Source organism: Peterkaempfera bronchialis, assembly GCF_003258605.2.
Classification (GTDB): domain Bacteria; phylum Actinomycetota; class Actinomycetes; order Streptomycetales; family Streptomycetaceae; genus Peterkaempfera; species Peterkaempfera bronchialis.
On record NZ_CP031264.1, the window covers coordinates 6,332,387 to 6,563,072 of the forward strand.

Consider the following 230,686-nt stretch of genomic DNA (forward strand, 5'->3'; position numbering starts at 1 on the left):
CCGCACCCTGCTCGCCCTCCCCGACGACGCCGAAGGGCTCCCCGTAGACCGGCTCGGCCTTCCCCGGCCGCTCACCGAAGCCCTGCTCGCCACCCCGCCCCGCCGCGACGAGGTCCACCTGACCGCCGAGCGGGTCGTGGTGGTCAACACCTCCGCCATCGGCGGCGGCCACCACGGCCACCACCACCATGGCCTCGGCACCGTGGTCACCTTCCGCGACCACACCGAACTCCAGGCCCTCACCGGCGAACTCGACTCGGTACGCGGCTTCGCCGAGTCGCTGCGCTCCCAGGCCCATGAGGCCGCCAACCGGCTGCACGCCATGGTCTCGCTGATCGAACTCGACCGCACCCGCGAAGCCGTCGACTTCGCCACCGCCGAACTCGCCCTCGCCCAGGAGCTCACCGACCGCGTCGTCGGCGCCGTCTCCGAACCGGTACTCGCCGCCCTGCTGCTCGGCAAGGCCGCCCAGGCCGCCGAACGCGGCGTCGACCTCACCCTCACCGAGGAGAGCCGCCTCGACGACCGGGTACTCCCCGCCGACCTGCCCGCCCGCGACCTGGTCACCCTCCTCGGCAACCTGATCGACAACGCCGTGGACGCCGCCATCGAGGGCGCCGCCCACCACCCCGGCCCGCCCACCGTCACCGTCACCGCCCGCACCGAGGGCGGCGAACTGCTGCTCCGGGTCGCCGACACCGGCCCCGGCCTCGACCCGCAGACCGCCCGTCAGGTCTTCCACCGGGGCTGGTCCACCAAGCACCGCGACGGCGCCCCCGGCACCCCCGGCGGTGACGCCGGCGGGCGGGGGCTGGGGCTCGCGCTGGTCGCCCAGGCAGCGCGGCGCAACGGCGGCACCGTCGAGGTCGGCGGGGAGGTCGGCGGGGAGGGCGGCGGGGAGGGCGGTGCGGTCTTCACCGTCCGGCTGCCCCTGGCCCGGCACCCGCACCCGCGCGCGCACCCGCACCCGCACCTCGCCGAGCGAACCGCCGCGCCATGACGACCGGAGGAACCATGTCCGGCAGACCCCGCATCGACGTCCTGGTCGTCGAGGACGACCCGGTGGCCGCCGCCGCGCACACCCTCTATGTGCGGCGCGCTCCCGGCTTCCGGCCGGTCGGCACCGTCCACACCGCAGCCGCCGCCCGGCACTTCCTGGAACGCCGCCGGGCCCAGGACACCCCCGTCGACCTGGTGCTGCTCGACCTCTACCTGCCCGACGGCCACGGCCTCCAGCTCTGCCGCGCCCTGCGCGCCGCCGGGCACACCGCCGACGTCATCGCCGTCACCTCCGCCCGCGACCTGGGCATGGTGCGGCAGGCCGTCTCCGCCGGGGTGGTCCAGTACCTGCTGAAGCCCTTCAGCGGCGCCGCGCTCCACGACCGCCTGGAGCGGTACCGCCGCTTCCGCGACACCCTCGGCCGGGCCGGCGAGGCCACCGGCCAGGCCGAGGTCGACCACGCCTTCGCGGTGCTGCGCACCCCCGAGCGGAGCGACCTTCCCAAGGGGCTCAGCGCCCCCACCCTCGACGCCGTCACCGCCACCCTGCGGCGGACCGGCGGCGGCCTCTCCGCCACTGCGGTCGCCGCCGAGGTGGGCGTCTCCCGGATCACCGCCCGCCGCTATCTGGAACACCTGGTCGGCGCGGGCCTCGCCGTGCGCGAGCCGCAGTACGGCCAGGTCGGCCGCCCCGAGCTCTGCTACCGCTGGCGGACCGCCGACCGGGGCGGCGGCTGAGCCCGGCCCGTGGGGCCGGTGTCTCAGCGGTCGCGGACGGCCAGGGCGAGGTAGCGGTCGTCCTCGTCGGTGTAGCGGACCAGGTCCCAGCCGGTGGCGGCCAGCAGTGGCCGGAGGTGCGGTTCGGCGCGCAGGTCGTCCGGGGTGAGCGGGCGGCCGTGGCGGGCCGCGAGCGCGGCGCGGCCCACCGGGTGGAACAGCGCCAGTCGGCCGCCGGGGCGGGTCACCCGGGCCAGTTCGGCCAGGGCCGCCGCCGGGTCGGGCAGATGGGAGACCAATCCGGCGGCGAAGACGGCGTCCAGGGCCCGGTCGGGCAGCGGCAGCCGCGCGCAGTCGGCGACCAGCAGCGCGGCCGAGTCGGTACGGCCCTTGGCGGCGGCGGTCCGCAGCATCGCGGGCGTCAGGTCGGCGCCCAGCACCGTACCCGCACCGCCCACGGCGGCACGCAGCGCGGGCAGTGCGCGGCCGGTGCCGCAGCCCGCGTCCAACACCGCCTGACCGGCCGTCAGCCCCAGTGCGGCGACGGCCGCTTCATAGCGGGGCCGTCGTCGGGGAAGCGCAGCTCCCAGTCGGCGGCGCGGGAGGTGAAGAAGGCCCGGGTGCGGGTGTGGTCGGCGCGGGCGGCCACCAGGGCGGCGAACCGGTCCAGCACCCCGTCCCGCCATGGGGCCAGCGCCGCCACCCGCTCGGGCGCGGCGGCCAGTATGGCGTCCCCGCCGTGGGCGCGCGCCTCCTCGGGGGCGCCCGCAGCAAACGCCTCGACGGTCTCCCGCTCGGCCTCCAGATGGAACTGGAACCCCCACGCGGAACCGCCCACCCGGAACGCCTGCACCGGGTAGCGCTCCCCGGTCGCCAGCAGCACCGCGCCGTCCGGCGGGTCCACGGTGTCGCTGTGCCACTGGAGCACCTGGAACCCGGTCCGCTCCGACCCGGCGAGCAGCGGGTCGGCCGCCGCCGCACGGGTCAGCCGGACCGGCTCCCAGCCGATCTCGGGACCCGCCGCGCCCCGGAAGGCCGCGCCTCCGGCGGCCTCCGCCAGCAGTTGGGCGCCCAGGCAGAGGCCGAGGACGGGCAACTCGGCGGCGAGTGCGGACCGCAGCAGGTCCAGCTCGGCCCGGCGGGAGGGGAAGCCCTGGTCGCTCCAGGCGTCCTGCGGCCCGCCCATCACCACCAGGGCGGCCACCCCGCTCGGCAGCCCGTCCGGCACCGGCTCGCCCAGATGGGTGCGGCAGTGCCGCAGCTCCAGCCCGGCCCGCCGCAGCGCGTCCCCCACCGCGTACGGGCCCTCGCCCGCCCCATGCTCGACCACCAGCACCGCCGTCACCGGCACTCCTCCCACGCTCTGTCCGCTCGCCCCCGCATCGTACGAGGCCGCCCGGTGGTCGGGCGGTCCGCTCCGGCGGGTGGGGGGGTGGTGTGGGGTGTCGGGTGGGGGCTGTACGGGACCGGCGGCTCGGGGTCGGGCGGTTTGCTGGGTCTGCCAGGGGTGCGCGGTAGTGGGAGGGCGGTGCTGGGTGGGTTGGGTGCGAAACCGGCGGCCCGGTGTCGGGTGGTCGGCTTGGTCGGTCGGGGTGGCCGGGGGTGGTGTGGGGTGTCGGGTGGGGGCTGTACGGGATCGGCGGCTCGGGTTGGGCGGTTTGCTCGGTCTGCCGGGGGGTGCGCGGTAGTGGGAGGGCGGTGCTGGGTGGGTTGGGTGCGAGACCGGCGGCCCGGTGTCGGGTGGTCCGCTTGGTCGGTCGGGGTGGCCGGGGGTGCGCGGGGGGTGTCGGGTGGGGTTTGTGCGAGACCGGCGGCCCGGGGTTGGGCGGTTTGCTCGGGCGGCCCGGCGTGCGAGGGTGCGCGGCGGGTGGGTCTGTACGGGATCGGTGGCTCGGGGTTGGGCGGTTTGCTTGGGCGGCCGGGGGGCGTGGGTGCGCGGCGGGTGGGTCTGTACGGGATCGGCGGCCCGGGGTTGGGCGGTTTGCTCGGGCAGCCGGGGGCGTGGGTGGGGGCGGTTGGGCCTGCACGAAACCGGCGGCCCGGGGGCGGACCGGTCGGTGCGAGGCCGGCGGGGCCGGGGTCAGGCTGGGGCGTGGCCGAGGGTGAGGAGGTGGCTGCTGATGCCGAGCAGGGACGGTTCGGACTCGGTGCGGCGGGCGGCGGCGAGGGCGACGGCGCGCTGGGCCGGGTCGTCCAGCCAGCCCACCACACCGCCCATCAGCCAGACGGCGCCCTCCACGCCGTACTGCCCCGCCGGTTCCAGCCCCGCATCGGCGAACTCGGCAGGGACCTCCTCGGGCCGGTGGAAGTAGGCGGTGGTGAACAGCGGGGCGCGGCCGGTGGGGCGGTTGCGGCCGTCCTCGACGCAGGCGTGCATCCGGGCGCGGATGTCCTCGTCGAAGAGGGCGCCCAGGTTGAGCAGGTCGTGCAGCCCGGACCAGCGGTTGATGGTGGCCGTCACCACCGGCCCGCCCGGCCGGACGACCCGGCGGGCCTCGGCCAGTGCCCGTACCCGGTCGGCCCGCTCCGTCAGGTGGTACAGCGGCCCCAGCAGCAGCACCGCGTCGGCCGAGCCGTCGGCGTCCGGCAGGGCGCGGGCGTCGCCGTGCCGCGCGGTGACGCCGGGCAGCTTCCCGGCCTGCGTGACATGGAGCGGTACCGGGTCGACCAGTTCCACCTCGTAGCCGTCCTGGGCCAGCCAGGCGGCGTGCACCCCGCTGCCGCCGCCGATGTCCAGGATCCGGGCCGGGGCGGGCGGCAGCAGTCGGCGCAGCAGGTCCTGGGTGCGCCAGAACTCCAGCCGCCCGGCGCCGCCGCGCAGCCGCCCGTCCTCCCTGCCCTGGGCGTAGTGGGCGATGATCTCTTCGCGGACAGGGGCGGGGGTTTCGGGTGTCGATGAGGTCATGCCCGGCACCCTCGCGGAGACCCGAGCCGCCCGGCAACCGCTTATCGCGGCGCCGGGAAACCGGTTGGCGGTGGCAGCGGTAGGGCTGGCAGGCTGGGCCGGGACCGCGTCAGTGCGCCGACACCTCGGTGTAGACGTTCATGGCGGCGTTGCCGTGGTAGGCGGAGTAGATCAGGTCGTCGGACCAGTTGCCGTCGGCGTCCACGTCGCGTCGGCTGTTGGTGCCGACGATGTAGCCCCACCCCCGGTCGAGCCGCAGGTCGTCGATCCAGGGGCCGCCGCTGCTTCCATGGCCCATGTCGCACCGCATCACCATGCCGGTGCCGGTGGCGCCGACCGCCGAGGTGGGGCCTTCGCAGTACCAGAGGTCCCCGCCGTCGAAGTCGGTGCGCCGGTAACCGTCCGCCGGGAAGCCGAAGTTGACCACGTCGCGGTGGTCCTGGCCGCTCCCGAACCGTGCGCCCTGGGCGCCCAGGTAGTCGGCGAGGTTGCCGTGGACGGGCTGCGGGTGGAACGCGATGGCCGCCAGGTCGTAGTGCCAGTCGCCGTACTGCTGCCAGGCCCTGGTGGTGGCGGCGTACCTGAAGAGCCAGGGGCCGTGCGGCGCCAGGCCGTTGTCGGCGTCGGGCACGAAGACGAAGTTGCGGTAGTAGGCGCCCGGGCCGCCCCCGCCGGGGTGGACGCAGTGGCCGGAGGTCCACACCATGTTGCGGTTGACGCTGTTGATCACACTGGCGGTGCAGCGGAAGTCGCCCGCCGGGGTGGTGAAGAACAGCTGGCCGATGGTCCGGGCCGGCATCAGCCCCTGGCCTCCCCAGCGGCGGGCGGCGGAGACCACCGCCGTCCTGCTCGGGGCGGCGGTGTCCGGCTGCGCCCGCCGAGGGGCGCTGCCGGGGATGGTCCTGGCCGGGAGGGCCGCCTCGGGGCGCGGCCTCGGCGTGGGGTGCTGCCTGCCCCGGGGGTGCGGGAGGGGAGCGGGTCTGGCCCGGTGGAGGCGTGCTTCGGTCCAGTACCGGTGGATCCGCGCGGCCTGGGCGGGCGTGGCGGCGGGACCGGCGGCAGCGGCTGTCGGCCGGTAGTCGGCGCCGCCGCCCGCGGACTGGTCGGCGGCGCCCGCCTGCGGGGTGAGGAACGCCGCCAGCAGGACGGCTGCGGCCAGCGGCAGGCGGAGGCGTACCCGCCGAGGCGGTGGTGGCTGGTCGTGCACTGGTCTCCTCCTCCATGCCGCGTGGAGCGGCGTCGAGGGGCAGTGGGCATCGAGCCGGGGCGGCCCGCGCGGAGCGGGCCCGTCGCCGTGGGTCGGACACGTGTCGCCACGATAGGGACGCCCGACCGCCGCATGCGCGCACGCCGGGCCGAACGAGTGAATGCGTGGTCGCACTCCGTGGAGGCGCCGCCGCCCCGGCGCGCGGGCGGTGTCCGGCCCGTACCCCCGCACCCCGTGGGCGCGTTGGACAGGGTGCCGGTGATCCGTCACGCCTGGCGTGCCGTCAGACTGGGCGGCGCACACCGCGTATGACGCTCCGTCGCGCGGCGTAAGGCGCCCCTCCGGTCGGGTGATGATTGGACCCGTCGGGCGGCGCGGCGCTAGGTTGGGACGGCTTGGTAAGGCAAGCCTTACCTAATCGGCGGCGCCTCTGTGTGCCGCGACGCGCGCCCAGCCCTGCCCGCCCGGACCACACCCGGAGCCGCTCCATGACACTCGCCGTCGGCAGCCCACTCGACCAGGCAGCACCCGTGCCCTCGGGCCGCGCCGCCGCCCCGCGCCCCGCCGGGGACGGGGACGCCGTCCTCCGCCGCCAGCGCTCCCGGGAGTCCTCGGCCCGCACCTACGCCCGGTCCTTCCCCATCGTGCCGGTACGGGCCCACGGGATGACCGTCGAGGGCGCGGACGGCCGCCGCTATCTCGACTGCCTCTCCGGTGCGGGCACCCTCGCCCTCGGCCACAACCACCCCGTGGTCCTGGAAGCCCTCCGGCGCACCCTGGACAGCGGCGCCCCGCTGCACATCCTCGACCTGGCCACCGCCGAGAAGGACGACTTCACCAACGCCCTCTTCGACACCCTCCCGACCGGATTCGCCGACCGGGCCCGGATCCACTTCTGCGGCCCGGCCGGCACCGACGCGGTCGAGGCCGCGCTGAAGCTGATGCAGACCGCCACCGGCCGGCGCGGCGTGCTCGCGTTCACCGGGGCCTACCACGGCATGACCGCCGGGGCGCTGGCCGCCACCGGCAATGTCGCCGTCAAGGAGCCGCTGCCGACCGCCGGCGAGGTCACCCGGCTGCCCTACCCGTACCCCTACCGCTGCCCGTTCGGGGTCGGCGGCGAACGCGGCGCCGAACTCTCCGCCGTCTACACCGAGCGGCTGCTGGACGACCCCTCCGGCGGTGTCGTCGCCCCCGCCGCGATGATCGTGGAGGCCGTGCAGGGCGAGGGCGGCGCCGTACCGGCCCCCGACGGCTGGCTGCGCGAGATGCGCCGCATCACCGCCGAACGCTCCATCCCGCTGATCGTGGACGAGGTGCAGACCGGCGTGGGGCGCACCGGCGCCATGTGGGCCGTGCAGCACAGCGGCATCGTGCCCGACGCCATGGTGCTTTCCAAGGCCATCGGAGGCTCGCTGCCGCTGGCCGTGGTCGTCTACCGGGACGACTACGACGGCTGGCTGCCCGGCGCCCACACCGGCACCTTCCGTGGCAACACCCTGGCCATGGCGGCCGGTGCCGCCACCCTGCGCTTTGTGGCCGCCGAGGGGCTGGCCGAGCGGGCCGCAGCGGTCGGCGCCCGGATCACCTCCCGGCTGACGGCGCTCCGTACCGAACTGCCGGTGATCGGCGACGTCCGGGGGCGCGGGCTGATGATCGGGGTGGAACTGGTCGACCCGGCGGGCGAGCCCGACGCCTGCGGCGCCCTGCCGCCCGCCCCCGAGCTGGCCGTCCGGGTGCGGGCCGGCTGCCTGGAACGCGGACTGATCGTGGAACTCGGCGGGCGCCATGACACCGTCGTCCGGCTGCTGCCGCCGCTCACCATCAGCGACGAGCAGGCCGACGCCGTCCTGGACCGCCTCACCGACGCCATCGCCGCCGCCGCGAGCACCCCGGCGGGCACCGCATCGGGCACCGCCGCCACGGCCGGGCAGGGGCGCGCATGAACGGCCCGCTGCACCCGCCCGCCCGTATGACCGCCCTCTCCGGCGGCGCCGAAGGGCCACGCGCCCTGCGGCCGCTGCTGGAGACCGTGCTCGACGCGCTGGCCGAGGGCGCCGCCCGGCGCGGCGGCCCGCTGCCCGTCGGCACCCCCAAGGAACTCGCCGACCTGGTCGCCCAGACCCTGGCCGACCTCGACACCTCAGCGGGCACCGGAGAGCCGGGCGCAGACGCCGAGCCACTGCACCGGCTCACCGCACTGCTGGCCCAGGGCAGCACCGACCCCGCCGACCCCTTCTGCGCCGCCCATCTGCACTGCCCGCCACTCTCCCTCGCCGTCGCCGCCGACCTCGCCGCGAGCGCCCTCAACCCCTCCCAGGACTCCTGGGACCAGGCGCCCGCCGCCACCGCCCTGGAGACGCTGCTCATCCGCGACCTGGCGGACCTGGTCGGCTACGACCCCGACACCGCCACCGGCGTGCTCACCTCCGGCGGCACCGAGTCCAACCTGATGGGGCTGATGCTCGCCCGCGACTGCGCCCTCACCCGGGCCGCCGGACGCCCCACCGAACTCCATGGACTGCCGTCCGGTCCCGTCCCCCGGATCTTCGCCTCCGCCGCCGCCCACTTCTCCGTCCAGCGCGCCGCCGCCCTGCTCGGCCTCGGCGAGCAGGCCGTGGTCACCGTGCCCGTCGACCGCGACCTGCGGATGGACGCCGACGCACTCGCCGCCGCCCTGCACCGCTGCACCGCCGCCGGTGAGACCCCGGTCGCGATCGTCGCCACCGCAGGCACCACCGACACCGGAGCCGTCGACCCACTGCACCGCGCCGCCGACCTCGCCGCAGAACACGGCGCCTGGCTGCATGTGGACGCCGCCTACGGGGGCGGCGCGCTGCTCTCCGACCGGCTCGCCCCGCTACTCGACGGCGTCTCCCGCGCCGACTCCGTCTCCCTGGACTGGCACAAGCTCGGCTGGCAGCCCGCCGCCGCCGGAGTCTTCCTGGCCCGGCACGCCGAGAGCTACGCGCCGCTGGCCCGCCGGGCGGTCTACCTCAACCCCGCCGACGACGAGGAGGCCGGCTACCCCAGCCTGCTGGGGCTCTCGCTGCGCACCACCCGCCGCCCCGACGCGTTCAAGATCGCGGTGACGCTGCGCACCCTGGGCCGCGCGGGGCTGGGCCGACTCGTGGACGCCTGCCACGCCCTGGCCCACCACGCCGCCGCCACCGTCGACGCCCACCCGCTGCTGGAGCTGCACACCGCGCCGGTCCTCACCACGGCGGTCTTCCACTACCTTCCGCAGCGGCCCGAGCTGCGCGACCCCGCCGCCCGCGACACCGTCAACGCGGCCCTGCGGCGCCGCCTGCTGCGCGAGGGGCGGGCCGTCGTCGGCCGCACCGAGCTGCCCGGCCAGGGGCCCGGCCGGATACGGCTCAAGCTCACCCTGCTCAACCCGCACACCACCCCCGCCGACGTCGAACGGCTGCTGCACGCCGTCGCCGCCGCCGGCCAGGCCGAGGAGGCCGAGGCATGACGGGTGCCGGCGCCCCCGGCGGCCCGCCCGCCCCGCTCGCGCCCGACCCATTCGCGCCCGACCCGTTGACGCCCGACCCGTTCGCGCCCGACCCGTTCGCGCCCCACCCGCTCGCGGAGGTACCCCGGTGACCGTGCCCCACCCCACCCCCAGCTCCGCTGCGGACGAGACCGTGTACGACCTGCTCGGCATCGGCATCGGCCCCTTCAACCTGGCGCTGGCCGCCCTGGCCGACGCGGTGCCCGGCCTGAACGCCCGCTTCCTGGACGCCAAACCCGCCTTCTCCTGGCACCCCGGCCTGCTGCTGGAGGGCACCACCCTCCAGGTGCCGTTCCTCGCCGACCTGGTCACCATGGCCGACCCGACCAGCCGCTGGTCGTTCCTCAACTATCTGCGCGCCCACGACCGGCTCTTCCCGTTCTTCTTCGCCGAGCGGTTCCACATCCCGCGCCGCGAGTACGACCACTACTGCCGCTGGGTGGCCGAGCAGTTGCCGTCCTGCCGCTTCGACGCCCCCGTCACCGCCCTGGAGTGGGACGACGCCGCAGGCGCGTTCGCCGTCACCCACGGCGGCGCGGCCGGTCCGCGCCGGGTGCTGGCCCGCCAGGTGGTGCTGGGCGTGGGTACGCGGCCGGTGGTGCCCGAGCCGCTGCGCGGGCTGCTGGAACCCGGCCGGGTGCTGCACAGCGCCGACTACCGCGCACACCGCGACACCCTCGCCGGGGCGGGCGATGTGACTGTGGTCGGCGCCGGCCAGTCGGGGGCCGAGGTGCTGCTGGACCTGCTGCGCCGTCAGGACGGCGAGGGGCACGGCGGCCCGTATGTGCGCTGGCTGGCCCGCTCCGCCGCCTTTGCGCCGATGGAGTACTCCAAGATCGGCCTGGAGCACTTCACCCCCGACTACATCCGCTACTTCCGGCGGCTGCCCGAGGCCGTCCGCGACCGGCTGGTGCGGCAGCAGTGGCAGCTCTACAAGGGCGTCAGCGGCGAGACCCTGGGCGAGATCCAGGACGAGCTGTACGAGCGCACCATCGGCGGCGGCGAACCGCGCGCCGCCCTGCACCCGGCCACCGCGATCAGCGGGGCGCGGCGGGACGGCGACGGCTATCTGCTCACCTGCCGTCACACCGAGCAGGGCGCCGACTTCACGCTGCGCACCGACCGGATCGTGCTGGCCACCGGGTACACCGCCGTCCGCCCGGCCTTCCTGGAGCCGGTCGCCGACCTGGTGGACTGGGACGACCGGGGCCGCTACCGGGTGGACGGCGACTACCGCGTCGCCCTGGACCCGCGCGTCACCGGCACGCTCTTCGTACAGAACGCCGAGATGCACACCCATGGCGTCGGCGCCCCCGACCTCACGCTGGGCGCCTGGCGGGCCGCGACCATCCTCAACGCGGTCTCCGGCCGTACCGTGCTGCCACTGCCCGCCCGCGCCGCCTGGACCACCTTCGGCGCCCCGGCTGCCGCCGCTCCGGCCGACCGGACGGTCCCGACCGCCTCCCGCAGCTACTGAGCGGGCCGCCGAGCGGGCCCGGCGTCCCGGGCCCGGCGGCGGCGGTCAGCGTATGGGGCCGAGCAACTGCTCGCGTACCTGGTGCCAGCACTCCTCGTCCGCCGCCACCAGCAGCCCGTCCACCTGCCGCCCCGGCTGGTACGGGACGCCGTCCAGCCGGGCGGAGACCCCGCCGGCCTCGGTGACCAGCAGCGAACCGGGCGCGTGGTCCCAGGGCAGGGTGCGCCAGAAGAGGGTGAACTCCTGCTCGCCCGTCGCGATGCGCGGGTACTCCACCCCCGCCGCCCGGCTGCCCGGGGTCACCGTGCCGAAGGCGCGGCCCCCGGCCTCCACGGTGGAGCGCATGCCCGGCTCCAGGAAGCGGCTGAGCACCGCCCCCCGCCAGGTCGCCGGACCGCCCGCCGCCGGGACGCGCCGCAGCCGCTCGCCGTTGAGCCAGGCGCCCCCGCCGCGCTCGGCGGCGTAGCCGTTCCCGGAGACCGGCTGCCAGATCCACCCGGCGACCGTCTCCCCGTCCCGGATCAGCGCCGCCATCACCGCGTAGTCGCCCTTGCCGGCCACGAAGTTGCCGGTGCCGTCCAGCGGGTCCACCAGCCAGACGGCGGGCTCGGTGCGGACCGCCTCCACCAGCGCGGGGTCGGCGGAGACCGCCTCCTCGCCCACCACCGGCACCGGGAGCAGTCCGCGCAGCCGCTCGGCGATGATCAGCTCCGCCTCCCGGTCGGCCACGGTGACCAGGTCGCCCGGTGCCTTCTCCACCACCTCACCGGTCGCCAGCGCCCGGAATCGCGGCTCGATCACCTCCGCCGCCGTCTCGGCGAGGATCTCCGCCACCTTGTCGAGCACCACGCACCGCTCCTCTCACTTGCCCCAACTCTCCCACGCCGCTGATCGCGGCGCCGGGCCAGGGACGGGCGGAGCGGTTCAGCCGAGCGGATCAGCCGAGCAGGTCCCGCTGGATCTCGTCGAGGATCCTCCCGGCGCCGGTGTAGCCGATGCCGAGCATCCAGAGGTTGTCGTCCACCGGGTAGGCGCGCTTCTCCCGGACGGCGGTGAGGTTCCTCCAGAGCGGGCTCTCGGTGATCTTCTTCTGGTTGCTCTTCACGGCGTCGCCGTAGGTGGACCAGAAGATGACGTCGGCGTCCGCCTGGTCGACCTGCTCCGGGCTGATCTCGAGGGAGAAGCCGTCCTTGTCCTGGTTGGCCGGTCGGCCCACGCCCAGGTCCTTGAAGATCGATCCGACAAAGGTGTCATTGAGGTAGAGCCGGGTCGGAGCGCCCTCCACGAAGCGGGCCATCTCCACCGTGGTCGCCTTGACCTTGGCCGCGCCGCCCAGCCTGCCGACCAGGTCCTGTATGCGGTTCCGGTACGCCGCCTCGACCTGCCGGGCCTCGGCCTGCCTGCCGAGGGCCTCGGCGTGCAGGTCGAAGTTCTGCTTCCAGACCGGGCCGGTGGTCTCGGTGAAGACGGTGGGGGCGATCTTCGACAGTTCGTCGTAGCGCTTCTCGTCGCGGACCTGGCTGCTGAGGATCAGGTCCGGCTTGAGGGCGGCGATGGCCTCCAGATTGGGTTCGCCGATGGTGCCGACGGCGGTGATGCCCTTGACCTTGTCCGCAGGCAGGTAGTCGGGGAGCGGCGCACCGGCCGCCACCGTGGTGGCGCCGACCGGGGTGACGCCCAGGGTCACGGCGGAGTCCAGCGCGTCGGTGTCCAGCACCACCACCCGCTGGGGGTGGTCCGGCACCGCGGTCTCGCCCCGGAAGTGCTTCACCGGATGGGTGCCGTCGGCGGTGCTCGCCGAAGGCCGGGCCCCGCCGGTCTCGTCGGCTCCGCCGGTGGCGGCCCCGCCGTCGGAGCCGCAGGCGGCGGCGGTCAGGGCGGTGGCCAGGGCGAGCGCGACGGCGGCGGCCGGGCGCAGAAGGGCGCGGGACATGGTGTGGTGCTCCCCGGGTAACGGCCGGCGGACGGGCCGGCGGGCCGACTGTGCTTAGGTAAACCTAACCTAGTCCGGGGTGCTCCCTCGTCGCAGGCCCTTTCCCGAATCCCGAGCCGCTCAGGGTGTCCCGCCTGAGCCTGCGGAGGGCCCGGCAGTGAGGTCCAGGCCCAGCCGGGCGGCGAGGAAGCAGGTGGTGTCGGTGGAGAGCCCGACCGTGCGGGTGACCGACCGGGCGCCGTGGCCGACGTCCTTCTCCCGGCGCAGCAGCACCGGCCGCTCGTCGGGGTCGGCGGTGGTCGCCCACTGGAGGGCCGCGCAGAGCTTGCGGGCGTGCAGCGGGTCGACCCGGGTGTCCTGGTCGAAGACGGTGAAGAGCACCGCCGGGTAGGCCGTCCCCGCGCGCACCCGGTGGTACGGCGAGTAGGCCAGCAGCCAGCCCAGTTGGACCGGGTCGTCGGCGGTGCCGTACTCCTCGTTCCAGGTGCGGCCGAGGCCGAAGCGCTCATAGCGCACCATGTCCAGCAGCGGCGCCGAGCAGACCGCCGCCGCGTAGAGGTCGGGGCGCTGGGTGACGGCGGCGCCGACCAGCAGGCCGCCGTTGGAGCCGCCGGAGATGCCGAGTCGGCCGGGCTCGGTGACGCCGTTCTCCAGCAGCCACCGCGCGGCGGCGTGGAAGTCGTCGAAGACGTTCTGCTTGCGGTCCAGCATCCCGGCGCGGTGCCACTCCTCGCCCTCCTCCAGCCCGCCGCGCAGATTGGCGATGGCGTACACCCCGCCCGCCTCGACCCAGGCCAGCACACCGGGGGAGAAGCCGGGGGTCAGCGACACCTGGAAGCCGCCGTAGCCGTAGAGCACGGTGGGGCGCGGCCCCGGCGGCAGGTCGGAGCGGGCGATCAGGAACATCCGGACCTCGGTGGAGTCCGAGGAGCGGTAGGTCACCTGACGTACCGTCACCGGGGGCAGCTCGACCCGGCCCGGCGCCTCGGCCCACGGCGTCACCTCACCGGTGCGGCCGTCATAGCGCAGCACCCGCTCCGGCGCGGTGTGGTCGCCATAGCGGAACCACGCCTCGAAGCCGCCACCGGGCACCCGGGGGTCCGAGCAGGAGAAGCCGCCGACGCTGCCCAGCCCCGGCAGCTCGACGGTGTGCAGCAGCTCCCCGGTGGCCAGGTCGTGCACGGCCACCTCGGAGACCGCGTGCCGACTGCGGCAGAGCAGCAGTCGCGGGCGCCAGCCGGGGTCGCTCCCGTCGCCGTACAGCACGGCCAGGTCCTCCAGCACCGCCTCCGGGTCCTGCGGCACCAGCTCCGCCAGCAGCCGCCGCCACTCCTCGGGCGGTACGCCGTCCGGGCCGGTCGCCGCCGTGTACAGCGCCGCCGGGTCGCCCACCAGCACCCGGCCGCGCGGGGCATCGGCGTCGGTGAAGACATAGGCCCGGCCGTCCTCGCCGACGCCCAGGGAGGTCTGGTCGTCCCGGCCGGTACGCAGCGGGCGCAGCGGGGGCCGCTCCGGCGGGGCGGCGTGCAGATCGGCGGCGTGCAGATCGGCGGCGTGTAGATCGGCGGCGTGTAGATCGGCGAGGTACAGGTCGCTGCGCGGGGCGGTACCGGCCGAGGCGGTGACGGTCAGCCAGCGGCCGTCGCGGCTGACCCGTACGCCGTAGTAGGTGGTGGCGGGCAGCCCGGCGCCGAAGACCTCGGCGTCCTCGGCCGGGTCGGTGCCGACCCGGTGCAGGTAGACCCGCCGGTGGTACTGCTCCTCGCCGTCGGGGACCAGCTCCGGGGCGAGCCGGCGCACATAGTAGAAGGCATCGCCGCCGGGCAGCCAGGCGACGGGGGAGTAGCGGGTGCGGTCGATCGGGCCGTCCACCGTCTCGCCGGTGGCGGTGTCCATGACCCGCAGCGCGGACTCCTCGGTGCCGCCCTCCGAGAGCTGGTACGCCAGCAGGCGGCCCTCGTGCGACGGTGACCAGGCGTCAAGCGTGGTGAGCCCGGCGGGGTCCAGCGCCACCGGGTCGATCAGCACCCGTTCGGCGGCGTCGCGCGGGGCCGCCCCGCCGTCCTCGGCCGGGTCCACCGTGAGCAGCACGGCGTGCTCCTGGCCGGGGGTGCGCCGGGTGTGGAAGCGCCGCCCGCCGTACCAGTACGGGCTGTTCTCCTGGCCGACCGCGTTGAGTTCGGTGAGCCGGGCCGCCAGGCGGTCGCGGCCGGGCCAGCGCTCCCGGGCTTCGTCCAGCAGGGCGTCCTGCGCGGCGGACCACTGCCGGGTCGGCTCGCTCTCCGGGTCCTCCAGCCAGCGGTAGGGGTCCTCGACCCGGTGGCCGAACAACTCCTCGACCACGGCGGCGCGCGGCGCGGGCGGGTAGCGGCGGGCGGCTCCGGGCGGCGGTTCGTGGGCAGGCTGGGTGACCATGTCCGGCAGCGTAGGCGATCACCGGCCCCCGGTCAGCTCCCGCACCCTCCGGCGGCTCGGTGATACCGCCCAGGGTGTGTCCGCAGCAGCGCAGGGTGAACCCGGTCGCCTCCACGCGCTCCTGCGCACCCGGCCCATCCCGCCCGCCCGTACCCCCGTGAGCCGCCGCCTCGTTCTCCACCAGGGGCCACAGCGCCCGTCCCACGCCCTACGCTCCCGGATGACACCGGCGACCACTGGCACGATCCCTGGAACCCTCCCGGAGGAGACCCCATGGCATCCACTCCAGCACCCGACACGGCCACCCGCCACGTCCGCGTCGCCGTCATCGGCTCCGGCTTCGGCGGCCTCGGCGCCGGGGTGCGGCTGCGCCGCGCCGGGATCACCGACTTCGTGATCCTGGAACGCGCCGCCTCGGTGGGCGGCACCTGGCGGGACAACACCTACCCGGGCTGCGCCTGCGACGTCCCCTCCCACCTGTACTCCTTCTCCTTCGCGCCCAACCCCCGGTGGCCGCGCAGCTTCTCCGGGCAGCCGCAGATCCGCGCCTACCTGGAACACGTCACCGACACCTTCGGCCTCCGCCCCCACCTGCGCTTCAACACCGAGGTCAGCGCCGCCCGCTGGGACGCCGACACCGCCCGGTGGCAGCTGGCCACCACCGCCGGCGACTGGACCGCCGACGCCGTCGTCGCCGCCACCGGCCCGCTCTCCGAGCCCCGCATCCCCGCCGTCAAGGGCCTGGACACCTTCCCCGGCCGGGTCTTCCACTCCTCGCGCTGGGACCACGACTACGACCTCACCGGCAAGCGCGTCGCCCTGGTCGGCACCGGCGCCTCCGCCATCCAGATCGTCCCCGCCATCCAGCCGCAGGTGCGGCGGCTCACCGTCTTCCAGCGCACCCCCGCCTGGGTACTGCCCCGCGCCGACCGGGAGATCTCCGCAGCCGAGCACTGGCTGCACCGCACCCTGCCGACCGCCGCCACGCTGCGCCGCGCCGTCCTCTTCGGGCTCCGCGAAATGCAGGTCGACGCCTTCGTCCACCATCCCCGCCTGCTGGGCGCCGTCCAGGTACTGGCCAGGTACCACCTGCGCCGCGCCATCGCCGACCCCGAGCTGCGGGCCAGGCTCACCCCGGACTACCGCATCGGCTGCAAGCGCATCCTGCTGAGCAACACCTACTACCCGGCGCTCGCCGCCCCCAACACCGAGCTGGTCGCCGCCGGGCTCGCCGAGGTACGCGGCTCCACCCTGGTCGCCGCCGACGGCACCGAGACCGAGGCCGACGCCCTGGTCTTCTCCACCGGCTTCCACGTCACCGACCTGCCCGCCGCCGAGCGGATCACCGGTGCGGCCGGACGCACCCTGGCCGAGCAGTGGGGCGGCACCATGGAGGCGCTGCGCGGCACCACCGTGCACGGCTTCCCCAACCTCTTCCTGGTCATCGGGCCCAACACCGCTCTCGGCAACAGTTCGATGATCCTGATGATCGAGTCCCAGCTGAACTACATCGTCGACGCCCTCACCCGGCTCGGGGCCCTCGGTGCCACCGCGCTGAACGCCAGGGCAGACGCCCAGCGGCGGTGGAACGACCGGGTGCAGCGCCGGATGCGCTCCACCGTCTGGACCACCGGCGGCTGCACCAGCTGGTACCTGGACGCCAACGGACGCAACACCACCGTCTGGCCCGGCACCCCCAGCCGCTTCCGCCGCGAAACCCGCCGCCTCACCCTCGCCGAATACGACCTCATCCCCCGCCCCACCGCAGCCTCCTGAACCGCCCCCCGCTCGTGCTGTACGCCTGTGCCGCCGTTACCGGTCGCAACAGTCCCCGGCTATGCCGACCGCTGCGCCGAAGCGCACCCGCACGGGCAGCCGGCCGACCCGGTTCTTCGAGGTCGGCCGGCTGCCCGGCTGATTGCCGCCTACCCGCTCAGACGTCGGCCTGCGTCAGCAGCGACTCCATCATGAGGTCGAACACCTCGGGCAGACGGGGGTTCTCCGGCTCCGCGACGAACTGCAAGGTGATCCCGTCGATGGCGGCGACATAGCTCCTGGCCAGGATTCCCGGGTCGATGGATGACTGCTCCCCGGCGGCTTCGAGCGCCGCCGCGAACACCTCCCCCAGCTTCTCCTCGTGGTGCGCGTACATCGACGCGGCGAGCATGGGGTGCATCCCGCCGCGCACCGCCCAGGTCACCAGCTCGATCTGGGCGCGGAAGTCCTCCGAACCGGCCCGGAGCGAGGCCCAGAACGCCTCGGAGATCCGCCGGACGGTCGCCCTCAGGCCTGCTTCCAGGGGCAGCCGTTCCGGGATGGAGTCCTGCATGAACTGGCCGAGCCAGTGCTGTGCGGCGGCACGCATCAGCTCGTCCTTGTCGCGGAAGCAGTAGTGGAGCGTGGCGAGGGGTGCACCGGCCTCCTGGGCGATGGCCCGCAGGGTCACCGCCTCGACCCCGTTGCGCCGCATCAGTTCGACGGCGGCCTCGATGAGCTGCTGTCGTCGTTCAGCTGTTGGGACTCGCACGCTGCCTCGCTTCTCGTCAGGGCGTCGGGGTGGGGCGTCCGGGTGGGACGTCATCCCCCCAGATTGTGGGCCGAACTCACCTGCTGCGCAGAGCACTTCGAGATGTCCGTTCGGCGGCGTGTTCCGCTCTCCCGGGCCGCTCTGCCGACTGCCACATGGACATTCGACCTGGACCCTTGACCAAGACAGTCGACCATGTTTGACTCCATGGCGCAAGGCAGCAGCTCCCGGGGCAGCCCGGAGCACATCGGTCGCGGTACCGGCGGGAGACCACCGGGTTCCCGAGCGCATGTGCCGTGTGACCGGCTCCCGGAACCGCTGTCGGCGCGTCATGCTCCGCGCCCCGCGCCCCCGGTCGATCGCCGTCAGGGCCTCCGGTGCATGCAAGACACCCGTTCTGCGGGGAGCGACTTTCTCCAGGTGGCCCCGGACCCTTCGACGAAGAGGTGGATCACAGCAATGCGAGTCAGTGTTCGGAGACATGGAAGAGCCGTGGCGATCAGCGCGACGGCAGCGCTGTCACTGGTGCTCGGCGCCTGCACCCAGCAGCAGGAGGGGACGGCGGCGGACGAGGGCGGCCCCGCGGCGGTGGCCGCGCCGCAGGAGGTCGACGGCCTCTCCGCGGACCCCGCGAAGAACACCCCCGACGCGCTGCGCAGGGCGGCCACCGCGCCCGACTGGGCGGTTCCCGTCCAGGTCATCGACTGCGCGACCCCCGGCTGCGACGGCAAGCGCACGCCCGGGGTCTACACCCCGCTGCCGAAGTCCGAGATCAAGGGCAAGTGGTCGATCTGCGCGCTGCTGCCGCATGTCAAGGACCCGTACTGGGTGGGCCAGGACGAAGCCCTGGTGGCCGAGGCCAGGCGCACCGGAGTCCACCTCCAGGTCTATGAGGCCGGCGGCTACACCGAGGTGAGCAAGCAGCTCGACCAGCTCTCCAACTGCGTGGCCCAGGGCGCCAACGCGGTCCTGATCGGCGCGGTGAGCAATGAGGCGCTCAACCCCAAGATCGAGGAGATCGTCAACCAGGGCGTCGTGGTGATCGACGCAGTCAACGGCGTGACCAGCAAGAAGGTCCAGGGACGCGCCCTGTTCGACTACTGCACGCTGGGCGGCAGCCTGGCCAGGCACCTCAAGGAGCAGGGCAAGCCGGTCAACGGGGTCTGGTTCCCCGGTCCGGCCGGCGTCGGCTCGCTGGAGCAGCTGATGTCCTGCTTCAAGGAGCAGGCCGCCGGCAGCGATGTCAAGGTACTCGGCACCAAGTACGGCGACACCGGCAAGGACGCCCAGCTCAACCTGGTCGAGAACGCGCTCGGGGCGTATCCCGGGATGGACTACATCCTCGGCAGCGCCACCACCGCCGACGCGGCCCACGGCGTGCTGAAGGAGCGGGGCCTGAGCGACAAGGTGCGTACCGCCTCCTACTACTTCACTCCCGAGGTCTACTCGCTGCTCAAGTCCGGCGACGCCACCTGCGCCAGTGCCGGGAACGACCTGATCCTCTCCCGGATCGCGATGGACATGGCGATCCGCAAGCTGGAGAAGAAGCCCTTTGTGGGCGGTCCGTACATCGGCACCAACGCCCAGGTCATCTGCGGCCCCGCGGCGGGTGCGGACGCCGACAACCTCGGCGAGCTGGTGAAGGAGCTGAACCTCCCCTCCGACGGCTTCAGCCCTGTCTTCAACGTGAACTGAGGCGGGCACCGTCATGACACAGGCCACCACCGGCGGTCCGGGGGCTGCGCAGGGCGGCTCCGTGCCGGCCGTCTCGGTACGCTCCCTGACCAAGCACTTCCAGGCGATCACCGCACTGAGCGATGTGAGTATCGACTTCCTGCCCGGAGAAGTGCATGTGCTGTTCGGGGAGAACGGCGCCGGGAAGTCGACTCTGATCAAAGTCCTGGCCGGAGTGCACCGGGCCGACGCGGGCAGCGTGGTCATCGGCGGGGCCGAGACCAGCGCGGCCAGTCCGCGGCACGCCCGGGAGCTGGGCATATCGGCGGTCTTCCAGGACCCCGCCCTGGTGCCGCAGCTGACCGTCGCGGAGAACCTGACACTCGGACGCGAGCCGATGCGGGCGGGACTGGTGTCCCGGCGTGAGCGGTTGCGGATCGCCGAGGAGGCCCTGCACCGGGTGGGCTCGTCCATCTCGCCGCACGCCGTGGCCGGCGACCTGGGACGTGCCGAGCAGCAGATCGTGGAGATCGCCCGCGCACTCCAGGGCTCCGCCAAGGTGCTCATTCTGGACGAGCCGACCGCCTCCCTCACCGACGAGGAGACCGACCGCCTGTTCGCGATCGTGCGGAGGCTTCGGCAGCAGGGCCTGGCGGTCATCTACATCACGCACCGCATGAAGGAGATCAGGGCCATCGGCGACGTCGTGACCATCCTGCGGGACGGGGGTCTCATCCGGACCTGCCGTCTCGACGAGGTGGACGACGAGGGAATGGTGACCCTGATGACGGGACGGAAGGTGGACGCGCTCTTCCCCTCCATCGCGCACCGGCCGGGAGCCGTGGCACTGGAGCTGGAGGGGCTGTCCGGGGAGGACGTCCGCGACGTCAGCCTGACCGTCCGCGGCGGCGAGATCGTCGGCCTGGCCGGACTCGTCGGCTCCGGCAAGGGGACCATCGGCAGGCTCTGCTTCGGCCTGGCCAGGCGTACGTCCGGAAGGCTGCTGGTCCGCGGCAAGGACCTCGGCACCAAAGCCGCACCGGCCAGGTACATCGGCGCAGGGGTCATGTACTACCCGGCGGACCGGAAACGGGACGGGCTGGTGGGCGTGCGCCCGGCGGCGGAGAACGTCTCCTTGACGGCGCTCGACCGCTGGTCCGGACGGGGGTTCCTGAAACGCGGCGAGGAGCGTCGGGACACCGCCGGCGTCCTTGAGCGGCTGACCCTGCGGCCGATGCGGCCGGAGGCGCTGCCATCGACGTTCTCCGGCGGCAACCAGCAGAAGATCGTGCTGGCGCGAGGGTTCACCCGTCCCTACGCCGTCCACATCTTCGACGAGCCGACGGCGGGTGTCGACGTAGGGGCCCGCGCGGACATCTACGCGGCCATCCAGGAACTGGTCGAGTCGGGCGCGGCCGTGGTGCTGATCTCTTCGGATCTGCCCGAGGTGCTCAACCTGGCGCACCGGCTCTATGTGATCACCGAGGGCCGGGTCGCGGCGGAGTTCTCCGGCGCGGACCTCACCGAGGAAACGGTTCTTCCCACGTTCTTCCCACATGAATCTGGAGTGACGTCGTGACACAGACACTGGCCTCTCCGGGGGAGGCACCGCCGACAGCGCCGAGGCAGAGAGCCGGAGCGGGACTTGGCGCAGCCGCCCGCCGGCTCTTCATCCAGTGGGGCATCCTGCCCGTCCTGCTGCTGGCCCTCATCGCCACCTTCGCCTCGATCGAGCCCAGGTTCCTCTCCGAGGCGAACCTCACCAACGTGGCCAGGCAGCTGAGCTTCCTGGGCATCATCGCCCTCGGCCAGATGCTCTATCTGGTGACGCGGCACTACGACCTGTCCAACGGTGCCTGCGTCGCCCTCTCCTCGATCGTCGGCGCGATGGTCATGACGTCCGTCGCCAAGAGCGGCAGCACCGGGACCGCCATCCTGCTCGGCTGCCTGGCCGGTATCGCCGTGGGCCTGGTGGTCGGCGTGGTCAACGCCGTGCTGATCGCCGTTTTCAAGATCTCCGCGTTCATGGTGACCCTCGGCACCGCCTCGGCGGCGACCGGCACCGCGCTGCTGCTGTCGGGCGGCACCCCGGTCGTGGGCCTCCCGCCCGAGTTCGCACGGCAGTTCGGCACGTCCATGGTGCTGGGGATACCCTTCCCGACCTTCGTCATGATCCTCGCCCTGCTCGCCGCCTATGTCTTCCTCAACTGGACCCGCCTCGGCCGCCAGGCATACGCGGTGGGCGGCAACGAGAGCGCGGCCTACCAGTCCGGGGTCAACGTCCGCCGGACGCTGCTCACCGTGATGATCGTCGGCAGCCTGCTCGCCGCCCTGGTGGGGCTCATGCTGACGGCCCGGATGTCCACCGGCGAGGCCAACGTCGGTGTGCAGTACCCCCTCCAGTCGATCATCGCAGCCGTGCTCGGCGGAGTGTCGCTCGACGGTGGCGAGGGCCGGGTCGCGGGGGTGCTCATGGGCGCCCTGTTCCTGGTGCTGCTGAGCAACGGCATGGACCTCATCCGGGTGCAGAGCTATGTGCAGGACATCCTGCTCGGCGCACTCCTGGTGACCGCGCTGCTCGTGGACCGGCTCAGAAAACGTATGCGGCTGACCTGATCCGGCGGCCCCCGCCGGAACCACCGGTGCCCGCCCTCCTACCGCCCTCCCTCTTACCGAAGGAACCAGATGAATCAGAAGCGCGAGTTCCGCAACTTCGTCAACGGCGCGTACGTCGACACCGCAGAGGGAGTCACCAGCGACCTCGTCGACCCGACGACCGGCGATGTCTTCGCCACCGCCCCCGTGTCGGGCGAGGCCGACATCGACGCCGCGTACGCGGCGGCTTCGACGGCCTTCGGCAGCTGGCGCCGCACCACCCCGGGCGAGCGGCAGAAGGCACTGCTGGCCCTCGCCGACGCGGTGGAGGCCCGCACCGCCGAGCTGGCCGAGCTGGAGTCGCAGAACACCGGCAAGCCGATCCCGCTGACGGCGGCGGAGGAGGTCCCGCCGATGGCGGACCACCTGCGGTTCTTCGCCGGGGCCGGGCGCGTCCTGGAGGGCAAGGCGGCCGGCGAGTACCTGACCGACCACACGTCATGGATACGCCGGGAGCCCGTCGGTGTGATCGGACAGGTCGCCCCCTGGAACTACCCCATGATGATGGCGGTCTGGAAGTTCGCCCCGGCGCTGGCCGCAGGCAACACCGTCGTCCTCAAGCCCAGCGACACCACGCCGGCCTCCACCCTGCTGCTGGCCGAGATCGCCGCCGAGTTCCTGCCCCCGGGCGTGCTCAACGTCGTGTGCGGAGACCGCGACACGGGCCGCGCCCTCGTCGCCCACCCGAGGCCCGACATGGTGGCGATCACCGGATCGGTGGGCGCGGGCAAGCAGGTGGCCGGCGCCGCCGCCGCCGACCTGAAGCGGGTCCACCTGGAGTTGGGCGGCAAGGCGCCGGTCGTGATCTTCGACGACGCCGACATCGAGGCCGCGGCAGAGGCCATCGCAATCGCCGGGTACTTCAACGCCGGCCAGGACTGCACCGCCGCGACCCGTGTCCTGGTCGCCCCGGCGGTCCACGACGACTTCGTCGCCGCACTGACCGCGCAGGCCCAGGGCATCACCACCACCCACGCGGTCGGCCGGGAGAGCGAGGACGCCTTCATGCCGGCGCTGAACAGCGCAGGGCACTTCGAGCGGGTGTCCGGCTTCATGGACCGGCTTCCCGACCACGCCGTCGTCCACACCGGCGGCCACCGGCTCGGCGAGCGCGGATTCCACTTCGCCCCCACCGTCGTCTCAGGGCTCCGGCAGAACGACGAACTGGTCCAGAGCGAGGTCTTCGGACCGGTGGTGACCGTCCAGCAGTTCACCGATGAGCAGGCGGCACTGGAACAGGCCAACGGCGTCCCCTACGGCCTGGCCTCCTCGGTCTGGACCAAGGACGTCAGCCGCGCCCTGCGGTTCAGCCGCGACCTCGATTTCGGCTGCGTCTGGATCAACACCCACATTCCGCTGGTCGCGGAGATGCCGCACGGCGGCTTCAAGCACTCCGGCTACGGCAAGGACCTGTCCATGTACGGGCTGGAGGACTACACCCGCATCAAGCACGTCATGGCCCACATCAACGGCTGAGCACCACGACGAGAGAGAGGCACCCGCATGGCAGGCGACGACACCCCCGCGCAGCGCCCGGTCGAGATCCCGCGCGAACCGAGGACGGCCCTGGCAAACCGCCTCGCGACCGCGACGGAGAACGACGGAATCAGCGTGTGGCGCCCCACTCCGCTGGAGCCGCTGAACGACGCGACCCGCAATATGCGCAGCCGCTGGATCATCCCGCCGGTCGACGGCGCAAGCAGCTACTCCGTCTCAGAGTGGGAGCTGACCCGGGCCGGCTGGTCGGACCGGCACCCCCATGACGAGCTGAACTACGTCCTTGAGGGCGAGCTGCACATCGAGACCCAGGGCAAGACCGTCGTCCTGCGTCCGGGCGATGCGGCACTGGTCCCGTCGGGCCAGGTCGGCCGGTACTGGGCGCCCGAGTACGCCCGGATGTACGCCGTCTACGGCGCGAACCTCGACGGAATCGAGTCCGACTACCTCGACTACTGGGAGATCACGGACTGATCCCCACCCACCGGCCGGACGCTTCTCGGGCAGCCTGCACGCGGCCCGACCAGCGTCCGGCCGACGCCCTCGGCGGAGTGGTCGTGGAGGTGGGTGGATGTCCGTGTGCAGGGCGGGTGGCGGCGCGGGCGTGGGCGTTGCCCGTGCGAAAAGGAGAGGGGGCTCCCGCCGACGGCGGGAGCCCCCTGAGGGTGCTGATCGGGTGTCAGCCGATGGTGCAGACCGTTCCGTTGAGGCGGAAGGCGGTGGGGGCGGGGTTGGGTCCGTCGTTGGCGCCGACGAAGCCGAAGGACGCGGTGGAACCGCCCTTGGGGGCCAGCCGTCCGTCACCGGTGACGTGGACACGGCCGCCGTTGTCCGTGACCGAGGCGTTCCACGCGGAGGAGACCGACTGGCCGGGGGTGGGCCAGTCGAAGTCCAGGCTCCAGCCGTCGATGGCGGTGTCGGCCAGGTTGGTGAGGGTCACCGTGGCGACGAAGCCGTTCCCCCAGCCGCTGTCGACGTGGTAGGTGACGGCGCAGTTGCTCCGCTGCGGGCTGCCCGTGGTGAAGGTCAGCGGGACGGACGGGACGGAGAGCCGGCCGGCCGCGTCGCGGGCCAGCACGGAGACGGTGTGGGTGCTGCCCGGCGGCAGGTTGCGCAGGGTGGCCGAGGTGCCGGTGGACTCGCCCAGCAGCTGGACGTTGGTGCCCAGCCGCTCGTACACCTCGTAGCGGGTCACCGAGCCGGTGGAGGCGCCCCAGGAGAGGGTCGCCGAGGTGTCGGTCACGGCGGTGGTCCTGGGGGCGCCCGGGGTGGAGACCACGGGGGAGGGGCCGCTGCCGGCCTTGGGGTGCAGGGTGAGCGTGGTCAGCGAGTACGGCGGCAGCGAGACCCGGGAGGCCGAGGCGGTGCCGGTGGCGTTCGCGAGGTCGGAGTCGCCGCGCGCATAGCGGCGGACGTCGGGCGTGCCCGCCGCCGGGGTGAAGCCGCTGTAGTGCAGGTCCACGCTCTGGGCCGCGTTCGGGTCCTTGTTGACCAGCAGCACGCTCAGGTCGCCGTTGGCCCGCTGCACCGCGTGCGCGGAGACCTGGCGGCCGGTCGAGCCGGCGGCGACCATGGTGTCGCCGGTGCTGCCGAGCGCGGTGAGCATCTTCAGCCCGTAGTAGGGGTGGAACGGGGTGTTGGCGGCCGGTTCGCAGACAGTGCCGGTGCAGGTGGCGTTGGACAGCATGCCCATGTCGCCGTAGTCGGTCTCGCCGTCCACGGTGGTGATCCCGTCGGCGCCGTTGTGGGTGTCCCACCAGTCGACCGTGAAGACGCCGTTCTCCAGCGCGGTCATGACGGCGTCGGCGGTGAAGAGGCCGTTGGGGCGGCCGGTCAGCCGGGAGCCGCCGGTGTTGGTGTTGATCTCGGTCATGGCGATGCCGATCCGGGCCGAGTCGGCGCCGGCGTAGCGGTCCAGCTGGCTGCGCACCTCGCGCAGCTCGCCCGGGAGTTGGGCCACCTTGGCGAGCGCCTGGTCGGCGTTGTCCCCGCCGGCGTACCAGTGCACGCTGACGAAGTCGACGTCATGGGCCACGGCCGCGAGCACGGTGTGGTTCCAGTCGGCGGCCTCGCCGTCGCCGATGACGCCGTCCGGCCAGTTGCCGGGCATGGTGAGTACGGCGCCGATCTTCACGGTGGGGTCGACGGCCTTCATCGCGGCGGCGTAGGCCAGGACCTGCCGGGCGTACTCGGCCGGGCTCTTGTCGGCGTGGATGTCGTTCTCCCAGCCGGAGCCGTAGTGGCCGTTGCCGTAGATCTCGTTGCCGATCTCCCAGTACTTGGCGCCGTAGTGCTTCTCGACGTTGGCGTACCGGACCCAGTCGGCGGCCTCCTGCGGGGTGCCGGAGCCGTAGTTGGCGATGATGACGGGCTGGGCGCCGGTGGCCTTCACGGTGCCCATGAAGTCGTCGAAGCCGGTGCCGGGCGCCACATAGCCGCCGGGGGCGGTGTGGTCCTTCCAGTGGTAGATGTCGGAGTAGGAGCCGCCGGGGTAGCGCATCGCGCCGACGCCCGCGGCCTTCATCAGGGTGGCGACCTCGGGGTCGTTCATATGCGAGTCCCAGATGGCCGCGTTGACTCCACGGGCGGTCTCGTCCAGCACCCCCAGTCCCGCATGGGCGTTGACGGTGACATCGACGTCGGCCGGCGGCGGTGCGTCGGCGGCTGCCGCCTGGCCGGTCGCGGGCAGGGCCGCCAGCAGGGCGGCGGTGAGCGTGGCGGCGAGGGCGGCGGCGGTCCTGGCGGGCCGGCGGAGTCTGCGGGGCGTGCTGTGCAGCGGTGGCACGGAGAGGTCCTCCCGGGACGGGCGCGGTCCCGGGCGGCTGGTCGGACGGCCGGAGGACGGGAACGCGGACGGAGCGTGGGGGCACGGTGCGGCCGCGTTCTCCGTCGACGATGCGGCGACTCTGGGGACACGCGATTTGGGAGCGCTCCCATGATGGGAGCGGCGATCTCCCCTGTCAACGCCCGCGTCACTCTGGCCACTTACGGCCGACCGCCGCAGCGGCTCCTGGCGGGGGCTGCGCGGCGCCCGCGCCGGTGCGGGTGGACCGGGAGCCGGAGGACGGCGATGTGCTGGACTTCGGCGGCGGTGCACGGGCCGTGGCCGTACCCGGACACACCCCCGCAGCGTCGCCCTGTACCTCCCCGGCCCCAAGGTGCTCATCACCGGGCACACGGTGGCGCGCGGCCCCGACGGCCGGGTGATGCCGGGGGTGCTCAACGCCGACCCGGCCGGTGCGGCGGCCTCCTTCCGGCGGTTGGCGGAGCTGGACACCGAGGTCGCCTGCTTCGGCCATGGCGAACCCCTCACCAGCGGCGCCGGAGCCCGGCTGCGGGCGGTCGCCGGGAGGCTGCGATGACATGGACGCCCTGCCGCGCCGGTCCGCATTGGGTAGCGTCGCCGGTATGACGACTTCGCTCATCACCGGCGCCACGGCCGGGATCGGTGCCGCCTTCGCCCGCCGGTTGGCCGCCGACGGGCATGACCTGGTCCTGGTGGCCCGGGACGGCGGGCGGCTGAAGGAGGCCGCCGCCCGGCTGGGCCGGGTGCGCGGCCGGGAGGTGGAGGTGCTGGTGGCCGACCTGGCCACCGAGGAAGGCATCGAAGCGGTGGAGCGGCGGCTCTCCGACCCGGAGCGCCCGGTGGACCTGCTGGTGAACAACGCCGGGTTCGGCAACCGGGGGGCTTTCCTTGCTGTGCCGCAGGCGGACGAGCTGAGGATGCTCAAGGTCCATGTGGAGGCGGTGCTGCGGCTGACCACGGCGGCGCTGCCCGGGATGCGGGCGCGGGGCCGGGGCGGGGTGGTCAATGTGGCCTCGGTGGCGGCGTTCCTGCCGCGCGGGACGTACGGGGCCAGCAAGGCGTGGGTGGTCAGCTTCACCCAGGGCATCGCCCGGGACCTGGCCGGTTCGGGGGTGCGACTGCTGGCGCTCTGCCCGGGGTTCACCCGTACGGAGTTCCACGAGCGGGCCGGGATGGGCACCTCCGCCATCCCGGGCTGGGCGTGGCTGTCGGCCGACAAGGTCGTGGCCGAGGCGCTGCGCGACCTGGCGAGGGGGCGCACCCTCTCGGTGCCGAGCTTCCGCTACCGCGCGGTGGTCGGGCTGAGCCGGCTGCTGCCACCGGGTGCGCTGGGCGGCGCGTCGTCCAGGGCGGGGCGGCAGTACCGCACCGACTGAGCCGAGTCCGGGGCGGGGGAGGCGCACCCGGACGGCTCGTCGCGGCGCGGACCGGTCGCTCTCCAGTACGTGTCGCAGCTCCACCTGTGTGGCAGCTCCGCGAGGTCGGCCGCGCGGCGCCGCTTGCGCTTGTGGGTACGGGTTCCTGGTGAAGGGGGGTCGGCGGGTCGCTGGACGCCTCGCTGGCCCGTGGAGGCCGTGGCCTGGAATGCAGGCCGCACCTCTTAGGTTGCCTAACTATGAGCATTGCTCTGTATGCTCGAAGTCGACCCCCGCACCCAGGAGCCGCCCGTGAAACCGCAGGGACCCGCCTGGACCCCGCCCACGCTCGCCCCAGGCGAGCACCGCCCGCCGGCGCAGGTGCGCCGCATCGTCGCGCTCTTCCGCCCCTACCGGGGCCGGCTGGCCGTGGTGGGCCTGCTGGTGGGGCTCTCCTCGGTGGTCTCGGTCGTCTCGCCGTTCCTGCTGCGCGAGATGCTGGACACCGCCATCCCGGACGGCCGCACCGGGCTGCTCAGCCTGCTCGCCCTGGGCATGGTCGCGGCGGCGGTCGTCAACAGCATCTTCAATGTGCTCCAGACGCTGATCTCCACCACCGTCGGCCAGCGGGTCATGCACGACCTGCGCACCGCCGTCTACAGCCACCTCCAGCGGATGTCACTGGCCTTCTTCACCCGCACCCGCACCGGCGAGGTGCAGTCGCGGATCGCCAACGACATCGGCGGCATGCAGTCCACCGTCACCTCCACCGCGACCTCGCTGGTCTCCAACCTCACCGGCGTCATCGCCACCGTCGTCGCCATGGTCGCCCTGGACTGGCGGCTGACCGTGGTCTCGCTGCTCCTGCTGCCGCTCTTCGTCTGGATCAGCCGCCGGGTCGGCAGCGAACGCAAGAGGATCACCTCGCAGCGCCAGCGGCAGCTGGCCGTGATGTCCTCCGCCGTACAGGAGTCGCTGTCGGTCAGCGGCATCCTGCTGGGCCGGACCATGGGCCGCGCCGACTCGCTCTCCCGCGAGTTCACCGAGCAGTCCGACAGCCTGGCCGACCTGGAGGTGCGCTCCAGCATGGCCGGGCGGTGGCGGATGTCCACCATCCAGATCGTGATGGCCGCCATGCCCGCCGTCATCTACTGGGCCGCCGGTCTGGCCACCGCCGCCGGCAGCCCGGTGGTCTCGCTGGGCACCCTGGTCGCCTTTGTCTCCCTCCAGCAGGGGCTCTTCCGGCCGACCGTCAGCCTGCTCTCCACCGGCGTCGATGTGCAGACCTCGCTGGCGCTCTTCCAGCGCATCTTCGAGTACCTGGACCTGCCGGTCGACGTCGCCGAGCCCGCCGTACCGGTGCGCAAGGACCGCATCCGGGGCGAGGTCCGCTTCGAGGGCGTGGAGTTCGCCTACGACCCGGCCGCCGGACGGCCCACCCTCGGCGGCATCGACCTCACCGTCCCGGCCGGTGGCAGCCTCGCCGTGGTCGGCGAGACCGGATCGGGCAAGACCACCCTGAGCTACCTGGTGCCGCGCCTGTACGACGTGACCGGCGGCCGGGTGACCCTCGACGGCACCGACGTCCGCGCCCTCTCCTTCGAGACCCTGGCCGCCGCCGTCGGCGTGGTCTCCCAGGAGACGTACCTGCTGCACGCCTCCGTCGCCGACAACCTGCGCTTCGCCCGGCCCGACGCCACCGACGCCGACCTGGTCGCCGCCGCCAAGGCCGCCCAGATCCACGACCACATCGCGGGCCTGCCCGACGGCTACGACACCCTGGTCGGCGAGCGCGGCTACCGCTTCTCCGGCGGCGAGAAGCAGCGGCTCGCCATCGCCCGCACCATCCTGCGCAACCCGCCGATACTCATCCTGGACGAGGCCACCAGCGCCCTGGACAACCGGACCGAGCAGGCCGTCCAGCAGGCCGTGGACGCGCTCGCCGTCGGCCGTACCACCATCACCATCGCCCACCGGCTCTCCACCGTCCGCGACGCCGACCGGATCGTCGTCCTGGACCACGGCCGGATCGCCGAACAGGGCACCCATGAGGAGCTGGTGGCCCTCGGGGGCCGCTACGCCGCCCTGCTCGCCCGCGACGGCCTGCTCGCCGAAGCGGCCGAAGCCGCCTGAGCAGCCTGAACAGCCTGAGCCGCCCCGGCGGCAGTGCCGGCAGCAGTCCCGGCCGCTGCGCCGAGCGCTTCGGCGTCATGCCTCCGGCAGCACCGACCGGACCGCCTCCGGAGACCGGCCGACCACCGTGCGGCCGTCGTCCGCGGTGATGATCGGCCGCTGGATCAACGCCGGGTGCGCCGCCAGCGCCGCGATCCACCGCGACCGGTCACCCGTCCCGCGCGGCCAGGAGGCGATCCCCAGGTCGGCGGCGACCGGTTCGCCGGTACGGGTGATCTCCCACGGCTCCAGGCCCAGCCGCTCCAGCACGGCGGCGATCTCCGCCTCGCCCGGCGGGTCGTCGAGATAGCGGCGGACGGTGTACTCCGCTCCGGCGCCGTCGAGCAGCTCCACAGCCGAGCGGCACTTCGAGCAGGCGGGATTGAGCCAGATCTCCATTTGCACAGGGTAGGACCCGGAAGGCACACGGCCCGCCACCCGCTTCCGGCGTCAGGCAGCCGCACTCCCGGACACCACGCCATGCGGGTCCAGCACATACTTGCGGGCCGCACCCGCGTCGAACTCCCGGTAGCCGCGCGGTGCCTCGTCCAGCGGGATCGGGGTGGCGTTCACCGCCTTGGCGATCTGCACCCGGTCATGCAGGATCGCCTGCATCAGCTGCCGGTGGTAGCGCATCACCGGACACTGCCCGGTGGCGAAGGAGAGCGACTTCGCCCAGCCCAGCCCGATCCTGATCGACAGCGAACCCACCTTGGCCGCCTCGTCGGACGCCCCCGGGTCGCCGGTGACATACAGGCCCGGGATGCCGACCGCGCCGCCTGCGGCGGTGACGTCCATGACGGTGTTCAGCACCGTCGCCGGCCGCTCGGTCCCGGAGTCGCTGCCCTGGCCATGCGCCTCGAAGCCCACCGCGTCGACCGCGCAGTCCACCTCCGGCACGCCCAGCAGCTGCTCGATCTGGTCCCTGGGGTCGCCCTGGGAGACATCGACGGTCTCGCAGCCGAAGCTGCGCGCCTGCGCCAGCCGCTCCACGTTGAGGTCGCCCACGATCACCACGGCGGCGCCCAGCAACTGCGCCCCGGCCGCCGCAGCCAGCCCGACGGGGCCCGCCCCGGCGACGTACACGGTGGAGCCCACCCCCACGCCCGCCGTGACGCAGCCATGGAAACCGGTCGGGAAGATGTCGGACAGCATGGTCAGGTCGCGGATCTTCGCCAGCGCCTGGTCGCGGTCGGGGAAGACCAGCAGGTTCCAGTCCGCGTACGGGACCATCACATACTGGGCCTGGCCGCCGACCCAGCCGCCCATGTCCACGTACCCGTACGCGGAGCCCGGCCGGTCCGGGTTCACATTCAGGCAGATGCCGGTCTTGCCCTCCTTGCAGTTGCGGCACCGCCCGCAGGCGATGTTGAACGGGACCGAGACCAGGTCGCCGACCTTCACAAACTCCACGTCCCGGCCGGTCTCCACCACCTCTCCGGTGATCTCGTGGCCCAGCACCAGCCCGGCGGGTGCGGTGGTGCGGCCGCGCACCATGTGCTGGTCGCTGCCGCAGATGTTGGTGGCGACGCACTTGACGATCACGCCGTGGTGGCACTCGCGCCCCACGTTGTCCGGGTTGACGCCCGGGCCGTCCTTCAGCACGAAGCCCGGGTAGTCGATGGACTCCACCTCCACCCGGCCCGGCTCCTTGTACACCACAGCCTTGTTGCCCGGCATCGTCGACCTCCGCTGTCCGTCTGTCCGTCTCTCCGTCGATGGCTCGGTCGTCTCCCCCTCTCCCAGGGTGCCGCCGTCCGGCCACCGGTGCAGAACACCCCCGGCCGGACGCAGCGGAAAGTGACCGGCGTGTCGCCGTCCGTACTTTTGCGGGGCGAGAGGTGTCATATCGGGCATGACGGGAATGACCACCCGCGTCGCCAGAGACGCCCCATACCGAGACGATCCCGTACAGAGGCGACCCGGACAGGGAGGCACAGTGCCCCGATCGACCAAGCGCACGGCCGTGACCGTCGCGACCACGCTCCTCGTGACCGGCGGCGCCGTCTTCGCCGCGACCACCGCGTCCGGCGCCACGGCGGCCCCGGCCCACCGGAACGGGACGGCGGCCGTGCGGGAGGCCCCCGCCGCGGCCCCGTCCGGATTCGTGGACCTGCCCACCCGGCCCGTCGCCAACGACGGCAGGGCCCACGAGTTCACCGTGCACTACCGGAACATCGGCACCGCCCGCGTGGTGGCCCCGCAGGTCCTGGTCGAGTCGCCCGAGGCCGGCCCCTATCTGGCGCCCGGCGACGTGCGGCTGGAGCAGTTCGACGTGGCCACCCAGCAGTGGACGCCCGTGCCGCTGGAGACCCAGACCGGCACCCTGTACACCGCCATCCCCGCCACCGGACGGCTGCTCCCCAGCGGCGCCGACCTGGACGTCCAGTACCGGCTCACCGTCGAACCGGCCGGAGTCGCCGCCGCCCGGCAGGCCGTGATCCAGCCCCGGATCGTGCTCTTCGGCTCCGGCTCCGGCCCTGTCCTCGGGACCTGACCCCTACAGATACAGTCCGTCGGCGGCCGGTGCCGGGGACGGCAGCAGCGGGGACCGGCCACGCCGCAGCGCATAGAGCTCGGCCAGCGTGGACGGCCCCGGGGCGGCCGCGCCGTCGATGCCCGCCCCGGCGTCGCGGGCCAGCCACCGTGCCGACTCCTCCCCGGTCAGCCGCCCCACCTCCACCCGGGCCAGGCAGCGGCCCGGCCGCACCACCGCCGGGTGCAGCCGCTCCACGTCCTCATTGGTGGTGATCGCCACCAGGACGTTGCGGCCCTGTCCCAGCAGCCCGTCCGTGAGGTTGAGCAGCCGCGACAGCGCCTGCCCGGTGGCCCGCTTGGCGCCGCCCCGGATCAGCTCGTCGCAGTCCTCCAGCAGCAGGAGCCGCCACCGCCGCGCATCGTCGCCCTCGTCGTCGTCCGACGTGGCCAGCGCCACCTGGAGCAGATAGGCGGGGTCGGAGAAGAGCTGCTCGGGGTCGAGGACGCAGTCCATCCGGCACCAGTCGCGCCATGACCGGGCCAGGGTGCGCAGCACCGACGTCTTGCCGGTGCCCGGCGGGCCGTGCAGCAGCAGAAGGCGGCCCGAGACCTCCTCCGGGCGGACCTTCATCAGGGCGTCGAAGGAGTCGGCCACCGGTGCCGTGTAGTTGCCGCGCACCTCGGGCCAGGTCTCGGCGCTGATCTGCCGCGTGGTCCGGCTGGGGCCGTGGCCGGTCAGATGCCAGAAACCCATGAGGACCACGTCCCCCTCGGCCGGTGGCGGCTCCTCCGCGTCGTCCACGGCCTGCGCCAGGACCCGCTCCGCCAGGCCGTCGTCCACGGCGGTCACGGTGACGTCCGCGTGCTTGCTGCCGCCGTGGCCCACCCAGCGGGTCACCTTCAGCGTCCAGCCGTCGCCCTCGGCGAGCAGCGCGGAACGGTTCTTCTCCCGTGAGGAGCGGACCACCCGGCAGCCGGGCGGCAGCAGCGTCGCCTCCCCCTTCACCCGCTGCAGGGAGGTGGAGCGGCACCACGGCTGCTCGCCGGAGGTGAAGCGGGCCAGCGCCAGCGCGTCGACCACGTCGAAGGGGGAGTCGCTGTCGTCCAACTGCACCTGTATCGGCAGCGTGCGGTGGACGTCGGCGGAGACGCCGATGGGGACGGGGGCGGGGAGGGAGGCGGCGATGGGGACGGGTGTTCCGTTCGCGGAGTGCTGTGCGGACATGGGCGCCATGATCCGGCACCCGGCGGTCGCTGCCCACCGCTTTTCACCACCCCGTCCGGCCGGTCTCCCGGGACGCCGCAAGCCGGACAACGATGTCGCGCTGACGCTGCTGAAGGGTTGACATGTACGCCGTGGGCGGCGACCATCGGCATACGGTCTTGGGAGCGCTCCCACCCGTGGATGATGCCGCCGTGCGGAGCGCCCGTGCCTCCTCGTGTCGACGGGGCCGACCCGACCGCTGCCACCCGCAGGGCCCCGGGTTCGCCCTGGGCCCGAACGCCCATGTCGGGCCCGCCGCATGCCGGAGCGTTCACGCATGCGCGCCCACCCGCAGCTCGCATTCCCGCCCCATCCCACCCCCACGGGGGCGAGGTAAGGAGAACCACCACCATGCTTGTGCTCCACCGCAGGCGGTTGACGGTGGGGGCTGCGCTCGCAGCCCTGGCCGCCGGCGTCGCCGCTCTTCTGCTGCCGGCCGAACCGGCCTACGCGCACGGGGCGATGACCGCCCCGGCAAGCCGCACCTATGCCTGCTACGTCGACGGCCTGACCTCCAGCAACGAGATCAAGCCCCAGAACCCCGCCTGCGCGGCTGCGGTCGCCGCTGGCGGCACCCAGCCGCTCTACGACTGGTACGGCGTGCTGCGCTCGGACGGCGCGGGCCGCACCCGAGGCTTCATCCCGGACGGGCAGCTGTGCAGTGGCGGCAACACCAAGTACGCGGCGTACGACGCGGCGCGCAACGACTGGCCGGCCAGCACCGTGCAGCCCGGTGCCCAGGTCGACATGACCTATGGCGCCTGGGTGCCGCACCCCGGCGGCTTCAAGCTCTATGTCACCAAGGACAGCTACAACCCGACCAAGCCGCTGTCCTGGAACGACCTTGAGGACCAGCCGTTCCTGACGGCCGACCCCGAGCCGGCCGTGGTCGGTGGCGCGTACCACCTGACCGGGCGCCTGCCGTCCAACAAGTCCGGACGCCACATCATCTACTCGGTGTGGTACCGCTCGGACAGCCAGGAGACCTTCTACGGCTGTTCCGACGTGGTCTTCAGCGGCTCGCCCGTCACCACGCCGCCCACCACGCCGCCGACGACTCCGCCGACCACGCCGCCCACCACGCCGCCGACGACCCCGCCCACCACGCCTCCGGCGACCACCTGCAAGGCCACCGTCTCGGTGGACAGCTCCTGGCAGGGCGGCTTCCAGGCGACCGTCACGGTCAAGAACACCGGTACCGCCCCCATGAAGGACTGGTACGGCAGCTGGACCATGCCCTCGGGCACGGCCGTGAGCCAGGGCTGGAACGGCACCTTTATGACCAGCGGCACCACGACCATGGTGCATGCCCCGGACTGGAACTCCACCCTGGCCCCGGGCGCCACCGCGACGGCCGGCTTCCTGGCGACCAACACCGGTGCCAGCGCACCGTCGTCCTTCGCCAACGTCGCCTGCGGCTGATCCCGGCACCGAACCGCTCGCACCGGTCGCACCGGTCGGAGAGCCGCACCGACCGGTGAACCGGAGCCCACCCCGGAGGCGGTGGCGCAGCCCTGGCTGCCCCACCGCCTCCCCGCCGTGGTCGCCGACGCGTACGGCCGGTCAGCCAGCCGGTCAGCCGGTCAACTCGGCCACCAGCGCGCCCAACTGCTCCACCTCCAGCAGAAAGGCGTCGTGCCCATACGGCGACTCCACCACCCGCAGCCGGTCGGCGCCGGGGATGCCGGCCACCAGACGGCGCTGCTCGGGCAGCGGATACAGCCGGTCGGAGTCCACACCCGCCACCACGGTCGGGGCGCCGACCCGGCGCAGCGCCGCCGCCGTGCCGCCCCGGCCCCGGCCGATGTCATGGCTGTTCATCGCCTCGGTGAGGACCACATAGCTGCCCGCGTCAAAGCGGCGGGCGAGCTTGCCCGCGTGGTGGTCCAGATAGGAGCCGACCGCGTACCGGCCGCCGTGCCATGGATCCTCACCCCGCTGGGCGGCGCGGCCGAACCGGGCGTCCAACTCGTCCGGCGACCGATAGGTGAGGTGGGCTATCCGGCGTGCGGTGCCCAGCCCCGCATGCGGCCCGCCGCCCGGCCCGGCGTCATGGTAGTCGCCGCCGCGCCACCGGGGGTCGGAGCGGATCGCGGCCACCTGGGCGTGCGCCCAGCCGAGTTGCTCCGCCCCGGAGGCCGCCGGGCAGGCGGCCAGCAGCAGCGCGCCGACCCGCTCGGGATGGCCGACCGCCCACTCCAGGGCCCGCATGCCGCCCATGGAGCCGCCCAGCACCAGCGCCCACCGCTCGATGCCGAGCGCATCCGCGAGCGCCACCTCCGCCGCCACCTGGTCACGCACCGTCAGATGCGGGAAGGAGCCGCCCCATCGGACGCCGTCCGGGCGCCGGGAGGACGGTCCGGTGGTGCCCTGGCAGCCGCCCAGCACATTGGGGGCGACCACAAACCAGCGGTCGGTGTCCACCGCCCGGCCCGGCCCGATCAGCCCGTCCCACCAGCCGGCGGTGGGATGCCCGGGCCCGGCCGGGCCGCTGACATGGCTGTCGCCGGTCAGCGCATGCAGCACCAGGACGGCGTTGGAGCCGTCCGGCGCGGGTTGCCCCCAGGTCTCGTACGCGATCCGGACGCCGGGCAGTGCCGCACCGGACTCCAGCGCCAGCGGCCCGGGCAGCGCCGCCCACCGCCGCCGCCCGACCGGGTCGCCCTCCTGCCAGGCGCCGGTGGCAGGCGGCAGCGGGTCGGCCCCCACCGGGCCGGTCCGCTGCCGCACCGGTCGCGGCGCCCGGACGGTCAAGCGGTCCCCTTGACCGCGCGGAAGCCGGACTCCAGGTCGGCCTTGAGGTCCGCCAGGTTCTCGATGCCCACCGAGAGCCGTACCAGCCCCGGGGTGGCGCCGGTGGCGGCCAACTCCGCCTCGCCGAGCTGGCTGTGGGTGGTGGACGCCGGGTGGATGATCAGGCTGCGGACGTCCCCGATGTTGGCCAGGTGGCTGAAGAGCCGCACCGCGTCCACGAACCGCTTGCCCGCCTCCACCCCGCCGCGCAGTTCAAAGGAGAGCACCGCCCCGGCGCCACGCGGCAGATAGCGCTGCCCGGCCTCGTACCAGCGGTTGGACGCCAGCCCCGGGTAGTGCACCGCGTCGACCTCGTCGCGGCCCTCCAGCCACTCGGCGATGGCCAGCGCATTGGCCGAGTGCCGCTCCAGACGCAGCGACAGCGTCTCCAGCCCCTGGATGACGAGGAAGGAGTTGAACGGCGCGATGGCCGGGCCGAGGTCGCGCAGCAGCTGCACCCGCAGCTTCACCGCGAACGCCGCCGCGCCCAGGTCCGGCCAGTAGCGCAGGCCGTGGTACGAGGGGTCGGGCTCGTTGAAGTCCGGGAACCGGTCGGCGTGCGCCCCGTAGTCGAAGGTGCCGCCGTCCACCACCACTCCCGCGATGGCGGTGCCGTGGCCGCCCAGGAACTTGGTCGCGGAGTGCACCACGATGTCGGCGCCGTGCTCGATCGGCCGCAGCAGATAGGGGGTGGGCACGGTGTTGTCCACGATCAGCGGCACGCCCGCCGCGTGGGCGACATCGGCGACGCCCCGGATGTCCAGCACATTGCCGCGCGGATTGCCCAGGGTCTCCGCGAAGAGCGCCTTGGTCTCCGGCCGGATCGCGGCCCGCCATGCCTCCAGGTCGTCCGGGTCGTCGACAAAGCTCACCTCGATGCCGAACCGGGGGAGCGTATGGCGCAGCAGGTTGTAGGTGCCGCCGTACAGCGAGGTGCTGGAGACGATGTGGTCGCCCGCCTTGGCCAGGGTGAGGATCGCCAGGGTCTCGGCAGCCTGCCCGGAGGAGGTCGCCACCGCTGCCACCCCGCCCTCCAGCGCGGCGATGCGCTGCTCCAGCACATCCTGGGTGGGGTTGTGGATACGGGTGTAGATATTGCCCTCCTCGGCGAGGGCGAAGAGGTCCGCTGCGTGCTTGGTGTCGCGGAAGACAAAGGAAGTCGTCTGGTAGATCGGTACGGCGCGGGCACCGGTCGCCGGGTCGGGCGCCGCTCCGGCGTGCACCTGCTTGGTCTCGAACGACCAGGCGGGGGTGTCGGTCTCGGCCGAGGCGACGGCCAGCTCCAGCTCGGCGGTGGCGGGGTCGACGGACGGGCTCATGGGTGGACTCCAGGGGTACGGGGGCGCAGCGGTCCCGGGGCGGGGCGCTGCTGCGCAGGGACGGTCTGGGAACGCAAAGCGGCAGGGAGGTGCGCAGGCAGCCGCTCGGGACCAGGGCCCGGGCGCGGCGGAGGAGCCGCTGTGCGGCGCGGAAGGAGAACGCGGAAGGAGAAAAGGAGAAAGCGACTGAGGATCAGACGGCATCCGACCGGATGCGGCCTCCGGGATCAGCCCAGACGGCGACAGCCGGTGCTGGTGATGCGCCCGTAGTCCACGTGGCGACGGATCACAAGCACGGTCATGCGCCAACCCTAGCGCCGCCTCGGGCCGCCGCGCCAGGGATCCTGGCAGGTCGGCGAGTTGTTCGGACCTGCGGGCCGCCGGGTTTCGGGGCCAGGCCACCACAACGGCGCCTGCCTTGCTAGCGTGGCCCGATGCCTGATGATCAGCAACTGCGGCCCCGCCTTGGCGTGATGTTCGACCGGGATCGGCCCCCCGAGGAGCTGGCCGCCTTCGCCGTGGCCGTGGAACGCCTCGGGGTGGACGACCTCTGGGTGGTGGAGGACCTGCCCTGGGCCGGTTCGATCGCCGCCGCCACCGCAGCCCTGGCCGCGACCGAGCGGCTGCGGGTCGGCATCGGCATCGCCCCCGCGCCGCTGCGCAACCCGGTGCTGCTGGCCATGGAGTTCGCCACCGTGGCACGGCTCTTCCCGGGCCGCCTCGCGGCCGGCATCGGGCACGGCGTCGCCGAGCTGCTGGCGCCGGCCGGCGCCCTGCCGCAGGCCAGGCTGGCACTGCTGGAGGAGACGGTCACCGCCGTACGGGCGCTGCTGCGCGGGGAGACCGTCACCCTGAAGGGCCGCGCCGTCCACCTCGACGGCGTAGAGCTGGTGCACCCGCCCACGGTGGTTCCGCCGGTCCTCGCCGGAGTGGTCCGGCCGCGCTCGCTGGAGCTCTCCGGGCGGGTCGCCGAGGGCACCGTGATGGCCGAGGGGCAGGGCCCGGACGAGATCGCGGCGGCCCTCGACCGGATCGACGCGGGCCGCCGGGCCGCCGGCTCCGACGCGCCCCACCAGCTGGTCGTCTTCACCCATCTGCGGGTCGACGACGACCCGGAGCGGCTGCGCGAGGCGACCGAGGAGACCGTCACCGGTCACGCCGCCTGGCTCGGCGTCGATCCGGCCGACCTCTTCCTGGCCGCGGGCCCCGGGTCGGTGGTGGCCGCCCGGGTCCGCTCCCTCTGGGAGGCGGGCGCGGACTCGGTGGTGCTGCGCCCGATCGGCGCCGACCCGCTGGACCAGGTCCGGGCTGCGCTGGAGGCACTCGGCCGGGCCTGACGCCGGGAACGGTCGGGAACGGTCGGGGACGGTCGGGAAGGGTCGGGGACGTCGCCGGCTGGCGCCGGGGGTGTTGCCGGATGTCGCCGGGTGGCAGTGGGTGGTGGGGGCGGGCGGTGGTGGCGGTGGGTCAGGGGCGGGGGATGTTGCGCAGGTTGGAGCGGGCCATCTGCACCATCCGGCCGACGCCGCCCTCCAGCACCATCCGCCCCATCGACAGCGCGAAGCCGCTCACCTGCTCGCCGGTGATCTTCGGCGGGATGGAGAGCGCATTGGGGTCGGTCACCACGTCCACCAGCGCCGGTCCCCGGTGCTTCAGCGCCGCCCGCAGGGCGCTCCGCAGCTCCTTGGGCTTCTCCACCCGCACCCCGAAGGCGCCGCATGCCTCCGCCACCGCCGCGAAGTCCGGGTTGCGGTAGCGGGTGCCGAACGACGGCAGCCCGGACACCAGCATCTCCAGTTCCACCAGGCCCAGCGAGGAGTTGTCGAAGAGCACCACCTTCACCGGCAGGTCGTACTGGACCAGCGTCAGGAAGTCGCCCATCAGCATGGAGAACCCGCCGTCCCCGGACATCGACACCACCTGCCGCCGCCGGTCCAGGAACTGGGCGCCGATCGCCTGCGGCAGGGCGTTGGCCATCGAGCCATGGGTGAAGGAGCCGATCACCCGGCGCCGGCCGTTGGGGGTGAGGTAGCGGGCCGCCCAGACGTTGCACATCCCGGTGTCCACGGTGAAGACCGCGTCCTCCGCCGCCTCCTCGTCCAGCACCGCCGCCACATACTCGGGGTGGATCGGCACATGCTTCTCCACCTTGCGGGTGTAGGCGCCGACCACGCCCTCCAGGGCGTCGCTGTGCTTCTTCAGCATCCCGTCCAGGAACCGCCGGTTGGTCTTCTCCTTCACCAGGGGGGTGAGGCAGCGCAGCGTCTCGCCCACATCGCCCCAGACCGCCAGGTCCAGCCGGGAGCGCCGCCCCAGGTGCTCGGCCCGTACATCGACCTGGGCGATCCGTACATCGTCCGGCAGGAAGGCGTTGTACGGGAAGTCGGTGCCCAGCAGGAGCAGCAGGTCACACTCGTGCATCGCCTCGTATGCCGCGCCATAGCCGAGCAGTCCGGACATCCCCACGTCATACGGGTTGTCGTACTGGATGAACTCCTTGCCGCGTAGGGCGTGGCCGACCGGTGCCTTGACCCGTTCGGCGAAGGCCATCACCTCGGCGTGCGAACCGGCCGTGCCGCTGCCGCAGAAGAGGGTCACCTTGCCGGCGGCGTCCACCAGCCGGGTCAGCGCGTCCAGGTCGGACTCGCCGGGGCGGACCAGCGGCCGGCGGGTGACCAGGGCGTGCTCGCTGGCCCGCTCCGGGGCCGGCTGGGCCGCCACATCACCGGGCAGCGCGATCACCGCCACCCCGCCGAGCCCCACGGCGTGCTGCACGGCGGTCTGGAGCACCCGGGGCAGCTGCCCGGCGGTGGAGACCAGTTCGCAGTAGTGGCTGCACTCGCGGAACAGCTGCTCCGGGTGGGTCTCCTGGAAGTACGCGGTGCCGATCTCGCTGCTGGGGATGTGGGAGGCCAGGGCCAGCACCGGCGCCATGGACCGGTGGGCGTCGTACAGGCCGTTGATCAGGTGCAGATTGCCGGGTCCGCAGGAGCCCGCGCACGCCCCCAGCCGCCCGCCGATCTGTGCCTCGGCCCCGGCGGCGAAGGCGGCGGTCTCCTCGTGGCGGACCTGGACCCAGTCGATGCCGCGATGGCGGCGGACGGCGTCCACCACCGGGTTGAGGCTGTCGCCGACGACGCCGTACAGGCGCTGCACACCTGCCCGCACCAGGACCTCGACGAACTGCTCGGCAACGGTCTGCTTGGCCATCGGGAACCTCCGGGCGGGGGCGGTGGGCACCGTGCCCATCCCCGCATGCGCGGGGGGACGGTGCCACCGGAGAGGCCGCCCGGTGCGGCCGAAAGAAGGAGGGGAGGGGAGAGCGCGGGGGAGGGGCGCATACGACCGTCGGTGCCGCACCAGTGCGGGGCGCGGCACCGACGACCGTGCGTGGCGGTCCGGCCGACCCTCAACGGCCGACCGCCGGTCCGTACACCACCGGGAGTCTGGCCCCCGCAGCGTCGAGAGGGCCGGACAGCGACTCGCGGTCGGCGTCGGATGTCCTGGCAGCGCTGTAGTGCTGGCTTCAGCATTCGAACGATGGCTGGCCGGGCCTTTGCCCTACAGTGCTGATGCCTATATTGCTTTCATGTTTCGCAGGCGTCAATCCCTACGTTGTGTTCACCTTCTGAACTGTCGGTGACGGAGGGTGCGCGGCCCTTCGCTGGACGCCTGCCTGCTGCTGGGGCGGGTTCGGCGGCGGTCCGACGCACCGCTCGGCGGGGTGCCGTAAAGCCTCAGTCGCCCCTGGCCGCACGGCAGTTGCTGCCGCACGGTACGGTGGCCATTCACAGGGACGGTTGTGTGACGGCCGCCTTGCACGGGTAGTCTTCGCCCACGGCCCTGGCGCCTCGTAGGGGTGGGAAGTCTCATGGAACAGATGCATGTGCGCAGCAGGCCCCGCGTACCGGCGATCCAGTGCGGAGTCGGTGCAACGGGTCGGCGCGTCGACCGCCACCTGGCGGTGCTGGGCGCCCCTGCGCTTCCGGCGGTCGACACCGCCGACGCGGCGGGCCTGATAAGGGAGCTCACACCTCGCGGTATGAGTACACCGGCAGCCCCGAGCCGTAGTGCCCGGGTCTCGCTGCTCGCACCGCTCCGGCGGCTGCGGCGCAGCCTCTTCGGAGGCCGGAGCTAGCTCCCGGACTGCGGCCGACGGCCCGGTGGACCACACGGTCCACCGGGCCGTCGGCGTGCCCGGCGTGCCCGGCGTGCCCGGCCGCGCCGCGCCGGAGCCGCCTTCTGCCGCAACGCGGCGCGCGCCAGGAGTCGATCCTCCGCAAGCTGGGCATGGATCACGGCGCGTCCTGCCCCGACCGCCGGTGACCCCCGTCGGAGTGCCGGTGTGCTCCGGCAGCGTTCGGTGGCGGGCCCACCGACGACGGCCCTCCCACGGGCCAGGACCGAGGAGACCCAATGGTGCACGAGCGGGCCGGGCAGCCGGCGCAGCCCGGAGACCTGGTGGACGTGGCCCGGCTGGTCACGGCCTACTACGCCCTGCACCCCGACCCGGGCGAGCCCGCCCAGCGGGTCGCCTTCGGCACCTCGGGCCACCGGGGCTCCGCCCTGAACGCCGCCTTCAACGAGGACCACATCGCGGCCACCAGCCAGGCGATCTGCGACTACCGGGCCGCCCAGGGCATCGACGGGCCGCTCTTCCTCGGCGCCGACACCCACGCCCTCTCCGAACCGGCCCGGGTCACCGCCCTGGAGGTCCTGGCCGCCAACGGCGTCACCGTACTGATCGACGCTGCGGACGGCTACACCCCCACCCCGGCCGTCTCGCACGCCATCCTCACCCACAATCGGGACGGGGAGGGGGGCTGGGGCCGGGGCCGGGGCTCTAGTGGGGCGGCCGACGGCATCGTGGTGACCCCGTCCCACAACCCACCCGCCGACGGCGGCTTCAAGTACAACCCGCCGCACGGCGGCCCGGCCGGCTCTGACGCCACCTCCTGGATCCAGGACCGGGCCAACGCGCTGATCGAGGGCGGCCTCAAGGAGGTCCGCCGCATCTCCTACGCCCGGGCGCTGGCCGCCGACACCACCGGCCGGTACGACTTCCTCGGCCGCTATGTGGACGACCTGCCCGCCGTGCTCGACCTGGACGCCGTGCGGCAGGCCGGAGTGCGGATCGGCGCCGACCCGCTCGGAGGCGCCTCGGTCGCCTACTGGGCCCGGATCGCCGAACGCCACCGCCTGGACCTCACCGTGGTCAACCCGCTGGCCGACCCCACCTGGCGGTTTATGACCCTGGACTGGGACGGCAAGATCCGCATGGACTGCTCCTCCCCGTACGCCATGGCCTCGCTGATCGGGCAGCGCGACGCGTACACCGTCGCCACCGGCAATGACGCCGACGCCGACCGGCATGGCATCGTCACCCCCGACGGCGGCCTGATGAACCCCAACCACTACCTGGCCGTCGCCATCCGCTACCTCTTCACCCGGCGGGCCGACTGGCCGAGCGGCGCCGGGGTCGGCAAGACGCTGGTCTCCTCCTCCATGATCGACCGGGTGGCGGCCGACCTGGGGCGGCGGCTGGTGGAGGTCCCGGTGGGCTTCAAGTGGTTTGTCGACGGGCTGGGCGACGGCTCCCTCGGGTTCGGCGGCGAGGAGTCCGCCGGAGCCTCCTTCCTGCGCCGCGACGGGCGGGTGTGGACCACTGACAAGGACGGCATCCTGCTGGCCCTGCTCGCCTCCGAGATCACCGCCGTCACCGGCTCCACCCCCTCCCGGCACTACGCCGAACTCACCGCCCGCTTCGGCGACCCCGCCTACGCCCGGGTCGACGCACCCGCCTCCCGGGAGGAGAAGGCGGTGCTGGCCAGGCTGTCGCCGTCGCAGGTCACCGCGAGCGAGCTGGCGGGCGAACCGATCACCGCCGTCCTCACCGAGGCCCCCGGCAACGGCGCCGCCCTCGGCGGGCTCAAGGTCTGCACCGAGAGCGCCTGGTTCGCGGCCCGGCCCTCCGGCACCGAGGACGTCTACAAGATCTATGCCGAGAGCTTCCAGGGGGCCGACCATCTGGTCCGGGTGCAGGAGGAGGCCAGGGCGCTGGTCTCGGGGGCGCTGGGTGGGGCGGGCTGAGGAGAGGGCGGGCTGATGGAGAGGACGGGCTGATGGAGAGGACGGCCTGATGGAGAGGACGGGCTGATGGAGAGTGGGTCGGCTGGTCTGGGCGGTCCGGGGGACGCGCCCATGCTGCTCCATGGGCTGGCCGCCGCGTCCCGGGCCGTCGCTGCCGAGCCGGCCCGCAATGCCAAGATCGGCCTGCTTGCGGAGTGCCTGCGGGAACTCGGCCCCGAGGAGGCGCCCGCCGCCGTCGCCCTGCTGTCGGGCGAGGCACGGCGGCTGCGGGTCGGCGTCGGACCGGCCGCCCTGCGGGACCTGCCCGACCCGGCCGGGCAGCCGGAGCTGGGCGTGCGTGAGACGGAGGACGCCCTGGCCAGGATCGCCGCCGTCCATGGCCCCGGCGCCCAGGCGGAGCGGCGGCGGCTGCTGCACGGCCTCTTCGCCCGGGCCACCGAGGAGGAGCAGGGGTTCCTGAGTGGGGTGCTGGTCGGCGAGCTGCGCCAGGGTGCGCTGGACGCGCTGATCGGGGATGCCGTGGCCAGGGCGGCGGGGGTGCCGGTGGCTGCGGTGCGCAGGGCGCTGATGTTCCGGGGCTCGGCGCGGGCCGTCGCGGCGGCGGCGCTCACCGGGGGAGCGGCGGCGCTGGCCGCCTTCGGGCTGGAGGTGGGGCGTCCGGTACGGCCGATGCTCGCCGCCTCGGCGCCCGATGTCACCGCCGCGCTGGAACGGGTCCGGCCGGCCGCCCTGGAGTGGAAAATCGACGGGATCCGGGTGCAGGTGCACCGGGAAGGTGACGGCGTCGCGGTCTTCACACGCAGCCTGGACGAGATCACGGCCCGGGTGCCCGAGGTGGTGGAGGCCGCCGCCGCGCTTCCGGTGCGGTCGGCGGTGCTGGACGGCGAAGCGATTGCCCTGGGGCCGGACGGGCGGCCTCGGCCCTTCCAGGTCACGGCGGCCCGTACGGCGTCGCGGCAGGACCCGGAGCGGCTCCGGGCCGAGGTGCCGCTGCATGTCTTCTTCTTCGACCTGCTGCACCGTGATGGCCAGGACCTGCTGGACCTGCCCGGTGAGCAGCGCTGGGACGCTCTGGCGGGGACGGTCCCGGAGGCGCTGCGGGTGCCTCGGACGGTCACGGGTGACGTGGACGAGGCGCATGCCTTCTTCCGGGACGCCCTGGCCCATGGGCACGAGGGCGTGGTGGTCAAGGACCCCGCCGCGCCGTATGCGGCCGGGCGGCGAGGCGCGGGGTGGATCAAGGCCAAGCCACGGCACACGCTGGATCTGGTGGTGCTGGCCGCCGAGTGGGGGCATGGGCGGCGACGGGGGTGGTTGAGCAATCTGCATCTGGGGGCGCGGGGTGGTGGGGAGGGGGTGTGGAGGGGGTTGGGTGATGTTGGGGAAGACGTTCAAGGGGCTGACGGATGAGCTGCTGGCGTGGCAGACCGAGGAACTGCTGAGGCGGGAGGTGGGGCGCTCGGCGTGGGTGGTGCGGGTCCGGCCGGAGCTGGTGGTGGAGGTGGCCTTCGACGGGCTCCAGCGCAGTCCTCGTTACCCGGCGGGGCTCGCGCTGCGCTTCGCCCGGGTGCTGCGGTACCGGGATGACAAGGGGCCGGAGGAGGCGGACACGGTGGACACGGTCCGGGAGCTGGCGGCTGAGGGGTTGTGACGGGGCCGGGTCTCAGTCCTCTGGGAGGGCCTCGTGCCCGGGGTGGCCGGCGGTGCGCCGGCGCTCCTTCATCTCGGCCTCGTGGACATGCCGCCGCCCGCCCACCAGTTCCCGGCGGGCCTTCTCCTCCAGCGAGCGGAACACCGCGTAGTAACCGTCGTCGAACTCCTCCACCACCTGGTAGGTCCAGCGCCCGGAGAGCACATTGCGGCCGATCAGCTCCCGCCGCACCTCGGCGGCGAGCGCATCGCGGCCGAGGCTGTCCAGCGCCTCCACCACCTCGTCCAGCAGCGCGTCGGCCCTGCCCACCAGCTGATGGAAGTCGTACAGGGCACCACGGGCCCGCTCCAGCCGCTCCAGCGCCTCGGAGAACCGTCCCGCCGCCGTCACCGCCAGATCCGGCGTACCGGGCGGCCGGCGGTGCTCGCCGTCGACCGACGACCGTCCATCCCGCTGACCCACGCCACACCCCTACCCCACGCCGGGCACGGCACGCCGGGCTCCGTGTGCCGACCGCCCGGCTCGGCCCGCAGGGGACACCATGGGTCCATGGCCGACACATTCCTCACCCGAACCTTTGACCTCACCACCGGCTCCCAGGAGGCGGCGGTGGACATCACCGAACGCTGCGCCGCCTTCCTCGGCGAGGTGGCGGCGGGCCGCGACGGTCTGCTGAACGTCTTTGTGCCGCATGCCACGGCGGGGATTGCCGTGATCGAGACGGGGGCGGGCAGCGACGACGATCTGCTGGCCGCGCTCCGGGAACTGCTGCCGGCGGATGACCGGTGGCGCCACCGGCACGGCAGTCCCGGGCATGGGCGTGACCATGTGCTGCCCGCGCTGGTGCCGCCGCATGCCACGCTGCCGGTGGTGGCGGGACGGCTGGTGTTGGGGACGTGGCAGTCCGTGGTGCTGGTGGATACCAATCGGGACAATCCGCGTCGTACGGTGCGGCTCTCTTTTCTGGGGTGATCGGGAATCGGGGCGGGGTCAGCCGGAGCAGGCGCTGCGCTGGGCCTGTTGCCAGGTGCAGAGCGGGCAGAGGGGGGTGCCGGGGAGGGTGGCGGGGTGCTCGGTGGGGGCGCCGCAGAGGACGCAGTCCGCGAAGGGGGCCGGGTCGTGGGCCGGGTCGTCGGCCGGGTCGGGGTGGGGCATGGGCGTGCTCCTTGACGGGTCGTGGTGCTGCGTGGGTGGTTGGGGTTGTTGGGCTGGTGCGGGTGTCGGCCGGTCCGGGGTGGGGGGTCCCGGACGTCCGGTGCTCGCCGGTGTCCCCCTGCGCTCGTTCCTCGCTCCGGGGGAACCGTCGGCATCCTCCTGAGTGTCCGGGACCCCCCACCCCTACCCGTCCGCCACCCTCCGCCCGGTGGGGGGAGGGTCTGTGGGTGGTTGGGGTGGGTGCTCCGGCTTCGGTCAGGGGGCTTCGGGGCTGGTGGGGTTCCCCATCTCTCCCCGTCGGCTCCCCTGTGCCTGGTGGGTGGCTGGTGTGGGTGCTCGGGCTGCTGTCAGGGGGCTTCGGGGCTGGTGGGGTGGAGGGTGGAGCCGTGGCGGCCCTTGTGGACGAGGAGTTGGGCGGGGATGCGGTGGCGGAGGTCGGCGACGTGGCTGACGATGCCGACGGCGCGGTCCCGTTCGCGGAGGCCGTCCAGGACGTCGAGGACCTCTTCGAGGGCGTGTTCGTCCAGGGTGCCGAAGCCCTCGTCGATGAAGAGGGTGTCCAGGGGCATGCCACCGGCTTCGTCGGTGACCACGTCGGCCAGGCCGAGGGCGAGTGCCAGGGAGGCGAAGAAGCTCTCGCCGCCGGAGAGGGTGGCGGTGTCCCGTTCTGTGCCGGTCCAGGCGTCCACCACGCGGAGTGAGAGTCCGGAGCGCCGGGTGCCCGCTGCCTTGCCGTCGCTGTGGACGAGGGTGTAGCGGCCACCGGACATGCGGACCAGGCGGCTGCTGGCGGCGGCGGCCACCTGTTCCAGGCGGGCGGCGAGGACATAGGACTCCAGGCGCATCCGCAGCCGGTTGTCGCTGCTGGTGCCGGAGGCCAGCTGGGAGAGGCGGCTGATCCGGGTCTGTTCGGCGAGGGCGGGGGCCAGGGTGGTGGCTCGGGTGGTCAACTCGGTGCCCAGGCGGTGCAGTTCGGTGCGGCGGCGGCGGGCGGCTGCCTCGGTGGCGGCGGCGGTGCGCAGGCGGGTGGTGGCGGCCTCCAGGGCGGTCTGGGCCGAGGTGGGGTCGGCTGGGGGGTGGGCGGCGGCGGAGAGCAGGTCGGGGTTGCGGAGCAGGTCGTCGACGGCGGCCTGTTCGCTGTCCCAGCGCTCCAGCCGGGTCTGGAGGGCGTCCAGTTCGGCGGGGGGCAGCAGTGCGGAGGCGGCGTCGGAGGGGGTGGCGAAGCCGGCGGCGACGGCGGAGGCGGCGACCTCGGCGTCGGCGTCCTTGAGCCGGGCGGCGGCGTCGGCGGTCTCGCGGGCTGCGGTGACGGCTGTGGACAGTCGGTCGGCGTGGTGGGTGAGCCGGGTGGTGCGCTCCGCCACGGAGGGGGCGTCACCACGGGCACGGTCCAGCCGGTCGGTGAGGGCCTGCTGTTCGGGGAGCAGGGTGTCCAGCAGGGCGGTGTGGGCGGCCTGGCGGGTGGTGGCGAGCTGCTGCTGGGCCAGGTACTGCTCGCGTTCGGCGGCGAGGCGGGTCAGGGCCTGTTCGGCGGGAACCAGGTCGTCGGCGGCGTGCAGGGCGGCGGTGAGGGTGGCTGCCAGGGCGGTGAGGTCCGCTGTGAGGGCCGAGACCGGGGTGTCCCCGGCGATGGCGGTCGCGGCGGCGGCCTGCTCGCGGAGCGCGCGGACCGTGTCGGTGGCCCGCTGGGCGGCGGCGTCGGCGTCATGGAAGGCCGTCTGGGCGGCCTGCTCGTCCTCGCGGGTGACCCGGGTGGGGGAGGGCCGGGTGGGGGAGGGGTGGGCGGCTGATCCGCAGACCGGGCAGGGGTCGCCGTCGCGAAGCCGTTCGGCCAGCTCGGCGGCCATGCCGTCCAGCCGCTGTTCGCGGAGGTCCAGCCAGGCGGTGCGGGCCTGGGCCGCGAGGTGGTGGAGGGCGGCTTCGTCGGTCTCGGCGAGGCGGGTCCGGGTCAGGAGGTCGTCGCGGGTCTGGGCTGCGGTGAGTCGGCGTTCCGCCTCGTGGCGGTGGGCGGTGGCCTGCTCCGCGAGGGCTGCGCCCTCCTGGGCGGCGGTCAGCCGCTCGCGGAGCCGGTTCTCTTCGCGGGGGAGGTCGGCGAGGCGTCGCTCGGCTTCCTGGCGCAGCTCCTCGGCGGCGCGCGACTCGGCTTCCAGGCGGTGGAGCTCGGCTGAGACCTCGGTGTGGCGGCGCTCGTCCTGGCGGGCCGCCTCCAGCCGGACGATGTCGGCCCGTGCCTGGGCCTCGGCGGTGGCGAGCTCCTGGACGGAGGCGTCCCGGTCGGGGCCGAGGGCTGCTCGGGCCGCGCGTTCGTGCTGCTCGGCTGCGGTGTAGGCGTCGGCGGCGGTGCGGTGCAGGCGCAGGGCCGACTCGACCACGGCGGCGGACCGGGCGGCGGTGAGCCGTCGGCGGTCGGCATCCCGGTCGGGTGCGGCGGCGGCCAGGTCCCGGGCGCGCTGCTGGGCGTCGCGGTGGCGCCGCTGGTGCTCGGCCAGGTGGAGGATGCGGGTGCTCTGGTGCTGGCGTTCGAGGTGGTCCTGCTCGGCCAGCTGGAGGGCGGACCGGGCGATGGTGTGCTGCTCGTCGGCGTCGCAGCGCAGGACGGCGGCCCAGCCGAGGGCGTGGTCGGTTGCTTCGGGGGGTGGTTCGGCGTGGTCGCCGGCCTCCTGGTCCAGCCGGGCGATCAGCTGGCGCAGTCCGTCCTGGGCGGCGTGGAGGCGTTCCTCGCCGGCGCGGCGCCGGTCGGCCAGCCACTCTTCGACCTGGCCGAAGCGGCGGGTGTCGAAGAGCCTGCCCAGCAGGTCGGCGCGCTGGGTGGCGTCGGCGCGCAGAAAGCGGGCGAAGTCGCCCTGGGGGAGCAGCACCACCTGGCAGAACTGGTCGCGGCTCATCCCGAGCAGCCGGGCGATCTCCTCGCCGACCTCCTGGTGGGACTTGCTCGCGGCGGTCCAGCCGGTGCCGTTCCACTCGCGGAGCAGGGTCTGCGCCTTCTCGGTGGTGACGCCCCCGCCGCGCTTCTTGGGGCGGGGCTGCTCGGGGCGGCGGGTGATCTCCAGGCGTCGGCCGCCCAGGGTCACATCCAGGACCACCTCGGTGGGCAGGTGGGGGTCGGCGTGGTCGCTGCGCAGCCTGGTCGGCCTGCGGTCGCCGGGTACGGAGCCGTACAGGGCGAAGCAGACCGCGTCCAGCACGCTGGTCTTGCCGGCGCCGGTGGCCCCGCGCAGCAGGAAGAGGCCGGAGGCGGCGAGGGTGTCGAAGTCGACCTGCTCGGTCCCGGCGAACGGGCCGAAGGCGGTGATGGTGAGGGAGTGGAGTCTCATCGGGCGTCCTCGCGGACGGCTTCGAACGCCTCGCGCAGCCAGCGGCTCTCGGCGGGGTGGAGTTCGGTGCCGGGCCGTACGTGCTGGACGAAGCCCTCGGCGACCTCCAGGTCGGCCCGGCCGCGCACCCGTGCGCCGTAGGAGGGGAGGCCGTCCTCGGGCCGCTCGTCGGGGTCGAAGAGCAGTTGGAGGGTGTGCGGGAAGCGGCGCCGGAGCCGTTCCATGGGGTCGGCGGGGCGGCCCGGGTCGGTGAGGGTGACCTGTATCCAGGAGTCCTGGTGGGCGTCCAGGTCGGGGTCGGCGAGCAGGTCGGCCAGACGGCCGCGCAGGCAGTAGAGGGGGCGGGGGACCGGGCAGTCGACCCGCTCGGCGGCCACCGAGCCGTCGGCGCCGAGCTCCACCAGCCACATGGTCTTGCGCTGGCGGGCTTCGGAGAAGGAGTAGGCGAGGGGGGAGCCGCTGTAGCGCAGCCGGGGGGTGAGGGTCTGGCAGCCGTGCAGATGGCCGAGCGCGGTGTAGTCGACGCCGTCGAAGACGGAGGCGGGGACGCTCGCCACTCCGCCGACGGTGATGTCGCGCTCGCTGTCGCAGGGCTGCCCGCCGGTGACGAAGGCGTGCGCCAGTACCACGGAGCGGGTGCCGGCGGGGCGGTCGGCCAGGTCGGCGCGGACCCGCTCCATGGCGGCGCCCAGGACGGCGGCGTGCCCGCCGCGATCGAGCCCGAGGTCGGCGCGGACCAGGGCGGGTTCCAGGTACGGCAGGCCGTAGAGCGCCACCGGGCCGTGCTCGTCGGCCAGCAGGACCGGGGTGGCGCAGCCGGCCGGGTCGGTGCGCAGATGGATGCCGGCCCGGCCGATCAGTCCGGCGGCCACGCCGAGGCGGCGGGCGGAGTCGTGGTTGCCGCTGATGAAGACCGCCGGTACGGCGAGGTCGGCCAGCCGGTGCAGGACGTCGTCGAAGAGCGCCACCGCGTCCAGTGAGGGCAGCGCCCGGTCGTAGACGTCCCCGGCGACCAGCACGGCGTCCACCCGCTCGGTCCGGACCGTCTCCACCAGGTGGTCCAGGAAGGCGCGTTGGGCCCCGAGCAGGCTCTCCCGGTGGAAGGACCGGCCGAGGTGCCAGTCGGAGGTGTGCAGCAGGCGCATGGTCAACGACCCTAGCGGGAGGGTCGGACAGCTGGTGCCCGGGTGGCGGAGCGTGGGCGGGTGGTGGCGGAGGGTAGGGGTCCTGTCGGCTCGCTGGTCATTGATCCTGCCGTCCGGGAAGATCAACAGTCCGTCGGCGGGAAGGGATCGGGGCGCATGAACGGCACTCACTACAGCGGTGAGATCGCGGACCTCCTCGGCCGGGTGCGCCGCCGTCCGACCGCGGACTGGCCCTGGCATCCGGGGGAGCCGGTGCCGGGCAGGCTGCCGGTCAAGCAGTGCTGGGGGTGGCTCTTCGCGCCGGACGGCCGGGTGCTCACCCTGGTCAACCCCCGGGACGGTGTCGTCGGCCTGCCCGGCGGGTCGCTGGAGCCGCAGGACGGCGGCGATCCGGCGGTGGCCCTGGCCCGGGAGGCGGCGGAGGAGGCGCAGGCGCTGATCGACGGGCCGTGCCATGTGGGCTATCTGTACGACCGGGTGGGCGCCACCAACGGCGGTCGTGAGTGTGCCCGGGTACGGATGGCCGCCGCGCTCCGCTCGGTGGGGCCGACGGCGCCCGACCCGGCGTCGGGTCGGCACTACCGGCGGCTGCTGGTGGCCCCCGGGCTGGCGGTGGAGCTGCTGGGCTGGGGGGCGTCCGGGATACGGCAGGCCCGGGCTGCGATCCAGGCGGCGGTGGCGCTCTTTCAGGTGCCCGGCAGGGCCAGCGAGGTCATAGAGGAGCTGCCGGCGGGTGGGTGTGAGTTCCGCCCCTGCGTCTGAAGGATCTTCGCTCGTAGAGGTGAATGGTGAAAGATATTCAGGCCAATCCTTGACATGCCCACTATCCATGGACCGTCAGGCGCTGCTATCAACAGTGTGTCCAATTCGGATCCGTGGAGGCCCCCGTGCGTCCGTCCCGTGTCGCGTCCGCCGTTCTGGCGGCTCTGGTCCTGTCATTGGCCACCCTCTTCACCGCCCCGACCGCCGTCGCCGCCGGCGGTCAGTACGTCGCCCTCGGAGACTCGTACTCCGCAGGCGTCGGCGCCGGAAGCTACCTCAGCTCCAGTGGGAGCTGCTACCGCAGCACCAAGTCCTACCCCTACCTGTGGAACGCCTCGCACTCCCCGTCGTCCTTCTCCTTCGTGGCCTGCTCCGGCGCCACCACCGCCGATGTGCTGGGCAGCCAGCTCTCCGCCCTCAGCTCCTCCACCACCCTGGTCTCCCTCTCGGTCGGCGGCAACGACGCCGGGTTCGCCGATGTGATGACGACCTGTGTGCTCAACTCCGAGAGCACCTGTCTCAGCGCGGTCTCCAGCGCCCGGAGCTACATCACCGGCACCCTGCCCGGCAAGCTGGACTCGGTCTACGCCGCCATCAGGGCCAAGGCGCCCAATGCGCGTGTGGTCGTGCTCGGCTACCCGCACATGTACAAGATCGGCGGTTCCTGCATCATCGGGATCGGCGACACCAAGCGCAGCGCCATCAACGCCGCCGCCGACGACCTGGCCACCGTGACCGCCAAGCGGGCCGCCGACGCCGGCTTCACCTTCGTGGACGTCCGGGGGGTCTTCACCAACCACGAGATCTGCTCGGGCTCCTCGTGGCTCAACAGCACCACCCTGCCGATCTACGAGAGCTACCACCCCAACAGTTCTGGGCAGGCCTCCGGGTACCTGCCGTCCTTCTCCGGCGCGGCCTGACGCATCGTACGGCCATGACCGAAAGAGTGTGCAGCCTTGGACAGTGGAGCCCGCTCGCGCCGCTTCATCGACGCCCTGGCGGACGCCGGAAGCTGGCGCAGCTGGGACGAGCCGGTGACCTGGCTGCCCGCCGACCCGGACTACCGGGCGGATCTGCTGCGGGCCCGGGAGCGTACCGGGCTGGATGAGTCGGTGGTCACCGGGGAGTGCGCCGTCCATGGACGGCGCACGGCCCTGGTGGCCTGCGAGTTCGGCTTTCTGGCCGGGTCGATCGGCGTGGCGGCGGGCGAGCGGCTGGTACGGGCCGTGGAGCGGGCCACCCGTGAGCGGCTGCCGCTGCTCGCCTCGCCGGCCTCCGGCGGCACCCGGATGCAGGAGGGCACCGTCGCCTTCCTCCAGATGGTCAAGGCGGCCGGTGCCATCGCCGACCACAAGGCCGCGGGCCTGCCCTACCTGGTCTATCTGCGCCACCCCACCACGGGCGGGGTGCTCGCCTCCTGGGGGTCGCTGGGGCATCTCACGGCGGCCGAGCCCGGGGCGCTGATCGGCTTCCTGGGGCCACGGGTGTACGAGGCGCTGAACGGCGAGCCGTTCCCGCCCGGGGTGCAGACCGCCGAGAACCTGCTGGCCCACGGCCTGGTCGACGCGGTCCTGGAGCCCGAGCGGCTGGCCGGGGTGGTGGCCCGGGCGCTGCGGGTGCTGGACGCCCGCAACGGCCGGGCGGTGGCGAGGCGGCCGGGGGCGGGCCCCCGGAGGCGGCGGCGGGGGAGGCGCCGTCCGCTGCGGAGTCGATCCGGCGGTCGCGGCGGCCGGAGCGGCCGGGGCTGCGGGCGCTGCTGGACACTGCCGCCGAGGACCTCACCCGGCTGAGCGGTACCGGGGCGGGGGAGCGCGACCAGGGCCTGGAGCTGGCCCTGGCCCGGTTCGGGGCGGAGCCCTGCGTGGTCGTCGGCCATGACCGCGAGGCGCGCAGCCGCAGCGGGCCGTTCGGTCCGGCGGGGCTGCGCGAGGCCCGGCGGGGGATGCGGATCGCCGCCGAGCTGCGGCTGCCGCTGGTGACGGTCGTGGACACCCCCGGGGCCGCGCTGTCACCCGCCGCCGAGCAGGGCGGGCTGGCCGGGGAGATCGCCCGCTGCCTGGCGGAGCTCACCACCCTGCCGAGCCCCACCGTCTGCCTGCTGCTGGGGGAGGGGGCGGGCGGCGGCGCGCTGGCGCTCTTCCCGGCCGACCGGGTGGTCGCGGCGCGGCACGGCTGGCTCTCCCCGCTGCCGCCGGAGGGCGCTTCGGCGATCCTGTACCGGACCACCGACCGGGCGGCCGAGGTCGCCCGCCGTCAGGGGGTGCGGTCGCGCGACCTGCTGGCCGCCGGGATCGCCGACCGCCTGGTGGAGGAGTGCCCCGACGCGGCGGATGAGCCGGCGGCCTTCCTCGGCCGGGTCGGTGCGGTCCTGGAGGAGGAGCTGGCCGGGCTCGCCGACCGCGATCCGCAGGCCCGACTGGCCGACCGGCGGGCCCGATATCGCCGTCTGGGGCTGAGATAAGACGGATCGTCAGATGAGGTTCTGCGGGGATTTGGGCGGTTCATAGCGGGCAAAGCGGGACGGGTCGCACCGCTCTGCGCTGAGAAGGCTTCGAACAAGTGGTGAAGCAGTAGTAGGCTCACGCCGATTCACCGGCCCTATGCGCCACGGCCCTGTCAGGCGGGTCGCCTTGCCCGCGCCCGATCGTGCGCCCTCACGCGCCCGGGACCCCGAGGACTCCATGCGCTTCCGCAGCAGATCGATCCGCGCGAAGATCATCGCGTTGCTCCTGGTGCCCATTGTGGCGCTGGTCGGGCTCTGGGGGTTCTCCACCTTCACGGCCATCGGCCGGATGTGGAGCCTCGCCCAGCTGTCGGACAATGTCGACCGCTTCGGAGGTCCGGTGGTCGACCTCGGGACGGCCGTCCAGGACGAACGCCGCGCCATGGTGGAGCACCTGGTCTCCCCCAAATCCCAGATCGCCGCGGTGGCCCTGCGCCGCGCCGAGAGCGAGACCGACCGCCGCGCCGCGGAGCTGCGCCGGCAGGCGGCCGGCAAGCACGCCGGCGACCTCGACGGGCTGCTGCGCGACCGGCTGACCTCCGTACTGGACGCCACCGACCGGCTGGCCACGCTCCGCAAGGACGCCTCGGACGGCGTCCTCCCGTGGGACGAGGTGCTGGACCGGTACAACAAGGTCGTCGAGCCGACGTTCCGCTTCCGCACCGCCTTCGGCAGCGCGGCGACCGGCCAGGCCGCCCGTGAGGCCACCGTCCTGTCCGAGATCACCCGCGCCCGCGAGTACCTCTCCCAGGAGGACGCAGCCATGGCCGGGCTGCGCGGCTCCGCCCGGCCGACGGACCTCCAGTACCGCCTGGTGGACCACACCATCCAGGCCCATGAGCTGCTCTTCAGCCTGTACCGCTCGGAGCTGGTCGCCGAGGACCGCGAGCTGTACGACGACTTCTTCGCCGGCACCCACTGGACCACCCTGCACGTCTACGAGACGCTCTTCCTGGCCAAGGGCGGCCGGGGCAAGAGCGCCGTCAGCGCCGCCGACTGGAACACCGCCACCCGGCACGTCCTCAAGGACCTCGCCGAGATCAACCTCAAGCTGACCGAGAACTCCAACCACCGTGCCGACGCAGCCATCTGGTCGGACATCCGGCAGGGCGTCATCACCGGCTCCGCCGGTCTGATCGCCGTCGTCATCTCGGTGCTGGTCTCGGTGCGCATCGGCCGCTCGCTCCTCCGTGAACTGGTGCTGCTGCGCAACGCCGCCCAGGAGATGGCCGGCGTCCGGCTGCCCAAGGTGATGCGGCTGCTGCGGCGCGGCGAGCAGGTGGACATCGCCACCGAGACCCCGCCGCTGAGCCTCGGCGGTACCCAGGAGATCAACCAGGTCGGCCGCGCCTTCGACGCCGTGCAGCGCACCGCCGTCGAGGCCGCCGTCGAGCAGGCCGAGCTGCGCCGGGGCGTCTCCGCCGTCTTCGTCAACCTGGCCCGCCGCAACCAGGTGCTGCTGCACCGCCAGCTCACCCTGCTGGACTCCATGGAGCGCCGCACCGACGACCCGACCGAGCTGGAGGGCCTCTTCCAGCTGGACCACCTGACGACCCGGATGCGCCGCCACGCCGAGGGCCTGATCATCCTCTCCGGCGGCTCGCCCGGCCGGAACTGGCGCCGCCCGGTGCGCATGGTGGACGTGGTCCGCGCGGCCGTGGGCGAGGTCGAGGACTACGCCCGGGTCACCGTCCGGCAGTTCCCCTCCACCGCACTGGTCGGCCAGGCGGTCGCGGACGTCACCCACCTGATCGCCGAACTGGTCGAGAATGCCACCCTCTACTCCCCGCCGCACACCCAGGTCACCGTGCACGGCGAGATCGTCGGCAACGGCTTCGCGCTGGAGGTCGACGACCGGGGGCTGGGCATGGGCGCCGAGGTGATGGCCGAGGCCAACCTGCGGCTCGCCGAGGAGCAGGAGTTCGACCTCGCCGACACCGACCGGCTCGGCCTCTTCGTGGTGAGCCGCCTCGCCCGCCGGCACGGCATCAAGGTCTCGCTGCGGCTCTCCCCGTACGGCGGCACCACCGCCGTGGTGCTGATCCCCCGCCAGCTGCTGGCGGAGGCGCCCGCCGGGCCCGCCGACGGGGCCGACGGCGTCCCGGACTCCCTCCCCGAGGGCCGCCGGATGCGCCGCGAGCTGCTCGCGGTGCCGGCGCCCGAACCCGAGCTCGCCGTCCTCGGACGATCGGCCCCCGGCGGGCCCGGCGGCGACGGCCATGCCCCGGCGCCCGACGAGGACGACCACGTCGGTCCGCGCCCGGCCGACACCGAACCCGCCCCCACCCCCGGCGGCCTGCCCCGGCGGCGGACCTCCACCAAGCTCACCCGGCTGGTCGAGCGCCCCGAGCCCGTGGTCGAGCGCCCCGAGCCGGTGGCCGCCGTCCCGGACAGGGCGCCGGCGCCCTCCGGAGCCGCCCCGGCGGGGCTGCCCCGGCGGGTCCGGCAGGCCAACCTCGCACCTCAGCTGCGCGATGTCCCCGAGGAGCCGACCGGGCCGGCCGCGGCCGCCCGCGAACGCTCCCCGGAGGAGGCCAGGGCCACCCTGGCATCGTTCCAACGCGGCCTGAGCCGGGGCCGGGGCGACTCCCGGACCCCGCGAAGCCTGGTGCCGCCCGACCGGCACCAGGACCGAAGAATGACAAACCCTGGTGATACCGCACCAGACGCTTCAGTGGAAGGAAACGGTCGATGACCGCAGCGACACCGTCCGGCGACCTCAACTGGCTCCTGGACGACCTGGTGAGCCGGGTCGCCGAGATCCGGCACGCGGTCGTCCTCAGCAGCGACGGCCTGGCCACCGGTGCCTCCGGAGCACTCGGACGCGAGGACGCCGAACACCTAGCCGCCGTGGCCTCCGGCTTCCACAGCCTCGCCAAGGGAGCCGGACGCCACTTCAGGGCCGGAGCCGTCCGGCAGACCATGGTCGAGCTCGACCAGGCGTTCCTCTTCGTCACCGCCGCCGGCGACGGCAGCTGCCTGGCCGTGCTCAGCGACGCCGAGGCCGACGTGGGCCTGATCGCCTACGAGATGGCCCTGCTGGTCAAGCGGGTCGGCGAGCACCTGGGCACCGAACCCAGGGCCGACGCCGCCGCCACCGCCAGGGGGTGAGGCAGCGATGGCCGGCCCCTTCGAACAGGCGCAGCCCGATCCGGCCTCGGGCCACGATGTCGCGTCGCCGGGCTCCTGGGACCTCCAGTGGTACGACGACGACGCCGGGCCGGTGGTGCGCCCGTACGCGATGACCCGAGGCCGCACCCGGCCCACCGGCGACAGCTTCTTCGACCTGGTCTCGGTGGTCAGCACCGTGGACCGGGCCGAGGAGCCCGACCCGGAGGCGGAGCGCGGACCGGTCCTCGACCCGGAGCACCACGCCATCCTGGAGATGTGCCGCTGCGAGCCGCTCACCGTGGCCGAGATCGGCTCCGCGACCGGACTGCCGGTGGGCGTGGTACGCGTGCTGCTCGGCGACCTCGACGAGACCGGCCGCATCCGGGTCACCCGCCCGGTTCCGCCCGCCCAGCTCCCCGACGAACGCATCCTGAGAGAAGTGATCAATGGCCTCCGCGCCCTCTGACCGCGGGACCGGAGTACCGGACGCCCCGCCGATCGCCCTGAAGATCCTGATCGCCGGGGGCTTCGGCGTCGGGAAGACCACCCTGGTGGGCGCGGTCAGCGAGATCAAGCCGCTGCGCACCGAGGAGATGCTCACCGAGGCCGGCCGCCCGGTGGACGACACCACCGGTGTGGAGGGCAAGTCCACCACCACCGTCGCCATGGACTTCGGCCGGATCGACATCCGCGCCGGACTGGCGGTGTACCTCTTCGGCACCCCCGGCCAGGACCGCTTCTGGTTCGTCTGGGACGAGCTGGCGGTGGGCGCGCTGGGCGCCGTCGTCCTCGCCGACACCCGCCGGCTGGAGGACTCCTTCCCCTCGGTGGACTTCTTCGAGCGCCGGGGCATCCCCTTCGTGGTCGGTGTCAACTGCTTCGACGGCAGCCCCCGCCACCCCGCCGAGGAGGTGCGGGCCGCCCTGGACCTCGACCCCCGGGTGCCGGTGCTGCTCTGCGACGCCCGCAGCCGGGAGAACGGCAAGGAACTGCTGGTCAAGCTGGTGGAGCACGCCCAGGCCAGCTGGTCCGCCGACTCCGCGCCGCAGCCCGCCCGGGTGTGACGGCCCGGCCGGGGGCGGCCCCGGCGCACCGGGGTGTACGGCTTCCGGTACGACGCTGTTCACCCGGCACCCCTACGCTGTGCATCGTCCGGTCCGCGTTGCGCTCCTCGGTCGCTCGCCGACACCCGCCAGGGGAGCTCTCGCACGCGGTCCGGACCTGTCATGTCACACCGCAGGGATGGATGGATCCGTGAGCGCGATCAGTGTCGGCCAGGCCGTCATTCTGGGAGTGGTGGAGGGAGTGACCGAGTTCCTCCCGGTCTCCTCCACTGGCCACCTCAAGATCACCGAAGGTCTGATGGGCATCCCGGTGAACGACGCCTCGGTGGTCGCCTTCACCGCCGTGATCCAGGTCGGCGCGATCGGGGCGGTCCTGGTCTACTTCTTCCGCGACATCGTGCGGTTCGCCACCGCCTGGGGCCGCGGCATCGCCCACCGCGAGCTGCGGCAGGAGCACGACTACCGGTTCGCCTGGTGGGTGATCTGGGCCACCGTCCCGATCGTGGTGGTCGGCCTGGCCGCCAAGCCGCTGATCGAAAGCTCGCTGGCGTCGCTCTGGGTGGTGGCCGGATCGCTGATCGGCGGCAGCGCCGTGATGTGGGTGGCCGAGCAGATGGCCCGCTTCAAGCGCGGCGAGCAGGACGTCACCTTCAAGGACGCCATGTGGGTCGGCAGCTCGCAGATCCTGGCGCTGCTCTTCCCCGGCTTCTCCCGCTCCGGCGCCACCATCTCCACCGCGCTCATCCGCGACCTGGACCGGGTCGCCGCCACCCGGCTCTCCTTCTTCCTGGGCCTGCCGGCGCTGACCGGCGCCGGACTGTACGAGCTCAAGGACGCCCTCGGCGCCGGGGTGAGCGCCGCGCCGCTGGCGGTGGGGACGGTGGTCTCCTTCGTGGTCGCCTACGCCTCCATCGCGTGGCTGCTGAAGTTCGTCGCCAAGCACTCCTTCAATGTCTTCGTGGTCTACCGGATCGTCGTCGGCCTGCTGCTCTTCGGGCTGCTCACCACCAATGTGCTGACCGCCTGACCCGCCGCGTCGCCGGGGCCCGGCGGACCCTCGCGGTCCGCCGGGCCCCGGCGCGTACCGGCCCCGTTCAGGGCGTGAACCGCAGCTCCGCCAGCCGCAGCGCCCCGCGCAGCACCAGGTGGACGTCGCGCACCCCGCCGGGCACGGCCGCCGCCGCCGAGACCTCGGTCCAGGCGTACCGGCCGCCGGTCGACGGCACGGAGACCACCGCCGCCGGAGCCGCCCCGGGGACCGGCGTCCCCAGGTGCACCTCCACCGCCGCCGCGCCCGGGGCCGTCCGGGAGACCGCCAGGGTGACCCCCGCCGCGCCGGAGCCCAGGTCGCAGTCGCGGAAGACCAGCACGCCGGGGGCGCCGCCGCCGCTCTCCACCGCCTCGCCGCGCTCCCGGGTGCGGTCCACCAGGCGTACCGCAGCGCAGTCGTCGAAGTCCCGCGCCGGGACGGCGGTGCCCAGGGCCGGCCGGGGGAGCGGCGCCGGACCGGTGAGGGTGATCCGCGCCCGGCTGCGGAGGTCGGCGCTGGAGGCGCCCACCAGCAGCTCGTAGTCGCCGGGGTCGGTGGTCCAGCGGTCGTGCGCCACCTCCCAGTGGCCCAGCGCCCGCACCGGCACGGTCAGCGCCACCTCGCGGGCCTCGCCCGGCCGCAGGGTGATCCGGGCGAAGTCCTGGAGGCGCCGCAGCGGGGTCGGTACCCGGGAGTCCACCGCCCGGCTGTAGAGCTGCACCACCTCGTCGCCCGCCCGGTCGCCGGTGTTCTCCACCCGCACCGTGACGGTGATCCGGGCCTCCGGGTCGGCGGGCAGCTCGGCGCGGTCCACCCGGGCCTCGCCATAGCCGAAGGAGGTGTAGGAGAGGCCGTGGCCGAAGGGGTGCAGCGGCTCCTCGTCCAGGTAGAGGTAGGTCGCCCGGGAGCCGATGATGTCGTAGTCCAGCAGGTCGGGCAGGCGCTGCCCGGCCCGGTACCAGGTCTGCGGCAGCCGCCCGGCGGGGGAGTGGTCGCCCAGCAGCACCTCGGCGAGCGCCCGGCCGCCCTCCTGGCCGCCGTGCGCCGACCAGAGCACCGCCGGCAGGGTGCGCTCCGCCCAGTCCACCGCGTACGGGTAGCTGCTGGTGAGCAGCAGCACGGTGGCCGGGTTGGCGGCGTGCGCCGCCCGCAGCGCCTCCTCCTGGTGCGGGGGGAGGGAGAGGTCGGTGCGGTCCTCGGTCTCCCGGCCGTTGAGGTGCGGGTCGTTGCCGGCCACCACCAGGGCGACGTCCGCCTCGGCGGCCAGCCGGGCCGCCCGCTCGGCGCCCGCCGAGACGGTGCGCAGGGCGAATGGCTCGGCCTGGTCGCGGGAGGCCGCATAGGCGGTGAGCGCGCCGCTGCCGGCGGCGACCGCGATCCACCGGCCGCTGCCCAGGTGCTGGATGCGCACCCGGCCGTCGGTGCCGCGCTCCAGCCGGAAGGTCTCCTGGACCACCCACTGGTCGGGGTGGTCGGCGGTGGCGGCCAGCACCCCGTATCCGTCGGTGGTGAGGTGGCGGCCGTCGGCCGCGCGGAGGGTGCAGACGCCGTGGCCCCAGTCCTGGACGGCGAACTCCTCGGCCGCGCCGACCGCGTCGGCGGTGGCCGAGACCAGCCCCCGGGCGTCGGCGGTGAGGTAGCCGCCGCTGCTGGTGGAGCGCAGCGCGATCCGGTCCAGTCCGTCGGTGTACGCCACGGAGGCGGCGCCGAGCCGGTCGCGCAGTGCGTCCAGCAGGGTGGTGCGGTAGGGGAGCGAGCCGCTGTACCAGTCGCGCAGCACGTCGTCGCCGAGGGGGCCGATGACGGCCAGCTTCGCGCCGGGCGGCAGCGGCAGCAGCGGCCCGCCGCCGCCGGGGCGCGGCGCGTTGCGCAGCAGCACCACGGACTGCCGGGCGGCCTCCCGGGCCAGCTCCCGGTGGGCGGCGCAGTCGACCACCTCCGGGCCGATGCCGGCGTACGGGTCCAGCTGCGGGTCGAGTTCGCCGAGCCGCAGCCGCAGGGTGAGCTGGCGGGCGACGGCGGCGTCCACCTCGGCCTCGGTGGCCAGGCCGCGCTCCAGCGCCTCGGTGATCCGGCGGACGGTGACCGAGGGGTCCTCGCCGTGGTCGGTGAAGCTGTCCACCCCGGCGCGCAGGGCGGCGGCGTGGCTCTCCGCGTGGTCGTCGAAGTAGCGCTCGGCGGCGACCAGGTTGGAGGGCGCCTCGGCGTCGCTGCACACCAGCAGACCGGCGCCGTTGGGCCAGGCGCGCAGATGGTCGGCGAGGTGGCTGCCGACATGGTTGGGGCGGCCGTTGACCAGGTTGTACGAGGGCATCACGGCGGCCACCGCGCCGGCCTCCACCGGGCCCCGGTAGCAGGGAAGTTCATACTCGTGCAGCACCCGGGGGCGCAGGTCGGAGGAGGTGGTGCAGCGGTCGGTCTCGTTGTTGTAGGCCAGGAAGTGCTTCAGGGTGGGGGCGGTGCGCCAGTACTGCGGGTGGTCGCCGCGCAGGCCGCGGGTGTACGCGGTGGCGAGGGCGGCGGTGAGCAGCGGGTCCTCGGCGTAACCCTCCTCGTTGCGGCCCCAGAGCGGGTGGCGCAGCGGATTCACCACCGGGGCCCAGACGTTGAGGCTGATCCGGGCCCTGCCCTCGGGGGGCTCGCGGCGGTGGAAGGCGCGGACCTCGGTGGAGACGGCCTCGCCGATCCGGCGCAGCAGGTCCCGGTTCCAGGTGGCGCCGAGGCCGACGGCCTGCGGGAAGCAGGTGGCCTCGCCCAGCCAGGAGACGCCGTGCAGGGCCTCGGTGCCGGTCTTGAACGGGGCGAGGCCCAGGCGGGGGATGCCGGGTGCGTACTGGTGCAGCATCGCCACCTTCTCCTCGCGGGTCAGCCGGCCGAGCAGGTCCGTGACCCGCTCGGCGACCGGCCGGGCCGGGTCGCGGTAGGGCGCGTCGGCCGGAGGTGCGTCGGCCGGGGGTGCGTCGCGGTGCTCGGCTGCGGCTGCGGCTGCCATGGGGCGGTACCTCCGGGGCGGGGTGATCGAAGCGCTTCGAAGTTGGCAGCGGGAGGCGCCCGTGTCAAGGCGCCGACGGGCGGGCACGGCGGTCCGGCGACCCCTCCTCGGACGCTCTCCTGCCGTTGCCTCCCTGGGAGTTCGGCCTGGGAGACGGGGCGCAGGCCCGCTCGATGCCGCCCGGGTCGGGTCTGCCCGGGGGAAGCGCGTGCAAACCCTTGTGCGGGAGCCGCGTCTGTCCTAGCCTCATCGCCACGTTGAAGCGCTTCGACAGAGCCATCGCACCGCCCCCCGAAGCTGCCTTCCCCCGAGCACTGCCGCACCGTCGACCTCATCCACTCCCACGCCGACGGACGGACCGCGCGCGCCCCGAAGCCGCCGCGCGGCCCGCCGTGCGTGTGCGCGACGAAGGGCCACCCCCCATGACCAGCGCTGACAGAGCACGCCCCGACGCCCCCGCCGCCGGTCCGGTGCTCGGCCGCCGGACCTTCCTCGGCTCGGCGGCGGCCGTCGCCGCGGTCGCCGCCGGCGGCGGCCTGCTCACGGCCTGCACCTCCGCGTCGGGCGGCAGCCCCGCCAAGGGCGGCGTCGCCACCGGCAAGGCGCTCGCGGACGTCCTGCCGGCCTATCTGCCGTCCCAGGTGGTGACCCCCGACATCCCCGGGCAGAACGGCGCCAGCCCCGGCTTCCTGACCTTCCCCGCCGAGCTCGAGTCCTCGGTGCGGGGCAAGGCCGGAAAGGGCGGCGCCTACACCGTGATCTCCCCGCTCTGGGGCGCGGTCCCGGAGAAGGGCAGCAAGTACTTCTCCGCGCTCAACGAGGCCATCGGCGCGGACCTCACCTTCCAGCAGCAGGACGGCAACACCTACCAGGACAAGATCGGCGCGGTGCTGGCCTCCGACGACATCGCCGACATCGTGGTGATCCCCGGCTGGAACCTCAACGGCCGCATCCCCGACGCGGTCAGCGCCAAGTTCGCCGACCTCGGCCCCTATCTGGCCGGCGACGCCGTGAAGAAGTACCCCAACCTGGCCGCCATCCCCACCGGCGCCTGGCAGATGTCCGTCTTCGGCGGCAAGCTGCGCGGCCTGCCGATGCCCTCCTCCCCGCTCGGCGGCGAGATCGTCTACTACCGGGCGGACGTCTTCGAGAAGAACGGCTACACCGTCCCCACCAGCCCCGACGCCTTCCTCGCACTGGCCAAGGAGATCACCGACGCCAAGGCCAAGGTCTGGGCCTGCGACGACATGTGGTACTCGGCGCAGATCCTCTTCGGCTGCGTACCCGGCACCGCCCCCAACTACTGGCAGCTGAAGGACGGCAAGCTGGTCCACCTGGTGGAGACGCCGGAGTACCTGGAGGCCATGGAGTGGACCAGGAAGCTCTTCGCCGCCGGGGTGGTCCACCCCGACGCCGTCGCCGCCACCAATGACAGCAAGACCCGCTTCACCTCCGGCCAGACCCTCATGATGAACGACGGCTCCGCCGCCTGGTACGGCCTCACCTTCGAACAGGCCAAGCCCAACCCGGAGTTCCGCATCAAGGGCATGGACTTCTTCGGCGCCCAGGGCGGCGACCCGGTCCTCTACCTCGGCAACCAGGCCGGCATCTTCAGCTTCCTCAACAAGAAGCTCCCCAAGGACCGGATCGAGGAGTGCCTGGCCATCGCCGACTTCTGCGCGGCCCCCTTCGGCACCAAGGAGTACCTGCTGGTCCAGTACGGCGTCGAGGGCGTCCACTACACCCGGGACAGCAAGGGAACCCCCACCAAGACCGAACGGGGCATCAAGGAGGTCGTCTCCAGCTACGAGTTCATCGCCTCCCCCGACAAGGCCATCGCCTACCCCGACCACCCCGAGGTGGTCCGCGACTACTGCGCCTGGATGGCCAGGAACGCGGCCTTCGCCAAGAAGCCGCTCTTCTTCAATATGCAGATCCAGGAGCCCACCCGCTTCGCCTCCCTCTACAACTCCTTCGACGACCTGCGCAAGGACGTCCACCGGGGCCGCAAGAAGATGAGCGATGTGCAGTCCGCCGTCTCCGACTGGCGCAGGAACGGCGGCGACCAGCTGCGCGACTTCTACCAGCAGATCCTCGACCGGAGCGGCAGCGGAGCCTGACACCCCCGCCGGCCCGGAGGGGGCCGGTGCGCACCCACCGAGCGGAGCAGACGATGAGCACCAGGGCCCGAACAGCCCCCGACCAGCGGAAGGCCGCCACGGTACCGCCGCAGCGGAGCCCCGCCGCCGGACGGCGGACCGCCGCGCCCGCCAAGGGCATCACCCGGTGGCAGCGGTTCCGGCGCGACCGGGTCCTGCTGCTCATGTGCCTGCCCGCACTCGGCCTCGTCCTGGTCTTCAACTACATCCCGCTGCTGGGCAATGTCGTCGCCTTCCAGGAGTACGACCCCTACAGCGGCGGGATCTCCGGCAGCCCCTGGGTCGGCTTCGCCAACTTCCAGCGGATCTTCGAGGACAGCCTCTTCTGGGACGCGGTGGCCAACACCCTCACCCTGACCTCTGTCCAGCTGGTGCTCTACTTCCCCATCCCCATCCTGCTGGCACTGCTGCTCAACAGCGTCCTCAGCAGCAAGGTCCGCACCGCCGTGCAGAGCGTGCTCTACCTGCCGCACTTCTTCTCCTGGGTGCTGGTCATCACCGTCTTCCAGCAGATGCTGGGCGGCGCCGGCCTGATCGCCCAGAATCTGCGGCAGCACGGCATCGAGGGCTTCGACCTGATGACCGACCCGGGGCTGTTCAAGTTCCTGCTCACCGCCCAGGCGGTCTGGAAGGACGCCGGCTGGGGCGTGATCGTCTTCCTGGCCGCGCTCAGCGCCGTCAACCAGGACCTCTACGAGGCCGCCGCCGTGGACGGCGCCGGACGCCTGCGCCGGATGTGGCATGTCACCCTGCCGGCGCTGCGCCCGGTCATCGCACTGCTGCTGGTGCTCCGGGTCGGCGACGCGCTCACCGTCGGCTTCGAGCAGATCCTGCTCCAACGGGACGCCGTGGGCACCGGTGCCTCCGAAGTCCTCGACACCTATGTCTGGTTCGTCGGCATCCGCACCGGCGACTTCTCCTATGCGGCGGCGGCCGGGCTGGTCAAGGGACTCTTCAGCCTCGCCATGGTGCTGCTCGCCAACAAGGCCGCCCACAAGCTGGGCGAGCAGGGGGTGTACGCGCGATGACCGCAACGGTCCCGCCCACCGACGCCGGCCGGGCAGCGCGCCGCGACGACCGGCGGCCCGCCTGGGAGGAGGAGCCCGGCCCGGTTGTCCAGGGCCTCAAGGGGATCACCCTCACCGGGGTCTGCCTGGCCATCCTCGGGCCGCTCTGGGTCGTCCTGGTCACCAGCCTCTCCGACTACCGGACCATCACCGACGCCGGCGGCCTGGTGATCGTGCCCAAGTCCATCACCTTCGCCGCCTACCGCGAGATCCTCGGCGGCGGCGCCGTCACCCGCGCCGTGGTCGTCAGCCTGGGCATCACCGTGGTCGGCACCGCCCTCAGCATGGCGGTCTCGGTGCTCGCCGCCTATGGGCTCTCCCGCCCCGGCACCTTCGCCCACCGGCCGATCCTGATCACCCTGCTGGTCACCATGTTCTTTGGCGCCGGACTGATCCCCACCTATCTGCTGGTCGGCAACCTGGGCCTGATCAACAGCTACTGGGCGCTGATCCTGCCCAGCGCCGTCTCCGTCTTCAACATCTTCGTGCTGCGCGCCTTCTTCATGGGCGTCGCCCCCGAACTGGTCGACAGCGCCAAGATCGACGGCGCCGGCGAGTGGCGCATCCTGCTGGTGATCGTGCTGCCGCTCTCCCGCGCCGTGGTCGCCGTCATCTCGCTCTTCTACGCCGTCGGCTACTGGAGCGCCTGGTTCAACGCCAGCCTCTACATCAACGACACCGACAAGTGGCCGCTCCAGCTGATCATGCGCGCCTTTGTGATCCAGCACCAGCCGCCGCCGGGCATGTCCCAGGCCATCGACTCCATGCAGATCCCCGCCCTCTCGGTGCAGATGGCCGTCATGATGCTCGCCCTGATCCCGGTGGTCTGCGTCTACCCGTTCGTCCAGAAGCACTTCACCAAGGGCATGCTCATCGGCGCCGTCAAGGGCTGACCCCGCCCCTCAGGAGACCACCACCCATGCCCTCGCTGCACGACGCCACCCGAGGCCGCATCCTCTACGGCGGCGACTACAACCCCGAGCAGTGGCCCGAGGAGGTGTGGCCCCAGGACATCGCCCTGATGCGCCGGGCCGGAGTCACCACCGCCACCGTCGGCGTCTTCTCCTGGGCCCGCCTCGAACCCCGCCCCGGCGCCCGGGACTTCGGCTGGCTCGACCGCGTCCTCGACCTGCTGCACGGCGGCGGCATCGACGCCTGCCTCGCCACCCCCACCGCCTCCCCGCCGCCCTGGCTCGGCGAGCGCCACCCCGAGACCCTGCCGGTCACCGCCGACGGCACCACCCTCTGGTGGGGCTCCCGCAACCAGTACTGCCCCTCCTCCGCCGCCTACCGCGACCACGCCCACGCCCTGGTCGAGGATCTCGCGGCCCGCTACGCCGGCCACCCCGCGCTGCGGATCTGGCACATCTCCAATGAACTCGGCCCGGTCTGCCACTGCGCCGAGACCTCCGCCCGGTTCCGCGACTGGCTGCGGCAGCGGTACGGCGACCTGGACGGCCTCAACCACGCCTGGGGCACCGCCTTCTGGAGCCAGGCGCACAGCGACTGGTCCACCGTCACCGCGCCCCGCAGCGCCCCCTACCTGCCCAACCCCGCCCAGACGCTGGACTTCCAGCGGTTCAGCTCCGACGTCCTGCTGGAGTGCTTCACCGCCGAACGCGACATCCTGCGCCGCCACACCCCCGACGTCCCCGTCACCACCAACTTCATGGCCCTCTACAAGGGCATCGACAGCTGGGCCTTCGCCGCCGCCGAGGACGCCGTCTCCCTCGACCTCTACCCCGACCCCGCCGACCCCCGCGCCGCCGCCTTCGCCGCCGCCAACCACGACCTCACCCGCTCCCTGGCCGGCGGCCCCTGGATGGTCATGGAGCAGGCCGCCTCCGCCGTCAACTGGCGGCCCGTCAACCGCCCCAAGCCCGAAGGGCTGCTGCGGCTCCAGTCCCTCCAGTCGGTCGCCCGGGGCGCCGACGCCCTGCTCTTCTTCCAGTGGCGGGCCTCCCGCTCCGGCGCCGAGAAGTTCCACTCCGCGATGGTCCCGCACGCCGGCCCGGACAGCCCCGGGCACCGCCGCATCCGGGCACTCGGCGCCGAACTGCGGCTGCTCGGCGAGGCCGTGGGCACCGACGTCCGCGCCGACATCGCCGTCCTGCACGACTGGCACAGCTGGTGGGCCCTGGAGCAGCCCGGCCGCCCCTCCGCCCGGATCACCGCCCCCGAGCTGCTGTACGCCTGGCACGGCGCCCTCTGGGACGAGCACCTCACCGCCGACTTCGCCCACCCCGAGGCCGACCTCTCCCGCTACCGCCTGGTCGCCGTCCCCACCCTCTACCTCGCCTCCGACGCCGCCGTCGACAACCTGGTCCGGTATGTGCACGGCGGCGGCACCCTGGTCACCGGGTTCTTCAGCGGCATCGCCGACCCCACCGACACCCTCCGCCCCGGCGGCATGGACGCCAGGCTCCGCGCACTGCTCGGCGTCCACCCCCAGGAGTGGTGGCCGCTGGACGACGGCGCCACCGTGCGCTGCGACTCCGCGGCCCTCGGCCCCTTCACCGGCACCCTCTGGTCCGAGGACCTGCGCACCGACCCCGGCACCGAGACGGTCGCCGCCCTCAACGGCGGCGACCTCGACGGAACCCCGGCCGTCACCCGCACCACCTCCGGCGCCGGCACCGCCTGGTACCTCGCCACCCTCCCCGAACCGGCGGCACTGCGTGGCCTGCTGGCCGACGCCGCCCGCCGGGCCGGTGTCCACCCCGTGCTCCCCGGACTCCCCGACGGCGTGGAGGCGGTGCGCCGGGGCGGTCTGCTCTTCCTGCTCAACCACGGGGAGCGGCAGACCGAGGTGCCCGTCCAGGGCCGGTACCGCGAGCTGCTCACCAACCGCAGCACCGAAGGCACCCTCCGCCTTCCCCGCTACGGCGCGGCGGTACTACGGCCGGAAACCACTGCAGAGTGACCGAACGTCCGCTTAACAAGAACAATCCGTTAAGCGTGGCAACCATTGGGGAATCCGGCGGCCACCTAGGGACGAGCAACCCCCACCCCTGCCGCTCACGAGAGGACCAGCCGCCATGTCCCCCCACGAAGCAGCTCGGACGACGTCGTCCTGTGCAGCCTCCCGGACCCCGGCGGACTCCAGCGATCACGCCGCCCCCGGCGTGCACACGCTGACCGTCCCCGCCGCGCCCGCAGCCGTCCCGCCCCCCGGCGGCCGCGGTATCCACGACACCGCCCCCGCCACCCGCTGGGAGGACTGCTACCTCACCGGAAACGGCCGCCACGGCGCCCTGGTCCACGGCGCCACCGCCGACGAGGCGGCCGTGGTCACCCACCACGCCATGGTCCGCCCCAACGGCAGCGCCACGGCCGAGCCGCCCCACCTGGCCCCGGCGCTCCGCGAGGTCCAGGACGCCCTGCTGGCCGGCGACCCGGACACCGCCGTACGCCGCTTCGCCGGCGACCGGGAGCTGATCCACACCCAGCCGTTCCACCCCGCCTTCGCCGTCCGCTGGCACCGCACCGACGCCCGCCCCGCCACCGGCTACCGCCGCTGGATCGACTTCCGCACCGGCATCGCCTCCGCCGCCTGGCAGGAGGGGCCGGGGGAGGGCGAGTGGCGCTCCTCCTGCTTCACCTCCCGCGCCGACGACACCGTCGTCCAGCACCTCGCCGCCCCGGTCGGCCGCACCGTGGAGGCCACCGTCGAACTCGACGGCAGGCTCCCCGGCTCACCCCCCGAACTCCGGCTCGCCGTACGGTCGGTGTACCGGCCCGGCCCGCTCGCCACCCCCGCCGTCGCCGGCGCCCCGGCCGCGCCCCCCGCCCCCCGCGACTCCGCCCTGCTGCGGCTGCGCGCCCGCTACCCCGAGAGCGAGACCGGCTACCGGGGCGCCACCCGGGTCATCGCGGTCGGCGGCGAGGTGGTCTGCGACGGCCCCCGCATCCGGATCACCGGCGCCCGCGAGATGCTGCTGCTCACCCGCACCGCACGCGGCTCGGTCACCGCCGACTGCACCGAGCTGGCCCGGCTGGACACCGGGATGTACGACCTCCCCGACGACCTGCTCGGCCTGCTCGCCCGGCATGTCCCGCTGCACCGCGAGGCGTACGACCGGGTCACCCTCGACCTGGGCGGCGACCCGGCCGAGCGGGCGCTGCCCATCGCCGAGCTGCTGGAACGCCAGGCCGCCACCCCGGGACGGCTCACCCCCGCGCTGCTGGAGCAGCTCTTCGCGGCCGGCCGCTACCACCTGCTGAGCGCCAGCGGCTACCGGCCGCCCCGGCTCTGCGGGCTCTGGACCGGCGACTGGAACACCGCCTGGTCCGGCGCCTTCACCACCAACGCCAACCTCAACCTCCAGATCGCCTCCGCCGCCGCCGCCGACCTGCCCGAGGTGTCGCTGGCCCACGCCGAACTGGTCCTCGGCCAACTGGACGACTGGCGCCGCAACGCCCGGCTGCTCTACGGCACCCGGGGCGTGGTCGCCCCCGCCCACACCGACGGGGAGAACGGCAACCAGTACCACTTCAACGGCGTCTGGGCGCACCACATGTGGACCGCCGGCGCCGACTGGCTGCTCCAACCGCTGCTGGAGCACGCGGAGACCACCGGCGACGAGGAGTTCCTGCGCGGCCGGCTGCTGCCCGCGCTGATCGAGACGGCCGCCTTCTACGAGGACTTCCTCACCCGCACCGGCCCCGACGGCCGGGTCCTCATCGTGCCGTCGTACTCCCCGGAGAACCGGCCCGGCGGCGGCACCGGCGGCCCCGTCGCCTCCGTCAACGCCACCATGGACATCGCCGCCGCCCGGCACGCCCTCTCCACCGCCGCAGACCTCTGCTCCCGGCTGTTCCCCGACGGGGTCACCCCGGAGCGCACCGCCCTCTGGCGGCAGCTCGCCGCCCGCCTCCCCGACTACCGCGTCAACAAGGACGGCGCGCTCGCCGAATGGGCCTGGCCCGACCACGAGGACAGCTACGACCACCGGCACATCAGCCACCTCTACCCGGTCTGGCCGCTCGACGAGATCACCCCGGAGGAGACCCCGGAGCTGGCCGAGGCCGCCCGCACCGCGCTGCGGCTGCGCGGCGACGAGAACGACTCCGGCCACGGCTATCTGCACCGCGCACTGGCCGCCGCCCGCCTGGAGGACGCCGGCTGGGCCGCCCGCAACCTCTCCCGGCTGCTCGACCGGGACTTCTTCTTCCGGTCGCTGATGAGCAGCCACTATCCCTACCGGGACGTCTACAACGCCGATGTGGCGCATGCGCTGCCCGGCGTGCTGATCGAGATGCTGGTGCGCTCCCGCCCCGCCGGGCCGGACGGCGCGGGTCGGCTCACCCTGCTGCCCGCCCTGCCCGACACGCTCCCCACCGGGACCCTGTCGGGCGTCCGCACCCGGTTCGGCGCCACCGTCACCGAACTCGGCTGGGACCTGCCCGCCGGGCGGATCAGGGCGGTGCTCCGCTCCGAGACCGACCGGACCGTCTCGCTGCGCATCGGCCGCCCGGTGACCGGGGTGCGCATCGCGGGCGGCCCGGCGCTGCCCCGGGGCGCGGCCGGGGCCGTGCGGATCGAGCTGCCGGCCGGCCAGGAGGTGGTGGTCACCGCCGAGCCCTCGGTGCCGCCGCAGGGGCGGTGACCGGGCGCTGACGGGGTGCCTGGTGACGGGGTGCCTGGTGACGGGGTGACCTGGTGACGGGGTGACCAGGTGATCCGACAGGGGACGGCGGGGGTCTGCCCGCCGTCCCCTGGTTGCGGAGCCGTTGCCGGTGCGCGCGGGTACGTTCCGGCTCAGCCGGTGGCCGCCTGCACCTCCGTGTAGCCCTGCACCACCGCGCCGTCGTCCCAGACCACCGAGCCCAGGTAGCGGTGGCCGGGCTCCAGGCCCGACCAGCTCAGCCGGAAGCGCGGCCGGTCGCCGATGGCCACGGCCGCCGACTCGGGGGCGGCGATGGCATTGCCCGCCGTGCTGCCGTCCAGCAGCCAGCCGTCGACGGCCACCCGGGTGTCACCCGCGTCGGCCGGGGCGGAGCGCAGGTCGGCGTAGACCACCCACTGACCGGCGGCCGGGCTGCGCACCTGGACCGCCTCGGTCGCGGTACCGGCCGTGGCGGCGGTGGCGTACAGGGTCAGCGCGCCGGTGGCGGACTGCTTGTACAGGTAGAGGTCCACATCGGTGCCCCGGCGGTAGTCGTCGGCGAAGGTCCCGAAGCGCAGCAGCTTGGTCCCGGCGGGCACGGTGACCGACCGGCTCGCCGTGTGGTCGCCGACCGTGGGCCGGGCGGTGTCAAAGGCCACCCCGGTGGCGTTCCGCAGCGGGTGCACGGTGACCTCGGCCGGGGAGAGCCCCCGGACCCGGGCGTTCAGGGTGCCCGCGTAGCCCGCCTGCGGGCGCAGCGCCATGGACCCCCGGGTGCCGTGCCCGGCCGCCTCCGGCGCGGGCGCCAGCGCCACCGGCTTGACCGCGATCGGGGACCGCACCGCATGGGTGCCGTCGGTCCAGGTGAGCGCGCCGAAGGCCCAGCTGCCCAGCGGCGCCGTGGTGCGGGTCAGGGTGACCCGGTACCGGGCGCTCTTGCCGGGCCGCAGGGTGAACGCTGCGGGCCTGACCTCGGCGGTGAAGCCGGGTGGGGCGTCGACCTGCACCCGGTAGGAGGCCCGGCGGCTGTCCACATTGGTCACCGTGCGCACCAGGGTCTGCCGACCGGCCAGCGCAGCGACCGCCAGCGACGGGTAGTTGAGGTCGCTGGGGTCGGTCCGCCGGACCCGGGCGCAGTCGCGGGCCCCGGTGACGGCGGGCAGTTGCTGGCCGATCGCGCAGGCGTACTCCTGCCAGTCCCGCTGGCCCGCCCGGTAGACCAGCCCCGGGTCGAAGGCACGGGCGGGGTCCACATGGCCGGAGCCGTAGGAGAACGGGGTGGCGGTCCGGCCTGCGGCGTCCTTGATCGGGCCGCCCTGGTTGTCGGTGGTGTACGCGGTGGTCATCAGCGCCGACTGGACCTCGGCCGGGGACCATCCGGGGTGGCGGGAGAGCAGCAGCGCGGCGAGCCCGGCGACATGCGGGGCGGCCATCGAGGTGCCCGACATGGCCCCGAACCCGTTGCCGTCCGCCGTGTCGGGGGCGACCCCGGCGATCACATCCACGCCGGGCGCCGTGACATCGGGCTTCAGCAGGTCGCCGCCGCCGGCCGAGGCGGGGCCGGTGGAGGAGAAGTCGGCCATGGCGGGCGCGGGCGCCGTCCAGACCTCGGAGGCGGCGAGCGAAGCGGTGGCGCCGGGCGTGGCCGCGTACGCCGCGACCTGCGCCCCGGCGACCTGGTCCAGGTGCACGGTCGGCACATGGTGGAAGTCGGCGTCCAGCGAGTTGGCCGTCGGGTTGTACAGGACCATGCCGACGCCGCCGGCCTCCTGCACCGCCGCGGACTTCTCGGTGCGGTCATTGCCACCGCGTCGGCAGACCACGATCGCGCCCGCCGCCTTGACCGGGTCGAGCGTGCCGGACCAGCACTCGGACACCTGGCCGGAGTTCGCGCCGTCCCTGCCCACCGCCGAGGCGGTCACCAGCGGTGCGCTCTCCACGGCCGCGCCGGTGCCGACGCCGGTGAAGCTGCGCCCGTCGCCGAGGGCGAGCGTGGCGCGGTAGCGGCGGTCATGGGTGGAGGCGGCGACCGTCATCTCCCACGGCGCGTTGTGCGAGACGCTGCCGGCGGTGCCGGTGTTGCCGGCCCCGGTGGCGACGAACACCCCGGCGTGGGCGGCGTTGTAGAAGGCCGACTCCACCGAGTTCACCACCGAGCCGGTGGAGCCGGAGACGGAGTAGTTGATCACGTCCACGCCGTCGGCGACCGCCTGGTTGACGGCGGCCACGGTGTCCGCGGTCCCGCAGGAGAGGTTGTTGTCCGCGTCGACGACCCAGCACGCCTTGTAGATCGCCAGCCGGGCGGCCGGGGCCATGCCGGTCGCCTCGCCCACCGCATTGCCGTTGATCACAACGGGTACGCCGGAGTCGCCGGCGGCGGTGGAGGCGGTGTGGGTGCCATGGCCGCCGTAGTCGCGCGGCGAGAGGTACTCACCGGCGACCGGGGTGACGCCCTGGTGGTAGTAGCGGGCACCGATCACCTTGTTGTTGCAGGTCACCGGAGCCTGCTCGCCGTGGTCGCAGGTCCCCTTCCAGGTACGGGCGATGGCCCTGGCGTCGGGCCGGGGCTCGGGCAGCGGGGCGAAGAGCGGGCTGTCGGGGGAGTACCCCGAGTCCACCATGCCGATGACCACGCCCTCCCCGGCGTGCGCGGCACCGCCGAACCGCCGCTCCCAGACCCCGCCGCTGCCCGACAGGCCGAGGAAGCGGGCGGTGGAGACGGTGTCCACGTCCAGCAGTTGGTTGCGCTCCAGCGAGACCACGCCCTGCTCGGCCGCCAGCCGGGCGGCCTGACGGGCCGTGAGCCGGGCGGCGAAGCCATTGAAGGCGTAGTCGTAGGCGTACACCGGCCGTACCCCGGGCACCCGCGCCAGCACCTGCTTGCGCCGCGCCTCCAGATGGCCCCGGTAGGAGCGGGTGGCCGAGGAGCCGGGGTCCACCTTCCCGCCCGGCTGCGGCCGGGTGGCGGCCAGACCCCTGATGCCGCCGCCGTAGGAGGCGACGGGGGCTTCGGCGAGTTGGACGATGTACAGGCCGTCCGTGTACGGACCGGCGGCGGCCGGACCGTCGGCGCCCGGGCCGTCGGTGGGCGCGGAGGGCGGCGAGGCCGCCAGGCCGGGCGCCGCTCCGGTGAGCACGGCGGCGGCCACGACGGGGCCCAGGACCAGGCCTATCAGCCGGGACCTGCGACGAAACACCACGGTGAGGGTCCTCCCCCTGACGTAGGACATGCGGATGGATGGGCGATGGTGCGCCCCGCACGGGGCGGGGTCTCGGGAGACGTCGGGTCAGAAGAAGTCGCCGTGCAGCGAGGCGGACCCGTCCGAGCCGCCGGTCCCCGAGGCCGAGGCCGTCCAGCGGTCCCGGGTGGCGTCCCGGACGCCCTCCGCGTGGTTGTACTGGGCGGCGAAGACATACCGGCCGGGCGGCAGCACCACGCCCTCGCGCAGCCGGAAGCGGTAGACGATCTCGCTGTCGCTGGCGTCGGTCTCCGCGATGATGTCGGCGGGCCCGGCCGTGGTCCAGGAGCCGGTGCTGCTGACGTCCGGGGTGCGGGCGATCCGCACCTCCACCTGGAGGTCCCGCAGCGGTACCCGGGTGTCGACGGTGACATTGCTCTGCGTCCAGGTCTCGGTGGAGTGCGCGTCCACCGAGCCGCCGGCCGCCAGGAAGCGGTCCCGCAGCAGGCCGTCGGAGTTGCCGCCGGGCGGGGCGCCGGTCGCCGGACCCTCCGTCGTGGCAGTGGCCGTCCCCGCGCCGGTCGCGACGCCGGTGCCGGTGGCGGGGGCCGATGCGCCCTCCACGGCGGACCCGCCGGCGGCCCCTTCGGCGGACCCGTCGGCGGCCCCGGAGGGGGCGGCGGGCCGCCGGGTCGACGCATCGGGGGAGGGGGCCCCGGAGGGCGCCGGGCTGCCGGGGGCGGGGGCGGTCGGGGAGACGCCGCCCGGGAGGGCCGGGGCGAGCGGGCCGTCGGAGATCCGGATGGAGGGGCGGTCTTCCTCCTGGAGGGCGGCCACCGCCCAGGCCGCCGCGCCGCCGACCAGCAGCAGCGAGCCGAGCACCGCCCCGAGGCCGGAGATCCGCACCGGGCGGCCGAGCACCTGCCGGGCGGGGGTCGCGGGCCCGGGGCCGTACCGGTCCTCCAACTGCGCCTGCTCGACACGGCGGAGGATGTACTCCCGGTCGGGCGTGTGCCGGGCGGCCTCGGCACGCAGCGCGGGGCGCAGCCGGCCGTCCCGGTCGGCCCCGCGGTCGTGCTCCTGGCCAGGCATCACTCCTCCTCCCGGTTGCCGCCGACGGCCGCTACCGAGCGCCGTCCGCGGCGTCGCGTCGGCGCCGGTCTGCGCCGGGCGGCCGGGTTGCCGTCGGCCGGGCCGACGGCGGGTCCCCCGGCATCGTACGGGGCACCCCCGGCGCCCGACCGCAGCAGTGCCTCCAGTTGGGCGGCGCCGCGTGAGGTCTGGCTCTTCACGGTGCCCACCGAGATGCCGAGCACCTTGGCGGTCTCCTGCTCGGAGAGGTCGAAGCCGTGGCGGAGGACCACGCAGGCCCGCTTGCGGAACGGCAGCCGGTCCAGGGCGGTACGCACATCGATCACGGCGGGCACGTCCGGGTCGTCGAAGCGCTCCCGCCAGAGCGCGGCCACCACGCCGACGCGGCGGCGCTCCCGGGTGAGGGAGCGGATGCGGTTGCGGGCAAGGTTGGTGACGACCCCTCGGGCGTAGGCGGCCGGGCGGTCGGCGGCCCGGACCCGGTCCCAGTGGCGCCAGACCTCGACCAGCGCATCGGCGGCGAGGTCGTCGGCGGAGTCGGGGTCGCCGGTGAGCAGATGCGCGAGGCGGGAGAGTTCCGCGTGGTGGCGCTCGAAGAACTCGTGGAACTCCCGAGCATCGGCAGTGTCCTGGGGAATCTCCGCTCTCCCTCCGTGCCTGCCCACGGTGCGGCGTGGGCTCAGGCCGGCCCTGTGCTGCCCCGGCCGATGCGTCCAGGGCCTCCGGGCCGATGCGGCCCGAGGGTCGTCCGCGGCGAGCGGCTCGGCGGATACCGTACGTGTGCACGGCGTTCGGCTGCGTGTCGCGGGTTGCATGAGAGTAGCAGCGTTGCCCGGGTCGGCCCCAGCGTATTGACGTGGGCATTTCCTATCGATGGTGGAAAGTGCTCAACAGCCCTCCGCAGTCCGTGGGTTGACGTGATCCGGAGGGCCTGCGCGAGGGCTTGGGGACGCCTGTTTCGACGCCGTACGGGCTGCTTCCGGGCTGCTTCCGGGCGGCCGCGGCAGCCCGGAACGGGACCCCCGGGGGCTACTGGCGGTACCCCGCCAGAAAGCGCCCGATCCGGCTGATGGCGACCTCCAGGTCGTCCGCCCGGGGCAGGGTGAGGATGCGGAAGTGGTCGGGGCGCGGCCAGTTGAAACCGGTGCCCTGCACGATATGGATCTTCTCGCGGAGCAGCAGGTCCAGGACGAACCGTTCGTCGTCCTCGATCCGGTGCACCGCCGGGTCCAGCCGCGCGAAGGCGTACAGCGCGCCCCGGGGCTTGACGCAGCTCACCCCGGGGATGTCGTTGAGCGCCCGGTACGCCACATCGCGCTGCTCGGCCAGCCGCCCGGTCGGCAGCACCAGGTCCTCGATCGACTGCCGGCCGCCGAGCGCCGCCTGCACCGCGTACTGCGCCGGGACGTTGGGGCAGAGCCGCATCCCGGCGAGCATGGTGAGGCCCTCCAGGTAGTCCCTGGCGTGCTGCTTGGGCCCGGTGACCACCAGCCAGCCGGAGCGGAACCCGGCCACCCGGTAGGACTTGGAGAGGCCGTTGAAGGTCAGCACCACCAGATCGGGGGCGAGCGCGGCCAGGCAGTGGTGCTCCACGCCGTCGTACAGGATCTTGTCGTAGATCTCGTCGGCCAGGACCATCAGGTGATGGCGGCGGGCGAGGTCCAGGATGCCCTCCAGGATCTCGCGCGGATAGACCGCCCCGGTGGGGTTGTTGGGGTTGATGACCACGATCGCCCGGGTGCGGTCGGTGATCTTGGCGGCGATGTCGTCCAGGTCCGGGAACCAGTCCGACTGCTCGTCGCAGAGGTAGTGCACCGCCCGGCCGCCGGCCAGTCGGGTCACCGCCGTCCAGAGCGGGAAGTCCGGTGCCGGTACCAGGACTTCGTCCCCGTCGTCGACCAGCGCCGTGACGGCCATCGAGACCAGCTCGGAGACGCCGTTGCCGAGGAAGACGTCGTCCACCCCGACGCCCTCCACGCCCCGCTGCTGGTAGTACTGCGCCACCGCGCGGCGGGCGGGCAGGATGCCGCGCGCGTCGCTGTAGCCGTGCGCCCGGGGCAGGTTGCGGATGATGTCCTGAAGGATCTCCTCCGGGGCCTCGAACCCGAACTGCGCCGGATTGCCGGTGTTCAGGCGCAGGACGCTGTGCCCGGCCTCCTCCAGGGCGTTGGCCTGCTCGATCACCGGGCCCCGGATCTCGTAGCACACACCCGCGAGCTTGCTGGACTGCCGGAACTCCATGTGCGGCCTCCCGATCGTGGGACCTGAGGCGGCCCGACGGCCGCTCCTTGGTTCTACCAAGTGTGGACTTGGAAAGTCCAACCATATGGCTATGCTGGCCCCATGCCGCGCCGAAGCTACGCCCACTACTGCGCCGTCGCCCGAGCCCTGGACACCGTGGGGGAACGCTGGACCCTGCTGATCGTCCGGGAACTCCTCGCCGGACCGCGCCGCTACACCGACCTCCACGCCGACCTGCCCGGCGTCTCCACGGACGTCCTGGCCTCCCGGCTGAAGGAGCTGGAGGCCGACGGACTGGTCGAGCGGCGCCGCGTCGGCCGCGCGGCAGGCACCCACCTGTACGCCCTCACCCCGCGCGGACGCGCCCTCCAGCCCGTGCTCGCCGCCCTGGCCACCTGGGGCGCCGCCGGCCTGGGCGAACCCGGCCCCACCGACGCGGTCCGCAGCCACTGGTCGGCGCTGCCGCTGCTGCGGGCCCTGGACCGGGCCGCCCCCGGCGCGGCCGGCACCGCCGAGGTACGGCTCCCCGGCGGCCCCTTCCACCTGCTGCTCGACCCGGCCGACCCGCACTACGCCGACGGCCCGGCCGACCACCCCGACGCCGTACTCACCCTGGACGACGCCACCGCCGCCGCCCTCGCCGACGGCCGCACCACCCTCGGCGCCGCCCTCCACCAGGCCCGCCTCACCATCTCCGGCGACACCCCCCTGGCCAAAGCCCTACGCACCGCCGACTGACCCCCACCCCGGCCCGGCCCGCCGCGTTGGTGGCCGATTGACCTCCGTCTCTGCCAGCCTTCCGGCCTCCGCCTTGCGCGGGCCTCACCGTTGACGGCCGGTTGCCCGCCGCCTCCGGCCGTCCGCCCCGCCGCCTGGCCTTGGGCGGCCGATGGGCGCACGCCTCCGCCCGACCCCGCCGCGTTGGTGGCCGATTGACCCCTGCCTCTGCCAGCTTTCCCGCCTCCGCCCGGCTGGGGCCTCACCGTTGTCGGCCGATTGCTCGATGCCTCCGGCCGTCCGTCCCGCCGCTTTGCCTTGGGCGGCCGATGGGCGCACGCCTCCGCCCGACCCGCCGTGTTGGTGGCCGGTTGACCCCCGCCTCTGCCAGCTTTCCCGCCTCCGCCCAGCCGGGGCTCACCGTTGTCGGCCGATCGCCCGCCGCCTCCGGCCGTCCGTCCCGCCGCCTGGCCTTGGGCGGCCGATGGGCGCACGTCCCCGCCCGCCTCCCCGCCTCAGCCCGGCCCACCTCCCCACCGTCGCAGGGCCCACCACCTATCCGTCGGCAGCCGATCGACCAGTCGTCAGAAGCCGTCCGGCGTGATCCTTTGCCGCCCCCAGCCGCTGCATGCGGCCCACCCCGTTCAGGTGGGCCCGGTGAGGCCGTCGGTGTGCTGGAAGGTGCGGCCGGTGCGGGTGGGGGTGGAGGCGGGGCCCAGCGGGTGCTCCCGGCCGCGCCGCCAGTAGACCTGCTCGCCGAAGAGCCAGAAGTGCAGGTCCATCAACTGCGGAGGCCAGAGCACCAGTCCGGCGCCGCCGATGCGCCCGGCGTCGTTGCGGCGGGCGAGCCGGGCCAGTGGGTCCAGCAGGTCGAGTCCGGCGGGGCGCCCGGCCACGGCGGCGGTGGTGGCCGCCGCGACCAGGTCGGCCAGTTGCAGGTGCGGGACCAGGTGGGAGGGGGCGGTGAGGATGGGCAGGGCCACCCGCTCGGGTACGACGTGGGGGGTGCCCGAGCGGGTCAGCTCCTTGGCGGCCCGTAGCCATGAGCCACCCGCGTGGCCCGGTTCGTCGGCGATGACGACGCCGAGGGCATCCTGCTCGGCCAGGAACCGTTCGATGCGCTCGTAGAGGTAGGCGAGGATCGCCGGTTCGACCCGGTCCCGCATCGGCCAGTCCAGGTGGCCTCGGTCCCAGACCACCACCGAGGAGCGGATGCCGTGGTCGGCGGCCCGCTCCAGCATGCCCCGGCGCAGCGCGGTGCGCAGGCGCGGTCCGGCGGTGCGCCAGAAGGCGGGTGCGGCCCGGCCGGGGTTCCACTTGAGCTCCACGCCGTCCGGGACCCCGAGTTGCGACCGCAGCTCCGCGAGGTCGGCTCCGTACGGGCCAAGTGCCCGCTCCGGTACGAACACCGCCCCCAGGGCGACCAGTTGGCCCAGCCCGGCGCGCGGCACCTGGTCGGTCTTGCTGTCGTCCACGAAGACCATCCACATGGCGCCTCCCCGGGTGCGGCGGTCCCCTGAAGGGTTATCGCCCGGGACGGCGCCCGCTATGCCGATCGCGCGCCCCGCGAGGAGATGGACTGGGTCCGGCCCCCTGCCCGACCCGGGCGTCCGACCGGCCCTATGCGGCTTCCCACTGCGGTACGAACACGTCGCGGTACTCATGCAGGAACGCCGCGAGCGAGCGGGGCTCGGAGCCGGTGAGCGCCCTGACCGTGTCGGTGAGCCGTTCGTTCTCCCCGGCCTCCACCGCGCGCTCACGGGCGACCAGCGTCTCGGCGTTGATCTCCGGCAGCCCACGCGCCAGGGCGGCGGCGCGCAGGGCGGCCCCGTCGACGGCGCGGAAGCCGATGGGTGTGCCCAGCTCTCGGGTGAGCAGCGCGGCGACGTCCGGCCAGCTGTACAGGGCCGGGCCGGTCAGCTCGTGGTGGCGGCCCCACCAGGCCGGGTCGAGCAGCACCGAGACCCCGGAGGCGGCGACGTCCCGGGGGTCGATCAGCGGGTTGCGGCCGTGTGCTGCGGCCCCGGTCCAGCCGCCGGTCCTGCGGATCTCCTCGGCGGCGTCGAGCACGCTGGTGGCGAACAGTGCGGGCCGCAGCGAGGTGTAGGGCAATCCCGTATGTGCCACCAGGTCGTCAAGTTCGGCGTGGGCGCGCTGGTTGAGGCCGAGCGAGTGGTGCCCGGTGCTGAACACCGACAGCCGCACCAAGTGCGGGAGCCCGGCCTGCCCGGCGGCCTCGATCACGCCCTCCTGGAGGGGCCGCTGGTCACCGGTCGGCCCCAGCGCGACAAAGCCGACGTCCACCCCGGAGAACGCCGCCCGCACCGCCGCGAGGTCGTCCAGCCGTCCGGGTACGATGCCGAGTCGGCCGGGCATGTCCCCGGCGGCGATCACGGCCCGCGCCTTGCCGGGGTCGCGGACGAAGACCCTGACGTCGGCGCCGCGCTCCAGGAGTCCGCGTACCAGGGGCGTGCCGACCTTCCCGGTCGCGCCGATCGCGGTGATCTTCATGAGGGCTGCCTTTCGACGCGGTGCTGGTGCACCCGCAGCTGCATGGTGGCCAGGTCCAGGAGCGGGGTCTCGACGCCGAGGGCGCGCGCCCGTGCCACCAGGTCGCCGAAGACATGCTCGACCTCAGTGGGGTGGCCGACGGCGACGTCGCGATAGGTGGAGGAGGTGAGCGCCGAGCCTGACTGCGTCATCGTGGCCTCGGTCGCGGCCTGCTCCGGCGCGGGGACGGGGTGGCCCGAGGCGGCCGAGACCGCCGCCGCCTCGGCGAGGATCGCGGGCCCGAGCCGTACGCCGCCGGGTACGGCGGCGATATCGCCGACGGTGCCGCGCATCAGGCAGGTGAGTGCGCCGAGGGTGGTGATGAAGACCCACTTGTGCCACATCGCGGTGGCGATGTCCGGCGACGCGGCGACCTCGAAGCCGGCCCCGCCCAGTTCCCGCACCAGCTCCTGGACCCGGGGCGACGGGCGGCCGTCCTGTTCGCCGAGGGTGAGCTCGGCCTGCGGGGAGAGCCGGACGATGTCGCCGTTCTCGTCGAGTGTGGTCTCCACCTTGACCACGGCGCCCAGCACCGCGCCCGCGCCGAAGCGGGCGTTGAGCGTGTCCAGATGGGAGATGCCGTTGAGGAACGGCACCAGCGCCGTCCGGGGGCCGACCGCCGGGGCGACATCCCGCAGCGCCGAGGGCAGGGCGGTGGCCTTCACCGAGACGATCACCAGGTCGTACGGGATGGTGAGCTGCTCGGCGAGGGCGAGCCGGGGAGTGATCACCTCCTCCGGCCCGGACCCCGGCCCGATCAGCCGCAGCCCGCGCTCCCGCAGGGCGGCGGCGCGTCGCGGCCGGACCAGAAAGGTGACGTCCCGCCCGGCCTTGGCGAGCCGGGCGCCGAAGTATCCGCCGGTCGCTCCTGCGCCGACGACCAGGATCCTCATGCCGGGGGAAGGTCGGGCGTCGGCGGGACCGTGGCGCTGTGCGGGGCGGGCCCCACGTCGGCCGGGCCGGCGCTGATCTCGTCCAGCGCGCTGGTGTAGTCGCGCAGCCAGTCGCGGTGCCCGGAGACCCCCCAGGAGTCGGCGGGTACATCGCGGATGAGCACCCGGACGCGGCGGGCCCGTGAGGAGTCGACCGGGGAGCCCTCGGCGGTGAGGACCAGGGTGGTGAAGTCGCGGACGATCCCGGCCCGGGCGTGGTCGTCGAGCCGGTTGGCGGGAATCTTGACGTCGATGCGGTAGTAGGGGTCGTGCTCCACGCTCCCGCCGACGAGGGTGCGTCCGGCGGGGAACTCCTGGGCCCAGATCATGCTGCTCGCCCGCGCCCGCTCGGTGTCGGGGACCTTCTCCCACCACATCAGCGTCTTGGTCAGCCGGGGCAGCAGCCAGTCCAGCCGGTCGTCGCTGAGTGGCCCTGCGCGGTAGCTGAAATCGATCAACGGCATGGTGCCCTCCCGACCGTAGGTCGCAGACTCCTTGCAGTCCTCCAGAAAGCTCTCGAACGTCCTCAGCGGCCAGATCGCCTCGATCTCCAGGTACTCCCGGAGCGGCAGGCGCCCGAGCAGGGTCCGGTCCAGTTCCTCGGCGGAGTCCCACTCCACCAGGGCGATCACCCGCCGCTGCCCGGCGACCTCGTACATCCCGATGGGGCGCACCTCGGCGGCGACCGTCCGTGCCTCCTCCAGTTGGAGGTCCCAGACCTGGTCCAGGGTCAGCCGGCCTTCGATCTTCCAGAGCATTTGCAGGTAGAACAGCATGCCGCGCTCCGATCGCCCGGCCCCTGCCTTCAGGGAACACCAGTTCGGCCGCGCTGCTCAATCCGCCGAACGGGTCATTCCGCCGGGCCCGGAACCCTTCAGCAGGGCGTCGCCCCCAGGTCGCGCGGACGCCCCGCCGAGGCGTGCCAGAGCCGTACGCAGGAAACCACGGCCGCCGCCGCCAGCAGCGCATTGCGCACCACGATCACCGCCGCCGCCGCGCCGTCCCCGTCGATCATCCGCCAGAAGTACAGCGGGTAGTCCGCCGTGGTCATCGCGGTGGCGAGCAGCAGCAGTACCGCCACCGGCCGCTGGCTGGTCTCCCGTACGGTCAGGCAGACCGCCGTCAGGCCGACCAGCCACACCAGGTACTGCGGACTCACCACCCGGCTGGTGACCGTGAAGAGCAGCACCGCCGCCAGCGCCGCGTCATACGGTGTCGCCGCCGTCCAGCGTCGCGCCCGCACCCGCCACAGCAGCAGCCACCCGAAGGCCGCGCAGCTCAGCAGCAGCGACAGCCCGGCCACCCAGGAGACATGGGGGCCCTCGAACTCCAGCGAGCCGAAACGGCCCTGCACCCGCCCCGGCCAGCCCAGCAGCCGGGCCACCTGGAGCCCGCTGCCGCCCAGCGACTCGATCTCCACCCCCCGGTGGTGCTGCGCCGTCAGAAACCCGAAGGCGCCCCGGAACACCGTCGCCAGCACCACCGCCAGCACGGCGGCCGAAGCCGCCAGCGACAGCCACGCCTGGCGGGTGGACCGGCCGCGCGGGGTGCCCAGCACGGTCAGCAGCGGCCACACCTTGACCATCGCGCCCAGCCCGGCCAGCGCGCCGCCCAGTCCCGGCCGCCGCCGCTGGGCCAGCAGCGCGGCCACCGCGACCGTGGTGACCAGCACGTCATAGCGGATGTACGGCAGATCGAGCAGCAGCGGCAGACCCAGCGCCCAGAGCCACGCCCCGGCCGTGCTGCGGCCGGGTCGGCGGCCCGCCCGCCGCAGCGCGACGACCACCGCGGCGTCGGCAGCCAGGCTGAGCACCACAAACCCCGCGAGGTAGCCGAGCGGACGCAGCAGCCCCGGCCCCAGCATCACCAGAGCCGCCCCGGGCGGGTACTGCCACGCGACGTCACCGATCGGGAAGCTGCCCGTCAGAAACCCCTCATACCAATGCTGGTAGCGCTGCTCCACCTCCACCGCAGGCTCCAACCGCCCGGTGGCCACCAGCGCCAGCATCACCAACCGACTCGACACCCAATACCCGGCGAGCGCCGACGACTCCGACCGGACGGCATCCACCGGGTGTCCGTCCTCCTGTTGCCCGGCCGTCGCCTGTACCTCTGTCACCAACGCCTCCGTGGGGTCCGTCAAACAATGACGATTGCAGAGAAAAAGTACTCGGCCATACCCGCTCCGGGTGACCTTCAGCCGGGCAGGTCGATCAGGGTGCAGCCGCGTAGGCGCATGACCTGCTGGGCGGCCAGGACGCGGCGCACGGCGGGGTCGGTGTAGGCGATGGTCGTGTCGGTGCGGCGGTGGGGCGGGCCCGGTCGGGGCGGGGCAGGTAGAGGGCGCCGTACACCCCGGCGATCTCGGGGTTCCTGACCCGGACGGCGATGTGCCGGCCGCGCAGGTGCGGGCAGAGCCGGACGGAGAGCCTGGCGCAGGGCAGGCAGAGCGGCGGCGTGGTGGCGGCCATCTCCTCGGGCCAGCCGGGCCAGTCGCCCCGGTCGTCGCCCAGCAGCCAGAGCGTGCCCCGCTCATCGGTGTCGGCCGGGCCGTCGCAGACCTGGCAGCGCAGGTTCCGCATGGCGTGCCGCTGGCGGCGGGGGTGGACCAGCCCGTACTGGGGCCGCCCCCGGGTGGGCCGGGAATCCGCCCGGGCCCACAGCACGCCGTACTCGTCACGGTCATCGGGCCGCTCGTCCCGGTACGCGATCCGCCCGGGGCTGCGCCGGTCCTCCACCACGGCGCCGGTGCACCGCTTCTCACCGCTCCAGGAGGCGATGTACGGGACGGCGATGAGTACGCCGGACACGTCGTGCCGGGACTGGTGCAGACCCAGGCATACGCTCTCGCACTCTTCAAAGAGCACGACCGGCAGGCGACGGCGGATGCGATCTCGGGCCTGTGGGCGGCTCGCCGGAGTCGACAGGATCTGCTGAAGGCCCCTGCTCCGCCCCACTTGTCCATGATCCTGGACGAGGCGGTGATCCGGCGGCCGATCGGGGGGCCGATGGTCATGCGGGAGCAGCTTGCCCTCTTGGTCGGCCTAGCTGATACGCCGTCCACTGTGATGCAGGTGCTCCCCTTTCGGCACGGCGAGCACCCATTGCTCGGGGGCTCGCTGACAATCTTCACCTTCAGCGGGGGCACCGCTGCGGCCTATGAGGAGAGCATCGGTACCGGGACGCTTCTGGAGAGTTCGGAGGCTGTCGACAAGCGCCGACGGGACTACGATCGGCTCAGGGCCCATGCCCTGCCCCCTCGCATGTCACGAGGTCTCATCAAAGAGGCAATGGAGGCGCTTTCAGTATGAGCACCACCCCGGCACCTGCCCTGGTTTGCGCCCAGTGGCGGAAGTCCTCCTACAGCAACGGAAATGGCGGCGGCTGCATCGAGATCGCCGAGCAGTACCCCGGCACGGTGCCAGTCCGGGACAGCAAGGACCCCGATGGCCCTGCACTGGTCTTCTCGGCTCCCGCCTTCGGCGCCTTCGTAGAGGCCGTGAAGTCCGGCGAATTTCCCACCCTGATGTGATCGCTCTTGCCGCATGCAGCAGGAGAGAAGCCAGGCCCCCTCCGGCAGGTGGGGGCCTGTTGCGTCAAAAGCCGTCAACGGGAAGACAGCCGCGCCGCGTCGTCTCGGATGGTGGCCGCTTCGCACCATGGCCCGGCGCCGCGCCCCGCACTACGCTGGCGCCCGCAAGGAGCCGCAGACCCAGTCGAACGGGGTGATGGCCGTGCCCAGCCCGTGGATCGCCTGGCCGCAGGGCGCCGACCCGGCCGCCGCCCGCCGCGCCGCAGCCGGTGCCCATGAGGCGTTCCTCTGCACCGGCCGCGCCACCGGCATCCGCCCCGTGGTGCTGGACTCCTGGCGGCGCTGCGCCCGCAGCGGCGTCGACCCCGAACGCCCCACCCCCGCCATCGCGCTCACCGATGAGCAACTGCACCGGCAGCGCCGCGACCACCCGCTGGCCGCCGTCCTCCCGCTGGTCCGCAGCCTGCTGGTGGAACCTGCCGCCGACGCCGGTCAGATCGTCGCGCTCGGCGACGCCGCCGGACGGCTGCTCTGGGTGGAGGGCCACCCCGGACTGCGCCGCCGCGCCGAGCGGATGGGGTTTCTGCCCGGCGCCTGCTGGCTGGAGGAGGAGGCCGGTACCAATGCCCCCGGCACCGCCCTCGCCCTCGACCACCCCGTCCAGATCTTCGCCGGTGAGCACTTCTCCCGCGCCGCCCACCCCTGGAGCTGCGCCGCCGCCCCGCTCCACGACCCCGCCACCGGCCGGGTCCTCGGCGTGCTGGACGTCACCGGCGGCGACCATGTCGCCGCCCCGCAGGCCCTGGCCCTGGTACGCGCCGCCGCAGCCGCCGCCGAAGCGGAGCTCCGCCTCCAGTACGGCCCGCCCGCTGCCCGCCCGCCACGGCCCCGCCCTCGCCGCGCCGCCCCCGCTGCCACCCGTTCCGCCCGGCTCCAGGTGCTCGGCCGCGACCGCGCCCTGCTCACCCTGGACGGCCGCACCCGCGACCTGGCCCCCCGGCACTCCGAGATCCTGCTGCTGCTCGCCCGCCACCCCGACGGCCTCACCGCCGACGCCCTCGCCGCCCTGCTGCACGAGGAGGAGGCGGCCCGGGTCACCGTGCGCGCGGAGATGTCCCGGCTGCGCCGACTGGTCGGCGACACCCTGCTGGCCTCCCGCCCGTACCGGCTCACCGCACCCCTGGCCACCGACGCTGACGACGTCCGCCGCCTGCTCGCCCGGGGCGCCCACCGCCAGGCCCTGCGGCACTGCCCCGGGCCGATCCTGCCGCGCTCCGATGCGCCCGGCGTGGTCGAGGAGCGCGAGGCGCTCGCCCGCGAGGTACGCGCCGTACTGCTGCGCCACGCCGGACCGGACCTGCTCGCCGCCTGGGCGCTGCGCCCGGAAGGTCGTACCGACCCCCGGCTGCTTCAGGCCGCGCTGCGAGCCCTGCCGCCCGGCTCGCCCCGCCGCACCCTGCTGGCCGCCCACCTCGCCGCCCTGGGCGGTGTCTGACCCGAGGGCGGCTGCGTCATGCGGTGACCTTGGCGAGGAATGCGGCGAGGTTCGCGACGGTCCGCTGGATCGTCTCCTCCAGGGTGAGCGACTCATGGAGCCGAGCGCCGGGGCCCGCGTCCTTCTTGCCCCGCACATACAGCGAGCAGGCGAGGTCGCTGCAGAGGTAGGCGCCCACGGAGTTGCCCTGCTGCCCGGCTCTGCCGGCCTTCGGGGCGACCATGAGTGAGACGCCTCCGGTGTGGGCGGTCATGCAGATCGAGCACATGTTGCGCCGCAGCTGCCAGGAAGCGGCATTGGTGCAGCGCAGCACGAGCGCCACCGGGCGACCGTCCAGCCTGGTGGCGAGGTAGGCCCGGCCGGGGGCCTGGGGGTCCCGCCAGCCGAGGAGGTCCAGGTCGTCCCAGGGACGCTCGGCCAGGTCGCGGGGAACGGAGAGGCGCTTCGCCTCGCCCTTGGTGCAGTTCACAAACGCGGTACGGAGCTCTTGCTCGGTCAGTGGTTCCATGAGGGCAGGCTAATTTGCCTAAAGGTGCTAGGCAAATGCTTAATGGTTGTCGATGAGTGGGAGGAAGGTTATGGTTCGAGTAGGGCTGACCCCGGAGCGTCTGACCCGGGCCGGGGCGGAACTGGCCGACGAGGTCGGCTTCGACCAGGTGACCGTCTCGGCGCTCGCCCGGCGGTTCGACGTCAAGGTCGCGAGTCTGTACTCGCACCTGAAGAGCTCCCAGGACCTCAAGACCAGGATCGCCCTGTTCGCGCTGGAGGAACTCGCCGACCGGGTCGCCGCCGCCCTGGCCGGGCGGGCCGGCAAGGACGCCCTGGCCGCCTTCGCGGACGCCTACCGCGACTACGCCCGGGAGCATCCGGGTCGCTATGCCGCCGCCCGGCTCAGGCTCGACCCCGAGACGGCGGCTGCCAGCGCCGGGGTGCGGCACGCCCAGATGACGCGGGCGATCCTGCGCGGCTACGACCTGACGGAGCCGGACCAGACGCACGCGGTCCGGATGCTGGGCAGCGTCTTCCACGGCTACGTCAGCCTGGAGCTGGCCGGAGGCTTCGAGCACAGTGCCCCCGACGCGCAGGAATCCTGGGTCTGGATCGTGGACTCGCTCGACGCGCTGCTGCGGAACATCCCTCGCGGCCCCTCACGGGTGACGCCGCCGCCGGACGCAACCCCATGGCAACCTCCCCAGAGCTAGCGTGGAAGGCGCAGCGCCGTCCCCGGGCGGGCCGGGGCGACGGCGACCAGCGCGAGGAGGCGCCACCCATGACCGTCTACCAGCCGCCGGGACGCCCGGGCAGCCCGGCCACCTATCAGTCGCGGTACGGCAACTGGATCGGCGGGGAGTGGGTTCCGCCCGTGCGGGGCCGCTACTTCGACAACCCCAGCCCCGTCACCGGCCAGACCATCTGCGAGGTCGCCCGCAGCGGCGCCGAGGACATCGAGAAGGCGCTGGACGCGGCGCACGCCGCCGCCCCCGCCTGGGGCCGCACCTCGCCCGCCGCCCGGGCCGTGGTCCTCAACCGGATCGCGGACCGCATCGAGCAGAACCTGGAGATGCTGGCCGTCGCCGAGAGCTGGGAGAACGGCAAGCCCGTCCGGGAGACCCTGGCCGCCGACCTGCCGCTCGCCGTCGACCACTTCCGCTACTTCGCCGGCGCGATCCGCGCCCAGGAGGGCGGCCTCTCGCAGATCGACGAGGACACCGTCGCTTACCACTTCCATGAGCCGCTGGGCGTGGTCGGCCAGATCATCCCGTGGAACTTCCCGCTGCTGATGGCGATCTGGAAGCTGGCCCCCGCCCTCGCCGCCGGCAACGCGGTGGTCCTCAAGCCCGCCGAGCAGACCCCGGCCTCCATCCTGCTGCTGATGGAGCTGATCGCCGACCTGCTGCCGCCCGGCGTGGTCAATGTGGTCAACGGCTTCGGCACCGAGGCGGGCAAGCCGCTTGCCTCCAGCAGCCGCATCCGCAAGATCGCCTTCACCGGCGAGACCACCACCGGCCGCCTGATCATGCAGTACGCCAGCGCCAACCTCATCCCGGTCACCCTGGAACTGGGCGGCAAGAGCCCCAACATCTTCTTCGGCGACGTCGCCGACGACGGCGACGCCTTCTACGACAAGGCCCTGGAGGGCTTCACCCTCTTCGCCCTCAACCAGGGCGAGGTCTGCACCTGCCCCAGCCGGGCGCTGATCCAGTCCGCCATCTACGACCGCTTCCTCGGCGACGCGCTGGAGCGGGTCAAGGAGATCCGGCAGGGCAACCCGCTGGACACCGACACCATGGTCGGCGCCCAGGCATCCAACGACCAGCTGGAGAAGATCCTCTCCTACCTCGACATCGGCCGCGCCGAGGGCGCCAAGGTGCTGGTCGGCGGCGAGCGGGTCGACCTCGGCGGCGAACTCTCCGGCGGCTACTACGTCGCCCCCACCGTCTTCGAGGGCGACAACAGCATGCGGATCTTCCAGGAGGAGATCTTCGGCCCGGTCGTCTCCGTCACCCGCTTCGACGACTTCGACGACGCCATCGGCATCGCCAACGACACCCTGTACGGCCTCGGCGCCGGGGTCTGGACCCGCGACGGCGCCACCGCCTACCGGGCCGGCCGCGCCATCCAGGCCGGCCGGGTCTGGACCAACTGCTACCACGCCTACCCCGCGCACGCCGCCTTCGGCGGCTACAAGAACTCCGGCATCGGCCGCGAGAACCACCGCATGATGCTGGACCACTACCAGCAGACCAAGAACCTGCTGGTCAGCTACTCCGACCAGGCCCTCGGCCTGTTCTGACCGCCACGGCGCGGGGCCGCCCCTCCCGGCGGCCCCGCACCGCCGCCCCGTCCCTCGCCCGCGCCCCTCGCCCTCGCCCCCCGCCGGAGCCCCCATGGACCCAGCCTCCCGGGTCGGCCTCACCCCCGCCGCCGCCGACCTGCTGCGCACCCTGCACGCCGAGCACGGCCCGCTGATGTTCCATCAGTCCGGCGGCTGCTGCGACGGCTCCGCCCCGATGTGCTACCCCGCCGGGGAGTTCCTGACCGGCGACAGCGATGTGCACCTCGGCGACCTCCAGGTCCCCGGCATCGACCCGGTCCCCTTCTGGATGGCCAGGGACCAGTACGCCTACTGGCGACACACCCACCTCACCGTCGATGTCGTCCCCGGCCGAGGCGCCGGCTTCTCCCTGGAGGCCCCCACCGGCCTTCGCTTCCTGACCCGATCCCGGCTGCTCACCGACGGCGAACTGGCGTCGCTGGGCCTGCTCTGACCCCTCGGCCTGCCACAATGCACCACAGGCAAGCGAACAAGGGTGGTTCCGGACCGTGACGACCGTGACGACGATGTCGGTGGAGCAGAGGATCGCCGAGGAGCTCGGCGTACGCGAAGGGCAGGTGACCGCCGCCGTCGGACTGCTGGACGGCGGAGCCACCGTGCCCTTCATCGCCCGCTACCGCAAGGAAGCGACCGGCATGCTCGACGATGCGCAGCTGCGCACCCTCGAAGAGCGGCTGCGCTACCTGCGCGAACTGGAGGAGCGGCGCACCGCGATCCTGGAGTCCGTCGAGGCCCAGGGCAAGCTGGACGACGCGCTGCGCGGCCGGATCATGGCGGCCGACTCCAAGGCCCGCCTGGAGGACATCTACCTCCCGTACAAGCCCAAGCGCCGCACCAAGGCGCAGATCGCCCGCGAGGCCGGCCTGGAGCCGCTCGCCGACCTGCTGCTCGGCGACCCCTCGCAGGACCCGCTGACCGCCGCCGCGCCGTATGCCGACCCCGGCAAGGGCGTCGCCGACACCGCCGCCGCCCTGGAGGGCGCCCGCGCCATCCTGGTGGAGCGGTTCGCCGAGGACGCCGACCTGATCGGCGAGCTGCGCGAGCGGATGTGGACCCGGGGCCGGCTGGTCGCCAAGGTGCGCGACGGCAAGGAGCAGGACGGCGCCAAGTTCGCCGACTACTTCGACTTCGCCGAGCCGTTCACCAAGCTCCCCTCGCACCGCATCCTGGCGATGTTCCGGGGCGAGAAGGAGGACGTGCTCGACCTCACCCTGGAGCCGGAGGAGGAGTCCGCCGCCGAGCAGACCGGCCCCACCGGCTATGAGCAGCGGATCGCCCGGCGGTTCGGCATCGCCGACCGGGGCCGCCCCGCCGACCGCTGGCTCCAGGAGACCGTCCGCTGGGCCTGGCGCACCCGCGTCCTGGTCCGGCTCGGCATCGACCAGCGCACCCGGCTGCGCCAGGAGGCCGAGGAGGAGGCGGTACGGGTCTTCGCCACCAACCTGCGCGACCTGCTGCTGGCCGCACCCGCCGGCACCCGCGCCACCATGGGCCTGGACCCGGGCTTCCGCACCGGCGTCAAGGTCGCCGTGGTCGACGCCACCGGCAAGGTCGTCGCCACCGACACCATCCACCCCCATGAGCCGCAGCGCCGCTGGGACGAGTCGATCGCCACGCTGGCCCGGCTGGCCCGCGCCCACCGGGTGGAACTGGTCGCCATCGGCAACGGCACCGCCTCCCGGGAGACCGACAAGCTGGCCGCCGACCTCATCCGGCTCCACCCCGACCTGGGGCTGATCCCGGTGATGGTCTCCGAGGCCGGCGCCTCGGTGTACTCGGCCTCCGCCTACGCCTCCCAGGAACTGCCCGAACTCAATGTCTCGCTGCGCGGCGCCGTCTCCATCGCCCGCCGCCTCCAGGACCCGCTGGCCGAACTGGTCAAGATCGACCCCAAGTCGATCGGCGTCGGCCAGTACCAGCACGACCTCTCCGAGGTGAAGCTCTCCCGCTCCCTGGACGCCGTGGTCGAGGACTGCGTCAACGGCGTCGGCGTCGACGTCAACACCGCCTCCGCGCCGCTGCTCACCCGGGTCTCCGGGATCAGCGCGAGCCTGGCCGAGAACATCGTGCTGCACCGCGACGCCAACGGCCCGTTCCGCACCCGCAAGGCGCTCAAGGACGTGGCCCGGCTCGGCCCCAAGGCTTTCGAGCAGTGCGCGGGCTTTCTGCGCATCCCGGGCGGCGACGACCCGCTGGACGGCTCCAGCGTCCACCCCGAGGCGTACCCCGTGGTGCGGCGCATCCTCGACGCCACCGGCGGCGACCTCCGGGCGCTGATCGGCAACGGCTCGGTGCTGCGCTCGCTCAAGCCCGGCGAGTTCGCCGACGGCACCTTCGGCGTGCCGACCGTCACCGACATCCTCAAGGAGTTGGAGAAGCCGGGCCGCGACCCCCGGCCCGCCTTCCGCACGGCCACCTTCAAGGAGGGCGTCGACAAAATCTCCGACCTGCTGCCCGGCATGCTGCTGGAGGGCGTGGTCACCAATGTCGCGGCGTTCGGCGCCTTTGTGGACGTGGGCGTGCACCAGGACGGGCTGGTCCATGTCTCCGCCATGTCCAAGAACTTCGTCAAGGACCCGCGTGACGTGGTGAAGTCCGGCGATGTGGTCCGGGTCAAGGTGCTCGACGTGGACGTCCCGCGCAAGCGGATCTCGCTCACCCTGCGCCTGGACGACGAGGCCGGGCCGGGCGGCGGCGGCCAGCGTCCGCAGCAGGGCGCCGGGCGCGGGGAGCGGGAGCGGTCAGGACGCCCGCCCCGTCAGCAGCGCGGCGGCGGCTCCGGTGCCCTGCCCCCGGCCGGCGGCGCCATGGCCGACGCCCTGCGCCGGGCGGGTCTGGCCGGCCCCGAGCGCCGGGGACGCTGACAGCCACAGCCGCTGACATCCCACGGCCGCATCCGGGCGTCGCAGTAGGCGCCCGGGTGCGGTCGGTGACGGCTTCCCGATCTTTTCGGAAGCCTCACAGGCTCCCTCTGATTTCTCCCCCATGGTCCGCTTAGGCTCCGTGAACACGCCAAGCAATGCGGACCCCCGGCGATCCCGGTGGTGCAAGACCTACGGGAAGACGGATGGACTACTGCTCGTCATGCCGGCGCCACGTCAACGGGGCCTATACCTGCCCGGGGTGCGGCAGCTCTGAGCTGACCGCCGCCCCCGTGCACGCCACGGCCCCGCTGCCGGCCGTCCCGGAAGAGGACGTCCCGTCGCCGTCCGTCGCCGGTCCCGCCGCCCCATCCCGTGCGGCGGGTCGGCGGCGCACGGTGCGGCGGCGTCGGCGGCGCGGGGTGGTGATCGCCGCCGCAGCCGGGCTGGTGGTCACCGGGCTCACCGCCGCCGCCCTCTCCTCCGGCAGCCTCACCGGCCTGGTCACCCAGGCCGAACCGGGCCCCTCCGACACCACCCCCGGCAGCACGGGCGCCCCCGACCGCAGCGTCGAGGGTTCGGCGTCCGCAGCGGCGCCGACCGCCTCCGGCGGGACCGTGGAACCGCAGCGGTCGGCGGCATCCGCTGGCCCCAGCGGGTCGCCGTCGGCGACCGTCTCCGGGTCCGCCTCTCCGGGTGTCTCGGTGTCGCCGAGCGGTTCGGTGTCGGCCGCCCCGGTGGAGAGCCCCGCCGCCTCCGGCGAACCCGTCGGCCGCCCCGCCTCCACCCCGCCCGAGACCGCCGCCCCGGCCCCCGACGACCCCGACCCCGACCCGGCCACCCCCACCCCGACACCCCCGCCCCCCACCCCACCCCCAAGCGCGAGCCCGTCGCCGACCTGCACCTCGCACATCCTGTGGTGGTGCACGGACTGAGGGAGTGCCTGCGGCGCAGGTCGGGGAGTACGAGGAGACGACCCCGAGCCCGTCGCCGACCTGCACCGCGCACATCCTGTGGTGTTGGCCCGGCTGAGGGGGTGCATGCGGCGCTGGTCGGGGGAGTACGAGGAGACGACCCCGAGCCCGTCGCTGACCTGCACCGCGCACATCCTGTGGTGTTGGCCGGGCTGAGGGGGTGCATGCGGCGCTGGTCGGGGGAGTACGGGGGTGGTGCCCGGGCTGAGGGGTGCCTGCGGCGCTGGTCGGGGAGTACGAGGAGACGACCCCGAGTCCGTCGCCGACCTGCACCGCACACATCGTGGTGGTGCACGGGCTGAGGGGCGCCTGCGGCGCAAGTCGGGGGGTGCGGGGGTGGTGGTGGCCGGGCTGAGTGGTGCCTGCGGCGCTGGTCGGGGGAGTGTGGGGAGACGACCCCGGCCCCGAGCCCGTCGCTGACCTGTAGCTCGCACATCCTGTGGGGTGGCCGGGCTGAGGGGTGCATGCGGCGTTGGTCGGGGGAGTGCGGGGAGACGTCCCCGACCCGGCCACCCCACCCGGCCCCGGGCCGCAGGCACACCGCTCGCGGCCGGCGCCGCAGGCGCCCCGGTGGCGGCTGGGTGTGCGGGTCGGGTCCGCATGTGCGGGAATCGATTGACCGGGCGATCACCAGGGCCCAGGATGCGGTGCAGAGCGCGGCCCGCGCCGCCGCGCCGCCCGGCCCCGGAGGAAGCGAGCCCATGGCACTCGACGCCGACGTCATCGTGATCGGAGCGGGCCTGTCCGGTCTGGTCGCCACCGCCGAACTGGCGGCCGCCGGGCGCCGGGTGGTGCTGCTGGACCAGGAGCCCGCCGCCTCCCTGGGCGGGCAGGCGCACTGGTCCTTCGGCGGCCTCTTCCTGGTGGACTCGCCCGAGCAGCGGCGGCTCCGCATCCGCGACTCCCACGAACTGGCCTGGCAGGACTGGCAGGGCAGCGCCGGATTCGACCGCGACGAGGACCACTGGCCGCGCCGCTGGGCCGAGGCGTATGTCGCCTTCGCGGCGGGCGAGAAGCGGGCCTGGCTGCGCAGCCTCGGCATCCGCTTCTTCCCGGTGGTCGGCTGGGCCGAGCGCGGCGGCTACCTGGCGACCGGCCACGGCAACTCGGTGCCCCGCTTCCACATCACCTGGGGCACCGGGCCCGCCGTGGTCGAGCCGTTCGCCCGCCGGGTCCGCGAGGCCGCCGCCCGGGGCACCGTGCAGCTGCGCTTCCGCCACCGGGTGACCGCGCTCACCCGTACCGGAGGGACGGTGGACGGCGTACGCGGCGAGGTGCTGGCCCCGGACGGGGCGGAGCGCGGGACCGCCAGCTCCCGGGAGGTGGTCGGCGACTTCCACCTGCGCGCCCAGGCCGTGGTGGTCACCTCCGGCGGCATCGGCGGCAACCACGACCTGGTCCGCGCCCACTGGCCGGAACGGCTCGGCACCCCGCCGGCCAGGATGCTCTCCGGGGTGCCCGACCATGTGGACGGCCTGATGCTCGGGGTCGCCGAGCGGGCCGGTGCCCGCCATGTCAACCGCGACCGGATGTGGCACTACACCGAGGGCATCGAGAACTGGGACCCGATCTGGAGCCGCCACGGCATCCGCATCCTGCCCGGCCCCTCCTCGCTCTGGCTGGATGCGCGCGGTAACCGGCTGCCGGTACCGCTCTTCCCCGGCTTCGACACCCTGGGCACCCTCCAGCACATCACGACCACCGGGCACGACCACACCTGGTTTGTGCTCACCCAGCGGATCATCGAGAAGGAGTTCGCCCTCTCCGGCTCCGAGCAGAACCCCGACCTCACCGGGAAGAGCGTGCGCGGCGTCCTCGGCCGCGCCCTGCCCGGCGCCACCGGGCCCGTCGAGGCGTTCAAGCGGCACGGCCCGGACTTCACGGTCGCCGACGACCTCGCCGAGCTGGTCCGGGGCATGAACCGGATCACCGGCGAGCCGTTGATCGACGAGGCCGCGCTGCGCCGTGAGATCACCGCCCGCGACCGGGAGTTGGGCAACCCGTTCACCAAGGACCTCCAGCTCACCGCCGTCCATGGCGCCCGCCGCTACCTCGGGGACCGGCTGATCCGAGTCGCCGCCCCGCACCGCCTGCTGGACCCCAAGGCCGGGCCGCTGATCGCGGTCCGGCTGAACATCCTCACCCGCAAGTCGCTGGGCGGTCTGGAGACCGACCTCGACGCCCGGGTGCTGCGGGCCGGCGGCGAGCCGCTGCCCGGCCTCTATGCCGCCGGGGAGGCGGCGGGCTTCGGCGGCGGGGGGATGCACGGCTACCGCTCGCTGGAGGGCACCTTCCTCGGCGGCTGCCTCTTCTCCGGCCGCGCCGCAGGCCGTGCCGCCGCCCGGGCAACTGCCTGACGTCCTGTCAACTGCTGCTGCTCAGTGCTCGCTTACCCGCCCGTCGGCGACCTCGATCCGCCGGGTGGTGTGCACCGCCTCCAGCATCCGCCGGTCATGCGTCACCAGCAGCAGCGTCCCCGGGAAGGACGCCAGCGCCGACTCCAACTGCTCGATCGCGGGCAGGTCCAGATGGTTGGTGGGCTCGTCCAGCACCAGCAGGTTCACCCCGCGCGCCTGGAGCAGCGCCAGCGCCGCCCGGGTCCGCTCACCCGGCGACAGCGTGGCCGCCGGTCGCAGCACATGGTGCGCCTTCAGGCCGAACTTGGCCAGCAGCGTCCGCACATCCGCCGGTGCCAGCTCCGGCACCGCCGCCCCGAAGGCGTCCAGCAGCACATCAGCGCCGTAGAAGAGGCCCCGCGCCTGGTCCACCTCGCCGACCACCACGCCCGGGCCCAGCGAGGCATGCCCCGCGTCCAGCGGCAGCCGGCCCAGCAGCGCTGCCAGCAGGGTGGACTTGCCGGAGCCGTTGGCGCCGGTGATCGCCACCCGGTCCGCCCAGTCGATCTGGAGGTCCACCGGGCCGAAGGAGAAGTCCCCGCGCCGCACCCGTGCGTCCCGCAGCGTCGCCACCACCGCCCCGGCGCGCGGCGCCACGGCGATCTCCATCCGCAGCTCCCACTCCTTGCGCGGCTCCTCGACCACCTCCAGCCGCTCGATCAGCCGCTCCGTCTGGCGTGCCTTGGCCGCCTGCTTCTCGGTGGACTCACTGCGGAACTTGCGGCCCATCTTGTCGTTGTCGGTCGCCTTGCGGCGGGCGTTCTTGACGCCCTTCTCCATCCACGACCGCTGGGTGCGGGCCCGCGTCTCCAGCGACGCCCGGGTGTCCGCGTACTCCTCGTACTCCTCGCGGGCGTGCCGCCGGGCCACCTCCCGCTCCTCCAGGTACGCCGCATAGCCGCCGCCGTAGCCGCGCACCAGCTGCTGGGCCAGGTCCAGCTCGACCACCCGGTTGACCGTCCGGGCCAGGAACTCGCGGTCGTGGCTCACCACCACCGCCCCGGCGCGCAGCCCGGCGACAAACGCCTCCAGCCGTTCCAGGCCGTCCAGGTCCAGGTCGTTGGTCGGCTCGTCCAGCAGGAAGATGTCGTACCGGCTGAGCAGCAGCGACGCCAGCCCGGCGCGGGCCGCCTGGCCGCCGGAGAGCGCCGTCATCGGCTGCTCCAGGTCGACCTTGAGGCCGAGGGCGTCCGCCACCTCCTCGGCCCGCTCCTCCAGGTCGGCGCCGCCCAGGTCCAGCCAGCGCTCCAGGCCGACCGCATAGGCGTCGTCCGCGCCCGGGGCGCCGTCGACCAGCGCCTGGGTGGCGGCGTCCAGGGCCAGCTGCGCGGCGGCCACGCCGGTCCGCCGGGCCAGGAACGCACGCACGGTCTCGCCGGGGCGGCGGTCCGGCTCCTGGGGGAGGTGGCCCACATTGGCGGTCGGCGGGCTGAGCCGCAGGGTGCCCTGCTCGGGTGTGTCCAGCCCGGCGAGCAGGCGCAGCAGAGTGGACTTCCCCGCGCCGTTGGCCCCGACCAGCCCGACGAGGTCGCCGGGGGCGACGACCAGGTCGAGTCCGGTGAAGAGCGGGCGGTCGCCGTGCCCGGCGGCGAGGTTCTTGGCGACGAGTGTGGCAGTCATGAGGAGGCCGATCCTATCGGGATCAGCGGCAGGAGCCGTTTTCGTCCCGGCAGCCGGGGAATCCGCGCCTTATGGTGCAAATCGGGTACACGATGATGACCGAGCAGGCCGGACCGCGTGCACTGGTGGACCATGTGGTGCGGGCGGAGCAGGTCGGTTTCGACTTCTCCGTCATCTCCGACCACTCCTTTCCGTGGCTGGACGCGCAGGGCCACGCACCGTACGCCTGGAGTGTGCTGGGCGCGGCGGCGTGGGCGACCTCGCGGATTCCGCTGATGACCTATGTGACCTGCCCGACCATGCGCTACCACCCGGCGGTGGTGGCGCAGAAGGCGGCCACCGTGCAGTTGCTCTCCGAGGGCCGCTTCCGGCTGGGGCTGGGCGCGGGCGAGAACCTCAACGAGCATGTGGTGGGCGCCGGATGGCCGGTGGTCGATGTGCGCCACGAGATGCTGGAGGAGGCTGTGGAGATCATCCGGGCCCTCTTCGCCGGCGGCTATGTCAGCCACCACGGCGCCCACTTCGACGTGGAGTCCGCCAGGCTCTGGGACCTGCCGGACCGGCCGCCGCCGATCGGGATCGCCGTCTCCGGGGAGCAGTCCTGCTCGCTCGCCGGGCGGCTGGGCGACCTGGTGATCGCCGTGGAGCCCAAGGGCGGCCTGCTGGACTCCTTCGACCGGCACGGCGGCGCGGGCAAGCCCCGGGTGGGCCAGCTGCCGGTCTGCTACGACCCGGACCGGGAGGCCGCGGTGGCCCGCGCGTATGAGCAGTTCCGCTGGTTCGCGGGCGGCTGGAAGGTCAACTCCGAGCTGCCCGGCACGGCAGGGTTCGCCTCCGCCACGCAGTTCGTCCGCCCGGAGGACGTCGCCGCCGCCATCCCCTGCGGTGACGACGTGGAGCTGTTCGCCGACGCGGTGCGGCCCTTTGTGGAGGCCGGATTCACCGAGGTCGCCCTGGTGCAGGTCGGCGGCGACGCCCAGTATCCGTTCCTGGACTGGGCGGAGAAGGCCCTGCTGCCCGCGCTGCGGGAGCTGTGAGTCCCGGCACCGCGGACCGGCGGCACGAGGAGGACCAGATGGACGGCGCACCGACCCTCGGCATCGACCCCGGGCAGCTCGACGAGAGCGTGCTCATGCACGAGCTGGAGCAGATCCACCGCACCCGCCATGAGACGCTGCTGCACGGCTCCGCCGAGGCGCTGGACCGGCACACCTCGCGGATGGCGGAGCTGGAGGAGGAGTACCTGCGCCGCCACCCGGAGCGGATGGTGACCGCCGGCCGGACCCGGCTCGGTGCCCGGGCCCGCACCCATGCGGAGGGCACCGACCCGGACGCCCCCCGCGGCCTGGCCTGACCCCCGCCCCGGCCCCACACGCCCCGGCCCCACACGCCCCGGCCCCGCCGCCCCGGCCCCGCGCCCTGACTCCGCCGTCCCGGCCCCCCGCTCCGGCCCCCGCTTCGGTTTCGCGCGCTTAGGCCCCGAGCCGCCGCCCCCCGCTCCGACCCCGGCCACCGCGCCTCCCACCCCACCGCCCTATGACTCCGCCGCCCTGACTCCGCTCTCCCGCTCCGACCCCGCCGCCGGGCGTGGTGTCACCGGAGCAGGGCCGGCCGGTCGGGGAAGCGGTGCTGGGCCAGCGCCTCCGCGAACGCCTCCGCAAACCGCCCCGCGCAGGACGCATCGCCGCCCGCCGTCACCACCCCGCGCTCCGAGGCGACCTCCCCGGACGGGGAAGCGCCCCGGTCCGCCCCGGGGCCCAGCAACCGCACGCCCGCGCCGAGCCCGCCGACCGGCTTGCCGTGCCGGTACGCCTCGGTGACAAAGCGCAGCGCGTCCGGCTCCGCCGAGAGCGCCGCCGCCGACTCGTCGCCACCGGCCACCACGACCGCGTCGTACAGCACCGAGGCCATGGTCGGCAGCGCCCGGTCCACGGCGAAGGCGGACCCGTCCGCAGCGCGCACCGAGCCGTCCCGGGGCGCCAGCACCTCGACCCGTACGCCCCGCGCGGCCAGTCCCTCCCGGACCGCCGCGACCTGCCCGGCGTCCACGCCGTCGGCAGCCAGCACCGCCACCTTGCGGGTCGCCGGGTCGCCGGCCAGCAGATTGGCCTGGCTGAGCGCGGGGGAGGCGGCGTTGTGGCCGCCCCCGGCCGGCTTCGCGGGCGGGGTGACGCCGATGCCCTCGGCGACGGCGGTGGCCAGACCGTGGTCGACGTGGTTGAGGTTCTCCACCATGCGCTCGCGTACGGGCACGTTCTCCACCTTGCCCAGCTCGAACCGGAACGCCGCCACGATGTGCTGCCGCTCCCAGTCCGACATGCTGTTCCAGAAGAGCGTGGCCTGGCTGTAGTGGTCCTGGAAGGAGTCGCTGCGGCGGCGGATCGCGTCGCCGTCCACCCGCCGCTGGTAGTGGGTGAAGACGCCCGCCGCGAGGTCGGCGCCAGCCCCGGCGTGCGCCGGGCAGCCGCCGCCCAGCGAGTTGGGGAAGTAGCTGGTGCCCGACTGGATCACCTGCTGGCCGTAGCCGTCGCGGTGGTTGCTGCTCACCTCGGCGACCGGCCGGTTGACCGGCAGCTGCGAGAAGTTGGGGCCGCCCAGCCGGATCAGCTGGGTGTCCAGGTAGGAGAAGTTGCGGCCTTGCAGCAGCGGGTCGTTGGTGAAGTCGATGCCGGGCACGATGTTGGCGGTGTGGAAGGCCACCTGCTCGGTCTCGGCGAAGAAGTTCTGCGGGTTGCGGTCCAGCACCATCCGGCCGATCGGCCGTACCGGCACCTGCTCCTCCGGGATGATCTTGGTGGAGTCCAGCAGGTCGAAGTCGAACGCGAACTCGTCCTCCTCCGGCACCAGTTGCACCCCCAGCTCCCACTCCGGGTAGTCGCCCGCCGCGATGGCCTCCCACAGGTCGCGGCGGTTGAAGTCCGGGTCGCGGCCCGCCGCGATCTGCGCCTCGTCCCACACCAGCGACGCCACACCGAGCCGGGGCTTCCAGTGGAACTTCACCAGGGTGCCGCGCCCCTCCGCGTTGACGAAGCGGAAGGTGTGCACACCGAAGCCCTGCATCATCCGGAAGCTGCGGGGGATCGCCCGGTCCGACATCAGCCACATCAGCATGTGGGTGGTCTCCGGCTGGAGCCCGCAGAAGTCCCAGAAGGTGTCATGCGCCGACGCCCCGGTGGGCATCTCGTTCTGCGGCTCCATCTTCACCGCGTGCACGAAGTCCGGGAACTTGATGGCGTCCTGGATGAAGAAGACCGGGAAGTTGTTGCCCACCAGGTCGTAGTTGCCGTGCCGGGTGTAGAACTTGGTCGCGAAGCCGCGTACGTCCCGCACCGTGTCCGCCGACCCGCGCGGCCCCTGCACGGTCGAGAACCGCACAAAGACCGGAGTGCGCCGCCCCGCCTCCTGGAGGAAGTCGGCGCAGGTGTACTCCGCCAGCGACGCATACGGCTCGAAGAACCCGTACGCGCCCGACCCCCGGGCGTGCACCACCCGCTCCGGGATCCGCTCATGGTCGAAGTGGGTGACCTTCTCCCGGAAGTGGAAGTCCTCCAGCAGCGTCGGCCCCCGGTCGCCGGCCCGTAGCGCATTGTCGGTGTCATCGACGCGGACACCCTGGTCGGTCGTCAGCGACGGCTTCGGAGGGTCGCGGAACTCCTCCAACTGCCGGTCCTTCTCGTCCTCCCGCCCAGCGCCGCTACCCGTGGTCTCCGGCCCTACGGCCATGGTGGTGCTCCCTCTCGAACGGTCCGGCGATGCGTACACCGCCCTGCGGTCCGCCCCCGGTACCCGAGCCGATCGCGATCATGCACCTGCGGAGCGCCGTCGCCCATACGGACGCCCCCCGCGATCGACCCGGCATGAACCGCTCGGCCCGGGGTACCGCACCGGGCTGCCGTACCGCGCACCGCGGGCGGCACCCCGACACCCCGTGGAGGAACCGACCATGGCCGAGATCAGCCCCATCGACGTGCAGAAGGCCCTGTCCGGCGTCGACTACCCCTGCGATCGCGACCAGCTCGCCAAGCGCGCCACCGACAACGGCGCCGACAAGCGGCTGGTCGAGCGCATCCGCAAGCTCGACACCAAGACCTTCCAGAACCCCGCCGAGGTCAGCAAGGCCCTCTTCAAGCACGCCTGACCCGCCCGCGTCCCCCGCCCGCCGACCGGCGGGCGGGGAACGCCAGCCCCACCGGAGGCCGTATGAACACCACCGCCGGCCGCTGGAGGCGGGCCGTGGTCACCGGCGGAGCCGGCTTCGTCGGCTCCCACCTGTGCACCGCGCTGCTCGACCGAGGCACCCAGGTCGTCTGTGTCGACGACTTCTCCACCGGCACCCCCGACAATGTCGCCCACCTCGCCCGCCGGGACGGCTTCACCGTGCTGCGGGCCGACATCTGCCGACCCTTCGACGTGGACGGCCGCATCGACCTGGTGCTGCACTTCGCCTCCCCGGCCTCGCCCGCCGACTACCAGCGGCTGCCGCTGCACACCCTGGACACCGGCAGCCTCGGCACCCGCAACGCGCTGGCGCTGGCCCGCACCCACAAGGCCCGCTTCATCCTCGCCTCCACCTCCGAGGTCTACGGCGACCCGCTCCAGCACCCGCAGAGCGAGGGCTACTGGGGCAACGTCAACCCGGTCGGCCCGCGCAGCGTCTACGACGAGGCCAAGCGGTTCGCCGAGGCGCTCACCACCGCCGATGCGGCCGTCCGGGGGACCAACGCCGCCATCGTCCGCCTCTTCAACACCTACGGCCCCCGGATGCGCGCCCGCGATGGCCGGGCCGTCCCCACCTTCATCCGGCAGGCCCTGGCCGGGGAGCCGATCACGGTCACCGGCGACGGCAGCCAGACCCGCTCCCTCACCTATATCGACGACACCGTGCGCGGCGTCCTCGCGCTGGCCGCAGCCGACCTCGCCGGGCCGGTGAACATCGGCAACCCCTATGAGCTGACCATGGTCGACCTCGCCCGGCTGATCATCGCGCTCACCGGCTCGACCTCGGAGCTGCGGTACATCGAGCGCCCTACCGACGACCCCGCCGTACGCCGCCCCGATGTCGCCCTCGCCAGGGACAAGCTCCAGTGGGAGCCGCTCACCGACCCCGAGGAGGGGCTGCGCCGCACCATCACCTGGTGCCGCGCCAACCCCGAGAGCTGAACGGGCCCGCGAGCCGACGGGCCGGGGGCGGGCAGACCACAGAGCCGCCAGACCCGTGAGCCGCCAGACCCGTGAACCGGCGGACCTGCGACCGAAAGGCTCCGACCCCATGCGCATCCTCGGCATCAACGCCCTCTTCCACGACCCGGCGGCGGCCCTGGTCATCGACGGCCGCACCGTCGCCGCGGCCGAGGAGGAGCGGTTCTCCCGGCGCAAGCACGGCAAGCGCCCGGTCCCCTTCTCCGCCTGGGAACTCCCCGAACAGGCCGCCGCCTGGTGCCTCGCCCAGGCCGGGCTGCGCCCCCAGGACCTCGACGCCGTCGCCTACTCCTTCGACCCCGACCTGGCCCGACCCGCCGACACCCTCGGCCTGGACGACCCCTGGGACCACCTGCGCCTCGACTACGCCCGGCAGGCCCCGTACTTCCTCGCCGCCGCCCTGCCCGGCCTGGACCCCGCCGCCGTGCACTTCGTCCCCCACCACCTCGCCCACGCCGCCTCCGCCACCCACGCCGCCCCCGACGCCGAGACCTGTTCAGCGCTGGTCCTCGACGGGCGCGGCGAGGCCGCCTCCCACCTCGCCGCCCGGCGCGTCCACGACCGCCTGGAACCCCTGTACGCCCAGCAGTTGCCGCACTCCCTCGGCCTGGTCTACGAGGAACTCACCGAACACCTGGGCTTTCTGCGCTCCTCCGACGAGTACAAGGTCATGGCGCTGGCCTCGCACGGCACCCCGAGGCTGCTCCCCGAACTGCGCCGCCATGTGTACTCCACCGGCGACGGCGGCTTCCACGCGGTCCGGGTGCCCTGGGCGGAGCTGGCCCGCCCGCGCAGGCCCGCCGAAGCCTGGACCCAGGACCACGCCGACCTGGCCGCCAGTGCCCAGCACTGCCTGGAGGAGGTGCTGCTGGACCTGGTCCGCTGGCTGCACGGCCGCACCGGAGACCGGCTGCTCGCCATGGCCGGGGGAGTGGCGCTCAACTGCGTCGCCAACTCGCGTATCGCCCGGGAGGGCCCCTTCGACCGGGTCTGGGTGCAGCCGGCCGCCGGGGACGCCGGAACCGCCCTCGGCGGCGCCCTCCATCTGGCCGCCACCGGCGGCGACCGGCCCGCGCCGATGCCCGGCGCCGACCTGGGCCGAGGCTGGTCGGACGCCGAACTGGAGGCATGGCTGAAGACCGCCGGGGTCCCCTACGACCGCCCCGCCGACATCGCCGCCGAGGTGGCCGAGGCGCTGGCCGCCGACCGGATCGTGGCCTGGTTCCAGGGCCGCGCCGAGTACGGGCCCCGTGCGCTCGGCCACCGCTCGCTGCTCGCCCACCCGGGGCACTCCGGCAACCTGGAGCGGCTCAATGACGTCAAGGGCCGCGAGCAGTTCCGGCCGGTCGCGCCGATGGTGACGGCCGAACGGGCGGCCGGGATCTTCGACGGGCCGCTGCCCAGTCCGTACATGCTCTTCGTCCACCGGGTCGCCCCCCAGTGGCGCGACCGCATCCCGGCCGTGGTCCATGTCGACGGCACCGCCCGCATCCAGACCGTCGACCGGGCCGCCGAACCACTGGTCGCCCGGATGCTGGACCGCTTCGAGCAGCTGACCGGGCTGCCCGTGGTCGTCAACACCAGCCTCAACACCGCCGGTCGGCCCATGGTGGACGATCCGCGCGACGCCCTGGAGTGCTTCGGCTCCGCCCCCGTGGACCTGCTCGCGCTGGGACCCTTCGCGGTCCGGCGCAACCGGATGTTCGCCGGCGGCAGCGACCCTCACGGCAGCGACCCTCACGGCAGCGACCCTCACGGCACCGACCCTCACGGCACCGACCCCCAGGAGGCGGCATGATGATCGGCACCGGCTACTCGGTGGTCATCCCCACCCTTGGCCGCCCCAGCCTCACCGCCTGCCTGCACGCCCTGGCGGCCTGTTCGGGTCCGCCGCCCCGGCGGGTCGTCCTGGTGGACGACCGGCCGCTGGACGACTGCCGGCCGCTGCCGGTCGCCGTACCCGAGGCGCTGCGCGGCCGGGTGCTCACCCTGGCCGGCTGCGGCAACGGCCCCGCCGCCGCCCGCAACATCGGCTGGCGCAGCACCGAGGAACCCTGGGTGGCCTTCCTGGACGACGACGTCCTGCCGGGCCCCACCTGGGCCGCCGACCTCACCGCCGACCTGCGGGCCGCCGGGCCGCAGGTCGGCGCCGTACAGGGCCGCATCCGGGTCCCGCTGCCCGAGGACCGCCGCCCCACCGACGGGGAACGCGGCACCGCCGGTCTGGCCACCGCCCTCTGGATCACCGCCGACATGGCCTACCGGCGGGCCGCCCTGGAGTCGGTCGGCGGCTTCGACGAGCGCTTCCGCCGCGCGTTCCGCGAGGACGCCGACCTGGCGCTGCGCACCCTGGACGCCGGCTGGACGATCAGCATGGGCCGCCGCCGCACCACCCACCCCGTACGGCCCGCCGACCGGCTCGCCTCGGTACGCGCCCAGGCAGGCAACGCCGATGACGCGCTGATGACCCGGCTGCACGGCCGCGACTGGTGGACCCGCGCCCAGGCCCCGCGCGGGCGGCTCCGCAGCCATCTGGCCGTCACCGCCGCCGCCCTCGCCGCCCTCGGCTGCGCCGCCGCCCGCCGCCGGACCCCCGCCCTGCTCTTCGCCGGGGCGTGGGCGCTGGGCACCGCCCAGTTCGCGGCCACCCGGATCCTGCCGGGCCCGCGCACTGCGGACGAGGTCGCCACCATGGCCGCGACCAGCGTCCTCATCCCGCCCGTGGCGTCACTCCATTGGCTGCGCGGCCGGGTCCGGTACCGCGCCGCCCGGCCCTGGCCCGCAGGCTCGGACGGTGCCCCGGCGGAGGCCGCACCGGCGCTGCGGCACACGGTCTGACCTGCGGCAGAAGGGCGCCGACGGGGAGTGCCGCCGCCGGGCCCGGGCCGGGCCGCCCGGGCGCGGCGCCACCCGGCGGCGGCAGCGCCGGAAGGGACCGTGTTTGCTGCAATGCACCTCGGGCAGGCGGGAGCCAGTGCCACGGACAAGCGGCACATACGGGCCGGTCAAGCCGTCTGAACGGTCGACAGCCCGCCCTCCGGGCCGCGCACCCAGTGCGGTGTCCCACCCCGGAGCGGCAGGTCACGGGCCCGATCCCCGTCGCCGGAGTGCGCAACGCCGCCGGCTGTGCACGGAAAGCAGGCTGCCATGCCCCGTCCCGGGCCCGGTCCCGCCCGCCCCAGCCCCCGCTCCGACGGTCTTCCCCCCACCTGGGCGGAGGACCGTTCGCCGGACGACCTGCCGCACCGCCTGGAGCAGCTCGCCCGCCTCCCGGCAGGACCCGAGCGCGACCGGCTGCGCGAGCAGGTCATCTCGTCCCTGATGCCGATGGCCCGCCGGCTGGCCCGCCGCTTCCGCAACCGAGGCGAGAGCGACGACGACCTGGTCCAGGTCGCCTCGGTGGGCCTGGTGAAGGCCGTGGACCGCTACGACCCGGCGCAGGGCCACGCCTTCGAGTCCTTCGCGGTGCCGACCATCGTGGGAGAGCTCAAACGGCACTTCCGCGACCACGCCTGGGACCTCCATGTGCCCCGCCGGGTGCAGGAGGCGCGCAACCAGGTGCGCCGGGCCCAGCAGGAACTGCTCCAGCCGCTGGGCGGACGCAGCCCCACCGTCGCCGAGGTGGCCGACTACACCGGGCTGCCCGAGGAGGACGTGATCCTCGGCCTGGAGGCGTACCAGGCGTACGCGGCCGTCTCCCTGGACGCGCCGGTGCCGGGCCTGGAGGTCGGCTCGCTCGCCGACACCATGGGCAGCGAGGACCGCTACCTCGACCTGGTCGTCGACCGGATCTCGCTCCGGCCGCTGCTGGAAGGGCTGCCGGAGCGCGAACGGCGCATCCTCTTCCTCCGCTTCTTCCGCAGCATGACCCAGCACCAGATAGCCGACGTGGTCGGCGTCTCGCAGATGCATGTCTCCCGGCTGATCGCCCGCTCCTGCGCCACGCTGCGCAGCGGCATGCTCGCCGGTATCTGAACGTCCGCATCCCGTGTAACCCCGTAACGCCCCTGTCCCGTATCCCCTGTCCCGGCCCTGCACGGCGGGTGACCGCAACGGAAGGTGACCGACTTGTCCATGTTTCGTAGCGCCTCCCGGGGCAACTCGCCCGCCATGCCCTCCACGACCGCCCCATGGGACGACGCAGTCCCGGAGCCCTGGCTCTTCCCCGCCGCCGCGTCCCCCGTACGGCGGCGTCCCGGGAACCGCTCCCGACCGGACGCGATCCTCTTCGACCGGGACGGCACCCTGGTCGTGGACGTCCCCTACAACGGCGACCCGGGGCGGGTGCGCGCCGTCCCCCGGGCCCGCACCGCCCTCGCCGAACTGCGGGCCCTGGGCATCCCGCTGGGCGTGGTCAGCAACCAGTCAGGGGTGGCCCGTGGAGTGCTGACCCGGCAGCAGCTGACCGCCGTACAGGACCGGGTGGAGGCGCTGCTCGGGCCCTTCCAGGTGTGGGCCGTCTGCCCGCATGGGCCCGAGGACGGCTGCGGCTGCCGCAAACCCGCCCCCGGCCTGATCCACGCCGCCTGCCGCCGACTCGGCGCCGACCCGGCCCGCACCGTGGTCATCGGCGACATCGGCGCCGACCTGGAGGCCGCCTCCGCCGCCGGCGCCCGGGGCATCCTGGTACCCGCCCCGCAGACCCGGGCCGAGGAGATCGCCCACGCCCCCGAGGTCGCCCCCGACCTCCCCACCGCCATCCACCTGGCCCTCCACCACCCCCCAACCCTCCCGCCCCACCCCACACCCCCTGCACCGCCCCCCTGAGCCGAACTCTCCCGGCATCCCCGGAGCCCCGGCCACATGCCCCGCTCCCGGAGCCCCCGGCATCCCCGGCGCCCCCCGCGCCTCCCGTGCTCCCGGCGTCCCCGGCGTCCCCGGCGTCCTCGGAGCCCCCCATACGCTCGGCGCCCCCGGCACCTCCGGCGTCTTCAACACTCCCGGCATCCCCGGAGCCCCCCGCGTCTCCCGCACTCCCGGAGTCCCCGGCGCCTCCGGCCTGCCCGGCGCTCTCGGCGTTCCCCATACTCTCGGCGTGGCCGGAGCCCCCCGTACTCCCGGCATCCCCGGCGCCTCCGGCCTGCCCGGTGTCCTCGGAGTCCCCCATACTCGCGGCGCGGCCGGCACCTCCGGCGTCCTCGGAGCCCCCCACGCGCCCGAGCTCTCCCACACCTCCGGCCCGCCCGGAGTCCTCCATCCCCTCGGCGTCTCCGGGGCGCGCCGCGTCTCCCGTGCTCCCGGTGTCCCCGGAGCCCCCCACATTCTCGGCGCCCCCGGCACCTCCGGTGTCTTCAGCACTCCCGGCACCCCCGGAGCCCCCCGCGCGCCCGAGCTGTCCTGCGTCCCCGGCCCGCTCCGGCGGCGGTGGCCGGGCCAGCCGGATGGGCAGGGCAGACCGATGAGGTCGCTCGTCGTGCGCCTCGACAGCGCCGGAGATGTGCTGCTGGCAGGCCCGGCGGTACGGGCCACCGCCGCCGGGTCCGACCGGACCGCCGTCCTGTGCGGCCCGCGCGGCGCCTGGGCGGCGCGGATGCTGCCCGGGGTGGACGAGGTGCTGGTCCACGATGCGCCCTGGGTTGGGGTGCCCCCGCAGCCGGTACGGCCGGAGCGCATCCGGGGACTGGTCGCCGACCTCGCCGCGCGCCGCTTCGACCGCGCCCTGGTCCTGGCCTCCCATCACCAGAGCCCGCTGCCCACCGCGCTGGTGCTGCGGCTCGCCGGAATCCCCTGGATAGGCGCCGACAGCGAGCACTACCCCGGCTCGCTGCTCGACCTGCGCCACCGCCGCGCCCCCGGCCGCCATGAGGCCGAGGCCGCCGTCGACCTGGCCACCGCCGCCGGACTGCCGCTGCCGGCCGGCGACGACGGCAGGCTGCGGGTCACCCCGCCCCCCGACACCTCGGCCCTGACCGGCACCGACCCGTACCTGGTCCTGCACCCCGGCGCCGCAGTGCCCGCCCGCGCCTGGAGCCCCCGCCGCGCCGCCGCAGCGCTGCGCGCCCTCGCCCGCGCCGGCCACCGGATGGTGGTCACCGGCGGCCCCGACGAGACCGCGCTCACCGCCGAGGTCGCCGCCGCCGGACCCGCCCTCGACCTCGGCGGCCGGACCGAACCCGCCCAGCTGGCCGGAGTCCTCGCCCACGCCGACGCCGTGGTGGTCGGCAACACCGGACCGGCCCATCTCGCGGCGGCCCTGGGCACCCCCGTGGTGAGCCTCTTCGCACCGGTCGTCCCCGCCGAGCGCTGGGCCCCGTACAAGGTCCCGCATGTGCTGCTCGGCAGCCCCGACGCACCCTGCGCCGGTACGGGGGCCCGTGAGTGCCCCGTCAGCGGCCACCCCTGCCTGGACTCGGTCAGCGACGCCGAACTGCTGGACGCGGTCACCACGCTCACCGGGGGGCCCGCAGACCCGGCCCCGGCCTGCCGCGAGGTGCCCGCGTGAACATCCTGCTCTGGCACGTCCACGGCTCCTGGACCACCTCCTTCGTCCAGGGCCCGCACACCTATGTCGTGCCGGTCACTCCCGGCCGGGGCCCCGACGGCCGGGGCCGCGCCCGCACCTGGGACTGGCCGGCCACCGTGGTCGAACTGCCCCCCGAACGGCTGCGCGCCGCCGATCTCGACCTGGTGGTCCTCCAGCGCCCGCACGAGGAGGAACTGGCCACCGCCTGGCTGGGCCGCCGCCCCGGCCGCGACCTGCCCGCCGTCTACCTGGAGCACAACGCCCCCGACGGCCGGGTCCCCGACACCCGGCACCCCGTCGCCGACCGCGCCGACCTGCGGCTGGTCCACGTCACCCACTTCAACCGGCTCTTCTGGGACGCAGGGGCCACCCACACCACCGTCATCGAACACGGCATCGTCGACCCCGGCCACCGCTACACCGGCCGACTGCCGCGCGCCGCCGTCGTCGTCAACGAACCCGTCCGGCGCGGCCGCACCACCGGCACCGACCTGCTCCCCGCCCTCGCCGAGGCCGCACCGCTGGACGTCTTCGGCATGGGCACCGAAGGTCTCGCCGCGCACCTCGCGCTGCCCCCCGACCGCTGCCGCACCCAGGACCTGCCGCAGTCCCTGCTGCACCGCGAGATGGCCGACCGCCGGGTCTATCTGCACCCCGTGCGCTGGACCTCGCTCGGCCTCTCCCTGCTGGAGGCCATGCACCTCGGCATGCCGGTGGTCGCCCTCGCCACCACCGAAGCCGCCCGTGCCGTCCCACCCGGCGCCGGCGTGGTCTCCACCCGCCCCGAGGTGCTCGCCGAAGCCGTCCGGCACTACCTGGCCGACCCCGCCGCCGCCGTCACCGACGGCTTCCGCGCCCGCCAGGCCGCGCTGGACCGCTATGGGCTGAAGCGCTTCCTGACCGACTGGAACCACGTCATCGAAGAGGTGTGCGCGTGAGGCCGCTGAAGATCTCCCTGGTCTCCGAGCACGCCAGCCCGCTGGCCGTGCTCGGCGGCGTCGACGCGGGCGGTCAGAACGTCCATGTGGCCGCCCTCGCCGCCGCACTCGCCGACCTCGGCCACCAGGTCACCGTGCACACCCGCCGGGACACCCCCGACCTCCCCGCCGATGTGCCTCTCCGGCCCGGAGTGACGGTCCACCACGTCCCCGCCGGCCCCGCCCACGCCGTCCCCAAGGACCTGCTGCTGCCCCATATGCACGCCTTCGGCGACCACCTCGCCCGCATCTGGGCCGCCGACCGGCCCGACCTGGTGCACGCCCACTTCTGGATGTCCGGCCTCGCCGCCCTGCGCGGCACCCGCGAGCTCGCCGTCCCGGTCGTCCAGACCTACCACGCCCTCGGCACCGTCAAGCGGCGCCACCAAGGCACCGCCGACACCAGCCCCATCCGCCGCATCCCGCTGGAGCAGGCCATCGGCCGGATGTGCCGCCGCATCATCGCCACCTGCCGCAGCGAGGCCGACGAACTCGCCGCCATGGGACTGCCACGCCACCGCACCACCGTGGTGCCCTGCGGTGTCGACCCGGCCCGCTTCACCCCGGACGGACCCGCCGCCGCCCGCTCCGGACGACCCCGGCTGCTCCAGATCGGCCGCCTGGTACCCCGCAAGGGCGCCGCCACCGCCATCGCCGCCCTCGCCCGCATCGCCGGCGCCGAACTGCTGATCGCCGGCGGGCCGCCCGCCCACCGCCTCGACGCCGACCCCGAGGCGCGGCGGCTGCGCGCCCTCGCCACGGAGACCGGCGTCGCCGACCGGCTGCGACTGCTCGGCGGCGTACCGCCCGAGCAGATGCCCGCGCTGCTGCGCAGCGCCGACCTGGTGCTCTGCCCCCCGGACTACGAGCCGTTCGGCATCGTGCCCCTGGAGGCCATGGGGTGCGGCATCCCGGTGGTCGCCAGCGCCGTCGGCGGCCACCTCGACACCGTCGCCGACCGGGCCACCGGCCGCCTCGTCCCGCCCGGCGACCCCGGAGCGCTGGCCTCGGCCGCCGTGGAACTGCTCGCCTCCCCGGGCACCCGCGCCGCCTACGGCCGGGCCGGCCGCCGCCGGGTACTCGCCCGCTACAGCTGGGAGACCGTCGCCGCCGCCACCGAGGAGGTGTACCGGGACGTCCTCACCGGCTCGCGCCGCACCGCCAAGGCCACCGCCACCGCGACAGGAGCAGCCTGATGCATCCTCCGCACCCCGCAGCCGCCTCCGTCCGCCCCGCCCCCGAGGCCGCCGACACCGCCGAATCCGCCGAAGCGGCCGAGGCCGCCGCCCGGCACTGCCGCGCCCTCCAGGACAGCCTGGCCCGCTTCCACCGCCACGGCCTGGACCGGGTCACCGCCTGGGGCCGGACGCTCGCCGCCGTCCTCCCCGCTGGGGGACGCCTCCTCGCCGCAGGCAACGGCGGCAGCGCCGCCCAGGCCCAGCACCTCACCGCCGAACTCGTCGGCCGCTACAGCCAGGACCGCCCCGGCTTCTCCGCGATAGCCCTGCACGCCGACACCTCCACCGTCACCGCGGTCGGCAACGACTACGGCTTCGAATCCCTCTACGCCCGCCAGATCGCCGCCCATGGCCGCCCCGGCGACGTCCTGATCCTGATGTCCACCTCCGGCCGCAGCCCCAACCTGCTCGCCGCCGCCCGCGCCGGACGCAAGGCCGGGCTCGCCGTCTGGGCCATGACCGGCAGCCGCCCCAACCCGCTCTCCGGCGCCGCCGACGAGACCCTCGCCATCGACGCCCCCGCCCCCGCCACCGTCCAGGAGATGCACCTCGTCGCCCTCCATCTGCTCTGTGAGGCGTTCGACACCGCACTCGCCCGCCACCCCGGCCGCCGTCCCAACGCCCGGAAGGCCGTATGACCGCCGCCGGCCGTGCCCTGGTCGTCGTCGGCGACACCCTGCTGGACCGCGACATCGACGGCGAGGCGACCCGGCTCGCCCCCGATGCCCCCGCACCCGTCGTGGACATCGCCGCCGAGCGGAGCCGCCCCGGCGGCGCCGGTCTGGCCGCCGCACTCGCCGCCGCCCAGGACGGCCGCGAGGTCATCCTGGTCACCCCGCTCGGCAGCGACGACGCCGCCCGGACCGTACGGGCCACCCTGACCGCACACGGTGTCCACCTCGCCGAACTGCCGCTGCACGGCACACTCCCCGTGAAGACCCGGGTCCGGGCCGCCGGACGCCCGCTGGTCCGCCTCGACCACGGCGGCGGCACCCCCGGCGAGCCCGACGCCGCCGTATGCCGCGCCCTCGGCGGCGCCGCCGCCGTCCTGGTCTCCGACTACGGGCGCGGCACCGCCGCCGTACTCCGACCGCTGCTCGCCGCCGCAGCCCGCCGCGTCCCGCTGCTCTGGGACCCCCATCCGCGCGGCGCCGCCCCCGTACCCGGCACCCGCCTCGCCACCCCCAACGCCGCCGAGGCCCGCACCCTCGCCGCCGCCCTGCCCGACGACCCGGACCGGCCCCGCCCGGACGACACCTCCCTGCGCGCCGACACCGCCCGCGCCGCCCTGCTGGCCCGCCACTGGCACGCCGCCGCCGTCGCCGTCACCCTCGGCGAGCGGGGCGTCCTGCTCGCCCGGGGCGGCAGCCCCATGCTGATCCCGCCCCCGCACACCGCCGTCGGCGACCCCTGCGGCGCCGGGGACTGCCTCGCCGCCACCGCCGCCCTCGCCCTGGCCGACGGCGCCCTCCCGGAGGAGGCGCTTCAGCGGGCCGTCGCCGCAGCCGCCGCGTTCGTCGCCGACGGCGGAGCGGGCCACCCAGCCCCCTCCGGTGCGCCCACCGACCCCGCCGCGCTTGCCGCCGCCGTACGCGCCCGAGGCGGAACCGTGGTCGCCACCGGAGGCTGCTTCGACCTGCTGCACGCCGGCCACGTCGGCCTGCTGGAGAGCGCCCGCCGCATCGGCGACTGCCTGGTGGTCTGCCTGAACTCCGACACCTCCGTACGGCGCCTCAAAGGCCCGGGCCGCCCCCTCAACCCCGCTGCGGACCGGGCCACCGTCCTGGCCGGACTGGGCTGCGTCGACGCCGTCGCCGTCTTCGAGGAGGACACTCCCGAGACCCTGCTGCGGACCCTGCGGCCCCACGTCTGGGTGAAGGGCGGCGACTACACCCCGGACGACCTGCCGGAGGCGGCGGCGCTCGCCGAATGGGGCGGCCAGGCCGTCGTCCTCCCCTATCTCGACGGCCGCTCCACCACCGCACTCACCCGCCGCGCCGCCGACGTCCCCCAATGACCGCCCCACCTCACCTGCACCCGCCCCGCCCGCCTGACGGGGTGGCGACACCGGCTCACCGCACCCCGGCGGGCACTCCGATGACCGCGCCGCCGCAGGGCACCCCTGCGTTCCCGGTGGGGTTGGGGTGGCGTGCCGCCCGTGGCCCCCGGATGAGGCACCCGTCGTCCGGGCCCAGCCGGTCCGAGGCGCGTCCCCTCCGCCGTGCCTCCGAGGGCGAGCGCCCGACGGCGGAACCGGGTGCCGGGTGGCGACACCGGGTCACCGCACCCCGGCGGGTACTCCGATGACCGCGCCGCCCCACGACACCCCCGCGTGCGCCGCCACTGCGCGTGCCCGCCGGGCGGGGCACCCGGTGCCGGCCATGCCGGGTGGCAGGGCCGGGCCGCGCCGGAGGGGTGGGCGGGCTGCGAGGGTGGCCTGGTGACGGCGGGGGGTGGGCGGGTGTTGGTGCTGCGCGCTCTCGGCCTGGGTGACCTGCTGACCGCAGTGCCCGCGCTGCGCGCGCTGCGCCGGGCCCACCCCGGACGGGAGATCGTGCTGGCCGCGCCCGCCCGGCTGGCGGAGGCCGCCGCCGCGACCGGGGCGGTCGACCGGGTCCTCCCCGCCGAAGCCCCCGGGCGGGGAGTCCCCGAACGGCTCCACTGGACCGGCCCCCCGCCCGAGACCGCCGTCGACCTGCACGGCAACGGTCCGCCCAGCCGCCAGCTGCTGCAACGCCTGCAACCCGGCCGCCTGCTCGCCTTCGCCCACCCGGACACGCAGGACACCCCGGACACCCCGGACACTCCAGCCGGCCGGGCGCCGCAGTGGCGGGACGACGAGCATGAACGCTTCCGCTGGTGCCGCCTCCTCACCTGGTACGGCATCCCCGCCGACCCGGACGACCTGCGGATCACCGCCCCCGGACCCGCCTCACCGGCCCCGGACGCCATCGTGCTGCACCCCGGCGCCGACGCCGGAGCCCGTCGCTGGCCGGCCGCACGCTTCGCCGAGGTCGCGGCCGCCCTCACCGCGCGGGGCCGCCGGGTCGTCGTCACCGCCGGGCCGGGCGAGGCGCAGCTGGCCCGGCAGGTCGCGGACCTCGCCGGGCTGCCCGCCGCGCAGGTCCTCGGCGCCCCCGGCGGCCTCACCTTCGGCGGTCTGGCAGCCGTCCTGGCCCAGGCCCGGGCCCTGGTCGTCGGCGACACCGGCCCCGCCCACCTCGCCACCGCACTGGGCACCCCCTCCGTCGTCCTCTTCGGCCCGGTCGCCCCCCGCCTCTGGGGCCCGCCCGCCCTGACCCGCCACCGAGCCCTCTGGCACCCCGACCCCGGCTCCCCGCTGCGCCCGGGCGACGCCCATGGCCGCCGCCCCGACCGCCGCCTGCTCCGCATCACGCCCGCCGAGGTCCTGGACGCGCTGGACGCCCTCCCCGCCCCCGCAGCAGCATGGCGCCCCCGTCCGGGGCCGCCCGGCGGCGGCGTTTGAGGCCGGGCCGCACGGGAACCCGGGGGCGGCGTCCGCCCCAGCCGGGACGGACCAGCCGCCGAGCCGAGGAGACATCCCCCATGGGTGAGTCGCAGGACGTCCTACAGGTGCTGGTGCGGGACCACCGGGAGGTGGAGCGCCTGTTCGCCGCGTTCGACGTCAGCACCGACCCTGTCCAGCAGCGCGAGCTGGTGGACCACATGATCATCGAACTGGTGAGGCACACGATCGCCGAGGAGGAGTACCTCTACCCGGCCATCCGCAAGGCCCTGCCGTCCGGCGATGCCATCGCCGACAAGGAGATCGCCGAGCACGCCGAGGCCGAGCGGACCATGAACGCGCTCGACGGACTGAGCCCAGACCACACCGACTTCCCCCTGCTGGTGGAGCAGTTGGAGGCGGAGATCCGCGCCCATGTCCGCGAGGAGGAGGACGTGATCTTCCCGCAGCTGGAGGAGGTGCTGCCGCTGGAGGAGCGCAAGGCGCTCGGGCAGAAGGTGGTGCACGCCAAGGAGCACGCACCCACGCACCCGCACCCGCACGCCCCCGACAAGCCGCCGTTCAACAAGGCGCTGGCTCCCGGCGCCGCACTGGTCGACCGCATCCGCGACCACCTCACGGGCCGGGGCCGACAGAGCTGAACGCATCGGGGCGGCGGCCCAGGACCGGCCGGGCCGCCGCCCCGCGCCCGCGCCGCCCCGATCGCCTCTTACCTCAACCTCGCCGCCTCACCGCACGCCGCGCCCCACACGCCGCCCGCCGCCCCGGCCGCTCGCCGTCGAAGAGCGCGCAGGCCCCCGCCGTCACCAGCCCGTACACCGCATGCGGGACCACATCGGACAGCCAGTCGGTCGACGACCAGGTACGCGGGTCGGAGATCCCCAGCCCGACCATCGGTGCGTTGGTCCCCGCCATGGTGACGGCGGCCACCAGCCCGGCGCCCACCAGCACCGGCGGTCGCAGGCCGGCCCCTCGCAGCGCACCGTACGCGGCCCCCATCGCGACGCCGGTGGCGATGCCGAGCAGTGCTCCCACCCCCGAGACGCGGCTCTTCCGCTGCTCGCCCTCGCCCGGGATGCCGACGCCCGCCTTCTCCGCCAGCCGCTCCACCGTCTCGCTGGGCGTGCCGCTTGCGGGTCGGCCGCGCCCGGCCATGTCCAGATAGGTCACCGCGTCGAGGGCGGTGGTGCCGGCCGCGCCGGCGAGGGCGCCTTTGAGGATGTCGAGAAGCATGCCCGCCGGAGTGCCCCGGCCGGAACATCGCAAACCGGCCGGGCCCCGGCTCGGTGCGCGGGCCGGATCGACGTGAAGAGGCTCACAGGGATTCGTGGGTGTACGAGGCTTGCTCGTAGACGGCCGGTGGGGTGCCGGTCGCAGAATAAACATCCGATTTCGGGCATCTGCGTGTTTAAGCCGCACATGCACTGAATCACTGGCAAAGGGGCTGGTGGGGGAGGGGGTGGCGGTCCGGCGCGGTCGGTGCGGGAGGGGCGGTCGGGGGTCCGGCGGGGGTGGTTTCGCGGGGTCGGGGGGCGGGCGTGGGGGTTCGGTCGGCTACGGGGCGGGGTCGTAGGAGGGGGTTTGTCGGGGTTCGGGCGGGTCGCTAAGACTGGGCCGGGTCCGACGGCGTCGGCGGGTTCGCAAGAGCCCCGGCGCCTCCTCCGGCACACCGAACCGAAACGGGTGCCACGGGCGCCAGGAGCCGTGAGGCCCGGCTGCCCAGTGAACCGATTGAGGTCCCAGACTGTGAAGCGCATCCCCATGTCCCGCCTGCATAAGTCCGCCGCCCTGCTGGCCGCCACCGCGGGGTTCGCCTCGCTGGCCGCCGTGGCCGCTCCGGCGGCGTCGGCCGCGACCGCCTCGCAGGCCCGGATGAGCGCGCACCAGCTGCACGTCCACCACGTCAACCACCTGAACCACACCGCTGGCGGTGACCGCGCCCAGGGCGCGACCGGCGCCGCCTCCGCTGCTTCGGCTGCGGTGCGGCACGGCGGGCTGGCCGTCTCGGCCCCGGTGTCGGCGGGCGGGGCGCGCGGGGCGGCCCAGGCGATGGTCCCGGCCGGCCAGTGGGCCGCGTTCGACGCGATCATCAGCCATGAGAGCGGCTGGAACCCGCAGGCGGTCAACGCCTCCTCCGGCGCCTACGGCCTGGCCCAGGCGCTGCCCGGCTCCAAGATGGCCTCCGTCGGCTCCGACTGGAAGACCAACGCCGGCACCCAGATCAAGTGGGCCCTGTCCTACATGAACGACCGCTACGGCAGCCCGAACGCCGCCTGGTCCTTCTGGCAGACCCACCACTGGTACTGATCCCACCCGGCACGAGGCCCCAGGCACCCGCCTGGGGCCTCATGCCGTCCGCGCCCGGCACCCTCCGCCGGACTCCGGGCGCACGATGGGAGCGTAGAGCGGTTCTCGTCCCCACTACCGGCCACGGCAGGCGCTCGCCGGACCGTCCAGGCCCCGCCAGAAGACCCGCCCCTGGCCATGGGAGGTCGCAATGGCTGGACACCGATGGGCCGGGTACCTCGCCTGGGTGGTCCTGTTCGGCGCGCTGTTCGCATGGGAGGGCCTCGGCCTCGCCCGACCGGCGACCGGCCTCCCCACGCTCAGCGACACGCTCCGTGCGGTCATGCGCTATCCGGTCGGCCGATGGGTGCTCTTCGCGTTCTGGCTCTGGTTCGGCTGGCACGCATTCGTCCGGGGCTGGCACTTCCTGCTCCGGGGTCCCGAGGGCGGCGGCCAACCGGCAGGCCGCAGCAGCCCGCCGGGGATCTCCCCCGCGCTCCTCCGCCAGGACGTCCTGCCGCTGCTGATCGGCTACCTGCTGCTCATGGCAACCCTCGGCCTCGGCCTGCGCCTGCTGCACCGGCACCTGACCGGACCGCCGCACACCACGGCGCGACGCGGCTGGCTCGGCCTCGCCCGGCACACCGTCGGCACCGCCGTCGGCGGCTATCTGCTGCTGATGGCCGTGGTGTTCCTCTACTACTACGGCGTGGCCCGGCAGAGCGCCCACTTCCTGACCAGCGCGGTCACCGGCGCGGCGATCCTTGTCGCGCTCGCCGTGCCGGTCTTCCTCGCCCTCTCCCGGCTGCGCGAACGCCGCCGCCCACCAGGGCGTCCCTGATCAGCCACGGGCGCCGGGGGCGGCGACGGCATACGTCAGATGACGGACGCCGGGCGATCCGGCCACCGGTATCACTGTCACTCACCGGTCGAGCGCACTGCCCGCCGGTCGGCGGTTGACACTCAGTCGGCCTCAACTGCTCCCACGTACGGTCCATAGAGGTGGCTGGATGTCGAAGAGGGTTTCTCGGCGGGATTTCGTCCGTGGCGTCGGTGCCGCGACGGTGGGCGGCGCGATCGTCGGTGGTGCCGGTGGCTTTGTGGTGGCCCCTGCCACCCGGGAGGACACCTTCCGCAGCTCGGCCGGGCGCGGTGGCACGCTCAGAATCGGCGGCCTGGTCCCGGTGACCGGCGCGTATTCGGCAGACGGCCAGGAAATGCGGCGCGGCCAGGAGATGGCGATCGCCGAGATCAACGCCGGGGGCGGCGTACTCGGCAGCAAGCTCGAACTGGTCGTCGCCGATGTCGCCGACATCGCGCCGGAGAAGTTCATCAATGGCGCGCGCAAACTCGCCCAGGGGGATCGCACGGCAGCGCTCTTCGGCGGTTACACCTCCTCCACCCAGGCGGAGTTCCCGGCCATCGCCCAGATCGGCACGCCCTTCTTCCATGCGAACACGCTCCAAGCCGATGTCGACGCGGTGAAGAAGGCCGGGTACACCAATATCTTCGAGACCGACCCGACCGAGCGCTGGTACGGGCCCGGCTTTCTCTCGCTGGCCAAGAACTGGATCGACAGCGGGGTGTGGAAACCGAAGAACCGCACCATTGCGGTGATCACCACGACCGACCCGTACAGCACGTCGATCTCGGACAGCGTCCGCAAGTCGGCGAAGGAGCACGGCTGGGACATCTCCCTCTATGAGCAGGTGACCGCACCGCTCGCCGACTGGGGTCCGACGCTGGCCAAGATCAGGGCGAACCCACCGGGTCTGATCTTCCACGCCGACTACATCACCGGCGACCTCGCCTCCTTCACCAAGCAGTTCCGTTCCAGCCCGACCCCCTCGCTCCTCTTCGAGCAGTACGGCCCCTCGGTGCCGGAATACCTCGACCTCACCGGCGACGCCGCCAACGGGGTGCTCTGGTCGACCGTCATCGGCACCATCCCCGACGAGCGCGGCAAGGCGTTCATGAAGCAGTACCGGGAGAAGTACGGCGCCGCGGCCGGACTCAGCCAGGCGGGCGCGCAGTACGACGCCGTCCACCTGTGGGCCACCGCCGTCCGGCAGGTCAACGACCCCTATGACTTCCGCGCCGTCTCCCAGGCCGTGCTGGGCATCACCCACCGGGGCGTCAGCGGAGGCTACACCTTTGTCGAGGGCGAGCAGGCCGCGCGGCAGTACCCGGACCAGACCCGTGACGCCGGCCTCGGCATGGCGCACCAGACCTATCAGATCCAGGACCGGAAACACGTCCTCATCGCCCCCGAACCCTATATCCAGGGCGAGTTCCAGCTGCCGCCATGGCTCTGATCGGAAGTACGCAGACGATGGACACGCTTCTCGAGGTCGACGGGCTCTCCAAGCACTACGGCGGGTTGGCCGCAGTCGACGATGTCACCTTCTCGGTCACCGAGGGCGAGACCCTGGGGATCGCCGGTCCCAACGGCGCCGGAAAGACCACACTCTTCGATCTCATCTCCGGCCATGTCGGCGCCACCGCCGGCCGGGTCAGCTTCGCCGGACAGGAGATCCAGCGGCTCCCGATCCACCGGATCTGCCGCCTCGGCCTCTCCCGCACCTTCCAGCTCCCCTCGGTGATCGACAGCCAGACGGTCTTCGCCAACGCGGTCGCCGGCAGCCACTTCGGTACGGCCCAGAAGGCGCGGTTCCGCTGGGGCTACACCCCCGAGGTGGCCGAGCGGGCCCATGAGGCGCTGGACTTCGTCGGCCTCTCCGACAAGGCGTCCACCCCGGCGGGTCCGCTGCCCGTCTTCGACAAGAAGCGGCTCATGATCGGCCAGGCACTGGCCGCCCGCCCCCGCCTCCTGATGCTGGACGAGCCGGCCGGCGGCCTGACCCCGCCGGAGGTCGACAGCCTGGTGGAGCTGATCGGCGCGATCCGCGCCCGGGGCGTCACCGTCATCCTCATCGAGCATGTGATGCGCGCACTCACCGCGGTCGCCGACCGCGTACTGATCATGAACCAGGGCCGTCGCCTCTTCGAGGGCACCCCGGCGCAGATGATGGCCGACCCCGAGGTGGCCCGGGTCTACCTCGGTACCAGTGCGGGTGGTGACCATGCTCAGAGTTGAGAAGCTGTGCGCCGGGTACGGCGAGGTCCCCGTCCTGGACGGTGTCGACCTCTCCGTGGACCGGGGCGAGACCGTCGTGGTGGTCGGCCCCAACGGGCACGGCAAGACCACCCTGGTCCGGGCGGTCAGCGGACTCGTGGTGCCGACCTCGGGACGGATCACCTTCGAAGGCGCGGACATCACCGGGCGGCGGGCCGAGGTGATCGCCCGGCTGGGCATCCGGCACATCCCGCAGGGAGACCTGCTCTTCCCGGATATGTCCGTGCTGGAGAACCTGCTGATGGGCGGCTTCCTCTGCCCCTCCCGGCAGGACCGCGACCAGCGGCTGGCCAGGGTGTTCGAGATCTTCCCCAAGCTGTACCAGCGCCGGGAGCAGCGGTCCCGCACGCTCTCCGGCGGCGAGCGGCGCATGCTCGCGATCGGCCGGGGCCTCATGGCCGAGGCACGGCTGCTCATCATCGACGAGCCCTCGCTCGGACTGGCACCGGTGATCGTGGACGAGGTCTACGCCCGGATCGGCCGGATCGCCGAGTCGGGGATCGCCATCCTGCTGGTCGAGGAGAACTTCGGCCACATCAAGGACCTCGCCGACCGGGTCTGCCTGGTGGAGACCGGCCGGATCATCCGCGAGGGCAGCACCGCCGAGCTGATGTCGGACCAGGCCCTGGTCCGCACCTACCTGGGCGTCGAGACCGGACAGGAGGACGTCCGCTGATGTCCACACTCCTTCAGGCGCTGGTGAGCGCCGTGGTGATGGGCTCGGTCTACGCGCTCATGACGGTCGGCATGACCCTCATCTACGGCTCCCTGCGGATCCTCAACATGGTGCAGGGCGTCATGACGATGATCGGCGGGTTTGTCGCCTGGTGGGCGCTGGACCGCCTCGGCGTGAACCCATGGCTCGGGCTGGTGCTCGCCGCACTCCTCACCTTCGGGCTGGGCGTGGCCGTCCAGCAGATCGGCGTACGACCGCTGATCGGCCGGCGCGGCATCGACTTCGAGATGGCCGCGTTCATCACGACATTCGGCCTCGCCACCATCCTCCAGAATGTCGTCCAGCTCTGGTTCGGCCCCCGGCAGCTGAACTTCCCCGCACTGGTCGACGGTCAGTTCACCCTGCTCTCCGGGGTGACCGTCACCTGGCAGCAGGTGGTCATGACCGTGGTGGCCGTGGGCCTGCTGCTCGGCCTGCACACCTTCATGGTCCGGTCGCGCTACGGCATGTCCATCAACGCGGTGGCCCAGAACCTGCACGCCGCCCAGCTGATGGGGGTCCCGGTGCGCCGGGTGCATGTGATCACCATGGGCATCGCCTCGGCCCTCGCCGGGGTGGCCGGCGTGATGCTCGCGCCGATCTACTTCGTCTCGTCGAACGCGGGGGACCAGCCGCTGCTGCTCGCCATGATCGTGGCCATCCTCGGCGGGCTCGGCAGTGTGCGCGGCACCATCTGGGCCGCCTATGTCATCGGCCTCATCCAGTCGGTGGTCTCGGTCTACTGGAGCGTCACCTGGTCGCTGCCGATGCTCTTCGCCGTCATCGTCGTCGTGCTCGTCGTCCGGCCGTTCGGCCTGGACGGCAAGCCGCAGGAGGCACGTCTGTGAACGCCATACTCGGCCGGCCGCGTCTGCGGCCGGCGCTCATCACCGCTCTTGCGCTGATCGCCCTGATGACACCCTGGGTGATCAAGAGCTCATACCTCCTCGGTGTGCTCATCCTCGGGCTCATCTGGCTGACGCTCAACCAGAGCTGGAACCTCGTCCTCGGCGTGAGCGGGGTGTGGAACTTCGGGCACCTGGCGCTCTATGCGGTCGGCGGATACGCCGGCGGGCTCTTCTCGCTGCACACCGGCCTCTCGTCATGGATCGGGCTGCTCGTCGGCGGCCTGGCCGCGGGCGCCGGCGGCGTGCTGCTGGCCATTCCGTCGCTGCGGCTGCGCGGCATCTACGCCGCGCTGCTCACCTTCTCGTTCGCGTATGTCATCCAGCTGGTCATCACCTCCGACCGCAGCGGCCTCACCGGCGGGTCGTTCGGGCTCACCGGCTACCACGGTCTGGCCTTCGGTACGACGGACGCCACGGCGGTCGCGCACGGCTACTACTGGACGGCGCTGGCCGTCACCCTGGTCACCGCCGCCGCCATGCTGCTGGTGACGCGTTCGCCGATGGGGCTGGCATTCGTCGCACTGCGCGAGAACGCCCCGCTGGCCGCCGCGCGAGGCATCAGCCCGATCACGTACCAGGTGCTGTCCTTCGGCATCTCCGGCTTCTTCGCCGGTCTGGCCGGGGCGCTCTACGCCTACTACTTCGGGGTGATCACGCCCACCGTCATGGGCCTGGGCCCGATGACGATCTTTGTGACCATGATGGTGGTGGGCGGTCTCGGCACCCTGAGTGGTCCATTCGTCGGCACGGCGCTGATCCTCGCCGTGCAGACCGCCCTTGAGGGCTACCCGCAGGCCCGGCTGATCGTCCTCGGGGCCGTGCTGGTGGCCATGGTCGTCATCATGCCGCGCGGCATCGTCGACGCCGTCGGGGCGATCAACCGGCGGATCGAACGCTGGGTGGCCGAGGGCGAAGAGGCCGAGGACGAAGCGGACGACCGGGCCGGCGAGCCGGTCCAGACGATGGCAGGTCGGGCATGAACAGCATCAGTACGCGGCAGCTCTCGGTCTGCCTCACCTTCGACTTCGACGCACTCTCGGTCTGGCTCTCGGGCGGCTCGGTCAACCCGGCCGAGATCTCCCGGGGGGAGTTCTGCGCGGTGGCCGTGCCCCGCATCCTGCGGTTGCTCGCCAAGCACGACATCCCGGCGACCTTCTTCGTCCCCGGACACACCGCGCTCGCCTACCCCGAGCTGGTCCGCGACATCGCGGAGGCCGGGCATGAGATCGGCCACCACGGCTGGGTGCACGAGAACCCGGCGCACTTCGACCGCGACGGCGAGCGCGCCAACTTCGCGCGGGCGCTTGAGGCGCTCGACCGGGTCGCGGGGGTGCGCCCGGTCGGCTTCCGCTCACCCGCAGTCGATCTGAGCGTCCATTCGATCGACATCCTGCTGGAGAACGGCATGCGCTACGACAGCTCCTGCCAGGGCTCGGACTTCACGCCGTACTACCTGCGGCAGGGCGACCGCTGGTCGACCAGCGGGCCCTATGAGTTCGGCGACTCCAGCGAGATCGTCGAAGTGCCGTTCAGCTGGCTGCTCGACGACTTCCCGCAGTTCGAGTTCGAGCAGGGCTTCAGCTACACGCTGGGTTCGCCGAGCAAGGTGCGCGAGATCTGGCAGGGCGAGTTCGACTACGCCTATGAGAACGTCCCGGGCGGTGTCTTCGACCTGTGCATGCATCCGCAGGTCATCGGTCGCGGCCATCGGATCACCATGCTGGACGGCCTGATCGAGCATATGAAGTCCCGCAGCGGCGTGGTCTTCACCCGGATGGGAGAGTACGCCGAGCAGTGGCGGGCCGCCCACCCGCTGGAGGCGTGGAAGGCCACCCGGCCGGTGCACGCCCGGCGGGACGCATGAGTACCGCCCCCGCCGCCGGGGTCCGCATCGCCGGAGCCCGCGCCGTCGTCACCGGCGCGGCCTCCGGAATCGGGCGGGCCGTCGCCGAGCGCCTGCGCGCGGAGGGGGCGGCGGTCGTCGGCCTGGACCTGCGCGCCGACCCGGAGACCGTGGCCGTCGACGTACGCGACGAGGGATCGGTCCGGGCAGGCTTCGCCGAGGCGGTGTCCCGACTCGGCGGCGCCCCCACCATCCTGGTGCAGTCGGCCGGGGTCTTCCCGGTCCGCCCGCTGGACGAGGTCAGCGTCGCCGAGTGGCGCGACACCTTTGACGTCAATGTCCTCGGCACGATGCTCTGCGCGCGTACGGCGGTCGGGCTCGCCCGCGCCGCCGGCCACGGCCTCTCCATCGTCAACCTCTCCTCGATCGCCGCCGAGAGCAGCGACTGGGAGGAGCCGTGCGCGGCCTATGCCGCCACCAAGGCAGGGGTGGGCGCGCTGACCCGCGCCATGGCGGGGGAGTGGGCGCCCTACGGGGTCCGGGTGAATGCCGTCGCCCCCGGGATGATCGACACCCCCATGCTCCGGGTGATGGACGACCCTGCCGCCGGCGCCGAGACGATCCGCAGCAGCGTGCCGCTGGCCAGGCTCGGCCGCGCCGAGGAGATCGCCTCGGTGGTCTGCTTCCTCGCCTCCGAGGGCGCGTCGTATGTCACGGGGACGACGGTGACCGCCGACGGCGGCTACCGGATCAGGTAGCAGGTAGTAGGTAGCAGTTAGCAGGTAGAAGGAGAACCAGTGAAGCGCACCTTCACCTCGTCGGTCGCCGCACCCCGTGCGCGCGGCCGGGAGTTCGGCCTGGCCCACGCCGCCGAGATCGGCCGGACCATCGCCTCCTATCGCGCGCTCTTCGCCCGCACCGCCGGTCATGACCTCGACCTGGACGGGCCCGGCGCCGAGGCGCTGGCGGCCATCCGCGGCTGGGCTCCCGACCTCGCCGAGGAGATCGAGGGCATCGCCGAGGGAGCGGGCCTGCCGGTCGAGCAGGTCGCCGCGATCAACGCCCGTACCGAGATCCTGGCGACCCTGACCCCGGCGGCCAAGGGCGAGTGCTCGGCGGTCGTCCTGCTGGCCGACGACGGCAGCGCGCCGGTCGCCGTCCAGACCTGGGACTGGTACTCCGGCATGGCCCCCAACTGGCTGGTCTGGACGATCCCCCACGGAGACGGCCGGGTGACCCGGACGGTCACGGAGTACGGCGTCGTCGGCAAGATCGGCGCGAACGGCGCGGGCATCGGCGTGCTCTTCACGATCCTGCACCATGAGCGCGACGGCCGGGGGATCGGTGTGCCCGTGCATGTGGTGGCCCGCCGGGTGCTCGATGACGCGGCCGACATCAACGACGCGCTCACGATGATCGCCTCGGCGGCGGTCTCGGCCTCCACATCGCTCACCGTGGTCGCCTCATCGGACGACGGCAGCGCCGCGATCACCGCCGAGCTGCACCCCGGCGGCCCGGCCTGGGTGCGGCCCGACGCCGACGGCGTGCTGATCCACACCAACCACTTCCTCACCCAGCCCGCCGCGCTCGGCGACACCGAGCCCAGGGCCTTCCCCGACACCCTGGTCCGCTACGACATCATCCAGCGCGGGCTCCGCCGCCGCACCGCCGGGCCCGCAGCAGCCAAGCCCGCAACGGAGCAGGTCCTCGCGGTGATGGCGAACCACCTGGGCGGCGGCGGCGCGGTCTGCTGCCACCCGGACCCGAGGGCGAGCGACCGCGACGCCGAGTACGCCACCCTGGCCACGGTCGTCCTGGACACGGCGACCGGCGGAGTCACCGCGATCCCCGGCGGCCCCTGTACGCGTTAGCCGCCCTGGGCGGTGCGCCACGGCGGTTCGCGGAACGCCGACACAGTGCCGAACGGCGCCGGGCCGAGCACCCGGTGCTGCCCGCCCTGGATCTGGTACACCAGGTGCGCCTGGCCGATCGAGGGGTCGGACGTCACATCGGGGTAGGCCAGCGCGCACTGCCCAGCCGTGCCGAGGTAGTAGACGCCGTTGACGCCCCGGTGGACCAGGTGGCGCAGCGCGGCGGTGACATCGCGTGGGTCGCTGCCGCCCGTCGCGGTCCAGGCCGAGGCGAGCAGGCCGACCTGGTCGTAGGCCGCACCGGCCTGTGACCACCCGGACTCGGCGGCGTACTCCCGTCGGTACTCCTCCCGGAACCGCTTGCCGAGCGAGTCGTCGTAGACCCCGGTGACCGTCGACCAGATCACCCCCTCCGCGATGTCGCCCAGGGACTCGGAGAAGGCGGGCACGGAGGGGCCGTAGACGCAGTAGACCAGGGCGTCGGTGGCGTCCCGGCTGAAGGCGTGCTGGAAGCCGGCGAGCGCGTCGGCGACAAAGTGGGTGACCATCACGGCGGCCGGACCGATGTCGTGGAGGCGGGCCAGCACCGAGGTCCAGTCGTCGGGGAAGAGCGGCACCCGGATGACCTCGGAGACCTCCCACCCGGAGCGCTCGGCCCGGTCGAAGAAGAGCTCGTTCGCCGTGTGCGTACTCACCGCGTCGGCTTCGACCAGAAGCAGCCTGCGGCTGGGCGGCTGCCACCGGCCGCTCCCCGCCAGCTCGTCCAGCAGCCGGACGAACCCGGTGCCGTAGTGCAGCTCGGACGGGCAGGTCTGGAAGACCGTGCCATAGCGGGTCGGGTCCTCCCGGACGAGCTGCACCTGCTCTTCGAAGGTGGCGGTGTGCAGATAGGGCCGGGCGAAGTCGGCGGCGAGGTCGAGCGCGGCCGGGTTCTCCGCGCTGGGGTAGCTGGAGATCAGCGCATCGACATCATGGTCGAAGACGGACTCGAACGCGGCCGTGACGCTGTCCGGCTCGAAGAAGTCCGCGCCGACCACCACATGCTCGATCGGCCTGCCGCCGATGCCGCCCCGGCGGTTGATCTGCTGGACCGCCAGCCCCGCCCCCCGCAGCATCTCCAGCCCGTCCGAGGCCACCGGCCCCGTCATGGGGATCACCGAGCCGAGCAGGAACGGCCTGCGCCGGGGGTAGGCCGGGGCCGTGGCCCGCCACCGCTCGGTCACCGGTGTGCCACCGGCCCGCTGCTCGATGTCGGCCAGCGTCAGGCCGGACACCCCCTCGGCACCGCCCGGTATCGGCAGCCTGAGCAGGCCGTTGTCCACGGCGACGGCGGCCAGGCCGCCGCGCCCGGTCTGGCCGAGCTTGGAGAGCAGGCGCTCCACCTGGGTGGAGACCGTGCGGGCGCTCGTCCCGAGGCGGCCCGAGATCTGCGCATTGGTCAGCCCCAGGGCCAGCAGGGTGAGCACATCGATCTCGCGGGAGGTGAGCGAGCGCGGCAGTTCGGTGTCGGCCAGGGAGAGCAGCGCGGTGGCCTCAGACCCGGCAGACCCGGCAGCCCCGGCTCGTCGTTCGAGGCAGACCGCCAGCCAGGCGTCGCGCGGCTGCGCCCAGAGGAAGCGCGCGCTCTCATGCCGGGTGGCCAGGAATGCCGCCGCATAGCGGAGCAGCCCGGCGGGGACGGTGCGCCTCGGGCCGAGCCCGACCACCTGTCCCGATCGGTCGACGACGACTTCCCATGCGGTACCGGCCGCTGCTGTGACTGCCATAGGGACGCCGGCTCCTCACCACGAGTAGGGCTGTCCGTCATTTGACGCATGACGCCGGAAATCCGGTCCGATCAAATGTTCATGCAGTGTAACCAGGCAGGAGTTGCTTATGGCCCAGGCTCGTGTGGGAATCGACGTCGGCGGCACGTTCACCGACGCCGTCCTCGTCGACAGTGACAACCGACTGCACATCGGGAAGGTCGCCTCCACCCCGTCGGACATCTCCGTGGGCTTCGTCCGTGGACTCGACGTACTGGAGGAACGCAGCGGCATCGCCGCCGGGGAACTGACCTACCTCGCCCACGGCACGACCGTGGCGACCAATGCCATCGTGCAGCGCAGGCTCGCCCGCAGCGGCCTGATCACCAACGACGGCTTCCGCGACCTGCTGGAGATCGGCACCCAGCAGCGGGCGCACATCTACGACCTCTGGACCCCGGAGCAGCCTGCGGTGATCAGCCGCGAGCACTGCCACGGCGTACGCGGTCGCATCGCCCCAGACGGCAGCGAACTCCAACCGCTCTCCGAGGACGACGTCCGGGCGGCGGCTGCGGCGCTGCGCGAGGCCGGGGCGGAGTCGGTCGCGGTCGTGCTGCTCTTCTCCTTTCTGAACCCCGCCCATGAGCGGCGGGTCCGCCGGATCCTCGCCGCCGAGCTGCCCGGGGTGCCGGTCACCCTCTCCTGCGAGGTGGCACCGGAGATCCGGGAGTACCTCCGCGCCAGTACGACCGCGCTCAACGCCTCGCTGCTGCCGCTCGTCGGCAGCTACCTCGGCCGTCTCGCCGAGGTCGTGGCCGCGCGCGGGGTCGCGGTGCCGGTCCATCTGATGTGCTCCAACGGGGGCCTCGCCGCCGCCCGGGCGGCGGCGGAGCTGCCGGTGGCCCTCGCCACCTCGGGCCCGGCCGCCGGGGTCATCGGCGCGGCCCGGCTGGGCGCGCTCGCCGGTGAGAGCGACCTGCTCACCTTTGACATGGGCGGCACCACCGCCGATGTCGCGGTCGTCATCGACGGCCGGCCCGAGGTCCGGCACAGCGGTGTGCTCAACGGCCACCCGGTCAACCTCTCCCAGCTCGATGTGCTCTGCGTCGGCGCGGGCGGCGGCTCGCTCGCCCGCGTCGACGAGTTCGGCGCCCTGCTGGTCGGCCCGCAGAGCGCGGGCGCCTCCCCGGCCCGGCGGCGTACGGGCGCGGCGGCGTCCACCCGACGGTCACCGACGCCCATGCGGTGCTCGGCACGCTCAGCGAGTCGCGGTCGCTCGGCGGCGACCTCACCATCGACCCCGAGGCCGCACGCGCCGCCGTGCAGCGCGAGGTCGCCGGACCGCTCGGCCTGTCGGTCGAGGACGCCGCCTGGGCGATCCTGCGGGTGGCCAACGCCAATATGGCCGCCGCGCTGCGCCTGGTCTCCGTCGCCCGGGGCCATGACCCGCGCCGGATGGCCCTGGTCGCGCTCGGCGGCGCGGGCCCGATGCACGGCTGTGCGCTCGCCGAGGAGCTGGACGTACCGCGCCTGCTCGTCCCGCCGTACCCCGGCGTGACGGCGGCGCTCGGCCTGCTGCTCTCCGACATCCGGTACGACATCGGGCAGAGCTGGGTCCGGGAGACCGGGCGGGTCGGCGAGGCCGCGCTGGAGGAGCAGCTGGCCGCGCTCACCGCGCGGGCCCGCGAACTGCTCGCCCAGACCGGGCACGAGGAGGACGGGCAGCTGGAGTTCTCGGCCGACATGCGCTACCTCGGCCAGGCGTACAACCTCACCGTCCCGCTGCCGCCCCCGCCCGTCACCGCCGGGTCGACGGCGGAGGCCGAGCGGTCCTTTGTGGAGGCGCACCGCAAGGCGTACGACTACGTCCTCCCCGACACCCCGACCGAGATCGTGGCGCTCCGGGTACGGGCGGTGGTCCCGGCGGAGCCGGTCGTCTGGGAGGTCGCCGGCGCCGGCCGCGACGATGCCTTCCTCGGCCGGCGGAAGGTGCATATGAACGGCGAATGGCTTGAGTGCGATGTGCTCGACCGGGCCCGCCTCGGCACCGGCGACCTCGTCCACGGCCCGGCGATCATCGACCAGGAGGACACCACCACCGTCGTGCTGCCCGGTTGGCAGGCCGAGACGGTCGCCGCCGGCTCACTGCTGCTCACCCGAAGGGACCACGCCTGATGACGCTCGACCCGGTGACCCAGGAGATCCTGGCCAGTGCGTTCCACAGCATCGGCGAGGAGATGGCGGTCGTGGAGTACCGCTCGTCCTTCTCCCCGATCATCCGCGAGATGCTCGACTTCAACTGCGCGCTCTTCGACGCGCAGGGCCGGATGGTCGCGCACTCCGAGCAGATCCCGGCGCAGCTCGGCCTGATGCAGTTCGCCCTGCAAGCCGCGCTGGTCCGCCACGGCGGAGTGCTCGCCCCGGGCGACGCCGTGCTCACCAACCACCCGTACATGGGCGGTACGCACACCAATGACCTCCAGGTGTTCATGCCGATCCACGTGGGCGCCGAACTCGTCGGGTACGCCGGTTCCATCGCACACCACATCGACATCGGCGGCACCTTCCCGGGCACCGAGAGCGCGCAGACCACCGAGCTCTTCCACGAGGGAATGATCTTCCCGGCGATCAAGCTGGTGGACGCCGGAGCCGTCAACGAGGTGGTCTACGACCTGATCCGCGCCAATGTCCGCGACCCGCACTCGACCGTCGGCGACCTCGGCGCCCAACTCGCGGCGTGCAAGCGCGGGGTGGAGCGGGTGCGCGAACTCTGCGGGCGGTTCGGCGCCGACACCATCGTCCAGGCGATGGGCAGCCTGCTCGACGACACCTCGGCACGGGCTGGCGCGCTCTTCGCGGAGTGGCCGTCCACCTCGGTCACGGTCGAAGGACATCTGGACGACGGCGGCTTCGAGGGCACCGACCCGGTACGCATCCGGCTGACCCTCACCGCCCGCGACGGACGTCTCTCCATCGACTTCACCGGCACCTCCGAGCAGGTCCCCAGCGGTATGAACGTGCCGCTGGCCAGCGCCCACGCCGGGGTCTACTTCGGGGTGCGCTGCTTCGCCGGCCACTCCGGCATCCGGCAGAACGACGGCATGACCCGGCTGATCGAGGTGACCGCCCCCGAGGGCACGCTGGTCAACCCGGTCTTCCCGGCGGCGCTCAGCGCACGGCACCTCGCCGTACAGCGGATCGCCGATCTGATGATCGAGGCGCTCGGCGAGCTGCTGCCCGACCGGGCGGTCGCGGCGAGCCATGTCTCCTTCCCCGCCTGGGTGTTCCGCGCCCATGACCCCCGATCGGGCAAGGACACCCTGCTCGCCGACATCCTCGGCGGCGGCGGAGGCGCCCGCGCCGACGCCGACGGCGACCACGCGCTCGACACCTACTGCTCCAACTGCGCGATCCTCCCAGCGGAGATCACCGAGCTGGAGTACCCCTGGCGGGTCGAACGCACCGAGCTGGTCGACGGCTCCGGCGGCACCGGGCGCTTCCACGGCGGCCTCGCGGTCCGCCGCGACATCACCCTGCTCACCGCCGAGGCGGACGGCATGTACTACGTCGAGCAGACCAACGCCGACTTCGCCGCCAAGGGCCGCAACGGCGGCGGCAGCGGCACCCCGGGCCACGCCGCCCTGCGCCGCAGCGACTCCACCGACTGGGAACGCCTCCCGGGCAAGGGCTACCTCCGCATGCGCAACGGCGACACCGTGTCCTTTGTCAGCGCCGGCGGCGGAGGCTACGGCACCCACCCCGACGGCGTGCCGCACCCATGACCTTCAGGGCGTTGAAACCCTGGTGAAACCAGGCTGAATGCGCCCTGCCGCAACCTCTGCGGCATGACGCCAACGACATCGCACCCACTCGCCATCGCGGCCAAGGGGCTGCGCAAGGCATACGGGGACAAGACGGTCCTCGACGGCATCGACCTGGCCGTGCCGACCGGCACCATCTTCTCCCTGCTCGGCCCGAACGGCGCCGGCAAGACCACCGCCGTCAAGATCCTCTCCACCCTCCTCACCGCCGACGCCGGCGACCTGCGCGTCGGCGGCCACGACCTGGCCGCCGACCCGCAGGCCGTACGGGCCGCGATCGGCGTCACCGGCCAGTTCTCCGCCGTCGACGGCCTGATCACCGGCGAGGAGAACATGCTCCTGATGGCGGACCTGCACCACCTCTCCCGCAGCGAGGGCCGCCGCACCGCCGCCGAGCTGCTGGACCGCTTCGAACTGGTGGAGGCCGCGAAGAAGCCCGTCTCCAGCTACTCCGGCGGCATGCGGCGCCGCCTCGACATCGCCATGACGCTGGTCGGCGACCCGCGGATCCTCTTCCTGGACGAGCCGACCACCGGCCTGGACCCGCGCAGCCGCCACACCATGTGGGGGATCATCCGCGAGCTGGTCTCCGGCGGCGTCACCGTCTTCCTCACCACCCAGTACCTGGAGGAGGCCGACGAACTCGCCGACCGCATCGCCGTGTTGAGCGACGGCAGGATCGCCGCCGAGGGGAGCGCCGACGAGCTGAAGCGGCTCATCCCGGGCGGGCAGGTGCGGCTGCGGTTCACCGACCCGGTCGCGTACCGGTCCGCCGCCGTCGCCCTGCGCGAGGTCACCAGGGACGACGAGGCGCTGTCGCTGCGGATCCCCAGCGACGGCAGCCAGCGCGAGCTGCGCTCCATCCTCGACCGACTGGACTCGGCCGGCATCGAGGCGGACGAGCTGACCGTGCACACCCCCGACCTCGACGACGTGTTCTTCGCCCTGACCGGCGGCGCCCATCTGCCCAACCAGCCCAACCAGCCCAAGGAGACCGTCCGATGAGCGCCCTCTCCCTCGCCGTACGCGACTCGAACACCATGCTGCGCCGCAACCTGCTGCATGCGCGGCGCTACCCGTCCATGACCCTCAACCTGCTGCTCACGCCGATCATGCTGCTGCTGCTCTTCGTCTACATCTTCGGCGATGTGATGAGCGCGGGCATCGGTGGCGGCAGCGCCGATCGCTCCGAGTACATCGCCTATATCGTCCCGGGCATCCTGATGATGACCATCGGCAGCACCGTGATCGGGGCCGCGGTCTCCGTCTCCACCGACATGGCCGAGGGGCTCATCGCCCGCTTCCGTACGATGGCGATCCACCGCAGCTCCGTGATCATCGGGCATGTCGTCGGCAGCGTGCTTCAGGTGCTCGCCAGCCTGGTCCTCGTCGGTGCCGTCGCCGTGGCCATCGGCTTCAGGTCCACGGACGCCACGGCCCTGGAGTGGCTGGCGGCGTTCGGGCTGCTCGCGCTGTTCGCCCTGGCGCTCACCTGGATCGCGGTCGGGATGGGCATGGCCAGCCCGAATGCCGAGGCCGCAGGCAACATGGCCATGCCGCTGATCCTCCTCCCGCTCATCTCAAGCGCCTTCATCCCGGCCGACACGATGCCGGGCTGGTTCCAGCCGATCGCCGAGTACCAGCCGTTCACCCCGGCCATCGAGACCCTGCGCGGCCTGCTGCTCGGCACCGAGATCGGCAACAACGGGTGGATCGCGATCGTCTGGTGCCTCGTCCTGACCGCGCTCGGCTACCGCTGGTCGACGTCGCTGTTCAACCGCGACCCGAAATGAGCGCGCGGGCTGCCTCCGGCAGCTCGTCCCGCTCCAGGGCGGCGTACTCCGACACCGCGTCGGCGTACGCCGCCCGATCGGCGTCCTCCGCCGCCCGCCGGGCGCGGGCCGCCGACATCGTCGGCTGGAACTCGCGCAGCACCCGCAGCCGTTCGGCCAGCGCGACCATCCGTACGGCACCGGCGTCGCCGGACGCGAGCCCCGCCATGCCAAGGGCGTGCAGCACCGTCCCGACCACCGGGAGCTCCAGAGGCGAGCGGGACGGACCGGAGAGCAGCGTCCGCAGCCCCCGCCGCAGCCGGTCGACCGGCTCCGCGACCAGCCCCAGACGGCCGGCGTGCGCATGCGCCGTCACCGCCGCCGACTGGATCTGCAACGCCCACGGGTCGAGCCAGGGGTCGTCGCTGTACATCGAGCCGGCCGCGAGTATGCCCTCCAGGGCGCCGCGCCACAGGCCGAGCCCGACCTCCGTCAGCCCCCGGGCGAGCGCGATCTCGGCACGCCCGCCGGGGCCGGGCCGGTAGAAGGCGTCCTGCTGCGGGGCGTTGTCGCTCTCCGCCTGCCACAGCCAGTACTCGGCCTCGTCAGGGTTGCCGCACTGCAGGCAGGCGAGGACGAGGCCCGTGCGGATGAAGATGTAGTCGTGCCCGTCGGCGAGCCGCGGCACCACCTCAAGCGCCGCCTTGAGGTGTCGGTACGCCTCCTCGCCCCGCCCCGTCCGCAGGCACAGCTCGCTCAGCCGGGAATGCCCCATGAGCTGCATGGACGGATTGCCGACCGGGTCGAGTCCGGCGAGTATCCGGCGAGCCGAGGCGAGCGCGCGGTCGATGTCGTGCTCGTACTCCCAGACATAGGTGGCGATGCACTCGGCGACGCCGGCGACCAGCGGCTGCTCGCTCTCGCAGAGCCCCCGCAGCACCTGGTAGTCGGGAGGCCGCATCTCGGGGACCGCGCTCAGCACCACCGCGATGGCGCGCAGCAGCGTGTCCGGCGGGGCCGTGGGCAGCCGCCGGAGGGTGACGAGCTGGCGTACGGCGACCGGGCCGTAGCCCATCAGCAGACCCGCCGTACACAACACGGCGGCGGCGCGGGCGACTTCGACGTATTCGGGCCCGGGGTAGTAGTGCGACAGCGGTGGGCCGGTCTCCGCCGCGAGGGCAACGAGGCGGGGGAAGTTGGAGTCGCTGGACCACAGAGCGCCGAGCACGGCGGTGAGGGCGGCGATGGTGGGGCCGTCCGTACGGGCCAGGGCGTGCCGCAGGGCCAGTACGAGGTTGTCCTGCTCGGCCCTGATCAGCCCCCAGGCTGTCCGCGGTTCCGAGCCCAAGGACCAGTCGTGGTGCGCGACCCCGAAGTCCCGCGCCCAGGCGAGGAACCGGCCGACGGCCTGGTCCTCCTCGCCCGCCTCCGTACGCCGGGCCGCGCTGAACTCCCGTACGGTCTCCAGCATCCGGAACCGCACGCCGAACGGGGTGTCGGCGACGGTGAGCAGCGACTGACCGGCCAACTGCTCAAGCAGGATCAGCGCGTCCTCGCCGAGCACCCGCTCCGCCGCTTCGCCCAGGAAGCCGCCGGGGAAGACGGACAGCGTGCGCAGCGCCGCCCTGGCGTCCTCGGCGAGCAGGTTCCAGCTCCACTCCACGACCGCGTGCAGCGTGCGGTGGCGCTCCGGCATGTCCCGCGCCCCGCCCCGCAGCAGCGCGAACCGGTCGCCGAGGCGGCGGGCGATCTCCGGCACCGACAGCACCCGCACCCGCGCCGCGGCCAACTCCACGGCGAGCGGCAGCCCGTCGAGATGGCGGCAGAGCTCGGCCACCGCGTCCGGCGGCAGCCGCACCCCGGGCCGGGCGGCCCGGGCCCGCTGCGTGAACAGCTCGACCGAGGTGTCGAGACCGAGCTCCGGCAGCGCATACACCGCCTCCGAGGTGAGGCCCAGCGGGGCCCGGCTGGTGGCGAGCACCCGCAGGTCCTTCGAGGACGAGACCAGGGCCTGGACGAGGTCTGCGGCGCCCCCGATGACCTGCTCGCAGTTGTCCAGCACCAGCAGAGCGGACCCGGAGCCGAGCACACCGAGGATGCCGGACACCGGGTCGGCCGAGGCGTGGCCGCTGATGGCGCCGGGCCGCCCCTCGCCCGCGCCGAGCGCGGAGGCCACCTCCGCGGCCACGTCCGCGTCCGAGGTGACGCCGGCGAGCGGCACGAAATACACCACGCGCTGCCCGGCCCGACGGCTGACGGCATGCGCGAGCCGGGTCTTGCCGAGGCCGCCAGGGCCGACCACGGTGACCGCGCGGGAGGCGCGCAGCCGCCGCTCCACCGCCGCAAGGTCCTCGTCCCGGCCGAGCAGCGGGTTGGGCTCATGCGGCACGCCGTGCCTGGCCGGAGGCGCCTCGCCGCGCAGCAGCTCCTGCTGTACGGCCTTGAGCCCGGCACCCGGATCCATGCCGAGCGCCTCGCGCAGCTCACGGCGGTACGCCTCGTACCGCATCAGCGCGGCGGACGGGCCCGCCGTCGCCGCCTCGCCGCGCAGCAGCGCGGCGAGCACCTCCTCGTCGCGCGGATGCTCCGAGGCGGCCACCGCCAGCGGCCCGGCCGCCTCCGCGTGCCGCCCCAGCCGGGCGAGCGCGAGCGCCTGCGCGCGTATGAGCGCGCTGCGGACGGGGGCGCGCTCGGTGCGCAACGCGGCCACCGGGTCGTCGGGGTCGCCGGGCCCGTCAGGGGTGCCCTCCCACAGCGCAAGCCCGGCCTCCGCCGCAGCCAGCGCCCCCGCGTGGTCCCCGGCCCTGGCCCGGTCCGCGCCGGCGGCGGCGTACAGCAGCAGGGCGGAGCTGTCGACCTGATCCTCGGCGAGGGTGAGCCGGTATCCGCTCGGCGTGCCGGCGAGGACGTCGGCGCCCAGCTGCGCCCGCGCCCTGGAGACCAGGACCTGCACCGCCTTGCCCGGCCGCTCCGGCAACTCCTCCGGCCAGAGCCCCGCCACCAGCCGCTCGGTGGTGCAGCCCGTGCGCAGGTCGCCCGCGAGCAGCGCCAGCAGGCTGCGGAGCCGGGGCGCGGTGACCTCCCGTCCGCGATAGGCGACACGCGGCAGCAGGGTCAGCTCGGTGGTCATCCGTGCAGATTAGCCAAGGCGCTGCCGCAGCCGCGCCGCCGGTGCTTGAGCACCTTGTTGCCCCGGGACGATGAAGGCGCAGCCCACCTCGCCCAGCCGTGGGTCGCGGAAGCCCCACTCGTCGTCCCCGCCGACCCCGACAAGCTCCCGAAGGAGCACCCGCTCAACGGGCTGAAGGCCCACCCGCCTGGCCTGACGCCCGCCCCGGTCCGCCGTGGAGTGGGCTTTCCCATTCCTGGAGCGGGCCGGGGCCGAACCGGCGGCCGGCGGCCCGAAGCCGGCCTGAACAGGGCGTGAACACGTCGCCCGACGATGACCCGGAGGCGAACCGCAAGCCACTCGACAAGCAGGCCCCTGCCCGGCCACTCGGATCCGCCCCCGGGCACCGGCGGAGAGCCACGTCCGCAGCCCGCCTGCTCCCCTCCCCAGGAGATCCCATGACCGCACTCGTCGTCCTCGCCGTGCTGCTCCTCGTCATCGTGGTGCCTCTCGCCCTCGCCGGCACCGCGCTCTACAACGGTCTCGTCCGCAAGCGCGGCGCCGTGGACAACGCGTGGGCGCAGACCGACGTGCAACTCAAGCGGCGTCATGACCTGATACCCAACCTCGTGGAGACGGTGAAGGGGTACGCCACGCATGAGCGGCAGACCCTGGACGCCGTCGTCGCGGCGCGCTCCCAGGCGCTTACGGCCCAGGGCCCGCAGCAGCAGGCCGCCGCCGAGGGCATGCTGTCCGGCGCGCTGAAGGGCCTGCTCGCGCTGGCCGAGGCGTACCCGGACCTGAAGGCGAGCCAGAACTTCTCCGAGCTCCAGGCGGAGCTGTCGACCACCGAGAACCGCATCGCCTACTCCCGGCAGTACTACAACGACGCGGTCCTCACCTACAACAACGCGATCCAGACGGTCCCCGCCAACCTGGTCGCGGGAGTTGCCGGATTCACGGCGCGTGAGTACTTCCAGGCCCCCGACGAGGAGCGCGGCCCCGTTCAGGTGCGGTTCTGACATGGCGTTCTGGGCGGCCGCCGTCGCGGCCCTGCTGCTCTGGCTCCTGCTGCTGCTCGCGATGGCCCTCGCCACCCGCAACCCGGAGGTGATCGCGGGCCCGCCGGCCGGCGAGCTGGCCGACCAGTCACCGGCCGTCGTCGACCTGATCACCGGTCACTGGCGGCTCACCGGCGAGGCACCCGCCGCCACGCTGCTCGACCTGGCAGCCAGGGGCGTCGTGCAGATCGAGGAGATCGGCCCCGAGCTCTCCCTGGTACGGCTGCGCCATGACCCCGGCGACCTCAACCCCTACGAGAAGCTGGTCCTCGAACACCTCCAGGCGCTGGCCGTTGACGGCGTGGTGGCGACCGGTGCGCTCGCCGAGGGCTCGCGCGACCTGAGCCGCTGGTGGAAGAGCTTCCGTAGGAAGGTCATCGTCGACGCCAGGTCCCAGGGCCTGTCCCAGCCCCGATGGAGCAGGGCCCAGGCCGCCGTGCTCACGGCCGCGGCGGGTGTCCCGGCCCTGGCCATCGCCGTGGCGGTGACGGTGGACGACAGGAAGCACAGTGCCGGCCCCGGCGCGGGCATCGTGTCCTGGGTGCTGCTCACGCTGCTGATGGGCAAGCTGAACGGCGAGCGCGGAACCCGGCGCGGCGCAGAGCTGGCGGGCTACTGGCTGGGCGTGCGCAAGCACTTCGCCGCGAGCGGGCGCTTCCCCCAGCTGCCCGCCGCGTCGGTCACCCTGTGGGGCCGCCACCTGGCGTACGCGGCGGCGCTCGGCGTCGCGCCGACGGCGGTGACGAGTCTTCCGGTGAGCACCCCTGCCGATGACAGGCGTGCCTGGTCCGACTACGGCGGCATGTGGCATGTGGTCACCGTGCGCTATCCCCGGCGCATGCTCTGGGCGCGCGAACCGCGGCCCATGCTGCTCCGCGCCCTGGGCGCGGGCGCTCTGGCGGGGTTCTGGGCCTGGGTGGTCCTGCTCGTCGCGTCGGCGTTCGGCTGGTGGCCGGACGCGCTGCGGACGCCCTCGGCGTTTGTCGTCGGCGCGCTTGTGGCGGCCGTGCCGCTGGCGTACGCGATCAGCGATCTGACCCGCAAGGCCGAGATCGAGGGCCAGATCGTGCGGCTCAGGCGTGTCGATGTCGGCTCGGGCGAGAATCGCGGCCACAGCTACGTCCATTGGTGTGCCATCGACCAGGGCCGGGAACGTGAGGTCAAGGCGTTCGGGATCAGCGGCACGCTGTGGGGCGCCCTCGCCGAGGGCGACCGGGTGCGTGCCAGGGTCGGTCCCACGCTCGGCTGGATCAGCGAGATCGAGGTCGCCGAGCGCCGGCAGCGCCAGGAGCGCTACGACGACACCGGCGAGTACCGGATCGACGCCCCGGAGAACCTGGGCGAGGTACGGATCTCCGATCCACGCAAGGAGTGACGCGGCGGCCATGTTCCCTGCGAGGTTCCCTGCGAACGTGTTCGACGCTACGTTCCTCCCCGGCCACCAGCCGGTGCCAGGAATGCTCGCGAGGGAGAGACCGTATGCGGCCGCAGACCGCGCTGGTGATCCGCAACCCGTTGCTGACCGGCTCGCATCCTGACCCGTCGATCGTGCGGGTGGGAGGCGACTTCTACCTGGCCACCTCGACATTCGAGTGGTATCCGGGCGTGCGGTTGCACCACTCCCGGGACCTGGTGCACTGGCGGCCCCTGGGCGGGGCCTTGGACAGCACCGCGCTGCTCAACCTGGCGGGCTGTCCGGACTCCGGCGGGGTGTGGGCGCCCCACCTCAGCTGTCCGGACGGCCTGTTCCACCTCGTCTACAGCAACGTGTCCACATACGCGGGCGGTTTCACCGACGCCCCCAACCACCTGGTCACCGCGCCGACCATCGACGGCCCCTGGTCCGACCCGGTGCCGCTGCACGCGCGCGGCTTCGACGCCTCCCTCTTCCATGACGGCGAGCACAGCTGGCTGCTGAACCTGGTCCACGACTGGAGACCAGGCCACGGCGGCTCGGCCGGCCTGGAGGCCACCCGCTACGACCGCACGGCCCGCCGACTGGTCGGCGAGCCCGTCCCGATCGCGCTGCCGCCGCAGGCCGGGTGGATCGAGGGCCCCACCCTCTACCGGCACGGGCCCTGGTACTACCTGCTCACAGCGGACGGCGGAACCGGCTACGCACACCAGGTCACCGTGGCCCGCTCCCGTTCCCTGGCCGGGCCGTACGAGCGCGACCCGCACGGCCCGCTCATCACCGCCCGCGACCACCCGGAGCTGCCGCTACAGAAGGCCGGACACGGCAGCCTCGTCGAAACCGGGACCGGCCAGTGGTACCTGGCCTACCTCGCCGCCCGGCCCCACGGCCGCCGCGGACCATGTGTGCTCGGCCGGGAGACCGCGCTGGCCCCCGTCACCTGGACACCCGACGGGTGGCCGCGCACCCCCACCGGCCTGCCCGACCTCGAGATACCCGCGCCCGACCTGCCTGCGGGCGCACCGTACACACCGGAGGAGGTGGACGGCTTCGACGGGCCCGCCCTCGGGCCCGACTGGTCCACGTTGCGCCGACCCGCCGCACCGGACTGGCTCTCCCTCACCGAGCGCCCCTCCCATCTGCGGCTGCACGGCGGCCGCTCACCCCAGAGCCTGACCGGCTCCTCCCTGGTGGCACGCCGCGTGACCGCCGCACGCTGCGCGTTCGAGGCGACGGTGGAGTACCAGCCGCGGACCTTCCAGCACCTGGCGGGGATCACCGCCTACTACAACACCCGCACCTGGTACTTCCTGTACGTCACCGCAGACGACCAAGGACAGCCGGTACTCCGCACGGCCTCAAGCGACCGGGGCCTGGTGACCGTGGACGAAGCAGGGCAGGAACCTCTCGGCGCCGCCGCACGACTCCGCCTCGGCCTCGACCTCGACGGACCCGTCCTCCGCTTCCGCTGCGACACCGGCACCGGCTGGCGCTCCTTCGGCCCGCCGCTCGACGCGACCGTGCTCTCCGACGAACACGCCGAGGAGATCGAGGACGGCCGGATCCGGACCATGGGCTTCACAGGGGCCTTCGTCGGCCTGTGGGCCTGGGACCTCACCGGAGGCGGCCACCCAGCCGACTTCGACGACGCCGCCTACCGCACCCCGCAGTGAACGGAGGCCAGGCTTGTTGCGGAAGCTGTGACCAGCGGGAGCCGTAGGTGATGAGGCCCTTCGTGTCGGCCTCTGCCGTCCACCAACTGCCGCTATCGGCTGTGTGCGACGCGCCGTCGTCAGACTCGCGCGGTGTGCGCGGACCTGCCGATCCGCTCCGGCAGGCCGGGGAAGAGGCGCCTGGCATTGGTGTGGCCGATCTTGACTCGGTCGTTGTGGTTGATGGCGGCGTTGTCGAACCAGTCGGCCGCCTCGCGCATGGATTCGTAGGGGTAGTCGCTGGAGAACAGCACGCGGTCGACGCCCATCTCGGCCAGAGTCGCGTTGAGCGTCTGGGTGTGGAAGTTCCCGCTGGTCGTGACGTAGAAGTTGTCGAGCAGGTAATGGGTCAGCGGCTTCTTGAACTTGATCAGGTCGCCCATCGCGGCCGCGCGGTGGTCGATGCGCCACATGTTGAACGGCAGGGTCTCGCCCAGATGGCCGAGGATGACCGTGAGTCGGGGGAACCGGTCGAACAGGCCGCTGGTCATCAGCCGCAGCGCGTGGGTGGCGGTTTCGACAGTGAAGCTCCAGACGGCGCCGAACAGTTCCGGATGACCCTCATAGATTCCCTGGTTGCCCAGCAGGGGATCGCGCGGGTGCAGGTATACCGGCACGCCGAGTGCCTCGACGCGTTCCCAGAACGGCAGGAAGCGTTCGTGGTCGTAGTACCAGCCGGTGTCGGCGTCACCGATGTTGGTGAAGCCGTTGAGCATCACCCCGTGGAAGCCGAGTTGGGTCACACAGCGCTCCAGCTCGGCCACGGCCGCGGCCGGGTCCTGCATGGGCAGGGTGGCGAATCCGCCGTAGCGGGTGGGATGGGCGGCGACGATCGTGGCCAGCTCGTCATTGACCCGCCTGGCGCGGGTGACGGCACGGCGTGGGTCGGTCTCCGCCTGGACGCCGGGCGCCGTCAGCGACAGCAGTGAGTAGTCGATGCCGGTGGCGTCCATCTCCCCGAGTCGCTCCGTGCTCACCTCAAGCAGGCGCCGAGAGACCTCCCTCATCATCTCGGGGTTGACGTATTGCGGGAGTTCGTTGCTGAACTCCGGGAGGTTGAAGTGCTCTTCGAGCGCAATCTTGCCGTTCATGTGGCCGCTCCTTGCATTCGGTCCGGTATTGAAGGCGCCTTTAATATAGAAGGCGCCTGCGGTGATTCAAGGTGGACACGAACAGCGACGGTGGCCTGGGTGAGTCACCGGTGATACTCCGGCCGTGGACTGCTCCTGTGCTGGTGGTGCCGACCGCGGACGTGTTCCATAAACACGTCGGGGAGCGAAACGCGGGGCTTTTCCACCCGCTCCCGGTGATGACGTCGCGATGAGGACGTGGCCGGCGTCCTGCCGGCACTCGTCGATGCGGCCACCGTCGATCAGGGCCGTCCCGGGCCGAACGACAACTGCGGGTCGAGGTAGACCTCGACCCGCAGTGGAAGGCTGTGCCATCGCCTCGTGGGGCGATGAGTGGTGTCCGAGGGGGGACTTGAACCCCCACGCCCGATAAAGGGCACTAGCACCTCAAGCTAGCGCGTCTGCCATTCCGCCACCCGGACAGGGTGTGTGCCGTGGGGTTCCTGTGCGGTGCCCGCGGCGACATGAGAAACCATAGCAAAGATCGGTAGGGCTCCCAAAACCGCCTCGCAGCCGCGTGCACCGCCCCCACCTGGGGTGATCGCATCCGCGGTGGGCCTTGGGCGGGAGCGGGCGGCGAGGGAGGATGGGCGGCAGTGTGCCCGCTATCCGAAGGCCCCGGCCCGGCCGGGGCGGACCCCGGCCGGGCCGGGAGAGCAGGAGAGACCGTGAGCGAGTCGAAGCCCGCGCAGGTGACCGCCGAGTCCGAGGTCACCGAGATCTGCCGCGACCTGATCCGGATCGACACCAGCAACTACGGGGACCATTCGGGGCCCGGCGAGCGGGCGGCGGCCGAGTATGTGGCGGAGCAGCTCGCCGAGTTCGGGGTGGAGCCGCAGATCTTCGAGTCGGCCAAGGGGCGGGCCAGCACCGTGGTCCGGATCGAGGGTGAGGACCGGTCGCGCCCCGGGCTGCTGATCCACGGCCACACCGATGTGGTCCCGGCCAACGCCGACGACTGGACGCACCACCCCTTCTCCGGCGAGATCGCCGACGGATGCGTCTGGGGCCGTGGCGCCGTCGACATGAAGGACATGGACGCGATGACGCTGGCCGTCGTCCGCGACCGGTTGCGCACCGGGCGCAAGCCGCCGCGCGACCTGGTGCTGGCCTTTGTCGCGGACGAGGAGGCGGGCGGCGTCTACGGCGCCCGGTACCTGGTGGACAAGCACCCCGACCTCTTCGAGGGGGTCACCGAGGGGATCGGCGAGGTCGGCGGCTTCTCCTTCACCGTCAATGAGCAGCTGCGGCTGTACCTGGTGGAGACGGCCGAGAAGGGGATGCACTGGATGCGGCTGACCGTGGAGGGCACGGCCGGCCACGGGTCCATGACCAACCAGGACAACGCCATCACCGAGCTGTGCGAGGCGGTCGCCCGGCTGGGTCGGCACACCTTCCCGGTGCGGATCACCAAGACGGTCCGGGCCTTCCTGGACGAGCTGTCGGACGCGCTGGGCGTCGAACTCGACCCGGAGAACATGGACGAGACGCTGAAGACCCTGGGCGGCATCGCCAAGATGATCGGCACCACGCTGCGCAACACCGCGCAGCCGACCATGCTCGGCGCGGGGTACAAGGTGAACGTCATCCCGGGGCAGGCCACGGCGCATGTGGACGGCCGGTTCCTGCCGGGGTTCGAGGAGGAGTTCCTGAGCGACCTGGACCGGGTGCTGGGGCCGCGCGTCAAGCGGGAGTCGCTCCATTCGGACCGGGCGGTGGAGACCGACTTCGACGGGGCCCTGGTGGAGGCGATGCAGTCGGCGCTGCGGGCGGAGGACCCGATCGCCCGTGCCGTGCCGTACTGCCTCTCCGGTGGCACCGACGCCAAGTCCTTCCAGGACCTGGGCATCCGCTGCTTCGGCTTCGCGCCGCTGCGGCTCCCGCCGGAGCTGGACTTCGCCGGGATGTTCCACGGCGTCGACGAGCGGGTGCCGGTCGAGGGCCTGCAATTCGGTGCGCGGGTGCTGGACCGCTTCATCGACGCCTGCTGACCACCTCTCGAAGGCCCGTTCTCCAGCGCTTCCGAGCGCCAGGGGAACGGGCCTTCCCCTTCTTCGATCACCGGTACGGATGTTCACCGTTGAGGGTGAATAGCCGTACTGCGGCGTACCCCGTTTGCCGCAGTGTCGTTCACCCATATGCAGCCCGCCGAACGGGTTGTACTGACGACTAGGAGGAAACCGATGAAGGTCAAGAAGATTGCCGCTGTTGTCGCTGCCACCGGTGGCCTGGTGCTGGCCGGTGCGGGTGCCGCGAGCGCCGCCGGCCATGGCGCGCTCGCCGAGGGTGCGGCCGTGGGTTCCCCGGGTGTGCTGTCCGGCAACGTGATCCAGGTTCCGGTGCACGTGCCCGTCAACCTCTGTGGCAACTCCATCAATGTGATCGGGCTGCTCAACCCGACGTTCGGCAACAACTGCCAGAACTTCTGACACGATCCGGTGCGCCCCCCGGAAGGCGGACCGCCTTCCGGGGGGCGCATTGCCTTTCGGCCTGCGACCGTTTGGCGCAAGGGTCACCCGCGTGGGTGAAAACACTGCGAATGGCCCAACCCGATTGCCTGTCCCTCGTTGACCAGTGCGCGGGTGAAGATTTCGTACGCAACATCAAGCAAACGGATTGAATGAGGTCAGGGGAACCAATGCGACAGGCAGCCAAGAGGGGTCTCCTCACGGCCATGGCCACCGGTAGCGTGCTGGCATCGACGGCCGGCTACGCCTTTGCGACGGCCGACGCGCACGGTGCCGCCACCGGCTCGCCGGGCGTCGGATCCGGGAACGCAGTGCAGATCCCGGTGGACGTCCCGGTCAACATCTGCGGCAACACCATCAACGTGGTCGGGCTGCTCAACCCCGCCATCGGCAACACCTGCGTCAATGCCTCGCCGAGCCACGACGGCCGCGACGGCAACGGTGGCAACGGTGGCGGTGCGAACCGGGGTGGCGGCGCGGACGCCGATGCCGCAGCCACGGGGTCGCCCGGCGTCCTCAGCGGCAATGTGGTGCAGGTCCCGATCCACGTCCCGGTCAATGCGTGCGGCAACTCGGCCTCCGTGGTCGGGCTGGGCAACGCGGCGATCGGCAACACCTGCGTGAACGCGGAGACGCCCACGCACCATGTGCCGACCCCGCCGGTGCACCACCCCAGCATCCCGCCCACGCACCACGTGCCCACGCCGCCGAGCCACCACTGGACGCCGAAGCCCCCGGCGGAGATCCCGGAGCACCACACCTCCCCCAACGGCGGTACCTCGACGGTCGGCCACCACGCCCAGGAGGCGCTCGCCTCCACCGGTGCCGGTGATGTCGCGCTCGCCGGTACCGTCGCGGCCGGGATGATCCTCGGCGGCGCGGTGCTCTACCGGCGCGGCCGGGTGGGCAGCCGCTGAGGCATCGCAGCCCTTCCGGAGCCGGGGAGCCCGGGACGCCGGTGATATGAACAGCTGAGCGGGAGCCCGTAGAGGGCTCCCGCTCGGTCGTCGGGGTGGGGATGCCGGAGAGGTCACCAGGCGCGGACCTGGCGGATGATCCTCCGCTTCAGCACCACGCTGCGGCTTCCGTCGGGGAACAGCCGCAGCCGGTCGAGCTCCCAGTGGCCGTACTCGGCGTGCTCCGTGAGCAGCCGCCGAGCCGCGTTGCGGGACGTACCTCGGGGGAGCCGCAGCGACTGGTACTCGTACTCCGGCTGCCGGACCGTCTTCGATGGGATCAAGCTTTCCTCCCGCTGGACACTCTGCGGCAAGCGTACTGGCGCTCACCGACAGTCGCCGGACTCCAGGGTCTCACGGTGCACTCGGTGGCAACAGGTGGCCGCACACCGGGGGAAGTTGTGCCGAAATCACGCCTCGGGGCGATAACGGCGGTGCAGTTCACCTCCCGGTACGGATAGCGTCTGAACCATGTCTGATGCAGCGCAGCCCACCGTCGCCGAGGTACGCGCCGCCGCCGAGGCGGTCAAGGCAGCGATCGACCGCCACTTGGAGGCCGTCGAGAGCCGCTCGGGGGAGAACGACCCGGCGGTGTTCGCCGCCTACGAAGCGCTGGCTGCAGCGGCCGACGCCTATGACGAGATCCTTTACGACGCCTATGACGAGGTGACGCCCTTCGAGGTGCCCGGTGACGAGAGCGCCGCCGCCTATCTGGGACCCGACGAGCCGGAGGCGGTCAGCGTGCTGATCCGCCGTGACTATGTGATCGCCGATCCGGACCGGCTGCGCGCCCAGGCCACCCGGCTGGACAGCGGCCTCGCGGCGCCCGGCGCCCCGGGCACGGCGCGGCCGGCGGTGGGCAGCCTCAACGCCGCGATCGGGGTGCTCTTCGGGGAGTACGAACCCGACGAGATCGCGTCGCGCTGTGAGGAGTTCGGCCTGGAGGAGGGCGACTCGACGCTCTGGGTCTCCGCGGCGGAGCCCGGTGAGCCGGGGGAGTGGCTGCCGGAGCCGTTCGACGATGCCGACCCGCAGCTGCTGATCTGCCGCTTCGACGTCAGCGAGGTCTTCGACGACGAGCTGGAGGCGCTGGACCCGGAGCGCTGACCCCCGGGCATCCGGCCGGGGCGGCCCCCTCCTGCGGGGAGGGGCCGCCCCGGCCGTTCGCTGCGGTGGTGGGTCAGTCCGGCCGGTCGGCCTGCTCGGCGAGGATGCCGCGCAGCCGGGTGGTACGCGGTCGCGCCGGGACGGACGCCACCGCCTGCGCGAGCGCCTGACCGGCGGCGTGCACCACCGAGAGGTGCCGTTCGGCCCGCCCGAAGGCCGTGTAGACCAGCTGCCGGGTGAGCGCCCCGGCGGCGTCGTCCGGCAGCACCGCGACCACGCCCGGCCAGCGTCGGCCCACGGCCTGGTGCACGGTGAGGGCCCAGCCGTGGCGCACCTGCTGCACCCGGTCGCGCTCCACGGTGACCGGGCGCCCGCCCAGGTCGAGGTGGAGGCCGGCCGCGTCGGCCGAGACCACGGTGCCCGGGAGGCTGGTGCCCGGCACGGGGGAGTGGACCACCCGGTCCCCCGGGTCGAAGCCGCCGAACCGGCCGGGGCCAGGGTTGAGCCGCGCCTTGAGGGCGGCGTTGAGCGCCCGGGTACCGGCGCTGCCGCCGTGGCCGGGGGTCACCACGACCACCTGCTCGGCGGGGATGCCCAGCGCCCGGGGGATGGAGTCCAGCACCAGCTGCACCGCCCGGTGGGCGGCCTCGCCGCCGTCCTTGGCGGGGACGATGACGACCTCCTTGCCGGGCGCCTCCACCTGCTGGAGCTCTCCGATGCCGATGCCGGACACCAGCTCGCCGAGCGGCCCGAAGTCGGGCGTACGGGAGGCCACGGCGGGGCAGGCGCGGGCCGCCAGCAGGTCGGCGAAGACCCGCCCGGGGCCGGCCGACCAGAGCTGGCCGGGGTCGCCGCTCAGCACCAGCCGCGTCCCGTCGGCGAGTGACTCCGCCAGGGTCGCGGCGGTCTCCACATCCAGCAGCGGTGCGTCGCAGACCACCAGGACGTCCAGGGCCAGTGAGCCGTCGTCCGCCCGTCCGGGGCCCTCGGCCCCGGAGAGCAGGCCGCGCAGGGTCACCGCGAAGCGGTCACCGGGGTCCGCCGGGGGAGCGGAGTCATCGGCCCGGTCGCCGCCGGGTGCGGTCGCCGCGAGGGCGGCGAGGGCATCGGCCCCCTCGGCGGTCCAGGCGGCGGCCCAGGCGCGCAGGCCCAGCGCGCGGGCCGCTGCGACCAGCGCGGCGGGTTCGGCGCGCGCCGCTTCGCCGCCGGTGTGCAGGACCAGCCCCGAGGCCGCCGCCGCGCGGATCAGGGCCGTGGCGGACGAGGAGGGCGCCGCCGCAGCGGCCGCCTCCCAGGCGGCGGGACCGGGGCTGCCCCCGGCCTCGCCGTTGTCCTCGCCGTTGTCCTCGCCGTCGTCCTCGCCGTCGTCCTCGTCCCCGCTGTCCTCGTCTTCGCGCGGCGCATCCTCGCCCGGCTCAAAGGTGGACATCAGCCGCACCAGGCCGTCCGCCAGGCTCTCCTCCGCGAGGGCGAGCCGGTCCAGCGAGAGCAGCAGCCGGACCGGGGGCTCCTCGTCCTCGTCGTCCCCGGCCGGGCGTCCGCCGCCGACGGGCGGCTCCTCGTCCTGGAAGGCCATCACCCGGCCGTCGGTGACCACCCCGCCGAGCGCCTCCTCCGGGTCCGGCACGCCGTGCTTCTCCAGCCCGGCCCGGACCTCGGACACCTCCAGCGCCGTATGCCCGAGCAGCGCCGCCCGCTCCAGCAGCCAGAGCACCAGCGCCTGTGCGCGGCGCTCGTCACCCGGCCCGGCGGCCGGGCCCAGCAGGCCCCGGGCGAAGCCGTCGGCCTGCTCGGGCCGCACTCCGGGCAGCGACAGCACCGCCCAGGGGTCCTCCCGCAGCGCCTCGGCGGCGCCGTCGCCCAGTGCGTCCAGGGCGGGGGCCGCCAGCTCCGCCGGGGCACCGCCCGCCGCCAGTACCTCCGCCGCCGCCCGCAGGGCCGCCTCCCGCTGCGCATCGGCCTGGGGCGCACCGGCCGCACCTGCACCGGCCGCACCTGCACCGGCCACACCCGCCCCGGCCGGCTCCTCGCCCGCCGCAGCGGGACCGCTGCGCCCCATGGCGCGGATCGCCTCGGCGAGCGCGGCGGTGTCCGGCCGCTCCACGACCGCCGCCGGTGCGGGTGCCGCCCCCTCGCCCTCGGGACCGGTCGGCCCCGGGCGCTCCTGCGGAGCGGAGGTGTCCTCGTCGCTCACAGCTCACGCTCCCGTTCGTGCTACTGGTTTCTCGGTCTACGGAGGAGCGGAGGAGCCATGGCCGCCTGCGGCTACAGCTCGCTCCAGTCCTGGTCGGGATAGCGGTGCACCGGCGCCGAGATGTCGTCCAGCGCACTGCGGATCTCCTCGGGAAGCGTAAGGGCCTCCACCGACAGCGCCGCCCGGAGCTGGGTCGCGGTCCGGGCGCCGACGAGTGCGGCGGCCACCCCGGGCCGGTCCCGCGCCCAGGCCAGCGCGACCTTGAGCGGGCTGCTGGCCAATCCGTCGGCGGCGGTGGCGACGGCGTCCACGATCCGCCGGCCCCGGTCGTCCAGGTAGGGCTGGACAAAGCCGGAGAGGTACGGGGAGGCGGCCCGGGAGTCCTGCGGCACCCCGTGCCGGTACTTGCCGGTGAGCACGCCCCGGCCGAGCGGCGACGAGGCCAGCAGCCCCACCCCGAGGTCCAGGGCGGCGGGCAGTACCTCGCGCTCTATGTTGCGCTGGAGCAGCGAGTACTCCATCTGCGTCGCCGCCAGCGGGGTGCGGCCCGGTACCGCCCGCTGCCAGGTGGCCGCCTTGGCCAGCTGCCAGCCGCAGAAGTTGGAGACCCCCACATAGCGGGTGCGGCCGGAGGAGACGGCCAGGTCCAGGGCGTGCAGGGTCTCCTCGGTCGGGGTCGAGGGGTCGTACGCGTGCACCTGCCACAGGTCGACATAGTCGGTGCCCAGCCGCTGGAGCGAGGCGTCGAGTGCCGCCAGCAGATGGCCACGGGAGGCGTCGAAGCGCCGGTCGGGGTCCGGCACGCTGCCCGCCTTGGTGGCGATCACCAGCTCCGAACGGGGCACCAGGTCCTCGATGAGCCGGGAGAGCAGATACTCGGCGCCGCCGTCGGCGTACACGTCGGCGGTGTCGACCAGGGTGCCGCCGGCGTCCAGAAACTCCTTGAGCTGTTCGGCTGCCTCGTGCTCGTCGGTGTCGCGGCCCCATGTCATGGTGCCGAGGCCGAGCCGGGAGACACGCAGCCCGGTACGGCCGAGGTGTCGCTGTTCCATGTCCGCCGAGCCTAGTGGCCGACCCGCCGGGCGCCGCGCAGACCCGCAGGTCGGCGCCTGCTGCGGCGGACGGCAGGCCGGGCGGCGGACCGGGCGATGGACCGGGCGGTGGGCCGGTCCGCCGGTGACACAGCCCACAGCTACCCGCCAGTAGCAGAGCCTGCGCGGCCCGGCTACGCTCGCAGGCGGTGGGGCCGCCCGGCCCGCCGGTGCGTCCGCATCCCGGCACGCACCCGCCGCACCACGGAGGCTGCATCCATATGCGACTCGGCATCAACCTCGGCTACTGGGGCCTCGGCAACGACGCGGACAACATCGCCGTCGCCCAGGAGGCCGACCGGCTCGGCTACTCGGTGTGCTGGGCCGCGGAGGCGTACGGCTCCGACGCGGCCACCGTGCTCGCCTATGTCGCCGCGAAGACCGAGCGGATCGACGTCGGCTCGGCGATCTTCCAGATCCCGGCCCGCACCCCCACCATGACCGCGATGACCGCGGCCACCCTGGACACCCTCTCCGGCGGCCGCTTCCGGCTCGGCCTCGGCGTCTCCGGCCCGCAGGTCTCCGAGGGCTGGTACGGCGTGAAGTTCGACAAGCCGCTGGCCCGCACCCGCGAGTATGTGGAGATCATCCGCAAGGCGATGCTGCGCGAGCGGGTGGTCCACCAGGGCGCCCACTGGACGCTGCCGCTGCCCGGCGGCCCCGGCAAGCCGCTCAAGCTGACCGTGCACCCGGTCCGTGAGCACATCCCGCTCTACATCGCCGCCATCGGGCCGAAGAACCTGGAGCAGACCGGCGAGATCGCCGACGGCTGGCTGGGCATCTTCTTCGCCCCCGAGCACGCCGAGGTCTCGCTGGAGCCGCTGCGGGCCGGTCGCGCCAAGGCCGGTCTGACCCTGGAGGGGTTCGACCTGGCGCCCTCGCTGCCGATCGCCGTCACGGACGACGTGGAGGCCGCCGCCGACGCCTTCCGCCCCTACACGGCGCTCTACGTCGGCGGCATGGGCAGCAAGGAGCAGAACTTCTACAACCGGCTCGCCCGGCGGATGGGCTACGAGCAGGCCGCCGACCGGATCCAGGAGCGCTACCTGGCCAAGGACTACGCCGGCGCCGCTGCGGCCGTCCCCTACGAGCTGATCGACTCCACCTCGCTGATCGGCCCCAAGGAGCGCATCGCCGACCGGATGCGGGCCTATGCGGACGCCGGGGTCACCACCCTCAACCTCACCCCGGGCGGCCTCACCCTGGACGAGCGGGTGGCCACCCTGCGCACCGCCGTGGCCGCCCTGGAGCTGGCCGGTCTCGCCTGACCCCGGCCGCCGCCGGCGGCGCCCGCGCGGGCGCTACCGGCGGCCCTCCGGGACCAGCCGCCCGAGCAGCCGGCCGAAGTCGATCAGCCGGGCGATCTGGCCCGGCCCGCCGTCGTCCAGCGACTTGGAGAAGCGGAACGCCTCCGGCCGGAAGCGGGCGGTCGCCGAGCCGTCGTCGTCCGCCGGGACGGCGGAGAGCTCCTGCACCGTGCCGGTGGCCACCACCAGGTAGACGCCCCGGTTCATCCGGCCGCCGTGCTCGTCCCGGCCGACCAGGGTGCGCATCCCCACATGGCCGATCGCCCCGAGCGGCAGCACCTGCACCGAGGAGTCCAGCACCGTGCCGCCCGGCGCCTCACGGTCCGTCACCTCCTCGCTGTGCCAGAGGATCAGCCGCCGCCCGTCGCAGACGGCGGCCTCCTGCCACACCGAGGCGCCGCTGTCGGTGAGGTCCACCACCCGCTCCAGGGTGAAGCCGCGCACCTTGCGCCGCCCCAGCACCCCGGCCACCGCGTCCAGTGCCACATCCGCGTGCAGGAAGTAGCTGCGGGCGGCGTCCTGGAACCGCGCGTACGGCGCCCAGTCGCCGCCCGTCTGGCCGGGTGGCGGCCCGCCTTCAGCCTTCGCTCGTGTCCCGCGCCAGGCTCCGCCGCTTCCGAACATGCGCACCGCCTCATCGCCGTCGCCCGCCGGGACCACCGTCCTGGTCGGCAGCTACCTACCCAGCCGCCAGGCGATCTTCACATCTGCTCCGCAGCATCCCCGCCGCAGCGGCTCACAGCCAGCCGCTGCGTTTGAAGACGCGGTAGAGCAGCACGCAGACGCCGCCCATCAGCAGCAGCGCGGCCGGATAGCCCCAGATCTGCTTGGTCTCCGGCATGTGCTCGAAGTTCATCCCATAGACGCCGGCGATCATCGTGGGGACGGCGGCCAGCGCCGCCCACGCCGAGATCTTCCGCATGTCGTTGTTCTGCTGGACGCTCACCTGGGCCAGGTTGGCGCTGAGGATGTCCGTCAGCAGCCGGTCCAGCGCCTCGACCTGCTCATTGGCCCGGGTGAGGTGGTCGCCCACGTCCCGGAAGAACGGGCGGGTCTCCGCCGAGACAAACGGCACGCCCCCTCCGGTGAGCCGGGCCACCGGGTCCTGGAGCGGCCCGGCCGCCCGGCGGAACTCCACGATCTGCCGCTTGAAGCCGTAGATCCGCTCCGCCAGGGACCCGCTGCGCCCGGCCCAGAGGGAGGTCTGCGGCGAGAAGACGGCCGACTCCAGCTCCTCCAGGTCCACCTGGAGCTCCCCGGAGATGTCGATATAGGTGTCCACGACCTCGTCGAAGACCGCGTACAGCACCGCGCTGGACCCGTGCCGCAGCACCTCGGGCTGGTGCTCCAGCCGCCGCCGCACCTTGGCCAGCGGGCTGCCGGAGCCATGCCGCACGGTCACCACGAAGCAGTCACCGAGGAAGAGCATCAGCTCCCCGGTGTGCACGGTGTCGTGCTCGTCGTTGTAGTGCACCGTCTTGAGCACCACGAAGAGCGAGTCCTCGTACGCTTCGAGTTTGGGCCGCTGGTGCGCCCTGACGGCGTCCTCCACCGCCAGCGGATGCAGTCCGAACTCGGCCGTCACCAGCGCGAACTCCTCAGCGGTCGGCTCGTGCAGCCCGACCCAGACAAAGGAGTTCTCCTCCTTCCGCGCCTCGTCCAGCGCATCGGAGAAGTCCTTGGGGCCCTCGGCCCGGCTGCCATTGCGATAGATGGCGCAGTCCACGATCACGTGACGATTCTCGCCCCTCGCGGCACCGTCAAACGGCGCGGGGGTGACCGGGGCCGCCCAGGCGGGAACAGTCGGACACCGCCTAGGCTGAACCGCATGCCCACGCTGCTGCTCGTCCGCCATGGCCGGTCCACCGCCAACTCCTCCGGCGTCCTGGCCGGCTGGAGCCCCGGAGTCGATCTCGACCAGGAGGGCCGCGAGCAGGCCGCCGCGCTGGCCGCCCGGCTCGCCGCCGTACCGCTGGCCCGGGTGGTGTGCAGCCCGCTGGACCGGTGCCGGCAGACCGTCCAGCCGCTGCTGGCCACCCGGCCCGAGCTGGGCCCCGCCGACCTGGACGAGCGGATCGGCGAGTGCCGGTACGGCGACTGGACCGGCCGCCCGCTGAGCGAGCTGGCCAAGGAACCGCTGTGGCGCACCGTCCAGGACCACCCCTCGGCCGCCGTCTTCCCCGGCCCGGAGGGCGAGTCGGTGGCCGAGATGAGCCACCGCGCGGTGGAGGCCGTACGCGAGTGGGACACCCGGGTCGCCGAGGAGCACGGGCCCGATGCGGTCTGGCTGGCCTGCGCGCACGGCGACATCATCAAGGCGGTGGTGGCCGACGCCCTGGGCCTGCACCTCGACCTCTTCCAGCGGATTTCGGCCGAGCCCGCCTCGGTCACCGCGATCCGCTACACCCCGCTGCGGCCCTTCCTGCTGCGGCTCGGGGACACCGGCGACCTCTCCTCGCTGGCACCCCCGCCGGCCCCGCCCGGCGACGGCGCCCGGCAGCAGTCGGACGCGGTGGTCGGCGGCTCCACCGGCGCCTGAACGGACCGCCCGCCCGGCGATTCGATCAAGCCGCACCTCCGCTGCGCCCGGCCCCCCGCACCTGGGTAGGGTGAGAGGCGGACCACGACGACAGCAGAGGCGAAGCATCGGAGCAGCACGTGCCCCGTCAGGTGTTCTTCTACGACCAACCAGAGCGGTTCGTGGCCGGTACGGTCGGCGAGCCCGGTGATCGCACCTTCTTCCTCCAGGCCAGCGGGGGAGGCCGCACCACCAGCGTGCTCCTGGAGAAGACCCAGGTGGCGGCGCTGGCCGAGCGGGTGGACGAACTGCTGGACGAGGTGCTGCGACGCAGCGGCGGCAGCGCCCCGGTGCCGGCCGTGGCCCCCTCCGACCTGATCGACGTGGCGCCGCTGGACCTGCCGTTGGAGGAGGAGTTCCGGGTCGGCACCATGGCGCTCGCCTGGGACGGCAGCGAGGAGTGCGTGGTGGTCGAGGCCCAGGCGCTGGTGGAGGTGGACCCCGAGGACGACGAGGCACCGCCGGACGACGAGCTGATCGACGACGAGGAGCACGGCCCGCCGCTGCTGCGGGTGCGGATCACCGGGGCGATGGCCCGGGTCTTCGCCAAGCGCGCCCTCGACCTGGTGGCCGCAGGGCGCCCGCCCTGCCCGTTCTGCAGCCTCCCGCTGGACCCCGAGGGCCACATCTGCCCGCGCGCGAACGGATACCGCCGCTGAACACCTCCGACCCGCTGCCCACCGCGACCGGCGACGACCCGCCGCCGGCCGGGGCGCCGGCGGCCGCGCCGCCGGAGGCCGACCCGGTCGCCTCCGCCGCCCTGGCCGCCGACCCGGAGCGCGCCCTGGCGCTGCTGCGCGGCGGCGCCCTCACGGTGCACGGGCAGCTCGGCGACGCCTCCAACGCCGCGCTGTACTGCACCGCCGCCCTGGACGGGCTGGAGGCGGTCTGCGTCTACAAGCCGGTGGACGGCGAACGCCCGCTGTGGGACTTCCCCGACGGCACCCTGGCCGGGCGCGAGGTGGCCGCGTACGAGGTCGCCGCGGCCGCCGGCTGGCCGCTGGTGCCGCCGACGGTGCTGCGCGAGGGCCCGTACGGCGAGGGCATGGTGCAGCTGTGGGTGGAGCCCGACCCGCAGGCGCGGCTGCTGGCCCTCCAGGACGCCGAGGAGGCCGAGCCCGGCTGGCTGCCGATCGGCCGCGCCGAGGTCGGCGGCGGCCGTACCGCGCTGCTGGTGCACGCCGACGATGCACGGCTGCGGCGGCTGGCGGTGCTGGACGCGGTGATCAACAACGCCGACCGCAAGGGCGGCCATCTGCTGCCGGCCGTCGACGGACGGCTGTACGGCATCGACCACGGGGTCACCTTCGCGGTGCCCGACAAGCTGCGCACCCTGCTCTGGGGGTGGGCGGGGGAGCCGCTGCCGGAGGAGGCGCCGGAGGTGCTGCGCAAGCTCGGCGCGGACCTGTCCGGTGCGCTGGGCGAGCGGCTGCGGCCGCTGCTGACCGCCGCCGAGATCGCCGCGACCCGGCAGCGGGTGGCGGGGCTGCTGGCGGCGGGGCGCCACCCGGAGCCCGGCGGGGACTGGCCTGCGGTGCCCTGGCCGCCGATCTGAGCCGCCGCTCCGAGCCCCCGGTCCGAGCCGCGATCCGGATCCACGGTTTGCGGAGGTCTTTCTGAAACCTCCCAGCCGTGGGAATGATCGCCCGGGTTAGAGTTTTGAGCATGTATGCCTGGCCCGCCACAGACGTCCCCGCGCTCCCCGGCCGGGGGAATCCCCTGCGCCTCCACGACACCGCCGCAGGCCGCACCCGGGAGATCATCCCTGCGGGCCCCACGGCCCGCCTCTACGTGTGCGGCATCACCCCCTACGACGCCACCCACATGGGCCACGCGGCCACCTACACCGCCTTCGACCTGGTCCAGCGGGTGTGGCGGGACACGGGGCACGATGTGCTCTACGTCCAGAACGTCACCGATGTGGACGACCCGCTGCTGGTCCGCGCCGAGGAGACCGGGGTCGACTGGACCGAGCTGGCCGAGCGCGAGACGGCGCTCTTCCGCGAGGACATGACCGCGCTGCGGATGCTGCCGCCCGCCCACTACGTCGGCGCGGTGGAGTCCATCCCGTGGATCGTTCCGCTGGTACGGCAGTTGCTGGAGACCGGCGCCGCCTATGAACTCGACGGCGACATCTACTTCTCGGTGGAGTCCGACCCGCGCTTCGGCGAGGTCTCCCGCCTCTCCGAGACGGAGATGGTGCCGCTCTTCGGGGAGCGCGGCGGGGATCCGGACCGCCCGGGCAAGAAGCACCGGCTGGACCCCATGCTCTGGATGGCGGCCCGCCCCGGTGAGCCCTCCTGGGAGACCGAGCTCGGCCAGGGCCGTCCCGGCTGGCACATCGAGTGCGTCGCCATCGCGCTGGAGTACCTGGGCATGTCCTTCGACGTCCAGGGCGGCGGCAGCGACCTCGCCTTCCCGCACCATGAGATGGGCGCCGCGCACGCCCAGGTCGCCACCGGGGAGCACCCCTACGCCAGGGCGTATGTGCACGCCGGCATGGTGGCGCTGGACGGCGAGAAGATGTCCAAGTCCCGGGGCAACCTGGTCTTCGTCTCCCGGCTGCGCCGCGACGGGGTCGACCCGGCCGCCATCCGGCTGGCCCTGCTCGCCCACCACTACCGCTCCGACTGGGAGTGGACCGACGCCGTGCTGGCCGAGGCGGTCCAGCGGCTCGGCCGCTGGCGGGCGGCGGTCTCCCGCCCGGACGGGCCGTCCGCCCATGCGCTGCTGGCGGAGGTCCGCGAGGCGCTGGCCGACGACCTGGACGCGCCGGGTGCGCTGGCCGCAGTGGACCGCTGGGCCGAGCGGCAGCAGGCCGAGGGCGGAGACGACGCCGGCGCCCCGGGGCTGGTCTCGCGGGCCGTCGACGCGCTGCTCGGCGTGGCCCTCTGAACCACTGGTGGCCGGTCGGTGGTGATCACGTGAACGCCATCGCGGCTACTGGTCTAGACCTTGACAGGACCATGCTTGGTCTAGTCCACTGGTGGTGATCGATGACCGGCGGCTGCCCGACGCCGGTCATCGATCCCCAAGCCCCAGCCCGTACACGAAGCGGCGGTGGCAGGAGCCTCCAGGCCCCGGCCACCGCCGCTTCACGTCGCTACCGCTTGTCGTATCCACCGCCCCCGGCGAGGGGAGCGGCTACCGTCCCTCGCCCCGGTCGCCCCGGTCGGCGGGGCCGGGCCGCCGAGGACCGGAGGCGCCTCCGCCGTCCTCCTCCGAGGACCCGTCGGCGTTCTCCGCCCCCTCCGCGTTCTCGCCGCCCTCCACGCCCTGCTGCCCGGCGTCCCCGCCGGTCGCTCGCTCGGGGCGCTCCGGACGCTCGGAGCCGGGCCGCTCGCCCGGGGGCCGGTCCAGCGACGGCCGCTCGGACGCCTTGGGCTCCTCCCGCCGGAAGGAGGCCGCCCGCCCCGGGTCATGGCCCTCGCCGGGCTCCGCCGGCCCCACATTGTCCCGCCGCCGCAGATACCGCTCGAACTCGCGGGCGATGGCGTCGCCGGACGCCTCCGGCAGCTCCGCCGTGTCCCGCGCCTCCTCCAGCTGCTGCACATACTCGGCGACCTCGCTGTCCTCGGCGGCCAGCTGGTCCACCCCGATCTGCCAGGCGCGGGAGTCGTCCGGCAGCTCACCCAGCGGAATCCGCAGGTCCAGCAGGTCCTCGACCTTGTTCAGCAGCGCCAGGGTGGCCTTGGGGTTGGGCGGCTGCGCCACATAGTGCGGCACCGCCGCCCAGAAGGTCACCGCCGGTACCCCGGCATGCGCACATGCCTCCTGGAGCACGCCCACGATGCCCGTGGGGCCCTCGTAGCGGCTCTCCTCCAGGTCCAGCGACCGGGCCAGGTCGGGGTCGGAGGTCACGCCGCTCACCGGCACCGGGCGGGTGTGCGGGGTGTCCCCCAGCAGCGCCCCGAGGATCACCACCATCTCCACGCCCAGCTCATGGGCGAAGCCCAGCAGTTCATTGCAGAACGACCGCCAGCGCATGCTCGGCTCGATGCCGCGCACCAGCACCAGGTCCCTGGTCTTGGGCTCGGTGACCCGGACCACCGACAGCCGGGTGGTCGGCCAGGTGATGCGGCGCACCGCACCGTCCATCCACACCGTGGGCCGGTTGACCTGGAAGTCGTAGTAGTCCTCGGCGTCCAGGGCGGCGAACACCTTCCCGCCCCACGCCTGGTCCAGATGCCCCACCGCCGCGGAAGCGGCGTCCCCGGCATCGTTCCAGCCCTCGAACGCGGCCACCATGACCGGGTCGATGAGCTCGGGCACGTCCTCGAGCTCGATCACCCAGCGCCTCCCTCCGGCCGTTCCCGCCGACCGCCGGACCCGGTCCTCCGAGAGGCCCGGTCGCGGTCGGCCCGGATCGGCTGCCGACTGTGGACATCCATGGAACAGCGCGTTCCACGGACCGTACTTGCCCAGCCTACGGGCAAAGATGCAGGCGCTTCCCGCACCTTGCCGCACCCGGGCAGCACGGGCGGCGCGGGCGGCGCAGGCACCGAGGGGCGCCTGCTGCCGCGTCGACGTCCACGTACAGGGCCAGCCCGAACCGTTCCCGGCCCAGCCACCCCTCGCGCACCGCAGCCGCCACTGCCGCCAGCGCCGGCGCCGCCACCCGGTCGACCCACCGCGCGACCTGCCGGAGGCAGCTCAGCGGCCACCACGGGGGATGGCCCGCCGCCACCGCGCCCAGCGCCGAGTGCACCGCCAGTGCACCGCCGCCACCGCTGCCAGCCCCGGCCGGGGGCCGTCGCGACCGCTGGTACACCCGTTCGCAGCAGCCCCGCCGACTCGGCTCGCCTCCCGTCCCGCCCCCGGCGGTGCGCCCGGTAGGCCGCTGGAAACCGCCCAGGATACGGAACACCCTCGGTCGCTCGGCCCCCGGCCGGATACGCTGGCCGGGTGCGGCCCCGAGCCGACGGGGCCCGCATAGCCGACAGCCGTCGCACTCAGGGAGCATCACCATGGCCATTGCCGTCCCGTCCGCATCCCACCAGAGCAGGGCGACCGCCCTGCGTGAGGCCCTCGCCACCCGTGTCGTGGTGGCCGACGGGGCGATGGGCACGATGCTCCAGGCGCACGATCCGTCGCTGGACGACTTCGAGGGCCACGAGGGCTGCAACGAGATCCTCAGCGTCTCCCGCCCCGACATCGTCCGCTCGGTCCACGAGGCGTACTTCGAGGTCGGCGTCGACTGTGTGGAGACCAACACCTTCGGTGCCAACCTCGCCGCCCTCGGCGAGTACGGGATCGCGGACCGGATCTTCGAGCTCTCGGAGGCGGGCGCGGCGGTGGCCCGCGAGGTCGCCGACCGTTTTGCCACCCCCGACCGGCCGCGGTGGGTGCTGGGCTCGATCGGCCCCGGCACCAAGCTGCCGACCCTGGGCCATGCCACCTTCGCCACGCTGCGGGACGGCTTCCGGCAGAACGCCGCCGGTCTGCTCGCCGGTGGCGCCGACGGCCTGCTGGTGGAGACCAGCCAGGACCTGCTCCAGACCAAGGCGGCGGTGCTGGGCGCCAAGCTGGCGCTGGCCGAGGCGGGCCTGGACGTGCCGGTCTTTGTGCAGGTCACCGTGGAGACCACCGGCACCATGCTGCTGGGCTCCGAGATCGGCGCGGCGCTGACCGCGCTGGAGCCGCTGGGCATCGACTACATCGGCCTGAACTGCGCCACCGGCCCCGCCGAGATGAGCGAGCACCTGCGCTACCTGGCCAAGAACGCCCGGATCGGCCTCTCCTGCATGCCCAACGCCGGACTGCCGGTGCTCGGCCGGGACGGCGCCCACTACCCGCTCACCCCCGGGGAGCTGGCGGACGCCCATGACGTCTTCACCCGCCAGTACGGGCTCTCGCTGGTCGGCGGCTGCTGCGGTACCACCCCGGAGCACCTGCGGCAGGTGGTGGACCGGGTGCGCGGCCGGGAGGTGGCCGCCCGGGAGCCGCACCCCGAGCCGGCCGCCGCCTCGCTGTACCAGGCGGTGCCGTTCCGGCAGGACACCTCCTATCTGGCGATCGGCGAGCGCACCAACGCCAATGGGTCGAAGAAGTTCCGCGAGGCCATGCTCGCCGGCGACTGGCAGGCGTGTGTGGAGATCGCCCGGGAGCAGATCCGCGACGGCTCCCACCTGCTGGACCTCTGCGTGGACTACGTCGGCCGGGACGGCGTGGCCGACATGCGGGAGGTCGCCGGGCGGCTGGCCACCGCCTCCACGCTGCCGATCGTGCTGGACTCCACCGAGACCGACGTGCTGCGGGCCGGACTGGAGATGCTGGGCGGCCGGGCGGTGCTCAACTCGGTCAACTACGAGGACGGCGACGGCCCGGACTCCCGCTTCGCCAAGGTCGCCGGGCTCGCCCGCGAGCACGGCGCGGCCGTGGTGGCGCTGACCATCGACGAGCAGGGGCAGGCCCGTACCGCCGAGACCAAGGTCGCGGTGGCCGAGCGGCTGATCGCCGAGCTGACCGCCGGGTACGGGCTGGCCGAGTCCGACATCATCGTGGACTGTCTGACCTTCACCATCGCCACCGGCCAGGAGGAGTCCCGCCGCGACGCGGTGGAGACCATCGGCGCGATCCGGGAGCTCAAGCGCCGCCACCCGGCGGTGCAGACCACCCTGGGCCTGTCCAATGTCTCCTTCGGCCTCAACCCGGCCGCCCGGATGGTGCTCAACTCGGTCTTCCTGCACGAGTGCGTGGAGGCGGGGCTGGATTCGGCCATCGTGCATGCCTCCAAGATCCTGCCGATGGCCAGGATCCCCGAGGACCAGCGCGAGGTGGCACTGGACCTGGTGTACGACCGGCGGCGGGAGGGCTATGACCCGTTGCAGCGGTTCCTGGAGCTCTTCGAGGGCGTGGACGCCAAGTCGGTCAAGGCCGGGAAGGCCGAGGAGCTGGCCGCGCTGCCGCTGGAGGAGCGGCTGCGGGCCCGGATCGTGGACGGCGAGCGCAACGGCCTGGAGGCCGACCTGGACGAGGCGCTGGCCTCCCGCCCGGCGCTGGAGATCATCAACAACACGCTGCTGGAGGGCATGAAGACGGTCGGTGAGCTGTTCGGCTCCGGCCAGATGCAGCTGCCGTTCGTCCTCCAGTCGGCGGAGGTGATGAAGACCGCCGTGGCCCACCTGGAGCCGTACATGGAGAAGGCCGACAGCCAGGGCAAGGGCACCATCGTGCTGGCCACGGTCAAGGGCGACGTCCATGACATCGGCAAGAACCTGGTCGACATCATCCTCTCCAACAACGGCTACAACGTGGTCAACCTGGGCATCAAGCAGCCCGTCTCGGCCATCCTGGAGGCCGCCGCCGAGCATGACGCCGATGTCATCGGCATGTCCGGCCTGCTGGTGAAGTCCACGGTGGTGATGAAGGAGAACCTCCAGGAGCTCAACCAGCGCGGCCTGGCCGCCCGCTGGCCGGTCATCCTCGGCGGTGCCGCGCTGACCCGCGCCTATGTCGAGCAGGACCTGCACGAGATCTACGACGGCGAGGTCCGCTACGCCCGGGACGCCTTCGAGGGCCTGCGGCTGATGGACGCGCTGATCGCGGTCAAGCGCGGGGTGCCCGGTGCCGCGCTGCCGGAGCTGCGGCAGCGCCGGGTCGCGGTGCGGCCGCAGGTCCAGGAGCCGGAGGAGGAGCTGGGCTCGGTGCGGTCGGATGTGGCCGTGGACAACCCGGTGCCGGTCCCGCCGTTCTGGGGCGACCGGATCATCAAGGGCATCCCGCTGGCCGACTACGCCTCCTGGCTGGACGAGGACGCCCTGTTCAAGGGCCAGTGGGGCCTGAAGGCGTCGCGCAGCGGCGACGGCCCGTCCTATGAGGAGCTGGTGGAGACCGAGGGCCGGCCCCGGCTGCGGATGTGGCTGGACCGGCTGCAGACCGACGGCCTGCTGGAGGCGGCGGTGGTCCACGGCTACTACCCGGCCGTCTCCAAGGGCGACGACCTGGTGGTCCTGGGCGAGGATGGCGCCGAGCGCACCCGCTTCACCTTCCCCCGCCAGCGCCGTGGCCGCCGGCTCTGCCTGGCCGACTTCTTCCGCCCCGAGGAGTCGGGCGAGCGGGACGTGGTCGGCTTCCAGGTGGTCACCATGGGCAACCGCATCTCGCAGGCGGCCAACGAGCTCTTCGCGGCCGACGCCTACCGCGACTACCTGGAGCTGCACGGCCTCTCCGTGCAGCTGGCCGAGGCGCTGGCGGAGTACTGGCACGCCCGGGTCCGCGCCCAGCTGGGCTTCGCCGGGGAGGACCCGGACGACGTCCGCGACATGTTCGCGCTGAAGTACCGGGGCGCCCGCTTCTCGCTCGGCTACGGCGCCTGCCCCGACCTGGAGGACCGCGCCAAGATCGCGGACCTGCTGCGGCCGGAGCGGATCGGCGTCGAGCTCTCCGAGGAGTTCCAGCTCCACCCCGAGCAGTCCACCGACGCCATCGTCATCCACCACCCCGAGGCCAAGTACTTCAACGCACGCTGACACCCGTGCGCGGTGACGCCCGTGCGCGCTGACACCCGTGCGCAGTGACGCCCTTGGGCAGTGATGTCCACGGCGCGTAACCCTTCTGCCACGCCCCGGCCACCCTCGGCGGCCGGGGCGTGCGTATGCTGGATGGCCCTTTGCTCCTCCTGTCACCACACCATGCCCATCGGAAGGGGCGCCATCCTGTGACCACCACCTCCGCCGCAGCCACCTCCGCCGCCGAGTCCGGCAGCTCCGGGCTCCAGGCCGTCCTGCTCGACATGGACGGCACCCTGGTGGACACCGAGGAATTCTGGTGGCAGGCGGAGAGCTCGCTCCTCGCCGAGCTGGGCCACCAGCTGGACGAGGCCGACCGGGCGCGGGTGGTCGGCGGCCCGATGACCCGGGTGGTGGACTACCTGATCGACATCACCGGGGTGGCGCTCACCGCAGCGGAGCTCTCCCTGATGATCGGCCAGCGGTTCACCGAGCTGCTGGCCGGCGGGGTGCCGATGATGCCCGGGGCCGAGCGGCTGCTCACCGAGCTCTCCGCACACGGCGTGCCCACCGCGCTGGTCTCGGCGTCCCACCGGCACGACATCGACATGGTGATGCGCACTCTGGGCAACGAGCACTTCGCCTTCTCGGTGGCCGGTGACGAGGTCACCCGGACCAAGCCGCACCCCGACCCCTACCTGGTCGCCGCAGCCCGGCTGGGGGCCGAGCCGGCCCGCTGCGTGGTCATCGAGGACTCGCCCACCGGCGTGCGGTCGGCCGAAGCCGCAGGTTGCACGGTGATCGCGGTGCCGACGGTGGCCCGGATCGAGGCTGCTCCGGGGCGCACCGTGCTGCGCTCGCTGGAGGAGGTCGACCTGGCGCTGCTGCGCCGGCTGGTTCCCGCGCGAGTGTGACGCTCGTTACTCACGCAGAGTCAGCACAGTCCAAAAGACGGACAATCGTCCTCAAGTCGGATCAGCTCCGGAGCCCTTTAAACCTTCTCCCTACGCCCTGGTGGAGCGAAGGATTCTACGCGCGTGGGATCGTTGTGGCACGCTACACCCGATCGAACTCCCGCGCGGTCCTCGGAAGGCCCCCTCCGCCCATCCTCCGACGGACCGTCACACCGTACATCGCCCGCTCCGGCGCACCCCGTCGGAACGGGTGCGGAGGCGCCGGAGACGTACAGGGCGGTGCCGCGGACCCGAAGAGGTCCTGCGGTGCCGCTCCGTGCTTCCCCGCTGCCTCCGAGCCCGCTTCCACACCCCGGGGGCGGGCCGCGGCAACAAGCGGCGCCCTCACCGCCGGTCTGGAGAAGAAGAGAAGAGATGTCTGCAGTCAAAAGACTGGCGGTGCTCGGCTGCGCCGGCCTGGTCGCTTCAACGGTTGCCGGATGCGGCTCGTCCGGAGGCAGCGGCTCCGGCGCGTCCGATGCCGCGGTCACCATGGGTACCACCACGGTGACCGGTACGTACGACCCCGCCGGTGCGTACGACGTGGGCTCCTGGATGCTGCTCTACAACACGCACCAGATGCTGCTGAACTTCCCTCCGGGGGCCACCTCCCCGCAGCCTGACGCGGCAAAGTCCTGCGCCTTCACGGGCGCGGACGCCAAGACCTACCAGTGCACGCTGAAGAGCGGCCTGAAGTTCTCCAACGGCGACTCGCTGACCGCCGAGGACGTGGTGTTCTCCTTCACCCGGATGAAGAAGATCCACGACCCCAACGGCCCCGCCGACGCGCTCTTCGAGACGCTGGAGTCGGTCACGGCCCAGGGCGACGACGGGGTGGTCTTCCACCTCACCGAGCCCGACGCGATCTTCCCCTCGAAGCTCGCCAGTGCCGCCGGTGCCATCGTCGACCACAAGGTCTACCCGGCCGACGCGCTGCTGCCCAACTCCAAGATGGTCGGCTCCGGCCCGTACAAGGTCGAGGGCATCGACGAGATGAAGACCTCGGACGGTACCGCTCCCGGCACCGTGCGGCTGGCCGCCAACTCCAGCTACCAGGGCAGCGCCAAGCTCAACAACAGCAAGTTCACGCTGCGTTACTTCAGCGAGCCGGCCGAGCTGAAGGCGGCGCTGGAGAGCGGCAAGGTCGACTTCACCGACAACAGCCTGGACCCCAAGGACTCGACCAAGTACAAGCAGGAGGCCCTTTCGGGCACCGGCAAGTTCAAGGTTGTCACCGGTGACAGCGCCGAGACCCGCTACATGGTGTTCAACGCCAAGGACCCGGTGGTCGGCCAGAAGGCGGTCCGCCAGGCCGTCGCCCAGCTGCTGGACCGCAAGGCGCTCGCCCGGGACGGCTACAACCGCACGGTGCAGGCGCTCTACTCGGTCGTCCCGCAGGGCATCCTGGGCAGCAACACGGCCTTCTTCAACCACTACGGCGACCCGAGTGCGAAGAAGGCCCGCGACATCCTGGAGAAGGCCGGCATCGAGACGCCGGTCAGCTTCTCGCTCACCTGGGCCCGCTCCCGGGTGGACGCGGCGGAAGAGAACCAGATCAAGCAGCAGCTGGAGTCCAGCGGCCTCTTCCGGGTCACCGTGAAGAAGGAAGCCTCCTGGGACACCTTCCGGAAGAACTGGGCCAAGGGCGTCTACCAGGCGTACGCGGTCGGCTGGTCGCCGGACTACCCGGACGCGGACAACTACATCGTCCCGCTGGCGGTCAAGGGCGGCGCCTACCTCAACAACTGGGACAACCCGGAGATCAGCGGTCAGCTGGTGCCGCAGAGCCGCAAGGTCACCGACCGGGCCGAGGCCATGGGCAAGTTCGGCACCATGCAGGACATCATCGCCAATGACGCCCCGCTGATCCCGCTCTGGCAGAGCAAGAGCTTCTACGTCTCCAGGGACGACATCAGCGGCGTGGAGTCGACCGTGGACACCACGGCCATCGTCCGCTTCTGGGAGATCGGCCGCATCGCCGGCTGAGCCCCCGCCGCCCACCTGGGCCCGCAGCGCACGAGGCCGGTCGGAGCATCCGCTCCGACCGGCCTCGGCGTCTGTCTCCACCGGCCGCTCCAGGGCGCTACAGGGCGCCCGGCCGGACCAGCCCGCTCTCGTATGCGTACACCGCCGCCTGCACCCGGTCCCGCAGGCCCAGCTTGGTCAGCACATGGCCGACATGGGTCTTCACCGTGGTCTCGCTGACGAACAGCTCGGCGGCGATCTCCGCGTTGGACAGGCCCCGCGCCACCAGCTTGAGCACCTCCACCTCACGCTCGGTGAGCGAATTCAGCGTGGTCGGCGGCGTCTCGTCGCCCGACGGCAGCCGGGTGGCGTACATGTCCAGCAGCCGGCGGGTCACGCTGGGCGCCAGCATCGCAGCGCCGTCCGCCACCACCCGGATCGCCTGCACCAGCTCCTCGGCGGGCACGTCCTTCAGCAGAAAGCCGCTCGCCCCGGCGCGCAGCGCCTCCACCACATACTCGTCCAGGTCGAAGGTGGTGAGCACCAGCACCTTGGCCGGGCCGTCGCGACCCGGCCCGGAGATCCGCCGGGTGGCCTCCACACCGTCCATCCGGGGCATCCGGATGTCCATCAGCACCACATCGGGCTGAAGCGCACGCACCTGGTCCAGGGCCTGCTGGCCGTCGCCGGCCTCACCGACCACGGCCAGGTCGGGCTCGGCCTCCAGAATCATCCGGAAACCGGTACGCAGCAGCGGCTGGTCGTCGACCAGCAGCACTCGGATCGTCACCACGACTCCTCGGTCGTCCTCGGTGCGGGCAGCACGGCGAGGGGGTAGGGCGGGGGAGTCCCGCCGAAGCTCGGGCAGAGTGCCCGGTGGTCGCACCAGTCGCAGAGCCGGCTGGGGCGCGGCCGCCACTCCCCGGTGGCCACCGCGCGCTGGATCGCCTCCCAGAGGGCCAGCAGCTTGCGCTCCACGGCCTGCAGATCGCCCGGGTCGGGGTCGTACGCCACCACGTCGCCGCTGCCCAGGTAGACCAGCTGAAGCCGCCTGGGCACCACGCCGCGCAGCCGCCACAGCATCAGCGCATAGAACTTCATCTGGAACATGGCCTTGCCCTCGAAGTCCCGCGAGGGCGCCTTGCCGGTCTTGTAGTCGACCAGCCGGATCTCCCCGGTGGGCGCCACATCGACCCGGTCGATGTAGCCGCGCAGCAGCAGGCCCGACTCCAGGGCGGTCTCCACATACAGCTCGCGCTCGGCGGGCTCCAGCCGGGTGGGGTCCTCCAGCCGGAAGTACCCCTCCAGCAGCCGCTCGGCGTCGGCCAGCCAGCCCGCCAGCAGCGCGCCGTCCGCATCGTCAGGGAAGAGCCCGGCCAGCTCCGGGCGCTCGCCCAGCAGCCGCTCCCACTGCGGGCGCAGCAGCTCCCGGGCGCGCTGCGGGGTGCGCTCGGCCGCCGGGCTGTCGAAGAGGCGCTCCAGCACCGCGTGCACCACGGTGCCCCGGGTCGCAGCGGGGCTCGGCGGCTCGGGCAGCCGGTCGATCACCCGGAACCGGTACAGCAGCGGGCAGGTCATGAAGTCGCCCGCCCGGGACGGGGAGAGCCCGCTGGGCGGGGCGGCGGGGCGCTCCCGGAGATCGGCCGGAGCGGCCTCCTCGGCGGGAGGGGGGACGGCCGCTCCCGAGGGGTCGGCTCCGCTGTCGGTCTGGTACATGCCCCGACCCTATGCCCCGCCGCCGACATCCCACCGGCATCCTGCCGACAGCGACCGGCCGGCGGCTGAGCGGCCATCGCGAGGGGTATCAGAGCAGCAGGGGCCGCCGGACAGCAGGACGCCCGCGATCGTCCGCCATCCACCCATCACGTAGCGTGGGCGCATACGCGCATCCCGGGCACGCCCGGCACGGCCGCACCGCATGCGATCTGAAGGGGCCACGGTGAGCGAGACCAGGGGGCAGTCGACATCGGACGGGCCCCGCCCCGACGAGCCCCCGCGCGACCCGGAGCGGCCCCGCCCCGATCCGCCGCGCGGCGGCATCCTGATGGGGCGCCCGTTCGGAGTCCCGGTCTATGTGACGCCCACCTGGTTCGTCATCGCCGCGCTGATCACCTGGATCTTCGGCAGTCAGCTGGAGTCGGTCCTGCCCGAGCTGGGCGGCGAACGCTATCTGGTCTCGTTCTTCTTCGCCGTCGCCTTCTACGGCTCGGTCTTCATCCACGAGCTCGCCCACACCCTGGTCGCGCTCCGCTACGGCCTGCCGGTGCGCCGCATCCAGCTCCAGTTCTTCGGCGGCGTCTCCGAGATCGAGAAGGAGGCGGAGACACCCGGCCGGGAGTTCTGGCTGGCCTTCGCCGGGCCGCTGCTCTCGCTGCTGCTGGGCGGCGCCTTCTACCTGGCCATGCACCTGGTCACGCCGGGCACGGTGCCCGGGGTGCTGCTGGCCGGCCTGATGGTGAGCAATGTCATCGTGGCCGTCTTCAACCTGCTGCCCGGACTCCCGCTGGACGGCGGCCGGATGCTGCGCGCCGCCGTGTGGCGCGTCACCGGGCGCCCCATGGCGGGCACCGTCGCCGCCGCCTGGGTCGGGCGCTGCCTGGCGGTCGCCGTGCTGGTCGGGCTGCCGCTGCTGACCGCGCTGCGCACCGGGCCCGAGGCGTCCACCACGGGCACCCTCACCGACGCGGTCCTCGCCGCCGTGCTCGCCGCCATCATCTGGAACGGCGCCGGCCAGTCCCTGCGCACCGCCCGGCTCAAGGAGGCACTGCCGAGGCTGCGGGTGCGCGCCCTGACCCGCCGGGCGGTGGCGGTCACCGCCGACACCCCGCTCGCCGAGGCGCTGCGGCAGGCCCGCGAGGTGGGCGCGCGCGGCATCGTGGTGGTCGACGGGCGCGGTACGCCCAGCGCGGTGGTCCGGGAGTCCGCGGTGCTCGCCGTGCCCGAGCACCGCCGCCCATGGACCGCCACCGGCGCCCTCTCCCGCGACCTGACGCCGGGCATGCGGCTCCCCGCCGACAGCGGCGGGGAGGAGCTGCTGGAGGCGCTGCGCCGCTCTCCGGCCAGCGAGTACCTGGTGGTCGAGGCGGACGGACGGATGTACGGGGTGCTGTCGCTCGCCGACGTGGAGCAGGTCTTCGCCGCCGCCATGGCCGGTCGCTGACCGCCTCCCCGCGCCCTGCTCCGGCGGTCGTACGGGTGGCCGGTCGCATGGTCGGGGGGACGTCCCGGCTGGCACTAGAATGGGCCGCATGTCCGAACCGACCGGTGCCGCCCGCCGTCGCGGGCCCTTCCAGGTCGGGGACCAGGTCCAGCTCACCGACCCCAAGGGACGCCACTACACGTTCACGCTCGAAGCCGGGAAGAACTTCCATACCCACAAGGGTTCCTTCCCGCACGACGAGCTGATCGGTGCCCCTGAGGGCACTGTCGTGCGTACCACGGGAAACGTCGCCTACCTCGCGCTGCGTCCCCTGCTCCCCGACTACGTCCTGTCCATGCCGCGCGGTGCCGCGGTGGTCTACCCCAAGGACGCGGGGCAGATCATCTCGATGGCCGACATCTTCCCCGGTGCCCGGGTGGTCGAGGCGGGTGTCGGCTCCGGAGCGCTCTCCACGTACCTGCTGCGCGCCGTGGGAGACCAGGGTTCGCTCTCCTCCTACGAGCGCCGGGCCGACTTCGCGGACATCGCCCGCAAGAACGTCGAGCGCTACTTCGGCGGCCCCCACCCGGCCTGGCGGCTCACCGTCGGCGACCTCCAGGACAACCTGGTCGAGAGCGACGTCGACCGCGTCATCCTGGACATGCTGGCCCCCTGGGAGTGCCTGGACGCGGTCTCCAAGGCGCTGGTGCCCGGCGGTCTGGTCTGCTGCTACGTGGCCACCACCACGCAGATGTCCCGCACCGTCGAGGCGCTGCGCGAGCACAAGACCTTCACCGAGCCGCAGGCCTGGGAGACCATGGTCCGCACCTGGCACCTGGAGGGCCTGGCGGTCCGCCCGGACCACCGCATGATCGGCCACACCGGCTTCCTGCTCACCGCCCGCCGGCTGGCCGACGGTGTGGAGCCCCCGCTGCGCCGCCGCCGCCCCTCCAAGGGCGCCTACGGCGAGGACTACGAGGCTGCGGCGGGCGGCGGCGCGAGCTGACGCCCGGCGGACGACGGCGGGGCGGTGCGGAGCCGGGATGACCCGGCTCCGCACCGCCCCGCCGTCGCCGTCTCCCCACCCCGGTCCCGCGCCACCCCGGTCCGCACCACCCGGTCCGCGCTGCTCAGGACGGTTCGGGGCGGCGGTCCGGGGTGCCTCCGGGTGCGGGGCTCCCGGTGGGCTGCGGCGGCTTCCGGGTATGGCAAGATCTGCTGCACATGACATGCCCACCGTGCCGATCGACGGGCACCACGCCGGTGGAGGGGATCACCAGGTGGACGCAGCAGCCGAGGACGCGGCCGGGGAGCCGGACGCCGCCCCGTCGTCGCCGGGTCTCCCGAGCCGCCCCGAAGGTACCGCGCACGCCCGCTCGGGCGCGGTGCACTGGGCCGCCACCGCAGCCGGGATCGGCGCCGTGATCGCCGTCGCCGTGGTCACCGCCCCGGCCCAGGGCGCCCCGTACGCGGTACGGCCGCCGACCGCCGGTCCGGTCCGGGCGCCCGCCCCGGCCCCGGTTCCGGCCCCCGACCCGGCCAAGGCCCAACTGCCGCTGGACTGCGGCCCGTTTCCGGTGAAGGCCGCCCGGACGTTCTCCGCCGACCTGGACGCCGACGGCCGCCCCGAGACCGTGGTGGCGGCGCACTGCGACGGCACCAACGGCACCCCGCCGGACGGTGTCTATGTACTCGCGGCGGGCGCCGGCGCCCCCCGGGTCGCCGCCACCCTGGTGCGGCCGGAGGAGAACCTCAGCGTGCTGGAGCTGGAACCCGGCGACGGCGGCACCGTCATCGCGCGGGTGCAGGGCTACTCCACGGTCGATGTGCCGCGCTGCTGTCCGGACGTCAACCTGATCCTCAGCTGGGCCCGGGCCGGCGACAGCTGGGTCCGGGCGCAGGTCGCCGCCCCGACGGAGCAGGCAGGGGCCTGACGGAGCAGACGCCGGCCTGACTGGGGGCGGCGGGGGAGCGGGCGGCGGCGCGGGCTACTCGGCGTCCGGCCCGTAGACCTCGACCCGGTCGCTGACCCGCCGGACGTGGATGCAGTCGCCCGGGCACTCCTTGGCCGAGTCCACCACGTCCTGAAGGACGGTCAGCGGCACCGGCACGCTCTCGCCGGGCTGCTGACGAAGCTCCTCGTCCGCGCCCTTCACATAGGCCAGGCCGTCGATGTCGAGCTCGAAGACCTCCGGCGCGTACTGCGCGCAGATCCCGTCGCCGGTGCAGAGATCCTGGTCGATCCACACTTCGAGGGGCTCGGTCGCCGACATCTCGCCTGCCGTTTCTGTCCTGAGTCGCCCCCAGCAGGGGCATTCCCGCCATTCGTACAACGATCGGACCGGTTGCGGCGGTAGCGATCGTGATCTGACCTGATCGACGATACATCTGGTCGCTTTCCGCAGGTGTCGGCTGGGTATCTCCCTGGCGAGGGGAAGCGCGCAAGGGTGAAGATCGGACACGCCCCTTCCGTCTTTCTGATCTAGGGGTTTACACGACCCCCGGCACAGGTAGGGTCTGGAAGCGTCCAGCTCCCCCGGAGGAGGTGAGGACCGTGGCAGCCCACGATGACGACTACAACCGCAGCACCGGCAGGCCGGCTCGGGGTTCCGAGGAGGCCGCGCAGGTCTCGTTCCTTGAGCAGGAGATTGCTGTCCTGCGCCGTAAGCTCGCCGACTCGCCGCGCCACTCAAGGATCCTTGAGGAGCGCATTGTCGAGCTGCAGACCAACCTGGCCGGCGTAACGGCCCAGAACGAGCGGCTTGCCGCCACCCTCCGCGAGGCCCGCGACCAGATCGTGGCCCTCAAGGAGGAGGTGGACCGGCTCGCTCAGCCCCCTGCCGGGTTCGGCACCTTCCTCAGCGCCGTCGAGGACGGCACAGCGGACATCTTCACCGGCGGCCGCAAGCTGCGGGTGAGCGTCTCCCCCGGCATCGACCTCGACGAGCTCCGGCGCGGGCAGGAGGTCCTGCTCAACGAGGCGATGAATGTCGTGGACGCGCTGGAATTCGAGTCCATCGGCGAGATCGTCACCCTCAAGGAGGTCCTGGAGGACGGCGAGCGCGCCCTGGTGCTCGGTCACACCGACGAGGAGCGCGTGGTCCGGCTCGCCGAGCCGCTCCGCGACCTCGTCCTGCGGTCCGGTGACGCGCTGCTGCTGGAGCCCCGCTCCGGCTATGTCTACGAGGTGATCCCCAAGTCCGAGGTCGAGGAGCTCGTGCTGGAGGAGGTCCCCGACATCGACTACCGGCAGATCGGTGGCCTGGCCAACCAGATCGAGCAGATCCGGGACGCCGTCGAACTGCCCTACCTGCACGCCGAGCTCTTCCAGGAGTACGAGCTGCGCCCGCCCAAGGGCGTGCTGCTCTACGGGCCGCCCGGATGCGGCAAGACGCTCATCGCCAAGGCGGTGGCCAACTCGCTGGCCAAGAAGGTCGCCGAGGTCACCGGCCGCCCCCAGGGCAAGAGCTACTTCCTCAACATCAAGGGCCCGGAGCTGCTCAACAAGTACGTCGGCGAGACCGAGCGGCAGATCCGCCTGGTCTTCCAGCGGGCCCGGGAGAAGGCCGGCGAGGGCACCCCCGTGATCGTCTTCTTCGACGAGATGGAGTCCCTCTTCCGCACCCGGGGGTCCGGCGTCAGCTCCGACGTGGAGAACACCATCGTCCCCCAGCTGCTCGCCGAGATCGACGGTGTGGAGGGCCTGGAGAACGTCATCGTCATCGGCGCCTCCAACCGGGAGGACATGATCGACCCGGCGATCCTGCGGCCGGGCCGGCTGGATGTCAAGATCAAGATCGAGCGCCCGGACGCCGAGGCCGCCAAGGACATCTTCTCGAAGTACCTCAAGGTCACCCTGCCGCTGCACCCGGACGACCTCAAGGAGCACGGCTCCTCGTCCGAGGCCACCGTCGACGCCATGATCCAGTCCGTGGTGGAGCGGATGTACTCGGAGACCGAGGAGAACCGCTTCCTGGAGGTCACCTATGCCAACGGTGACAAGGAGGTCCTGTACTTCAAGGACTTCAACTCCGGCGCCATGATCCAGAACATCGTGGACCGGGCGAAGAAGATGGCCATCAAGGACTTCCTCGACCACGGCCAGAAGGGCCTGCGCGTCTCCCACCTGCTCGCCGCCTGCGTGGACGAGTTCAAGGAGAACGAGGACCTGCCCAACACCACCAACCCGGACGACTGGGCCCGCATCTCCGGCAAGAAGGGCGAGCGGATCGTCTTCATCCGCACGCTCGTCACCGGCAAGCAGGGCGCCGAGTCCGGCCGATCCATCGACACCGTGGCCAACACGGGTCAGTACCTGTAGGACCAGTCGCCCGGACGGGCTGCCACACGACCGCCATGACCGTCCGGCTGCGGAGGCCCCGCCGCCCCCGCAGCCGGACGGTTCGTGCGGCGGACGATCCGCCCGATGTCCGCCGGGGGTTCTAGGCTCGAAGGGCAGCGCCGCGCCCGGTCGGGGCGTGGCGCCGGGCAAGGAGGGCCGCATGTCTGTACGGCGCGTGATGGGGATCGAGACCGAGTACGGTATCTCCGTTCCCGGCCACCCCAACGCCAACGCCATGCTCACCTCGTCCCAGATCGTCAACGCCTATGCGGCGGCGATGCAGCGGGCGAGGCGGGCCCGGTGGGACTTCGAGGAGGAGAACCCGCTCCGGGACGCCCGGGGCTTCGACCTCGCACGCGAGGCCGCGGACTCCAGCCAGCTCACCGACGAGGACATCGGCCTGGCCAACATCATCCTGACCAACGGGGCCCGGTTCTACGTCGACCACGCCCATCCGGAGTACAGCGCGCCCGAGACCACCAATCCGCGTGAGGCGGTGCTCTGGGACAAGGCCGGCGAGCGGATCATGGCAGCCGCCGCGGCCCGCGCCGCCGAGCTGCCCGGGGCCCAGCCGATCCACCTCTACAAGAACAACACCGACAACAAGGGCGCCTCCTACGGCTGCCATGAGAACTACCTGATGAAGCGGGCGACGCCGTTCGCCGACATCGTCCGCCACCTCACCCCGTTCTTCGTCTCCCGCCAGGTGGTCTGCGGCGCCGGCCGGGTCGGCATCGGCCAGGACGGCTCGGCGCACGGCTTCCAGATCAGCCAGCGCGCCGACTACTTCGAGGTCGAGGTCGGCCTGGAGACCACGCTCAAGCGGCCCATCATCAACACCCGCGACGAGCCGCACGCCGACGCCGAGAAGTACCGCCGGCTGCATGTGATCATCGGTGATGCCAACCTCTCCGAGATCTCCACCTACCTCAAGCTGGGCACCACCGCGCTGGTGCTCTCCATGATCGAGGACGGGTTCATCAATGTGGACCTGGCCGTGGACCAGCCGGTCCGCACCCTGCACCAGGTCTCCCACGACCCCACGCTGCAACGACTGGTCACACTGCGTAACGGCCGTACCCTCACGGCGGTCCAGCTCCAGATGGAGTACTGCGAGCTGGCCCACAAGTTCGTCGAGGACCGCTACGGGGCGGACGCCGACGAGCAGACCCGGGAGGTGCTGGACCGCTGGGAGGACGTGCTCGGGCGCCTGGAGCGGGACCCGATGAGCCTCAGCCGGGAGCTGGACTGGATCGCCAAGAAGGAGATCCTGGAGGGCTACCGGCAGCGGGACGGCCTCGGCTGGGAGAGCCCCCGGCTGCACCTGGTCGACCTCCAGTACTCCGACGTCCGGCAGGAGAAGGGCCTGTACAACCGCCTGGTGGCGCGTGGGCGCTTCGAGCGGCTGGTGGACGAGGACGCGGTCACCCGGGCGGCGGTGAAGCCGCCGGAGGACACCAGGGCCTACTTCCGGGGGCGCTGCCTGGAGCAGTACGCGGAGCATGTGGCCGCCGCCTCCTGGGACTCGGTGATCTTCGACCTGCCGGGCCGGGACTCGTTGCAGCGGGTGCCCACCCTGGAGCCGCTGCGCGGCACCCGCAACCACGTCAAGGAACTGCTGGACCGCTGCCGCACGGCCGAGGACCTGGTCAGGGTGCTGTCGGGGGCGTGAGTCGGCGGTCACCAAGAGTGAAGAGCCGCCCGGAGGGGAATCATCCGGGGGAGCCCCGGACGTTGAGAGAGGTGAGCGGAACCGGAGCGCTTGTCGTAGCCCGTATGTAGGGTCTGACCAGTATCGCAATCGCAAGCGAGCGGGGTGAGGGATATGGCGACCAAGGACACCGGCGGCCAGCAGCGGGCCAACCGCTCCTCCGAGGAGGTCGAGGAGCAGGCGCCCGAGGCGCAGGGCTCCGAGGAGCTCAAGGAGCGGCAGGAGAAGCTCTCCGACGACGTCGACGCGGTTCTGGACGAAATCGACGAGGTGCTCGAGTCGAATGCCGAGGACTTCGTCAGGGGGTTTGTCCAGAAGGGCGGCGAGTAGTAGCGATATGTCCGGTACGGGGGTCGGACAGCACCGCGGAGCATTCCCCGGAATGCTCCGCGGAATGCTACCCGCATTCCGCTTCGGCCGAGCCGGTCAGGTGGATCGTGACCATGGAACGGGTAGGGTCCGTGCCGTACTGGTGCGGCGGGCCGCCGCCTCTTCGGAAGGGATCGTGTGGAAGCCAACACTCACGGCACCGGGCGTCTACCGGCTGCCTTCCTGACCCCCGGGTCCTCCTCGTTCATCGACTTCCTCGCCGAGCACTCCCCGGCGCTGCTCCCCGGCCGCCGGTCGCTGCCGGGGGCGCCGGCGGTGATCGAGGCCCCGCACGGGACCACCATCGTCTCGGCGTCCTTCGACGGCGGCGTGGTGCTGGCCGGTGACCGGCGGGCCACCATGGGCAATGTCATCGCGCAGCGCGACATCGAGAAGGTCTTCCCGGCCGACGAGTACTCCGCGGTGGGGATCGCGGGCACCGCCGGCCTCGCCGTGGAGATGGTCCGGCTCTTCCAGCTGGAGCTGGAGCACTACGAGAAGATCGAGGGCGCCCAGCTCTCCCTGGAGGGCAAGGCCAACCGCCTCTCCACCATGATCCGCAGCAATCTGGGCATGGCGATGCAGGGCCTCGCCGTGGTGCCGCTCTTCGCCGGGTACGACCTGGACCTGGGCCGGGGCCGGATCTTCACCTACGACGTCACCGGCGGGCGCTCCGAGGAGCGCGGCTTCGCGGCCACCGGCTCGGGCTCGGTCTTCGCCCGGGGCGCGCTCAAGAAGCTGTACCGCGAGGGCCTGACCGCCGAGCAGGCGTCCACGCTGGTCGTCCAGGCCCTCTACGACGCGGCCGACGACGACTCCGCGACCGGCGGCCCGGACATGGCCCGGCGGATCTTCCCGATCGTCGCCGTGGTCTCCGAGGACGGCTTCCGCAGGCTGCCCGAGGACGAGGTCTCCGAGATCGCCCGCTCGGTGACCGCCAGGCGGCTGGAGCAGCCCGACGGCCCCCAGGCGCCCCTGCTGTAGCAAGCCGTGGCGGCCCTGCCGCCTCCCCGCCCCAACCCGGACCCACCTGACAGAAGGGGACGACAGCCGGTGTCGACGCCGTTCTACGTCTCACCCCAGCAGGCCATGGCGGACCGCGCCGAATACGCCCGCAAGGGCATCGCGCGGGGCCGCAGCGTGGTCGTGCTCACCTACACCGACGGCATCGTCTTCGTCGCGGAGAACACCTCCAGGGCGCTGCACAAGGTCAGCGAGATCTACGACCGCATCGCCTATGCCGCAGTCGGCCGCTACAACGAGTTCGAGAACCTGCGCATCGGCGGCGTCCGCTACGCCGACCTGCGCGGCTACTCCTACGACCGGGCCGATGTCACGGCGCGCGGCCTGGCGAACGTCTACGCCCAGACCCTCGGCACCATCTTCTCCTCGGTCGGCGAGAAGCCGTACGAGGTGGAGCTGATCGTGGCCGAGGTCGGCAAGAGCCCCGAGGACGACCAGATCTACCGCCTCACCCCCGACGGCTCCGTCGTCGACGAGCACAACAGCGTGGTGGTCGGCGGCAACGCCGACTCCATCGGCAACTACCTCGGCCAGCGGCACCGGGCCGGCTTCACCCTGGCCGAGGCGCTCAAGCTCGCGGTGGACTCGCTGGCCCGCGACCCCAACGGCGGCACCCCCCGGACCATCACCCCCGAGCAGCTGGAGGTGGCCGTGCTGGACCGCAGCCGCCCCCAGAAGCGGAAGTTCAAGCGGGTGCTGGGCAGCCAGCTCAGCCGTCTCCTGGAGGCCGGTGGCGGCGGCGACGACGCCCCGGTCGCCCCGCCCATCGAGAAGCCGGACCGGTCGGACGGCTCGGGCAAGCCGGAGAGCTCCAAGGGACCGGAGGAGCCGGACGCACCCGAGGAGCCCGGTGGCGCCTCGGAGCCGCCGCTCTAACCCCCACCAGCCCCGTACAGCCCCCGGCGGGCCGGCGCGCCGCAGCGGCGCACCGGCCCGCCCCGGTCGTTTCCCCCGTTCTGCACCGGGCAGGCGCCACTCCGAGAGAGATCGCGATCACGGAGGTGAGCCGACATGCCCGCCCGCAAGGCTCAGACACCGAGCGCCCCGAAACCCAACGCCCCGAAACCCAACGCCCCGACACCTAATAACATGCCCTCGACGCTGCGCCGGTCCGGCAGGAAGGCGCAGGACACCTGGGCCAAGGCGCACGACAGCGCCGTGCAGGAGTACGGCGAGGGCGAGCGGTCCCATCGCACGGCCTATGGCGCGCTGAAGCACACCCACGAGAAGGTGGGCGACCACTGGGAGCCCAAGGAGAAGGGCCGCAAGGGCCCCTCCGACCCGCAGTCGGCCCGCCCGCGCAACACCGGCGGCCGCTCCTCCCACGGCGTGGACGAGAGCGCCAGCAAGGACCATCTGTACGGGATCGCCAAGGAGCTGCACATCCCGGGCCGTTCCTCGATGAAGAAGTCCGAGCTGATCCAGGCGATCGACAAGGCCAACCGGTCGAGTACCCGGCGCGCTCGGGGGTCGTGATCGAATCGCCGTCCCCGAAACGGTTTCAGAAGGCGCCCGAAAGCGTAAAGTCCACTCATGGACCGCCGCATTTTCGGGCTGGAGAACGAGTACGGTGTCACCTGCACGTTCCGGGGGCAGCGGCGCCTGTCCCCGGACGAAGTGGCGCGCTACCTCTTCCGCCGTGTCGTCTCGTGGGGCCGCAGCAGCAATGTGTTCCTGCGCAATGGCGCCCGCCTCTATCTGGACGTGGGTTCGCACCCGGAGTACGCCACTCCGGAGTGCGACGACGTCACCGAACTGGTCACTCACGACAAGGCCGGTGAACGCATCCTCGAAGGTCTGCTGGTGGACGCCGAGCGGCGTCTGCACGAGGAGGGCATCGCCGGGGACGTCTACCTCTTCAAGAACAACACCGACTCCGCCGGCAACTCCTACGGCTGCCACGAGAACTACCTGGTGGCCCGGCACGGGGAGTTCTCCCGGCTGGCGGACATCCTCATCCCGTTCCTGGTCACCCGCCAGCTGATCTGCGGCGCCGGCAAGGTGCTCCAGACGCCGCGCGGCGCCGTGTACTGCGTCAGCCAGCGCGCGGAGCACATCTGGGAGGGCGTCAGCTCGGCGACCACCCGCTCCCGCCCGATCATCAACACCCGCGACGAGCCGCACGCCGACGCCGAGCGCTACCGCAGGCTGCATGTCATCGTGGGCGACTCCAACATGTCGGAGACCACCACCCTGCTCAAGGTGGGCGCCACCGACCTGGTCCTCCGCATGATCGAGGCCGGCACGGTGATGCGGGACCTCACCCTGGAGAACCCCATCCGGGCGATCCGCGAGGTCAGCCATGACCTCACCGGCCGCCGCCAGGTCCGGCTGGCCAACGGCCGGGAGGCGTCCGCCCTGGAGGTCCAGGAGGAGTACTACGCCAAGGCCGTGGAGTTCGCGGAGCGGCGCGGAATCCGCACCGGCACCGTGGACCGGGTCCTGGACCTGTGGGGCCGCACCCTGGACGCGGTCCGCACCGAGGACCTGGCCAAGGTCGGAACCGAGATCGACTGGGTGATGAAATACCAGTTGATCGAGCGCTACCGGGAAAAGAACGGCATGAGCATGTCGCACCCCCGGGTGGCCCAGATCGACCTCGCCTACCACGACATCCACCGCCGCCGCGGCCTCTTCTACCTGCTCCAGAACAAGGGACAGGCGGAGCGGGTGACCACCGACCTCAAGACCTTCCAGGCCAAGTCGGTGCCGCCGCAGACCACCAGGGCACGGCTGCGCGGCGACTTCATCCGCCGCGCCCAGGAGCAGCGCCGCGACTTCACGGTGGACTGGGTCCACCTCAAGCTCAACGACCAGGCGCAGCGCACCGTCCTGTGCAAGGACCCCTTTCGCTCGGTGGACGAACGGGTGGACAAGCTGATCGCCGGGATGTGACCCGGTGACCCACCGCCGGACCGGTGATCGGACGGAATGACCGATCACCGGTCCGGCGGATTGTGCGCGTCGGCCTACCTGCGGCGTCGCCCGGTCGGGACCTAAGGTGTCCGGAGAGATCGGACCGCCTGTGTGACCGACAGTTAGGAACGTCGTGCGCCCCATCGCCGCGCTGCTCGTCCTGCCCCTCCTGGTACTCACGGGATGCGGTAGCGGCGGCGGCTCCACGTCCCCGAGCAGTGCCTCACCTGCCGCCTCGGCCCCGGCTTCGGCGCCACCGGCCTCGGCGCAGCCCGTACCGACCCCGGTGTCCTCCGCTTCGCCGATGCCCACGGTCTCCGGTGCGGCCGGGAAGCGGGCCGACATCACGCTGCCGTCCGGTGCACCCAGCGGCAAGTTCGTGGTCTCCACGGTCTCCGAGGGCACCGGGGCGGTGGTGAAGAAGGCGGACTGGGTGACGATCAACTACACCGCCAAGGACTGGACCACGGGGAAGGACATCCCCAGCTCCTATGACAAGGGCCAGAAGCCGCAGCTCTACCAGGCCGGTTCCGGGCAGCTGATCCCCGCCTTCGACACCAGTGTGGTGGGCCGCAAGGTGGGCAGCCGCGTCCTGGTGGTGGCCCCGCCGGCGGCGGCGTTCGGCAGCAAGGGCAGCTCGGGCCTGGGCGTCGGTCCGGATGACACGCTGGTCTTCGCGGTCGACATCCTGAACGCCGTGCCGCAGGACGCCACGCTCTCCGGCCGCAGCACCCCGCCGCCGGCCGACCTGCCGCAGGTGAAGGAGAACGGCAAGGCGGCGGCGACCATCACCGTGCCCAAGGGCGCCACGGCGCCCAAGGAGCTGAAGAGCGCGGTGCTGATCAAGGGCGACGGGCCGAAGGTGACTGCGGGGCAGAAGGTCGTCGCCCAGTACACCGGGGCGCTCTGGCCCACCGGGAAGAAGTTCGACTCCTCCTGGGACCACGGCGGGGCCACCGCCTTCGACATCGGCACCGGCAATGTGATCAAGGGCTGGGACCAGGGGCTGGTCGGCCAGACCGTGGGCAGCAGGGTGCTGCTGGTGATCCCGCCGTCGCTGGGCTACGGCGACAAGGCGCAGGGGCCGATCCCCGCCAATTCGACGCTGGTCTTCGTCATCGACATCCTCCAGGCCGTCTAGCCGGGGCCGCCCTGGGACCGGATTCCCAGGCAGACCTGACATACTGCTGCCGCTCTGCGCAGCAGCGAGCGAGGATCGGCGAATTGGGGAGTCATGTCTGAGAACGCGCCGGGCCCGGGCGACCCCCGCGGGACCAGCGACCCGGCCGCGCTGCGGCCGGGCGGGGTCATGGGCGGTACGGGCGAGTCGATAGTGGTCCGAAAGGCCGAGACCGGCCGCCGGGCGGCGCCGTCGACCGAGGAGGAGCCGGAGGTCTTCGCCTCCACGGTGCGGCGCAAGCCGCAGTCGGAGGCGGGGTACGACGAGGCGCCGCCCGGTGTGGGCCGCCTCGGCGTGATCCTGGGCACCGTGCTCGCCGTGCTGCTGGTGGGCAGCGGCGTCACCCTGTGGCTGGCCAACCGGCCGGACTCGGGCGACGTGGCGCCGGCCGCCGCCGCCGATTCCGCCCAGAGCCCGAGCGCCGAGGCATCCGAGCCGACCGAGCCGACCGTGCCGCCGATCAAGGACACCGCCGCGGTGCTGCCCAAGGTCTCCGGCGCGGTGGGCACCAAGGCCCGGATCGAGGTGCCCAAGGAGCAGGCGGACGGGACCTTTGTGGTGAAGACCCTCACCGAGGGCGACGGCCCGGTGGTGAAGAAGAACGACTGGGTCACCGTCGACTACACCGCCAAGGACTGGACGACGGGGAAGGACATCCCCAGCTCCTATGACAAGGGCGCCAAGCCTCAGCTGTTCCAGGCCGGTGCCGGCGAGCTGATCGCCGCGCTGGACAGCAGCGTGGCGGGCCGCAAGGTGGGCAGCCGGGTCCTGGTGGTGGCCCCGCCCGAGGCCGCCTTCCGCGAGCAGGGGAACTCCCAGCTGGGCGTGGGCGCCAAGGACACCCTGGTCTTCGCGGTGGACATCGTCCGCGCCACCGACCCCACCGCGATCGTCTCCGGCACCCCGACCGACGCCCCGGCCGACCTGCCGCAGGTGAAGGACAACGGCAAGAAGGCCGCCGAGATCACCGTGCCCAAGGGCGTCGCCGCGCCCAAGGCGCTGAAGAGCGCGGTGCTGATCAAGGGCAAGGGGCCCAAGGTCGAGTCCGGCCAGAAGGTCGTCGTCCAGTACACCGGTCTGCTCTACAGCAACGGCAAGAAGTTCGACTCCTCGCTGGACCGGGGCTCCGCCTTCAGCTTTGTCACCGGCGGTGGCCAGGTCATCGAGGGCTGGGACAAGGGCCTGGTCGGGCAGACCGTGGGCAGCCGGGTGGAGTTGGTGATCCCGCCGTCCCTGGGCTACAAGGACCAGGCACAGGGTTCGATTCCGGCCAATTCGACGCTGGTCTTCGTTGTGGACATCCTGGACGCGGGGTAGGCAAGACCGGGTGGCCGCCCGCGCGGCGCGCTGCCCTGTACGTACCGACGTGCCCCGGATCCGCCGGGGCCATGGAAAGAGGCACTGTGAGCATCGAGAAGCCCCTGGTCGACTTCCCGGGTGGCGAGCCGCCGGCGGAGTTGCAGGTCCGCGACCTCTGGGTGGGCGACGGCCCTGAGGCCAAGCCTGGCCAGACCGTCGAGGTCCACTATGTCGGCGTGGCCTTCAGCACCGGCGAGGAGTTCGACGCCAGCTGGAACCGCAACCAGACGTTCCGCTTCCCGCTGGGCGGCGGCCGGGTCATCAAGGGCTGGGACCAGGGCGTCGTCGGCATGAAGGTCGGCGGTCGCCGCGAGCTGATCATCCCGGCGCACCTGGCCTACGGGGACCAGAGCCCCACCCCCGCCATCAAGCCCGGCGAGACGCTGATCTTCGTGGTGGACCTGCTGTCGGTCTGACCTCCGACCGCACCGCCGCCCCCCGGTTCCGCCGGGGGGCGGTCTGCGTCCTGGGCAACCCCCGCACGCCCGCGCCGACTTCACCCGCGGACCAGGTTTCGCCGCTCGCGCCGCAAACGGTACGGTCAAGGCGCCGGACAGCGTCCGTCCGGTGGGCGCGCACCCTCCATCGGGGAGGCGGGGCGCACCCGCACCGCACCGGAAGGGTCAGCGATGGCGATCGCCAAGGCAGAGCGGCTGATGAACCTCGCGCTGTGCCTGATGAACACCAGGCGCCCGCTCTCGAAGAAGGAGCTGCGGGACTCCATCGAGGCATACCGGGAGGCGTCCGCCGCAGGCAGCGAGGAAGCCTTCAACCGGATGTTCGAGCGGGACAAGGACGACCTGCGGGAACTCGGCCTGGTCATCGACATCGACGAGTCCGCGCTGGACGGCGAGGTCGGCTATGTCGCCCGCCGGGACCGCAACCGGCTGCCCGAGATCGCCCTGGACGCCGAGGAGGCCGCCGCGCTCAGCCTGGCGGCCCGCGTCTGGCAGCAGGCCCGGCTGGCCGGAGCCGCCAGCGGCGCCCTCCAGAAGCTGCGCGCCGCCGGCGTGCCCTTCGAGGAGTCGTCGGCCCCGGAGCACACCGCCCTGGAGCCGCGCATCCCGGCCCGCGAGGCCGCCTTCGAGCCGCTGCTGCTCGCCGCCCGCGACCGCCGCCCGGTCGCCTTCGACTACCGCAAGGCCGGCGCCGTCCTGCCCGAGCAGCGCAGTGTCGAACCCTGGGCCCTGGAGTGCTGGCACGGCCACTGGTACGTGGCCGGCTGGGACCGCGACCGCAAGGACGCCCGGGTCTTCCGGCTCAGCCGCATCACCGGCAAGGTGCGCACCCGGGCCGGCCGCTTCACCGCCGATGTCCCCGACCACGTGGACGTACGCGAGAACGTCGCCCGCTTCGCCGGGGAGGGCGCCACCGCCACCGCCCGCATCCGGCTGCGCCGGGGCGCGGCCTTCCCGCTGCGCGCCAAGGCGGTCGCCACCGAGCCGCTGGACGCCGACTGGGACGAGCTGGAGATCCCCTACGGCTACGGCCTGGGCGCCTGGCTCGCCGAGTTCGGCGCCGACGTCGTCGTGCTCGGCCCCGACGACCTGCGCGCCGACGTCGTCACCCGGCTGCGCGCGGTGGCCGGTCTGGACGCCGCCCTCTCCGAGAACACCCCCGAGCACGCCCCCCAGGGAGCCCAGCGGTGAGCAACGCCATCGACCAGACCCGCAGGATGCTCTCCCTGGTCACCTATCTGCGCGAGCGCCCCGGCGCCCGGGTCGGCGAGGTCGCCCGTGCCTTCGGCATCACCGAGCAGGAGCTGATCGCCGACCTCAATGTGCTGCCGATGTGCGGCACCAGCTTCCGTGGCGGCGACCTGCTGGACATCGACACCGACGGCGAGCACATTTGGTGGCACAACGTCGACGACGTCGCCCAGCCGCTGCGGCTGGCCGCCGACGAGGCCACCGCCCTGCTGGTGGCCGCCCGCGCGGTGGCCGGGCTGCCCGGGCTGCGCGAGCGCGACCGGCAGGCGCTCACCCGCGCCGTCGCCAAGATCGAGTCCTCCGCCGGGGAGAGCGCCCAGGGCAGCGCCCGGGTCGGGGTCACCTTCGAGGCCGAGGGGCATGTCTTCGCCGACGTCGACCGGGCCCTGTCCGAGCGCCGCCGGCTCTGGCTGCGCTACTACTCCTACGGGCGCGGCGGCATGACCGAGCGCGAGGTGGACCCCATCCGGATGGTCACCGAGGGCCACACCTATCTGGAGGCCTGGTGCCGGGTCTCCGAGGGGCGGCGGATGTTCCGCCTGGACCGGGTGGCCGACCTCCGGGTGCTGGACGCCCCCGCCGACCCGCCGCCGCTGGAGCTGCGCGACCTCTCCGAGGGCCTGGTGCGCCCGGCCGCCGACGACCCGGAGGTGGTCCTGGAGGTCGGTCCCGGCGGCCGGTGGGTCACCGAGTACTACACCCATGACGAGGCGGTAGAGCTTCCCGACGGCGGCCTGCGGATCACCCTGCGCACCCCGGACCCCTCCGGGCTGCGCCGCCTGGCGCTGCGGCTGGGCCGCGACGGGCGCATCGTCGCCCCCGCCGACCTCGCCGAGCGGGCCCGCGCCACCGCGCTGGAGGCGCTGGCCGCCTATGGACCGGAGCAGGCCCCGGCGGGGAGCTGACCACATCGGCGAGGGTGCCGAGCTTGCGGGGGGCGTGGCCGTCACGGCCCGGAGAGGAAACGGTACGCGGGTGTCCACGACCACGCGGTTCAAGGCGTTCTGCACGGAGTGCCGCAGCAAGGTGGAGCTGGGGGCGGAGGCGCTGCGCCTCGCCGTCGGCCGCAGCCGCGAGCGCACCTTCTACAGCTTCACCTGCCCGGAGTGCGGTGCCGCGGTGCGCAAACCGGCCGGTGAGCGGATCGTGGACGCGCTCACCGGCGCCGGCGTCTCCACCATGCGGCTGCACCTCGGCCCGTGAGGCCCGTCATGCCGGTGCCGCCCGTGCCGCCCGTGCCGCCCGTGCCGCCCGTGGCACCCGGGCCGCGGTGCCGTCCATGACGCCCGGCCGGATGCCCTAGGCTCGGGCCATGCCATGGATGATCGTCGGCGCCACCGGCCTGGCCACCGCCGGACTGCTGGTGCTGGGCTGGCTCGGGCTCCGCGTCTGGCTGGACGTACGGAGCCTCGCCCGCGAGGTGGACACCGCCTCCCGCGCGCTCGCCCGGTCGGCCACCAGGCTGGAGGCGGCTGCCGCACCGCTCGCGGACGCCCTGGCGGCGACCGCGACCGGAGCGGGACGCGCCCCCTCCCCGGATCGCGCGCCGCCACGCTGACCAGCGGCTTCCACCGGGTGGCGCGGTCACTGCGGTGGACAGGGGGTCGTGCGGTGTGCTCCACCGCGTTACCCTCAGGAGGCGGCCCTCGAATCTGCGGTGGGGGGCCGTCGCCGTGGAGACCGCAGGGCGTTGCCCCTCGTTCATCGCCACCGGCTACGATCGCCGGACAGGAGACGGACGGATCCGGTGAGACCCCGCCCTCCCCGCGCCTCGACGGAACCGGCGCACAGACCAGGAACGCCGCCTCGGTGAGAAGGTAGTCGCATATGTTTGGCAGGCTCGGAGCACCCGAGATCATTCTCATTCTTGTGGTCGTCGTGCTGCTGTTCGGCGCCAAGCGGCTCCCCGACATGGCCCGCTCCCTCGGCCAGTCGCTGCGGATCCTCAAGAGCGAGACCAAGGCGATGCGGGGCGACGGTTCGGCCGCCGCCCAGGAGCAGCCCGCCGACGCGGCCCCGGCCGACGCCCCCAAGACCATCAAGGCCGCCCCCGGTGACGCGGCCACCGCCCGCCCGGTCGGCGAGACCGCGCCCGGCGCCGCCCAGCAGCGGGACACCGCCCAGCGCTGAGCCGCAAGCGCCGCGTACCACCAGGAGAACCGCGAGCGGGCCGCCGTGCCCCCGCACGAGTCGAGGACCGGGGTTGCTGAAGTCTGCCAAGACACCGAAGGACCCCGAGGGGCGGATGTCCCTCGGGGATCACCTTCGCGAGTTGCGCAACCGCCTGATGAAGGCGGTCGGCGCCATCCTGGTGGTCACCATCGTCGCGGCCTTCTTCTACCGCGACCTGATCGACTTCCTGATCCACCCGCTCGACGGCTGCGCGGCCAAGATGAGCGGTGCCAGCGGCGGCGAGAAGTGCATCATCGCGGTCACCAACCTGCTGTCGCCGTTCGGCCTGGCCATCAAGGTGTCGCTCACCGCCGGACTCATCGTCGCCAGCCCGGTCTGGCTGTACCAGCTCTGGGCGTTCATCGCCCCGGGGCTGCACCGCCACGAGAAGAAGTACAGCCTGGCCTTCCTCGGCATCGGCATCCCGCTCTTCCTCGGCGGCGCATGGTTCGCGTACACCATCCTGCCGACCACCGTGGCGACGTTGCAGTCCTTCACCCCGACCAACGCCACCAACATCCAGAACGTCGACGACTTCCTGAACATCGCCACCCGGATGGTCATCGTCTTCGGCATCTCCTTCGAGCTGCCGCTGATCCTGATCATGCTCAACTTCGGCGGAGTGCTCTCCGCCAGCCGGATGATCGGCTGGTGGCGCGGCATGGTCATGGGCATCACCATCTTCACCGCCGTCGCCACGCCCACCACCGACCCGGTCTCGATGCTGCTGCTGGCCGCGCCGATCCTGCTGCTCTATGTGCTGGCCTGCGTGGTCGCCTGGGTCAACGACCGGCGCCGCCGCCGGGCCCGGGCGGCCGACCCCAACGCCCAGCTGAGCGACGAGGAAGCGTCCGAACTGGACCTCACGCCGACCCCGATCGCCCCGGTGCAGCAAGTCGACGCCGCCCCGGCCCGCACCGAGCAGCTGGACGACATCACCTGACCCCGCCCGGTCACCCCGCCGGACCCGGCCGCTGCATCCGCCGGTTGCACCTGCTCGGCGGGCCCGGCGGCGGGCTCGGCGGCGGGACCGCGCGCCGGAAAGGCAGGCGGTGCCAAAACCTTGCTATCGATGTCGGTGCCGACGGGTAACCTCTGGCTTGAGATGCTCCTTCACCACACCGACCACACCCGCTGCGCCCCGGCGCCGGCCCCGGCCGACGCGGCTCCGCAGCCGCAGGCGCCGCCGCACGCGCTCCCGTCCAGCCCCAGCGGGCAGCACTCCCACGGGAAGAAGAGGTGACGCCGATGAGCAGCGCCATCCCCAGCGGTCCGGAGAGCCCCGAGCGCCCTGCGGAGACCGACCCGGAGAGCCTGTCGCCCGCCGAGCGGTACACGGCGGCCAGGCGACGCGCCCAGGAGCAGGCCACCGCCCTGTACGCGTTCCGGGAGCTGTACGACTTCCCGCTCGACCCCTTCCAGGTCGACGCCTGCGAGGCCCTGGAGGCCGGCCGGGGCGTCCTGGTCGCGGCCCCCACCGGGTCCGGCAAGACCATCGTCGGCGAGTTCGCCGTCCACCTGGCGCTGCGCGAGGGCCGCAAGTGCTTCTACACCACGCCCATCAAGGCGCTCTCCAACCAGAAGTACGCCGACCTGGTCAAGCGCTACGGCGCCGACAAGGTGGGCCTGCTCACCGGTGACAACACCGTCAACGGCGACGCCCCGGTGGTGGTGATGACCACCGAGGTGCTGCGCAACATGCTCTATGCGGGCTCGCAGACGCTGAACGGCCTCGGCTATGTGGTCATGGACGAGGTGCACTACCTCGCCGACCGCTTCCGGGGTGCCGTCTGGGAGGAGGTCATCATCCACCTCCCCGAGTCGGTCACCCTGGTCTCGCTCTCCGCGACGGTCTCCAACGCGGAGGAGTTCGGCGACTGGCTGGACACCGTGCGCGGCGGCACCACGGTGATCGTCTCCGAGCACCGGCCGGTCCCGCTCTGGCAGCATGTGCTGGCCGGCAACCGGATGTACGACCTGTTCACCACCGGCCGGCAGGGTACGGCCGGGCGCGACCGGCAGCAGGCCGACGGGCAGCGGCGCGAGCCCCGCCCGCCGTCCAAGGACGTCAACCCGGAACTGGTCAGGCTGGCCCGGGCCGAGCAGGACCGCCGGGCCGACCGCTTCGCCCGAGGCCGGGGCCGCTCCCAGCCCAACGGCCGCCCCGGCCGGGCCTGGACCCCCAGCCGGGTCGAGGTCATCGACCGGCTGGACGCCGAGGGCCTGCTGCCCGCCATCACCTTCATCTTCAGCCGGGCCGGCTGCGAGGCGGCGGTGCAGCAGTGCCTGGCCTCCGGGCTGCGGCTCAACAACGACGCCGACCGGGCCCGGGTGCGGGCCCTGGTGGAGGAGCGCACCGCCGCCATTCCGGACGAGGATCTGCATGTCCTCGGCTACTTCGAGTTCCTGGACGCCCTGGAGCGCGGCATAGCGGCCCACCACGCCGGGATGCTGCCCACCTTCAAGGAGGTCGTGGAGGAGCTCTTCGTCCGGGGCCTGGTGAAGGCGGTCTTCGCCACCGAGACGCTGGCCCTCGGCATCAACATGCCGGCCCGCTCGGTGGTGATGGAGAAGCTGGTCAAGTGGAACGGCGAGTCGCACGCCGACATCACCCCCGGTGAGTACACCCAGCTCACCGGCCGGGCAGGCCGCCGAGGGATCGACGTCGAGGGCCACGCGGTGGTGCTGTGGCAGCGCGGCCTGGACCCGGCGGCGCTGGCCGGCCTGGCGGGCACCCGCACCTATCCGCTGAAGTCCTCCTTCAAGCCGTCGTACAACATGGCCGTCAACCTGGTCTCCCAGTTCGGCCGGCACACCTCGCGGGAGCTGCTGGAGACCTCCTTCGCCCAGTTCCAGGCCGACCGCTCGGTGGTCGGCGTCGCCCGGCAGGTGCAGCGCAACGAGGAGGGCCTGGAGGGCTACCGCGAGGCGATGACCTGCCACCTCGGCGACTTCGACGAGTACGCGGCACTCCGCCGGGCGCTCAAGGACCGGGAGAACGAGCTGGCCCGCGAGGGCACCGCCCAGCGCCGCGCCTCCGCGATCGACGCCATCGAGAAGCTGCGCCCCGGCGATGTCATCCACGTCCCGGCCGGCAAGTTCTCCGGGCTGGCCCTGGTGCTCGACCCCGGACTGCCGCCGCAGGGCAGGGGAGGCCACCGGCCCGAGTTCCAGGAGGGCCCGCGCCCGGTGGTGCTCACCGCCGAGCGGCAGGTCAAGCGGCTGGCGATGATCGACTTCCCGGTGCCGGTGGAGGCGGTCGACCGGATGCGCATCCCCAAGTCGTTCAACCCGCGCAGCCCGCAGTCCCGCCGCGACCTCGCCTCCGCGCTGCGCACCAAGGCCGGGCACATCGAGCCGGAGCGCCACCGCAGGGCCCGTGCGGCCGCCGCCGACGACCCCGAGATCGCCCGGCTCCGCGCCGAGCTGCGGCAGCACCCCTGCCACGGCTGCGACCAGCGGGAGGACCACGCCCGCTGGGCCGAGCGCTACCACCGGTTGCAGCGGGACACCAGCCAGCTGGAGCGCCGGATGCGCTCCCGCACCCACACCATCGCCCGCACCTTCGACCGGGTCTGCGGCCTGCTCACCGACCTCGGCTATCTGCTCGGCGACACCGTCACCGACGACGGCAAGCGCCTCGCCCGGCTGTACGGGGAGCTGGACCTGCTGGCCTCCGAGTGCATCCGCGAGGGCGTCTGGAAGGGCCTGAACCCCGCAGAGCTGGCCGCCTGCGCCTCGGCGCTGGTCTACGAGGCCCGGCAGGCCGACGACGCGGCCGCGCCCCGGGTGCCGGAGGGCAAGGCCAAGGAGGCGATGGCGCAGATGGTGCGGCTCTGGGGCCACCTGGACGCGCTGGAGGAGCAGCACCGGCTGTCCAACGCCGAGGGTGTCGGCCAGCGCGAGCCCGACCTGGGCTTCGCCTGGGCCGCCTTCCGCTGGGCCTCCGGCCACGGACTGGACTCGGTGCTGCGGGACGCCGATATGCCCGCCGGCGACTTCGTCCGCTGGACCAAGCAGCTGATCGACGTCCTGGGCCAGATCCAGGACGCCGCCGGTGAGGACCAGGAGCTGCGCACCGCAGCCCGCAAAGCGGTGGACGCGCTGCGGCGCGGCGTCATCGCCTACTCCTCCGTCGGCTGACCGGCCCGCCCGGATACGCCGGGGAGCGCCCGAGCGGCACTCCCCGGCGCTCCCCGGCGGTCAGCCGGTGGCCCAGAGCGCGGTGACGGCCGCCGCCACCGCCGTCACGGCCAGCACGGCGCTGGTCGCGGTGAAGCGGCGGAGCGGCACCCGTACCCCGTGCGCGCGGCACCGCTCGAACCAGAGCAGGGTGGCGAGCGAGGCCCATGGCGTGATCAGGGCGCCCGCGTTGGTGCCGATCAGCAGCGCCAGCAGCCGGTCGTGGTCCGCCCCCGGCAGGGCGGACTCGCCGACCAGGTAGGCGGGCAGGTTGTTGATCACATTGGAGAGGCTCGCGCCGATGCCGGCCGTCCGCAGCAGGCTGCCCAGCCCGCCGCCGGGGCCCATCAGCGACTCCACCAGGCGCCCCAGGCCGTGCACCCGGATGGTCTCCACGGTCAGGAAGAGCCCGGGGACGAAGGCCAGCAGCCGCCAGGGGACCAGCCCCGGCCGCAGCACGCTGGGGCGGCGGACGGCGAAGGCGACCACCGCGACCGCTGCCGCCGCCGAGGAGGCTGCCCACAGGGGTACCCGCAGCAGCAGGACCACCGCCAGGAAGCCCGCGCAGGCGGCGGCGCAGACGCGGTGCAGCACCGGGTCCGCAGGGCGCGGCGGTGCCGGGACGCGGTAGCCGCCGGGGCCCCGCAGCCCGCGTCGCCAGAAGAAGATCCAGAGGCAGGCGGTGGTCGCGGCCAGCGCGGCCAGCTGCGGCGCCCACATCCGGGCCGCCACCTGGGCGGGGGAGAGCGCCACCGTCTCGGCGTCGAGCAGATTGGTGAGGTTGGAGACCGGCAGCAGCAGGCTGGCGGTGTTGGCCAGCCAGACGGTGGTCATCGCCAGCGGCAGCGGGGAGATCCCCACCCGGTCCGCCAGCGCCAGCATCACGGGGGTGAGCAGTACCGCCGTGGTGTCCAGGTTGAGCACGGTGGTGGTCAGCGCGGCGAGGCCCACGCAGAGCAGGAAGAGCGCGGCGTGGCTGCCGCGCGCCGCCCGAGCGGTCCGGCTGGCCAGTACGTCGAAGACCTCGGCCTCCGAGGTGAGCTCGGCCAGCACGATGACCGAGCCCAGGAAGGGCACCAGCGGCGCGATCCGGCGCAGCACCTCCGTGGCCGAGCCGATCGGCAGCAGGCCGGTGGCGATGCAGAGCAGGCCGCAGAGGAGCAGCGCCCCGGCCACCAGGTCCAGGGGATGCAGTCGGGTCCGGAGACGCATGGGCTCCACCTTTCACGGCCCCGCCGGGACGCGGGGCGCGGCGGGCCGGGTCAGCCGGCCAGCGCGGCCAGCAGACGGTGCAGCGATCCGCCGAGGCCCCAGCGGTCCGACAGCTCTTCCAGGGTCATCGGGTCGTGCGGTTCGCGGGGCAGCACCGGGTCGAAGGCGGGCAGCGGCGCGTCCTCGGCGACCCGGACCACCCGGGGGGCCACCGCCAGGTAGCCGCGCCCCTCGTGCAGCCGCTTGCGCTGGGCCGGGGTGAGGCCGGAGGCGGGGTCGTCCGCAGCGGCCAGGATCGCGTCCAGGCTGCCGTACGCCGCCAGCAGCCGCGCCGCCGTCTTCTCACCGACGCCGGCGACCCCGGGCAGGCCGTCGCTGGGGTCGCCGCGCAGCACGGCCATATCGGCGTAGTGGCGGCCGTCGACGCCGTACTTCCCGCGCAGCAGGGTGTCGTCGGTGCTCTGGAGGGTGCCCATCCCCTTGACCGGGTAGAGCACCCGGACCTGGCGTGCGTCGTCCACCAGCTGGAAGAGGTCGCGGTCGCCGGTGACCACGTCCACCGGTCCCCGGGCGCGGGCGGTGAGGGTGCCGATGACGTCGTCCGCCTCGTAGCCGGGGGAGCCGACCCGGGCGATGCCGACGGCGTCCAGCACCTGCTCGATCACCGGGATCTGCGGGGTGAGGGTGTCGGGCACCTCCTCCTCGCCGGGGGCGGCGGACGGTGCGGCGGCCAGCCGGTGGGTCTTGTACGAGGGGATGAGGTCCACCCGCCACTGCGGTCGCCAGTCGGCGTCCATGCAGGCGACCAGGTGGTCGGGGGAGTGGTCGGTGACCAGGCGCGCGATGAAGTCCAGCAGCCCCCGGACGGCGTTCACGGGTTGGCCGTCGGGGGACTTCAGCGAGTCGGGGACGCCGTAGTACGCACGGAAGTACAGCGAGGCGCTGTCGAGCAGCATCAGCCGGGGAGCGGTCACGCCCCGATCATGCCGTACACCGCAGGGTGTCCGCGCCAACGTGTCCGATTTGCGAAGAAGGTAAGTTTTTATCGGATTTATCGACGAAGCGGAAGCCTTGGTTCCGTGACCGTGGCCACATTCGGGTGTACACGCACCAAGCCCGGGTAGTCGGTCGCGGAACCAACCCTCGGTGCGGACGGCCGCTTGCGGCCGCCCGCATCGCAGATCGAGAGGTACTTGTGTCTCTGCTGGAAGCAGACCAACTGTTCAAGGTTTTCGGGAGACGGCCGGAGCAGGCCGTCGAGCGGCTGCGCTCGGGTGCCACCCGCGACGAGCTGCGCGAGGACGGCTCCACCGCCGCCGTGGTGGACGCCTGCTTCGAGGTCGGTGAGGGCGAGATCTTCGTCATCATGGGCCTGTCCGGATCGGGCAAGTCCACCCTGCTGCGGATGCTCAACGGGCTCTCCCGGCCCACCGCCGGCCGCGTGCTCTTCGACGGGCAGGAGCTGACCGCACTGCCCCCCAAGGAGCTGCGCACCGTGCGCTCCCACCGGATCAGCATGGTCTTCCAGCACTTCGCGCTCTTCCCGCACCGCAGCGTGCTGGAGAACGCCGGGTACGGGCTGGAGCAGCAGGGCGTTTCGCGCGAGGAGCAGGACCGGCGGGCCACCGAGGCGCTGGACCTGGTGGGCCTCTCCCAGTGGAAGGACTCCTGGCCCGACGAGCTCTCCGGCGGTATGCAGCAGCGGGTGGGCCTGGCGCGGGCGCTGGCCACCGACGCCGACCTGCTGCTGATGGACGAGTCGTTCAGCGCGCTGGACCCGCTGATCCGCCGCGAGATGCAGGAGCAACTGCTCCAGCTCCAGCAGCAGTTGCGCAAGTCCATCGTCTTCATCACCCATGACCTCAACGAGGCCATGCGGCTCGGCGACCGGATCGCGGTGATGCGCGACGGCCGCATCGTCCAGCAGGGCACCCCCGCCGAGATCGTGCTCTCGCCCGCCGACGACTATGTGGCGGCCTTCGTCGAGGACGTCGACCGGGACCGGGTGCTGGGCCGCAGCGCCGTACGGCCGGCCGGGGAGGTGCCGTCGCCGCCCCAGCGGGACGGCACAAGCGAGCGAAAGGCGGTGAACCGTGGCTAGGCTCCCGCTCGGCGACTGGGTGGAGAGCGGAGTCGACTTCCTCCGCGACCACTTCCAGCCCGTCTTCGACGCCATCACCACCGTCGTCTCCGGCATGTACCACGGCGTGGACGCCGTCCTGAGCGCTCCCCAGCCGCTGCTGCTGGCGGGCATCCTCGCGGTGGTCGCGCTCTGGCTGCGCGGTCCGCTCGCGGCCGTGCTCTCCTTCCTCGGCCTGGCGCTGATCGACTCCGTCCAGCAGTGGGACGAGGCGATGTCCACCCTCTCCCTGGTGCTGGTGGCCAGTGTGATCACGGTGCTGTTCGCGGTGCCGCTGGGCATCTGGGCGGCCCGCAGCACAGCGGTGAGCGCCGCCCTGCGTCCGGTGCTCGACCTGATGCAGACCATGCCGGCCTTCGTCTATCTGATCCCCGGGATCTTCTTCTTCGGGGTCGGGCAGGTGCCCGGCATCATCGCCACCATCGTCTTCTCCATGCCGCCCGGCGTCCGGATGACCGAACTGGGCATCCGGCAGGTCGACGGCGAACTGGTGGAGGCCGCCGAGGCGTTCGGCACCACTCCGCGCCGCACCCTGCTGGGCGTCCAACTGCCGCTGGCGCTGCCCACCATCATGGCCGGCGTCAACCAGGTGATCATGCTGGCGCTCTCCATGGTGGTCATCTCCGGCATGGTGGGCGGCGGCGGGCTGGGTGCCTCCGTCTTCACCGCCATCAGCCAGGTGGACATCGGCCTCGGCTTCGAGGGCGGCATCGCGGTGGTCATCCTCGCCATGTACCTGGACCGGATGACCGGAGCGCTCGGCCGCCGGGTCTCCCCGCTCGGCCGCCGCGCCCTGGCCAGGGAGAGCACCGGCCGCCGTACCGCCGCGCTGCGCTACCGGCCCTCCACGGCCGTCGCCGGGGTCGCGGTGGTAGTCCTCGCCCTGGTCGCCGGCGGTCTGCACGCCTTCGGCGGCAAGCAGTCCGAGGACTTCGCCCTCCCCGCCGGGGAGGACATCGGCCGGGGGCGGACGGTGGACATCGGCTACATCAACTGGGACGAGGGCGTCGCCGCCACCTACCTCTGGAAGGAGGTGCTGGAGCAGCGCGGCTACAAGCCCCGGTTGCAGAACATGGACGTCGGCGCGCTCTACACCGGCATGGCCGCCGGAAAGGTCGATGTGGAGCTGGACTCCTGGCTGCCCGTCACCCACGCCGACTACTGGAAGAAGTACCGCGACGACCTCACCGACCTGGGCTCCTGGTACGGCCCGACCTCGCTGGAGGTCAGCGTCCCCTCGTACGTCAAGGATGTGCACTCGCTGGCCGACCTCAAGGGCCGCTCCAAGGAGTTCGGCGGCCGGATCATCGGCATCGAGCCTGGCGCCGGTGAGATGAAGCTGCTCAACTCCACCGTGCTGCCGGGCTACGGCCTGGACAAGGAGTACCAGCTGACCACCGGCAGCACCGCCGGAATGCTCGCCCAGCTGGAGAAGTCGGTCAAGGCCAAGGAGCCGGTGGCGGTCGTGCTGTGGTCGCCGCACTGGGCGTACAGCACCTACGAGCTGACCAAACTGGCCGACCCCAAGGGCCTGTTCGGCAAGGGCGACGGCATCCACACCCTCGCCCACAAGTCCTTCCCGCAGAAGTTCCCGCATGTCTCCCGGTGGCTGAAGGACTTCAAGCTGACCGAGCAGCAGCTCGGCGGCCTGGAGAAGGCCATCAACGAGGCCGGTCAGGGCCGCGAGCAGCAGGGTGTGCGCAGCTGGCTGAAGACCCAGCCGGGCCTGGTCGACCAGCTGGCCCCGGTGGACACCGCCTGAGCGAGGGCCCCCGCGCCGCCGTGACGGACCTGCTGCCTCAGCCGTTCGCCGGGGCGGGCCCGAGCCGGTCGCGCAGCGCCTCGGTGTCGGAGACGAACCAGAGCTGGGTGCCACGGTTGCTCTCGCGGACGAAGTCCCGCAGGGCGCTGCTGGCGGCCGTGTGCCGGGAGATGTCGCCGACGATGGCGACGCGCAGCCGGTAGTTGGCGAACTTCTGCACGATCTCCCCGGCGACCCGGGTGTGCAGTCGGAAGAAGTCGTCCTCGAACCGGTCGGCCGGGATGGCGATCCAGGAGGCGTCGTGGTGGAACGCCTCGCCGATGAGGTCGGTCGCGTCGCGTTCGCCGTGCACCGGTTCACCGTCGGCGGCGCAGACCAGGACCGGCGTGCCGTTGATGTGCTGGAGGGTGTCGGGCATGGGGCTTGGCTCCTCGGCGCGTCGATGGTCCTGTGGTGCTTCCCCGGTGCGGTCCGGGCTGCCCAGGATGACGGCCACCCCGCCACCCGGTCCACCGAGTTACCCACGGCGCCGTCAGCCCCCGGCGGCGGCCACCAGCGCCCGTACCACCCGCAGGTCGCCGTCCCGCTCCGGATGCCACTGCACCCCCAGCAGAAAGCCGGGGCCGTCCCCCTCCAGCGCCTCCACCGTGCCGTCCGCCGCACGGGCGCAGACCCGCAGTCCGCTGCCGAGCCGGTCCACGGCCTGGTGGTGGTAGGTCGGCACCGCAAGCTCCGCCTCCGGCAGCAGCGCCGCCAGCGCCGTACCGGGCACCGGCCGCACCGGATGGCGGGTGAAGACCCCCGGGGTCGGACAGTGCCCCTGGTGGCCCACCGCCTCCGGCAGATGCTGCACCAGGGTGCCGCCCCGGACCACATTGAGCAGCTGCATGCCCCGGCAGACGCCCAGCAGCGGCAGCCGCGCCGCCGCTGCCGCCCGGATCAGCGCCGACTCCCACGCGTCGCGCTCCGGCGCGGTCGCCGCCGTCCGGGGGTGCGGCTCCGCCCCGTACCGGTCCGGGGCGATGTCCGGGCCGCCGGCCACCACCAGCCCGTCCAGCCGGGCGGCCACCGAGGGCGCCCGTCCAGGGTCGTCGGGCGGCAGCAGCACCGCCAGACCCCCGGCGGCCTGCACCAGCGCCGGGTACGCGGCCGGCAGCAGCGCCGCCGACTGCTCCCACACGCCCCAGCGGGCACGCTCCAGATAGGTGGTGATCCCGATCAGGGGACGGTTCTCCATGGCGCGCGGCCCTCCGGCTCGGGGGTCAGGACGGTTCAGGACAGGAAACCCCGCAGCAGCGCCGCCGTTCCGGCGACATGGGCCCGCATCACCGCGCGGGCCCGCTCCCGGTCGCCGTCCAGCAGCGCGGCGACCAGCGCGGCGTGCTGCGCCTCGGAGTGGTCCAGGTTGCGCGGCAGCAGCGGTATGCAGTCCAGCAGCTCATTGACCGAGGCCCGGACCGAGGCGTACTGCTCGGCGACCGACGGCGACCCGCACAGCTCGGCGACGGCGAGGTGCAGCCGGGTGTCCATCCGGCGGTAGTCGCCCAGGGCCGCCGACCCGGTCGCGGCCAGGCAGTCCCGCAGCCGCTGCGCCTGTACGCCGGTCGGCCGCCGGTCGGCGCACAGCTCGGCGGCGCCCACCTCCAGCACCTCCCGGAAGAGCAGGGTGTCCTCCAGCCGGTCGCCCATCCGCCGGGCGCGGCGGCGCAGCTCGTCACCGCCGGCCGAGGCTCGGCCGGCGTCCTCCACCGCCTCCGGCCGATAGCGGACGAAGGTGCCGCCGTAGCGGCCCCGGCGGGTCTCCAGCAGCCCCTCGTCCTGGAGCGCCTTCAGCGCCTCGCGCAGCGTCACCCGGCTCACCTGGAGCCGCTCGGCCAGCTCCCGCTCGGCCGGCAGCCGCCCGCCGTCGGGGACCAGGCCCAGCCGGACCAGTTGCAGGATGCGCTGTACGGCCTCCTCGAAGGTGTTGCCGGAGCGCACCGGGCGCAGCACGGCGGCCAGCCGGTCGTCCCCGCCGCCACCGTCCATCGCGCGCCTCCCTGCCGTCCACCGCGCCGCGCCGCGCCGGGCGGAACCCTTCCCATTCAATGGTACAAGGACATACCTTTGGACTGCTCGCAGCGGAACCGAGGAGGCATCCACCGTGCCCGACCGACCGACGCCGCCCCCCACCGGGGCCCCGCTCAGCCTCGAAGCGCTGCGCATCCTCGTGGAGAGCGGCGAGGTGCACACCGTGGTCCTCGCCTTCACCGACATGCAGGGCAGACTCCAGGGCAAGCGGTTCGCCGCCCGCTTCTTCCTCGACGAGGTGGCCCGGCACGGCAGCGAGGGATGCGCCTACCTGCTCGCCGTGGACGTCGACCTCAACACCGTCGACGGCTACCGGATGGCCTCCTGGGAGACCGGCTACGGCGACTTCGCCATGCACCCCGACCTCGGCACCCTGCGCCGCATCCCCTGGCAGCCCGGCACCGCCCTGGCCACCGCCGACCTCGCCTGGCACGACGGCACCCCCGTGCACGCCTCGCCGCGCCAGATCCTGCGCCGCCAGCTGGACCGGCTCGCCGAGCGCGGCTGGCACGCCCAGGTCGGCACCGAGCTGGAGTTCATCGTCTTCCGCGACACCTATGAGACCGCCTGGGAGCGCGGCTACCGGGGCCTCACCCCGGCCAACCAGTACAACGTCGACTACTCCCTGCTCGGCACCGCCCGCGTCGAACCGCTGCTCGCCCGCATCCGCAACGAGATGGGCGGCGCCGGGATGACCGTGGAGTCCGCCAAGGGCGAGTGCAACCTCGGCCAGCACGAGATCGCCTTCCGCTACGCCGACGCGCTCACCACCTGCGACCAGCACAGCGTCTACAAGACCGGTGCCAAGGAGATCGCCGCCCAGGAGGGCATGGCGCTCACCTTCATGGCCAAGTACGACGAGCGCGAGGGCAACAGCTGCCACATCCACCTCTCGCTCCGCGACGACCGGGACGACCCCGTCCTGGCCGGGCCCGACGGGGACATCGGCGACACCATGCGGCACTTCCTCGCCGGGCAGTTGGCCGCACTGCGCGAGTTCAGCCTGCTGTACGCGCCCAACATCAACTCCTACAAGCGGTTCCGCCCCGGCTCCTTCGCCCCCACCGCCGTCGCCTGGGGCCGCGACAACCGCACCTGCGCCCTGCGCGTCGTCGGCCACGGCCCCTCGCTGCGCGTGGAGAACCGCGTGCCCGGCGGCGACGTCAACCCCTACCTCGCCGTGGCCGGCATGATCGCCGCCGGACTGCACGGCATCGAGCACCGGCTGGAGCCGCCCGAGCCCTGCACCGGCAACGCGTACACCGCCGACTGCGCCCGGATGCCCGCCACCCTGCGCGAGGCCGCCGAGCTGTGGCGGGGCTCCGCCCTGGCCAAGGACACCTTCGGCGAGGACGTCATGGAGCACTACCTCACCATGGCCCGCGTGGAGCAGGACGCCCATGACACCGCCGTCACCGACTGGGAGCGCTACCGCTCCTTCGAGCGGATGTGAGCCGCCCGCCATGACCGATCCCACGACCGACGCCACCCCCGGGCCCCGCGCCCACCGCGTCCTCAACCCGGCCACCGAAGAGGTCATCGCCACCGTCCCGGAGACCGCCCCGGCCGAGGTCGACGCCGCCGTACAGCGCGCCGCCAAGGCCCAGCAGAGCTGGTCCGCCCTCGCGCCCGGCGACCGCGCCCGACTGCTGCGCCGCTTCGCCGACGCCGTCGACGGCCGGCTGGAGGAACTGGCCGCGCTGGAGGTCCGCGAGGCCGGCCACACCATCGGCGGCGCCCGCTGGGAGGCGGGGAACGTCCGCGACCTGCTGGAGTACGCCGCCGGGGGAGTGGAGCGGCTGACCGGCCGTCAGATCCCGGTCGGCGGCGGCGTGGACCTCACCTTCCACGAGCCCCTGGGCATCGTCGGCGTCATCGCCCCCTGGAACTTCCCGATGCCGATCGCCGCCTGGGGCTTCGCCCCGGCCCTCGCCGCCGGCAACGCCGTGCTGCTCAAACCCGCCGAGACCACCCCGCTGACCGCCCTGCGGCTGGCCGACCTCGCCCTTGACGCCGGCCTGCCCGACGGCCTGCTCCAGGTGCTGCCCGGCGCCGGAACCGTCACCGGCCGGGCGATCGTGGACCACCCCGCCGTACGGAAGATCGTCTTCACCGGGTCCACCGCCACCGGTAAGGAGGTCATGGCCCGCTGCGCCGCCCAGGTCAAGCGGGTCACCCTGGAACTCGGCGGCAAGAGCCCCAGCATCGTCTTCCGCGACGCCGACCTGGAACGGGCCGCCGCCGCCACCCCGATGTCCTTCCTCGACAACGCCGGGCAGGACTGCTGCGCCCGCACCCGCATCCTGGTCCAGCGCGAGGTGTACGACGAGTTCCTGGGCCTGCTGGAACCCGCCGTCGCCGCCGTCACCGTCGGCGACCCCGCCGACCCCGCCACCGACATGGGCCCGCTGATCTCCGCCGCCCAACGGGAGCGGGTCTCCACCTATGTCACCCCCGACATCCCCACCGCCGCCCGGGGCACCGTCCCGGCCGGGCCCGGCTTCTGGTTCCCGCCCACCGTCCTCACCCCCCTCGACCCCGGCTGCCCCGCCGCCACCGAGGAGATCTTCGGCCCGGTCGCCGTGGTGCTGCCGTTCGACGACGAGGCCGACGCGCTGCGCCTGGCCAACGCCACCCGCTACGGCCTGGCCGGGTCCCTCTGGACCCGCGACATCGGCCGGGCGCTGCGCCTGGCACGAGGAGTGGCAGCCGGCAACCTCTCGGTCAACTCCCATGCGTCCGTGCGGTACTGGACACCCTTCGGCGGCTTCGGAGAGTCCGGCCTCGGCCGGGAACTCGGCCCCGACGCCGTCGCCCACTTCACCGAGACCAAGAACGTCTTCATCAGCTCCGAGGAGTGAGCCGCCCATGACCACCGATCGGGACACCGACCAGCACAGCGACGGGGACAGCCGCCAGGGCACCGCCGAAGCGCCCGTCTGCCGCCGTCTGGTGGGCCGCACCGCCGTCATCACCGGGGCCGGCAGCGGCATCGGACTGGCCGCCGCCCGGCGCCTGGCCTCCGAGGGCGCCCGGGTGGTGTGCGCCGACATCGACACCGCCGCAGGCAAGGCCGCCGCCGAGGCGGTGGGCGGACTCTTCGTCCAGACCGACGTCACCGACGCCGCGCAGGTCGACGCCCTCTTCCGGGCCGCGCACGACACCTACGGCAGCGTGGACGTCGCCTTCAACAACGCCGGCATCTCGCCGCCCGACGACGACTCCATCCTCACCACCGGCCTGGACGCCTGGCGCCGCGTCCAGGAGGTCAACCTCACCTCCGTCTACCTCTGCTGCAAGGCGGCGCTGCCCTATATGCAGCGGCAGGGCCGGGGTTCCATCATCAACACCGCCAGCTTTGTCGCCGTGATGGGCGCCGCCACCTCGCAGATCTCCTACACCGCCTCCAAGGGCGGGGTGCTGGCCATGTCCCGCGAGCTGGGGGTGCAGTTCGCCCGCGAGGGCATCCGGGTCAACGCCCTCTGCCCCGGACCGGTGGACACCCCGCTGCTCCGCGAACTCTTCGCCAAGGACCCGGAGCGCGCCGCCCGCCGCCTGGTGCACATCCCGCTGGGTCGCTTCGCCCGGGCGGAGGAGATCGCCGCCGCTGTCGCCTTCCTCGCCAGCGACGACTCCTCCTTTGTCACGGCGAGCGAGTTCCTGGTGGACGGCGGGATCGCCGGCGCCTATGTCACACCGCTCTGACCCTCTCTTGACCCCGGTCTTATCAGGCACGACGTACCGTGCGGACCGTGACTGCGACGATTCCGTCCGGCTGGTACCCGGACCCGAGCGACAGCGGCGGCGACGGTGCGGAGCGCCGGCAGCGGTGGTGGGACGGCACCGAGTGGACCGGCAACACCCGTCCCGCACCGCCGGAGGTCCCGCCGGAGACGGTGGCGGAGACGGAGACGGTGGCTGAGACGGCGCCGCTTCAGGGGGTTGACGCACCGTCAGCTCCGCTGGAGGGTTCGGTGGTCGGCTGGCCCGCGATGCCGACCGTGCCGCCGAGCGGGGGCCGCCGCAGGCGGCCGTCGCGGGCCGTGGTGGCCGCCGTGGCGGTGGCGGCCCTGGTCGGCGCGGGCATCGGCGTCGGGGCGACCTACCTCGCCATGCGTGACGACCACGGCCCCTCGGCGGCCGGGCCCGCGCCGTCGGACGGCGGGCGTGGCGACACCGCACCGCAGTTCGGCGAGGGCGGCGGCTCCGGCGGCTTCGGCTCCGGGGGCGGCGATGGCTTCGGCGACGGGGGCAGCGGCGGCAGCGGCGGCAGCGGCAATGGGGGCCTGGGCGGTCGGGGCTTCGGCGGCAGCGGTGGGCTCGGCGGCGGCACCGGCGGTGACGGCGGCTCCGGCGGCCGGGGCGGCGCCGAGGCCCGTACCGCCGTCGACACGGTGAACGGCATCACGCTGCCGATCCCGTCCGGCTGGACCGGGGGCACCACCGGCGACGGCTACGCGGCCCTCTCCATCGGCTCCTACTCCTGCCCGGAGTCCCCGTACGGCTGCACCCTGGCCGGAGTGGCCACCAGCACCCTGCGCGTCGCCACCGACCCGGCCGCCGCCGCCAAGGGCGACATCAGCGCCGCCGTCAAGGAATCCTACGGCACCGTCACCTCCCACCAGGAGCTGAAGTCCGCCCCGGTGACCGTCGCCGGGCGGTCCGGTTACCTGGTCCGCTGGAAGGTGGACGCCAAGACCGGCAACGACGGCTATGTGGAGACCGTGGTCTTCCCGTCCGCCGGAGGCACCTCCCTGATCGCCGTCCACCTGGGCTTCGACGCCGTGGACAAGGCCCCCTCGGTCGACCTGATGGACACCATCGTCGCGGGGATCGCGGACCACAGCGGCTCCGGGACCGGCGGCAGCGGCACCTGAGCACCCACCGGCCCGGGGCCGCCGACCCCGGGCCGGGCCGCACGGCTCAGAGGAACGTCTTGCCCTCGCCCCGGTACGTCGGCACCGACTCCGCGACCCGGTCGCCCGCCACCAGGTGCAGCCGGTCGAACCGCTCGCACAGCTCACCCGCCTTGGCGTGCCGGAACCACACCCGGTCGCCGATCAGCAGGTCGTCCGCCGCCGAACCCAGCAGCGGCGTCTGCACCTCGCCCGCCTGCTCCTGCGGGTCATAGCGCAGGCCCTCCGGGAGGTACGGCACCGGCAGCCGGTCCCGCCCGGCCGCCCCCGACGCCGGATAGCCGCCGCCCAGCACCGTCACCACCCCCACCCCGGGCCGCCGCACCACCGGCTGGCCGAAGAGCGCGGCCGGACGGCCCCGGAAGGAGGTGTAGTTGTCGAACAGCCCCGGCATATAGAGCCCCGACCCGGCCGCGATCTCGGTCACTGCGGACTCCGCCGCCGTGGACTCCACACTGCCGGTGCCGCCGCCGTTGACGAACTCCAGGTCCGCCACCCGCCGCAGCGCGCGCACCACCGCCGCCCGCCGCCCGGCCAGCTCCGCCCGGGCCCGCGCCTGCATCGCCCGGACCGCCCGCGAGCGCAGCGGCCGACCCGCGAGGGAGTCGCCCACACCGGCGACATGGCCCTCGTACGCCATCAGCCCCACCACCCGGAAGCCGGGACGGCACTGCACCAGTTCGGCCAGCGCCACCAGATCCTCCGGGGAGCGCAGCGGGGAGCGGCGCGCACCGATGCGTATCCGCCCGCCCAGCAGATGCAGGGCGGTGTCCATCTCCAGGCAGACCCGGATCTCCTCACCGCTCCCCGGCCCGTCCGCGCGGGCCGCGTCGATCAGTTCCAGTTGCGCCGGGTCGTCCAGCAGCACGGTCACGGCGGCGGCCAGTTTGGGGTCGGCGGCCAACCGCGTATAGGCGGCCCGGTCCACCGAGGGGTAGGCCAGCAGCACATCCGGGTAGCCCGCCTCGGCCAGCCAGAGCGACTCGGCGAGCGTAAAGCTCATGATCCCGGCGATCCCGTCCACCGCCAGGGCCCGGTCCAGCAGCGCCCGGCAGCGCACCGACTTGCTGGCCACCCGGATCGGCTTGCCCCCGGCCCGGCGCACCAGGTCGGCCGCATTGGCGTCGAACGCCTCCAGGTCCACGATGGCCAGCGGTGCTTCCAGGTGCGCGGTGGCCCGGTCGTACCGGGCGCGGTCAGCAGCGGGGTTCACCATGGCCGAAGACTGCCACACGCTGCTACCGGTCGGTAGATCCGAAGCTGTGGACGACGGATCGATTCTGCTGGGCAATCGGATCCGTGGCGCCGCCCCAACGCGTAGGGTGGCGGCCGTAGTTGCGCAGGTAGGACGCCGGGGAGCGCTGTCCGACGGGCCTGCCGTGTGCCGTGGGACGGGGGTGGCCGCAGATGTACAAGGCCGAGGTGGTGCCGCACGGGGCCGCCGTCCCCGCCCGGCGGCCGTTCCTCGCGGACCGCCTGCCGCCGCCCGTACAGCCCGTCCCGCTGCTCCCCACCGCCACCACCGCCACCACCGGCCGGGTCAGGGCGGGGCTCGCCGTGCTCTCGCTGGCCACCGGCGTGGGACTGCTGCTCGGGCCCACCGTCGGCGCCGCCCTCGACCCCGGCCGGGTGGCGGCGGCCGGTCTCCCAGCGGCGGACGAACGCTTCGCGCTGGCCCGCACCCTGTGGCGCACCGCCCCCGCCGACAGCCTGCTGCCCCCGACGCTCACCCCCGGCGACGGGTCGACCTGGACCCGCACCGCCGTCGCCGCCGACACCGCCTGCACCCCCGCCGCCCTCGGCCGCGACCTCTATGCCGCACTCGCCCCGGTCGGCTGCGCACGGCTGCTCCGCGCCACCTACACCGACCTGGCCCGCAGCCGCCTGGTCACCGTCGGCATCGTCACCACCAAGGCCGACCGTACGGCCACCGCCCGCTTTGCCGCCGCCCGGCGGACCGCACCGACGCCCGCCCCGGCCACCGACCCCGCCACGCCCGCCGCCACCTGGACGGTCCGCGCCGACCCGGCCCGCCCCTGGCTGGTCTGGACGGCCGCCGCCTTCGCCGACGGGCGCACCGTCCACCACCCGGCCCCGGCCGGCCCCGCCTCCGCCGACGACCCGCACGCCCCGCTGGTCGAAGCCGGCCTCCCGGACGCCGCCCGCCACCTGGCCGCCGCCATCCGAGCCGCCCTCGACCACACCCTCACCACCGCCTGGCACCAGGCTCACCCCACCCCGGAGACCACCCGGTGACGCCTTCGCGTGCTGGGCTTCGTCGGCTGGGGTCGGCTCCGTCTTCGGTCAGCGGGTTGTCTCTGGCTGGGGCTGGCTCGTCCCCGGCTCGGCTCACGGGTGGCGCCCTTGTGCGCTGGGTTTCGGGCTGGCTTCGGTCGCGGTCGGCCCTGTTCGGGTGGAGGGCCTGTGGGGTTGGGCCGGTGTCCCAGACGCCAGGCTCACCCCACCCCGGAGGCCACCCGGTGACGCCTTCGCGTGCTGGGCTTCGTCGGCTGGGGTCGGCTCCGTCTGCGGTCATCGGGTTGTCTTTGGTCGGGGCTGGCTCGTCCCCGGCTTGGCTCGCGGGTGGCGCCCTTGTGCGCTGGGTTTCGGGTTGGCTTCAGTCGCGGTCGGGCGTGTTCGGGTGGAGGGCTTGTGGGGTTGGGCCGGTGTCCCAGACGCCAGGCTCACCCCACCCCGGAGGCCGCCCGGTGACGCCTTCGCGTGCTGGGCTTCGTCGGCTGGGGTCGGCTCCGTCTGCGGTCAGCGGGTTGTCTCTGGTCGGGGCTGGCTCGTCCCCGGCTTGGCTCGCGGGTGGCGCCCTTGTGCGCTGGGTTTCGGGTTGGGTTCGGTCGCGGTCGGTCCTGTTCGGGTGGAGGGCTTGTGGGGCCGGGCCGGTGTCCCGCCGCCCCGTCACGGAGGCCGCCCGGTGACGCCTTCGCTGCCGACCGCCCGGCCGCAGCCCGGCCTCGGCGCGGGCCCGTCCGGGGTCGGGCGGACCGCCGGAAGGGCACGGCGGCGGCGGGGGCGGTCGGTCGGGGTGGCGCTGGGTGCCGCCGCGCTGCTGCTGGGCGGTCGGCTGCCCGCCGCGTCCGCCGACACCGCGCGGGACCACGAGTGGCCGCTGCACAGCCTGCACGCCCAGCAGGCGTGGCGTACCACCCGAGGGGCCGGGACGTTGGTCGCGGTGCTGGACACGGGCGTGGACCCGCACCACCCCGACCTCACCGGGCAGGTGCTGGCCGGGAAGGACACGGTCGGCGTCGGTGCGCGCCCCGGCGAACGGGCCTGGGCGCGGCACGGCACCGGCATGGCCGCGATCATCGCCGGGCACGGACACGGCCCCGGGCGGACCGAGGGCGTCCTCGGGATCGCGCCGGCCGCGCGGATCCTCCCGGTCCGGGTGATCCTGGAGGACGCCGATCCCCAGCGCCCTAAGGCCCGCAGCCGCCCGGGCAATGCCGTGGCGGCGGGCATCCGCTGGGCCGTGGACCACGGCGCCGACGTGATCAACCTCTCGCTCGGCGACGACAGCGAGGCCGCCCACTCCGACCCGGAGGAGAACGCGGCGGTCCAGTACGCGCTGCGCCGGGGCGTGCCACTGGTGGCCTCGGCGGGCAACGGCCGCCGGGGCGGCGACCGTTCCTCGTACCCCGCCGCCTACCCGGGGGTGATCGCCGTCGCGGCGGTGGACCGCGACGGCCGACCGGCCGACTTCTCGACCCGCCGCTGGTACACCTCCGTCGCGGCGCCCGGCGTGGACGTGGTGATCGCCGACCCCGACCGGCACTACTACGAGGGCTGGGGCACCAGCGCGGCGGCGGCCTATGTCTCCGGCGTGGTCGCCCTGCTGCGGTCGGCCCACCCGGGGCTGAACCCCGCCCAGATCCGGACCGCCCTGGAGGGCACCGCCGCCCGCCGCCCGGCCCACGGCCGCAGCGACGCGCTGGGGGCGGGACTGGTCGATCCGGTGGCGGCGCTGGCGGCGGCGGCCCGGATGCGGCCGGAGCCCGCCGTGCCGCGCCCGGCTCCGGCTGCCCAGGTCCGGTTCGGACCGGTCCCGGCGGCGCCCGCACCCGGTCCGCTCGCCCGCCGCACGTCGTGGAGCCGCCTGCTGCGGGTGCCGGTCGGCGGGTCGCTGGTGGTGTTCGCCGGGCTGCTGTGGCGCGGGCGGCGGCGCCCATCGCCCGGGACGACGGTCAGGTCCGGGTCTCCAACGCATCGGTGAGCGCGTCCGCTGCGGCCTCGGCGGCCGACTCGACCAGGGAGACGCCCTTGGCCTGGGTGGTGCTGCCGTCCGAGAGGACGGCGATCAGCAACCGGTGGCCGCCGTGGTCGACCCGGCCGATGCTGTTGACCACCCAGAGCCCGGTACTGCTGCGGGGCAGCCAGCCGTTCTTCAGCAGGGGCGCGGTGCCGGGGTCGGCTGCGGCGGAGACGCCCCAGCCCTGGTCGGCCTCGACCTGCCCCATCAGGGTGTGCAGATAGTCGCGGGCGGCGCTGCCGAGCGGTGAGTCCTGGCCGAAGACCGCCTGGAGCAGCGTCAGCTGGTCGGCGGCGGTGGTCTCGGTCAGGCCCCAGCGGCCGGCGGCCCCGGCGGTGGTGGCGGTGAGACCGAAGGTGCGGTTGGCACGGTCCAGCCCGGCGGCCAGGCCGATCCTGGTGTAGAGGGCGTCGGCGGCGTCATTGTCGCTGTTCTCGATCATCGTGGCGGCCCAGGCCCGCTCCTGGGCGGTCAGCCGGCGGTCCGCGTTCTGGGCCTGGAGCAGCAGCGCGGCCAGGATGTCGACCTTGGCGATGCTCGCGGTGGCAAAGGTGTGCCCGGAGCCGCCGTAGCCGGCGGTCAGCCCGGTGGTGAGGTCCGCCACCGCGACCGACAGGTTGCCCTCCGCCGTGGCGGTCACCGGGCGCACTGCCCGGGCCACCGCAGCCGCCACGTCCGCCGCGACCGCTTGGCCGGTGCCGGATGGCGACGCACTCCCCGACACCTGCTCCTCCGGGACCGCCGATCGGCCGACGGGGCCGGTGGCCGCTGCGGTGACGGACGGGGACGCGGTGGAACGCAGCGCAGCCGTGTCGCCCAACCCGTCACCGGACATATGCACCACCGCCCCGCAGCCGACCGCTGCGGCAGCCAGCAGTACCGTCCACCGCCATGTCCATCCCCGGTACCTTCCCCGCCGTCTCTGCCGCCGCCGCCCGCCGACCGGGCGGTCCGCCGCCCCCACCCTTTCAGATTCCCCTCGTGGCATGCCCGGGACGCTAGAAGCCGCTCCTGCGAGAAGGCTGAGAGCAAGGTGAGCGCCGCCTGAGAACGCCGACCGGCCGTCGCATACCCTCAGGGGCGTGGAGCGCAAGAACATCCCGGATCCCGGCTTCGCCGGAGACAGCGGCGGCGCCGATCCGCGCCTGGCCGAAGCCCTCGCCCGCTGGGCCGACGACCCTGCGGGGGCGGAGCCCGAACTGCTGGCCGCAATCGCCGCCGCCCGCCTGATGGTGCCGGTGGTGGCACTGCTCGGCGAGGTGGAGACCGGGTCGGACGGCCTGCGGCGGGAGAAGACCAGCGATATGGCCGTCCCCGTCGTGGAGGCGCCGGACGGTCGGCGGGCGCTGCCCGCCTTCACCTGCCTGGAGTCCCTGGCCCGGTGGCGGGCCGATGCCCGCCCGGTGCCGGTGCACGGCCGCCAGGCGGTGCTGGCCGCGTACGCGGAGCAGGCGGACACCCTGCTGGTGGACCCGGCCGGGCCGGTCTCCTACCAGCTGACCGGCGCCCCGCTGCGAGCCGTGGCCGAGGGGCGCGAGCACCTTCCGGCGGCCCGCGACCCGGAGGTGCTGGCGGAGGTGCGCCGCGTGGTGGCGGCCGAGTCCGCCGTCTCGCGGGCCTATCTGCGGCCCGCCGAGCAGACCGACGCCGTGCTTGCCCTGGTGCCGGAGCCGGGCGCCGACGACGACGCGGTACGCGGGGCGGCCCAGCGGATCGCCGGTGCGCTCGCCGGGAACGAACTGCTGCGGGTGCGCCTGGACCGGGGCCTGGACCTGGCGCTGATGCCCGCCTCTGCGGCGGTCGGCGGAGAGCCGCTCTACTCACGCTGAGCGGTGAGCGCCTGAGTGCCTGGGTACCTGAGCGCCTGAGTGCCTGAGTGCCGCGTACGGCTGAGGGGCCGCCCACCCGGGCGGCCCCTCAGCCGTACGCGGTCGCCGTCAGGCGTAGACCGGGCCGGTGAACTTCTCGCCCGGGCCCTGCCCCGGCGCGTCCGGCACCAGCGATGCCTCGCGGAAGGCCAGCTGGAGCGAGCGCAGCCCGTCGCGGAGCGGCGCGGCGTGGAAGTTGCTGATCTCGGGGGCGCCCGCGGTGACCAGACCGGCCAGCGCGGTGATCAGCTTGCGGGCCTCGTCCAGGTCCTTGTGCGCCTCGCCGTCCTCGGCGAGCCCGCACTTCACGGCGGCGGCGCTCATCAGATGCACTGCCACGGTGGTGATCACCTCGACGGCGGGCACATCCGCGATGTCGCGGGCGGCGGCGTCGTCCTCGGGCGCGTCGGGGATCGCGTCGGGGATGGGGTCAGGCTGGGTGCTCATGGTCTCGCTTGTCTCTGCGGGTAGTCCCTGGGGATGCTCTCCCCGGGAGCGTACGCGGCGGGATCCGGAGTAACGCTGCGGACCCGAACGCTGGTATGCTTCGAGACTGACCGGCTGTACACATCACCTTGTGCCTACACAGAGATGTGCACAGCCAGCAAGTGGAGGCTCCACGTACGAGGGACCCGATTGGGTTTCCAGTCAGTCTCCCACCCGATCGTCCTCCGGGTCGACGGGTTCCGGTCTGCGGTGGACACCCTTGGTGTCCGGTCCGCTCATGCCCCGCGCGGGGAACCTCGCGAGGGCGCTTCCGGTTGTTGTGGAGCCCCGCCTGTGCACCGTGCGGGGCTTTTTTCGTGTCCGCGGTGCGCGCCCGACGAGGCGCGCAGCGCAGCGCGGATGAAGTCCCGCCCGGTGAGTCGAGTCGACACGTGCGACCGCCGCCCGACGGCCGCATCGGAAAAAGGTGCAACCGAGGAGGCCCCATCAGCACCGAGCCCCGCATCAACGACCGGATTCGCGTCCCCGAGGTGCGACTCGTCGGTCCCAGTGGCGAGCAGGTCGGCATCGTGCCGCTTGCCAAGGCGCTGGAGCTTGCGCAGGAGTACGACCTGGACCTGGTCGAGGTCGCGGCGACCGCACGGCCGCCGGTATGCAAGCTCATGGACTACGGCAAGTTCAAGTACGAGTCGGCCATGAAGGCCCGTGAAGCGCGCAAGAACCAGGCGCACACGGTCATCAAGGAGATGAAGCTCCGGCCGAAGATCGACCCGCACGACTACGACACCAAGAAGGGTCACGTCGTCCGGTTCCTCAAGCAGGGCGACAAGGTCAAGATCACGATCATGTTCCGCGGTCGTGAGCAGTCCCGCCCCGAGCTGGGCTTCCGACTGCTGCAGCGGCTCGCGGACGACGTCCAGGACCTGGGCTTCGTCGAGTCCTCGCCCAAGCAGGACGGCCGTAACATGATCATGGTCCTCGGTCCGCACAAGAAGAAGACCGAGGCGATGGCCGAGGCCCGTGAGGCCGCCGCCGCCCGTAAGGCCGAGCGTCAGGGCCGCACCGCCGGACCGGAGGCCGATGAGGCCGACGAGGCCGTCGGAGCCCCCGAGGCCGCCGAGGCCGAGCAGCCGGCCGAGGCTTCGGCCGAGTAGTTCCACCTCGGTACCGGGGCGGCCTGCCCCGGCACCCGAAGATCCATCCAGCGCTCCCGCCCGAGCCCCGTGATGCGGGCGGGAGCGGACCGACGAGGAGAGTACGGCGACATGCCGAAGAACAAGACGCACAGCGGCGCCAGCAAGCGCTTCAAGCTCACTGGCTCCGGCAAGGTGGTGCGCCAGCGCGCCGGCCGCCGTCACCTGCTTGAGCACAAGCCCTCCACGCTGACCCGCCGCCTGGCCGGCACGGTCGAGATGGCCCCGGCCGACGCCAAGAAGGTCAAGAAGCTTCTCGGCAAGTGATCATGCCCCGCACCGCAGCACCGGTGCGGGAACCGGCAGATCCTTTCCGACCTATTCGAATGCGGACCGCGTGAAGACGTCCGCGGTCCTACCCAAGGAGTAATGCAGTGGCACGCGTCAAGCGGGCGGTCAACGCCCACAAGAAGCGCCGGGTCATCCTCGAGCGGGCGAGCGGCTACCGTGGCCAGCGGTCGCGCCTGTACCGCAAGGCGAAGGAGCAGGTCACCCACTCCCTCGTCTACAACTACAACGACCGCAAGAAGCGCAAGGGCGACTTCCGCCAGCTGTGGATCCAGCGGATCAACGCCGCCGCGCGTGCGAACGGCATCACCTACAACCGCTTCGTCCAGGGTCTGAAGGCCGCCAACATCGAGATCGACCGCAAGATGCTGGCCGAGCTCGCGGTGAACGACCCCAACGCCTTCGCCACCCTCGTCGAGGTGGCCCAGAAGGCGCTGCCGGCCGACGTGAACGCCCCCAAGGCCGCCGCCGACGCCGCCTGATCCAGGCAGCAGGCCCGGCATCGGGCCGAGCATGGACCCGCAGGAGCCCAGCGCGCCTGCGGGTCCACGCGTTTCCGTCCGCATCGGCACCCCGCAGAAAGCGCCATGGCTACCACCGACCGCCCCGAGCAGGGCCCCCTGCTGACCTCCCTGCGCTCCCCCCGGGTCACCGCCGCCCGGCGCCTCGCCCGCCGCGCCCAGCGCACCAAGGAGCGCCGCTTCATCGCCGAGGGCCCGCAGGCCGTCCGGGAGGCCGTCGCCCACGGGCCGGTCCCCGGCACCGGCGAGCATGCCGTGGTGGAGATCTACACCACCCCCGAGGCGGCCGAGCGCCACGCCGAGATCGTGGCCGCCGCCCGCGCCGCCGGGGTCCCGGTGCTCAGCGCCACCACCGAGGTGATCGCCGACATCTGCCAGACGGTCACCCCGCAGGGCATCGTCGGCGTCTGCCGCTTTGTCGACACCCCCTTCGACGCGGTGCTGGCGGCCCGGCCCCGGCTGGTGGCCGTACTCGCCAACGTCCGCGACCCCGGCAACGCCGGGACCGTGCTGCGCACCGCCGACGCGGCCGGAGCGGACGCGGTGGTGCTCACCGACGCCTCGGTGGACCTCTACAACCCCAAGGCGGTCCGCGCCTCGGTCGGCAGCCTCTTCCACCTCCCGGTCGCGGTGGGCGTGCCGGTGGCCGCCGCCGTCGCCGGGCTGCGCGCCGCCGGGGTGCGGGTGGTGGCCGCGGACGGCGCGGGCGACCGCGACCTGGACGCGGAGCTGGACGACGGCGCGCTGGGCGGCCCCGCCGCCTGGGTCTTCGGCAATGAGGCATGGGGGCTGCCGGAGGAGACCCGCGCGCTGGCCGACGCGGTGGTGCGCGTCCCCATCCACGGGCACGCCGAGAGCCTCAACCTCGCCACCGCCGCCGCGGTGTGCCTCTATGCGTCCGCCCGTGCCCAGCGCGTAGCCGGAGGGTGCCGCGCGGGCGGGTAGAGACGCTACTGTGAGGCCCGTCGGGGCCCGAGGCGAGAGACGGCGGGCCGCCGACCGGGCGCCGGTCGGCCAGCACGCGGGGGGAAGCGGATTGTCCCAGTTCACCGGTGAAGGGCGCGGCGGGGACGCCACCGGTCCCGGGTTCGACCCGGACGACCTGCCCGACGGACTGCTGGTCGCCGACGAGCACGGCGATGTGGTCTGCTTCAACGCGGCGGCGGCCCGCATCACCGGCATCCGGCCCGGCGACGCCCTCGGCCGCCCGTTCGCCTCGGTGCTGCCGCTGGAGGACCTGGACGGCCGCCGCTGGTGGCAGTGCACCGACCCGTACGGCGGCCTCGCCACCCGCACCCGTCAGCCCGAGCGCAATCTGCTGCTGCCGGGCGGTCGCGAGGTGCTGGTCTCGGCGCGCTATGTGCGGGCGGTGCGGTGCGGGCCGGTGCGGCAGCTGGTGGTGGCGCTGCGCGGTACGGAGGCCCGGCGCCGCACCGAGCGCAGCCACGCCGAGCTGATCGCCACCGTCGCGCATGAGCTGCGCTCCCCGCTGACCAGCGTCAAGGGGTTCACCGCCACGCTGCTCGGCAAGTGGGAACGTTTCACCGAGGACCAGAAGAAGCTGATGCTGGAGACCGTCGACGCCGACGCCGACCGGGTCACCCGGCTGATCGCCGAGCTGCTGGACATATCCCGGATCGACGCGGGCCGGCTGGAGCTGCGCCGCCAGGTGGTGGACATCGCCTCGGCGGTGCACCGCCATGTCGACTCCATGGCCGCGGCCGGCATCGCCGCCGACCGGTTCCGGATCCGGCTGCACGAGCCGCTGCCGCAGCTCTGGGCCGACTCCGACAAGGTGGACCAGGTGCTGTGGAACCTGCTGGAAAACGCGGTGCGGCACGGCGAGGGGACTGTCACCATCGAGGTGGAGCCCGCCAAGGAACTCGTGGCGGGCCCGGCGGAGCCCCGGCTGCCCGGGGCGCGTCGCACCGAGGCCGCAGGGCGCGTACTGGAAGGGACGGCCGTCACCGTGAGCGATGAGGGCCCCGGCATCCCCGAGGACGCCATCCCCCGGGTCTTCACGCGCTTCTGGCGCGGCAGCCGGCGCGGCGGCACCGGCCTTGGCCTCTATATCGTCAAGGGCATCGTCGAAGCCCACGGCGGAGCCATCCGGGTGGGCCGCGCCCCCGGCGGCGGCGCCCGATTCCGATTCATCCTGCCCGCCGGGGTCCCCGACTTCATGCTGTAGTCGGCAGACCCGGCGGGCTTACCGGCCGGGACCCTTCCCCCGGTGCGACTAGACTCGCTGGATGGCGTCGCGCGACGTCCTGCGCGCCCGCGTGGGAAGTCAGGCGGATCACACCCCTGGGAAGGGCCGGGCCACGCCCCCACCCCGAGCACGGACGAGCAGGAGCACGGGAAAGATAGAGATGTCGGCACCCAACAAGTCGTACGACCCGGTCGAGGTCGAGGCCCTCAAGCCCGAAGAGGTCGAGCGGATGCGCGACGCGGCCCTGGCGGCCATCGCCGCCGCCGCGGACCTCGACGCGCTGCACGAGGCCAAGGTGGCCCACACGGGAGACCGCTCGCCGCTGGCGCTGGCCAACCGCGAGATCGGCGCCCTGCCCCCGCACGCCAAGGCCGACGCGGGCAAGCGCGTCGGACAGGCCCGTGGCGCGGTCAACCAGGCGCTGGCCCGGCGCCGGGAGGAGCTGGAGGCGGAGCGGGACGCCCGGGTGCTGGTCGAGGAGGCGGTGGACGTCACCCTGCCGTACGACCGCAGGCCGCGCGGCGCCCGGCACCCGCTGACCACCCTCACCGAGCTGATCCAGGACACCTTCACCGCCATGGGCTACCAGGTGGCCGAGGGCCCCGAGGTGGAGGCGGAGTGGCTCAACTTCGACGCCCTCAACCTGGGCCCGGACCACCCCGCGCGCTCCATGCAGGACACCTTCTGGGTGGCGGGGCCGGACGGCTCGGAGGAGAGCGGGGTCGTCCTGCGCACCCACACCTCCCCGGTGCAGGCCCGCACCATGCTGCACAGCGAGCCGCCCATCTATGTGGTCTGCCCCGGCCGCACCTTCCGCACCGACGAGCTGGACGCCACCCACACCCCGGTGTTCGGCCAGGTCGAGGGCCTGGCGGTGGACGAGGGCATCTCCTTCGCCGACCTCAAGGGCACCCTGGAGCACTTCGCCGCCGCCATGTTCGGCGACGACCTGGAGCGGCGCTGGCGTCCCTCCTACTTCCCGTTCACCGAGCCGTCCGCCGAGCTGGACCTCCAGTGCTTCGTCTGCCGGGGCGAGAGCGTCGGCAACCCGGACCGCCCCTGCCGCACCTGCTCCTCCGAGGGCTGGATCGAGCTGGGCGGCTGCGGTGTGGTGAACCCGCGGGTGCTGACCGCCTGCGGCATCGACCCCGAGCGGTACAGCGGCTTCGCCTTCGGCCTCGGCCTGGAGCGGATCCTGATGAACCGCAGCGGTGTCGAGGACATGCGAGACATGGTCGAGGGTGATGTGCGCTTCACCCTCCCGTTCGGGATGGAGATCTGATGCGGGTCCCGCTTTCGTGGCTGCGGGAGTACGTCGACCTGCCGGCCGGTGAGACCGGTCGCGACGTCGCAGCCCGGCTGGTGGCCGCCGGCCTGGAGGTCGAGACCGTCGAGCAGCTCGGCGCCGACCTCAAGGGCCCCCTGGTCGTCGGCCAGGTGCTGGCCATCGAGGAGCTGACCGGCTTCAAGAAGCCGATCCGCTACTGCCAGGTGGACGTCGGCGACGCCAACGGCACCGGGGAGCCGCAGAACATCGTCTGCGGCGCCCGGAACTTCGCCGTGGGCGACAAGGTCGTCGTGGTGCTCCCCGGCGCGGTCCTCCCCGGGCCGTTCCCCATCGCCGCCCGCCAGACCTACGGCAAGACCTCCGAGGGCATGATCTGCTCCGCCCGCGAGCTGGGCATGGGCGACGACCACGACGGCATCATCGTGCTGCCGCCGGAGCATGTGCCCGGCACCGACGCGATCGAGCTGCTGGAGCTGGTCGACGAGGTGCTGGACATCGCCGTCACCCCCGACCGCGGCTACTGCCTCTCGCTGCGCGGCGTCGCCCGCGAGGCGGCCATCGCCTACGACCGCCCGCTGGCCGACCCGGCGCTGCTGGACGTGCCGCAGGCCAACTCCGCCGGGTACCCGGTGCGGATCGACGACCCGGTCGGCTGCGACCGCTTCACCGCCCGTACGGTCACCGGCGTGGAGCCGTCCGCGCTCTCCCCGATCTGGCTCCAGCGCCGCCTCCAGAAGGCGGGTATGCGGCCGGTCTCGCTGACCGTCGACATCACCAACTACGTGATGCTGGAGATCGGCCAGCCGCTGCACGCCTATGACCGCACCCGCCTCACCGGTACGGTCTCGGTGCGCCGCGCCCAGCCGGGCGAGAAGCTGCGCACGCTGGACGGCACCGACCGCAGGCTGTCCGCCGAGGACCTGCTGATCTGCGACGAGTCCGGCCCGATCGGCCTGGCCGGCGTGATGGGCGGCGCCTCCACCGAGATCGCCGACCACGCCGTGGACGCCGAGACCGGCCAGGTGCTCGGCACCACCGACGTGGTGATCGAGGCCGCGCACTTCGACCCGGTCTCCATCGCCCGTACCGCCCGCCGCCACAAGCTGCCCTCCGAGGCGTCCAAGCGGTTCGAGCGCGGCATCGACCCGCAGGCCGGGCCCGCCGCCGCGCAGCGCGCCGTGGACCTGCTGGTCCTGATCGCCGGGGGCACCGCCGAGCCCGGGGTCACCGACGTCGCCGCCCCGCACCGGCCGCACACCGTCACCATCCCGGCGGACCACCCCGACCGGGTGGCCGGCACCGCGTACGGCCGCGAGACCGTCACCCGGCGCCTCCAGCAGGTCGGCTGCGCCGTCACCGGTACCGACCTGCTCACCGTCACCCCGCCCAGCTGGCGGCCCGACCTCACCGACCCCAGCGACCTGGCCGAGGAGGTCATCCGGCTGGAGGGCTACGACAACGTACCCTCCCGGATGCCGCAGCTCCCGCCGGGTCGCGGCCTGACCGCCGCCCAGAAGCGGCTGCGCCGGGTCGGCCGGGCGCTGGCCGGTGACGGCTATGTCGAGGTGCAGAACTACCCGTTCCTCGGCGACGCCGCGCTGGACGCCCTCGGCCTGGAGCCCGGCGACCCGCGCCGCACCACCGTGAAGCTGGTCAACCCGCTCTCCGACGAGGAGCCGGGGCTGCGCACCACGCTGCTGCCGGCGCTGCTCGGCACGCTGCGCCGCAATGTCGGCCGGGGCAACACCGACCTGGCGCTCTTCGAGACCGGTCTGGTCTTCCACCCCAAGGACGAGCGGACGGTGCCGCCCCGGCTGCCCGTCGACCGCCGCCCCACCGAGGAGGAGCTGGCCGCCCTGGACGCGGCGCTGCCGGACCAGCCCCGCCGGGTCGCGGTGGCGCTGACCGGCGACCGCGAGCCCGCCGGCTGGTGGGGCCCCGCCCGCCCGGCCGGCTGGGCGGACGCGGTCGAGGCCGGCCGTACGGTGGCCCGTGCCGCCGGGGTCGAGCTGATCGTCCGTCAGGCGCAGTACGCCCCCTGGCACCCGGGCCGCTGCGCCGCCCTGCTGGTGGCCGGTGCCGACGGCACCGAGCGGCTGGTCGGCCACGCCGGCGAGCTGCACCCGCGCGTGGTCAAGGCGCTGCATCTGCCGGAGCGCACCTGCGTCATGGAGATCGACCTCGACCTGCTCACCGCCGACGGCGAGCAGCCGGTGGTCGCGCCGCATGTGTCCACCTACCCGGTGGCCACCCAGGATGTCGCCCTGGTGGTGGACGCGGCCGTGCCCGCCGCCGATGTGGAGGCCGCGCTGCGGTCCGGCGCCGGGCCGCTGCTGGAGTCGCTCCGCCTCTTCGACGTCTTCACCGGGGAGCAGCTCGGTGAGGGCCGCAAGTCGCTGGCGTATGCGCTGCGGTTCCGCGCCTCCGACCGCACGCTGACCGCCGAGGAGGCGTCCGCCGCCCGCGATGCGGCGGTCGCCGAGGCGGTCGTCCGCACCGGCGCGGTGCTGCGCGGGGCCTGACGCCCCGTCACTGCCGGTACACCCGAGCCCGCCCCGTCCGGACACCTCCGGACGGGGCGGGCTCCGTCGCAGCCGGAGCGCGTGGGGTTAGGCGTGGGCTAGGCGTACCCCTCCGCCCGCAGCCAGCGTTCCATCGCCTGGTGGGTCTCCGCCATCGCCAGGGCCTCGATCCGGGCCCGCTCGAACTCCTCGGGTGACGCGGGTCGTACCAAGGGGCCGTCCCCGCCGGTCATCTCCGCCAGGGTGACCCGCGCCCGTTCCCGTGCCCAGTCCGCGAAGCGCTGCGCTTCACCCGGCGCGAGTCTGCCCAGACGGGACCAGCGGTCGCGGAGGTCTGCGGCTTCGCCGGCGCGGAGGCCGGACCGGGCGGTGTCGTCGAGCCACTGCTCCATGAGGCGGGCGACGGAGGCGGCGTCATCGGCCGGGCTCGGGAGTCTGCTGCGCCTGCGCCAGAGCTTCATCCACGCCCCCTCGGATGTTTGGGATGACCGGGATGACGATATACCCGGGCGGGCGTGCTCCCCGGGGTCGGCCACTGCGGCGGCCGATCCACGGGTGGGGGCGGCCCAGAGGGGTGAACTCCCGGGCGTGCGCCTGTGTGGCGGATTGCCCCCTCGCCCACCACCGACGGACCATGCGGCGGGGCGGAGAGGCCGCCCAGGAACGGGGAGCCATGGCACCGCAGCCCAGCAGCAGCACGTCCGCAGGCCCCACCCGCCGCCGGATCGTCGCCGCCGGGGCGGCGGCCACCGCCGGACTGCTGCTCACCGCCGCCGGACCCGCCGGCCGGGCCGCCCGGCCGCAGATGCGCGGCCTCTGGGCGGCCAGCGTCGCCAACACCGACTGGCCGTCCAAGCCGGGCCTCCCCGCCGAGCAGCAGCGCCAGGAGCTGACCGACCTGCTGGACCTGGCCGTCCGCAACCGGCTCAACGCCGTCTTCCTCCAGGTCCGCCCCGCCGCCGACGCCTTCTGGCCGTCCCAGTACGAGCCCTGGTCCACCTATCTGACGGGCACCCAGGGCCGCTACCCCGGATGGGACCCGCTCGGCACCGCCGTCACCGAGGCCCACCGGCGGGGCCTGCAACTGCACGCCTGGTGCAACCCCTACCGGATCAGCACCGGCGACCGGCTGGACGCGCTGGCCCCCGCCCACCCCGCCCGCGTCAACCCCGACTGGGTGGTCAGCCACGCCGGGAAGCTCTACTACAACCCCGGCCTCCCCGAGGTGCGGGACCACGTGGTGTCATCCGTGCTGGACGCGGTCCGCCGCTATCCGCTCGACGGGCTCCACTTCGACGACTACTTCTACCCCTACCCGGTGAAGGGCCGGCGGTTCGACGACGACGCCGCCTTCGACGAGTACGGCGACGGGCTGGACCGGGCGGCCTGGCGGCGCCGCAACACCGACCTGCTGGTCAGCGGGATCCATGACCGGCTGCGCACGCTGCGCCCGGGGACGGCGTTCGGGGTCAGCCCCTTCGGGGTGTGGCGTAACCGCGCCACCGACCCGGCCGGATCGGAGACCAAGGCGGGGGTGCAGTCGTACGACGACCTCTACGCGGACACCCGCCGCTGGATCCGCAAGGGCTGGATCGACTACATCGCCCCCCAGCTCTACTGGTACATCGGCTTCGCCGCTGCCGACTACGAGGTGCTGGTCGACTGGTGGGCCCGGCAGGTGGACGGCACCGGCGTCGCGCTCTACATCGGCGAGGCCGTCTACCGGGCCGGGGACCCGGCCCAGGGCGCCGCCTGGCAGGACCCGGCGGAGCTCTCCCGGCACTTCGCCCTCTGCGCGGACGTCCCGCAGGTGCGGGGCCACATCCACTACAACGCCAAGGCCGTCCGCCGCGACCGGATCGGGGCGTTCTCCCGGCTGGCCCAGGAGTACTACCGGCAGTCGGCCCCGGCCCGCTGAGATCGGGGCCGGGGCCGGAAAGCGCGGGCGGGAGAGGTCAGCGGCCGGTGGTGTAGTCGTAGAAGCCGCGGCCGGACTTGCGGCCCAGCAGGCCCGCGCCGACCATGCGCAGCAGCAGCGGGGGAGCGGCGTACAGCGGTTCCTTGTACTCCTCGTACATCGACTCGGCGATGGAGACGATGGTGTCCAGGCCGATCAGGTCGCAGAGCCGCAGCGGACCCATCGGGTGGGCGCAGCCGGCCTCCATGCCCTTGTCGATGTCCTCGGCGGTCGCCACCCCGGACTCGAACATCCGCACGGCGGAGAGCAGGTACGGCACCAGCAGCGCATTGACCACGAACCCGGCCCGGTCGCGGGCCCGGATCGGCTCCTTGCCGAGCACCTCGACGGCGAACGCCTCGGCCCGGGCCACCGTCTCCGGCGAGGTGGTGAGGGCCGGGATGACCTCGATCAGCTTCTGCACCGGCGCCGGGTTGAAGAAGTGCAGACCGAGGACCTGCTCCGGGCGGGAGGTGGTGGCGGCGAGCTTGACGATCGGGATGGAGGAGGTGTTGGAGGCCAGTATCGCGTCCGGCCGCTCCACCACCTTGTCCAGCGTCCGGAAGATCCGGACCTTGATGTCCTCACGCTCGGCCACCGCCTCCACGACCAGGTCGCGGTCGGCGAAGTCCGCCAGGTCGGTGGTGAAGGCGACCCGGGAGAGCGCCGCCTCGCGCTGCTCCTCGGCCAGCTTGCCGCGCTTGACGGCGGTGTCCAGCGAGTTGGTCAGCCGGGTACGGCCCAGTTCCAGCGCCTCGCCGGTCGCCTCGGAGATCAGCACCTCCAGGCCGGCGCGGGCGAAGACCTCCGCGATGCCCGAGCCCATGAGGCCGCAGCCCACCACGCCGACGCGTCCGATGCCGCTCACACACTTGCCTTTCGTCGTATCCGGTAGGCACAGCACGGACGGCCTGGTAAGCCTGGCCGCGCTGCCGCCCCGACGTTACCCCTCCCGAGGGAACGGCCGGGCACCGCGCCTGTACCGCCCCGGACACGACCGGTTTCGCGGCCCGTCGCGCTGCGCGACGGGCCTCTCGCCCGGACAGGGTCAGGACAGGTAGTCCTCCACCTCCGAGGCGGGGCGCACCCGGGCCTGGCCGGGGTCCTCGTCGTACTCCTCCTTGGCCCGGCGCTGACGCAGCAGGTCCCAGCACTGGTCGAGCTCGGTCTCCAGCGCGGCCAGCTGCGCGCGGGCGAGGTCGCCGTCCGCCTCGCCCTCCGCGATCTGCGCCCGCAGCTCCTTCTCCGCCGTGACCATGTCGCCGATCCGGTCCAGGATCCGGCGGTCCTGGCCCGCGGACACCGAGGCTGTCATGGCACACCTCCTCGCTCCCCCTCCTGTCACTCTAATGCCGCGCCCGCCGGCGTTCGGGTCGGCGGGCGCGGCCCTGGGGACGCCCTGGTGGCCGAGGATGCGACCCCCTCGTTCCGGGTGGCCGCCGACGGTCGGCGGGCGCCGATGGCTGCGATGGGTACCGATGGGTACTGACATGACGTCACCCGCGTCGGGGTGGCAGGGCCGACACCGGGCCCGACCTCTGTGTGACACCCCGGCGGGGGTCGACCCGGGAGCGGCCGATGGCGGCGACAATCGAGGCGACCGCTGTTCCGCCCCCTGCCCGCAGGGGCCGATTCCGACGGAGGTATGCACCATGCCCGAGGCAGCCGAGAGACTGGCCGCAGTCGTCACGCACCTGTGGGGCAGTGCCCCGCCGTTGCGGCTGCGGACCTGGGACGGCAGCGAGGCCGGACCGGCGGACGCGCCCGTCCTGGTCATCCGCAGCCGCCGGGCGCTGCACCGCCTGCTGTGGCGGCCCGGCGAGCTCGGCCTGGCCCGCGCCTGGGTGGCCGGTGAGATCGACATCGAGGGTGACCTGTACCAGGCGCTGGACCGGCTGGCCGGACTCGTCTGGGGCCGGGAGGAGCCCCCCGGCCCCACCGGGCGCGGCCGCTCCGCGCTGCGCGCCCTCGGCACCCTGCGCGACCCCGCCACCCGCCGACTGCTCGGCGACGCCCTGGCCCTGGCCGGAGCGGCCCTGCCCCCGCCCCCGCCGCCCGAGGAGGTACCCCGCCGCAACGGCATCCGGCACACCCCGGCCCGCGACCGGGCCGCCATCAGCCACCACTACGACGTGGGCAACGACTTTTACGCCCTGCTGCTGGGCCCCTCCATGGTGTACTCCTGCGCCTACTGGCAGGACGGCCCCGACACCGGCCTGGACCAGGCGCAGCACGCCAAGCTGGACCTGGTCTGCCGCAAGCTGGCACTCCGCCCCGGGCAGCGGCTGCTGGACGTCGGCTGCGGCTGGGGGTCGATGGTGCTGCACGCGGCCGAGCACTACGGCGTGCAGGCCGTCGGCGTCACCCTCTCGGAGGAGCAGGCGACGTACGCTCGCAAGCGGGTCGCCGCCGCAGGCCACACCGACCTGGTGGAGATCCGGGTCCAGGACTACCGGGAGATCCCCGACGGGCCGTATGACGCGATCTCCTCCATCGGCATGGCCGAACACGTCGGCTCGGAGCAGTACCTCGCCTACGCCGACCGCCTGCATGCGCTGCTGAAGCCCGGCGGACGGCTGCTCAACCACCAGATCTCGCGCCGCCCGCTGCGCCGGGAGGAGGACTACCGGCTGGACGACTTCATCGACCGCTATGTCTTCCCCGACGGAGAGCTGGCCCCGGTCGGCAGCACGGTGTCGCTGCTGGAGAAGGCCGGGTTCGAGGTCCGCGATGTGGAGGCGCTGCGCGAGCACTATGCGCTGACCCTCCGCGCCTGGGGGGCCCATCTGGAGGCGCACTGGGACGAGGCGGTCCGACTGGTCGGCGCCGGACGGGCCCGGGTCTGGCGCCTCTACATGGCGGCCTCGGCCGTCTCCTTCGAGCGGAACGGGATCGGCGTCAACCAGGTCCTCGCCGTGCGGCCCGAGCCGGGCGGGGCGTCCGGTATGCCGCTGAGCCGGGGGCCCTGGGCGGCGCAGTAGCAGCGTCCCGTACGGAGCCGCCCCGGGTGCGCCGGTCGTCCGGCCGCGCCCGGGGCTCGGCGTGGCTCGGCGGTTTCACGGGTCGTGGCTCTCCGTGGCGGCCGGGGCGAGCGCGGGCAGGTGCCAGTCGCGGGCCACCTCGGCGGTGTGGGCGCCCGGGCGGGCCGGTGGGCGGCGCAGCGTGCCGGGGGTGGCGGAGAAGCGGGGCGCCGGCGCGGGCTGGAGCAGCCCGGCGGCCTCGGCGAAGGTGCCCCTGGCCCGCAGATGCGGGTGGGCGGCGGCCTCGCGGAGGGAGAGCACGGGGGCCACGCAGGCGTCGGTGCCCTCGAAGAGGTCCGTCCACTCGGCCCGGGTACGGGTGGCGAAGCGGGCCGCGATCAGGTCGCGCAGTTCGGGCCAGCGGGTGAGGTCGCCCCGGTCGGGGGCGTCCTCGCCCAGCTCCAGCAGCGCGGCGAACTCGGCGTAGAACTGCGGCTCCAGCGCGCCGACCGCCATCCAGCCGCGGTCGGCGGTCGCATAGACGGCGTAGTACGGGCAGCCGCCGTCCAGCAGGTTGACGCCGCGCCGGTCCTGCCAGACCCCGGCGCCGAGCATGCCCCAGAGCATCGCGCCGAGATGCGCGGTGCCGTCGACGATGGCGGCGTCCACCACCTGGCCGGTGCCGGTGGTTCGGGCATGGTGCAGAGCGGCCAGCACGCCGACGACCAGGTAGAGCGAGCCGCCGGCGTAGTCGCCCAGCAGATTGGCGGGGACTGCGGGCGGCCCCTCGGGCGGGCCGATCAGGCCGAGGGCACCGGCGGTGGCGATGTACCCGATGTCATGCCCGGCGCGCGCGGCCAGCGGCCCGTCCTGCCCCCAGCCGGTCATCCGGCCGTACACCAGGCGGGGGTTGCGGGCCAGGCAGGCGGCGGGGCCGACCCCCAGCCGCTCGGCGACCCCGGGGCGGTACCCCTCGACCAGGACGTCGGCCCGCTCGACCAGGTCGAGCAGCAGACCGGGCCCCTCGGGGGACTTGAGGTCCAGCAGCACCGACCGCTTGTTGCGGTTGGTGACGTCGCGGGCCGGGTCGACACCGAGCGGGGCCGGGCCGGGGCGGTCCACCCGCACCACGTCGGCGCCCAGGTCGGCCAGCAGCATCGCGGCGAAGGGGGCCGGTCCGAGCCCGGCCAGTTCGACCACGCGCACCCCGGCCAGCGGCCCCGGCGGCGGGGGCTCGGGGGTGTCGTCCACGTGCTGCTCCCTTTCGCCGGGCGACCCGGCATCGGTGCCACTGTGGGTGAGACCGGCGGTGGGCTACAAGGGGGCCGGGGCGTGGTCCACCGACGCCTCACCTGTCGTCCACGTGCTGCTCCCTTTCGCCGGGCGACCCGGCATCGGCACCACTGTGGGCGAGACCGGCGGTGGGCTACAAGCGACCCGGGGCGTGCCCGGCCCGGTGGCCCACCGGCGCCTCACCCGTCGGCCCCGGCGGCTGCCGCAGACGTCGCGGGCTCGGTGGGTTCGGCGGGCCCGTCGTCAGGGGTCTCGGCCGGGCCGGTGTCCAGCCGGGCCAGCGGAGCCGTCGCCGGGCCCTCCAGCACGGACCCGTCGACGGCGTACCGGGAGCCGTGGCAGGGGCAGTCCCAGGAGCGCTCCGCCTCGTTGTACCGCACCAGGCAGCCCAGATGGGTGCACCGGGCCGAAAGGGTGTGCAACCGCCCGTCCGGATCGCGGTAGACCGCGCACTGCCGGCCGTCGATCCCCAGCACCGTCCCGCAGTCGGGCGGCAGCCCCTCGGCCGCGCTGCCGGGCCGCCCCCGCAGCCGGTCGCCCACGAAGTGCCAGGCCACCTTGGCCTGGTTCTCGGCCAGCGGCACCGCCTCGCGCCCCAGGTGCAGCCGCCGGGGGTCGTACAGCCCGGTCCAGGGCGGCTGCTCGCCGGTGATCAGCGCCGCCAGCAGCCGGCCCGCCATCACTCCGCCGCTCATGCCCCAGCCGCCGAACCCGGTGGCCACCCAGAGATGCCCCGACCCGCCCGGGGCCCGGCCGACGAACGGCACGCCGTCGGTGGTGTCGATGTCCTGGGCGGCCCAGTGGTAGACGAACTGCGGCGAGTCGAACCGCTCCCTGGTCCAGCCCGCGAGCTGCGCGAAGCGCTGCGCCACCCCGCTGGACCCGGGCGCGAAGGACTCCCCGGTGACGATCAGCAGCCGCATCCCGTCGGGGAAGGGCGCGGTGCGCACCGACCGCACCGGCTGCTCCGCGTTGATGTACATGCCGCCGGGGTCGTGGTCGGCGGGGACGGTCGCCGCGACGACCAGCTCCCGCCGGGGCGAGAGGCGGGGGAACAGCAGCATGCGGTCGAAGACCGGGTAGTGGGTGGCGACCACGACGTCCGACGCGGTCACCGTCCCGCCGCCCCGCACGGTGACCCGGCAGGGGCCGTTCTGGTGCAGGCCGTCGGCCCGGGACCGCTCGAAGATCCGGCCGCCGAGGCGTACCAGGTCCGCCGCGAGCGCCAGCAGGAACCGGCGGGGGTGGAACTGCGCCTGCCCTTCCACCCGCACCGCCCCCGCCACCGGGAAGGGCAGCCCGGTCTCGGCGACCAGGGACGCCTCCAACCCGGCCTCGCGCGCCGCCTCGGCCTCCTCGCGGATCCGGTCCAGACCGCTCGCCGACTCCGCCCAGACGAAGGCCGGGACCCGCTCCAGCTCGCAGTCGGCGCCCAGTTCGGCGGCCACCTCGGCGGCGTGCTCCACCGCCTCCTGCTGCGACCGCGCATACAGCCGGGCGGCCTCCGGCCCGGCCGACCGGCGCAGCCGCGCATAGGTCAGGGTGTGCAGCGCGGAGACCTTGGCGGTGGTGAAGCCGCTTGTCCCGGCGGCGATCCGGGAACCCTCCAGCAGCACCACCGAACGGCCGGCCCGGGCCAGCTCCCAGGCGGTGCAGAGGCCGGCGATGCCTCCGCCGACCACGACCACCTCGGTCTCCACGTCCTCCGCGAGGTGCGGGAAGGACGTCGCGTCGGTGGAGTCCATCCAGTACGACCCGGCGAGACCCGGCAGCATCGTCACGGCAGGCTCCTTCGGTCGCGTACGTCCGGCGCGGCGGGCGTACGGCCCGTCGGGCGCCTGACGCATTCCCGCTCCCGGCCGATCGACGCCCGGCGGCCGCCGGATTCAGGCGGTCGGCCCCTCCGCCGCGAGGGCGGCCACCGGCGCCACCGCCCCGCCCGCGCGCGGGGCGTCTTGCATGAATTTGCCGCACTGCGTATATTCATGCCCAGTCGTAGGAAGGATCACCATGGCATTCCGGGCAGCCGTCGCCGGGGCGAGCGGATATGCGGGCGGCGAGGTGCTGCGCCTGCTCCTCGGCCACCCCGAGATCGAGATCGGGGCGCTCACCGGCGGTTCCAACGCCGGATCCGCCCTGGGCGCGCTGCAACCGCATCTGCTGCCGCTGGCCGACCGGATCCTCCAGCCCACTACCCCGGAAGTCCTCGCCGGACACGACGTAGTATTCCTCGCGCTGCCGCACGGCCAGTCCGCCGCCGTCGCCGCCGCGCTCGGCGAGGACGTGCTGGTGGTCGACTGCGCCGCCGACTTCCGCCTGCGCGACCCTGCCGACTGGGAGCGGTTCTACGGCTCCCCGCACGCCGGCACCTGGCCGTACGGCCTGCCGGAGCTGCCCGGCCACCGCGACGCGCTCAAGGGCACCAAGCGGATCGCCGTCCCCGGCTGCTACCCGACCGCCGTCTCGCTGGCCCTCTTCCCCGCCTATGCCGCCGGGCTCGCCGAGCCCGAGGCCGTGGTGGTCGCCGCCTCCGGTACCTCCGGGGCGGGCAAGGCGGCCAAGCCGCACCTGCTCGGCAGCGAGGTGATGGGCTCGATGAGCCCGTACGGCGTCGGCGGCGTCCACCGGCACACCCCCGAGATGGTGCAGAACCTCGGCGCCGTCGCCGGGGAGCGGATCACCGTCTCCTTCACCCCCACCCTGGCCCCGATGTCCCGGGGCATCCTCGCCACCTGCACCGCCAAGGCCCGCCCCGGCACCACCGCCGCAGCCGTGCGCGCCGCCTACGCCGACGCGCTGGCCGGGGAGCCCTTCGCCCGGCTGCTGCCCGAGGGGCAGTGGCCGGCCACCTCCGCCGTGTACGGCTCCAACGCCGCCCTGGTCCAGGTCGCCCTGGACGAGACCGCCGGGCGGATCGTCGCCATCAGCGCGATCGACAACCTCACCAAGGGCACCGCCGGCGGCGCGGTGCAGAGCATGAACCTCGCCCTCGGCCTGCCCGAGGGGCTCGGCCTGTCCCAGATCGGAGTCGCACCGTGACCGCCACGCCCACCCCCGGCACCCCCAGCGCCCCCGGCATCGGTGTCACGGCTGCCCGAGGCTTCCGCGCGGCGGGCGTCACCGCAGGCATCAAGGCGTCCGGCACCCCCGACCTCGCCCTGGTGGTCAATGACGGCCCCTCGCTGGCCGCCGCAGGCGTCTTCACCTCCAACCGGGTCAAGGCCGCCCCGGTCCTCTGGTCGCAGCAGGTCCTCAAGGGCGGCCTGGTCTCGGCCGTGGTGCTCAACTCCGGCGGTGCCAACGCCTGCACCGGCCCGCTCGGCTTCCAGGACACCCACGCCACCGCCGAGAAGGCCGCCGAGGCGCTGACCCTCAACGCGGGCGAGGTCGCCGTCTGCTCCACCGGGCTGATCGGCGAACGGCTGCCCATGGCGAAGCTGCTCCCCGGCGTCGAGCAGGCCGCCGCCGCCCTCTCCGCCGACGGGGGAGAGGCCGCCGCGATTGCCATCAAGACCACCGACACCGTCCACAAGACCGCCGCCGTGACCGTCGACGGCTGGACGGTGGGCGGCATGGCCAAGGGCGCCGGAATGCTCGCCCCGGGGCTGGCCACCATGCTGGTCGTGCTCACCACGGACGCGCAGGTCGACTCCGCCGGGCTGGACGCCGCGCTGCGCGCCGCCACCCGTACCACCTTCGACCGGATCGACTCCGACGGCTGCATGTCGACCAATGACACCGTGCTGCTGCTCTCCTCCGGCGCCTCCGGCACCGTCCCCGACCCGGACGCCTTCGCCGAGGCGGTCCGTGCGGTCAGCGCCGATCTGGCCCGGCAGCTGATCGGGGACGCCGAGGGCGCCTCCAAGGACGTCCGGATCGACATCACCGGCGCCGCCACCGAGGACGACGCCGTCGAGGTGGCCCGCACGGTGGCCCGCAACAACCTCCTCAAGTGCGCCCTGCACGGCGAGGACCCCAACTGGGGCCGGGTGCTCTCCGCCATCGGCACCACCGCCGCCGCCTTCGACCCCGACCAGCTGGACGTCGCCATCAACGGCGTCTGGGTCTGCAAGGGCGGCCAGACCGGCGACGACCGCTCCCTTGTCGACATGTCGGCCCGCGAGGTGGTCATCACCGCCGACCTGCACGCCGGCACCGCCGAGGCGACCGTCTGGACCAACGACCTGACCGCCGACTACGTCCACGAGAACAGCGCCTACAGCACCTGAGCAGCAGAGCCCCCAGCACCTGAGCATCGAGCACCGTATGAGCAGTACCGCCCCCGACCAGCCGTCAGCAGCCGCGACCCACGGGAGACCCGTGAACACCGAGCCGGCCGCCACCCAGGCCCGCAACCACACCGCCCTGCCCAAGGCCCGCACGCTCATCGAGGCCCTGCCGTGGCTGGAGCGCTTCCACGGCAGAACCGTCGTCATCAAGTTCGGCGGCAACGCCATGGTCGACGAGTCGCTGAAGCGCGCCTTCGCCCAGGACGTCGTCTTCCTCCGCTACGCCGGCATCCAGCCGGTCGTGGTGCACGGCGGCGGCCCGCAGATCAACGCCCACCTCGACAAGCTGGGCCTGGAATCCTCCTTCACCGCGGGCCTGCGCGTCACCACCGCCGAGACCATGGACGTGGTCCGCATGGTGCTCGCCGGCCAGGTGCAGCGCCAGCTGGTCGGCCTGCTCAACGAGCACGGCCCGTTCGCCGTCGGCATGACCGGCGAGGACGCCCACACCCTCACCGCCGTCAAGCGCTACGCGGAGGTCGACGGCGAGCAGGTGGACATCGGCCTGGTCGGCGACATCGTCAAGGTCGAGCCCGGCGCCGTCCAGGCGCTGCTGGACAACGGCCGCATCCCGGTGGTCTCCTCCATCGCCCGCAGCGACGACGGCCATGTCTACAACATCAACGCGGACCTCGCCGCCTCCGCCCTGGCCTCCGCGCTGGGCGCCGAGATGCTGGTGGTGCTCACCGACGTCGAGGGCCTGTACGCCGACTGGCCGGCCAGCGACGACGTGATCAGCCTGCTCACCGCGAGCGAGCTGGAGCAGCTGCTGCCCACGCTGGCCAGCGGCATGGTGCCCAAGATGGAGGGGTGCCTGCGGGCCGTGCGCGACGGCGTCTCCACCGCCCGCGTGCTGGACGGCCGCGTCCAGCACGCGCTGCTGCTGGAGATCTTCACCGATGAGGGGATCGGCACCATGGTGGTGCCCGACCCCGTGGACGACACCACCGATGGGGGCCCGCGATGAGCGGCAACACGGAACTGACGGCGCGCTGGCAGCACGCCCTGATGGACAACTACGGCACCCCCCGAATCCCGCTGGTGAGCGGCGAGGGCGCGCACTTCACCGATGCCGACGGGACCCTCTACCGCGACTTCATCGGCGGGATCGCGGTCAATGCCCTGGGCACCGCCCACCCGGCCGTGGTCGAGGCGGTCAGCCGGCAGATCGCCACCCTCGGCCATGTCTCCAACCTCTTCATCGCCGAGCCTCCGGTCCGGTTGGCCGAGCGGCTGGTGGAACTGCTCGGCCGCCCCGGCCGGGTCTACTTCTCCAACTCGGGCGCCGAAGCCGTCGAGTGCGCCTTCAAGATCGGCCGCCGCACCGGCCGCACCCATATGGTCGCCACCACCGGCGGCTTCCACGGCCGCACCATGGGCGCCCTGGCGCTCACCGGCCAGCCCGCCAAGCAGGACCCCTTCCGCCCGCTGCCCGGCGACGTCACCCATGTCCCGTACGGGGACACCGAGGCGCTGCGGGCCGCCGTCACCACCGACACCGCCGCCGTCCTCCTGGAGCCGATCCAGGGGGAGAACGGCGTGATCCCCGCCCCCGACGGCTACCTCGCCGCCGCCCGCGAGATCACCCGGGCCACCGGCACCCTGCTGATGCTGGACGAGATCCAGACCGGCGTCGGCCGCACCGGGCACTGGTTCGCCCACCAGGCGCTGGGCATCGAACCCGATGTGGTCACCCTTGCCAAGGGCCTGGGCGGCGGACTGCCGCTCGGCGCCACGGTCGCCTTCGGCGACGCCGCCGAGCTGCTGAAGCCCGGTCAGCACGGCTCCACCTTCGGCGGCAACCCGGTGGTCTGCGCCGCCGCCCTCGCCGTGCTGGACACCATCGCCGCCGACGGCCTGCTGGACCGCGCCAAGACCCTCGGCGAACGGCTCCGGCAGGGCGTGGAGGCCATCGGCGACCCGCTGGTCTCCCACGTCCGGGGCGCCGGGCTGCTGCTCGGTATCGTGCTTCGCGAGCCGGTCGCCGCGCAGGTGCAGGCAGCCGCCCAGCAGGCCGGTTTCCTGGTCAACGCCTGTGTGCCGGACACCGTCCGGCTGGCGCCGCCGCTGGTGGTCACCGAGCAGGACGTGGACGCCCTGCTCACCGCCCTGCCGCAGATCCTGCGGAGTGTGCGGGACGCCGCCCCCGGCGAACGACGAGCCTAGGCAGGAGAGCCGCCCCTCATGACCGATGTCCACCGCGACCGGACCGGACAGCCGATACCGCAGGTCCCGCAGACCCGGACGGCCCGGCACCGGCGGATCGTGGACCTGCTGACCCGCCAGCCGGTGCGTTCGCAGAGCCAGCTCGCCAAACTGCTCGCCGACGACGGGCTGGTGGTGACCCAGGCCACCCTCTCCCGGGACTTGGACGAGCTGGGCGCGGTCAAGATCCGCAACAAGGACGGCGCGCTGATCTACGCCGTCCCGGCGGAGGGCGGCGACCGCACCCCCAAGGCGCCGCTGGGCGAGTCCGTCACCGAGGCCCGGATGGCGAGGCTGGCGGGCGAGCTGATGGTGTCGGCGACCGCGTCCGGCAACCTGGTGGTGCTGCGCACCCCGCCGGGCGCGGCGCAGTTCCTGGCCTCGGCGATCGACCAGGCGGAGGTGTTCGAGATCATCGGCACCATCGCCGGGGATGACACCGTGCTGCTGATCAGCCGCGATGCGCAGGGCGGCCAGGAGCTCGCCGACCACCTGATGCAGTTGGCCCAGTCCAAGAACACCTGAGGCTGGACCAGCTGGTCATCGCCCCGCCGACCGCCCGTGGAGACCCGTTCTCCACGGGCGGTGGCGTGTCCGGGCGATCCCGCTTTGAATTCCATACGGACTCATGCATACTTATACCTAGCACCGCATGGAGTGCCCCGCACGCACTGTGAAGGAGAAAGCCGTGACCGAACGCGTCGTACTCGCCTACTCGGGCGGTCTGGACACGTCCGTCTGCATCGGCTGGATCGCCGAGGAGACCGGCGCCGAGGTCATCGCCGTCGCTGTCGACGTCGGCCAGGGCGGCGAGGACCTGGAGGTCATCCGCAAGCGGGCGCTGGCCTGCGGCGCGGTGGAGGCCGAGGTGGCCGACGCCCGGGACGAGTTCGCCGACGGCTACTGCCTGCCGGCGATCAAGGCCAACGCCCTCTACATGGACCGCTACCCGCTGGTCTCCGCGCTCTCCCGGCCGGTGATCGTCAAGCACCTGGTCGCCGCCGCCCACAAGCACGGCGCCTCCACCGTGGCCCACGGCTGCACCGGCAAGGGCAACGACCAGGTCCGCTTCGAGGCCGGCATCTCCTCGCTCGCCCCCGACCTCAAGTGCATCGCCCCGGTCCGCGACTACGCGATGACCCGGGACAAGGCCATCGCCTTCGCCGAGGCCAACAACCTCCCCATCGCCACCACCAAGAAGTCCCCGTACTCCATCGACCAGAACGTCTTCGGCCGCGCCGTGGAGACCGGCTTCCTTGAGGACATCTGGAACGGCCCCATCGAGGACGTCTACGAGTACACCCAGAACCCCGCCGAGCCCCGCGAGGCCGACGAGGTCGTCATCACCTTCAAGCAGGGCGTCCCGGTCGCCATCGACGGCAAGCCGGTCACCGTGCTCCAGGCGATCGAGCAGCTCAACCAGCGGGCCGGCGCCCAGGGCATCGGCCGGCTCGACATGGTCGAGGACCGGCTGGTCGGCATCAAGTCCCGGGAGATCTACGAGGCGCCCGGCGCCATCGCGCTGATCACCGCCCACCAGGAGCTGGAGAACGTCACCGTCGAGCGGGAGCTCGCCCGGTACAAGAAGGGCGTCGACCAGCGCTGGGGCGAGCTGGTCTACGACGGCCTGTGGTTCTCGCCGCTCAAGCGGGCCCTGGAGGGCTTTGTCGAGGAGGCCAACGAGCATGTCTCCGGTGACGTCCGGATGACCCTGCACGGCGGCCGTGCCGTGGTCACCGGCCGGCGCAGCGAGGAGTCGCTGTACGACTTCAACCTGGCCACCTACGACACCGGCGACACCTTCGACCAGTCGCTCTCCAAGGGCTTCATCGAGATCTTCGGCCTCTCCTCGAAGATCGCCGCCCGGCGCAGCCTGCGGGCCTGACCCCCGTCGTAGTACTGGGCCCCGGGGTTTCCGGACCCCGGGGCCCTCGACCGCCACAGCACTGAAGGAGCACCAGGTGTCGCACGACCCGACCCCGACCCCCGCCGGTGACGTACGCCTCTGGGGCGGCCGGTTCGCGGACGGCCCCGCCGAGGCGCTGGCCGCGCTCTCCGCCTCCGTGCACTTCGACTGGCGGCTGGCCCCGTACGACATCGCCGGCTCCCGCGCCCACGCCCGGGTGCTGCACAAGGCGGGGCTGCTCTCCGACGACGAGCTGGACCGGATGCTGGACGGCCTGGACCGGCTGCTGGCCGATGTCGAGTCCGGCGCCTTCACCGGCACCGTCGCCGACGAGGACGTGCACACCGCCCTGGAACGCGGCCTGCTGGAGCGGCTGGGCGCGGAGCTGGGCGGCAAGCTGCGGGCCGGCCGGTCGCGCAACGACCAGGTGGCCACCCTCTTCCGGATGTACCTGCGGGACCACGCCCGGATCATCGGCGGGCTGATCCTGGACCTCCAGCAGGCCCTGGTGGGCCTGGCCGAGGCCCACCCGGA

General features: G+C 73.3%; 190 protein-coding genes, 1 tRNA gene and 5 pseudogenes (2 of these 196 cut by a window edge). 136 read left to right on the forward strand and 60 right to left on the reverse strand.

The window, feature by feature from the left end:
- Both C7M71_RS27050 and C7M71_RS27055 read left to right on the forward strand, forming a co-directional pair.
- A protein-coding gene (locus C7M71_RS27050) for a sensor histidine kinase (protein WP_111492477.1) crosses the window boundary here: on the forward strand, positions 1-1,000 show its 3' portion. The gene continues 767 nt to the left of window position 1, outside the view; the window shows 1,000 of its 1,767 coding nt (coding positions 768-1,767); its start codon lies beyond the left edge, outside the window; the stop codon is at positions 998-1,000.
- A 14-nt stretch (positions 1,001-1,014) separates the two neighbouring features.
- Positions 1,015-1,737, forward strand: a complete 723-nt coding sequence (locus C7M71_RS27055) for a response regulator (protein ID WP_111492476.1) — start codon at positions 1,015-1,017, stop codon at positions 1,735-1,737.
- Positions 1,738-1,760: 23 nt separating this feature from the next.
- Here the strand turns inward: C7M71_RS27055 and C7M71_RS32280 are convergent.
- The 4 genes and pseudogenes from C7M71_RS32280 to C7M71_RS27070 form a co-directional block, all read right to left on the reverse strand.
- Positions 1,761-2,368 (reverse strand): annotated as a pseudogene (locus C7M71_RS32280) (class I SAM-dependent methyltransferase).
- Between the two features lie 198 nt (positions 2,369-2,566).
- Positions 2,567-2,902: pseudogene (locus C7M71_RS32285) on the reverse strand (glutamine amidotransferase-related protein); the annotation flags it as partial.
- A gap of 894 nt (positions 2,903-3,796) precedes the next feature.
- Positions 3,797-4,621 carry a class I SAM-dependent methyltransferase gene (locus C7M71_RS27065; protein WP_111495223.1) on the reverse strand — a complete coding sequence of 275 codons (825 nt, stop codon included), beginning with the start codon at positions 4,619-4,621 and terminating at the stop codon, positions 3,797-3,799.
- A 109-nt stretch (positions 4,622-4,730) separates the two neighbouring features.
- Positions 4,731-5,828 (reverse strand): trypsin-like serine peptidase, encoded by a 1,098-nt coding sequence (locus tag C7M71_RS27070; RefSeq protein WP_114914602.1) that lies wholly within the window; start codon positions 5,826-5,828, stop codon positions 4,731-4,733.
- A gap of 488 nt (positions 5,829-6,316) precedes the next feature.
- Between C7M71_RS27070 and C7M71_RS27075 the strand changes: the two genes are divergently transcribed.
- From C7M71_RS27075 to C7M71_RS27085, 4 genes are read left to right on the forward strand one after another with little or no spacing between them, the layout of a single operon-like run.
- On the forward strand, positions 6,317-7,774 hold the full coding sequence (locus C7M71_RS27075; protein WP_111493991.1) for a diaminobutyrate--2-oxoglutarate transaminase family protein: 1,458 nt from the start codon (positions 6,317-6,319) through the stop codon (positions 7,772-7,774).
- Positions 7,771-9,306 (forward strand): pyridoxal phosphate-dependent decarboxylase family protein, encoded by a 1,536-nt coding sequence (locus C7M71_RS27080; protein WP_229758945.1) that lies wholly within the window; start codon positions 7,771-7,773, stop codon positions 9,304-9,306. The genes C7M71_RS27075 and C7M71_RS27080 overlap by 4 nt, the downstream gene beginning before the upstream one ends.
- Positions 9,303-9,437, forward strand: a complete 135-nt coding sequence (locus C7M71_RS32785; protein ID WP_265737680.1) for a hypothetical protein — start codon at positions 9,303-9,305, stop codon at positions 9,435-9,437. Before C7M71_RS27080 ends, C7M71_RS32785 begins: the two co-directional genes overlap by 4 nt.
- Positions 9,434-10,822 (forward strand): lysine N(6)-hydroxylase/L-ornithine N(5)-oxygenase family protein, encoded by a 1,389-nt coding sequence (locus C7M71_RS27085; protein ID WP_229758946.1) that lies wholly within the window; start codon positions 9,434-9,436, stop codon positions 10,820-10,822. The genes C7M71_RS32785 and C7M71_RS27085 overlap by 4 nt, the downstream gene beginning before the upstream one ends.
- A gap of 45 nt (positions 10,823-10,867) precedes the next feature.
- On the opposite strand, the gene C7M71_RS27090 is transcribed toward C7M71_RS27085, so the two are convergent.
- The 3 genes from C7M71_RS27090 to C7M71_RS27100 form a co-directional block, all read right to left on the reverse strand.
- On the reverse strand, positions 10,868-11,671 hold the full coding sequence (locus C7M71_RS27090) for an inositol monophosphatase family protein (protein WP_111493993.1): 804 nt from the start codon (positions 11,669-11,671) through the stop codon (positions 10,868-10,870).
- 88 nt (positions 11,672-11,759) lie between these two features.
- Complete coding sequence (locus C7M71_RS27095; RefSeq protein WP_114914603.1) at positions 11,760-12,755, reverse strand: ABC transporter substrate-binding protein; 996 nt, start codon at positions 12,753-12,755, stop codon at positions 11,760-11,762.
- Positions 12,756-12,875: 120 nt separating this feature from the next.
- Entirely contained in the window at positions 12,876-15,170 is a 2,295-nt protein-coding gene (locus tag C7M71_RS27100) for a prolyl oligopeptidase family serine peptidase (protein WP_111490024.1), read from the reverse strand.
- Positions 15,171-15,443: 273 nt separating this feature from the next.
- Between C7M71_RS27100 and C7M71_RS27105 the strand changes: the two genes are divergently transcribed.
- Positions 15,444-16,946, forward strand: coding sequence for a flavin-containing monooxygenase (locus tag C7M71_RS27105; RefSeq protein ID WP_111490025.1), 1,503 nt, complete (start codon positions 15,444-15,446; stop codon positions 16,944-16,946).
- Positions 16,947-17,103: 157 nt separating this feature from the next.
- Here C7M71_RS27105 and C7M71_RS30850 read toward each other — a convergent pair whose 3' ends face one another.
- The gene (locus C7M71_RS30850) at positions 17,104-17,697 is read right to left on the reverse strand and encodes a TetR/AcrR family transcriptional regulator (protein WP_162824414.1); all 594 of its coding nucleotides are present in this window, start codon (positions 17,695-17,697) and stop codon (positions 17,104-17,106) included.
- A 492-nt stretch (positions 17,698-18,189) separates the two neighbouring features.
- Between C7M71_RS30850 and torT the strand changes: the two genes are divergently transcribed.
- The 5 genes from torT to C7M71_RS27135 all read left to right on the forward strand — a co-directional run bounded on the left by torT (position 18,190) and on the right by C7M71_RS27135 (position 23,997).
- Positions 18,190-19,392, forward strand: a complete 1,203-nt coding sequence (torT, locus tag C7M71_RS27115; protein ID WP_162824416.1) for a TMAO reductase system periplasmic protein TorT — start codon at positions 18,190-18,192, stop codon at positions 19,390-19,392.
- Between the two features lie 13 nt (positions 19,393-19,405).
- Positions 19,406-20,950: a sugar ABC transporter ATP-binding protein gene (locus C7M71_RS27120; RefSeq protein ID WP_111490027.1), complete on the forward strand. Its 1,545-nt coding sequence runs from the start codon at positions 19,406-19,408 to the stop codon at positions 20,948-20,950.
- Positions 20,947-21,987 carry an ABC transporter permease gene (locus C7M71_RS27125; RefSeq protein WP_162824418.1) on the forward strand — a complete coding sequence of 347 codons (1,041 nt, stop codon included), beginning with the start codon at positions 20,947-20,949 and terminating at the stop codon, positions 21,985-21,987. Before C7M71_RS27120 ends, C7M71_RS27125 begins: the two co-directional genes overlap by 4 nt.
- Before the next feature lie 69 nt (positions 21,988-22,056).
- On the forward strand, positions 22,057-23,502 hold the full coding sequence (locus C7M71_RS27130; protein WP_111490029.1) for an aminobutyraldehyde dehydrogenase: 1,446 nt from the start codon (positions 22,057-22,059) through the stop codon (positions 23,500-23,502).
- 27 nt (positions 23,503-23,529) lie between these two features.
- A complete protein-coding gene (locus C7M71_RS27135) occupies positions 23,530-23,997 on the forward strand; it encodes a cupin domain-containing protein (RefSeq protein WP_229758947.1) in 468 nt (155 codons plus the stop codon).
- 205 nt (positions 23,998-24,202) lie between these two features.
- Here the strand turns inward: C7M71_RS27135 and C7M71_RS27140 are convergent, their stop codons facing one another.
- Positions 24,203-26,308, reverse strand: a complete 2,106-nt coding sequence (locus C7M71_RS27140; RefSeq protein WP_111490030.1) for a cellulose binding domain-containing protein — start codon at positions 26,306-26,308, stop codon at positions 24,203-24,205.
- A 373-nt stretch (positions 26,309-26,681) separates the two neighbouring features.
- Between C7M71_RS27140 and C7M71_RS27145 the strand changes: the two genes are divergently transcribed.
- The 3 genes from C7M71_RS27145 to C7M71_RS27155 all read left to right on the forward strand — a co-directional run bounded on the left by C7M71_RS27145 (position 26,682) and on the right by C7M71_RS27155 (position 29,817).
- Complete coding sequence (locus C7M71_RS27145) at positions 26,682-26,885, forward strand: MBL fold metallo-hydrolase (protein WP_407675947.1); 204 nt, start codon at positions 26,682-26,684, stop codon at positions 26,883-26,885.
- A 46-nt stretch (positions 26,886-26,931) separates the two neighbouring features.
- Complete coding sequence (locus C7M71_RS27150; protein WP_111490045.1) at positions 26,932-27,705, forward strand: SDR family NAD(P)-dependent oxidoreductase; 774 nt, start codon at positions 26,932-26,934, stop codon at positions 27,703-27,705.
- A 291-nt stretch (positions 27,706-27,996) separates the two neighbouring features.
- Complete coding sequence (locus tag C7M71_RS27155; RefSeq protein WP_229758948.1) at positions 27,997-29,817, forward strand: ABC transporter ATP-binding protein; 1,821 nt, start codon at positions 27,997-27,999, stop codon at positions 29,815-29,817.
- Positions 29,818-29,892: 75 nt separating this feature from the next.
- Here the strand turns inward: C7M71_RS27155 and C7M71_RS27160 are convergent, their stop codons facing one another.
- Positions 29,893-30,255: an arsenate reductase family protein gene (locus C7M71_RS27160; RefSeq protein ID WP_111490032.1), complete on the reverse strand. Its 363-nt coding sequence runs from the start codon at positions 30,253-30,255 to the stop codon at positions 29,893-29,895.
- A gap of 51 nt (positions 30,256-30,306) precedes the next feature.
- On the reverse strand, positions 30,307-31,536 hold the full coding sequence (gene fdhA / locus C7M71_RS27165) for a formaldehyde dehydrogenase, glutathione-independent (protein WP_111490033.1): 1,230 nt from the start codon (positions 31,534-31,536) through the stop codon (positions 30,307-30,309).
- A gap of 259 nt (positions 31,537-31,795) precedes the next feature.
- Here fdhA and C7M71_RS27170 point away from each other — a divergent pair, with 259 nt between their 5' ends.
- Complete coding sequence (locus C7M71_RS27170) at positions 31,796-32,353, forward strand: hypothetical protein (RefSeq protein WP_162824419.1); 558 nt, start codon at positions 31,796-31,798, stop codon at positions 32,351-32,353.
- Between the two features lie 3 nt (positions 32,354-32,356).
- Here the strand turns inward: C7M71_RS27170 and C7M71_RS27175 are convergent, their stop codons facing one another.
- Positions 32,357-33,568 carry a DUF5925 domain-containing protein gene (locus tag C7M71_RS27175; protein ID WP_407675948.1) on the reverse strand — a complete coding sequence of 404 codons (1,212 nt, stop codon included), beginning with the start codon at positions 33,566-33,568 and terminating at the stop codon, positions 32,357-32,359.
- 381 nt (positions 33,569-33,949) lie between these two features.
- Between C7M71_RS27175 and C7M71_RS27180 the strand changes: the two genes are divergently transcribed.
- Positions 33,950-35,020 carry a lytic polysaccharide monooxygenase auxiliary activity family 9 protein gene (locus tag C7M71_RS27180; RefSeq protein WP_111490036.1) on the forward strand — a complete coding sequence of 357 codons (1,071 nt, stop codon included), beginning with the start codon at positions 33,950-33,952 and terminating at the stop codon, positions 35,018-35,020.
- A 153-nt stretch (positions 35,021-35,173) separates the two neighbouring features.
- Here C7M71_RS27180 and metX read toward each other — a convergent pair whose 3' ends face one another.
- Together metX and C7M71_RS27190 are read right to left on the reverse strand one after the other, a co-directional pair.
- Positions 35,174-36,352 (reverse strand): homoserine O-acetyltransferase MetX, encoded by a 1,179-nt coding sequence (metX, locus tag C7M71_RS27185; protein ID WP_407675949.1) that lies wholly within the window; start codon positions 36,350-36,352, stop codon positions 35,174-35,176.
- Complete coding sequence (locus tag C7M71_RS27190) at positions 36,349-37,710, reverse strand: bifunctional o-acetylhomoserine/o-acetylserine sulfhydrylase (RefSeq protein WP_111490037.1); 1,362 nt, start codon at positions 37,708-37,710, stop codon at positions 36,349-36,351. Before C7M71_RS27190 ends, metX begins: the two co-directional genes overlap by 4 nt.
- Before the next feature lie 434 nt (positions 37,711-38,144).
- Between C7M71_RS27190 and C7M71_RS27195 the strand changes: the two genes are divergently transcribed.
- A complete protein-coding gene (locus C7M71_RS27195; protein ID WP_111490038.1) occupies positions 38,145-39,047 on the forward strand; it encodes an LLM class flavin-dependent oxidoreductase in 903 nt (300 codons plus the stop codon).
- 130 nt (positions 39,048-39,177) lie between these two features.
- On the opposite strand, the gene C7M71_RS27200 is transcribed toward C7M71_RS27195, so the two are convergent.
- Positions 39,178-40,920: a pyruvate dehydrogenase gene (locus C7M71_RS27200; protein WP_111490039.1), complete on the reverse strand. Its 1,743-nt coding sequence runs from the start codon at positions 40,918-40,920 to the stop codon at positions 39,178-39,180.
- Positions 40,921-41,581: 661 nt separating this feature from the next.
- Here C7M71_RS27200 and C7M71_RS32290 point away from each other — a divergent pair.
- The 3 genes and pseudogenes from C7M71_RS32290 (at position 41,582) to C7M71_RS27215 (ending at position 45,451) form a co-directional block, all read left to right on the forward strand.
- Positions 41,582-41,848, forward strand: a complete 267-nt coding sequence (locus tag C7M71_RS32290; RefSeq protein ID WP_111490040.1) for a hypothetical protein — start codon at positions 41,582-41,584, stop codon at positions 41,846-41,848.
- 278 nt (positions 41,849-42,126) lie between these two features.
- Positions 42,127-43,800 carry a phosphoglucomutase (alpha-D-glucose-1,6-bisphosphate-dependent) gene (gene pgm, locus C7M71_RS27210; protein WP_111490041.1) on the forward strand — a complete coding sequence of 558 codons (1,674 nt, stop codon included), beginning with the start codon at positions 42,127-42,129 and terminating at the stop codon, positions 43,798-43,800.
- 111 nt (positions 43,801-43,911) lie between these two features.
- Positions 43,912-45,451, forward strand: a pseudogene (locus C7M71_RS27215) (ATP-dependent DNA ligase).
- A gap of 12 nt (positions 45,452-45,463) precedes the next feature.
- Here C7M71_RS27215 and C7M71_RS27220 read toward each other — a convergent pair.
- The gene (locus C7M71_RS27220; RefSeq protein WP_111495559.1) at positions 45,464-45,913 is read right to left on the reverse strand and encodes a hypothetical protein; all 450 of its coding nucleotides are present in this window, start codon (positions 45,911-45,913) and stop codon (positions 45,464-45,466) included.
- An 87-nt stretch (positions 45,914-46,000) separates the two neighbouring features.
- Here C7M71_RS27220 and C7M71_RS27225 point away from each other — a divergent pair, with 87 nt between their 5' ends.
- Positions 46,001-46,423, forward strand: coding sequence for a secondary thiamine-phosphate synthase enzyme YjbQ (locus C7M71_RS27225; RefSeq protein WP_111495561.1), 423 nt, complete (start codon positions 46,001-46,003; stop codon positions 46,421-46,423).
- Positions 46,424-46,441: 18 nt separating this feature from the next.
- On the opposite strand, the gene C7M71_RS31130 is transcribed toward C7M71_RS27225, so the two are convergent.
- The 3 genes from C7M71_RS31130 to C7M71_RS27235 all read right to left on the reverse strand — a co-directional run bounded on the left by C7M71_RS31130 (position 46,442) and on the right by C7M71_RS27235 (position 51,065).
- Complete coding sequence (locus C7M71_RS31130; protein WP_175607752.1) at positions 46,442-46,606, reverse strand: hypothetical protein; 165 nt, start codon at positions 46,604-46,606, stop codon at positions 46,442-46,444.
- Between the two features lie 347 nt (positions 46,607-46,953).
- Entirely contained in the window at positions 46,954-49,920 is a 2,967-nt protein-coding gene (locus C7M71_RS27230) for an AAA family ATPase (RefSeq protein WP_114914604.1), read from the reverse strand.
- Complete coding sequence (locus C7M71_RS27235; protein WP_111494687.1) at positions 49,917-51,065, reverse strand: exonuclease SbcCD subunit D; 1,149 nt, start codon at positions 51,063-51,065, stop codon at positions 49,917-49,919. Before C7M71_RS27235 ends, C7M71_RS27230 begins: the two co-directional genes overlap by 4 nt.
- Positions 51,066-51,221: 156 nt before the next feature.
- Between C7M71_RS27235 and C7M71_RS27240 the strand changes: the two genes are divergently transcribed.
- The 9 genes from C7M71_RS27240 (at position 51,222) to C7M71_RS27275 (ending at position 59,532) form a co-directional block, all read left to right on the forward strand.
- Complete coding sequence (locus C7M71_RS27240; protein WP_175607753.1) at positions 51,222-51,827, forward strand: hypothetical protein; 606 nt, start codon at positions 51,222-51,224, stop codon at positions 51,825-51,827.
- A 125-nt stretch (positions 51,828-51,952) separates the two neighbouring features.
- The gene (locus tag C7M71_RS27245; RefSeq protein WP_111494689.1) at positions 51,953-52,747 is read left to right on the forward strand and encodes an SGNH/GDSL hydrolase family protein; all 795 of its coding nucleotides are present in this window, start codon (positions 51,953-51,955) and stop codon (positions 52,745-52,747) included.
- A 36-nt stretch (positions 52,748-52,783) separates the two neighbouring features.
- A complete protein-coding gene (locus tag C7M71_RS32295) occupies positions 52,784-53,617 on the forward strand; it encodes an acetyl-CoA carboxylase carboxyltransferase subunit beta (protein ID WP_229758949.1) in 834 nt (277 codons plus the stop codon).
- Positions 53,584-54,288: a carboxyl transferase domain-containing protein gene (locus C7M71_RS32300; RefSeq protein WP_229759246.1), complete on the forward strand. Its 705-nt coding sequence runs from the start codon at positions 53,584-53,586 to the stop codon at positions 54,286-54,288. The genes C7M71_RS32295 and C7M71_RS32300 overlap by 34 nt, the downstream gene beginning before the upstream one ends.
- Positions 54,289-54,508: 220 nt before the next feature.
- Positions 54,509-57,025, forward strand: coding sequence for a nitrate- and nitrite sensing domain-containing protein (locus C7M71_RS27255; RefSeq protein ID WP_162824421.1), 2,517 nt, complete (start codon positions 54,509-54,511; stop codon positions 57,023-57,025).
- On the forward strand, positions 57,022-57,441 hold the full coding sequence (locus tag C7M71_RS27260) for a roadblock/LC7 domain-containing protein (RefSeq protein WP_111491500.1): 420 nt from the start codon (positions 57,022-57,024) through the stop codon (positions 57,439-57,441). The genes C7M71_RS27255 and C7M71_RS27260 overlap by 4 nt, the downstream gene beginning before the upstream one ends.
- A gap of 7 nt (positions 57,442-57,448) precedes the next feature.
- Complete coding sequence (locus tag C7M71_RS27265; protein WP_111491498.1) at positions 57,449-57,907, forward strand: DUF742 domain-containing protein; 459 nt, start codon at positions 57,449-57,451, stop codon at positions 57,905-57,907.
- A complete protein-coding gene (locus C7M71_RS27270; protein ID WP_111491496.1) occupies positions 57,888-58,505 on the forward strand; it encodes a GTP-binding protein in 618 nt (205 codons plus the stop codon). The genes C7M71_RS27265 and C7M71_RS27270 overlap by 20 nt, the downstream gene beginning before the upstream one ends.
- Positions 58,506-58,695: 190 nt before the next feature.
- Positions 58,696-59,532: an undecaprenyl-diphosphate phosphatase gene (locus C7M71_RS27275; RefSeq protein WP_111491494.1), complete on the forward strand. Its 837-nt coding sequence runs from the start codon at positions 58,696-58,698 to the stop codon at positions 59,530-59,532.
- 67 nt (positions 59,533-59,599) lie between these two features.
- On the opposite strand, the gene C7M71_RS27280 is transcribed toward C7M71_RS27275, so the two are convergent.
- Complete coding sequence (locus C7M71_RS27280; protein WP_111491492.1) at positions 59,600-62,527, reverse strand: glycoside hydrolase family 3 protein; 2,928 nt, start codon at positions 62,525-62,527, stop codon at positions 59,600-59,602.
- Between the two features lie 422 nt (positions 62,528-62,949).
- Between C7M71_RS27280 and C7M71_RS27285 the strand changes: the two genes are divergently transcribed.
- The 5 genes from C7M71_RS27285 to C7M71_RS27305 all read left to right on the forward strand — a co-directional run bounded on the left by C7M71_RS27285 (position 62,950) and on the right by C7M71_RS27305 (position 71,362).
- Complete coding sequence (locus C7M71_RS27285; protein WP_111491490.1) at positions 62,950-64,647, forward strand: extracellular solute-binding protein; 1,698 nt, start codon at positions 62,950-62,952, stop codon at positions 64,645-64,647.
- Positions 64,648-64,700: 53 nt separating this feature from the next.
- Positions 64,701-65,714, forward strand: coding sequence for an ABC transporter permease (locus tag C7M71_RS27290; protein WP_111491488.1), 1,014 nt, complete (start codon positions 64,701-64,703; stop codon positions 65,712-65,714).
- Positions 65,711-66,646: a carbohydrate ABC transporter permease gene (locus tag C7M71_RS27295; protein WP_111491487.1), complete on the forward strand. Its 936-nt coding sequence runs from the start codon at positions 65,711-65,713 to the stop codon at positions 66,644-66,646. The genes C7M71_RS27290 and C7M71_RS27295 overlap by 4 nt, the downstream gene beginning before the upstream one ends.
- Positions 66,647-66,672: 26 nt before the next feature.
- Entirely contained in the window at positions 66,673-68,676 is a 2,004-nt protein-coding gene (locus C7M71_RS27300; RefSeq protein ID WP_111491486.1) for a beta-galactosidase, read from the forward strand.
- A 202-nt stretch (positions 68,677-68,878) separates the two neighbouring features.
- Positions 68,879-71,362, forward strand: a complete 2,484-nt coding sequence (locus tag C7M71_RS27305) for a glycosyl hydrolase family 95 catalytic domain-containing protein (RefSeq protein WP_407675950.1) — start codon at positions 68,879-68,881, stop codon at positions 71,360-71,362.
- 152 nt (positions 71,363-71,514) lie between these two features.
- On the opposite strand, the gene C7M71_RS27310 is transcribed toward C7M71_RS27305, so the two are convergent.
- From C7M71_RS27310 to C7M71_RS27325, 4 genes are all read right to left on the reverse strand, one after another.
- Positions 71,515-74,562, reverse strand: a complete 3,048-nt coding sequence (locus tag C7M71_RS27310) for a S8 family serine peptidase (protein WP_229758950.1) — start codon at positions 74,560-74,562, stop codon at positions 71,515-71,517.
- Between the two features lie 87 nt (positions 74,563-74,649).
- Complete coding sequence (locus tag C7M71_RS27315; protein ID WP_114914606.1) at positions 74,650-75,633, reverse strand: hypothetical protein; 984 nt, start codon at positions 75,631-75,633, stop codon at positions 74,650-74,652.
- On the reverse strand, positions 75,633-76,298 hold the full coding sequence (locus C7M71_RS27320) for a SigE family RNA polymerase sigma factor (RefSeq protein WP_322975204.1): 666 nt from the start codon (positions 76,296-76,298) through the stop codon (positions 75,633-75,635). The genes C7M71_RS27315 and C7M71_RS27320 overlap by 1 nt, the downstream gene beginning before the upstream one ends.
- A 364-nt stretch (positions 76,299-76,662) precedes the next feature.
- A complete protein-coding gene (locus tag C7M71_RS27325) occupies positions 76,663-77,874 on the reverse strand; it encodes a pyridoxal phosphate-dependent aminotransferase (protein ID WP_111490948.1) in 1,212 nt (403 codons plus the stop codon).
- A 102-nt stretch (positions 77,875-77,976) separates the two neighbouring features.
- Between C7M71_RS27325 and C7M71_RS27330 the strand changes: the two genes are divergently transcribed.
- Positions 77,977-78,612 carry a winged helix-turn-helix transcriptional regulator gene (locus tag C7M71_RS27330; protein ID WP_111490947.1) on the forward strand — a complete coding sequence of 212 codons (636 nt, stop codon included), beginning with the start codon at positions 77,977-77,979 and terminating at the stop codon, positions 78,610-78,612.
- Positions 78,613-79,235: 623 nt separating this feature from the next.
- Here the strand turns inward: C7M71_RS27330 and C7M71_RS27335 are convergent.
- The 6 genes from C7M71_RS27335 to C7M71_RS27360 form a co-directional block, all read right to left on the reverse strand.
- A complete protein-coding gene (locus C7M71_RS27335; protein ID WP_111490946.1) occupies positions 79,236-80,081 on the reverse strand; it encodes a DUF3800 domain-containing protein in 846 nt (281 codons plus the stop codon).
- A 130-nt stretch (positions 80,082-80,211) separates the two neighbouring features.
- Positions 80,212-81,102: an NAD(P)H-binding protein gene (locus C7M71_RS27340; protein WP_111490945.1), complete on the reverse strand. Its 891-nt coding sequence runs from the start codon at positions 81,100-81,102 to the stop codon at positions 80,212-80,214.
- The gene (locus C7M71_RS27345) at positions 81,099-82,034 is read right to left on the reverse strand and encodes a ketopantoate reductase family protein (protein WP_111490944.1); all 936 of its coding nucleotides are present in this window, start codon (positions 82,032-82,034) and stop codon (positions 81,099-81,101) included. The genes C7M71_RS27340 and C7M71_RS27345 overlap by 4 nt, the downstream gene beginning before the upstream one ends.
- Complete coding sequence (locus C7M71_RS27350) at positions 82,031-82,849, reverse strand: muconolactone Delta-isomerase family protein (protein WP_111490943.1); 819 nt, start codon at positions 82,847-82,849, stop codon at positions 82,031-82,033. Before C7M71_RS27350 ends, C7M71_RS27345 begins: the two co-directional genes overlap by 4 nt.
- 98 nt (positions 82,850-82,947) lie before the next feature.
- Positions 82,948-84,192 carry a glycosyltransferase 87 family protein gene (locus tag C7M71_RS27355; RefSeq protein WP_229758951.1) on the reverse strand — a complete coding sequence of 415 codons (1,245 nt, stop codon included), beginning with the start codon at positions 84,190-84,192 and terminating at the stop codon, positions 82,948-82,950.
- 94 nt (positions 84,193-84,286) lie between these two features.
- A complete protein-coding gene (locus C7M71_RS27360) occupies positions 84,287-84,940 on the reverse strand; it encodes a hypothetical protein (protein WP_229759270.1) in 654 nt (217 codons plus the stop codon).
- Between C7M71_RS27360 and C7M71_RS27365 the strand changes: the two genes are divergently transcribed.
- From C7M71_RS27365 to C7M71_RS27375, 3 genes are all read left to right on the forward strand, one after another.
- Positions 84,899-85,384 (forward strand): DUF5753 domain-containing protein, encoded by a 486-nt coding sequence (locus tag C7M71_RS27365; RefSeq protein WP_229759249.1) that lies wholly within the window; start codon positions 84,899-84,901, stop codon positions 85,382-85,384. The two genes, C7M71_RS27360 and C7M71_RS27365, sit on opposite strands and share 42 nt — an antisense overlap.
- Complete coding sequence (locus C7M71_RS27370; protein ID WP_111493313.1) at positions 85,381-85,605, forward strand: DUF397 domain-containing protein; 225 nt, start codon at positions 85,381-85,383, stop codon at positions 85,603-85,605. Before C7M71_RS27365 ends, C7M71_RS27370 begins: the two co-directional genes overlap by 4 nt.
- 127 nt (positions 85,606-85,732) lie before the next feature.
- Entirely contained in the window at positions 85,733-87,100 is a 1,368-nt protein-coding gene (locus tag C7M71_RS27375) for a GAF domain-containing protein (RefSeq protein WP_229758952.1), read from the forward strand.
- 16 nt (positions 87,101-87,116) lie between these two features.
- Here the strand turns inward: C7M71_RS27375 and C7M71_RS27380 are convergent, their stop codons facing one another.
- The gene (locus C7M71_RS27380) at positions 87,117-87,608 is read right to left on the reverse strand and encodes an FBP domain-containing protein (protein ID WP_111493311.1); all 492 of its coding nucleotides are present in this window, start codon (positions 87,606-87,608) and stop codon (positions 87,117-87,119) included.
- 70 nt (positions 87,609-87,678) lie between these two features.
- On the opposite strand from C7M71_RS27380, the gene C7M71_RS27385 reads away from it, so the two are divergent.
- From C7M71_RS27385 to C7M71_RS27410, 6 genes are all read left to right on the forward strand, one after another.
- Complete coding sequence (locus C7M71_RS27385; RefSeq protein WP_111493309.1) at positions 87,679-88,302, forward strand: TetR/AcrR family transcriptional regulator; 624 nt, start codon at positions 87,679-87,681, stop codon at positions 88,300-88,302.
- Positions 88,303-88,370: 68 nt separating this feature from the next.
- Positions 88,371-89,894, forward strand: a complete 1,524-nt coding sequence (exaC, locus tag C7M71_RS27390) for an acetaldehyde dehydrogenase ExaC (RefSeq protein ID WP_111493307.1) — start codon at positions 88,371-88,373, stop codon at positions 89,892-89,894.
- A gap of 94 nt (positions 89,895-89,988) precedes the next feature.
- Entirely contained in the window at positions 89,989-90,369 is a 381-nt protein-coding gene (locus C7M71_RS27395) for a DUF779 domain-containing protein (RefSeq protein ID WP_111493305.1), read from the forward strand.
- A 73-nt stretch (positions 90,370-90,442) separates the two neighbouring features.
- A complete protein-coding gene (locus C7M71_RS27400; protein ID WP_111493303.1) occupies positions 90,443-92,800 on the forward strand; it encodes a Tex family protein in 2,358 nt (785 codons plus the stop codon).
- 290 nt (positions 92,801-93,090) lie between these two features.
- Entirely contained in the window at positions 93,091-93,732 is a 642-nt protein-coding gene (locus tag C7M71_RS27405) for a hypothetical protein (protein ID WP_162824425.1), read from the forward strand.
- Positions 93,733-94,472: 740 nt separating this feature from the next.
- Entirely contained in the window at positions 94,473-96,128 is a 1,656-nt protein-coding gene (locus C7M71_RS27410; RefSeq protein WP_111494553.1) for an FAD-binding dehydrogenase, read from the forward strand.
- A gap of 21 nt (positions 96,129-96,149) precedes the next feature.
- Here the strand turns inward: C7M71_RS27410 and C7M71_RS27415 are convergent, their stop codons facing one another.
- Positions 96,150-97,787, reverse strand: coding sequence for an ABC-F family ATP-binding cassette domain-containing protein (locus C7M71_RS27415; protein ID WP_111494551.1), 1,638 nt, complete (start codon positions 97,785-97,787; stop codon positions 96,150-96,152).
- Between the two features lie 71 nt (positions 97,788-97,858).
- On the opposite strand from C7M71_RS27415, the gene C7M71_RS27420 reads away from it, so the two are divergent.
- Both C7M71_RS27420 and C7M71_RS27425 read left to right on the forward strand, forming a co-directional pair.
- On the forward strand, positions 97,859-98,824 hold the full coding sequence (locus C7M71_RS27420) for an LLM class F420-dependent oxidoreductase (RefSeq protein WP_111494549.1): 966 nt from the start codon (positions 97,859-97,861) through the stop codon (positions 98,822-98,824).
- A 38-nt stretch (positions 98,825-98,862) separates the two neighbouring features.
- Positions 98,863-99,141: a DUF6158 family protein gene (locus C7M71_RS27425; RefSeq protein ID WP_111494555.1), complete on the forward strand. Its 279-nt coding sequence runs from the start codon at positions 98,863-98,865 to the stop codon at positions 99,139-99,141.
- A 239-nt stretch (positions 99,142-99,380) separates the two neighbouring features.
- Here C7M71_RS27425 and C7M71_RS27430 read toward each other — a convergent pair whose 3' ends face one another.
- Entirely contained in the window at positions 99,381-101,510 is a 2,130-nt protein-coding gene (locus tag C7M71_RS27430) for a catalase (protein ID WP_111494231.1), read from the reverse strand.
- Between the two features lie 220 nt (positions 101,511-101,730).
- Here C7M71_RS27430 and C7M71_RS27435 point away from each other — a divergent pair, with 220 nt between their 5' ends.
- The 13 genes from C7M71_RS27435 (at position 101,731) to C7M71_RS27495 (ending at position 115,792) form a co-directional block, all read left to right on the forward strand.
- Positions 101,731-101,925 carry a DUF2795 domain-containing protein gene (locus tag C7M71_RS27435; protein WP_111494233.1) on the forward strand — a complete coding sequence of 65 codons (195 nt, stop codon included), beginning with the start codon at positions 101,731-101,733 and terminating at the stop codon, positions 101,923-101,925.
- 62 nt (positions 101,926-101,987) lie between these two features.
- Complete coding sequence (locus tag C7M71_RS27440) at positions 101,988-102,947, forward strand: NAD-dependent epimerase/dehydratase family protein (RefSeq protein WP_111494235.1); 960 nt, start codon at positions 101,988-101,990, stop codon at positions 102,945-102,947.
- Positions 102,948-103,056: 109 nt separating this feature from the next.
- Positions 103,057-104,784, forward strand: a complete 1,728-nt coding sequence (locus C7M71_RS27445) for a carbamoyltransferase family protein (protein ID WP_111494237.1) — start codon at positions 103,057-103,059, stop codon at positions 104,782-104,784.
- Positions 104,784-105,824: a glycosyltransferase family 2 protein gene (locus C7M71_RS27450; RefSeq protein ID WP_114914608.1), complete on the forward strand. Its 1,041-nt coding sequence runs from the start codon at positions 104,784-104,786 to the stop codon at positions 105,822-105,824. The genes C7M71_RS27445 and C7M71_RS27450 overlap by 1 nt, the downstream gene beginning before the upstream one ends.
- A 309-nt stretch (positions 105,825-106,133) precedes the next feature.
- Entirely contained in the window at positions 106,134-106,961 is an 828-nt protein-coding gene (locus tag C7M71_RS27455) for a SigB/SigF/SigG family RNA polymerase sigma factor (RefSeq protein ID WP_111495527.1), read from the forward strand.
- Positions 106,962-107,060: 99 nt separating this feature from the next.
- On the forward strand, positions 107,061-107,753 hold the full coding sequence (locus tag C7M71_RS27460; RefSeq protein WP_407676003.1) for a D-glycero-alpha-D-manno-heptose-1,7-bisphosphate 7-phosphatase: 693 nt from the start codon (positions 107,061-107,063) through the stop codon (positions 107,751-107,753).
- A 631-nt stretch (positions 107,754-108,384) separates the two neighbouring features.
- Positions 108,385-109,428: a glycosyltransferase family 9 protein gene (locus tag C7M71_RS27465; RefSeq protein WP_114914609.1), complete on the forward strand. Its 1,044-nt coding sequence runs from the start codon at positions 108,385-108,387 to the stop codon at positions 109,426-109,428.
- Positions 109,425-110,387, forward strand: a complete 963-nt coding sequence (locus tag C7M71_RS32310) for a glycosyltransferase (protein WP_111495437.1) — start codon at positions 109,425-109,427, stop codon at positions 110,385-110,387. The genes C7M71_RS27465 and C7M71_RS32310 overlap by 4 nt, the downstream gene beginning before the upstream one ends.
- Entirely contained in the window at positions 110,384-111,622 is a 1,239-nt protein-coding gene (locus C7M71_RS32315) for a glycosyltransferase (RefSeq protein WP_229758954.1), read from the forward strand. Before C7M71_RS32310 ends, C7M71_RS32315 begins: the two co-directional genes overlap by 4 nt.
- Positions 111,622-112,302, forward strand: coding sequence for a D-sedoheptulose-7-phosphate isomerase (locus C7M71_RS27480; protein ID WP_114914611.1), 681 nt, complete (start codon positions 111,622-111,624; stop codon positions 112,300-112,302). The genes C7M71_RS32315 and C7M71_RS27480 overlap by 1 nt, the downstream gene beginning before the upstream one ends.
- Positions 112,299-113,681, forward strand: coding sequence for a D-glycero-beta-D-manno-heptose 1-phosphate adenylyltransferase (gene rfaE2 / locus C7M71_RS27485; RefSeq protein WP_114914612.1), 1,383 nt, complete (start codon positions 112,299-112,301; stop codon positions 113,679-113,681). Before C7M71_RS27480 ends, rfaE2 begins: the two co-directional genes overlap by 4 nt.
- A 423-nt stretch (positions 113,682-114,104) precedes the next feature.
- On the forward strand, positions 114,105-115,151 hold the full coding sequence (locus C7M71_RS27490) for a glycosyltransferase family 9 protein (RefSeq protein ID WP_229758955.1): 1,047 nt from the start codon (positions 114,105-114,107) through the stop codon (positions 115,149-115,151).
- Positions 115,152-115,231: 80 nt separating this feature from the next.
- Positions 115,232-115,792 (forward strand): hemerythrin domain-containing protein, encoded by a 561-nt coding sequence (locus C7M71_RS27495; RefSeq protein WP_111495543.1) that lies wholly within the window; start codon positions 115,232-115,234, stop codon positions 115,790-115,792.
- Positions 115,793-115,865: 73 nt separating this feature from the next.
- Here C7M71_RS27495 and C7M71_RS27500 read toward each other — a convergent pair whose 3' ends face one another.
- The gene (locus C7M71_RS27500) at positions 115,866-116,384 is read right to left on the reverse strand and encodes a hypothetical protein (RefSeq protein ID WP_111495541.1); all 519 of its coding nucleotides are present in this window, start codon (positions 116,382-116,384) and stop codon (positions 115,866-115,868) included.
- A gap of 639 nt (positions 116,385-117,023) precedes the next feature.
- Here C7M71_RS27500 and C7M71_RS27505 point away from each other — a divergent pair.
- The 10 genes from C7M71_RS27505 (at position 117,024) to C7M71_RS27550 (ending at position 125,910) form a co-directional block, all read left to right on the forward strand.
- A complete protein-coding gene (locus tag C7M71_RS27505) occupies positions 117,024-117,458 on the forward strand; it encodes an aggregation-promoting factor C-terminal-like domain-containing protein (protein WP_111490390.1) in 435 nt (144 codons plus the stop codon).
- Between the two features lie 190 nt (positions 117,459-117,648).
- Positions 117,649-118,278, forward strand: coding sequence for a DUF6256 family protein (locus C7M71_RS27510; protein ID WP_111491454.1), 630 nt, complete (start codon positions 117,649-117,651; stop codon positions 118,276-118,278).
- 169 nt (positions 118,279-118,447) lie between these two features.
- A complete protein-coding gene (locus C7M71_RS27515; protein ID WP_111491452.1) occupies positions 118,448-119,752 on the forward strand; it encodes an ABC transporter substrate-binding protein in 1,305 nt (434 codons plus the stop codon).
- Positions 119,753-119,769: 17 nt separating this feature from the next.
- On the forward strand, positions 119,770-120,534 hold the full coding sequence (locus tag C7M71_RS27520) for an ABC transporter ATP-binding protein (protein WP_111491450.1): 765 nt from the start codon (positions 119,770-119,772) through the stop codon (positions 120,532-120,534).
- Positions 120,521-121,249 carry an ABC transporter ATP-binding protein gene (locus tag C7M71_RS27525; protein ID WP_111491458.1) on the forward strand — a complete coding sequence of 243 codons (729 nt, stop codon included), beginning with the start codon at positions 120,521-120,523 and terminating at the stop codon, positions 121,247-121,249. Before C7M71_RS27520 ends, C7M71_RS27525 begins: the two co-directional genes overlap by 14 nt.
- A complete protein-coding gene (locus C7M71_RS27530) occupies positions 121,249-122,136 on the forward strand; it encodes a branched-chain amino acid ABC transporter permease (RefSeq protein WP_111491448.1) in 888 nt (295 codons plus the stop codon). The genes C7M71_RS27525 and C7M71_RS27530 overlap by 1 nt, the downstream gene beginning before the upstream one ends.
- Entirely contained in the window at positions 122,133-123,176 is a 1,044-nt protein-coding gene (locus tag C7M71_RS27535; protein ID WP_111491446.1) for a branched-chain amino acid ABC transporter permease, read from the forward strand. Before C7M71_RS27530 ends, C7M71_RS27535 begins: the two co-directional genes overlap by 4 nt.
- Positions 123,173-124,060: a polysaccharide deacetylase family protein gene (locus tag C7M71_RS27540; RefSeq protein WP_111491444.1), complete on the forward strand. Its 888-nt coding sequence runs from the start codon at positions 123,173-123,175 to the stop codon at positions 124,058-124,060. The genes C7M71_RS27535 and C7M71_RS27540 overlap by 4 nt, the downstream gene beginning before the upstream one ends.
- A complete protein-coding gene (locus C7M71_RS27545; RefSeq protein ID WP_111491456.1) occupies positions 124,057-124,797 on the forward strand; it encodes an SDR family NAD(P)-dependent oxidoreductase in 741 nt (246 codons plus the stop codon). Before C7M71_RS27540 ends, C7M71_RS27545 begins: the two co-directional genes overlap by 4 nt.
- Before the next feature lie 39 nt (positions 124,798-124,836).
- Positions 124,837-125,910: a C45 family autoproteolytic acyltransferase/hydolase gene (locus C7M71_RS27550; RefSeq protein ID WP_111491442.1), complete on the forward strand. Its 1,074-nt coding sequence runs from the start codon at positions 124,837-124,839 to the stop codon at positions 125,908-125,910.
- Here C7M71_RS27550 and C7M71_RS27555 read toward each other — a convergent pair.
- Positions 125,907-127,676 carry an ABC transporter substrate-binding protein gene (locus C7M71_RS27555; RefSeq protein ID WP_111491440.1) on the reverse strand — a complete coding sequence of 590 codons (1,770 nt, stop codon included), beginning with the start codon at positions 127,674-127,676 and terminating at the stop codon, positions 125,907-125,909. The two genes, C7M71_RS27550 and C7M71_RS27555, sit on opposite strands and share 4 nt — an antisense overlap.
- 109 nt (positions 127,677-127,785) lie before the next feature.
- On the opposite strand from C7M71_RS27555, the pseudogene C7M71_RS27560 reads away from it, so the two are divergent.
- The 5 genes and pseudogenes from C7M71_RS27560 to C7M71_RS27580 all read left to right on the forward strand — a co-directional run.
- Positions 127,786-129,194 (forward strand): annotated as a pseudogene (locus C7M71_RS27560) (hydantoinase/oxoprolinase family protein); the annotation flags it as partial.
- Between the two features lie 15 nt (positions 129,195-129,209).
- The gene (locus tag C7M71_RS27565) at positions 129,210-129,830 is read left to right on the forward strand and encodes a hydantoinase/oxoprolinase family protein (protein ID WP_229759252.1); all 621 of its coding nucleotides are present in this window, start codon (positions 129,210-129,212) and stop codon (positions 129,828-129,830) included.
- A complete protein-coding gene (locus C7M71_RS27570) occupies positions 129,830-131,437 on the forward strand; it encodes a hydantoinase B/oxoprolinase family protein (protein ID WP_111491436.1) in 1,608 nt (535 codons plus the stop codon). The genes C7M71_RS27565 and C7M71_RS27570 overlap by 1 nt, the downstream gene beginning before the upstream one ends.
- A gap of 63 nt (positions 131,438-131,500) precedes the next feature.
- Positions 131,501-132,481, forward strand: coding sequence for an ATP-binding cassette domain-containing protein (locus C7M71_RS27575; protein ID WP_111491435.1), 981 nt, complete (start codon positions 131,501-131,503; stop codon positions 132,479-132,481).
- Positions 132,478-133,269 carry an ABC transporter permease gene (locus C7M71_RS27580; RefSeq protein ID WP_111491434.1) on the forward strand — a complete coding sequence of 264 codons (792 nt, stop codon included), beginning with the start codon at positions 132,478-132,480 and terminating at the stop codon, positions 133,267-133,269. The genes C7M71_RS27575 and C7M71_RS27580 overlap by 4 nt, the downstream gene beginning before the upstream one ends.
- On the opposite strand, the gene C7M71_RS27585 is transcribed toward C7M71_RS27580, so the two are convergent.
- Positions 133,250-136,378: an ATP-binding protein gene (locus tag C7M71_RS27585; protein WP_114914615.1), complete on the reverse strand. Its 3,129-nt coding sequence runs from the start codon at positions 136,376-136,378 to the stop codon at positions 133,250-133,252. The two genes, C7M71_RS27580 and C7M71_RS27585, sit on opposite strands and share 20 nt — an antisense overlap.
- A 437-nt stretch (positions 136,379-136,815) precedes the next feature.
- On the opposite strand from C7M71_RS27585, the gene C7M71_RS27590 reads away from it, so the two are divergent.
- From C7M71_RS27590 to C7M71_RS27600, 3 genes are all read left to right on the forward strand, one after another.
- The gene (locus C7M71_RS27590; RefSeq protein WP_111492739.1) at positions 136,816-137,379 is read left to right on the forward strand and encodes a LemA family protein; all 564 of its coding nucleotides are present in this window, start codon (positions 136,816-136,818) and stop codon (positions 137,377-137,379) included.
- Position 137,380: 1 nt separating this feature from the next.
- A complete protein-coding gene (locus C7M71_RS27595) occupies positions 137,381-138,793 on the forward strand; it encodes a DUF2207 family protein (protein ID WP_111492740.1) in 1,413 nt (470 codons plus the stop codon).
- A 104-nt stretch (positions 138,794-138,897) separates the two neighbouring features.
- Entirely contained in the window at positions 138,898-140,505 is a 1,608-nt protein-coding gene (locus tag C7M71_RS27600) for a family 43 glycosylhydrolase (RefSeq protein WP_175607754.1), read from the forward strand.
- A gap of 119 nt (positions 140,506-140,624) precedes the next feature.
- Here the strand turns inward: C7M71_RS27600 and C7M71_RS27605 are convergent, their stop codons facing one another.
- Both C7M71_RS27605 and C7M71_RS27610 read right to left on the reverse strand, forming a co-directional pair.
- On the reverse strand, positions 140,625-141,635 hold the full coding sequence (locus C7M71_RS27605; protein ID WP_111492741.1) for an amidohydrolase family protein: 1,011 nt from the start codon (positions 141,633-141,635) through the stop codon (positions 140,625-140,627).
- A gap of 373 nt (positions 141,636-142,008) precedes the next feature.
- Positions 142,009-142,096 (reverse strand) — tRNA-Leu (locus C7M71_RS27610).
- Positions 142,097-142,342: 246 nt separating this feature from the next.
- Here C7M71_RS27610 and C7M71_RS27615 point away from each other — a divergent pair.
- The 3 genes from C7M71_RS27615 to C7M71_RS33030 all read left to right on the forward strand — a co-directional run bounded on the left by C7M71_RS27615 (position 142,343) and on the right by C7M71_RS33030 (position 145,059).
- Positions 142,343-143,665 carry a M20/M25/M40 family metallo-hydrolase gene (locus C7M71_RS27615; protein ID WP_111492742.1) on the forward strand — a complete coding sequence of 441 codons (1,323 nt, stop codon included), beginning with the start codon at positions 142,343-142,345 and terminating at the stop codon, positions 143,663-143,665.
- A gap of 192 nt (positions 143,666-143,857) precedes the next feature.
- Entirely contained in the window at positions 143,858-144,103 is a 246-nt protein-coding gene (locus tag C7M71_RS27620; RefSeq protein WP_111492743.1) for a chaplin, read from the forward strand.
- A 245-nt stretch (positions 144,104-144,348) separates the two neighbouring features.
- The gene (locus C7M71_RS33030; RefSeq protein ID WP_322975205.1) at positions 144,349-145,059 is read left to right on the forward strand and encodes a chaplin; all 711 of its coding nucleotides are present in this window, start codon (positions 144,349-144,351) and stop codon (positions 145,057-145,059) included.
- 113 nt (positions 145,060-145,172) lie between these two features.
- Here the strand turns inward: C7M71_RS33030 and C7M71_RS27630 are convergent, their stop codons facing one another.
- Positions 145,173-145,379, reverse strand: coding sequence for a DUF5703 family protein (locus C7M71_RS27630; protein ID WP_111492747.1), 207 nt, complete (start codon positions 145,377-145,379; stop codon positions 145,173-145,175).
- A gap of 190 nt (positions 145,380-145,569) precedes the next feature.
- On the opposite strand from C7M71_RS27630, the gene C7M71_RS27635 reads away from it, so the two are divergent.
- Complete coding sequence (locus C7M71_RS27635; protein WP_111492745.1) at positions 145,570-146,205, forward strand: hypothetical protein; 636 nt, start codon at positions 145,570-145,572, stop codon at positions 146,203-146,205.
- A gap of 73 nt (positions 146,206-146,278) precedes the next feature.
- Here the strand turns inward: C7M71_RS27635 and C7M71_RS27640 are convergent, their stop codons facing one another.
- Positions 146,279-148,264 (reverse strand): ATP-binding domain-containing protein, encoded by a 1,986-nt coding sequence (locus C7M71_RS27640; RefSeq protein ID WP_114914730.1) that lies wholly within the window; start codon positions 148,262-148,264, stop codon positions 146,279-146,281.
- Positions 148,265-148,470: 206 nt separating this feature from the next.
- Positions 148,471-149,451 (reverse strand): aldo/keto reductase, encoded by a 981-nt coding sequence (locus tag C7M71_RS27645; RefSeq protein WP_111494443.1) that lies wholly within the window; start codon positions 149,449-149,451, stop codon positions 148,471-148,473.
- Positions 149,452-149,711: 260 nt separating this feature from the next.
- On the opposite strand from C7M71_RS27645, the gene C7M71_RS27650 reads away from it, so the two are divergent.
- Positions 149,712-150,758 carry an LLM class F420-dependent oxidoreductase gene (locus C7M71_RS27650; protein ID WP_111494445.1) on the forward strand — a complete coding sequence of 349 codons (1,047 nt, stop codon included), beginning with the start codon at positions 149,712-149,714 and terminating at the stop codon, positions 150,756-150,758.
- 33 nt (positions 150,759-150,791) lie between these two features.
- Here the strand turns inward: C7M71_RS27650 and C7M71_RS27655 are convergent, their stop codons facing one another.
- Positions 150,792-151,421, reverse strand: coding sequence for a hypothetical protein (locus tag C7M71_RS27655; protein ID WP_229758957.1), 630 nt, complete (start codon positions 151,419-151,421; stop codon positions 150,792-150,794).
- A 112-nt stretch (positions 151,422-151,533) separates the two neighbouring features.
- Positions 151,534-152,529, reverse strand: coding sequence for a magnesium/cobalt transporter CorA (gene corA, locus C7M71_RS27660; protein ID WP_111494447.1), 996 nt, complete (start codon positions 152,527-152,529; stop codon positions 151,534-151,536).
- Between the two features lie 96 nt (positions 152,530-152,625).
- Between corA and C7M71_RS27665 the strand changes: the two genes are divergently transcribed.
- The 4 genes from C7M71_RS27665 to mshC all read left to right on the forward strand — a co-directional run bounded on the left by C7M71_RS27665 (position 152,626) and on the right by mshC (position 156,270).
- Positions 152,626-153,336 (forward strand): histidine phosphatase family protein, encoded by a 711-nt coding sequence (locus C7M71_RS27665; protein ID WP_111494449.1) that lies wholly within the window; start codon positions 152,626-152,628, stop codon positions 153,334-153,336.
- A gap of 119 nt (positions 153,337-153,455) precedes the next feature.
- A complete protein-coding gene (locus C7M71_RS27670; RefSeq protein WP_111494451.1) occupies positions 153,456-154,034 on the forward strand; it encodes a DUF3090 domain-containing protein in 579 nt (192 codons plus the stop codon).
- Positions 154,035-154,135: 101 nt separating this feature from the next.
- Positions 154,136-154,930, forward strand: coding sequence for an SCO1664 family protein (locus C7M71_RS27675; protein ID WP_111489680.1), 795 nt, complete (start codon positions 154,136-154,138; stop codon positions 154,928-154,930).
- Between the two features lie 110 nt (positions 154,931-155,040).
- Positions 155,041-156,270 carry a cysteine--1-D-myo-inosityl 2-amino-2-deoxy-alpha-D-glucopyranoside ligase gene (mshC, locus tag C7M71_RS27680; RefSeq protein ID WP_111489648.1) on the forward strand — a complete coding sequence of 410 codons (1,230 nt, stop codon included), beginning with the start codon at positions 155,041-155,043 and terminating at the stop codon, positions 156,268-156,270.
- A 249-nt stretch (positions 156,271-156,519) separates the two neighbouring features.
- Here the strand turns inward: mshC and C7M71_RS27685 are convergent, their stop codons facing one another.
- A complete protein-coding gene (locus tag C7M71_RS27685; RefSeq protein ID WP_111489649.1) occupies positions 156,520-157,665 on the reverse strand; it encodes a PAC2 family protein in 1,146 nt (381 codons plus the stop codon).
- A 677-nt stretch (positions 157,666-158,342) separates the two neighbouring features.
- Here C7M71_RS27685 and metH point away from each other — a divergent pair.
- From metH to C7M71_RS27700, 3 genes are all read left to right on the forward strand, one after another.
- Positions 158,343-161,846 (forward strand): methionine synthase, encoded by a 3,504-nt coding sequence (gene metH / locus C7M71_RS27690; protein ID WP_111489650.1) that lies wholly within the window; start codon positions 158,343-158,345, stop codon positions 161,844-161,846.
- Between the two features lie 188 nt (positions 161,847-162,034).
- The gene (locus C7M71_RS27695; RefSeq protein ID WP_229758958.1) at positions 162,035-162,739 is read left to right on the forward strand and encodes an HAD family hydrolase; all 705 of its coding nucleotides are present in this window, start codon (positions 162,035-162,037) and stop codon (positions 162,737-162,739) included.
- 414 nt (positions 162,740-163,153) lie between these two features.
- A complete protein-coding gene (locus C7M71_RS27700) occupies positions 163,154-164,764 on the forward strand; it encodes an ABC transporter substrate-binding protein (RefSeq protein ID WP_111489652.1) in 1,611 nt (536 codons plus the stop codon).
- 97 nt (positions 164,765-164,861) lie between these two features.
- On the opposite strand, the gene C7M71_RS27705 is transcribed toward C7M71_RS27700, so the two are convergent.
- Together C7M71_RS27705 and C7M71_RS27710 are read right to left on the reverse strand one after the other, a co-directional pair.
- Positions 164,862-165,533, reverse strand: a complete 672-nt coding sequence (locus tag C7M71_RS27705; protein WP_111489653.1) for a response regulator — start codon at positions 165,531-165,533, stop codon at positions 164,862-164,864.
- A complete protein-coding gene (locus C7M71_RS27710) occupies positions 165,530-166,459 on the reverse strand; it encodes a RecB family exonuclease (protein WP_111489654.1) in 930 nt (309 codons plus the stop codon). Before C7M71_RS27710 ends, C7M71_RS27705 begins: the two co-directional genes overlap by 4 nt.
- 202 nt (positions 166,460-166,661) lie before the next feature.
- Here C7M71_RS27710 and C7M71_RS27715 point away from each other — a divergent pair, with 202 nt between their 5' ends.
- The 3 genes from C7M71_RS27715 to C7M71_RS27725 all read left to right on the forward strand — a co-directional run bounded on the left by C7M71_RS27715 (position 166,662) and on the right by C7M71_RS27725 (position 169,816).
- Entirely contained in the window at positions 166,662-167,903 is a 1,242-nt protein-coding gene (locus C7M71_RS27715; RefSeq protein ID WP_229758959.1) for a site-2 protease family protein, read from the forward strand.
- Positions 167,904-167,991: 88 nt separating this feature from the next.
- A complete protein-coding gene (locus tag C7M71_RS27720) occupies positions 167,992-168,888 on the forward strand; it encodes a tRNA (adenine-N1)-methyltransferase (protein WP_111489655.1) in 897 nt (298 codons plus the stop codon).
- Between the two features lie 274 nt (positions 168,889-169,162).
- Positions 169,163-169,816, forward strand: coding sequence for a hypothetical protein (locus C7M71_RS27725; RefSeq protein ID WP_229758960.1), 654 nt, complete (start codon positions 169,163-169,165; stop codon positions 169,814-169,816).
- Between the two features lie 54 nt (positions 169,817-169,870).
- Here the strand turns inward: C7M71_RS27725 and C7M71_RS27730 are convergent, their stop codons facing one another.
- Complete coding sequence (locus C7M71_RS27730) at positions 169,871-170,155, reverse strand: ferredoxin (protein WP_111489656.1); 285 nt, start codon at positions 170,153-170,155, stop codon at positions 169,871-169,873.
- A gap of 281 nt (positions 170,156-170,436) precedes the next feature.
- Between C7M71_RS27730 and arc the strand changes: the two genes are divergently transcribed.
- From arc to C7M71_RS27820, 17 genes are all read left to right on the forward strand, one after another.
- On the forward strand, positions 170,437-172,203 hold the full coding sequence (gene arc, locus C7M71_RS27735; RefSeq protein WP_111489657.1) for a proteasome ATPase: 1,767 nt from the start codon (positions 170,437-170,439) through the stop codon (positions 172,201-172,203).
- A gap of 181 nt (positions 172,204-172,384) precedes the next feature.
- Complete coding sequence (dop, locus tag C7M71_RS27740; protein WP_407675951.1) at positions 172,385-173,896, forward strand: depupylase/deamidase Dop; 1,512 nt, start codon at positions 172,385-172,387, stop codon at positions 173,894-173,896.
- A gap of 153 nt (positions 173,897-174,049) precedes the next feature.
- Positions 174,050-174,265, forward strand: coding sequence for a ubiquitin-like protein Pup (locus C7M71_RS27745; RefSeq protein ID WP_111489659.1), 216 nt, complete (start codon positions 174,050-174,052; stop codon positions 174,263-174,265).
- Positions 174,266-174,442: 177 nt separating this feature from the next.
- Entirely contained in the window at positions 174,443-175,288 is an 846-nt protein-coding gene (prcB, locus tag C7M71_RS27755) for a proteasome subunit beta (RefSeq protein WP_111489660.1), read from the forward strand.
- A gap of 69 nt (positions 175,289-175,357) precedes the next feature.
- The gene (gene prcA / locus C7M71_RS27760; protein ID WP_229758961.1) at positions 175,358-176,203 is read left to right on the forward strand and encodes a proteasome subunit alpha; all 846 of its coding nucleotides are present in this window, start codon (positions 175,358-175,360) and stop codon (positions 176,201-176,203) included.
- A gap of 213 nt (positions 176,204-176,416) precedes the next feature.
- A complete protein-coding gene (locus C7M71_RS27765) occupies positions 176,417-176,803 on the forward strand; it encodes a ChaB family protein (protein WP_111489661.1) in 387 nt (128 codons plus the stop codon).
- Positions 176,804-176,860: 57 nt separating this feature from the next.
- Positions 176,861-178,222 carry a Pup--protein ligase gene (pafA, locus tag C7M71_RS27770; protein ID WP_111489662.1) on the forward strand — a complete coding sequence of 454 codons (1,362 nt, stop codon included), beginning with the start codon at positions 176,861-176,863 and terminating at the stop codon, positions 178,220-178,222.
- Positions 178,223-178,547: 325 nt separating this feature from the next.
- Positions 178,548-179,384 (forward strand): FKBP-type peptidyl-prolyl cis-trans isomerase, encoded by an 837-nt coding sequence (locus tag C7M71_RS27775; protein WP_229758962.1) that lies wholly within the window; start codon positions 178,548-178,550, stop codon positions 179,382-179,384.
- Between the two features lie 93 nt (positions 179,385-179,477).
- Entirely contained in the window at positions 179,478-180,740 is a 1,263-nt protein-coding gene (locus C7M71_RS27780; RefSeq protein ID WP_111489664.1) for an FKBP-type peptidyl-prolyl cis-trans isomerase, read from the forward strand.
- 86 nt (positions 180,741-180,826) lie between these two features.
- Positions 180,827-181,198, forward strand: coding sequence for an FKBP-type peptidyl-prolyl cis-trans isomerase (locus C7M71_RS27785; protein WP_111489665.1), 372 nt, complete (start codon positions 180,827-180,829; stop codon positions 181,196-181,198).
- Positions 181,199-181,411: 213 nt separating this feature from the next.
- Complete coding sequence (locus tag C7M71_RS27790; protein WP_111489666.1) at positions 181,412-182,431, forward strand: helix-turn-helix transcriptional regulator; 1,020 nt, start codon at positions 181,412-181,414, stop codon at positions 182,429-182,431.
- 26 nt (positions 182,432-182,457) lie between these two features.
- The gene (locus tag C7M71_RS27795; protein WP_111489683.1) at positions 182,458-183,396 is read left to right on the forward strand and encodes a helix-turn-helix transcriptional regulator; all 939 of its coding nucleotides are present in this window, start codon (positions 182,458-182,460) and stop codon (positions 183,394-183,396) included.
- Complete coding sequence (locus C7M71_RS27800; RefSeq protein ID WP_407675952.1) at positions 183,365-183,694, forward strand: hypothetical protein; 330 nt, start codon at positions 183,365-183,367, stop codon at positions 183,692-183,694. Before C7M71_RS27795 ends, C7M71_RS27800 begins: the two co-directional genes overlap by 32 nt.
- A gap of 109 nt (positions 183,695-183,803) precedes the next feature.
- On the forward strand, positions 183,804-184,049 hold the full coding sequence (locus C7M71_RS27805; RefSeq protein ID WP_114914616.1) for a hypothetical protein: 246 nt from the start codon (positions 183,804-183,806) through the stop codon (positions 184,047-184,049).
- A 269-nt stretch (positions 184,050-184,318) separates the two neighbouring features.
- On the forward strand, positions 184,319-184,621 hold the full coding sequence (gene tatA, locus C7M71_RS27810; RefSeq protein WP_111489668.1) for a Sec-independent protein translocase subunit TatA: 303 nt from the start codon (positions 184,319-184,321) through the stop codon (positions 184,619-184,621).
- 115 nt (positions 184,622-184,736) lie between these two features.
- Positions 184,737-185,606, forward strand: coding sequence for a twin-arginine translocase subunit TatC (tatC, locus tag C7M71_RS27815; protein ID WP_229758963.1), 870 nt, complete (start codon positions 184,737-184,739; stop codon positions 185,604-185,606).
- A gap of 305 nt (positions 185,607-185,911) precedes the next feature.
- The gene (locus C7M71_RS27820; RefSeq protein ID WP_111489670.1) at positions 185,912-188,806 is read left to right on the forward strand and encodes a DEAD/DEAH box helicase; all 2,895 of its coding nucleotides are present in this window, start codon (positions 185,912-185,914) and stop codon (positions 188,804-188,806) included.
- 60 nt (positions 188,807-188,866) lie between these two features.
- On the opposite strand, the gene C7M71_RS27825 is transcribed toward C7M71_RS27820, so the two are convergent.
- Positions 188,867-190,057, reverse strand: coding sequence for an SLC13 family permease (locus C7M71_RS27825; protein ID WP_111489671.1), 1,191 nt, complete (start codon positions 190,055-190,057; stop codon positions 188,867-188,869).
- A 50-nt stretch (positions 190,058-190,107) separates the two neighbouring features.
- The gene (locus C7M71_RS27830) at positions 190,108-191,013 is read right to left on the reverse strand and encodes a 5'-3' exonuclease (protein ID WP_111489685.1); all 906 of its coding nucleotides are present in this window, start codon (positions 191,011-191,013) and stop codon (positions 190,108-190,110) included.
- Positions 191,014-191,252: 239 nt separating this feature from the next.
- Here C7M71_RS27830 and C7M71_RS27835 point away from each other — a divergent pair.
- A pseudogene (locus C7M71_RS27835) lies at positions 191,253-192,104 on the forward strand (quaternary amine ABC transporter ATP-binding protein); the annotation flags it as partial.
- A gap of 46 nt (positions 192,105-192,150) precedes the next feature.
- Entirely contained in the window at positions 192,151-193,959 is a 1,809-nt protein-coding gene (locus C7M71_RS27840; protein WP_111489673.1) for an ABC transporter permease/substrate binding protein, read from the forward strand.
- 37 nt (positions 193,960-193,996) lie between these two features.
- Here the strand turns inward: C7M71_RS27840 and C7M71_RS27845 are convergent, their stop codons facing one another.
- The 3 genes from C7M71_RS27845 to C7M71_RS27855 form a co-directional block, all read right to left on the reverse strand.
- Positions 193,997-194,377, reverse strand: coding sequence for a DUF4180 domain-containing protein (locus C7M71_RS27845; RefSeq protein WP_111489674.1), 381 nt, complete (start codon positions 194,375-194,377; stop codon positions 193,997-193,999).
- 114 nt (positions 194,378-194,491) lie between these two features.
- Positions 194,492-195,196 (reverse strand): gamma-glutamyl-gamma-aminobutyrate hydrolase family protein, encoded by a 705-nt coding sequence (locus C7M71_RS27850; protein ID WP_111489675.1) that lies wholly within the window; start codon positions 195,194-195,196, stop codon positions 194,492-194,494.
- Between the two features lie 35 nt (positions 195,197-195,231).
- Positions 195,232-195,987 (reverse strand): FadR/GntR family transcriptional regulator, encoded by a 756-nt coding sequence (locus tag C7M71_RS27855; RefSeq protein WP_111489676.1) that lies wholly within the window; start codon positions 195,985-195,987, stop codon positions 195,232-195,234.
- Positions 195,988-196,102: 115 nt separating this feature from the next.
- On the opposite strand from C7M71_RS27855, the gene C7M71_RS27860 reads away from it, so the two are divergent.
- Genes C7M71_RS27860 through C7M71_RS32800 form a run of 4 tightly spaced genes read left to right on the forward strand, consistent with a single transcriptional unit; the run spans position 196,103 to position 200,906 of the window.
- Positions 196,103-197,482 carry a glutamine synthetase family protein gene (locus C7M71_RS27860; RefSeq protein WP_111489677.1) on the forward strand — a complete coding sequence of 460 codons (1,380 nt, stop codon included), beginning with the start codon at positions 196,103-196,105 and terminating at the stop codon, positions 197,480-197,482.
- 10 nt (positions 197,483-197,492) lie between these two features.
- Positions 197,493-198,890 (forward strand): aldehyde dehydrogenase family protein, encoded by a 1,398-nt coding sequence (locus C7M71_RS27865; protein WP_229758964.1) that lies wholly within the window; start codon positions 197,493-197,495, stop codon positions 198,888-198,890.
- Between the two features lie 7 nt (positions 198,891-198,897).
- Positions 198,898-199,734: a 3-oxoacyl-ACP reductase gene (locus tag C7M71_RS27870; RefSeq protein WP_111489679.1), complete on the forward strand. Its 837-nt coding sequence runs from the start codon at positions 198,898-198,900 to the stop codon at positions 199,732-199,734.
- 47 nt (positions 199,735-199,781) lie between these two features.
- Complete coding sequence (locus C7M71_RS32800) at positions 199,782-200,906, forward strand: DUF2510 domain-containing protein (RefSeq protein ID WP_162824429.1); 1,125 nt, start codon at positions 199,782-199,784, stop codon at positions 200,904-200,906.
- 46 nt (positions 200,907-200,952) lie between these two features.
- Here the strand turns inward: C7M71_RS32800 and C7M71_RS27880 are convergent, their stop codons facing one another.
- A complete protein-coding gene (locus C7M71_RS27880) occupies positions 200,953-202,161 on the reverse strand; it encodes an amino acid deaminase/aldolase (protein WP_114914618.1) in 1,209 nt (402 codons plus the stop codon).
- 191 nt (positions 202,162-202,352) lie between these two features.
- Between C7M71_RS27880 and C7M71_RS27885 the strand changes: the two genes are divergently transcribed.
- Both C7M71_RS27885 and mycP read left to right on the forward strand, forming a co-directional pair.
- On the forward strand, positions 202,353-203,201 hold the full coding sequence (locus C7M71_RS27885) for a hypothetical protein (protein ID WP_111495386.1): 849 nt from the start codon (positions 202,353-202,355) through the stop codon (positions 203,199-203,201).
- A gap of 781 nt (positions 203,202-203,982) precedes the next feature.
- A complete protein-coding gene (mycP, locus tag C7M71_RS27890) occupies positions 203,983-205,170 on the forward strand; it encodes a type VII secretion-associated serine protease mycosin (RefSeq protein WP_229759254.1) in 1,188 nt (395 codons plus the stop codon).
- On the opposite strand, the gene C7M71_RS27895 is transcribed toward mycP, so the two are convergent.
- Positions 205,142-206,026 (reverse strand): serine hydrolase, encoded by an 885-nt coding sequence (locus C7M71_RS27895; RefSeq protein WP_229758965.1) that lies wholly within the window; start codon positions 206,024-206,026, stop codon positions 205,142-205,144. The genes mycP and C7M71_RS27895 overlap by 29 nt on opposite strands.
- A 262-nt stretch (positions 206,027-206,288) precedes the next feature.
- Here C7M71_RS27895 and C7M71_RS27900 point away from each other — a divergent pair, with 262 nt between their 5' ends.
- Entirely contained in the window at positions 206,289-207,035 is a 747-nt protein-coding gene (locus C7M71_RS27900) for an SseB family protein (protein WP_111494647.1), read from the forward strand.
- A gap of 108 nt (positions 207,036-207,143) precedes the next feature.
- Here the strand turns inward: C7M71_RS27900 and C7M71_RS27905 are convergent, their stop codons facing one another.
- Positions 207,144-207,521, reverse strand: coding sequence for a DUF1844 domain-containing protein (locus tag C7M71_RS27905; protein ID WP_111494645.1), 378 nt, complete (start codon positions 207,519-207,521; stop codon positions 207,144-207,146).
- A gap of 455 nt (positions 207,522-207,976) precedes the next feature.
- Here C7M71_RS27905 and infC point away from each other — a divergent pair, with 455 nt between their 5' ends.
- From infC to pheT, 7 genes are all read left to right on the forward strand, one after another.
- Positions 207,977-208,675, forward strand: coding sequence for a translation initiation factor IF-3 (gene infC, locus C7M71_RS27910; protein WP_111494651.1), 699 nt, complete (start codon positions 207,977-207,979; stop codon positions 208,673-208,675).
- A gap of 111 nt (positions 208,676-208,786) precedes the next feature.
- Complete coding sequence (rpmI, locus tag C7M71_RS27915; protein ID WP_111494643.1) at positions 208,787-208,981, forward strand: 50S ribosomal protein L35; 195 nt, start codon at positions 208,787-208,789, stop codon at positions 208,979-208,981.
- 107 nt (positions 208,982-209,088) lie between these two features.
- Positions 209,089-209,484: a 50S ribosomal protein L20 gene (gene rplT, locus C7M71_RS27920; RefSeq protein ID WP_111494641.1), complete on the forward strand. Its 396-nt coding sequence runs from the start codon at positions 209,089-209,091 to the stop codon at positions 209,482-209,484.
- Between the two features lie 105 nt (positions 209,485-209,589).
- Complete coding sequence (locus C7M71_RS27925; RefSeq protein ID WP_114914619.1) at positions 209,590-210,468, forward strand: TrmH family RNA methyltransferase; 879 nt, start codon at positions 209,590-209,592, stop codon at positions 210,466-210,468.
- Positions 210,469-210,478: 10 nt separating this feature from the next.
- Positions 210,479-211,711, forward strand: coding sequence for a sensor histidine kinase (locus C7M71_RS27930; protein ID WP_407675953.1), 1,233 nt, complete (start codon positions 210,479-210,481; stop codon positions 211,709-211,711).
- Positions 211,712-211,892: 181 nt separating this feature from the next.
- Positions 211,893-213,014 (forward strand): phenylalanine--tRNA ligase subunit alpha, encoded by a 1,122-nt coding sequence (gene pheS / locus C7M71_RS27935; RefSeq protein WP_111494803.1) that lies wholly within the window; start codon positions 211,893-211,895, stop codon positions 213,012-213,014.
- Positions 213,014-215,542, forward strand: a complete 2,529-nt coding sequence (gene pheT / locus C7M71_RS27940) for a phenylalanine--tRNA ligase subunit beta (RefSeq protein WP_114914620.1) — start codon at positions 213,014-213,016, stop codon at positions 215,540-215,542. Before pheS ends, pheT begins: the two co-directional genes overlap by 1 nt.
- A gap of 98 nt (positions 215,543-215,640) precedes the next feature.
- On the opposite strand, the gene C7M71_RS27945 is transcribed toward pheT, so the two are convergent.
- On the reverse strand, positions 215,641-216,003 hold the full coding sequence (locus C7M71_RS27945) for a hypothetical protein (protein ID WP_111494517.1): 363 nt from the start codon (positions 216,001-216,003) through the stop codon (positions 215,641-215,643).
- Between the two features lie 212 nt (positions 216,004-216,215).
- On the opposite strand from C7M71_RS27945, the gene C7M71_RS27950 reads away from it, so the two are divergent.
- Positions 216,216-217,460: a glycoside hydrolase family 10 protein gene (locus C7M71_RS27950; protein WP_111494515.1), complete on the forward strand. Its 1,245-nt coding sequence runs from the start codon at positions 216,216-216,218 to the stop codon at positions 217,458-217,460.
- A gap of 37 nt (positions 217,461-217,497) precedes the next feature.
- Here the strand turns inward: C7M71_RS27950 and C7M71_RS27955 are convergent, their stop codons facing one another.
- Together C7M71_RS27955 and C7M71_RS27960 are read right to left on the reverse strand one after the other, a co-directional pair.
- Entirely contained in the window at positions 217,498-218,367 is an 870-nt protein-coding gene (locus tag C7M71_RS27955; RefSeq protein ID WP_111494513.1) for a 3-hydroxybutyryl-CoA dehydrogenase, read from the reverse strand.
- Between the two features lie 180 nt (positions 218,368-218,547).
- Positions 218,548-218,814, reverse strand: a complete 267-nt coding sequence (locus tag C7M71_RS27960; RefSeq protein WP_111494511.1) for a DUF2630 family protein — start codon at positions 218,812-218,814, stop codon at positions 218,548-218,550.
- A gap of 337 nt (positions 218,815-219,151) precedes the next feature.
- Here C7M71_RS27960 and C7M71_RS27965 point away from each other — a divergent pair, with 337 nt between their 5' ends.
- Positions 219,152-220,480 (forward strand): SAM-dependent methyltransferase, encoded by a 1,329-nt coding sequence (locus C7M71_RS27965; protein WP_111494509.1) that lies wholly within the window; start codon positions 219,152-219,154, stop codon positions 220,478-220,480.
- A 75-nt stretch (positions 220,481-220,555) separates the two neighbouring features.
- On the opposite strand, the gene C7M71_RS27970 is transcribed toward C7M71_RS27965, so the two are convergent.
- Entirely contained in the window at positions 220,556-221,674 is a 1,119-nt protein-coding gene (locus C7M71_RS27970; RefSeq protein ID WP_175607824.1) for a CaiB/BaiF CoA transferase family protein, read from the reverse strand.
- Between the two features lie 257 nt (positions 221,675-221,931).
- Complete coding sequence (locus tag C7M71_RS27975; RefSeq protein ID WP_111491371.1) at positions 221,932-223,527, reverse strand: FAD-dependent oxidoreductase; 1,596 nt, start codon at positions 223,525-223,527, stop codon at positions 221,932-221,934.
- 235 nt (positions 223,528-223,762) lie between these two features.
- Between C7M71_RS27975 and argC the strand changes: the two genes are divergently transcribed.
- The 7 genes from argC to argH all read left to right on the forward strand — a co-directional run.
- Positions 223,763-224,791, forward strand: coding sequence for an N-acetyl-gamma-glutamyl-phosphate reductase (gene argC / locus C7M71_RS27980; protein WP_111491373.1), 1,029 nt, complete (start codon positions 223,763-223,765; stop codon positions 224,789-224,791).
- A 38-nt stretch (positions 224,792-224,829) separates the two neighbouring features.
- Positions 224,830-225,981 carry a bifunctional glutamate N-acetyltransferase/amino-acid acetyltransferase ArgJ gene (argJ, locus tag C7M71_RS27985; RefSeq protein WP_111491392.1) on the forward strand — a complete coding sequence of 384 codons (1,152 nt, stop codon included), beginning with the start codon at positions 224,830-224,832 and terminating at the stop codon, positions 225,979-225,981.
- Between the two features lie 91 nt (positions 225,982-226,072).
- Positions 226,073-227,008, forward strand: a complete 936-nt coding sequence (argB, locus tag C7M71_RS27990; RefSeq protein ID WP_229758966.1) for an acetylglutamate kinase — start codon at positions 226,073-226,075, stop codon at positions 227,006-227,008.
- Entirely contained in the window at positions 227,005-228,207 is a 1,203-nt protein-coding gene (locus C7M71_RS27995) for an acetylornithine transaminase (RefSeq protein WP_111491376.1), read from the forward strand. Before argB ends, C7M71_RS27995 begins: the two co-directional genes overlap by 4 nt.
- Positions 228,208-228,225: 18 nt before the next feature.
- Positions 228,226-228,771, forward strand: coding sequence for an arginine repressor (locus tag C7M71_RS28000; protein WP_111491377.1), 546 nt, complete (start codon positions 228,226-228,228; stop codon positions 228,769-228,771).
- 163 nt (positions 228,772-228,934) lie between these two features.
- The gene (locus tag C7M71_RS28005) at positions 228,935-230,131 is read left to right on the forward strand and encodes an argininosuccinate synthase (protein WP_111491378.1); all 1,197 of its coding nucleotides are present in this window, start codon (positions 228,935-228,937) and stop codon (positions 230,129-230,131) included.
- Positions 230,132-230,207: 76 nt separating this feature from the next.
- Positions 230,208-230,686: the start of an argininosuccinate lyase gene (argH, locus tag C7M71_RS28010; protein ID WP_111491379.1), read on the forward strand. 964 nt of this gene lie beyond the right edge of the window; only the first 479 of its 1,443 coding nucleotides appear in the window; the start codon lies at positions 230,208-230,210; its stop codon lies beyond the right edge, outside the window.

Bases quoted from the DNA above. Each gene is read 5' to 3' on its own strand.
- C7M71_RS27055 (WP_111492476.1), top strand. From the start codon at position 1,015: ATGTCCGGCAGACCCCGCATCGACGTCCTGGTCGTCGAGGACGACCCG.
- C7M71_RS27065 (WP_111495223.1), bottom strand. From the start codon at position 4,621: ATGACCTCATCGACACCCGAAACCCCCGCCCCTGTCCGCGAAGAGATC.
- C7M71_RS27075 (WP_111493991.1), top strand. From the start codon at position 6,317: ATGACACTCGCCGTCGGCAGCCCACTCGACCAGGCAGCACCCGTGCCC.
- C7M71_RS27080 (WP_229758945.1), top strand. From the start codon at position 7,771: ATGAACGGCCCGCTGCACCCGCCCGCCCGTATGACCGCCCTCTCCGGC.
- C7M71_RS32785 (WP_265737680.1), top strand. From the start codon at position 9,303: ATGACGGGTGCCGGCGCCCCCGGCGGCCCGCCCGCCCCGCTCGCGCCC.
- C7M71_RS27095 (WP_114914603.1), bottom strand. From the start codon at position 12,755: ATGTCCCGCGCCCTTCTGCGCCCGGCCGCCGCCGTCGCGCTCGCCCTG.
- C7M71_RS27100 (WP_111490024.1), bottom strand. From the start codon at position 15,170: ATGGTCACCCAGCCTGCCCACGAACCGCCGCCCGGAGCCGCCCGCCGC.
- C7M71_RS27105 (WP_111490025.1), top strand. From the start codon at position 15,444: ATGGCATCCACTCCAGCACCCGACACGGCCACCCGCCACGTCCGCGTC.
- C7M71_RS27120 (WP_111490027.1), top strand. From the start codon at position 19,406: ATGACACAGGCCACCACCGGCGGTCCGGGGGCTGCGCAGGGCGGCTCC.
- C7M71_RS27130 (WP_111490029.1), top strand. From the start codon at position 22,057: ATGAATCAGAAGCGCGAGTTCCGCAACTTCGTCAACGGCGCGTACGTC.
- C7M71_RS27135 (WP_229758947.1), top strand. From the start codon at position 23,530: ATGGCAGGCGACGACACCCCCGCGCAGCGCCCGGTCGAGATCCCGCGC.
- C7M71_RS27150 (WP_111490045.1), top strand. From the start codon at position 26,932: ATGACGACTTCGCTCATCACCGGCGCCACGGCCGGGATCGGTGCCGCC.
- C7M71_RS27160 (WP_111490032.1), bottom strand. From the start codon at position 30,255: ATGGAGATCTGGCTCAATCCCGCCTGCTCGAAGTGCCGCTCGGCTGTG.
- fdhA (WP_111490033.1), bottom strand. From the start codon at position 31,536: ATGCCGGGCAACAAGGCTGTGGTGTACAAGGAGCCGGGCCGGGTGGAG.
- C7M71_RS27175 (WP_407675948.1), bottom strand. From the start codon at position 33,568: ATGGCGCCCATGTCCGCACAGCACTCCGCGAACGGAACACCCGTCCCC.
- C7M71_RS27180 (WP_111490036.1), top strand. From the start codon at position 33,950: ATGCTTGTGCTCCACCGCAGGCGGTTGACGGTGGGGGCTGCGCTCGCA.
- C7M71_RS27190 (WP_111490037.1), bottom strand. From the start codon at position 37,710: ATGAGCCCGTCCGTCGACCCCGCCACCGCCGAGCTGGAGCTGGCCGTC.
- C7M71_RS27195 (WP_111490038.1), top strand. From the start codon at position 38,145: ATGCCTGATGATCAGCAACTGCGGCCCCGCCTTGGCGTGATGTTCGAC.
- C7M71_RS27200 (WP_111490039.1), bottom strand. From the start codon at position 40,920: ATGGCCAAGCAGACCGTTGCCGAGCAGTTCGTCGAGGTCCTGGTGCGG.
- C7M71_RS32290 (WP_111490040.1), top strand. From the start codon at position 41,582: ATGGAACAGATGCATGTGCGCAGCAGGCCCCGCGTACCGGCGATCCAG.
- pgm (WP_111490041.1), top strand. From the start codon at position 42,127: ATGGTGCACGAGCGGGCCGGGCAGCCGGCGCAGCCCGGAGACCTGGTG.
- C7M71_RS27225 (WP_111495561.1), top strand. From the start codon at position 46,001: ATGGCCGACACATTCCTCACCCGAACCTTTGACCTCACCACCGGCTCC.
- C7M71_RS31130 (WP_175607752.1), bottom strand. From the start codon at position 46,606: ATGCCCCACCCCGACCCGGCCGACGACCCGGCCCACGACCCGGCCCCC.
- C7M71_RS27230 (WP_114914604.1), bottom strand. From the start codon at position 49,920: ATGAGACTCCACTCCCTCACCATCACCGCCTTCGGCCCGTTCGCCGGG.
- C7M71_RS27235 (WP_111494687.1), bottom strand. From the start codon at position 51,065: ATGCGCCTGCTGCACACCTCCGACTGGCACCTCGGCCGGTCCTTCCAC.
- C7M71_RS27240 (WP_175607753.1), top strand. From the start codon at position 51,222: ATGAACGGCACTCACTACAGCGGTGAGATCGCGGACCTCCTCGGCCGG.
- C7M71_RS27255 (WP_162824421.1), top strand. From the start codon at position 54,509: ATGCGCTTCCGCAGCAGATCGATCCGCGCGAAGATCATCGCGTTGCTC.
- C7M71_RS27260 (WP_111491500.1), top strand. From the start codon at position 57,022: ATGACCGCAGCGACACCGTCCGGCGACCTCAACTGGCTCCTGGACGAC.
- C7M71_RS27265 (WP_111491498.1), top strand. From the start codon at position 57,449: ATGGCCGGCCCCTTCGAACAGGCGCAGCCCGATCCGGCCTCGGGCCAC.
- C7M71_RS27270 (WP_111491496.1), top strand. From the start codon at position 57,888: ATGGCCTCCGCGCCCTCTGACCGCGGGACCGGAGTACCGGACGCCCCG.
- C7M71_RS27280 (WP_111491492.1), bottom strand. From the start codon at position 62,527: ATGGCAGCCGCAGCCGCAGCCGAGCACCGCGACGCACCCCCGGCCGAC.
- C7M71_RS27285 (WP_111491490.1), top strand. From the start codon at position 62,950: ATGACCAGCGCTGACAGAGCACGCCCCGACGCCCCCGCCGCCGGTCCG.
- C7M71_RS27290 (WP_111491488.1), top strand. From the start codon at position 64,701: ATGAGCACCAGGGCCCGAACAGCCCCCGACCAGCGGAAGGCCGCCACG.
- C7M71_RS27295 (WP_111491487.1), top strand. From the start codon at position 65,711: ATGACCGCAACGGTCCCGCCCACCGACGCCGGCCGGGCAGCGCGCCGC.
- C7M71_RS27300 (WP_111491486.1), top strand. From the start codon at position 66,673: ATGCCCTCGCTGCACGACGCCACCCGAGGCCGCATCCTCTACGGCGGC.
- C7M71_RS27315 (WP_114914606.1), bottom strand. From the start codon at position 75,633: ATGCCTGGCCAGGAGCACGACCGCGGGGCCGACCGGGACGGCCGGCTG.
- C7M71_RS27325 (WP_111490948.1), bottom strand. From the start codon at position 77,874: ATGGAGTTCCGGCAGTCCAGCAAGCTCGCGGGTGTGTGCTACGAGATC.
- C7M71_RS27330 (WP_111490947.1), top strand. From the start codon at position 77,977: ATGCCGCGCCGAAGCTACGCCCACTACTGCGCCGTCGCCCGAGCCCTG.
- C7M71_RS27335 (WP_111490946.1), bottom strand. From the start codon at position 80,081: ATGTGGATGGTCTTCGTGGACGACAGCAAGACCGACCAGGTGCCGCGC.
- C7M71_RS27340 (WP_111490945.1), bottom strand. From the start codon at position 81,102: ATGAAGATCACCGCGATCGGCGCGACCGGGAAGGTCGGCACGCCCCTG.
- C7M71_RS27345 (WP_111490944.1), bottom strand. From the start codon at position 82,034: ATGAGGATCCTGGTCGTCGGCGCAGGAGCGACCGGCGGATACTTCGGC.
- C7M71_RS27350 (WP_111490943.1), bottom strand. From the start codon at position 82,849: ATGCTGTTCTACCTGCAAATGCTCTGGAAGATCGAAGGCCGGCTGACC.
- C7M71_RS27370 (WP_111493313.1), top strand. From the start codon at position 85,381: ATGAGCACCACCCCGGCACCTGCCCTGGTTTGCGCCCAGTGGCGGAAG.
- C7M71_RS27375 (WP_229758952.1), top strand. From the start codon at position 85,733: ATGGCCCGGCGCCGCGCCCCGCACTACGCTGGCGCCCGCAAGGAGCCG.
- C7M71_RS27380 (WP_111493311.1), bottom strand. From the start codon at position 87,608: ATGGAACCACTGACCGAGCAAGAGCTCCGTACCGCGTTTGTGAACTGC.
- C7M71_RS27385 (WP_111493309.1), top strand. From the start codon at position 87,679: ATGGTTCGAGTAGGGCTGACCCCGGAGCGTCTGACCCGGGCCGGGGCG.
- exaC (WP_111493307.1), top strand. From the start codon at position 88,371: ATGACCGTCTACCAGCCGCCGGGACGCCCGGGCAGCCCGGCCACCTAT.
- C7M71_RS27395 (WP_111493305.1), top strand. From the start codon at position 89,989: ATGGACCCAGCCTCCCGGGTCGGCCTCACCCCCGCCGCCGCCGACCTG.
- C7M71_RS27400 (WP_111493303.1), top strand. From the start codon at position 90,443: ATGTCGGTGGAGCAGAGGATCGCCGAGGAGCTCGGCGTACGCGAAGGG.
- C7M71_RS27410 (WP_111494553.1), top strand. From the start codon at position 94,473: ATGGCACTCGACGCCGACGTCATCGTGATCGGAGCGGGCCTGTCCGGT.
- C7M71_RS27415 (WP_111494551.1), bottom strand. From the start codon at position 97,787: ATGACTGCCACACTCGTCGCCAAGAACCTCGCCGCCGGGCACGGCGAC.
- C7M71_RS27420 (WP_111494549.1), top strand. From the start codon at position 97,859: ATGGTGCAAATCGGGTACACGATGATGACCGAGCAGGCCGGACCGCGT.
- C7M71_RS27425 (WP_111494555.1), top strand. From the start codon at position 98,863: ATGGACGGCGCACCGACCCTCGGCATCGACCCCGGGCAGCTCGACGAG.
- C7M71_RS27430 (WP_111494231.1), bottom strand. From the start codon at position 101,510: ATGGCCGTAGGGCCGGAGACCACGGGTAGCGGCGCTGGGCGGGAGGAC.
- C7M71_RS27435 (WP_111494233.1), top strand. From the start codon at position 101,731: ATGGCCGAGATCAGCCCCATCGACGTGCAGAAGGCCCTGTCCGGCGTC.
- C7M71_RS27440 (WP_111494235.1), top strand. From the start codon at position 101,988: ATGAACACCACCGCCGGCCGCTGGAGGCGGGCCGTGGTCACCGGCGGA.
- C7M71_RS27445 (WP_111494237.1), top strand. From the start codon at position 103,057: ATGCGCATCCTCGGCATCAACGCCCTCTTCCACGACCCGGCGGCGGCC.
- C7M71_RS27450 (WP_114914608.1), top strand. From the start codon at position 104,784: ATGATCGGCACCGGCTACTCGGTGGTCATCCCCACCCTTGGCCGCCCC.
- C7M71_RS27455 (WP_111495527.1), top strand. From the start codon at position 106,134: ATGCCCCGTCCCGGGCCCGGTCCCGCCCGCCCCAGCCCCCGCTCCGAC.
- C7M71_RS27460 (WP_407676003.1), top strand. From the start codon at position 107,061: ATGTTTCGTAGCGCCTCCCGGGGCAACTCGCCCGCCATGCCCTCCACG.
- C7M71_RS27465 (WP_114914609.1), top strand. From the start codon at position 108,385: ATGAGGTCGCTCGTCGTGCGCCTCGACAGCGCCGGAGATGTGCTGCTG.
- C7M71_RS27480 (WP_114914611.1), top strand. From the start codon at position 111,622: ATGCATCCTCCGCACCCCGCAGCCGCCTCCGTCCGCCCCGCCCCCGAG.
- rfaE2 (WP_114914612.1), top strand. From the start codon at position 112,299: ATGACCGCCGCCGGCCGTGCCCTGGTCGTCGTCGGCGACACCCTGCTG.
- C7M71_RS27495 (WP_111495543.1), top strand. From the start codon at position 115,232: ATGGGTGAGTCGCAGGACGTCCTACAGGTGCTGGTGCGGGACCACCGG.
- C7M71_RS27500 (WP_111495541.1), bottom strand. From the start codon at position 116,384: ATGCTTCTCGACATCCTCAAAGGCGCCCTCGCCGGCGCGGCCGGCACC.
- C7M71_RS27505 (WP_111490390.1), top strand. From the start codon at position 117,024: ATGAGCGCGCACCAGCTGCACGTCCACCACGTCAACCACCTGAACCAC.
- C7M71_RS27510 (WP_111491454.1), top strand. From the start codon at position 117,649: ATGGCTGGACACCGATGGGCCGGGTACCTCGCCTGGGTGGTCCTGTTC.
- C7M71_RS27515 (WP_111491452.1), top strand. From the start codon at position 118,448: ATGTCGAAGAGGGTTTCTCGGCGGGATTTCGTCCGTGGCGTCGGTGCC.
- C7M71_RS27520 (WP_111491450.1), top strand. From the start codon at position 119,770: ATGGACACGCTTCTCGAGGTCGACGGGCTCTCCAAGCACTACGGCGGG.
- C7M71_RS27525 (WP_111491458.1), top strand. From the start codon at position 120,521: ATGCTCAGAGTTGAGAAGCTGTGCGCCGGGTACGGCGAGGTCCCCGTC.
- C7M71_RS27530 (WP_111491448.1), top strand. From the start codon at position 121,249: ATGTCCACACTCCTTCAGGCGCTGGTGAGCGCCGTGGTGATGGGCTCG.
- C7M71_RS27540 (WP_111491444.1), top strand. From the start codon at position 123,173: ATGAACAGCATCAGTACGCGGCAGCTCTCGGTCTGCCTCACCTTCGAC.
- C7M71_RS27545 (WP_111491456.1), top strand. From the start codon at position 124,057: ATGAGTACCGCCCCCGCCGCCGGGGTCCGCATCGCCGGAGCCCGCGCC.
- C7M71_RS27555 (WP_111491440.1), bottom strand. From the start codon at position 127,676: ATGGCAGTCACAGCAGCGGCCGGTACCGCATGGGAAGTCGTCGTCGAC.
- C7M71_RS27570 (WP_111491436.1), top strand. From the start codon at position 129,830: ATGACGCTCGACCCGGTGACCCAGGAGATCCTGGCCAGTGCGTTCCAC.
- C7M71_RS27575 (WP_111491435.1), top strand. From the start codon at position 131,501: ATGACGCCAACGACATCGCACCCACTCGCCATCGCGGCCAAGGGGCTG.
- C7M71_RS27580 (WP_111491434.1), top strand. From the start codon at position 132,478: ATGAGCGCCCTCTCCCTCGCCGTACGCGACTCGAACACCATGCTGCGC.
- C7M71_RS27585 (WP_114914615.1), bottom strand. From the start codon at position 136,378: ATGACCACCGAGCTGACCCTGCTGCCGCGTGTCGCCTATCGCGGACGG.
- C7M71_RS27590 (WP_111492739.1), top strand. From the start codon at position 136,816: ATGACCGCACTCGTCGTCCTCGCCGTGCTGCTCCTCGTCATCGTGGTG.
- C7M71_RS27595 (WP_111492740.1), top strand. From the start codon at position 137,381: ATGGCGTTCTGGGCGGCCGCCGTCGCGGCCCTGCTGCTCTGGCTCCTG.
- C7M71_RS27600 (WP_175607754.1), top strand. From the start codon at position 138,898: ATGCGGCCGCAGACCGCGCTGGTGATCCGCAACCCGTTGCTGACCGGC.
- C7M71_RS27605 (WP_111492741.1), bottom strand. From the start codon at position 141,635: ATGAACGGCAAGATTGCGCTCGAAGAGCACTTCAACCTCCCGGAGTTC.
- C7M71_RS27620 (WP_111492743.1), top strand. From the start codon at position 143,858: ATGAAGGTCAAGAAGATTGCCGCTGTTGTCGCTGCCACCGGTGGCCTG.
- C7M71_RS33030 (WP_322975205.1), top strand. From the start codon at position 144,349: ATGGCCACCGGTAGCGTGCTGGCATCGACGGCCGGCTACGCCTTTGCG.
- C7M71_RS27635 (WP_111492745.1), top strand. From the start codon at position 145,570: ATGTCTGATGCAGCGCAGCCCACCGTCGCCGAGGTACGCGCCGCCGCC.
- C7M71_RS27640 (WP_114914730.1), bottom strand. From the start codon at position 148,264: ATGGGGCGCAGCGGTCCCGCTGCGGCGGGCGAGGAGCCGGCCGGGGCG.
- C7M71_RS27645 (WP_111494443.1), bottom strand. From the start codon at position 149,451: ATGGAACAGCGACACCTCGGCCGTACCGGGCTGCGTGTCTCCCGGCTC.
- C7M71_RS27650 (WP_111494445.1), top strand. From the start codon at position 149,712: ATGCGACTCGGCATCAACCTCGGCTACTGGGGCCTCGGCAACGACGCG.
- C7M71_RS27655 (WP_229758957.1), bottom strand. From the start codon at position 151,421: ATGTTCGGAAGCGGCGGAGCCTGGCGCGGGACACGAGCGAAGGCTGAA.
- C7M71_RS27665 (WP_111494449.1), top strand. From the start codon at position 152,626: ATGCCCACGCTGCTGCTCGTCCGCCATGGCCGGTCCACCGCCAACTCC.
- mshC (WP_111489648.1), top strand. From the start codon at position 155,041: ATGTATGCCTGGCCCGCCACAGACGTCCCCGCGCTCCCCGGCCGGGGG.
- metH (WP_111489650.1), top strand. From the start codon at position 158,343: ATGGCCATTGCCGTCCCGTCCGCATCCCACCAGAGCAGGGCGACCGCC.
- C7M71_RS27700 (WP_111489652.1), top strand. From the start codon at position 163,154: ATGTCTGCAGTCAAAAGACTGGCGGTGCTCGGCTGCGCCGGCCTGGTC.
- C7M71_RS27710 (WP_111489654.1), bottom strand. From the start codon at position 166,459: ATGTACCAGACCGACAGCGGAGCCGACCCCTCGGGAGCGGCCGTCCCC.
- C7M71_RS27715 (WP_229758959.1), top strand. From the start codon at position 166,662: ATGCGATCTGAAGGGGCCACGGTGAGCGAGACCAGGGGGCAGTCGACA.
- C7M71_RS27720 (WP_111489655.1), top strand. From the start codon at position 167,992: ATGTCCGAACCGACCGGTGCCGCCCGCCGTCGCGGGCCCTTCCAGGTC.
- C7M71_RS27730 (WP_111489656.1), bottom strand. From the start codon at position 170,155: ATGTCGGCGACCGAGCCCCTCGAAGTGTGGATCGACCAGGATCTCTGC.
- dop (WP_407675951.1), top strand. From the start codon at position 172,385: ATGTCTGTACGGCGCGTGATGGGGATCGAGACCGAGTACGGTATCTCC.
- C7M71_RS27745 (WP_111489659.1), top strand. From the start codon at position 174,050: ATGGCGACCAAGGACACCGGCGGCCAGCAGCGGGCCAACCGCTCCTCC.
- C7M71_RS27765 (WP_111489661.1), top strand. From the start codon at position 176,417: ATGCCCTCGACGCTGCGCCGGTCCGGCAGGAAGGCGCAGGACACCTGG.
- pafA (WP_111489662.1), top strand. From the start codon at position 176,861: ATGGACCGCCGCATTTTCGGGCTGGAGAACGAGTACGGTGTCACCTGC.
- C7M71_RS27775 (WP_229758962.1), top strand. From the start codon at position 178,548: ATGCCCACGGTCTCCGGTGCGGCCGGGAAGCGGGCCGACATCACGCTG.
- C7M71_RS27780 (WP_111489664.1), top strand. From the start codon at position 179,478: ATGTCTGAGAACGCGCCGGGCCCGGGCGACCCCCGCGGGACCAGCGAC.
- C7M71_RS27790 (WP_111489666.1), top strand. From the start codon at position 181,412: ATGGCGATCGCCAAGGCAGAGCGGCTGATGAACCTCGCGCTGTGCCTG.
- C7M71_RS27795 (WP_111489683.1), top strand. From the start codon at position 182,458: ATGCTCTCCCTGGTCACCTATCTGCGCGAGCGCCCCGGCGCCCGGGTC.
- C7M71_RS27800 (WP_407675952.1), top strand. From the start codon at position 183,365: ATGGACCGGAGCAGGCCCCGGCGGGGAGCTGACCACATCGGCGAGGGT.
- C7M71_RS27805 (WP_114914616.1), top strand. From the start codon at position 183,804: ATGCCATGGATGATCGTCGGCGCCACCGGCCTGGCCACCGCCGGACTG.
- tatA (WP_111489668.1), top strand. From the start codon at position 184,319: ATGTTTGGCAGGCTCGGAGCACCCGAGATCATTCTCATTCTTGTGGTC.
- tatC (WP_229758963.1), top strand. From the start codon at position 184,737: ATGTCCCTCGGGGATCACCTTCGCGAGTTGCGCAACCGCCTGATGAAG.
- C7M71_RS27820 (WP_111489670.1), top strand. From the start codon at position 185,912: ATGAGCAGCGCCATCCCCAGCGGTCCGGAGAGCCCCGAGCGCCCTGCG.
- C7M71_RS27825 (WP_111489671.1), bottom strand. From the start codon at position 190,057: ATGCGTCTCCGGACCCGACTGCATCCCCTGGACCTGGTGGCCGGGGCG.
- C7M71_RS27830 (WP_111489685.1), bottom strand. From the start codon at position 191,013: ATGCTGCTCGACAGCGCCTCGCTGTACTTCCGTGCGTACTACGGCGTC.
- C7M71_RS27845 (WP_111489674.1), bottom strand. From the start codon at position 194,377: ATGCCCGACACCCTCCAGCACATCAACGGCACGCCGGTCCTGGTCTGC.
- C7M71_RS27850 (WP_111489675.1), bottom strand. From the start codon at position 195,196: ATGGAGAACCGTCCCCTGATCGGGATCACCACCTATCTGGAGCGTGCC.
- C7M71_RS27855 (WP_111489676.1), bottom strand. From the start codon at position 195,987: ATGGACGGTGGCGGCGGGGACGACCGGCTGGCCGCCGTGCTGCGCCCG.
- C7M71_RS27865 (WP_229758964.1), top strand. From the start codon at position 197,493: ATGACCGATCCCACGACCGACGCCACCCCCGGGCCCCGCGCCCACCGC.
- C7M71_RS27870 (WP_111489679.1), top strand. From the start codon at position 198,898: ATGACCACCGATCGGGACACCGACCAGCACAGCGACGGGGACAGCCGC.
- C7M71_RS27880 (WP_114914618.1), bottom strand. From the start codon at position 202,161: ATGGTGAACCCCGCTGCTGACCGCGCCCGGTACGACCGGGCCACCGCG.
- C7M71_RS27885 (WP_111495386.1), top strand. From the start codon at position 202,353: ATGTACAAGGCCGAGGTGGTGCCGCACGGGGCCGCCGTCCCCGCCCGG.
- C7M71_RS27905 (WP_111494645.1), bottom strand. From the start codon at position 207,521: ATGAGCACCCAGCCTGACCCCATCCCCGACGCGATCCCCGACGCGCCC.
- rpmI (WP_111494643.1), top strand. From the start codon at position 208,787: ATGCCGAAGAACAAGACGCACAGCGGCGCCAGCAAGCGCTTCAAGCTC.
- C7M71_RS27925 (WP_114914619.1), top strand. From the start codon at position 209,590: ATGGCTACCACCGACCGCCCCGAGCAGGGCCCCCTGCTGACCTCCCTG.
- pheS (WP_111494803.1), top strand. From the start codon at position 211,893: ATGTCGGCACCCAACAAGTCGTACGACCCGGTCGAGGTCGAGGCCCTC.
- pheT (WP_114914620.1), top strand. From the start codon at position 213,014: ATGCGGGTCCCGCTTTCGTGGCTGCGGGAGTACGTCGACCTGCCGGCC.
- C7M71_RS27945 (WP_111494517.1), bottom strand. From the start codon at position 216,003: ATGAAGCTCTGGCGCAGGCGCAGCAGACTCCCGAGCCCGGCCGATGAC.
- C7M71_RS27950 (WP_111494515.1), top strand. From the start codon at position 216,216: ATGGCACCGCAGCCCAGCAGCAGCACGTCCGCAGGCCCCACCCGCCGC.
- C7M71_RS27960 (WP_111494511.1), bottom strand. From the start codon at position 218,814: ATGACAGCCTCGGTGTCCGCGGGCCAGGACCGCCGGATCCTGGACCGG.
- C7M71_RS27965 (WP_111494509.1), top strand. From the start codon at position 219,152: ATGCCCGAGGCAGCCGAGAGACTGGCCGCAGTCGTCACGCACCTGTGG.
- C7M71_RS27975 (WP_111491371.1), bottom strand. From the start codon at position 223,527: ATGCTGCCGGGTCTCGCCGGGTCGTACTGGATGGACTCCACCGACGCG.
- argC (WP_111491373.1), top strand. From the start codon at position 223,763: ATGGCATTCCGGGCAGCCGTCGCCGGGGCGAGCGGATATGCGGGCGGC.
- C7M71_RS27995 (WP_111491376.1), top strand. From the start codon at position 227,005: ATGAGCGGCAACACGGAACTGACGGCGCGCTGGCAGCACGCCCTGATG.
- C7M71_RS28000 (WP_111491377.1), top strand. From the start codon at position 228,226: ATGACCGATGTCCACCGCGACCGGACCGGACAGCCGATACCGCAGGTC.